We start from the raw sequence: 230686 nt of genomic DNA, 5'->3' as shown, positions 1-230686 counted from the left end.
ATATGATACTTCATTCATTGATACAACACCGGAACTGTTCATTTTCCCATTCCGAAAGGACCGCGGAACTAAAATGCTGTCATACATCGGCACGGTCACTGTTAACGGGTTTCCAGGTATTGAAAAGAAGAAAAGACCAGTATTTCCGAAGCCAAGAATTCCTAATTTACCCTATGATTTACCGTATCAAGAGGGGACGAAGCAAATTCTTGACAAGTATGGTGCCAATGGACTTGTGGAATGGGTCAAGAATCAAAAGCAGGTCTTATTAACGGATACAACATTTCGGGATGCTCATCAGTCACTATTAGCAACCCGTATGCGGACGACTGATATTCTTCATATAGCTGAGCCCTCTGCAAAACTTTTACCTGATTTATTCTCTTTTGAAATGTGGGGCGGAGCAACTTTTGATGTTGCCTACAGGTTCTTAAAAGAAGATCCTTGGGACAGATTGGTAACTCTACGCAGGAAAATTCCAAATGTACTGTTCCAAATGTTAATACGTGGGGCAAATGCGGTGGGATATAAAAATTATCCTGATAATTTGATTCGTGAATTTGTTGACCAATCTGCTTCAGCTGGAATTGATGTTTTTCGAATTTTCGACAGCTTAAACTGGGTAAAAGGTATGGAAGTTGCAATTGATGCGGTGCGTCAAAGCGGTAAAATTGCCGAGGCTTCGATATGTTATACAGGGGACATTTTAGATGAGACAAGGACGAAATACAACCTTCACTATTATAAAAGCTTGGCCAAAGAGCTGGAACAACAAGGTGCCCACATCCTTGGAATTAAGGATATGGCAGGCTTATTGAAGCCTGAAGCAGCGTACAGACTGGTTTCTGAGTTAAAGGAAACCGTCGATATTCCTATACATCTCCATACGCATGACACAAGTGGAAATGGTCTCTATACCTATGCTCGTGCAATTGATGGTGGAGTGGATATTGTTGATACAGCATTGGGTACAATGGCAGCCTTAACTTCTCAGCCTAGTGCTAATTCGTTATTTTATGCACTTGAAGGGAATCCTCGGAAACCAAAAGTAAATATCCAAGCACTAGAAAAATTGTCGTATTATTGGGAGGATGTCCGTAAGTATTATCAGGATTTTGAAAGCGGAATGATTTCCCCCCATACTGAAGTATATCAACATGAAATGCCGGGTGGGCAATATAGCAATCTCCAGCAACAGGCAAGAGCAGTAAGCCTTGGTGAGCGTTGGGATGAAGTTAAAGAAATGTATTCACGAGTTAATAATATGTTCGGTGATATTGTAAAAGTGACGCCTTCATCAAAGGTCGTAGGTGATATGGCTCTATTTATGGTTCAAAATGATTTAAGTGAGGAAGATGTGCTTTTAAAGGGACATATGTTAGATTTCCCTGATTCTGTCGTTGAATTATTTGAAGGATTTCTTGGCAGGCCATATGGAGGTTTTCCAGCGGAACTTCAAAAAATTATTTTAAAAGGTAAAAAACCACTCGAAGTTCGTCCAGGTGAATTGCTTGAACCGGTTGATTTTGAAAAATTGAAGGAAAAATTGTATAAAGAACTTGGCAGACAGGTTACGGCTTTTGAGATCATTTCGTATGCTTTATATCCAAAGGTATTTATGGAGTACATTAAAACGGATGAACAGTATGGGAATATATCAGTACTAGACACTCCTACGTTCCTTTATGGAATGCGATTGGGTGAAGAAATAGAGGTAGAAATAGAAACGGGAAAAACATTAATTGTTAAACTTGTCTCTATGGGTCATCCTCAAGCCGATGGCACGAGGGTCGTTTATTTTGAGTTAAATGGTCAACCGCGTGAAGTCTTCATTAAAGATGAGAATATAAAATCTACGGTGGTATCTAAGCTGAAGGCGGACCCAAAAAACGAAAATCACCTGGCTGCCTCGATGCCGGGAACTGTGGTCAAAGTTGTCGTTGAAAAAGGGGAAAAGGTTGAACGTGGCGATCATTTAATGATTACCGAAGCGATGAAAATGGAAACTACCGTTCAAGCACCTTTTTCAGGCGTTGTAAAGGATATCTATGTCACAAGTGGTGAGGCAATATTAACCGGTGATCTTTTAATTGAATTAACAAAATCATAATAAAAAAAATTGCCAGGGAGTGGGTATCCCTGGCAACTTTTTTATAGATTATTTTTTTTAGATCTAGAATATAACAAAAGGAAATAACTTAGGACGCCAAATAAACAAGTAATAAAAAAGGCGTGCAGAAGGGCGATATACAGATTTAGGCTGCTAAAAATAATCAAAGCTCCTGCAATCACTTGTAATGAAACTAGGATGAATGAAATAATCCAGCCCCAATAAAGAACTTTTTGGTTTTTGTAATGGCGAACAGTCAAATAAAGAATATAAGTAATCCAGATAAAGATTAATCCAGCAGCGGCTCTGTGTCCCATTTGCACCCATTCATACATATTGGAAGGCAAGGAAGGAGCGTCATTTAAACATAGCGGCCAGTCTCGACAAACCAGACTTGACTTAGTGTGACGTACGAGTGCGCCAGTATAAATGACAAGATAACTATAAATGGAAACACCGACAATATGAAACCCCATTCTCTTATCGATATATAGTTTTTCTGCATCAAATCTCTTATCAATTTCAAATATTAGAAGTGTTAACAATAACACAGCAGAAAAGGATATAAGTGAAATACCAAAATGTAATGCGAGTACAAAACCAGATTGTCCCCATTTTACTGCAGCAGCCCCAATTAATGCTTGTAAAAGCAAAAAGAAAAAGGAAAGGAAGGAAAGAAATTTCGTTTCTCTAATATGTCCTACCGCCTTCCATGACCAAACAGAAAGAACGAGAACCATCATTCCTACTACTCCAGAAACAAGTCTGTGGGCAAGTTCAATAACTAATTCTGGAGTAATTTCCAACGGAAGAAATTTACCGTTACAAAGCGGCCAAGATCTCCCGCATCCCATTCCAGAACCAGTCTTTGTGACTAGTGCTCCGCCAATTAAGATAAATATCATTCCGATGGTAGTAGCAACAGCCAACCATTTCAAAGATCGTCGCAAAAAATTCACCTCTTAAAAAAGTTCAATAATTTGTCATTGGATAAACCTGACAGTATAATAGATTGGAAAGTAATTCGATAATTAAATTCCCTATTAATCATAACGAATAAAGTCGAAAAAGAACAGAAATTAAGTATAGATTTTAAGTTAACTTAAATCAATAAAAACAGATGCGGAATAATAAAAAGTTTACACTATTATTATAGTGAAAACCGTAGAAACTTAGCTGAAGGCTTGTTAGAAATATATTAGTGGTAGTTTAATTAGAATTATTCCTTTTTAGGTGTAAGAAGAATTAATTTTAAACTCTTCATGCAGACACTAGGATTTTTTATAAATTCAGGGGATAATTTGTATAAATGGAACTATAAATCCATAAAAAACCTAAGATAGTAACGATAAAATGAACTTTGTCACAATTTAGTCTAAAATTATTCAAAAAAAGTTCACAAAATATCTAAAAGTGTGATTTAATATACAGAGAAAGTGTTTTAATTATCACTATCTTTTTAAGTTGATTGTCGAAAAAAATTAATATAACTTTTCTATCATCGTTCCTTTTTTTTACAAATGAGGGCATATATAAATTAAGTATCACTTATCACTTACTTAAATGATGAATATTTGTTATTTAGGTTTAGGAGGAGAAACCAGATGTCGAACTCTAAGGCCTTCGGAGAAGCTGCTATTGATAATGGCGCTGCGAGCTTGCAAGCCAATATAAAAACCTCTGCATGGAAAGACTTTATGGCTCTTATCAAAATTGGAATTGTAAATTCTAACCTTATTACTACCTTTACGGGGTTATGGCTTGCGCTTCACTTTTCAGGACAAAGCTTTCTAAACAATTTAGATATCGTGTTTTTTACAGTAGCTGGATCTTCACTGATTATTGCAGGCTCATGTGCAATCAATAATTATGTTGATCGTGACATTGACCATTTAATGGAAAGAACAAAAGAAAGACCTACAGTAACCGGGAAAGTAGTTCCGATAAAAGTTCTCGTATTAGGTATTTTACTTATTGGACTGGGAACACTGTCTTTATTCTTTACTACGATGACTGCAACAGTAATTGGACTGCTTGGAGTTTTTAGCTATGTTTTCCTGTACACATTATGGTCAAAGCGGCAATTGGTGTCCAACACTATTATTGGGAGCATATCAGGAGCAGTACCACCACTAATCGGATGGGCAGCAGTAGATGCTAATCTCGATATCATGGCATGGTCATTGTTTGTGCTAATGTTTGTTTGGCAGCCTCCGCATTTTTATGCGCTAGCGATGAGACGGGTTAAAGAATATAAAGCAGCTGGAATCCCAATGTTACCTGTAGTGAAGGGTTTTAAAACTACAAAAATTCACATCATCCTTTGGGTTGCTGCACTTCAGCCCATCCCATTTTTTCTTACCAAATTAGGAATCCCATTTCTAATACTTGCTATCGTACTAAATATCGGGTGGCTTGCATTAGGGATTTATGGATATAGAATCAAAGATGACATAAAGTGGGCAAAACTAATGTTTGTTTACTCTTTGCAATATTTAACTATTATTTTTGTAGCAATGGTTATAGTTACATTAATTTAGTTTTGCAGATGATTGTTTCTTGTTTAAAGGGAAGCAATTGTACTACATAATTCTTTGATCAACATAATGCTTTAAATAATTTTATTAGTGAAAGAGGGGTTTGATTAAGCTATGAAAAGGCTAGCAAAGTGGCGTTTAATATCGTTATTTACGATTTTAGCGCTTGTTCTCTCCGGATGTGGCGAACCGTACCTTTCCACGTTAAAGCCTGCCGGTGAAGTTGCGAAAACGCAATATGATTTAATGAAGTTAAGTACTTTAATCATGGTTGGGGTTATTATTATTGTTGCGATCATTTTCGTTTTGATCTTGGTCCGTTTTAGAAGAAGGGATGACAGAATACCAAAACAAGTAGAAGGAAGTCACAAATTAGAAATTATTTGGACTGTTGTGCCGATTCTTTTACTTTTAATTCTTGCTGTTCCGACTGTGGCCGCAACATTTAAACTTGCAGATGTATCTCCAATGGATAAGAAAAATACAAAGGCACTTGTAATTAATGTTCGGTCACACTTATATTGGTGGGACTTTGAATATCCAGGCAAGAAGATTGTTACAAGCCAGGAACTTGTTGTTCCTACAAATGAAAAGGTATATTTTAACTTGAAGTCATCTGATGTGAAACACTCATTTTGGATTCCAGCAGTAGGTGGAAAGTTAGATACAAATACGGAGAATATTAATAAATTCTGGCTAGAGTTTGACGATAAAAAAGCAAACGAAGCAGGAAATCTTTTCTATGGAAAATGTGCAGAACTTTGTGGTCCATCCCATGCTTTAATGGATTTTAAAGTAAAAGCTATTAGCCGGGACAAATTTGACGCTTGGGTAACTTCGATGCAGAATGTTAAAGAACCACAAAAAGCCCAGACAGCTTCTGCGGCACAAGGACAAGAACTATTTAATAAAAGCTGTATTGGCTGTCATGCTGTAACACCATCAAACAAAATGCCTGAAACAGCACGTTTAGCACCAAACTTATCAAACTTTGGTGAACGATCTCGTGTAGCCGGTGTTTTGGATCATAATAAAGAAGAGTTAAAAAATTGGATTCGTAATCCAGAAACATACAAACCAGGTAACATGATGACAGGAAAATACCCGGAAATGTCTGAAAAACAGCTAGATGCTTTAGCAGACTATTTAATGGGCTTAAAGGCCCAGCAATAAATGGGGAATTGGTTGAAAGGGAGGTAAAATTGTGAGTACCTATGCTCAAAAAAAGGGATTTGGCGCAACTTTATGGGACTTTTTAACAACTGTTGACCATAAAAAAATTGCCATCCTATATCTCATTGCAGGTGGATTTTTCTTCTTAGTGGGCGGACTTGAAGCAGTATTTATCCGTATCCAACTTGCAGTGCCTAATAATGATTTTGTGAGTGCCGGATTATTTAATGAAATTATAACAATGCACGGAACAACAATGATTTTCTTAGCTGCGATGCCGCTGGTTTTCGCTTTTATGAATGCAGTAATGCCATTACAGATTGGAGCACGCGATGTAGCGTTTCCATTTGTTAATGCATTAGGATTTTGGTTGTTCTTTTTTGGAGGAATATTCCTAAACCTCTCTTGGTTCTTAGGAGGAGCACCTGATGCAGGATGGACATCTTACGCGTCACTTGCACTTCATTCACAAGGACATGGTGTAGACTTTTATATCTTAGGTTTACAGATATCTGGTATTGGAACCTTGATTGGTGGTATTAACTTCCTAGTCACTATCATTAACATGCGTGCACCAGGTATGACCTATATGAGGATGCCGTTGTTTACTTGGACAACTTTTGTCACTTCAGCACTCATTTTGTTTGCATTTCCTCCATTAACAGTTGGTTTAGTTTTAATGATGTTTGACCGTTTGTTTGGAGCGAATTTCTTTGATGCTACTATGGGTGGAAATACAATTATTTGGGAACATCTTTTCTGGATTTTCGGTCACCCAGAAGTATATATTTTAATACTTCCAGCTTTCGGGATTTTCTCAGAGATTTTTCCAATTTTCTCAAGAAAGCGTTTATTTGGATACTCTTCCATGGTATTTGCAACTGTATTAATCGGTTTCTTAGGCTTCATGGTATGGGCTCACCATATGTTTACAACAGGTTTAGGTCCTGTTGCAAATGCCATTTTCGCAGTTGCTACAATGGCGATTGGTGTACCGACCGGAATTAAAATTTTTAACTGGCTTTTAACAATGTGGGGAGGAAGTGTAAAATTTACCACTCCTATGCATTGGGCAATGGCGTTTATTCCATCATTTCTTGCTGGTGGGGTAACAGGGGTAATGCTTGCCTCCGCAGCAGCCGACTATCAATATCATGATACTTATTTCGTTGTTGCCCACTTCCATTACGTAATTGTGGGTGGTGTGGTATTTGCAGTCTTTGCAGGTACACATCTATATTGGCCAAAAATGTTTGGTACCATGTTAAATGAAACACTTGGAAAAATTACTTTCTGGTTGTTCTTTATCGGGTTCCATTTAACATTCTTTATCCAACATTTCTTAGGTTTATGGGGAATGCCGCGACGCGTTTTCACATACCTTCCTGGTCAAGGATTTGAAACTGCTAACATGGTTAGTTCTATAGGTGCTGCGTTTATGGGATTAGGTGTTATCGTAATGTTATTTAACATCATTATAACTTCTGTGAAAAATGTTAAAGTTGGTAATGATCCATGGGGAGACGGAAGAACACTTGAATGGGCAATCCCTTCTCCACCACCGTTTTATAACTTTAAGCAGCTTCCACTTGTACGTGGTTTAGATGCTTACTGGTTAGAAAAAATGGATGGTAAAAAAGGAATGACTCCGGCAGAGCCACTTGGTGATATTCATATGCCAAATTCGTCGTTTTTACCGTTTATGATGGCTCTAGGATTATTCATTGCGGCATTTGGTGCAATGTACCATGTAAATGATAAGGCTTGGGCATTACCAGTAATGATCATCGGATTATTAGTAACTTTTGGATCTATGTTCTTACGTTCGGTGAAAGACGATCATGGATTTCATATTCACAAAGAAGACTTAATTGATGAGGATGATAAGGGGGTTAAGGCATAATGCACGCTGATGAAAAATTTACTTATGAAACATGGCCTGCTGCGCCGGAAAAATCAACCCTTGAATCCAAAAATAAATTCTTAGGTTTTTGGTTCTTCTTAGGGGGGGAGACAGTTCTTTTTGCCTCTCTCTTTGCCACTTACCTTGCATTGAAGGATAAAGTTCCTGATTCAAGTCATCATTTAGCAAAGGATTTATTTGAATTACCGTTAACATTTGTCGCGACAATGCTCCTTTTAACGAGTTCATTAACAAGTGTTTACGCAATGTACCACATGAAGAACTTTGCCTTCAAAAAAATGATGGTCTGGCTCGGTCTTACTGCGCTATTAGGTGCAGGTTTCTTAGGACTTGAGGTTTACGAGTTTTCCCATTATGTTCATGAAGGACATACATTTACAAGCAGTGCTTTCGGTTCTGCCTTCTACGCACTAGTTGGTTTTCATGGAGGCCACGTTGCATTTGGTTTACTTTGGTGTTTAACATTAATGTTTAGAAATTCCAAACGAGGCTTAGACCTTTACAACGCTCCAAAATTCTATGTATTTAGTTTATACTGGCATTTTATCGATGTTGTTTGGGTATTTATCTTTACAGTAGTATATTTAATGGGAATGGTGGGATAAACTGATGGCTAATCAACAATTAAATTCAGGTAACCCAAGAGTAGACATTGAATATCGTCGCAAGAAAAATGCAGAAGAGATGAGATATCAATTGGTTTCTTTTGCCTTGATGATTTTCTTAACTCTCATTGCTTTTGCGGCTGTTGCAATTAAAGGATTTAGTGCGTGGTTTACAGTTCCATTTATTATCCTTTTAGCTGTCGTTCAAGTTATTTTCCAACTATATTATTTCATGCATATGAGCCATAAAGGACATGAAGCACCATCGCTCTTTTTATACTCTGGTGTGATGGTTGGAGCAATAACTATTCTTACGTTTTCAACTATTATTTGGTGGTAATATGTTCAAAAAAGAAAATCGGCTTATGGCCGATTTTCTTTTTTAGACCTATCTAAGGGTTGTTTCCATTTTCTTTGCGTATCGTTTTGGCCAAGGGTATAATATAGTCAATAATACTTTTAAATAATAATGAGGTGATTTGGGTGCTTACATTAGATATATTCGGTTTTAAAGCACTTTGGAGCCCGTATTTTTTACTAATCTTGATAGTCATAACTGTAGGGTATTTTGTCCTTACAACAAAATGCAGAAGCTTTTTTCCAGATGGTGAGCCATTAACGAAAACACAAGGAGCTTTGTTTTTATTATCAATGATCCTGCTTTATGCCATTAAAGGATCTCCTGTTGATTTATTAGCACACCTTATGTTTTGGGTCCATATGATTCAAATGGCTGCTTTAGTTTTAGTCGTACCGCCTCTATTTATCATGGCTGTACCTGACTGGTTTTGGAGAAAAATTTTCAGTGTTTCCGTTATTGATTCGCTTTTTAAGCTTTTCTCAAAACCACTTATTGCTTTAATTGCATTTAACGGCTTTTTTTCTTTTTATCATGTACCCATCATTTTTGATCACATCATGCAAAATGCTTGGCTGCATGCTGGCTATTCAATCTTATTGTTTGCCGTCGCAATCTTTATGTGGTGGCCATTGCTTAATCAGATGCCTGAACATCAGACATTAAATGGACTTAAGAAGGTTGGTTATATTTTTGCGGATGGGATTCTGTTAACACCAGCTTGTGCCTTAATTATTTTTGCAGATACACCTATGTATGCAACCTATTCTGATCCCCATGTTTGGGGACAAGTGATGAGCCTATGTGTTGGATCAGCTAACTTCGATAGCTTAAATTTGAGTGGTCCACAACTTTTTAGTTCGATGTCATTACTACATGATCAGCAGCTTGGTGGAGTTTTGATGAAAATTATTCAAGAAATTATATATGGTGTCATTCTTGGTCATGTTTTCTTCGAATGGTACCGTAAAGATCAATCAGACTCCGAAAAAGAAATGAAGCAACCATTAAATCCGTTGCTCATTAAATAATCTCCCATACTCCTGGGAGATTTTTTTACTGATAAGCCTTAATTTCTTGGGTATCGTTTGAAAAGTAAGGATCGTTGAACTACTATTATTGTAGAATAAAAGAAAAGAGAGGACGCCTAAATGAATTCCTTACCGATTTTACCTACTATTAGTACCTCATTTATTGTTTTAAGTGCTATAACTGTTGCTATTGGATGGTGGCAAATTAAGCAAAGACATATTGAGGCCCACAAAAAGACAATGTTTTTGGCTGCTATTTTTGCGGTAATCTTTTTTATTATCTATGCTACTAGAACCCTCTTTATTGGAAATACTTCGTTTGGAGGGCCAGATAGTATTAAAATTTATTATACAATATTTTTAATCTTCCATATTACACTTGCGACGACTGGTGCTGGATTCGGCATTGTCTCGATCCTGACAGGTTACAAGAACAAACTTTCTATCCATCGAAAGCTGGGCCCGATAACTAGTTTCATTTGGTTTTTTACTGCGATCACGGGTATAGCTGTATATTTATTGCTTTATGTATTTTATCGAGGCGGCGAGACAACATCAATGCTAAAAGCAATTCTTGGACTGTAAAAAAATTAATTGCTTCTAAATAATAAAAAGACGCATGAGACCATGCGTCTTTTTATCGACTATAATGCAAACTTACTTACTTCTGCTTTTACTTCATCGAGAATTTTTTTACATTGATTCACAAGTGAAGTTGGGAAGCTTTCGCCTTCACCATATTCTACACCATGCGGGTAATAATGTTTGCCTAAAAGCGGTGTCATTAATTGAATAGTTGCTTTATCAGCGCCAATATCGCCCTCAACCGCATGACCCCGTACACGCAAGTAAAATACCCCTTCTTTTAATTCAAACTTGCGGTCGTATGTAACTCGTTCGTAGTCCCATTGTCCTTCGCGAACTAAACCGTGATCTAACATTACTTCATCTAAACGGTTTAAGTCAGCCTTTAACTTTTCAATTTCAGTATTCTCGAATTTCATAATGAATCCCTCCTAAAAACAATACCATTGCCCCTATGTTTCCTATTTAAGTAGGAAAGCAATAATAATTCAATTTAATAATAGTTGAAAATGTTTCAACTTGCAATGAATACCTTCAGCGAATAAAACAATATTGGTAGGATACCCTAAAATAATGGTAAGAGGAATTAAATTAACCTAGGGGGCAGTAAAATGGAAAAAATCCGAGATATAATGACTGAAGAGGTAGAATGCTGTACGTTACTGGATAATGTTTATGAAGTCGCCTTAAAGATGAAGCAATTAAATGTTGGGGCTATACCAATTATTGACCAGGAAAAGGTAGTCGGAATGATTACAGACCGAGATATTGTTGTTCGAGGTGTTGCTGAAAAACATCCTGGTTCAACAAAAGTAGAAGATATCATGAGTAATGACCTTATTACTGTTACTCCTGATTCTTCCAGTAAAGATGCAGCAAAATTAATGGCAAACCATCAAATCCGACGATTACCTGTGGTAGAGGAAGGTAAGTTAATAGGAATTGTTTCCCTTGGTGATTTCGCGATTCGCGAATTGACTGACGACCAAGCAAAAGAGGCATTAACGGAAATATCTGAGCAAAATTATAATGGAGTACAACATTAAAAATTATTATATAAAAAAATAGTTTTACCTTTAGAAAACAGGTACTCATCGTGCCTGTTTTCTTTTCATCAGTTCATTTGTCTGACATTTTTGATTATGACTATTACTATTCAAGATATTGATGATATAATAATTTTATCTATACATATAATGATACATGAAAGTAATAGAGAGGGTGAATGCCTCTGCGTACACTGACTAGAATTCTTATTCTTTCAGCAGTTTTCTTAACTATCGGTTTTTATGTGAGTATAAACGAAAATAACGATAGTAATATTTTAATTAAAGAAGATCGTACTTCAGAAATGAAACAACCTATTTCACAAAATCCTGATAATAAGCCAAGTAAAAAAATAGTCTCGGAAAAACCAAAAGAAGGTTTGGCTTTATTAATTGGGAAAAATGAAGGTGAATTAGAAAAAATACTTGGTTCACCAGCTCGGATTGATGAGTCAATGTATGGTTATCAGTGGTATATTTATAATCAAGACGATAAAAAGTATGTCCAAGTGGGTGTTGAAAATAAACGTGTAGTTACGATTTTCGCGATAGGCCAAAATCTTGATGTAGCACCTTTTGAAATAGGAGAGCCGGTTGAGGAAATCTTTAATACGCATTATATTGATACAAATATTAAGATTGACTTTAATGGTAATTCGTATCATTTTGAATTGAATGATGCTGATTTAAATCTTCGGCCAATGGTGCAATTGGGTGATGTCTTTGTCCAGCTCTACATAGATAAATTTACTGGCAATCTTTCTAGTGTTAGGTTCCTTAATGCAGAAACACTAATTAAACAAAGGCCATATGAACTTGTTTATAGTGGATATTTAATCAAAGCACCTGAACCTAGCGAGGAAAGGCGGCGTGCCATAGAAGAAGATACGGAACAAGAGATATTTGACCTAACGAATGTCTTACGAGTAAGACATAAATTAAAGGAATTAAAGTGGGATGAGAATACGGCAGAGGCCGCGTTTGAGCATAGTAAGGATATGTCAGTAAACAACGACTTTTCACATACTTCCAAGAAATTTGGAGATCTTAGCAAACGATTAAAAACGGCCCATGTGGTTTACCAGGCTGCAGGCGAGAATATTGCGGCAAATTATACAGATGGACCAGCTGTTGTCGAGGGTTGGCTAAATAGTAAAGGACACCGTGAGTCACTGTTAAACAAGGAATACTCTCATCTTGGTGTAGGAGTGTTCCAAAAGTACTATACCCAAAACTTTATATCAAAAACAGAACAATGAAAAAGGTGACGATTAGGTCACCTTTTTTCAATCTTATATTGATTAAATATAAATCTGTTTTGCTCCCATTTCCCGAATAATCGGATCACTTCCCCCACATTAAAAGACTCTGGATTGAAATTGTTAGTAATGGGGGTGATCTTTTGGGCGGTGAATAGTTTTGTTTCTGTTTGTAGTTTTAAGGACTGAACATAAATGTAGCGATGATAATAAAACTGTTGCTTCTCTTCGATAATACTTTTAATTTCACCTGTTATGATTGCTTCTTGCTGTACTTGGCCAGTATCAAGCCACTTTGTATCGTGCTCCTTCATCTCTTTTTTTGTAAGCCAAAAAAAGTAAAAGCAAATAATTGGGATCACGATGGCGGTGACCATTATTGATCACACCTCTGCTTATTATTTTTTTATAATAAAGAATGTACCTGTTGCATAGGCGATTTTTTTTCCGTCACTCCGATATGCTTCACCTGAGATGACCATTGTTTTGCTGCCGCTATGAACAATTTCCGCTTTACTGTAGAGTGTTTCTCCGATACCTGGTGCTATGTAATGGATATTCAATTGATTTGTTACGGCTCCATAACCATCTGGTAGAAGATAATTAGCCAGACTCCCCATTGCTGTATCAAGTACCGTCGCAGTAATCCCGCCATGGACAATATCTAGGTGGTTATTAAGAGTTGGGTCTAGAGGAATCGTAATTTCGCAGGTTTTCTCGTTTAGTTTTCTATCCATTTGTAGAATCCCGTCAATATATGTACTTCGCTTTTGTTTAATTTTTACTTGGAATCCCGATAAAAGGTAGGCAAGAGAATTTAAATCAGCCTCTGAACCAGTTTCAATACATGTTTCTAATAATCGACGTAATTCATCTTTCATTATACTTACCTCTTTCATTTCTTTGTCTTTTGACATCTTACCATTTACAAGGCAAATATTAAATATTTTAATCTCGGTGTTCTTTCACATTTGTAAACTTCTTTCATATTGTATTATTGGGACTAATATGGGCTGAGGTGAGATAAATGACACAAAAAAAATTACACCCTTCCGTGTCACAATTCAAAGAATTTGTTAAAAACAATCCAAAACTAATCAAAGAAGTACGGAAAGGGAAGGCAACTTGGCAGGAATTATATGAAGACTGGTATTTATTAGGTGAAGAAGATAGCCGCTGGGAATCGATGGGATCTGATACTGGATCAGTCGATGAAACGAGCTCAGAGTCTAAAGGTGATTGGCTTTCTAATATTATGGGAATGGTTAAGAAAATGGATCCGAATCAAATGCAAAACCACATGAATAACCTAAGTCAGGCTCTGGGGGCGATCCAAGGTGTAATTTCACAATTTCAAGGAGAAAACCCTGGTACAGGTCCTGTTAAGCCGTCAGAAGGACCTAAACATCCATTTGTGTTTAGAAAAGATTGATGGAAAGGAACTTTAACTTATGCGAAGAGATATACTGCAATATATTGAAAGTCAAAAGGACTTAAAACAATTCATTCGCGAACAACCAATATGGTATAGAAAGCTGTCAAGAAATCCATATGATTTGCAATCGCTTGAAATTGAATCCTTACACTATTATAAGAAAACAATTCCTGACCAAGTGAATAAGTTTTCGAATAGTGTACAAATGGCTTCGATGATGTATCACATGTTTCAGTCGATGAAAAATCAAAATTAAACAAAGTCACAGGCTTTATTTTGTGGCTTTTTTTATTTGTCATAGCGGAGTAAGACTAAAAAAAGAAAAGGAGGCGAACAATACAAGCAAAAGAAGGAGTGAATTTAAATGAAAAAGCTAGTTCCGCAGTTAGTCCTAATGATCTTTTTGATTGGAATCCTTACTGGATTTAATAATGTCTTACCTAGAACTGAAATTCCTTCACTATATGTTCACCACCAGATCAAAAGTGATACAGTTTTAATTAATTGTATTGTTACAGGAATCAGCTTCCGTGACGCAGACCATTCAAAAGGAAGAATCGGGAAGATTGTTGTTTGGGTTGATGGAAAGAAAAATAGCGAGGTTAAAGCGGCAGCTTTTATAATAAAGGGTTTTTCACCGGGAACCCATAAGGTAAAGTTAGAAGTTGTCAATCCAAATAATGAACCGTATGGATTAGCGAAAGAATTTATGGTAAATATCCCTAGATAAACTGAAATTTTCACATTACTACCACTTTCATGTTAAAATATCTTTGGAGGTGGGCGTAAAATGCTTGCTACGTTAGAGAGAGTCGAATTATTGGAACAAGCTGAGCAATTAGCAAAGATGGTATTAGAATCTGAAATAGCCGAACAATATCAAATATGTTTATATAAATTGCAAAATAACAAGGAAACACAGCGGAAAATAAGTCAATTCGTTCGTCTAAAGGAGCTATATGACGAGGTCCAGCGGTTTGGTAAATATCATCCTGATTATAAAAAGGTAATGACACAAATCCGCGAAAATAAAAGGGAAATGGATATGGATCCTCTGGTAGCAGAATTCAAATTGGCTGAGAATGATTTGCAAGACCTACTAGATGCAATTAGTATTATTGTAGGCGGTGCGGTCTCTGAACATATAAAAGTCCCAACAGGAAATCAGTTTTTTGAAACGAAAACCAGCCACGTTAGTGGTTGTGGCGGTGGAGGAAGCTGTGGGTGCGGCTGAAAAATCAGCGAATTGTGCTGATTTTTTTTTGTAATGTCAATCTTTTCAGATTTTAAGCACTTATCTGGAGTAAGTAGCAAAGTTTGAATTGAAAAGGAACGTTTTAATATGCTAGACTTATGTAAAATGATGGTTTGTTGAAGGGGAAAAAAGTATGTTTGTTCAAAGACAAGGATTGGTTGTTTGGCTTTACTCGTTAAAACAAGCTAAAATGCTTCGGCGTTTCGGAAACGTTCATTACGTTTCAAAAAAGTTGAAGTATGTTGTTCTGTATTGTAATCAAGAAGAGCTGAATGAAATAATGGAAAAGTTGAATTCTTTTTCGTTTGTAAAGAAAGTAGAACCTTCATATAAACCATTTTTAAGAATGGAGTATGAGAATTCGGCGCCAGATAAAGCAAAGGAATATGATTATAAAATGGGTATTTAAAAAGGTGAGGGAGTTTCCCTCACCTTTTCCTACTGTAAAGGCATTAAATAATGATTAAGACGGAGAATGCCGATTAAGTGCTGGTAATACAGCTCTTTTTCATAAAAAATGGTTGACGGCTTAACAGATAGCTCATGTATTTGCTTCCCATGTTTTACAGCAGTAGAAGCAAAGATATCATACCTCTTATTTGATATAAATTTGGGATTTGGAATACCCTCACGACAAATATATAGGGCTTGGAATTTTCCAGGGTCTGTTGGCTTTAATACGACAACCAATGAGGTTCTTTCCTGATCATCAATCTTTGTGTGCAGTGCGAGCATATGTTGAAGACGGTGTTGATTTGCATTTGTAAGCTCAATCAGTTCATATATATCTGAATATCCTTCTCCTAATTCAATAAAACGCTGGATCAATGAAAACTCTCCTTTAAAATGGCTTAATTCAAGAATACTCTATCACTAATTTCCGATCTTTTGAATAATAAGTAAAAAAAAAACCTGCAGAAAATTCTGCAGGGTCCTTCCACATCCTCATAAAGGATAGAAGGCAAAGGGAGAGGAGAAACCGGAGGAAGAACTTATGGGGAAACGTAAGTCTTCTCCGCGGTTGGCAACAACATCCTCGAATTGATGTTGTTAATTACATTATTTCCACAACCTAAAAGCTTATACGTGCTTTCGAATAAATTTTCCTGATGAAAGAATCATTTTCTGTAAATCATTACTCAAATGAAAAGATATACACTTACAAATTGTCTACTTTTTGTATATTGTGGTAGGATGGATTAAGAAAATTATTTCTGAAAAAATGTGGTGATATGGTAGTGAGAGTGGTTTCAGGGATTTGCAAAGGTAGACCTTTGAAAGCTGTTCCAGGTAATACAACGAGGCCGACAACTGATAAGGTAAAAGAGGCTTTATTTAATATGATTGGTCCTTATTTTGATGGCGGCATTGGATTGGACCTATTTGCTGGAAGCGGTGGATTAGGTTTGGAGGCACTTAGTAGGGGATTGGATAAAGTTATTTTTATTGACCGAGAATTAAAGGCCATTCAAGTGATCCAGGAAAATATTAAAGCTTGTAAATTTGAGGACCAAACGGAAGTCTATCGCAATGATGCCGATAGAGCATTAAAGGCTCTCATAAAAAGAGAAATCTGCTTTGATTACATATTTTTAGACCCGCCGTACAAAAAACAACAACTCGTCAGCTTAATGGAAAAAATGGATAAACAGGATGTAGTAAAAATAGATGGATGCGTTGTCTGTGAGCATAGCTTCGATGTTGAATTACCAAAATCATTAGGGCGGTTTATCCAAATAAAACATGAAAAGTATGGAATGATCGCGGTAACTATTTATATACGAAAAGATATTGAGTGAGGGGGAGTCAATTTGACAAGAATAGCCGTTTGTCCAGGAAGCTTTGATCCAATTACATATGGTCATTTAGATATTATTAGAAGAGGTGCCAAAGTATTTGACACTGTCTATGTGAGTGTATTAAACAATTCATCTAAAAATCCGTTATTCAGTGTTGAAGAGCGAATGAATCTAATTCAGGCTGTAACAAAAGATCTTCCTAATGTTAAGGTAGATGTCCATTCTGGCTTACTTGTTGATTATGCAAAGGCTGTTAATGCTAATGCTATCATCCGTGGATTGCGGGCAGTTTCAGATTTTGAGTACGAAATGCAAATCACTTCGATGAATAGAGTGCTTAATGAAGATATCGAGACCTTTTTTATTATGACCAATAATCAATATTCCTTCTTAAGCTCCAGTATTGTAAAAGAAGTGGCAAAATATAATGGGAACATATCAACGCTCGTCCCACCAATTGTTGAAAAAGAATTACAAAAGAAGTTCAAAAAACAATAAAAAAGAGCTTGGCCAGCTCTTTTTTATTGTTTTTTTACGCGGGAAAACAAAATTAGCACATACACAAAAAGGGAGAAAATGGTGATAAGCGGACCAATTTCCATCATTTTATGATAAAAATGATCTCCCCATGAACCGTCTTCAAAAAAACCAACAGGTAAAGCGTTAGAAGGCTGCTCTTGATTATTGAAACGCAAGTAAACTGGCTTCCACAAAATCAATGCAAACAAGCTTGCAAATATACCTTGAAGGATTCTTGCAATAAAAAATGGTTTAAATCGAATATCTGTTTGTGCCAGGATGCTTGCAACCTGTGCTTGGACACTAAATCCACTAAATGCCAGGATAAAGCTGGTAATCATTGCTTTTTGTAATAGAGTAGCATCTTGAACCAGACTCGTTAGTTGGCTGCCTAATGTGATTTCAAATAAACCAGATATAAATGGAATGCTTAACATTTCAGGGAAAGACAATGAGGATAACAAGATCTCTACTGATTTTGCAAGTGTCGCTGTGATATGTAAATGATAAAGTAATTTGTTAATCACAGAAAATAAAATAATAAACCCGCCAACCATTAATAAAGTTTGAATGGAAGAATTAACTGCATCACCAAGAAGTTTACCAATTGGTCGATTATCTTTTAATCTTGTTTGATGCAAAGCGGATAAAGCCAATCGGATTTTGAACTTTTTATTTTTCTTACTAATTTCGTTAGGGGATTCATTCCCATAAAAACGCATGATCAATCCAACACAAATATTTCCTAAATAGTGGGCTAATGCAAGAATAACACCTAAATGAGGATTATAGAAAAAACCTACAGATACTGCCCCAAAGATAAATAAAGGGTTAGAAGAATTTGTGAAAGAAACAAGTCTTTCTGCTTCAATTCGTGTTAAGTGGCCTTCCTGACGTAATCTTGCGGTAAACTTTGCTCCAGCGGGGAATCCTGAAGCCATACCCATCGCCCAAACGAACCCTCCAACACCAGGTACCTTAAAGAGAGGCCTCATTAATGGCTCCAATAATACGCCGATAAAATTGACAACCCCAAAGCCAATTAACATTTCAGAAACAATAAAAAAAGGTAATAGGGATGGAAAGACAATTTCCCACCACATATTTAGCCCTCGTATAGAAGCGTCTAAGGACTCTTGAGGAAAAGAAATAAGTGAGGCAGCTAAAATAGTGACGGATATAGATAAAAAAATAGTTTTTAGTTTGGAACGAAACAATGAAGGAACCTCCTTCCGAGAGGGATCGATGAAACTGTGCAATCAATTAATTGAATGGTAAAATAAGAAATATTCTTATCCTGACTTGTCCTCATATAAAACAAATATACTCATAGAACGTTTATTTAGACCATAAGATTGAACGAGATTTCTTATTTCTGTGGATTGGCTTCGGGAAGTCCTGTCTGTTAAGAAGAAAAATATCTAATAGGTTTAAATAGGAGGTCTTTAGTAATGGAGCACCCTAAAATAGGCTTGGCGCTTGGTTCGGGTGGTGCACGCGGGTTTGCTCATTTAGGAGTCATAAAAGCATTGAAAGATGCTGGAATTCCGATTCATCTGATTGCAGGCAGCAGCATGGGGGCGCTGGTTGCAAGTTTTTACGGGGCAGGAATTGACATGGATCGGTTATATAAATTATCCACTGCTTTTAAAAGAAAATACTTTTTGGATTTTACTGTTCCGAAAATGGGATTTATCTCAGGAAAAAAAGTAAAGGAATTTATTAAGGTTTTTACTCATGGAAAAAACATTGAGGACTTGTCCATTCCAATAGGTATCGTCGCAACTGATTTATTGACGGGGGAAAAGGTTGTTTTTCAAACGGGTCCGGTTGCTGATGCTGTAAGAGCAAGTATTTCCATCCCGGGGATTTTTGTTCCAGAAAAATATAATGGGAGAATCCTTGTAGATGGTGGTGTATCTGACCGTATTCCCGTTTCTGTGGCTAAAGAGATGGGGGCGGATATAGTTATTGCAGTAGATGTCTCCAGGGTGAAACGGAACGCAGAAATTACCTCTATTTACGATGTGATTATGCAGAGTATAGACATTATGCAAGCGGAAATAATTAACAATAGAGAGATCGCGGCTAGTGTAATGATTCGACCCCCTGTTGAAATTTATAGTTCACGAGCCTTCACGAATATTGATGAGATCATTAATCTTGGTGAGGAAGAAGCGAAAAAACATCTAAAGCAAATAAAAACCGTGATTGAACAGTGGAAGGGGTAGAAATTGCGATGCGCAAAAAATTATATATAGGTTCTGCACTAATCGTTGCCATTTTTTTTATCTGGGGAATGTTCTATTCATTGCCTTATTATGTTTCAAAACCTGGAATGGCGAAAGAACTTGGACCAATCATTATGGTTGAAGGCGGCGATAAGGATAAAGGTAATTTTATGCTTACAACAGTTAGAATGGGTAGAGCAAATATTTACTCCTATTTAGAAGCAAAGATACGAAATTATGAAGAACTTTATCCATTAGATATGATTTTAAATAAAAAAGAAACAGAGGAAGAATACAATGCAAGACAGCTCCATCTGATGGCTGGCTCAAAACTTAATGCAATAGAAGTTGCCTACCGTAAGGCGGGATTGCCTGTGAATTATAAATATAAGGGGATCTATGTCATGCAGGTGATTCCAGAAATGCCTGCGGAAGGAAAGCTTTCCACGGGTGACCGAATTTTTAAAGTGGATGGGCAGCAATTGCCTTCTTCGGAAAAATTTATTGATTACGTAAGCAAAAAACAAGCTGGGGATAAGGTGAAATTAACCTACTTGCGTAATAAAAGTACAAAGACTGTTACATTAGAACTTCAGCCTTTTAAAGAGAATCCTCAAAAGGTGGGGATAGGGATTTCTCTAGTGGACGATAAAGAAATAGTTGTCAAGCCAAAGGTTAAAGTAAAGACAGATGAAATTGGGGGACCATCTGCTGGATTCATGTTTTCATTAGAAATCTATAACCAGTTAACAGAAGGAGACTTAACTAAGGGCTATCAAATTGCTGGTACTGGGACGATTGATGTGGATGGAACAGTCGGACCTATTGGAGGAATTGAACAAAAAATCGTAGCTGCTGACAAGGCTGGGGCGGAGTACTTTTTAGCTCCTAATGAAAAAGGAATAAAGAATTCCAATTACCGGGATGCAGTTAAGACAGCAAGGGACATAAAAACCAAAATGAAGATTGTTCCAATCGATACATTTGACGACGCAGTTAAGTATTTAGAAAAGCTAAAGGAAAAATAAAAATGATGGTGCGTCTGCATCATCATTTTTATTTTTCCTGTATATAAATTGGCGGTTGCTCAAATTCCTGCCGAAGCATTTTGTTTTTTAAATGACTAGGAATCCCTAGAGAATAAATTCGAGCTGCCTTAATATCAAGGTTTATTTCTTTTTCTTTAAATGAGGCTAGTTTTGAAATAAGGGGGAGACTAAGGTGAGACTTCTTCTTATTTAAGTATTTCCTGCCTATACTGGACATTCCTAAAAGTCTTAGATAAGAGGCTTTTTCCGAGTGTCTCGTCATTTCCTCCTTTTTTGTGTTCGTTAAAATATGAACACATAACCTTTGCAGCCTTGTCCAGGTATATCTTTTTGTTTTAATTTGCTGCATAAATTTATAAAAGTTATCAGTTTCAAGAGCTGCTGCTTGAAGTCGGTTCTCAAGTCCCTCCTCCATCTCATAAATTTCCCTGAGTTCACTTGGACTAGAATGAATCAAGCGAAATTGAAGGTAGCTCCAATAATTTTCCCATTGGTGAAATCCCTGAAATTGTTGTACATACTCTTTTAATAAAAGTTTTGTTTGCTCTGGTACATATTGATTAATTTCTGCTTGGCTTGCGTTATCTGTGAAAATGGCTTTACGAATACTCGTAGCACTGGCAATTGTTGCAGAAGCAAAATGTTCATCGTGATAGTCAGCGTTTTTTCGAGGGATTGTCATCGGACTGACTGAACTCTTTTGTCGTTGGATTGCTTTTATGTATTCAAGTCCAAGAATATTATTTGGTTTTGCTAAATCTAAATAATTATTTGCATTAGGCAATTGTTTAAAAGCTAAGGAAAGGGCTTTAGGATAGCTGACACCAGTATCTAAGTGCCATTTGATGTTTTCATTAAATGAGTTTTGCTGATCTTTTAAGTAATCGATAGTTTGAATGAAGGAGGATAAATCCCCACTTTCACTGCCAAAACAGAGAGAGTCGCAGCCGACTGCATCTAAAATTGACACAGCACCGTTTGCGAACGTTTCCGCTTTCTGAGTAGCGAAGCGATAGGGAAGCTCAAAGACTATATCTACTCCATTAAGCAATGCCATCTTGGTGCGCTGCCATTTGGAAACAAGTGCCGGTTCCCCGCGCTGTAAAAAGTTTCCGCTCATTACTGCAATGACAACATCTGCCTCTGCAGCCTCCTTTGATGCTTGTAAATGAAAGGCATGTCCATTATGAAAAGGGTTGTATTCCACTATTAAACCTACAGATTTCATTTATTTTCTCCCTTTTTTTTTTTAACTACTAACATTATATCAATAATGTAAGGAAACCAATCAAATTATATGATAAGATATTAAAGATGTTTGCAAATAGCTTAACTGGTTAAACTAGTATAGGAAACCTATATGAGCGATTGCTTTTTATCACCTGACGGGGTGTAAAGAAAAAACATTGACAAAAAATTTATCGAAGGCTATAATTACCTTTGTTGCCTTGGGGTGATTCAATTGAAATGGACATTAAGTCAATTACAAAAATATCGAAACAAGGATTTTATGATTGATGAGATGGTTCGTGTGGATGAGATCAAACAAGATGATCCAACCATCCGAGAAGTTTCTCCGATGCATATTACTGGTCGGGGAGATATCGATTCAACAAAAGTGACATTCCATTTAAAAATCGAAGGTTACTTAATACTTCCTTGTTCTCGTACTTTAGTGGATGTAAAACTTCCAATTAATGTCGAAACGACTGAAACGTTCCTCTTGCAAGGTTCAGTTTATGAAACTGAAGAGGAAGCATATCAAGTAAATAGTGATGTGATTGATGTAATGCCAATCCTTCGAGAAATTCTTTTACTTGAAGTTCCAATGCAAGTTTTTTGTGACGATGTTAATCATGAAGATGCTGCTCCACAGTCTGGCAAGGATTGGGAAGTTGTTCATGAGGAAGATCAATCTAAAAAAATGGATCCGAGACTTGCTGGTCTCGCAAAGTTTTTTGACGAAAACAATTCTTCTTCCGAATCATAATCGACAAATCTAAGAAGCAAAGTGAAGAACCAGAATTCCTGGCCTTCATTACTTTCTTAATACTCTTTAAGGAGGTGGGAAGAATGGCTGTACCTTTTAGAAGGACTTCTAAAACTGCAAAAAGAAAACGTCGTACTCATTTTAAATTAAACGTACCTGGTATGGTAAGCTGCCCAAACTGTGGTGAAATGAAACTTTCACACCGCGTATGTAAAGCTTGCGGAACATACAAAGGAAAAGACGTAGTGAACGACTAATTTTAAGGTAAGATAGAAAGCACAAGGGTGTTAAAGCCCTTGTGCTTTTGTCGTTTTAAGAAAAATACATACTCTAAATAAGTAATGAAAGGTTGAGATAGATTGTCTTATTCGATTGAAAAACAGGAAAAGGGTTATTTATTATTTACGATTAATAGAAGTGAAAAAAGAAATGCTATTAATTTTGACGTGATGGAAGGCTTAGCTGAGGCGATAAAAAGAGCCTCTGAACCAGATATAAAGGCACTTGTGATTACTGGAAAAGACGATCGGGCTTTTTGTTCGGGAGGAGATTTATCTGTTTTTCATAAGCTTCACACAAAGGAAGAAGCGTACCCAATGCTTTCTAAAATGGCTAATATTCTTTATTCGCTGCTAACATTAGCGGTTCCGACCATGGCTCTCATAAATGGAACAGCGATTGGCGGCGGGTGCGAACTTGCAGCAGCTTGCGACTTTCGTATTGCGCGAGAAGGTATAAAGGCAGGGTTTGTACAAGGCAAGCAAGCAATAACAACAGGCTGGGGTGGAGGTTCAATTTTAACAGAAAAGTTCCCAGTCTCAGCTGCTATGAAGCTTTTAATGGAAGCTGAACTGCAAACAGCGTCATATTTAAACGAAATTGGTTTTATAGATGCTTTATATAGGGGTAACTCTCTTAAGGCTTGTGAAGAATACCTTGTGAAAATGTTAACAAATGATCGAAGTGTGCTGAAATCCTATAAAATGCTTTGGGTTAGAAAGTGGGAGGAAACTAAACTGCGTGAAAGAATAGAGGAAGAGGTAAGAAATTGTTCCTTATTGTGGGAAAGTGATGACCATCATCAATATGTAAAAACTTTTATAGGTAAAAACAATGAATAAAGATTAAAACACCGCTTTTGATTAAGTCTATCTTTTCTAGTAGATGCATATGTATTATAAAAACACTAGGAGGGATGATTTAATGTCACCAACTCGACAAGATGCATGGTCCCAAGACGAAGACTTGTTGCTTGCTGAAGTTGTGTTACGGCACATCCGTGAAGGCGGGACACAGCTGCAAGCGTTTGAGGAAGTAGGGAAGCAGCTTATGCGTACATCTGCAGCCTGTGGCTTTCGCTGGAATTCATTTGTTAGAAAACAATATAAATCAGGAATAGAGCTTGCCAAAAAGCAGCGTAAAGAGTTGAAAAAGCAGCCAGTCTCAAATGAAGTAGAGACTATTCAGGAAGAAGTTAAAGTAGAAAGCGTTCCTTCACCAAAAGGAAATGTGCCAAGCAGCACAACTACGTTTTCGGCTGTTATTCAATTTTTAGAGGGTCTCCATCAAAAAGCGCAAGTTTCATCCGATTTTGAAGCAGACAGGAAGAGGTCTTTTGAAAAAATCAAAGAGTTGGAAAAGAAGGCATTCTATTTAGCTGCAGAAAATGAAAGATTATCCAAAAATTTAAAAGCAATCGAAGAGGATTATCGATCATTAATTGAAATTATGGAAAGAGCTCGAAAAATGGTCGTCCTTCAAGATGAGGACCGACAACAAAAGGTAAAATTTCAAATGGATAAAAACGGTAACCTTGAAAGAGTAGAAAAGTAGAAAAAGCGGACCTAATGTCCGCTTTTTCATTTTTTTTAATTATGCTGTTGTGGTTCGACGCCTTTAGGATACCAAACCAATGGATTTTCTCCACGGTCACGCTCCATATCGTATTCTACATTGGCAAAGTCCATTTTTTCCCAGAAACTCCTTGATTGAACTCTAGGGTTCGTTTTAATCGGGAGACCAAAGTTCTTCGCAAATTCTACAAGCACTTTGCCATACCCCTTACTTTGATAATCAGGCAATACCTCGAGCTTCCATAGTTCTAAGTAATTTTGCGGCGGATAGAAGTAGCGGTCAAATTTTGCATCAATTTGATATAAACTCATTCGTGCTACTAGTTTGTCCCCGAAATAAATTCCGTAGAATGGTGAGTCGCTATTGTTATCAACCATATTTGCTTCAAGATCTTCAAGCATAGACAATTCTTGAATCCCATATTCTTTAAACTTTTTAAACTCTTCTAGTGTTTTAAAGTTTACTTTTAGTCTTTCCACTTTAATTGCCATAGTCGACCTCCTAAATATGAAAACATCATAATCTTGTATATATTCATTTGTTCCTGAATAACATGATATGAAATTAATTTTGCATTATTCAAATGAATTACCTTCATTATATAACAAAAACTCAAAAAATTCTTCAAATAAGTTCAGATAGCGTTTTCAAAGATTGCAGGAAATTTAGAAAATAATGATTAAACATATTAACGGACGTTTTTTGAGGAGGAGAATTATTGAATAATCAATTGAACGAGAACCGTAAAATAATTGAATCCGGCGGACAACCAAAATATCATGAGAAGGCTAAACAACAAAAAAAGCTCTTTGTTCGTGAGCGTCTTCAATTATTGCTTGATGAAGGAAAATACGAAGAAGATGGTAAATTCGCCAATTTTAAGGCTGGTGACCTTCCTGCAGATGGTGTCGTAACAGCGATTGGTAAAATTAAAGGTCAGACTGTCTGTGTTATTGCAAATGATTCAACAATTAAAGCAGGGTCATGGGGAGCAAGAACGGTTGAAAAAATAATCCGTATTCAAGAAGTAGCGGAGAAATTAAAAGTTCCGTTATTTTATCTGGTCGATTCAGCAGGAGCAAGAATAACAGATCAATTAGAAATGTTTCCAAATCGTCGAGGTGCGGGAAAAATTTTTTATAATCAAGTGAAGCTTTCCGGGATGATTCCCCAAGTATGTATTCTGTTTGGCCCGTCCGCTGCTGGTGGGGCTTATATCCCTGCATTTTGCGATATTGTTATTATGGTTGATCAAAATGCTTCGATGTATTTGGGATCACCACGTATGGCAGAAAAGGTTATCGGCGAAAAGGTAACGCTTGAGGAAATGGGCGGTGCCAGGATGCATTGTTCTGTCAGCGGCTGTGGAGATGTTCTCACTTATAGTGAGGAAGACGCGATTGAATCTGCAAAAAAGTATATTAGTTTCTTTCCAAGCAGTTTTAAAGAAAAACCTAAGATAACTGAAGGCACAGCAGCGAAACAAGGCCGTGAACTAGAAGCGATCATTCCAGAAAACCAAAACGCACCGTTTGATATGTATGAATGTATTGATAGACTTGTGGACCAAGATAGCTTTTTTGAAATTAAAAAATTATTTGCCCCAGAATTGATAACGGGATTAGCTAGAATCGATGGAAGAGCTATTGGGATTATTGCTAATCAGCCAAAAGTAAAAGGCGGCGTTTTGTTTGTTGATTCCGCTGATAAAGCTGCAAAATTTATTCAGCTTTGCGATGCTTTTCATATTCCGCTATTATTTTTGGCAGATGTACCTGGTTTCATGATCGGAACAAAGGTTGAACGTGCAGGAATTATCCGTCATGGGGCAAAATTAATTGCTGCTATGAGCTCAGCTACTGTTCCGAAAATATCGGTAATTGTTAGGAAAGCTTACGGTGCTGGACTATATGCGATGGCAGGTCCCGCTTTTGAACCTGATTGCTGCATCGCGTTGCCGACCGCACAAATTGCCGTTATGGGTCCTGAAGCCGCTGTTAATGCGGTCTATTCAAACAAAATTAATGAAATAACCGACCCGAAAGAAAAAATTGCTTTTGTCCAAGAAAAACAGAAAGAATACAAAGAGCATATCGACATTTACAAGCTTGCTTCAGAGCTTATTATCGATGAAATCGTCGCTCCGTCTGAATTACGAAATATACTTATTCAACGCTTTGCTTACTATGAAACGAAAGAATTAAATTTCAGTGTCCGTAAGCATCCAGTTTACCCCGTATAATTTTATAGACCCTATTCGGCGGTTGTCAAATAGGGTTTATTTTTTCTAATCTTTCTAACAAACTATCGACTGCATCTGATAAAATATGGGTAAAGATGACTAAAAAGAGGGGTTACCATGAGGGTTGGAATTATAGGTGCTGGATCAATTGGCTTATTATTTGCCGCTTATATTAGTAGGGTGTTTGAGGTTACGATATACTGCAGATCAACAGAGCAAACATCTGAGATAAATAAAAATGGAATCGTACTAAAGAAAAAAGGAGAACAAACGATATCCTTTGTACAGGCCCTGCCAATTACAGAGTGGAAGGGAGTAGAGGATATAACAATTATCGCGGTCAAACAGTATCATCTTTATCCAATTATTGAGAAAATAAATCAATTACCGGTAATTCCTAACAATCTATTATTTTTACAGAATGGCATGGGGCATTTAAAACAGCTTGAAACAATCCCGTTTACTAATATTTATGTGGGATCAGTGGAGCACGGAGCCCTTAAAGAAAATTCATATACTGTATCCCATAATGGTGAAGGTATAACTAATGTTGCTGTTTTCAAGGGAGATACAACACTTTTGAGTGAATTTGTTTTTTCAGCACCAATCGAATTTCCACTTGTTCTCAAAGAGGATTACTTTCAAATGCTGCAAAATAAATTAATTGTCAACGCAGTCATTAATCCATTAACGGCTATTCTTCAGGTTAAAAATGGCGAATTAATAAATAATCAATACTATTTTCATGTATTAAAAAATTTATTTTCCGAAATTTCTACGGTATTAAATTTGAAAAATGCTGAAGTACATCAACTACAAATTATTGATATATGTAAAAACACCTCCGAAAACCACTCCTCCATGCTTAGGGATATTGAAGCGAACAAAATGACAGAAGTAGATGCAATCCTAGGGTATATTTTAGAAGAAGCACAATTTAAGGAAATGACTGCACCTCAGGTTGAGAACCTTTATTATTTAATAAAAGGGAAAGAAGTGGTAAAGGAGGCGAACTCTTGATTACTTTTCTATCCTCCATAATATCTATTTTATTCACTTTACCATTTTTAGGATTATTCATCGTTTTTTTTATAACAAAACTGGTGACAAAAAATACTCGAAAATCTGTCCACATGTCACTTGATTATACAACGATTTTATTTATTATTTCCGTTCATTTTTTAATCGCTACTATTTGGGGTAAATCACTTTTTTGGTTAATAATACTAATAATGATGTTAATTGCGATGATTTTTGTATTTGTTCATTGGAAGGTAAAAGAAGAAATTGTTTTGAAAAAAGTGATGAAGGGTTTTTGGCGTTTTAATTTTATCCTTTTTCTCCTTGCATACATCACCTTAACGCTATATGGATTAATCCATCGTGCATTAATATTTACCTTTTCCAACTGATTTCAAGCCAAAGTTTTTTTCAAATCCGGTTGGTAGTGGTATACTCTTAAAAGAATGAATTTGGGTGATCAGAAAGGAAGTACATGAATGGAGATTTTAAATCTCTCTTTACCAGCAACAAATCGGTTTGCTTCGAATTATGTGGAACAGTCTACTGAAATCGAGCCTTTTTTTCATTACAGGTATAATGAATTAACCGATGATGCCAAAAGGGTTTCTGAACTAAGTAACCGGTCATTTCCTCGCGTAAAGGTTGCTGAACACATTGAGAGCTTTATGAAGCAGTTTCCATCGTCTGAAGCTGTTTTCAAGTCAATTGATAAACTTAAAAGAAATAATAGCCTCGTAGTTATTGGTGGTCAGCAGGCAGGGATCCTCACAGGGCCGCTTTATTCAATACATAAAGTCATTTCAATTATTAAATTAGCAGAGCAAAAGGAAGAGCAGCTTGGAGTACCAGTCGTTCCAGTATTTTGGATTGCAGGCGAAGATCATGATTTCCAAGAAGTTAATCATGTGTTTGTGCCAGTTAATCGAAAGGTAGATAAATGGACCTATCCGGAGAGAGTAGTTAATAAGAAAATGGTCTCCGATATTCAGTTAAACAAAGAAAGCTGTCTATCATGGGTTAATAATCTAATTAAGAATTTCGGTGAGACAGAGCATACGAATACACTATTAGAATTTGCCAAAGAACAAATATCCATATCAACCACCTTTGTCGATTTCTTCGCAAATATTATTATGGAATTGTTCAAGGATTATGGGTTATTAATTGTTGATTCAGGTAACAAAGAGTTTCGTTTGCTGCAGAAAGAATTTTTAAAAAGTCAAATTCTTCACCATGAAGAGATAACAAACAAATTATTGGAACAACAAAGGGAAATTGGAATAAAGGGTTTTCCGATTACGATTGATGCAAGTGAAGAAAATGCCAACCTATTCTACTATGATCAGAAAATGAGTGAACGGATTCTACTTGAGTACGATCGAGGAAATGATCGGTTTGTGGGGAAAAATGGGACCTTGGCATTTACGAGAGACCAATTAGTGGTGCTAGCCGAGGAGAATCCGGCAAATTTAAGCAATAATGTGGTGACGCGTCCGTTAATGCAGGAATGGCTCTTTCCAACTGTTGCTTTCATTGCAGGGCCAGGTGAAATATCATACTGGGCAGAACTCAAACTAGTTTTTGAGCATTTTGATATGAAGATGCCGCCGATCGTTCCCCGTTTGAATATTACTATCCTTGATCGATCGGTGGAAACAGATGTTGCAGAATTGCATCTAAATTTAGCAGAAGTTTTGAGCATTGGAACGGACAAAGGAAGACACCAATTTCTTGAAGCAATAAAAGACAAAGAAGTAGAGTCACTATTTTCAATTACTAAAGACCAATTAGTAAAGCAATATAGACAAATTGAAGCGAAAACAGCTCAGTTAGACCGCGGCCTCCTACCATTATTTAAGAAAAACGAAGGTTACTTATTAAAAGAAATCGATTTTTTGGAAAAGAAACTTGATGAAGCAGTAAGATTAAAACACGATAATATGATCAAAAAATATGCGCGTGTCGATCTTGCTTTAAGACCTGATGGTTTTCCGCAAGAGAGGGTTTGGAATGTATTTTATTATCTAAATCAATATGGATTGAATTTTATTAATGACTTAATGACAGGAAGATTCGAATTTGATGGAAGGCACAAGGTCATGAAAATATAGAAAAACTTCACTTACATAGTGGAGTTTTTCTTTTTTTTGTAAAAAAATAACTTAATGAAACAGGATTATTAAGAATTAACACGAATAGTTAAAAAATAGGTGGTGGAAAGTGGGGGAATGTGGTACATTTTTAATAGAAAGTGGGGGTCATGGGTATGTTCATGGGTGAATACCATCACAGCATTGATAATAAAGGCCGCATGATTGTGCCCTCCAAATTCCGTGATGAGCTTGGTGAAATGTTTATTATCACACGTGGATTGGATCAATGTTTATTTGGTTACCCCATATCAGAGTGGGAGCTTATCGAAGAAAAGTTAAAAGGCTTACCTCTGACAAAAAAAGATGCCCGTGCTTTTACTCGCTTCTTCTTTTCTGGAGCAACAGAGAGTGAACTTGATAAGCAAGGAAGAATTAATATCCCAGCACCACTATTGCAATATGCAAAGCTAGAAAAAGAATGTGTAATTTTGGGTGTTTCCAATCGAATTGAAATTTGGAGCAAACAGATTTGGGAAGACTATTTTTCACAGTCTGAAGAATCTTTTGCGGAAATTGCAGAAAATATGATTGGCTTTGATATATAATGGATAAATTATGTTAATATATTTTCTGTTATATAACGTTCGATTGGAAAAGGTGGTTACTACATGTTTGAACATACAACTGTGTTGTTAGAGGAAGCTGTTGATGGATTAAATATTAAGTCAGATGGTATTTATGTTGATTGTACTTTGGGTGGGGCGGGGCACAGTTCCTTGATTCTTTCAAAACTCGGAGCCCGCGGTAAACTATTTGCATTTGACCAGGATGAAACAGCTATTGCACATGCTAAAGAGAAGTTGGCACAATATGGAGATCGATTAGAGATAATAAAAAGCAATTTCTTATATTTAAAAGAAGAGCTTAATGATCGAGGAATTGCTAAAGTTGACGGAGTCCTATACGATCTTGGGGTATCCTCACCACAATTGGATACACCAGAAAGAGGTTTTAGCTATCATCATGATGCACCACTCGATATGAGGATGGATAATGATGCTGATGTTTCTGCCTATGATGTGATTAATCATTGGGCATATGAAGACTTAGTTCGCATCTTTTTTCGCTATGGCGAAGAAAAATTCTCTAAACAAATAGCACGTAAAATAGAAGCGGCAAGACTTGCAAAACCAATTGAAACAACGGCAGAATTAGTTGAATTGATTAAGGATGCTATTCCAGCACCTGCTAGAAGAAAAGGTGGACATCCTGCCAAGCGAGTTTTTCAAGCTGTAAGAATTGCTGTTAATGATGAATTAGCTGTGTTTGAAAAGTCGATAAATCAAGCAATTGACTTATTAAACCCAGAGGGGAGAATAAGTGTTATTACCTTTCATTCTCTAGAGGACAGGATTTGCAAGGCAACCCTTAAGAAAGCAAGCGAAACCCCTAATTTACCTCCAGGTTTACCAATCATTCCAGATGAGTATAAACCGATCTTAAAGCTAATCTCACGGAAACCAATTCTTCCATCTGAAGAAGAATTAGAACAAAACAATCGTGCCCGATCTGCAAAGCTCCGTATTGCAGAAAAATTATAAAAAAACTATTACCTAGGCATTGGTGGTAGAAAATGAATAAAATCTGGAGGGGAAGCGTTTGAGTAATCTTGCCAGGAAGTATCTAGAGCAGCAGCAAACAGAGCAGAAAGTCCAAAAAAAGAGTCAAATAATTATCAAAAAATCCTGGCTTACTCCAGGAGAAAAAATAATTGGATTAGCCTTTGCTGGATTTGTATGTTTTGGGGCGATTCACATTATTTCGAACCAATCTAAAATTTACGAGGTCAATAAGGACATCCAGGTTATCGAAGCAAAGGTGTCTGAACAACAGAAGGTAAATAGTGATTTACAGGTTCAGGTAAGCGAATTAAGTGCCTACGATCGAATTTATGAAAAGGCCAAGGAAATGGGCCTTATTAAAAATGAAAATAATGTCAAGGTAGTGCATTAAAATGAACAAGAAACAACCATATATGAATGCAGGAGCAGCCATTTTATTTGGATTATTTGGCTTGCTCTTTTTTGTATTACTCTTCAGGTATTTTTCGATTCAAATCTCTGGAGAAGTAGACGGGCAGCCTCTTGCTGCGAAGGCTCAAGAAAAATATAGCAGGGAAGGGAATTTGGCGGCCTTAAGGGGCGATATCTTTGATCGGAATGGCGGGGTAATTGCAGAAGATACCAATGCATATACCTTGATTGCTATTTTAGATAAGAAGATGACGACAAATCCCAAAAAGCCACAACACGTTAAAAATCTAGACAAAACAGCAAAAGAATTAGCAAAGTACTTGGAAATGGATGAATCAGAAATTTATAGTATATTATCCAAAGGGAAAGAAAATAACAAATTTCAGGTTGAGTTTGGCAAGGCAGGCAGAGATATTACTCACCAAACAAAGAAAAAGATTGAAGACCTGAAGCTTCCAGGAATTACATTTATTCGGGATTCGAAACGTTTTTACCCAAATGGAGTTTTTGCTTCACATTTAGTTGGGTATGCAGACCGGATTGAGCAAAAGGATAAAACGATTAAATCAATTGGGAAAATGGGAATCGAGAAAATTCTAAATGATGAATTAACAGGAAAAAATGGTAAATTAAATTTTGAGAGTGATTTGTGGGGCTATATACTTCCGGACGAGAAGGAAAAAATTACTCCTGCTCAAAATGGGAATGATGTCTATTTGACCATTGACCAAAAAATTCAAACCTTTTTAGAAGATGCAATGAACAAGGTAGATAAGGAATATAAACCTCAAAAAATTATTGCGATTGTAGCCGATCCGAAAACAGGAGAAATATTAGCGATGGGGCAACGGCCGTCCTTCCATCCAAAAACAAAAGAAGGAATTGATAAAGGCTGGCATAATGAAGCGATTGAAACCTCATTTGAACCTGGATCGACAATGAAAATATTTACACTTGCAGCAGCGGTGCAAGAAAAGGTTTTTAATCCGAATGAAACCTATCAATCTGGTTCCTATCAAGTTACCAAAAAGGATAAAGCAATTCATGACCATAATTACTCCGGCTGGGGAACCATCACCTATCTTGAGGGTGTTCAACGTTCATCAAACGTTGCATTTGCGAAGATTGCGAAGGAGAAGTTGGGTTTTGAAAAGTTTAGAGAATATTTAACAAAATTTGGTTTTGATAAACCTACGGGCATTGATCTTCCTGATGAAACCTCAGGAAAGATTCAGTTTACTTATCCGATTGAAAAAATTACTACTGCATACGGACAGGGAACGGCAATTACACCGATTCAACAAATTCAAGCGGCAACAGCGATAGCTAATGACGGGAAAATGATAAAGCCGCATGTTGTCAAAAAAATTGTCAATCATGACACAGGAGAAACGATTAAATCAACCACTCCTAAGGTCGTTTCAACTCCTATATCAAAAGAGACTGCCAAACAGGTTCGTGATATCCTTGAAACCGTTGTTACTTCACCTAAAGGAACGGGTGGCCGTTACAAAATTGATGGCTACAGTGTCGCTGGTAAAACGGGGACAGCTAATATCCCAGGACCGAACGGAAGATATTTACAAGGGGCAGATAACTATATGTTTTCGTTTCTAGGCATGGCCCCTAAGGATGATCCCAAGTTGATTGTATATGTTGCTGTTCAGCAGCCTGATCTTGATGGAACCGGCATAGGCGCCCTTCCTGTCTCGGCAATTTTTAATCCTGTCATGAAAAACAGCTTGCAATATTTAAATATCCAACCTTCTAAGAGTCAAAAAGCACAATTAAATAAACTATCAGATTTTATCGGGAAGTCGGTCGCGGCAACAGAAAAAGAACTAAAGGCAAAGGATATAGAAACCGTTGTAATAGGCAAAGGAACAAAAGTTATCAGACAACTACCAGAGTCAGGTACAACTGTTTTAGAGGGGGAAAAGGTAATCATCCAAACAAATGGAGATAAACTGGCCCCAGATATGACAGGCTGGTCACTTAGAGATGTAATGAAAGTAGCCAATATTGCTGGCTTAAAACTGAATTCAAAGGGACAAGGCTACGTAACTCAGCAAAATATCAAACCAAAAACGATTATGCGAAACGGTGATTTCTTAATAGTTGATTTAAAAACTCCTGAAGAACAGTGGACTCAAGAAAATCAGCCTAATTCAAATGGTCAAGACCAATCAGAAGAAAACATTGAAGAAATAGTTCAAGATTAAACGTTAATCCCGCTTACTAAAGCGGGATTTTCTCTTATTTATTAACGTTAGTCGGCGTTCTAATAAAAAAAGTACAAGCATATAAATGAACGATAGAAAAAGGAGGGTCGTTCAAAATATGCGAGTTTCAAATGTAACTGTCCGTAAACGATTAATGATTGCTCTATTCGTTGGTATTCTAACCTTCTTAATTATTGATGTGCGGCTTGGATATGTTCAATTTGTTTTGGGTGATTGGTTGACTGCAGGAGCAAAAGACTCTTGGAGCCGTAATATCCCTTTCGAACCTGAACGAGGAGAAATTGTAGACCGTAATGGGGTGCCGTTGGCAACGAATATTAGTACCCCCACTGTTTGGGTAGTCCCAAGACAAATAAAGGACCCAGCAACAACCGCGGAAAAGCTGGCTTCCGTTTTAAATATGTCAAAAGAAAAGGCATACCGGGATATCACCTTAAAGGAGAGAATTGTTCGTATTAAGGAAGGCAGAAAAATTTCTCATGAAAAGGCTAAGGAAATCAGATCCATGGGTCTTGAAGGGGTCTATATTGGGGAAGACTCCAAGCGTCATTATCCCATGGGGAGTTATCTCTCACATGTACTTGGGTTTGCAGGAGTGGACAACCAGGGGTTGATGGGACTAGAGCAATATTATGATAAAGAGCTAAGTGGTGAACGGGGCTCAGTTAAGTTCTATGCGAATGCTAAAGGTGAAAGAATGAACGATATGGCAGATGATTATGAGCAGCCGATCAACGGTCTCGATTTGAAGCTGACAATCGATTCAAAGATACAAACCATTGTCGAAAGAGAACTAGATATTGCTGAGGCAAAATACAACCCAGATGGTATTATCGCCATTGCAATGAACCCAAATAGTGGTGAAATTTTAGCGATGTCCAGCAGACCAACTTTTGATCCTGCTAATTTCCGGAATGTACCCCAAGAGGTCTATAATCGGAACCTGCCAGTTTGGTCAACCTATGAACCTGGTTCAACTTTTAAAATTATTACCCTTGCTGCGGCATTGAATGAAGGAAAGGTTAACTTGGAAAAGGAACATTTCCATGATTCTGGGTCGGTTCAAGTAGCAGGTGCAAGGTTAAAATGCTGGAAGCGGGGCGGGCATGGTGATCAAACATTTTTAGAGGTTGTTGAAAACTCGTGTAACCCTGGATTTGTTGAATTAGGTGAACGACTAGGAAAAGAGAAGCTTTTTAAATATGTTAAGGATTTTGGATTTGGACAGAAAACCGGAATTGATTTACAAGGTGAAGGAACGGGGATTTTATTTAATTTGAACCGAGTAGGTCCTGTTGAACAGGCAACAACTGCTTTTGGACAAGGAGTATCTGTAACACCGATCCAGCAGGTAACCGCAGTGTCGGCAGCGGTCAATGGCGGAATATTATACAAGCCGTTTATTGCGAAAGAATTAATTGATCCTATAACAAAAGAGATTGTAATGAGGAATTCTCCTGTTGAAAAAAGAAGAGTAATTTCCGAGAAGACTTCAAAGGAAATCCGCCATGCACTTGAAAGTGTAGTGGCCCAAGGGACAGGTGGCAGGGCATTTGTTGATGGCTATCGTGTGGGTGGAAAAACAGGAACTGCGCAAAAAGCACAAAACGGCAGATACTTAGAAAATAACTTTATTGTTTCTTTTATGGGCTTTGCCCCTGCTGATGACCCACAGATTGTCGTTTATGTTGCTGTTGATAACCCAAAAGGAGTTACGGCATTTGGGGGAACTATTACCGCTCCAATTGTAGGTAATATTATGAAGGATAGTATGAAAGCAATGGGGGTTGAGCCGAGAAAGGATCAAATTGAAAAAGAACTAAAATGGCCAGATACTCCTTTAATAAAACTTCCTGATTTTACAGGTTTAACAAAAATGGAGTTAATGGATCAGCTTATTAACTTAAAGGTAGATGCCAGCGGGGAGGGAGATGTGGTTATTAGGCAATCTCCTGTAGCCGGAACCAAAGTGAAGGAAGGGTCAAAAATTAGGCTTTATTTTGGTAAAGAAGAATAACTCGAGTTGGATTTCTTATTGTTAGGGCGGTCGGAATGTTTCCGCCGCCTAATTTTTTCTTTAAGCTTATATAACTAAATAGCAAAATAAAATATTTTAATGTAAAATAAGATGGAACTTTCGTTAAGAAGAATTTTGAGGTAAATACTGGTAATATGTATGTACGGTCATGAGAGGATTTGAGAGAAATGAAGCTACAAAAGCTGCTTAAGAATTTGCATCTTTTAGTTCCTTTTAAAGGTGAAGATCTGGAAATTACATCGATCGAAAACGATAATCGGAAGGTGCAAAAAGGGAGCTTATTTATTTGTATTAAAGGTTATACAGTTGATGGTCATGATTTTGCAGAATCAGCTGTAAAAAACGGCGCAGCAGCCATACTTGCGGAACGTCCGTTATCACTTGATGTGCCTGTTATTCTTGTAAAAGATACAACAAGAGCAATGGCTGTGTTAGCTGATACTCTTTATGGGCAGCCAACTAAAAAACTGCATTTAATTGGGATCACAGGAACAAACGGAAAAACAACCACCAGTCATCTAATTGAAAAAATAATGGTAGATGCTGGTCAAAAGACCGGTTTGATTGGCACGATGTACACTAAAATTGCTGAAAAGACGATTGAAACCAAAAACACCACACCTGAAAGCTTGACACTTCAAAAAACTTTTCAGCAAATGGTTGAAGCAGGTGTAAATACTGCCGTAATGGAGGTTTCTTCGCATGCCTTAGACCTTGGCAGGGTCCATGGCTGCGATTATGATGTGGCTGTGTTTACAAATCTAACGCAAGACCACCTGGATTATCATAAGACAATGGATGAATATAAGCGTGCGAAGAGTTTATTATTTGCCCAGCTCGGTAATACATTTAATCATCATAAACCAAAATTTGCTGTTTTAAATGCAGACGACCCTGCCTCTGATATGTATAGCAGGTCAACTGCCGCACATGTAATTACATATGGAATCGACAACAAGGCCGATATTCAAGCGAAAAACATCCAAATGACTTCCTCTGGTACTCATTTCAATCTCTTTGTCGAAACGGAAAAATTTCCGATCCAAATGCAATTAATTGGGAGATTCAGTGTTTATAATGTTTTAGCAAGTATTGCTGCCTCACTTGTGTCCGGAGTCGAAATTAATGAAATTATCAAGTCCATTGAAAGTGTAGAAGGTGTATCAGGAAGGTTTGAACTTGTAAATGCAGGACAAGATTTCACGGTTATTGTTGACTATGCCCATACACCTGACAGCCTTGAAAATGTATTAAAGACGATTCAGCATTTTGCAAAAAAAAGAATCTTCGTCATCGTAGGCTGCGGTGGGGATCGAGACCGTACGAAGCGGCCATTGATGGCTCAGATAGCCTGTCAATTGGCCACAGATCCTATCCTCACTTCAGATAACCCTAGAAGTGAAGACCCAATAGCAATATTGAAGGAAATGGAAGCAGGGGTTGAGGGTGAAAAATATAAGATCATACCTGACCGTAAAGAAGCGATTCATACAGCAATACAACAGGCAACAACAGGAGATGTGATCTTAATAGCCGGTAAGGGCCATGAAACATATCAAATTATTGGCAATGTCGTTCACGATTTTGATGACAGGCTGGTAGCACGGGAAGCGATTGAGGGGAGATAGCTATGTATTTAGCTTTGAAAGACTTGGAAGGTCTATTTGATTCTAGCCGTGGAATCCAAGACGATTTTTTGTTTGCTTCGGTTAGCGACCAAGCAAACGAAGCGCAGCCAAAAGGATTATTTGTGTCATATAACGGAATGAATGGTGAGCTTACAGAAGCGATTGCAAATGGAGCAATCGCAGCTATTTGGAATCAAGAACACGATCTTCCAAGGTATACTCCGAACCATTTTCCAGTATTTTTTACAAACGATCCTGCTGATGCAATTGTAACAATTTTAAATAGATATATTGAAAAATTAAATGGAGAAACAGACAAAATTATGGCGATAACTAACTTTAAATTTTCAAATAAAAAACTTCTTAATAAAAATAACGAAACATATGATATATCTGTGTTATTAAACGAGGTAATTAATAAAAACAAACCTGAAAGGAGGGAATAAAATGCTTGAGCAAGTTATTTTTTTCACAATAATTATGGGCTTTCTTATATCAGTATTGCTTTCTCCTGTATTTATTCCCTTCTTAAGAAGGTTGAAATTTGGACAAAGCATTCGTGAAGAAGGGCCAAAATCCCACCAGAAAAAATCTGGCACACCAACCATGGGCGGTGTGATGATCTTGTTTTCGATCGTTATTACGACACTTGTGATGACAGGCAAGTTTTCTGAACCGACTGTTAAAACATATTTGCTGCTTCTTGTAACGCTCGGTTTTGGATTGCTTGGTTTTTTAGACGATTTTATCAAAGTCGCCTTAAAACGGAATTTAGGATTAACATCTAAACAAAAGCTAGCAGGTCAAATCATTATTTCAATTATCTTTTATCTTATCTATAAACAACAAGGTTTCTCTACCGAAATTAGTATCCCATTTACTGATACAACATTTGATTTAGGCTGGTTTTTCATCTTTTTCATCATATTCTGGTTAGTTGGCTTTTCAAATGCGGTCAACTTAACCGATGGACTTGATGGCCTGGTGTCAGGTACCGCAGCAATTGCTTTTGGTGCACTAGCAGTACTTGCTTGGAATCAATCACAGATGGAAATTGCGATATTTTCTGTGGCGGTTGTAGGAGCTGTGTTAGGGTTCTTGGTGTTTAACGCCCATCCAGCCAAGGTTTTCATGGGAGATACCGGTTCACTTGCCCTTGGAGGTGCAATTGCCACTATCGCAATTCTTACCAAACTTGAAATTTTGCTTATCATTATCGGAGGAGTATTTGTCATTGAAACATTATCCGTTATTTTACAGGTTATCTCCTTTAAAACAACCGGTAAACGGATTTTCCGTATGAGCCCATTGCATCACCATTATGAATTAGTAGGTTGGTCGGAATGGCGTGTTGTCGTCACTTTTTGGAGTGTTGGATTAATCCTTGCGATACTAGGAATCTATATAGAGGTGTGGTTATAAATTGAAACAGATTAAAACTTTCAGTCATAAAAAAATTCTTGTCCTTGGTTTGGCGAAAAGCGGGGTAACAGCAGCCGCTCTATTACATAAGCTTGGAGCATTTGTGACGGTTAATGATAAAAAGCCATTCTCGGAAAATCCTGAGGCACAAGGGCTATTAGAACAAGGGATTAAAGTGATATGTGGTGAACATCCTATTGAACTTCTAGATGAAGGATTCGAGCTGATTGTCAAGAATCCGGGTATTCCTTATAACAACCCAATGATTGCTGGAGCGATTGAAAAAGGAATTCCGGTTATCACCGAGGTAGAGCTTGCATATGAGGTATCGGAAGCCCCATTTATTGCTATTACAGGAACAAACGGGAAAACAACAACGACAACTTTAGTCTATGAAATGTTGAAAGAGGATGAAAAGAACCCGCTAATTGCAGGGAATATTGGTACAGTGGCATCAGGTGTTGCGGAGGAAGCAACAGCAGACAATACGATTGTCATTGAATTATCTTCGTTTCAATTAATGGGGATTGTCAATTTTAACCCTAAAATTGCCATTCTTACAAACCTATATGATGCCCATTTGGATTTTCATGGGACAAAAAAAGAATATATTGCGGCAAAGGCAAACATCACAAAAAATCAAACAGAACTTGAATATCTCATTGTCAATGCGGATCAAGAAGAGACTCTAGAAGTTTCTCGTCACTCTAAGGCCAGCATCATTCCTTTTTCTACAAAGAAGAAACTGTCGAAAGGTGCTTATATTTCCGATGGCTGGATTATATTTAATAGTGAAAAAGTGATGGAAATTGAGAAAATAGCTCTGCCGGGCAACCACAATCTTGAAAATATTTTATCTGCAATGGCTGCGGCAAAGCTTTCAGGCGTAGAAAATAGCGCGATTCAAAGGGTTCTGCGTACATTTACTGGTGTCAGGCACCGCCTGCAATTCGTTACAGAAGTGAACGGTAGAAAATTCTATAATGATTCTAAAGCGACGAATATTCTGGCATCCATTAATGCTTTAGCTGCTTTTGAAGCACCTGTTATTCTGCTCGCAGGCGGTTTGGATCGCGGTAACGAGTTTGATGAGCTCCTGCCTTATTTAAAAAATGTAAAAGCAATGATTACATTTGGGCAAACCGCGCCTAAGATGGAACGGGTCGGGACATTGGCTGGAATAAAAACAATCATCCGTGTCGATAATGTTGACAAGGCAGTGCCTGAAGCTTATCGATACTCCGAATCAGGTGACGTAATATTGTTATCTCCTGCTTGTGCGAGCTGGGATCAATATAAAACTTTTGAGGTCAGGGGAGACATTTTTATCGAAGCGGTGCATAAGCTTAAGTAAGGGCTTGTACAAACGAAAAGCGGAAGCTCCCGTTAAGCGAAGTACACTAGTCGCTGGGAGCTGAAGCCAGCAGTTTTAATGGTTCTGCAAAGCCCTAAAACTAGCAGTTGAGGTGTATTGTGGTGCCGACAAAAAAAACAACTCCCGATTTTATTTTAATGATCGTAACATTCACGCTTCTGGCAATAGGGCTTATCATGGTTTACAGCGCAAGTGCTATCTGGGCTGAATATAAATTTAATGATTCCTTTTTCTTTGCGAAAAGACAAACTCTTTTTGCAGGGGTAGGAGTCGCTGCTATGTTTTTTATTATGAACATCAACTATTGGACGTGGAGGACTTGGTCGAAAACCTTTATCATTATTTGTTTCGTCCTACTTATTCTTGTTTTAATTCCGGGAATAGGTAATGAAAGAAATGGATCTCGAAGTTGGATTGGTGTAGGGGCTTTTTCAATTCAACCCTCAGAATTTATGAAACTGGCGATGATAGCCTTTTTGGCAAAATATCTGTCCGAACGGCAAAAGCTCATTACTTCATTTAAGAAAGGTCTTGTTCCATCATTAGGGCTTGCCTTTTTAGCCTTTTCAATGATCATGCTCCAACCTGATTTAGGTACGGGAACAGTTATGATGGGTACCTGTGTCGTCATGATTTTTATTGCTGGTGCACGGATTAGCCATTTTTCTTTCCTTGGACTGTTGGGTATAGTAGGGTTTGTCGGCTTAATTGCTTCCGCACCCTATCGAATGAAAAGGATAACTTCCTTTTTAGATCCATGGTCCGACCCGCAGGGAAGTGGCTTTCAAATGATTCAATCGCTTTTTGCGATTGGACCCGGCGGATTGTTTGGACTTGGACTTGGCGAAAGCCGACAGAAGTTTTTTTACTTACCAGAACCACAGACCGACTTTATCTTTGCAATACTATCTGAAGAATTAGGTTTTATCGGTGGTTCATTTATATTACTATTATTTGCACTGTTGTTATGGAGAGGTATTCGAATCGCCCTAGGTGCACCGGATTTATATGGCAGCTTTTTAGCCGTAGGGATCATCGCCATGGTGGCTATTCAGGTAATGATTAATATTGGAGTTGTCACAGGGCTAATGCCCGTTACGGGCATTACCTTGCCATTTTTGAGCTATGGAGGCTCTAGTTTGACCCTGATGTTAATGGCGATCGGTGTTCTCCTTAATATTAGCAGGTATTCTCGCTTTTGAACCTTACCCCTGTTTAGCAGCAGGGTTCTTTTTATTTTTAGGCTATGTTAAAGCTCATTGTTGATTTTGGCACATGTTGATTGGAGCGGAAGGCGCGAAGACTCCTGCGGGAGGACGGGGCAGGGGAGACCCCGCAGGCGCTTATCGCCGAGGAGGCTCCCCCGGACCGCCCGCGGAAAGCGAAGCGCCTGGAGCGGAAATCAACAGCCAAGTATAACAGAGCCTATTTTTAAGTGAAATCTAATTCATAACGTTACAATTAGATAACATTCTTTTTTCATATGCATTATTTCGTTCGTTTTTATAGTAAGATAGTTATGGCAATCAGGTGTTAAATAGTTAATGAGGTGGAAAAATGAAAATAGTTGTTAGCGGTGGAGGGACTGGCGGACATATCTATCCTGCTCTCGCACTAATTCGAGAAATTCAAAACCAGAATAAAGATACACAATTTTTATATATTGGGACTAAAAATGGTTTGGAAAGTAAGCTTGTTCCGATGGAGAATATTTCTTTTAAAGCAATTCATATTACTGGTTTTCAAAGAAAGCTTTCCTTTGAAAATATAAAAACTGTCCTACGTTTTCTAAAAGGAGTCAAAGACAGTAAGAGAATGTTAAAAGAGTTCAAACCTGATATTGTCATTGGAACAGGCGGATATGTATGCGGACCTGTTGTTTATGCTGCGTCAAAGCTCGGTATCCCAACGATTATCCACGAACAAAATAGTGTTCCTGGACTTACCAATAAATTTTTAAGCCGTTATGTAAATAAAATTGCGATTTGTTTTGAAGAAGCCAAAGAATTCTTTCCGAAAGAGAAGACTGTTTTCACAGGTAATCCTCGTGCATCCGAAGTAATTGGCAAGGATGGGATTCAAGGACGTCTTGCAGCTGGGCTTAGTACAACAATACCAGCAGTCTTAATCTTTGGCGGCAGCCGTGGTGCTAGGCCAATTAATGAGGCTGTTGTAAAGGCATTTGGGGAATTGGCTGAAAAGCCATATCAAATTCTTTATATTACAGGAGACGTTCATTTTGAGGATGTCAAAAAAGAAGTAGATCTAATTGGAAACCCCAAAAATGTAGTAATTAAGCCCTTTATTCATAATATGCCAGAGGTTCTGGCGGGGATTGATCTAGTCGTTTCAAGAGCAGGAGCAACGACACTAGCAGAGATTACCTCGCTCGGTATTCCAAGCATTCTTATCCCTAGCCCGTATGTTACAAATAATCATCAAGAGAAAAACGCTAAATCTTTAAGTGACCATGGTGCGGCAGAATTACTATTAGAAAAAGATTTAAATAATAAAAGTCTTGTGAACCACATCGATCGTATTCTCTTAAATAAAGAAAATTTAAAGGACATGAAGCTAAAAGCTAAAAAAATGGGTGTGCCTGATTCAGCTATTAGACTGTATTCCTTAATGCAAGAGCTTGTAAAAACAAATCAAAGGTAGCCCAAAATCGTTTTTAGCATAAACTGAAATAAATGCATCTTCGAAAGATAGGTGGTAAATATGGACGCAATAATAACGGAATTGCAAAATTCAAATATAGGAAAAGTGAAAATAAATGAACCTCTTGTCAACCACACCACAATCAAAATCGGCGGTCCTGCTGATCTTTTTATTGAGCCTTCATCAGTTGAAAATTTAAAACAGGTGATGGGGTTGGTAAAAAAACACAGCTTAAATTGGCGGGCGATTGGCAGAGGTTCTAATCTTTTAGTCTCTGACAAAGGCATCGAAGGAGCGGTAATTAAACTTGGCTCTGGAGTGGATGGACTTAAAATTGATGGCACAGAGATTACAGTGGGAGGCGGACATTCCCTGATAAGTTTGGCTACACTTATTAGCAAGAAAGGGATGGCCGGATTAGAATTTGCCAGTGGAATCCCTGGGTCTGTTGGCGGTGCTGTTTATATGAATGCTGGTGCACACGGCTCAGATATTAGCAAAATACTGACAAGGGCTCATATTTTATTTGAAGATGGGACGATGGAGTGGCTTTCGAATGACGAAATGAAATTCTCGTATAGAACATCTGTCTTGCAGAAAATTAGACCAGGCATTGTTGTAGAAGCTGCATTTCAACTTACCGAAGGTGATAAAGCAGTCATTGTATCACAAATGATCAAGAATAAAGATTATCGAAAAGATACCCAACCATGGAACTTTCCCTGTGCTGGCAGTATATTCAGGAACCCTCTTCCGAATTACGCAGGAAAATTAATAGAAGATGCTGGGTTAAAGGGATATAGTATTGGCGGTGCAAAAATATCGGAAATGCATGGGAATTTTATAGTAAATGCTGGAAATGCTACTGCAGCAGATGTGCTTGCCTTAATTCAACATGTAAAGGATACCATTTACAGCCTTTATAATGTAAAAATGGAAACAGAGGTAGAAATAATCGGACGGAAATAAGAAAGAAAATAATCGTACGAATGACAAATATTGTGTTATAATTACTGATAATATTATAGGTGCAACCTCGAAAAGTAACTGACGGCATGATTTTTCGTGCCGTTGTTTCTCTTTTCAAGGTAACACTATCGAATGTTTGGACAGGCTTAGTTAGCTATTCCTGAGGCAGCTGCTTTTTATTTGGAGGAATAATAAATGGAAAAAGGTAAAATCGTTGCTCTCGAGGATCGTATCCCTAAACTTAAAGAGCAAAGACGACGAAAAGCGAATAGACGCCTTGTGCTCCTGTTAATTCTGTTTTTTACAATGATAGTAGTTATCGCCTACTCACAATCACCATTAAGTCATGTAAAGACGATAACAATAAAAGGCAATGGAGTGTATTCCGCTGAAGAATTAGTCAGTCAGAGCGGCCTTTCGAATAATACGAATATTTGGAAAATAAAGAAGGACGAAACCATTGTAAAATTACAGCGATTATCTGAGATCAAAAAAGCTGAAATTCAGATTCACTGGCCTAGTACAGTTATTATTCAAGTAAAAGAATATAAAAGAATTGCTTATCTAAAACAAGGGAATAACTTCCTTCCAGTTATGGATAATGGGAAAATTTTAAAAAATCGAGAAGCAAATAAAATTCCTGTTAATTCTCCAATTTTATTTGAGTTTAAAGAAGGGGCGGCCCTCAATCAATTGGTTAAAGAGTTAGAAAAACTTCCTAGAGAAATTACAAACTCGATCTCTGAAATCCATTATACTCCCAAGAAAACAGATCCATTTCATATATCCTTATTTATGAATGATGGATTCGAGGTGAGTGCGACATTAAGAAGTTTTTCAGAAAAAATGGTGCATTATCCCTCAATTATCTCCCAATTAGATCCTAACAAAAAGGGAATTATTGACTTAGAAGTAGGATCTTACTTTAAGGCTTTTGAAACAGAAGGGGAGGAAAAAGAAGTTGAGCAAGATAAAGGTGAAGGGTAAACATGTTATCTTGTCCCTCGTCTGCCTTGTATTAGGATTTATGATTGCCTTTTCTTATCATTTGACGCAATTAGAAAATAAAAATGAGAAGCCAAATGTATCGGGTAAACAGTGGGAAAAGACACTTGCATTAAGAAATCAATTAATTGCAGAAGAAAAGAGTAATCGAGAACTGCAAAAGGAGTTACATCAAAAACAAGATTTGGTTCTTAAAAATGAAAAAGACCTCTCAAAGGAAGCACAGGTCTTTCTTAATCTTGCTGAGGATGCCGAAAAATATCGAATGTTCTTGGGGAAGGTGAAGGTACAGGGTAAAGGGGTTAAGATTACTCTCACTGACGGTGCATACGACCCAAAAGAAGACAATATTAATAATTACCTTGTTCATGAACACCATGTATTTAAAGTGGTGAATGAACTATATATATCAGGAGCAGCAGCTGTTGCTATAAATGGGCAAAGGCTGACAAGTCATTCTTATATTATTTGTAATGGACCTGTTATTACTGTGGATGGAATTGAACATCCAGCACCATTTATTATTACAGCAATCGGAGACCCTGACGTCCTTTCATCATCAATAAACTTAGTTGGAGGGGTTAAGGATCAACTAGTGAACGATAATATTGTTTTTACATTAGAAAAAAATGATGAAATTGTCCTAAATCCAATTCTAGGAAGTTAGCCATTTTCAAAGTAGTGTCCACAGGATGATTATATAAAAGGTTAGGTGAAAAAAGGTGGACAACCAAAAAATTAATGCAAGTTTTACATTGATAGCAATCTTGGTCGGTTTCATGATTGCAATCCAATTTCAAACAGTAAAAAAACCTGCTGAACGTGACACACGCGATATTTGGCAGCTTCGTGAAGCGTTACTTAAAGAAAAAGAACTTCAATCCAATTTATTAAGTGAAATTCGTTCAAATGAAGAAAAGCTGGCAGCCTATGAATCTAAGCGAAAACAAAGTAAGGAACAAGCTTTAAAGGATACATTAGATGAATTAAAGATTGAAGCTGGATTATCCAAAATTACTGTTCCTGGAATAACCTTACATATTGAGCCAGTAATCGAAGAAATAAAGCCGGGTACTCCAGTTAATAGGGTGGTTTCACCAGAACTTTTAAAAAGATTACTCAATGAATTGAATATGTACGAAGCAAAATATGTAGCGATTGATGGACGAAGAATTATTAATACGACTGTCATTCGGGACATCAATCGGGAAACAAAAATCGATGGACATACAATTAATAGTTTGCCGATAGAAGTTATCGTGGGTGTAGATGATAATAATACAGCTGAAAAATTATACAATCGGATGAAAGTATCTAAATCTACGGAAGAATTTTTTATTGAAAATCTCAGACTTTCCATTTCAAAACCAAATCCGAACGTAACGGTACCTGCCTATGATAATTCCATTCGTATCCGCTATATGGAACCGACAAAAGAAGGAGGCGATTCTTAATGTGGCTTCCATTCATTGGATTAATAATTGGAATCATACTTGGTTTGTTAACGGAGATTCGAATACCTGAAGAATATTCCAATTATTTGTCGATTGCTGTCTTAGCGGCATTCGACACACTTTTCGGCGGCATCAGGGCATACCTGCAAAATATATATGATGAAAAGGTGTTTGTTTCAGGATTCTTTTTTAATATAATGCTAGCTGCAAGTTTAGCTTTTCTCGGTGTTCATCTTGGTGTAGACTTGTATTTAGCGGCAGTTTTCGCGTTTGGTGTCAGATTATTTCAGAATATTGCCGTAATAAGGCGAATAATATTGACGAAATGGTCAACCAACAAAGAAAAAGTAGAAAAAAATTGAAACTTTTTAAAGGGAATCATTTAGTTGTGACGAATAATTTAAATATTACTATGGAAACTTTTATTGAACAAAAAAATAGTTGTTGTTCAACTTAAGGAAATCTAAAGGAGGTGCCAAAGAATGAACAGCAATGAAATATATGTTAGTCTTGACATCGGTACATCCAGTGTGAAAGTTATCATTGGTGAAATGGTCAATGACTCGGGTAAAGACTCGTTAAATATAATTGGTGTTGGAAATGTGCAATCCGAAGGATTGCGCAAAGGGTCGATCGTGGACATGGACGACACCGTTCATTCGATTAGAAGGGCAATTGAGCAAGCAGAAAGAATGATTGGGATGGAAATCAGAGATGTGGTGGTTGGCATTTCTGGAAACAATGTTATGCTTCAACAATGTCATGGTATTGTAGCTGTTTCAAGCCAAAACCGAGAGATTACGAATGAGGACGTCATTCGTGTCATTGAAGCATCCCACGTTGGTTCTATCCCGCCTGAGAGAGAGAACATTGGCGTTATTCGAAAACAATTCATACTGGATGGTAAAGATGAAATTAATGATCCCCGCGGAATGATTGGGGTTCGCTTGGAAATGGATGGAACACTCATTACCGGATCCAAATCGATCATCATTAATACACTTCGCTGTGTAGAACGCGCTGGACTTGAGATAGTAGACATTGTCCTTCAGCCTTTGGCAGCTGGAGACTATGCTTTGTCAAAGGATGAGAAGAACCTCGGGGTAGCTCTTATTGACCTTGGTGGAGGATCTACAACGATCGCTGTTTTCGAAGAAGGATTTATCACACAAACGAGTGTCATTCCAGTTGGCGGAGATTATATCACGAAAGATCTTTCTGTAGGGTTACGGACTTCGACAGAAGATGCAGAAAAAATCAAAGTAAAACATGGACACGCATTTTATGATGAGGCTTCAGAAGATGAAGTATTCAGTGTTCCAATAATCGGCAGTGATCAGCATCAACAATTTAATCAGCTTGAGATTTCTGATATTATTGAAGCAAGAATGGAAGAAATTTTTGAACTAGTTTTACATGAAATGAAACGCCTAGGATTAAGTGACCTTCCTGGCGGTTATGTTTTAACTGGCGGCATGGCAAATATGCAAGGTGTTCTAGAACTTGCCCAGGTAATTTTACAAAATCGAGTTCGGATTGCCGTCCCTGACTATATTGGTGTGAGAGAACCTAAATATACTACAGCTGTCGGTTTAATTAAATATGCCTACAAGAATGCTAGATTACCAGGTGGTACCATTGGTTCATCGACTATTTCTGAACCTATAGAAAAGAGAGTACCAAAACAACAACAACAACAACCTAAAGCAAAAGTAGAAAAACATCCGGAAGAAAAGATGTCATCAAAAGTAAAAAAATTCCTTGGTTACTTTTTTGAATAGATAAATCAAAAAAGGAAGCGACGAATTAGGAGGATTGTCATGTTAGAATTTGATACAAATTTAGATTCTCTTGCAACAATAAAAGTAATCGGTGTAGGCGGCGGTGGTAATAACGCGGTAAACCGAATGATTGAACATGGCGTTCAAGGGGTAGAATTTATCGCTGTAAATACTGATGCTCAAGCATTAAATCTTTCTAAAGCAGAAGTTAAGATGCAGATTGGCGCAAAACTTACTCGTGGACTAGGTGCAGGTGCTAATCCTGATGTGGGAAAGAAAGCAGCAGAAGAAAGTAAAGAACAGCTTGAAGCAGCATTAAGCGGAGCAGATATGGTATTTGTTACAGCTGGAATGGGTGGAGGCACAGGAACTGGTGCTGCACCAGTTATTGCTCAGATTGCCCGTGACTTAGGTGCATTGACGGTGGGGGTTGTCACACGTCCGTTTACATTTGAAGGTAAAAAACGATCAGGTCAAGCATCAGGCGGAATCGGTGCGATGAAGGAAGCTGTAGATACACTAATTGTGATTCCTAATGATCGTCTTCTAGAAATCGTTGACAAAAGTACGCCAATGCTTGAAGCTTTCCGCGAAGCAGACAATGTCCTCAGGCAGGGTGTACAAGGTATATCAGATTTAATTGCTGTCCCTGGTCTTATTAACTTGGACTTTGCAGACGTAAAAACAATTATGTCTAATAAGGGTTCAGCTTTAATGGGTATCGGTGTATCTGCCGGTGAAAATCGTGCAGCTGAAGCCGCTAAGAAAGCAATTAGTTCTCCTTTATTAGAAACCTCTATTGATGGAGCACAAGGAGTACTTATGAACATTACAGGTGGCACAAACTTAAGTCTTTACGAAGTTCAAGAAGCTGCCGATATTGTAGCAACCGCATCAGACCAGGAAGTAAATATGATTTTTGGTTCTGTTATCAATGAAACGCTTAAAGAAGAAATTATTGTTACAGTCATCGCAACAGGCTTTAAAGAAGAAAGCTTGCAGCCAAAAGCAACTCGTCCTACTTTTGGACAAACCAAGCCGACAATTGGCAATGTTAAGAGAGAGCAGCCAAAACGCGAAGAGGTTCAGCAAGAACCCGTTCGCCACACCCAAGTTTCCCAAGAAGAAACTTTGGATATTCCAACCTTCTTACGTAACCGTAATCGGAGAAGATAAATAACGAATCATCTAAGAAAGGCATGGCCAATTATTGGTCATGTCTTTTTTTTATTTAGGCGATGTTAAAGCTTGTTGTTGATTTTGACACTATGTTGATTGGAGCGGAAATCAACAGGCCGTATACAGAGCTTTTATTTATTGCAACAAAATCTATCTGACAAAATCCGTTGTGAATAGTGGAAAATTCTGTTTTTTTGATTACAGAAAGTGACACACTTCAGCCATGCAAGTACGTTATACTTTTTCGTAAACAGAAAGGAAAAGCTGACAATTTAAAGGGAGGAAGCTCGCCTGACTATTTATTTAGATGTGATTTGGGCACTAAATTTGTTTTTTGATAGCCTGCTTCTGTATTTAACAGCTATTTTTCTAAAAAGAGAAATTAAATTAGGGAGACTACTTGCTGGTGGATTTATTGGTTCAATGATAATTTTATTATCATTTACACCATTAAATGTCTATACAAGCCATCCAATTTCAAAATTCATGTTTTCAATCTTGATGGTGTTAATTACCTTTGGGTATAAGCGAATGACTTTTTTCATTAAAGCCTTAATGACGCTATATGTTTCAACTTTTTTAATTGGCGGGGCATTAATGGGGGCACATTATTTTATTCAATATGACTCTGAATTAACAACTAAGGTACTAATCACTAGTGTAAAAGGTTTTGGAGACCCAATTAGTTGGGTATTCGTTCTTATTGGTTTTCCAGTTGCCTGGCATTTCTCAAGAAAAAATGTAGAAAGTATGGAGATGACCAAAATTCAATTTGATCAAATTGTTAAAGTAACCGTGGAAATTGACAATGAAACACTTACTTTTAAAGGATTAGTGGATAGTGGAAACCAACTTTATGATCCGTTGTCAAAGCTTCCTGTTATGTTCGTCTCAATTAAAAACCAACTAGATACAATCCCAGAAACGATACAGAAACTTGCGGATGATCCAGAAATACTTTTAAAAGGAAGTGGAGAAATCCCAGAGGAATGGCAAAGCAGGCTCAGGATCATCCCTACTCGCGTGATTGGACAAGAGCATCAGCTTATAATAGCGGTCAAACCTGAAAGCATTTTGATCGAACATAACGGGACTCAGTATTTATGTGAAAAAGGCCTTGTATCTTTCACAATAAAGCAACTCTCTAGTGAGGATGCATTTCAATGTATTGTTCATCCAAAAATGCTAACTGGGCATAAACTGCAAACCGAAACCGTTAAGGTGAGTTAATATTACTATACTCAGAAAAACATATTTTAGAAGGAGGAACACGCATGAAAAAATGGAGGCTTCGCCTATCCTACTACTGGTATAAACTATTAATGAAATTGGGCTTAAAAACGGATGAAGTTTATTATATTGGTGGCAGCGAAGCATTACCGCCTCCTTTAAGTAAAGATGAAGAAGAGTTGTTGTTAAAAAAACTACCGGGTGGTGATAAAGCCGCAAGGTCGATATTAATTGAACGTAATCTCCGTCTAGTTGTTTATATTGCTAGAAAATTTGAGAATACAGGTATTAATATCGAGGATTTAATTAGTATCGGGACCATTGGATTGATTAAAGCCGTAAATACCTTTAATCCTGAGAAAAAAATAAAACTTGCTACATACGCCTCTAGATGTATCGAGAATGAGATTCTCATGTACTTACGACGTAATAATAAGATCAGATCAGAGGTATCCTTTGATGAACCTTTGAACATTGATTGGGATGGAAATGAGCTTTTATTATCTGATGTATTAGGAACAGATGATGATATTATCACAAAAGACCTAGAGGCCAATGTGGACCGAAAGTTATTGACAAAAGCACTGCATCAGCTTACAGACCGTGAAAAACAAATAATGGAGCTTCGGTTTGGTCTGACAAACGGGGAAGAAAAAACCCAAAAAGACGTAGCCGACATGCTGGGAATTTCCCAATCCTATATATCAAGATTAGAAAAAAGAATAATAAAAAGATTACGGAAAGAATTTAATAAGATGGTGTAAGAAAAGAAAATTTTTTTCATTCGAAAAACCTAAGAATTTCGCGACTTAATTACATTTTTCGACAAATATGCACTTGTCCACCATCGTGGATAAGTGCATATTTTTCCTTCTCAAGGAAATACTGTTTTTTGTACAGCAACTCCTGTGAGGAGGGAAAAGGATTGACTCGAAATAAAGTTGAAATTTGCGGTGTGGACACAGCAAAACTTCCTGTATTAAAAAATGAAGAAATGAGAATACTCTTCAAGCAAATGCAAGAGGGCGATATTTATGCCAGAGAAAAGCTCGTCAACGGTAATTTACGACTCGTATTAAGTGTCATTCAACGATTTAACAATCGAGGCGAGTTTGTTGACGACCTGTTTCAGGTTGGCTGTATTGGACTGATGAAATCAATCGATAACTTTGATTTAGGTCAAAACGTAAAGTTTTCGACTTATGCCGTACCAATGATTATTGGAGAAATTCGAAGGTATCTACGTGATAATAATCCAATTCGCGTTTCAAGGTCCTTGAGGGATATAGCTTATAAGGCCCTCCAAGTAAGGGAGCGATTGATGAGCGAAACTTCACGTGAACCCACTGCAGAAGAAATCGCAAAGGTCTTAGAAGTTCCACACGAAGAAATCGTGTTCGCTCTTGATGCCATACAGGACCCAGTGTCCCTTTTCGAGCCAATTTATAATGATGGCGGCGACCCAATTTATGTAATGGACCAATTAAGCGACGAGAAAAATAAAGATATCCACTGGATTGAAGAAATTGCTTTAAAAGAAGGAATGCGAAGGTTAAACGATCGTGAAAAATTAATTTTACGTAAACGATTTTTTCAAGGGAAAACACAAATGGAAGTCGCGGATGAAATCGGGATATCTCAAGCTCAGGTTTCTCGACTAGAGAAAGCGGCCATAAGGCAAATGAATAAAAATATTCAAAGTTAAGCTGTCCTTTGGGCAGCTTTATTTTTATTCTTTTTACTAAAATGATATCAACAATCATATATTTTCTATAGTAATAAAACTGGGAGTGAGAGATGATGGTGAAAATTTCCGAATTCCAAATAAAAGATGTGGTTAATGTATCAGACGGAAAAAGGCTTGGTAATATAGGTGATATAGAGATCAATTTAACCACAGGTAAAATTGATGCCGTCGTGATTAGTGGCAGCGGCAGAGTACTCGGCTTTTTTGGAAAAGATGATGACGTGGTTATTCCGTGGAAAAATATCATTAAAATTGGTCAGGACGTAATTTTGGTAAGGTATAAAGGAAATGAAGAGAGAGTTTCATCGGAAACAGAGGTTTGACAATAGTTATTTGCGGTGACCATTTTTTCGTTTCATGGTAAACTATAGAAAAAAACAAAAGAGGTATGGTAATGGAACCCTTTGTTTTAAAGAATGAGTCATTTTTTTCAATAGAAAGCTGGATAAGGCAATTTCCTGATTTGGCTGCGGGTATGACAACCAAAAATGGAGGAGCGAGTAAAGGGAATTACGAAACCCTAAACCTTGGCTTTCATGTTGGAGATGACAGAAGCGATGTTTGCATCAACCGAGGAAAAGTTTCTGAACTTCTGAATTTTCCTCTAAACACCTGGGTTGGGGCAGAACAAACACATGGTATTCATCTTAAGAAAATTTCAAAAGCAGATCGAGGTAAAGGGTCAAAATCCTATGAAGATTCTTTTAAAGACACTGATGGTTTTTATACGAATGAGGAGGGTATTCTTTTATCGCTTTGCTTTGCCGACTGCGTCCCTCTTTTTTTTATTGCACCTGAATCAAGGATGATTGGAATTGCCCATGCTGGCTGGAAGGGGACCGTTGGTCAAATTGCCAAGGAAATGATAAATGCATGGGGAATAGAAGGAATTAATCCCCAACAGATTTTTGTGGCAATTGGCCCATCAATTTGTGAAAAATGTTATATTGTTGATCAGCGTGTTATAAATTTAGTTGAAAATACACTAGTAGATGTCGAAACATTACCCTATAATTTAATTAATGATGGCCAATACTCTTTAGATTTACGTGAAGTAAATAGACAAATTATTGTCAATTCAGGTGTACCTGGTACTAATATTCAGATGACTGGATTTTGTTCTAGTTGTGATAAAGAGTTTTTTTCCCACCGACGTGATCAAGGTAGGACAGGAAGAATGGTAAGTTTTATTGGCTGGAAGGAGACTACGAAAAGTTTATGAGGGTTGCAGTAAAGTTTGAACAAATAAAACAACAAATTATTGATACATGCCTTCGAGTAGAGCGGGACCCTGAAGAAGTGAAAGTGATAGGCGTTACGAAATATGTTAGTACGGAGAGAGCTATTGAAGCATTACAAGCTGGCATCATAAATTTAGGTGAAAATCGTGATGAGGGGCTCCTTCATAAGTGGGAAGTTCTTAAGGACAAGCCTAATTGGCATTACATCGGTTCGCTTCAGACGCGAAAAGTAAAAAATATAATTAATATAGTTGAATATATTCATTCTTTGGACCGGATTTCTCTTGCAGAAGAAATCAATAAACGAGCAGAACAAAAGGTAAAATGCCTGGTTCAAGTCAACGTCTCTGGGGAAGAATCTAAGCACGGCTTAAGTCCTGAAGATGCGATAGTCTTTATTGAATCGCTTCGCAAATTTGAGAGGATTAGCGTGGAAGGTTTAATGACAATGGCTCCATTAACGGATGATGAAGACCAAATTCGAGAATGTTTTCGCAAATTAAGAGAACTTCGCGATCAAGTTCAAGCCCTAAATTTGGATTACGCGCCATGCACAGAGCTTTCGATGGGTATGTCTAATGATTATGTAATTGCTATTGAAGAAGGGTCAACAATGGTAAGAATAGGCACAGCGCTTGTTGGTGAAGATGGTTAGGAGAGAAGATAATGACGATTAAATCAAAATTAAAAACATTTTTCTTTTTAGATGATGAATATGATGATAATAATGATGATTATGCACAAACAGTTGAACCGGCTCCCGTAAAGCAAAAGCAACAGCATCTGCCAGTAGTAAAAAACCAAAATGTTGTTAGCTTGCAAAGCGTCCAAAAAACTACCACTTCATCAAAATCATCCAAGGTAATTTTAGTTGAACCACGTACATATTCTGAGTCAACTGATATTGCAGACCATTTAAAAAATCGCCGGGCAGTTGTAGTGAATCTGCAGCGGATTGATAGTGAACAAGGCAGGCAAATTGTTGATTTTCTAAGCGGAGTTGTCTATGCCCTCGGGGGTGACATTCAAAAAATTGGTTTAAGTATATTTTTATGTACTCCTGATAATGTTGAGGTGTCTGGAAATATATCCGATCTGATTCCTGACTTTGATAATCAAAATACGAGGTGGTAATGTTAAATGGCATTTGTATTTAGTTTATTACAACAGTTAATTCAAGTTTATTCGTGGGCATTAATTATTTATATTTTAATGTCTTGGTTTCCAAATGCTAGAGAGTCCTCTATTGGTCAATTTTTAGCAAAAGTTTGTGAACCTTATTTAGAGCCATTTAGAAAAATCATTCCACCTCTTGGTATGATGGATATATCACCTATTGTTGCATTTCTTGTTTTAAACTTCGCGAGCAGTGGTTTAGGCAGTGTATATCGCTGGCTAGCATAAGAATACTGAAACTAGGTTGTGTTTTGAAAAATGAATATTTACCAGCATTTCCGGCCAGAAGAACGAGAATATATTGACCAAGTGTTAAATTGGAAGGATTATGTCGAGACGCAATATACTCCTAAGTTAACAGATTTTCTTGATCCAAGGGAACAGCATATTCTAAAAATATTAATTGGTGAACATGGCCAAGTAAATTATAAACTTTTTGGCGGCAGCCCAGATGTTGAACGAAAAAGAGCCTTAATCTTTCCAGATTATCTAACCGCCACGGAAGAAGAATTTCAAATCAGTCTTTTTGAAATCCATTATCCAACCAAGTTCGTCACGATCGAACATCGACAGGTATTGGGTACGTTAATGTCTTTAGGGCTAAAGCGAGGGAAATTTGGTGATATCCTCAATAAGGATGATAAATGCCAATTCTTCGCTGCAAAGGAAATAAGCGAATATATAAAAACTAATGTCGAAACAATTGGCAGGGCTGGCGTTAAACTAACTGAAACCGATATCGAGAATGCCATCCGTACCAAAGAATTATTGGTCGATAGTGATTTAACAGTATCTTCACTACGATTGGATACTGTTATTTCAGGTATTTATCATGTATCACGGCAAAAATCACAACTTTTTATTCAACAAGGGCTCGTGAAAGTGAATTGGACATTAACCGAAAATCCTTCATTTGAATGCGATGTTGGTGATATGATTTCAGTTAGAGGATACGGCAGAGCAAAAATTCTCGCCATCGAAGGGAAAACAAAAAAAGAAAAATGGCGAATAAATGTCGGAAAACAAAAATAACTACAGAAGTAAAGAAGGAAATTCGAAGAATGTTGTCGAATAATTGCTTATACATATAGAATTAGAGATTGTATGGAGGTGGCATCAATGCCGTTAACACCGTTGGATATTCATAATAAAGAGTTTAATAAGGGTTTTAGAGGATATGATGAAGATGAAGTGAACGAATTTCTCGATCAAGTCATCAAAGATTATGAATTAGTACTCAGAGAGAAAAAAGAAATGGAAGAACGCTTAAACGATATGAATGAGCGTCTTGGTCATTTTGTAACTATTGAGGATACTCTGAATAAATCAATCATCATTGCTCAAGAAGCTGGGGAAGATGTAAAACGTAATGCCCAAAAGGAAGCTAAGTTAATCATTAAGGAAGCAGAGAAAAACGCGGATCGAATTGTCAATGAATCACTTTCAAAAGCAAGGAAAATTGCTCTTGAAATCGAGGATTTAAAAAAACAATCAAAAGTATTCCGAACTCGTTTTAAAATGTTGATTGAAGCTCAGCTTGATATGTTGAACACGGATGATTGGGATCATTTATTAGAGTATGAGGTTGATGCGACAGAGCTAAAAGTTCATCAAGAAGAAGATTCATTAGCTTGACGAAATGCGTTTTTTTAGCATATAATTTCTTAACAGTTATAAAGAATGGTCAATGACGATGAAAGGGAAAGTACAATTTTCTATGGCTTTTTAAAAGCGAGTCGGGGGTGGTGGAAGCCCGGTAAAGTTGGAAATTGGAAAATCACCCTCGAGTTCCAGGTCGAACCTCCTTCTTTAAGGATAGTAGGCTTAGGCGTGTTATTCACGTTACGAATGTTTAAGAGGATAGAACGATTATTTCGTACTATTTATCAGGGTGGTACCGCGGGAATAAAACCTTCTCGTCCCTATTTTGGGATGAGAGGGTTTTTTTGTTTGTCTATTGGCTATTCTTTGTTATATGAAGAGGATTACAGGAGGAAGAAAAGATGGAATATAAAAATACGTTATTAATGCCGCAAACTGAATTTCCGATGCGTGGTAATCTTCCACAAAGAGAACCTGAGATTCAGGCAAAATGGGAAGAGATGAATATTTATAAAAAAGTCCAGGAACGGACCAAAGGACGTCCTATGTTTGTTTTACATGATGGTCCTCCGTATGCAAATGGTGATATCCATATGGGCCATGCCCTTAATAAAATTTTAAAAGATATGATTGTCCGTTATAAATCTATGAGTGGGTATCATGCGCCATACGTACCTGGCTGGGATACACATGGACTCCCTATTGAGCAGGCGTTAACCAATAAGGGAGTGAAACGCAAAGAAATGACGGTTGCAGAATTCCGTCAACTTTGTACAAAATATGCTCTTGAACAAATTGATAATCAACGTGAACAATTTAAACGTCTTGGTGTCCGTGGTGACTGGGAAAATCCTTATATTACTCTTAACCCAGCATATGAAGCACAACAAATTAAGGTTTTCGGTGAAATGGCCAAAAAGGGTTATATTTATAAAGGTCTTAAGCCTGTCTATTGGTCCCCTTCAAGTGAGTCAGCACTTGCAGAAGCAGAGATTGAATATCAGGACAAAAAGTCTGCATCCATTTATGTGGGCTTTAAGGTGAAGGATGGTAAAGGTGTTCTTGACACGGATACTCAAATTATTATCTGGACGACTACTCCATGGACAATTCCTGCAAACTTAGGAATTTCAGTGCATCCTGACTTAACATATGTAGTGGTATCTGCAAATGAAAACAAATACCTAGTTGCTGAAGCTCTTCTGGAAGAAGTTTCGAAGGTAATTGGCTGGGAAGATGCAACAGTAATTAAGAAGGTAAAAGGAAATGAATTAGAGCATATTCTTGCCATCCATCCTCTATATGGCCGTGATTCATTAGTCATGTTAGGTGAACATGTAACAACAGATGCCGGTACTGGATGTGTTCATACAGCACCAGGCCACGGGGAAGATGACTTCCATGTAGGTCAAAAATACGGTTTAGAAGTATTATGCCCTGTAGATGATAAAGGCGTGATGACAAGTGAAGCACCGGGCTTTGAAGGATTATTTTACGATAAAGCTAATAAACCTATTACACAAGCATTAGAAGATGCAGGTGCACTACTTAAGCTTTCGTTTATTACTCACTCTTATCCGCACGACTGGAGAACGAAGAAGCCGGTTATCTTCCGTGCTACGGCACAGTGGTTTGCTTCTATTAAGGATTTCCGAAATGAATTACTCGATGCGGTAAAGGAAACCAAGTGGATTCCAGCTTGGGGAGAAACGCGATTATTTAATATGGTGCGTGACCGTGGGGACTGGTGTATTTCCCGTCAACGTGTCTGGGGTGTACCAATTCCTGTTTTTTATGCAGAAAATGGGGAAGAAATCATCACTGATGAAACGATCAATCATGTTTCAGATTTATTCCGTGAGTTTGGTTCTAATATTTGGTTTGAACGTGAGGCAAAAGATTTACTTCCGGAGGGCTTTACCCATCAAGGAAGTCCAAACGGAACATTTACAAAGGAAACGGATATCATGGACGTGTGGTTTGATTCAGGTTCCTCACATCAAGCAGTGTTACTTGAAAGAGATGATTTAGTTCGACCTGCCGACCTTTATCTTGAAGGCTCTGATCAGTATCGTGGCTGGTTTAACTCGTCATTATCAACTGCGGTAGCTGTGACAGGTGAAGCACCGTATAAAGGAGTATTAAGCCACGGCTTTGCTCTTGACGGTGAAGGTAGAAAGATGAGTAAATCAATCGGGAATGTAGTGATCCCTGCAAAAGTGATGAATCAATTAGGCGCAGATATCTTACGCCTTTGGGTTGCTTCCGTTGATTATCAAGCAGATGTTCGTGTTTCCGATGCTATTTTGAAACAGGTTGCTGAAGTGTATCGTAAAATTCGTAATACTTTCCGATTCTTATTGGGGAATTTAGCAGACTTTACCCCTGCTGATAGAGTTCCTTATGAAAATCTACGGGAAGTCGATCAATTCATGCTTGTTAAACTAAATAAGCTGATTAAAAATGTTCGTAAGGCCTATGAAAACTATGAATTTGCAGGTATTTATCATGCGATTAATAATTTCTGTACCCTTGATTTAAGTTCATTCTATCTAGATTTTGCAAAAGATGTCCTTTATATTGAGGCAACAGATAATCATGAGCGTCGTGCGATCCAGACAGTTTTATATGAATCACTTCTCGCTTTAACTAAGTTGGTTTCGCCAATTCTGTCCCATACTGCTGATGAAGTGTGGAAATTCATTCCATCTGTAACAGAAGAAAGTGTTCAATTGACTGACCTTCCAGAATACCAGGAGTTGAGCAATGCAAATGCTTTGGAAGAAAAGTGGACTGAATTCATGAATCTGCGTGATGATGTGTTAAAAGCACTTGAAGAAGCACGTAATCAAAAGGTGATTGGTAAATCGTTAACCGCAAAAGTAACCCTGTATGTTAATGAAAAATCGAGACAGCTATTAGATTCTATTGATGAAAATATGAAACAGTTGTTTATTATCTCAGGCTTCGAAGTGGCGGGAACATATGAGGAAGCACCTGAACATGCGGTGAAATTAGAAACTGCAGCCATTGTTATTACGAAAGCTGAGGGAGAAACATGTGAGCGCTGCTGGATTGTTACACCAGAAGTGGGTCAAAATCCAGAACATTCCACACTTTGCAACCGTTGTGCCGACGTAGTAAAAGAAAACTATACCCATTTAGCATAAATAAAGCGAAGCCCTGTGCAAAATGCACAGGGCTTTTAATTTTTTCCTTCTCCGTTAATTGTTGTAGTTGTTGTCAAATGTTTTTCCGAGTTAAGTAATACATGACGGAAATAATAAGAAAAATGAGTAACGGAGGTAACAACTATGAATGCATCGCAGGAAAAGCTGTTCTTTGAACTCCGTCAAACGAAAGAAGAAATCGAATATTCGTTAAAAAATAAACAAGGAAAAAATTGGTTTACAACCATTTTGGAAGAGGAATTGTCAGATACTATTACAGCAATTCAAAAGTTAGAAAATGGGAATTTTGGGCAATGTGAAATTTCCGGTGAATTTTTATCCGCTGATTTATTAAACATGATTCCCACCTTAAAATCACAAAGAGACTCAGAGTATTTGGAAAGTTACTTCAAAAAATCAATTTACCATTCTTAATTAATAATGTTCCATTTTCGTTTAGCGAAAAAGTATGCTAAAATGCTTAAGAAGTATGAAAAGCGAAAGCGCCTAGAATCGCAAGTCTAGGTTGATGTGGAGGTATTTCTTAGTGTTTTATTACTTAATCGCACTTTTTGTTATTTTATTAGATCAAATTACGAAATGGTTAATTGTAAGCAACATGTATCTAGGAGAAAGTATTACCATCATTGATAAAATTTTCTATATTACTTCTCATCGTAATCGTGGAGCAGCATGGGGGATATTACAAGGTCAAATGTGGCTTTTTTATGTAATTACTGTCATTGTAATAGTTGCTATTATGTATTATCTTTACAAAGCAGTAAAAGGAAAATGGCTGCTAGGGTTATCGTTAGCATTAATGCTCGGAGGCGCCATAGGCAATTTTATTGACCGTGTGATTCGAAAGGAAGTTGTCGACTTCATTCATACGTATGTTTTTGGCTATAATTTCCCAGTCTTTAATATCGCAGACTCAGCTTTAGTGATCGGTGTCATCATGTTAATGATTCAAATGTTACTAGAAGAGAGAGAATCAAAGGAGAAATCATATGGAGAAAATGGAACACACCATTCTTGAGGAGCAAAAAGGAGATCGGATTGATAAGGTGATCTCAAGCTTTGATGAAGAATGGTCCCGAACACAAGTACAGCAATGGATAAAAGAAGGTAATGTCCTTGTGAACGGACAACAGATTAAAACCAATTATAAATGCAGCACAAATGATCAAATTGAGATCACAATACCAGACCCAGAAGAACTAGATGTTTTACCTGAAGATCTAAACTTAGAAATTTTTTATGAAGATAAAGATGTATTGGTTGTAAATAAACCAAGAGGGATGGTTGTTCATCCGGCACCAGGGCATTTGTCAGGGACATTAGTCAATGGTTTAATGTTCCACTGTAAGGATTTATCGGGTATTAATGGTGTATTAAGACCCGGGATTGTTCACCGGATTGATAAAGATACTACTGGGCTGTTGATGGTGGCCAAAAATGATATGGCTCACGAAAGCCTTGTCAATCAATTGGTGGCTAAAACTGTCACTCGTAAATATAAAGCGATTGTCCATGGTGTCATTCCACATGACTTTGGAACTGTTGATGCTCCGCTAGGCAGGGATACAAAAGACCGCCAAAGCATGACAGTTGTTGACCACGGAAAACATGCCGTCACTCATTTCCATGTGATTGAACGGTTTAAAGACTTTACTTTTGTAGAGTGCCAATTAGAAACTGGACGAACACACCAAATTCGTGTTCATATGAAATATATTGGCTATCCTCTCGCTGGTGATCCAAAATATGGACCGAAAAAAACATTGGACATAGAAGGACAAGCCTTGCATGCAGGTGTGCTTGGATTTAACCACCCGAGAACTAACGAATATTTAGAATTTGAAGCGCCGCTTCCAGAAGATATCGAATTGTTGCTAACTCAGCTTCGAAATAATCGTTGACATAGTTGTTTATTTAAAGTAAGATGATTTTAGCTTAATAAGCCTTTAAAACAGTCCCGAGAGGCTGAGAAGGAAACGGTTAAGATTATGGGCATACTATGTCCATATCTATGGATTAACTTGTTAACCTCTCACCAGAATTGGGTGAGAGGTTTTTTATTTTACTAAAGAAGAAGGTGTAATATGAACCAAAAAGCTGTTGTCCTTGATGAACAAGCAATCAGTAGAGCGCTGACTAGAATTGCCCACCAAATTATTGAAAAAAACAAAGGTATAGAAGACTGCATTCTGGTTGGTATCCGGACGAGAGGAATCTATCTTGCGGATCGACTTGCAGCAAAAATTGAAGAGATTGAGGGCAAGTCGATTGCAATAGGTGAGATAGATATTACCCTTTATCGAGACGATTTAACTAAGAAGACGGAAAGTCAAGAACCACTTGTTAAAGGCTCAGATATTCCGGTTGGTATAAATAATAAAAAAGTAATTCTTGTTGATGATGTTTTATATACGGGAAGAACAGTCAGAGCTGGACTGGATGCCTTAATGGATATAGGACGCCCATCAGTTATCCAACTTGCGGTATTAGTCGACCGAGGACATCGTGAACTTCCAATCCGGGCAGATTATGTAGGTAAAAATATCCCAACCTCAAGTGACGAAAAAATCGTTGTTGAGTTAGCCGAAGTGGATAAGGTTGATCAAGTAAGTATATTTGAAAAATAAATAGCTACCCTTTTAAATTTAGTCCTGTGAGGCTGACAAAGGGGAATATGCCAACATGAGACTTCATTAAGGCATTTCCATACCCTCTTTGTACCCTTACCGGCTAAGAGGGTTTTTTTTATGAAAAATATAGATACTAAAATAAAGCTGTATATCAAATGGGGGAAATCCAATTGAACAATAAACCTATCTTAGACGTAAAAGAGATTCCAAAACCATTTCAATGGATAACATTAAGCTTACAGCATTTGTTTGCTATGTTCGGTGCAACAATACTTGTTCCCTACCTGGTGGGTTTAAGCCCAGCGATTGCACTTATTTCAAGTGGACTTGGAACATTGGCGTTTTTATTAATAACTAAATTCAAGGTTCCGGCTTATCTGGGTTCATCCTTTGCCTTTATCGCACCTGTCATTGCTGCCAAAGCAGCAGGCGGCCCTGGTGGTGCGATGGTCGGTACTTTTCTCGCAGGATTAGTTTACGGAATTGTTGCACTTGTCATAAGCAAGGCGGGGCACCGCTGGATCATGAACCTGCTGCCGCCAATTGTTGTCGGCCCAGTTATCATTGTTATCGGATTAGCTCTATCTGGAACTGCAGTGAATATGGCAATGAATAATCCTGCGACTGGAAAGTACAGCTTGCTTCATTTCTCCGTCGCACTTGTTACCTTGGCAGCGACGATTATTTTCTCGATATATGCCAAAAAAATGTTAAGCATGATTCCTATCTTAGCAGGGATTATTGTGGGATATATCTATGCACTATTAGTTGGAATCGTCGATTTCACACCAGTAATAGATGCTAAATGGTTTGAAATGCCTGAATTTATCCTTCCATTTGTAAGTTATAAAGTAAAATTCACTTGGGATTTAGTCCTGTTAATGGTACCAGTTGCAATTGTAACTTTATCGGAACATATCGGACACCAGTTAGTACTAAGTAAAGTAGTTGGTCGTGATTATATTAAAGAACCCGGCTTGCACCGATCGATTCTTGGGGATGGAACAGCAACAATTATTTCTGCCTTGGTTGGCGGCCCACCCAAAACAACTTATGGTGAAAACATTGGCGTCCTTGCCATTACACGAGTATACAGTGTGTATGTCATTGCTGGTGCAGCAGTCTTCGCTATCATTTTTGGTTTTATTGGAAAAATAACGGCCTTAATCGGGACCATTCCAACACCGGTTATGGGCGGAGTTTCGATTCTGCTTTTCGGAATTATTGCATCTTCAGGGTTGCGAATGCTGGTTGATAGCAAAATTGATTTTGGAAACAAGCGTAACCTTGTCATATCTTCTGTCATCCTGGTGATTGGAATCGGTGGCGCTGTGATAAAAGTATCTGAATCATTGCAAATCCAAGGTATGGCATTGGCAGCAATCTGCGGGGTTCTCTTAAATCTCATCCTGCCTGGCAAAGAACCAATTAATGAAAATATGCTTGAGGAAAATCAATCCTCTGAAAAGCGGAAAACTGCATAATAAAGTTTCAACTCTTTAAATAAATCCAGAGAGATTTATAAGGGTGTAAGCTTGATGCCATGATTTTAATCTCATGGATTAAGTCGCGAATTCTTACACCCTGAACCAACCAATGGTCAGGGTGTTTCTTTATCAAAATGAGAGGCGGGAAAAAGACGGATGATAAATCACTTACTAACCACAAATGAATTAAAGGTGGAGGAGATTAATCAAATCTTAGCAGATGCTCATGGATTTAAAAACGGAATGAAGTGGCATCCTGAAGGGCAAATGTTTACTGCCAATCTATTTTTCGAACCAAGCACAAGGACAAAGAGCAGCTTTGAAGTCGCACAAAGAAGATTAGGATTAGAAGTTATCCCTTTTGAAGTTCTAACCTCAAGTGTTCAAAAAGGGGAGACACTTTATGATACAGTGAAGACCTTAGAATCAATTGGCGTAAATTCGATTGTCATTCGTCATGAGCAGGATCGATACTTTGATGAGTTAGTAGGGAAGGTTAACATCCCAATCATCAATGGCGGTGATGGATGCGGACATCATCCAACACAATCACTTCTAGATTTAATGACCATCCAACAAGAATTTGGCCAATTTGCAGGATTAAAAATTACCATTATTGGGGACATCCGACATAGCAGGGTGGCGCGTTCCAATGCAGATGTTCTGATAAGGCTGGGAGCGGAAGTGGTTTTTTCTGGACCAGAAGAATGGTTTGATACTAGGAGCGTAGATATATCCAGGTATAGGCCTATTGATCAGGCAGTACAAGAAGCAGATGTAGTGATGCTGCTCCGCGTTCAACACGAACGGCACCAAAATAAAAGCAGTTTTACAGCAAATGAATACCATAAACAATTTGGGCTTACTTTAGAAAGAGAAAAGAGGATGAAGACAGGCAGCATCATTATGCATCCTGCGCCAGTAAATAGAAATGTTGAAATAGCTGATAGTCTTGTGGAGTGCAAGCGGTCAAGAATTTTTAAACAAATGGAAAACGGCGTATATGTTAGAATGGCAGCAATTAAAAGATCAATTGAAAGTCTTGAAGGAGGAAAAAATAATGAAACTTCTTATTCAGAACGCATGCTACATAGCATCTAATGGGGAAACAAAACAAGCTGATATTTTGGTAGAAAATGGAGTTATAACAAAAATTGAAACGAACATTGATGCGATTGTGGACCGGATAGTGGATGCAGCTGGGAAGTTAGTTTCACCAGGATTTATTGATCTACATGTTCATCTTCGCGAGCCTGGCGGTGAAAAAAAGGAAACCATCGCTACAGGGACACTTGCCGCAGCTAGGGGCGGGTTTACAACAATAGCAGCGATGCCAAATACAAGACCGGTGCCTGACACCAAGGAACAAATGGAATGGCTGCAAAACAGAATCAGCGAAACAGCAAAGGTAAGGGTTTTGCCATATGCATCGATTACGACTAGACAGCTTGGCCAGGAACTAACTGATTTTGAGGCATTAAAAGAAGCGGGAGCGTTTGCCTTTACCGATGATGGTGTCGGAGTTCAGTCGGCTGAGAGGATGCTAGCAGCCATGAGGAAAGCGGCAGCCAATAATATGGCAATCGTTGCACACTGCGAAGAAAACACGCTAATTAATAAAGGCTGTGTCCATGAAGGTTCTTTTTCAGAGAAACATGGCTTGAATGGAATTCCTTCCATCTGTGAATCAGTTCAGATTGCAAGAGATGTCCTCTTAGCTGAAGCTACAGGCTGTCATTATCATGTCTGCCATATTAGTACTAAGGAATCGGTCCGGGTGGTAAAGGATGCAAAACGAGCAGGTATTAATGTAACCGCAGAAGTATCACCGCATCATTTATTGTTATCTGAAGATGATATTCCAGGGCTTGATACAAATTTCAAGATGAATCCACCGCTTCGTGGTGCAGATGACAGAACGGCCCTAATCGAAGGACTTCTAGATGGAACGATTGATTTTATTGCAACCGATCATGCGCCGCATACAGCAGAAGAAAAAAGTGAAGGAATGGTTCTCGCTCCATTCGGAATTGTTGGACTAGAAACTGCGTTCCCACTGCTTTATACACATTTTGTATTAAAAAATATCATCTCGCTTAACCAATTAATTGAATTTTTAACAATAAAACCAGCGGAAGCATTCGGTCTTCCATATGGAAGACTAGAAGTAGGCGTACCAGGAGATTTAGTAATCTTGGACCTCGATGAAGAATATGAAATTAAACCAGAAGAATTCTTATCAAAAGGAAAAAATACTCCATTTGGCGGCTGGAAATGTAAAGGCTGGCCTGATATGACCATAGTTGGAGGGCAAATTGCTTGGGAAAAAGGATGTGTACTAGCATGAAAAAACAGCTTATCTTAGAAGACGGTACAATTTTTATCGGTAAAGGATTTGGCAGTGATACTGAAACGATCGGTGAAGTGGTGTTTAACACAGGGATGACTGGCTATCAAGAAATCCTTTCTGACCCATCCTATTGTGGACAAATTGTAACACTAACCTATCCACTTATTGGTAACTATGGGATTAATCGTGATGATTTCGAATCAATCAATCCGGCTGTGAAGGGATTCGTTGTTAAAGAAGCGGCTGAATTCCCGTCCAATTGGAGAAGTGAATATACGTTAAATGAATATTTTGAAATGAAAAAAATCCCGGGAATTGCAGGGATTGATACACGAAAATTGACAAGAATTATCCGCCAATACGGAACACTAAAAGGAGCAATTTGCAGTATTGAAAAAGATGCAAATGAGGTTCTACAAAAATTGCGTGGAACATCGCTTCCAATCGATCAGGTTCGCCAAGTATCAACTAAAAATGCCTATCCTAGTCCTGGACGCGGGAAAAGAGTTGTACTTGTTGATTTTGGAATGAAGCATGGAATTTTACGTGAATTAAATCAGCGCGGCTGTGATGTGATCGTTGTACCATATCACACTACTGCAGAGGAAATTCTTCAATTGAGTCCAGACGGAATTATGCTGTCAAATGGACCTGGGGATCCAAAGGATGTCCCAGAAGCAATCGATATGTTAAAAGGAGTATTAGGCAGAGTTCCTTTATTCGGAATTTGTCTTGGCCATCAGTTATTTGCCCTGGCCTGCGGGGCGAACACCGAAAAAATGAAGTTTGGTCACCGTGGTTCCAATCAACCTGTCAAAGACTTAACTACAGGGAAAGTTGCGATTACCGCACAAAACCATGGATATACAGTTGAAGAAGAGTCAATCAAAAACACAAGATTACAAATTACTCATATTGCCATAAATGATGGAACGGTTGAGGGACTAAAACACCTAGATTATCCGGCATTTACTGTTCAGTATCATCCGGAAGCATCTCCAGGACCTGAAGATGCAAACGGCTTATTTGATCAGTTTCTTGCCCTAATGGAAGAGAACAAACAGGAGGTTACAGCAAATGCCTAAACGTACAGATATCAACTCCATTTTAGTAATTGGTTCGGGTCCAATCGTCATTGGGCAGGCTGCAGAATTCGACTATGCTGGTACTCAGGCTTGTATCGCTCTAAAAGAAGAAGGATATCGTGTTATTCTAGTAAACTCTAATCCTGCAACCATCATGACAGATACAGAAATTGCTGATGCTGTTTATATAGAACCATTGACAGTAGAATTTGTCAGCAGAATTATTCGTAAAGAACGTCCAGACTCCCTACTAGCTACTCTCGGCGGACAAACAGGTCTTAATCTGGCTGTTGAGTTGTCTGAATCCGGAGTTTTAGCTGAGTGCGAGGTTGAAATTCTTGGTACTAAACTTTCCGCGATTAAACAAGCAGAAGATCGGGACCTATTCCGCAGCTTAATGAATGAGTTAAACGAACCGGTACCTGATAGTGCAATCATTCATGAATTAGCTGAAGCTAAGGCTTTTGTTGAACAGATTGGTTTCCCTGTGATTGTCCGTCCTGCCTATACTCTAGGAGGAACGGGAGGCGGCATCTGTCATAATCTAGAAGAACTTGAGGAAATCATTGCTAGCGGACTAAAGCATAGTCCTGTGAATCAATGTTTGCTCGAAAAAAGTATTGCCGGTTTCAAAGAAATTGAATACGAAGTTATGCGCGATGGAAACGACAATGCAATTGTGGTTTGTAACATGGAAAATATTGATCCGGTGGGTGTTCATACTGGGGACTCCATTGTGGTTGCACCAAGTCAGACCCTAAGTGATCGAGAATATCAACTACTAAGGAATGTATCACTAAAAATCATTCGTGCTTTAGGGATTGAAGGGGGCTGTAACGTTCAGCTGGCCTTAGATCCAGATAGCTACAATTACTATATAATCGAAGTTAATCCACGTGTTAGCCGTTCTTCGGCATTAGCATCAAAAGCCACTGGTTATCCAATTGCCAAGCTTGCTGCAAAAATTGCCGTTGGCTTAACGCTGGATGAAATGTTGAACCCGGTTACTGGGAAAACGTACGCAAGTTTTGAACCAGCTCTCGATTATATTGTAACAAAAATCCCTAGATGGCCGTTTGATAAATTTGAATCAGGGAATCGTTCACTAGGGACGCAAATGAAAGCAACCGGAGAAATTATGGCGATTGGCCGGACGTTTGAAGAATCCCTATTAAAAGCCATTCGTTCCCTTGAGGCGGGCGTCTTCCATTTTGAATTAAATGGTGCGGAGGAAATTGATAATGAATTACTCGAGAAGCGGATTCGAAAAGCAGGAGATGAGCGTCTCTTCTACATTGCAGAAGCGTTAAAACGAGGACTAACTATAGAAACCTTGCATCAATGGAGTAAAATTGATTTATTTTTCTTGAAGAAAATGGAAGGAATTATATGTCTGGAAGCAAAAATTGCTGCTAATCCTTTTGATAACGAAATCCTTTTTGAAGCAAAGCAAAAAGGTTTTACTGATAAAAAAATCGCTGAACTTTGGAAAAGTACTGAAAAAGAGATTTTTAACCTGCGCAAGAGCCTGGGGATTATCCCTGTATATAAAATGGTTGATACTTGTGCAGCAGAATTTGAATCGGAAACACCTTATTACTATGGTACGTATGAAGAGGAAAACGAGTCGGTCGTAACGGACAGAAAAAGCGTGATTGTTCTCGGGTCGGGGCCTATCCGTATTGGTCAAGGAATTGAGTTTGACTATGCTACTGTTCATTCGGTTAAAGCCATTAAGGAAGCAGGATATGAAGCAATTATTATTAATAATAACCCTGAAACGGTATCTACCGATTTCAGTATTTCCGATAAGCTTTACTTCGAACCGCTGACGATTGAAGATGTCATGAGTATTATTGAGTTAGAAAATCCAATTGGGGTTGTGGTCCAATTTGGCGGGCAAACAGCTATCAACCTTGCCGCAGATCTCGCTGAAAATGGGGTCAAAATCCTTGGAACAAGCCTTGAAGATATAGACCGTGCTGAAAATAGAGATAAGTTTGAACATGCTCTTCAACAATTAAATATTCCGCAGCCGTTAGGGAAAACAGCCTTATCAGTGGAAGAAGCGGTGGTGATTGCCAACGAGATCGCCTATCCTGTTCTAGTCCGCCCATCCTATGTTCTTGGGGGAAGGGCAATGGAAATTGTCTACCATGAAGAGGAATTGCTTCACTACATGAAAAATGCTGTAAAAATTAATCCAGATCATCCAGTGTTGATTGACCGCTATTTAACAGGAAAAGAAATCGAAGTAGATGCCATCTGTGATGGAGAAAATGTACTAATACCTGGAATTATGGAACATATCGAGCGAGCGGGCGTCCATTCTGGTGATTCGATTGCTGTATATCCGCCGCAAACACTTACTGAGACAGTAAAACAAACACTTGTGGAGTATACAGAGAAATTAGCAAAGGGCTTAAACATTATCGGATTATTAAATATCCAGTACGTTCTGGCTGGGGATCAAGTCTATGTGCTTGAGGTCAATCCGCGTTCAAGCCGTACGGTTCCATTTTTAAGTAAAATAACGAATCTTCCAATGGCGAAAATAGCCACTAAAGCAATTTTAGGCGTATCGATTGTTGATCAAGGGTACATTCCTGGTCTTGCCACTGAAAAAGAAGGGGTTTTCGTAAAGGTTCCTGTATTCTCCTTTGCTAAGCTTAAAAGTGTGGATATAACCCTCGGACCGGAAATGAAATCGACAGGGGAAGTAATGGGTAAGGATGTAACGCTTGAAAAAGCTCTTTATAAAGGATTAGTTGCTTCAGGTATGAATATCCAAAAGTTTGGTACGGTATTGTTTACTGTAGCAGATAAAGATAAACAGGAAGCGTTAAAGCTGGCGAAGCGATTTTCAGCTAACGGCTATCGTTTAATGGCAACGAGCGGTACAGCAGCTATCTTAGAGGCGGCTGGACTAAGAGTCAAAGAGGTCGGAAAGATTGGTTCGGAAGGAAAGACTCTTTTGGATGTCATTCAACATGGCGAAGCGCAATTTATAATTAATACACTGACCAAAGGTAAACAACCGCAACGCGACGGGTTTAGAATTCGCCGGGAAGCCGTTGAAAATGGGGTTCCGTGTTTAACTTCATTAGACACAGCAGATGCTATCCTAAAAGTGATTGAGTCGATGAACTTCTCGGCTGAAGCGATGGATTCAGTGAAAAAGGAGGCTGTCTTTGCTTGATTAGAAAAGAGTTATGCAAAATCAGCAGCCAAAAAGAAATTGCTTCAGACATATATGAGCTTACTGTTAAAGGAGAATTGGTCGGACAAATTAGTGCCCCGGGTCAATTCGTGCATATTAGGGTCTCAAATGGGTGGGACCCGCTTTTACGAAGGCCCATTAGTATCTCTTCCTTCGATAAAAAACAAAAGAGCATGACCATGATCTATCGCAAGGAAGGAAAAGGAACAACAATGCTAGCAGAATTGGGTCCAGGGAAGCAACTTGACATCCTTGGACCGCTCGGCAATGGCTTTCCTGTCGATGAGGTCAGCAGAGGTGAGACAGCCTTGCTTGTTGGCGGTGGAATCGGTGTTCCGCCACTATATGAACTTTCTAACCAATTAGTCGAAAAAGGTGTAAAGGTTATCCATGTCCTAGGCTTTCAAACGGAAGCGGCGGTTTTTTACGAAAAGGAATTTTTAGAAAATGGTGAAACCTATGTGACTACTGTTGACGGTTCCTATGGAAGGAAAGGATTTGTAACAGATGTCATGAAGGATTTACGATTTGATTGTATTTATACATGCGGACCAACACCAATGTTAAAGGCGATTGAACAAAGTTATTCAGATAAAAAAATGTTTTTATCATTAGAAGAACGAATGGGCTGCGGAATTGGGGCATGCTTTGCCTGCGTGTGTAAAAGTAAAGATGATCCAACCGGAGTTGCCTATAAAAAGGTATGCAGCGATGGGCCTGTTTTTCGCGCCGGGGAGGTATTGATATGAGCCGTTTGAACATCGAATTACCGGGTTTAACACTGAAAAATCCTATCATGCCTGCCTCGGGATGTTTTGGATTTGGACGGGAGTACAGCCAATTTTATGATTTGAGTGTATTGGGCGCGATTATGATTAAAGCCACAACAGTAGAACCGCGGTTCGGAAACCCAACCCCAAGGGTAGCAGAAACAACATCAGGGATGTTAAATGCAATCGGATTGCAAAATCCAGGCCTTGAAAAAGTACTAGGCGCGGAGCTGCCTTGGCTCTCCCAGTACGATGTCCCGATTATCGCAAATGTTGCAGGGTCACTCGAAGAGGATTATGTGGAGGTTGCTCGCAGAATATCAAAAGCACCCAATGTGCATGCATTGGAACTAAATATCTCTTGTCCAAATGTAAAAACGGGAGGGATTGCATTTGGTACAATACCTGAAGTAGCTAAGCAATTAACCCGGAAGGTAAAGGAAGTTTCTGAAGTGCCAGTTTATGTGAAGCTGTCACCGAATGTCACTAATATTGTGGAAATGGCGAAAGCGGTGGAAGCTGGGGGCGCCGATGGTTTAACCATGATAAATACACTTGTTGGGATGAGGCTTGATTTAAAAACGGGCAAACCGATTTTATCCAATCGTACAGGCGGCTTATCAGGTCCAGCTATTAAACCTGTGGCCATTCGGATGATTTATGAGGTCAGTCAGGCTGTATCCATTCCGATTATTGGCATGGGTGGAATTGAGTCGGCTGCCGATGTGATTGAGTATTTCTATGCAGGCGCAAGTGCCGTAGCAGTTGGAACTGCAAATTTTGTGGATCCCTTCGTATGTCCAACCATTATTGAGGAATTACCAGCTTTACTAGAAAAATTAGGCTTTGAACACATCAGTGAATGTACAGGAAGGAGCTGGAAAGAAGATGGACAACTCGCTTATCATCGCGCTTGATTTTGCCAATGGCAGCGAAGTGAATAGTTTTTTGCAGCCTTTTGAAGGCAAGGAGCTTTTTGTGAAAGTTGGCATGGAGTTATTTTATCAAGAAGGCCCTTCAATCGTTCATCAATTAAAAGAAAAAGGTCATCATATTTTTCTGGATTTAAAGCTTCATGATATTCCGAACACTGTGAAAAGTGCGATGAAGGGGCTTGCCCGATTGGAATGTGACTTAGTTAATGTTCATGCTGCCGGGGGAAAAGAGATGATGGCAGCCGCACTTGAAGGACTGGAGGCAGGGACTTCTGCAGGACGGAAACGACCTAATTGCATCGCGGTAACACAGTTGACGAGTACATCAGAAGAGCAAATGAATAAAGAACAGCTCATTCCTGTTTCATTGGAAGAATCCGTTTTACATTATGCGTTACTTACAAAAGAAGCTGGCTTGGACGGTATCGTCTGCTCTGCATGGGAAGCTGCTTTTATTAGGGAGAAAGCTGGGCAATCGTTTTTGACCGTATGCCCAGGAATTCGCATGGAGTCTGATCAGGTTGGAGATCAAAAGAGAGTGGCTACACCGGAATTTGCGAGAAATTCGGGCGTAAGTTCTATTGTTGTGGGGCGTTCGATTACTCGGTCAGTTGACCCAGTGAAAAGCTATGAAAAATGGATGGAAGCATGGAAGGGGATACGACAATGAAACACGTGATTGCTGAAAGATTATTAGAAATTAATGCGGTTGCCTTAAAGCCACAGGATCCATTTACTTGGACATCAGGGCTCCGGTCACCAATCTATTGTGATAATCGGCTAACACTCTCATTCCCGGCTGTTAGAAGAGAAATTGCTGCTGGATTGCAAAAACTCATCCTTGAGAATTTTTCAGAAGCTGAAGTTATTGCTGGTACGGCGACAGCAGGGATCCCACATGCAGCGTGGGTGAGTGAGCTAATGGATTTACCAATGTGCTATGTTCGTTCAAAGGCAAAGGGGCATGGCAAAGGAAATCAGATTGAAGGCAAGGTTGAATCAGGTCAAAAAGTTGTCGTTGTTGAGGATTTAATTTCAACAGGGGGCAGTGTGATTACGGCAGTTCAAGCATTACGGGAAGCAGGCTGTGAAGTGCTTGGAGTAGTTTCCATTTTTACATATGGGCTGGAAAAGGGAAGAGAACTGCTTCAGGAAAACGGGATTAAGAGTATTTCTTTGACTGATTTTCCGACATTAATAGAAGTAGCGATTTCAAAAGGCAACGTTACGGCAGAGGATCAGAAAAGTCTGCTTTTATGGAGTAAAGATCCATCTGAATGGAGCAAACAGTTCGTTGAAACAGATTCGCTGATATAATCGAAAATACGCTGATAAAATGAAATTAACGCTGATAAATCATGTGTTTTCGCTGATAAACAGGTAATATCCGCTGATAAATAGAAAAAAAGGGCATCCAAGTTTGTACTGCACCCCAAAAGTTAGATTTTACTCTAACTTTTGGGGTGCAGTACACTACCGGGTGCCCTCTTTTTCTTCTATTTCTTCAATTTCAGTACCAATTCTTCATCCGGCGTTACATAAACCGTCTGTTGATTGTCATAAATCACAAATCCAGGCTTTGCACCGCTAGGTTTTTTAACAAACCGGACCTTCGTAAAGTCGACAGGAACAGAGCTTGAATTCCTCGCTTTGCTATAATAAGAGGCTAAAACGGCAGCCTCACGAATCGTCTCATCAGATGGTTCCTTGCTGCGTATTACCACGTGTGAGCCGGGAATATCTTTCGTATGGAGCCAAATCTCATCCCTTGCTGCCAGCTTATTTGTTAAATAGTCATTTTGTTTATTATTTTTTCCAACGATGATATCCGTCCCATCTGTAGATAAGAAGTGATCTAAAATTGGTTTAACATTCTGAGCCTTTTTCAATTTCTTTTTCTGCCGTTCGCGAATATAGCCACCCTCAACTAATTCTTCACGAATTTCTTGAATATCCTTTGGAGAGGCAGCTTGTACCTGCTGTAGTAAATTATCAAAATAAGCTACTTCGACTTGGGCCTTTTCAATTTGATCAACGACAATTTCAACTGCATTTTTTGCCTTTTGGTATTTTGAAAAATACTTTTGGGCATTTTCAGATGGTGTCTTTCTGGGGTCAAGCGGAATTAAAATCGTTCCACCAGATTCATCATAATAATCGAGAACTTCAATATCACGCATCCCTTTCTTAGCAGCATATAAATTGGCAGTTAACAACTCGCCAGAGCGTTGATATTGATCAGCCTTTTCTGCTTCTTTCAGAGTAGCCTTCAGTTTGTTAATTTTCTTTTCATTCTTTTCTTTTTCATTTTGAATAAATCGTTCAATATCATTTCCCTGCTGCTTTACCCGGTCTCTTTCCGCTTTGCCAAAATAAAAACGGTCAAGCAATTCACTTAGTGTAGGGAAGGTCTTTATTTCTCCTTTTAGATGCTCAAGGGGAAATAAGTAAAAAGCGTCCTTACCGCCCGACGATATAATCGAAGGAGAAATCTCACCGGTTTCCACCTTTTTAATCATACGAATAAACGTTCCCGGTATTGTAGAACGATTGGCAAGACCACTTTGGAATATAACTTCCTTGGCAAAAAGGGGAGAGATTCCTGCAAATTGCTCAACTAATTGGCGATCGAGTTTTCCTGCATTGTAATCAATTTTTCTTAATAGATCATCTTCGCTCGAATGAAAAGGATTTTGCTTATGCTGTTCTGGTGGAAATACATAAGGTTGTCCTGGCAAAATGGCCCTGTGGCTATTTACGGCAAAGGAAACATGTTTGATACTATCAAGAATGACATTTCGTGTTTTATCTACCAGTACGATATTGCTATGCCTGCCCATAATTTCAATAATTAATTGTTTATAGCTAATATCACCAATCTCATTTCTGCCCTTTATTTCAAGTACTATCATCCGGTCTGTTTCTACTTGATATATATCCTCTAAAATATACCCCTCAATATGTTTCCTAAGCAGCATACAGAACATCGGGGCTTCACTAGGATTATCGTATGCTTCATTCGTGAATTGGACCCGCGCGTAGCTTGGGTGTGCTGATAAAAGCAGCTTTTGATTAACTCCATTGGCACGAATCGTGAGAATTACTTCATTTTTATAGGGTTGATGAACCTTATTGATCCGTCCGCCCTTCAAGGAACGAACAAGTTCATCGACCATTGCTTTTGTAAATAAACCATCAAATGACATGGAAAACATCCTTTACTACATTCATATGAATTAATTATAGCGTACTAAAAATATACTGTCTTATTTTTACTCTGTTAAACGTGCCCGTTGATTTCCGCTCCAATCTATAGGGTTCCATTTATTCTCTAATTTATCTTTCACTATATCATAGCATTTTTTTGGACGACCCTGAATAAGCTTTCTTTAGAGCAAGTATTTATAGGTATTTAAAGGGGGAAGTGAGATGGTCGGATGAAATTCCATGAAATGCAGATAGAACAAGTAGAAAAGTCTCTAGAAACCGACTTTTCTTCTGGATTATCACAGGAAGAAGTAAAAAAGAGAATTAATATGCACGGACTAAATGAGTTGGACGAAGGAGAAAAGCAATCAGCTTTACTCTTATTTTTTAGTCAATTTAAGGATTTTATGGTCTTAGTTCTTCTCGCAGCTACCTTAATCTCCGGATTGCTTGGCGAATATATTGATGCCATTGCTATTATTGCCATCGTAATTATCAATGGCTTTCTTGGTTTTTTTCAAGAAAGGCGGGCAGAGAAATCACTTCAGGCATTAAAGGCATTATCTGCACCACAGGTCTCTGTGCTCCGGGATGGTCAGTGGATCAAAATTCCTTCGAAAGAAATTGTGGTAGGGGATATTTTGAAGTTTGTCAGTGGGGACCGCATCGGTGCCGACGTCCGTGTGATTGAGTCAAAAAGTTTAGAAATTGAAGAATCAGCACTTACAGGAGAATCAGTCCCTGTTTCCAAGCATATAGAAATCCTGACTAACCCTAACCCTGGCATAGGAGATATGGAGAATATCGCATTTATGGGTACGATGATTACGAGGGGAAGCGGGATAGGAGTCGTCATTGCAACAGGTATGAAAACAGCAATGGGACAAATTGCAGATTTGCTTCAAAATGCAGAGGCGCAAGATACTCCATTGCAACGCCGCTTAGAGCAGCTGGGAAAAATACTAATTACAGTAGCCTTACTATTAACTGTTCTGGTTGTAGTGGTTGGAGTTTTGCGAGGACACGACATTTATGAGATGTTTTTAGCGGGTGTTTCTCTTGCAGTTGCGGCCATACCTGAAGGGCTGCCGGCAATCGTGACAGTGGCATTATCCCTCGGTGTGCAAAAAATGATTAAGAAAAATGCCATTGTCAGGAAATTGCCCGCAGTAGAAACACTTGGCTGTGCTTCGGTCATATGTTCAGATAAAACGGGAACAATGACACAAAACAAAATGACGGTTACCCATTTATGGAGTGGGGGTCAAACTTGGACAGTTGATGGGGTAGGGTATCAGCCGCAAGGGAATTTCTATAGAAATGAACGCAATATTAATCCTAAAGATGAAAAGGCATTGCAGCAAATGCTGATTTTTGGGATGTTATGTAATCATTCAGATTTAGTCATTAAGGATGATGATTATATTCTTGACGGAGACCCAACCGAAGGGGCACTGTTGGTAAGTGCAATGAAAGCAGGTTTTGATCGTCCCAAATTATTAGATGAGTTTACAATCATAAATGAATTCCCATTTGACTCAACCAGAAAAATGATGAGTGTTCACGTTAAAGACAAGCAGGGACGGCATTTTATAGTTACAAAAGGGGCACCGGACGTCATTTTAGATATTAGTGAATCCGTTCTTTGGGACGAGCGAACACAATTTTTAAATAAAGAGACACAAGTGAAGGTTCAGGAGGCAATAAATGGACTCGCATCACAGGCACTTCGAACGATCGCGATTGCCTTTAAACCAATACAGGCTAATACGATTATTTTAAGTGAACGAGAAGCTGAGAAAAATTTAACGCTTATTGGTATTCAAGGAATGATTGACCCGCCGAGACCTGAAGTGAAAAAGGCTGTAAAGGAATGTAAAGAAGCAGGTATTAAAACTGTCATGATTACCGGTGACCATGTCATCACTGCAAAAGCGATTGCCTCCCAACTTGGAATTATAACGAATAAAAGCAAGGTCATTGATGGGAATGCATTATCTGAAATGACAGTCGAAGAGCTTGAAGAAATAGTCGATGATGTTTCAGTTTTTGCTAGGGTTTCACCAGAGCATAAACTGAAAATTGTCAAAGCATTACAAAATCGCGGACATATTGTCGCCATGACGGGTGATGGTGTGAACGATGCGCCAGCTATTAAAGCCGCTGATATTGGAGTCGCTATGGGGATTACCGGGACAGATGTCGCCAAAGAAGCTTCCTCTCTTATCTTGTTAGACGATAACTTTGCCACGATTAAGGCTGCGATAGTGGAAGGCAGAAATATCTATGAAAATATTCGCAAATTTGTTCGATACTTGTTGGCTTCTAATGTTGGTGAAATTTTGGTCATGTTGTTTGCGATGATTTTAGCGCTGCCTCTGCCGCTTATTCCTATCCAAATCCTCTGGGTGAATTTGGTTACTGATGGGTTGCCGGCTATGGCACTAGGGCTCGATCGACCTGAAGAAAATGTAATGAAACGTAAACCACGAAGTCCAAATGAAGGTGTTTTCTCGCGAGGTCTGGGCTGGAAGGTTGTGTCACGTGGCTTCCTAATAGGGCTGGTAACATTACTATCCTTTATGATTGTTTACAATAACGATCCTGCCAAGTTGCAATATGCACAAACCGTTGCCTTTGCAACACTTGTCATGGCTCAGCTGATTCATGTGTTTGATTGCCGCAGTGAGAAATCAGTGCTCTCGAGAAATCCTTTCGGAAATCAGTACCTTGTTTGGGCCGTTTTATCTTCACTTGCATTGATGTTTGTTGTTATTTATTACCCGCCATTACAGCCTATTTTTCACACACTGCCGGTAGCAGCTAAGGATTGGCTGTTGATTGTTGGATTATCATCGATACCAACTTTTTTACTAGCCGGGTCATTTTTGTTAAGAAAAACAAAATAAAGTGTGTTATAATCCAAAAGGTAATAGATTCCACTCTATTACCTTTTGTCTTTTTTGAAAAATATAGCTAGCCGATCAATTTTTCAGAAGATTGGATGTGCACAAAATGGTTATAAGTATGACAGGCTTTGGAAGAGCTAAAACAGAATCAGATTGCTTCTCTGTCAATGTGGAAGTAAAAACAGTGAACCACCGTTTCTGTGAAATGAATATCCGCATGCCAAGGCAGCTTTTAAAAATAGAAGATAGAATGAAAAAGAAACTTAATCAGTATATCCGCCGTGGAAGGGTAGAAGTTTATGTTAGCTTAGAGGGTGAAGGCGTCGTAACCCGCAAAGTCCACGTGGATTGGAAACTGCTAGATGAGTATTATCAATTTATCAAACAGGCTCGTGAAAAATATGATGTTGAAGGAACGTTAACACTACAGAATTTGCTAAGTAGAAGTGAACTTTTACATATTGAAGAAAGTGAAGCTGGCAATGAAGAGCTTGAAAATCTTGTTCTGGCTGCAACAGAAGAAGCTGCCAAGTTTTTAACACAAATGCGGATGGCAGAAGGTGAAGAATTAAAAAAGGATTTGCTCGCCATTTTATCTCAATTAGAATCACATGTTTTTGAACTCCAGAAATTTGCTCCACTCGTTGTTCAATCCTTTAAAGAGCGTTTAACAAAAAGAATGGAAGAGTTTGTTAATGGGCAATTGGACGAAACGAGGATCTTGACGGAAGTAGCCGTTTTTGCTGATAAAGCAGATATAAACGAAGAAGTCACACGATTAAAAAGTCATTTTCAACAATTCTTGCAAACCCTTGAGAGCATGGAACCAATTGGAAGAAAATTAGATTTTATCGTCCAGGAAATGAATAGAGAAGCAAATACCATTGGTTCAAAAGCAAACGATTCAAACATTGCTAAAAAGGTTGTAGATATTAAAAGTCTACTTGAGAAGCTAAAAGAACAGGTTCAAAATATCGAGTGATCCTTGTTTAGAAACTGTTTGAGACGGTCAAAATATATTATTAATGATTGGATGAGTACCATGTCGATAAAATTAATTAATATTGGATTTGGAAATATCGTTTCTGCCAATCGAATTATTTCAATTGTCAGCCCTGAATCTGCTCCAATAAAAAGAATTATTCAAGATGCCCGGGACCGGGGAGCATTAATTGATGCCACATACGGTAGGCGGACACGAGCGGTGATTGTTATGGATAGTGATCATGTTATTCTATCAGCTGTACAACCTGAAACGGTAGCGCACCGCTTAGCTGATCGTGATGAAATAATTGATGAAGGGTAGGATTTATGAAATGCAGGAAAAAGGATTGCTGATTGTGCTTTCTGGGCCCTCCGGGGTTGGAAAAGGAACGGTTCGAAAAGAAATTTTTTCCCATCCGGATACAGCTTTTGAATACTCCATTTCAATGACAACCCGCTCACCTCGAGATGGGGAGATTGATGGAGTGGATTACTTTTTTAAGTCAAGAGAAGAGTTTGAACAATTAATTGAACAGGGCAAACTGTTAGAGTATGCCGAATTTGTCGGGAATTATTACGGTACCCCTGTTGACTATGTTCGTTCCACTTTGGATGCTGGAAAAGACGTCTTCTTAGAGATTGAAGTAAAGGGTGCACGTCAGGTACGAGAAAAGTTCCCTGAAGGTTTATTTATTTTCCTTATGCCGCCAAGTTTATCTGAACTAAAGAACAGGATTGTAACAAGAGGAACGGAAACAGATGACATCATACAAAACCGCCTGCTTTCAGCTCGCGAAGAAATTGAAATGATGGAATTATATGATTATGTTGTTGAAAATGACCAAGTGGAGCGCGCCTGTGAACGCGTGAAATCCATTGTTACTGCGGAGCATTGCCGCAGAGAACGTGTTGAACACCGCTATAAAAAATTGCTGGAGGTTGAATTATAATGTTATATCCTTCTATTGATTCGCTGCTTGAGAAAATTGATTCGAAATACTCGCTTGTTTCCGTAGCTGCGAAGCGCGCTCGTGTGATGTCCCAGGTAAGAGATGAAAGATTGCCAAAATACGTTTCCCATAAACATGTTGGAAAAGCACTAGAGGAAATATACAGCGGTGAACTAACCTACCGAATTTCTAAAAAAGCAGACACATCTGCTGAGTAGTCTTAATAGTTATTAATTGACAGTAAATTTCTGAGAGAAGGCCTGACAAAAGGGGAAATCCTTACATGTCAGCCTTTTTTATTTTGGTTATCCTCGTTATGTAGAATTTGTCGAATTACGAGTGGAAAAAGGTGAAAAATTGCATTCATTCTATCATAATAAAGAAAGAGTGAAATGAACGAGAAGCGGGGGAATCCAATAATGGTACAGGATAAAAAAATATTATTATGTGTTACAGGCGGAATCGCCGTATATAAGGCAGCAGCACTAACAAGTAAGCTTGTTCAGGCTGGTGCTCATGTAAAAGTCATTTTAAGTGAATCTGCACAGAATTTTGTTACCCCATTAACTTTTCAGGCGTTATCCCGTAATGAAGTATATATTGATACCTTTGACGAAAAAAATCCGCGTGTCATTGCCCATATTGATTTAGCTGATTGGGCAGATTTAATCCTTGTTGCACCTGCTACAGCAAATACGATTGGGAAAATAGCTGGTGGAATAGCCGATAATATGATAACAACGATCCTGCTTGCAGCAACCTCACCAGTCTGGATTGCCCCTGCTATGAATGTGCATATGTACGACCATCCTGCTGTGAAAAAGAACCTCTCAATATTGGCTGAGTACGGATATCAATTTATTGAACCAAGTGAAGGTTATCTTGCCTGTGGATATGTAGGAAAGGGCCGATTGGAAGAGCCGGAAAAAATCGTCCAGCTCGTACAACAATTTTTTACCGATCAATTCCAACAAACCTTAAGAGGACAAACAGTTGTGGTTACAGCGGGGCCAACACGGGAAAAGATTGATCCTGTTCGTTTTATTTCCAATCATTCAACAGGGAAAATGGGTTATGCCCTTGCAGTTGAGGCAAAAAAACAAGGTGCCCATGTTGTATTAGTTTCGGGACCGGTTGGGTTACCAGCTCCATTAGGTATGGAAGTGGTGAAGGTCGAGAGCGCTGAAGAAATGTATAATGCAGTATTGAAGTATTATGACTCAGCGGATGTAGTCATTAAAACAGCCGCCGTTGCCGATTACCGTCCAAAAATTGCATATGAGCATAAGGTAAAGAAACAAGCCGGTGACTCGAGTATAGAGTTGGAACGAACGAAAGATATCCTGCTTGAGTTGGGTAAGAGAAAGAAGAACCAAGTGCTTGTAGGCTTTGCAGCTGAAACGGAAAATGTTGAAGAATATGCAAGGAAAAAATTAAATGCGAAAAATGCGGATATGATCGTTGCAAACAATGTGAAAGCGGAAGGGGCAGGGTTTGGGACAGATACAAATATTGTCACACTTTTCAAACGGTCTGGTTCAAATATAGATTTACCGATTATGTCAAAAAGTGATGTAGCAAAAAGGATTATCAAAGAAATTACTTCCCTATTGAAGGATATGGATGAAAATGGAAATAGCTAGTGTGATTGTGGATGTACCGGCAAAACAAACGGATAGAGCGTTCGATTATTTAATTCCAAAGCAGTGGTGGGGAACAATCCAGCCGGGAATGAGGGTAATCGTTCCGTTTGGTCCGAGAAAAATCCAAGGATTTGTCACATCGCTTAAAACACAATCTGAATTTAAAAAATTAAGAGAAATTATCGAGCCCATGGATCTTGAGCCAATCTTAAACAAGGATTTACTTGACCTGGGTGACTGGCTAACTGAGAATACACTTTGTTTTAAAATCTTTGCTTTTCAGGTTATGCTTCCAGCAGCATTAAAAGCTAAATACGAAAAAAAAGTGAAGATTACTGCAGGGGTGAAGGCTGCTGATTTATCAGAACCCCTTCAAACTCTTTTTGAAAACAATCCAATGATTGACTGGGAAGATGCTTTGAATAATGGAGTGGTTCCCTTATTACAAAAAGAAGCAGCAAAAGGTAAACTTGAAGTCCTTTACATCGTTAAGGAGAAGGTCAAAAAGAAACAGCGTAAGTTTGTCCGACCACTTGTATCGCTTGCTGAATTGAAAGATGAAGTAGTCCGATTTCCAGCAAAAGCTGAAAAGCAAAAACTAGTATTGAGCTATTTTATCAATCATTTCGAACCAGTTGAATTGAGACAGCTTGTCGCTGAATTAAATACGACATCCTCAACTGTTAAGGCACTTGTAGAAAAGAAACTTCTTACTGAGTATGAAATGGAGGTTTACCGCGATCCGTTTGAACATAGGACCTTTAAACGAACAAAGCCCTTACCATTAACAAATTCCCAACAAACCGTGATTGGGCCGATTCTAAACGCGATTGAATCAAATCGACATGAGGTATTCTTGCTCTATGGTGTAACAGGAAGCGGAAAAACCGAAATTTACCTCCAATCCATTCAAGAAGTTATTGAAAGAGGACAGGAAGCAATAGTGCTTGTACCAGAAATATCACTCACTCCCCAAATGGTGAATCGTTTTAAAGGGAGATTTGGGGACTTAGTGGCTGTTTTGCACAGCGGTTTGTCAGCTGGAGAAAAATATGATGAGTGGCGGAAGATTCAACGTAAAGAAGTAAAAGTAGCTGTAGGAGCAAGATCAGCGATTTTTGCCCCATTTGAGAACTTAGGAATTATTATTATTGATGAAGAGCACGAAACAAGTTATAAGCAGGAGGATATGCCTCGATATCATGCTAGGGATGTTGCAATTGAAAGAGCTAAAAAGTATAACTGTCCGGTTGTGCTCGGAAGCGCTACCCCATCACTCGAGTCGTTTGCCAGGGCTCAAAAGAAGGTGTATCATCTATTATCGCTCCCTAACCGGATGAATAATCAAACCCTGCCCTCAGTAGAGATCATTGATATGCGTGAGGAGCTTCGTGACGGAAATCGGTCAATGTTTTCACGTAAGCTTTTTGATATGCTTAAGGACCGAATAGAAAAAAAACAACAATCTGTTTTATTTTTAAATAAACGGGGTCATTCGTCATTTGTGATGTGCCGGGACTGCGGTTATGTGATGATCTGCCCAAACTGCGACATATCGCTTACCTACCACCGAGTAAATGAACAAATGAAATGCCATTATTGCGGGTATGAAAGCCATGTTCCAAAGCAATGCCCGGAGTGTTCCAGTGATTATATTCGGTATTTTGGGACTGGTACTCAAAAGGTCGAGGACGAGCTTGGTAAAATTCTTCCAGAAGCAAGAGTTATTCGGATGGATGTTGATACAACTGGTCGAAAGGGCTCACACGAACGATTATTAACTGATTTTCAGAATGGCAAAGCAGATATTCTCCTCGGGACTCAAATGATTGCAAAAGGGCTGGATTTCCCAAATATCACCCTGGTTGGTGTGCTTTCGGCTGATACGATGCTGCATTTACCTGATTTCCGTGCGTCTGAAAAAACATTTCAATTATTAACACAGGTAAGCGGAAGAGCGGGACGTCATCAATTGCCGGGGGAGGTCATCATTCAGACCTACACCCCTGAACACTATAGTGTCGAACTTGCGGGAACACAGGATTATGATCTCTTTTACCAAAGAGAAATGATGATTCGAAAAACCCATCATTATCCACCCTTCTATTATCTGTCCCTCATAACAGTCAGTCATGACCAGTTGATGACTGTCGTTACAGCGACAGAGAAAATTGTTAATTATGTACGTTCACAGGTTTCAAAGGATGCCGTCGTTTTAGGACCTGCAGCCTCGCCGATTCCTAGGATTAATAATAGATATCGCTATCAATGTCTGATAAAATACAAGCGGGAACCGAACTTGACAAAAATGTTAAAAACCATCTTGGATCAACACCAGAAAGATACTAAAAGCGGCTTATTGGTTTCAATAGATGTAAATCCATTTATATTAATGTAAGTTAGCCAAAGGTAACCTGGTCATCAAAGGTTATTATTTCGCATTTTTGGTGAAAATGTAAGCAATTAATAAATTTAAAACGCCTATATAAGAATGGAATTATTGGGGGAAATAATTTGCCTATACTCAAAGTAATAAATTACCCTGCTGAGATACTTGAGCAGACTTGCAAGCCAGTGATTAAGTTTGATAAAAAGCTTGCAAAAATACTTGATAATATGTATGACACGATGATTGAATTTGATGGGGTGGGACTAGCTGCTCCGCAAATTGGATTGGACGCACGCATCGCAATTGTTGATATCGATGATGAATTAGGGACAATCGAAATGATTAACCCAGTAATAATAGAAACATCCGGTGAACAAACTGGACCAGAAGGTTGTTTAAGTTTCCCTGGATTATTCGGTGAAGTGACAAGGTCCAATTTTGTTAAAATTGAAGCATTTGACCGTAAAGGCAGAAAATACACATTAGAAGCAGAAGAATTCCTAGCAAGGGCGATTCAACATGAAATCGATCATCTGGACGGGATTTTATTTACATCTAAAGTGACGAGATATCTCGAGGAAGATGAGTTAAAAGGAGTAGAAGTTGAATGACGAAAATTGTTTTTATGGGTACTCCAGATTTTTCTGTGCCAATCTTACAACAACTGATTAAAGATGGATATGATGTCATTGGAGTAGTTACACAACCAGATCGACCGGTGGGAAGAAAAAAGATTTTAACACCTCCCCCGGTTAAGGTAGAAGCCTTGAAACATTCTATTCCTGTTTTTCAACCGGAAAAAATCCGTCAAGAAGAAGAACTTGAAAAAATCCTATCCTTGAATCCAGATTTAATTGTTACTGCTGCGTTTGGGCAAATCCTACCCAATAAGCTGTTAGAAGCGCCTAAATACGGTTGTATAAATGTTCATGCATCTCTGCTCCCAGAACTTCGTGGTGGTGCTCCTATTCATTATGCAATTATGCAAGGAAAACAAAAAACAGGTGTTACCATCATGTATATGGTTGAAAAATTAGATGCTGGGGATATTTTAACAAGTATTGAAGTCCCAATTGCTGAAGAGGACAATGTTGGTACATTGCACATTAAATTAAGTACAGCCGGGGCTAAATTGTTGGCAGAAACTTTGCCGCTTCTTTTGGAAGGCCGTCTGACGCCTAAGCCTCAAAACAATGAAGAAGCCACATTTGCTGCCAATATTAAGCGAGACCAAGAAAAAATTAATTGGACAAAAACAGGTGAAGAAATCTTTAATCATATTCGTGCTCTAAATCCATGGCCGGTTGCGTTTACAACCGTGAATGGTCAGGTCTTAAAAATATGGCGGTCAGAAAAGGTATCTGGACAGAAAATGGAAGTACCTGGAACAATCATTAATATAGAATCGGATGGCTTTTCGGTATCAACCGGTAATGAAACGGCAATCAAAATCATTGAACTTCAGCCCTCTGGAAAAACAAAAATGATGAGTGAACAATTTTTACGGGGTTCAAAAATTTCAATAGGCACCAAGCTGGGAGAATAAAATGACTTCAACAATAAATAATGTACGGGCAATCGCAATGGATAGTTTAGTTGCTATTGAGAAAAACCAATCTTACAGCAATTTACTTCTTAATAATACAATTGAAAAACACGAATTGTCTCCTAAAGACGTCGGACTGCTAACGGAATTGACTTATGGAACCTTACAAAGAAGAATGGCACTTGACTATTATTTAGAGCCTTTTGTCAAAGATAATAAAAAATTAGCCAATTGGGTTCATCATTTACTTAGACTAACGCTTTATCAAATGATTTATCTCGATCGAATTCCGGACAGAGCAGCGATCTACGAAGCAGTAGAAATTGCCAAAAGTCGTGGTCATAAGGGGATAGCAAGTTTGGTAAATGGAGTATTGCGGAGTATTCAAAGAGAAGGGCTCCCATCCATGGAGGAAGTCTCGGACCCAAACAAAAGACTATCACTTGAAACTAGCCACCCTGAATGGCTAATTACTCGATGGGTTAACCAATTTGGCTATGAAAAAACAAAAGAAATGTGTGAAGTTAACCTAACAGCACCATTGCAAACAGCTAGAGTTAATCTCACGAAAATTTCAAGAGATGAATGTGTTGCGATTTTAGAAGAAGATGGTTTTCAAATCGAAAAAAGTCCAATTATTCCTGAGGCGATCAGATCGTTAAAGGGGAATTTAGCGTCTACCATTGCTTTTAAATATGGAATGTTTACTATTCAAGATGAAAGCTCGATGCTCGCCGCCTATGCATTAGGGGCAAAGCAAAACGAATTTATCCTTGATGCTTGTGCAGCACCAGGTGGTAAAAGTACACATATCGCTGAAAAAATGGATAATACGGGAGAAGTTATATCGGTTGATCTCCATCAGCACAAAGTCAGATTAATCAATGATAATGCCAAGCGACTAGGGTTAGAAAATATAAAAACAAGCGTTTCTGATTCCAGACAAATACAGGAAAAATTCAACAAAGAATCATTTGATCGTATCCTTCTGGATGCTCCGTGCTCGGGTCTTGGAGTAATGAGGAGAAAGCCTGATATGAAATACACAAAAACAGAGAAGGATATTGAGCGGTTAAGTACGATCCAGCAAGACTTATTAATGTCCGTATCCCCTTTATTGAAAAAGGATGGCATCCTTGTCTATAGTACTTGTACTGTAGATAAAGAGGAAAATGAATACACGGTTAAGACATTCCTAGAGAATAACCCTGAATTCGAAGGAGATTTATCATTTAAAAACAGGATGCCTGAAGCTATCCAACCATTGATTACAGGTTTTGATGTACAGATATTCCCACAAGATCTTGGGTCAGATGGGTTCTATATTGCAGTTTTAAGGAAGAAGGTGTAACAGTTGGAACAATTAAATACAACTGAGACAAACACAGCTAAGGAAATTAAGAAGAAATCAATTTATTCATTACAGCTTAACGAATTAAAGAATTGGCTGACTGAAAATGCTGAAAAGGCATTCCGTGCCGAACAAATCTATGAATGGCTTTATAAAAAACGAATTACATCATTTGAGGATATGAGTAATTTATCAAAAGGTTTAAGAGATAAGCTTGCTAGCCATTTTGAATTAACAACATTAAATACGGCGATTCAACAAACATCATCTGATGGAACCATAAAATTCCTTTTTGAACTTCAAGATGGATACTCCATTGAAACGGTGCTAATGCGTCATGATTATGGAAACTCCGTTTGTGTTACGACACAGGTAGGCTGCCGAATAGGTTGTACTTTTTGTGCCTCTACATTAGGCGGCTTAAAAAGACACTTAGAGGCAGGAGAGATTGTCGCACAAGTTGTAAAAGTTCAGCAAACACTTGATGAAACAGATGAGCGTGTAAATTCAGTTGTTATCATGGGGATTGGTGAGCCATTTGATAATTATGATAATATGTTATCATTTTTAAAAATAATCAATCATGAAAAGGCTCTTAATATCGGAGCACGCCATATAACCGTATCAACAAGTGGTATCGTTCCGAAAATTTATCAATTTGCAGATGAAAATACACAAATTAATTTTGCTATTTCTCTGCATGCTCCCAATACGGAATTACGTTCAAGGCTAATGCCTATTAATAAGGCTTACAAACTTGATGACTTAATGGAAGCAGTAAGGTATTATATCGATAAGACAGGTCGTAGAATAAGCTTTGAATATGGTCTTTTTGGCGGTGTAAATGATTCAGTCGAGCATGCTGAAGAGTTAGCTATATTATTAAAAGGATTAAAATGTCATGTGAATCTAATTCCTGTAAACTATGTTCCTGAAAGAGATTATGTACGGACTCCAAGAGACAAAATTTTTGCTTTTGAAAAAACATTGAAAAACCGAGGTATTAATGTAACCATTCGCAGGGAGCAAGGTTCAGATATTGCTGCAGCATGCGGGCAACTTCGTGCAAAGGAGCGGAAAGAGGAGACGAGGTGACAAAAGTGAAGGCTGTTTTTAAAACGGACCAGGGTAGAGTTCGCCAGAATAATGAGGATAGTGGTGGTACTTTTGTTAATCGGGATGGACACCGTCTTGCCATCGTAGCAGATGGCATGGGCGGTCACCTTGCCGGTGATGTTGCTAGTAGCATGAGCGTTACGCATCTTCAAGAAATGTGGGAGAAATCTGAAGGAATTCGTACAGCAGATCAAGCCGAAGCATGGCTGAAAACCCATGTTCTACAGGTTAATCAATTATTGTTTGACCATTCAAGAAGTCACGTGGAATGCGAAGGTATGGGTACTACTATAGAGGCAGTGATTGCTTCTGAAAATTTTACAACGATTGCACATGTGGGGGATAGTCGTTGTTATATCTTAAATGATACTGGCTTCCAGCAGCTAACTGAGGACCATACACTTGTGAATGAGTTAGTCCGAACTGGACAAATCACGAAAGAGGATGCAGAACATCATCCCAGGAAAAATTGGATATTAAGAGCGTTAGGAACAGAACAGGATGTAAAAATCGATATAAAAACGATAATGTTCGAAGAAGGAGATTTTCTCCTTTTATGCTCTGATGGGTTGTCAAATAAAGTCAACGAACAGGAAATGGTTAATATTCTTCAAAATGAAGAATCGCTTGAACAAAAGGCTTCCGCATTAATTAATATTGCAAATGATAACGGTGGAGAAGACAATATTACCCTGATCATATTAGAATATGCTAATGATTTTGAATTGGGTGATGAGCAGTGATTATTGGGAAAAGAATAAGCGGCCGCTATAAAATTCTTAAAATGATAGGCGGAGGCGGAATGGCCAATGTCTATTTAGCACATGATATGATACTGGACAGAGAAGTTGCCGTGAAAATGCTCCGCCTTGATTTTGCCAATGATGAAGAATTTATTCGGCGCTTTCATAGAGAAGCACAATCTGCCACAAGTCTTACCCATCCAAATATCGTTAGTATTTATGATGTGGGTGAAGAGGATTCTCTTTACTATATTGTTATGGAATATGTGAATGGGCAAACATTAAAGCAATACATAAACCAGCATTCGTCACTCCGTGTAGAAAAAGCATTAGACATAATGATGCAATTAACATCTGCAATTTCCCATGCCCATCAAAATCATATTATTCATCGTGATATAAAGCCGCATAACATTCTAATTGATCCTAATGGCAGTGTGAAAATTACTGATTTTGGGATAGCCATGGCCTTAAGTGCGACAAGCATTACCCAAACAAATTCTGTGTTGGGTTCTGTCCACTATTTATCACCGGAACAAGCTCGTGGGGGAATGGCTAATCGGAAATCAGATATTTATTCACTTGGGATTGTCATGTTCGAAATTTTAACAGGCAGGCTTCCATTCTCAGGGGAATCAGCCGTTTCGATTGCATTGAAACATCTCCAGTCAGAAACACCTTCTGTTAGAAGGTGGAATTCAACTATACCGCAAAGTGTAGAGAATATAGTCCTAAAAGCAACGGCAAAGGATCCATTTCATCGTTATAACAGTGTCGATGAAATGGAGGAGGATTTAAGGACGGCGCTAAATCCTGAAAGAATGGATGAACCGAAGTTTATTATTCCAATTGATGATGAGGCAACAAAAGCCATTCCAATCATAACAGATGACCGTCCACATAAAAACCTTGATGAAACATTAGTGCATAGTAATGATAAAATATTGCCTGCCAAAAAGGATACACCTAATAAGGAGAAAACTAGTAAGAAAAAGCGGAAAAAATGGCCGATGATCTTAATTTCGACTTTCCTTATACTTTCCATTCTCGGACTATTAACAGTTACATTTTTACCTGATTTATTGTCTGCTAAGGACGTCAAAATACCTGACGTAAGTGGGATGGATGTTGATGATGCGATTTCTGAGCTTCAGCTCAGCGGAATAGTGGTTGACAAACAGGTTGAAATTCCTGATGATCTGGTGGCTGAAGGAAAAGTTATCAAGACCGACCCTGAAATTGGCAGTACAGTCAAGGAGAACGCAAAAGTTAATTTATATATTAGTACTGGTAAAGAAAAAATTGAGCTATCTAATTATGTTGGCCGGATATATGATGATATTTTCCGTTTATTAGAAGACAGGGGTTTTAAAGATATTTTGAAAACTGAGAAATACGATGAGAGTGAACCAGGAACCATTATTAGCCAAAACCCTTCAGGAGGCGAAGAAATTATTCCTGAAGATACTGCATTAGAATTTGAAGTCAGTAAAGGACCTGAAATAATTGTCCTAAGGGACCTAACCGAATACAATTTAAAAGGGGCCGAGGATTATGCCTTATTAGTAGGGCTGACTTTAGATGTCTCAGAAGAAAAATATGATGAAAAAATTCCTGCTGGCATGGTAATATCACAAACACCAAAGGCTGGAACAGAACTGAAAAAAGGCGATAAGGTATCAGTCATTATTTCAAAAGGAAAAGAAGAAAAACCGCCCAAAACGGTAGTTAAAGATATAACAATTGATTATGAACCGGCTGTCCCAGTGCCAGTGCCAGGAGATCCTGTGCAAAAACAAGAGGTTTTAATCTACATCGAAGATATGAATCATAGTATGACGGAACCTGCCGAATCATTTTTTATAACTGAAACGACAAAAAAACAAATAGAACTCACTATTCCATATGGCGGAAAAGCGGGCTATAAGATTATTCGTGACAGCAAGGTGATAGCAGAGGACGTAATTAACTATCCAGAAACAGAGTAATTAATATTACTATGCTCTTTATCCAATCAGTTAACAGAATTTTGAATGATAAGTTGATGTTTTCGAAATGAATGACAAGGAGTGTGGCTATGCCTGAAGGGAAAATTGTTAAAGCATTAAGCGGTTTCTATTATGTTCTTGATGATGACAAGTTGATCCAATGCCGTGGTAGAGGGGTATTTAGAAAGAATAAAATTACCCCCCTCGTTGGAGACGAAGTTGTTTTTCAAGCAGAAAATGACTTGGAAGGCTACATTATGGAAGTGAAGACACGAAAGAACGAATTGATACGTCCCCCCATAGCGAATGTAGATCAAGCGATCCTTGTGTTTTCGGCTGTTGAACCAGATTTCAGTACTGTTCTTTTAGATCGTTTCCTTGTGCTAGTTGAATTTAATCGGATTGAACCGCTTATTTGTATCACTAAAATGGACCTCACAAACGAAGAGCAGCAAAAAAAGATTAAGATTTATGCAGAGCAGTATTCGTCTGCAGGGTATAAAGTAATCCTAACTTCTTCCGAAACCGAAGCGGGAGTTGAACTGTTAAGTCCACACATTGATAATAAAATATCTGTTTTTGCTGGTCAGTCAGGTGTAGGAAAATCATCTTTGCTAAATGTCCTTAGACCTGATCTTGATTTGAAAACAAATGATATTTCGTCGCATCTTGGCCGTGGAAAACACACGACAAGACATGTGGAGTTAATAAAGATTGGAAATGGATTAATAGCTGATACACCAGGCTTCAGTTCATTAGAATTTACCAATATTGAAGCCGAAGATTTGACTTCATGTTTTCCTGAAATGCAAAGAGCAAGTGAGAATTGTAAATTCCGAGGATGCTTGCATGGGACCGAACCGAAATGCGGTGTGAAACATGCAGTTGAATCAGGTGAAATCCCTAGGTACCGATATGAACATTATCTGGATTTCCTACAGGAGATAAAAGATAGAAAGCCGAGGTATTAAAGATGGTAAAAATAGCACCTTCGATTCTTTCCGCCGATTTTTCGAAATTAGGTGAAGAGATTATTGCTGTTGAAAAAGGTGGAGCAGACTATATTCATGTCGATGTCATGGATGGTCACTTTGTACCAAATATTACGATTGGTCCGCTCATTGTTGAGGCCATTCGTCCGATTACGAAGCTGCCACTTGATGTACACCTAATGATTGAAAACCCTGATCAATATATTGAGGCATTTGCCAAAGCTGGAGCCGATTTTATTACCGTACATGTGGAAGCATGTCGTCATCTTCACCGCACAGTCCAAAATATTAAATCCTTTGGTATTAAGGCGGGTGTTGTTTTAAACCCGGCAACCCCCGTGGAATCCATTCAGCACATAATTGGAGAGATTGATATGGTATTATTAATGTCGGTTAATCCAGGGTTCGGTGGGCAAAAATTCATACCAGAGGTACTTCCGAAAATAAGAAAAGTTAAAGAAATGGCAGAACAAAAAGGCTTAGACATTGAGATTGAAATTGACGGCGGTGTTAATTCAGAAACGGCAAAGCTATGCATGGAAGCCGGCGCAAATGTACTTGTTGCAGGCTCGGCTATTTATAATGAAGAAGATTATGCCAAGGCAATTTCGCAAATAAGAGGTTAATGATAAGAGCCAGCTTTAGCGCTGGCTTTTTGCATATGGAAAAGGAGTTAGTTTTATGATTATTAATATTCTAGCCGGAGGACCTGAAAGCCTATTACCTGATTTAACAGAGTATCTAGAGAAAGATGCAATTTGGGTCGGAGTTGACCGAGGTGTCTATCATTTGTTAAAAAGAAATATAACTCCGGACATTGCCTTTGGGGATTTCGATTCAGTATCATCTGAGGAATTAATGTTTATTGAAGAACGTGTAGTAGAATTGAAGAAGTATAAGCCGGAAAAAGATGAAACAGACATGGAGTTAGCCCTCAATTGGGCACTTAATCAGAATCCAAGTATGATCCGTATGTTCGGTGCAACTGGGGGGAGACTTGATCATTTATTTGCCAATGTGCACTTATTGCTGAATCAATTCAAAGCCAAAAAATCGGCTGATATCTGCTTGATTGACCGCTATAACCTCATTTTTATTAAAGAACCTGGGCACTATACAATTGAAAAAATAAACAAAAAAAAATATATTTCCTTTGTTCCTTTAACGCTAAATGTCAGCAATCTCACCCTAAAGGGCTTTAAATTTCCTTTGGAAGATCGTCATATTCCAATCGGGTCAACACTATGTATTAGTAATGAACTTATTAGTGAATATGGTACTTTTTCATTTTCTGAAGGCATATTAATAGTGATAAGAAGTCACGATTAATATGCAATACAATTTGGTACTGATTTCGTTCGTTTGAATAAAATGGTAGGGCGTTCGAAAAAAGTTGAGATGAATAAGCTGGGGAGATTTGTGAGGAGGGACAGTATGAAATTCTATACAATTAAACTGCCGAAATTTTTAGGCGGACTTGTCCGTGCGATGATTGGGGCGTTTAAAAAGAACGAATAGCATGGGTTTTTATCTAGATATTCTTTTCATTAACGAATGGCACCCGTTTAATTTGGGTGCTTTTTATTTGGTTAAATAGGGAATAATAGGGTTGTAGAGTAATTGTACTTTTTGTATATAAAGAAAAGACATCCTCATCGGATGCCTTTTCCATATTAAACGCGTTCTACTTTACCTGATTTTAACGCTCTTGCAGAAACCCAAACACGTTTAGGCTTTCCATCAACAAGAATACGTACTTTTTGTAGGTTAGCACCCCATGTACGCTTATTTGCGTTCATAGCGTGAGAACGTGCGTTACCAGTTGTTGTTTTCTTTCCAGTTACAACACATTGACGTGGCATAATGATTTCCCTCCTTAACTACCAAAAGCTTTATACAGCTATCTTTAAGATCCTCATCTGAAAAAAGAAAATTGATTGAACAAATTTTCTAGACTTGAGATACCTTAATAATTTATCATACAACTTATTTGATTGCAATAGTTACCTTTCAAGAAAAAAGCCTTGACATCCCTATTTATTAAATGCACTTATATTAAGCAGGCAGGAATAACTTTCAATATTGCATTGACTATAGTAAAATGACTGTAGTCAAGGAGCAATTTTTTCAAGAGGGGGAACGATTCATGTCCATTGAATTAAAAACAAAGTTCGGACAAATTGATATTTCAAACGAAGTAATCGCGACCATCGCTGGAGGAGCGGCAATCGAATGCTATGGAATTGTCGGTATGGCCTCAAAGAATCAAATTAAAGACGGAATTACGGAAATACTACGAAGAGAAAACTTCACTCGCGGCGTGATCGTCCGCCAAGAAAATGAGGCATTACATATTGATATGTACATTATTGTTAGCTATGGAACGAAAATTTCCGAAATTGCCCACAACGTGCAATCAAAGGTTAAATACACCCTCGATAAGACTGTTGGACTTGCCGTTGACTCGGTAAATATTTACGTTCAGGGAGTTCGAGTGACGAACCCTTAAGTTCGAGTGACGAACCCTTAAGTTCGTGTAATGAACCTCAAGTAGAGGAGGAAAGTTTGTGTCAATAACAGCTTTAGATGGAAAACGTTTTGCCGAGATGGTAATTCAAGGTGCAAATCATTTGGCTGCAAATGCAAAAATGGTTGATGCTCTAAACGTTTTTCCCGTGCCCGATGGTGATACTGGAACAAACATGAATTTATCAATGACATCAGGGTCGAAAGAAGTAAAAAATAATGTTCAAGAACATATTGGTAAAGTTGGAGTAGCCCTTTCTAAAGGATTGCTGATGGGGGCTCGCGGAAATTCAGGAGTGATCCTTTCACAGTTGTTCCGTGGTTTTTCTAAGGCAGTAGAAATGAAAGCGCAAATTTCAGGGAATGATTTTGCCCATGCCCTCGAGGCTGGAGTAGAAACTGCGTATAAAGCAGTAATGAAGCCTGTTGAAGGAACCATTTTAACTGTAGCAAAGGATTCAGCTAAAAAGGGCGTACAAGCTGCCCAGAATTCAAATGATATTATTGTAATTATGGAAGAAGTTTTACAAGAAGCAAAAGCTTCATTAAAGCGTACTCCTGATCTGCTTCCAGTGTTAAAGGAAGTCGGTGTTGTCGATAGTGGCGGACAAGGTCTTGTGTTTGTTTACGAAGGATTTCTTGCGGTCCTTAAAGGCGAAAAACTTCCCGATACACCTTCTGCATCTCTTTCTATGGATGAATTGGTTAATACTGAACACCACAAAAATGTCCAGGGACATATTAACACGGCAGATATTGAATTTGGATACTGCACCGAATTTATGGTTCGCTTTGAACAGGAAAAGACAGCCAAGCATCCTTTCAGTGAAGGGGTTTTCCGAAATGACCTCAGCAAATTAGGTGATTCTTTATTAGTCATAGCGGATGAAGACGTTGTAAAAGTCCATATACATTCCGAACAGCCTGGCGAAGTACTAAGCTACGGACAAAAGTACGGAAATTTAATAAATATGAAGATTGAAAACATGCGTCAACAACATACCAATATTGTTGGTGAAACACATATTGCACCCGTTGCTGTACAACAGAAGCCGCCAAAAGAGCAGCAAGAATACGGAATTGTAGCGGTTTCCATGGGAGCAGGAATTGCAGATTTATTTAGAAGTATTGGCGCCCATGCCGTAATAGAAGGCGGGCAAACGATGAATCCAAGTACGGAGGATATCGTGAAGGCTGTTAAGGAAGTTAATGCTAAAAAGGTATTTATTTTACCTAATAATAAAAACATTATTATGGCAGCCCAACAGGCAGCAGATGTGGCAGAAGAAGATATTTATGTCATACCATCCAAAACTGTCCCTCAAGGACTTTCGGCTCTTTTAGCATTTAATCCGTCAGCGGAACTTCACGCCAATGAGTCTGCAATGAATGATGCCCTAAAACACGTAAAGACTGGTCAAATAACCTTCGCTGTACGAGATACACAGATTGATGGTTTAGAAATCGAGAAAGATGATTTTATGGGTATTGCTGAGGGGAAAATTGTAGTAAAGAACAAGAACAAAGGAAAAGTAGCTGAAGAATTACTTTCACAAATGCTCGCAGACGATTCAGAAATCTTGACCATCATTTATGGGGAAGACGTTAGCGAAGAAGAAGTAAATCAGCTGACACAGTTTGTGGAAGAGACTTATGAAGATGTAGAAGTAGAAATCCATAACGGCGGGCAGCCGTTGTATTCATTTATCTTTTCAATTGAATAATGAACCGCTAAAATAGAAGGGGAGTTCCCTTCTTTTTTTTGTAAAAAAGAAGTTAGAAAGAGTAATTTAGAACAAAATCAATAGATATATCTGCGCTTAGTGGGGGAGTCGTGTAATAGTGAATCCACATCTTAATCAAACAATAACTGTCATTAAGGGAATTGGTGAAGAGACTGCCGAGATTTTTTCAGAAATGAAAATCTTTACGATACAAGATTTATTGGAATATTTTCCTTATCGTTATGAAGATTACCGCCTTCGTGAAATAACAGAGGTACAGCATGATGAGAAAGTAACAGTGGAAGGGAAGGTTCATAGCGAGCCTTCTCTTGTCTATTATGGAAGGAAGAAATCCAAACTAATGATCCGACTTTTCGTTGGTTCTCATTTAATCAAAGTAGTCTTTTTTAACCAACCCTATTTGAAAAATAAAATCATTATTAATGAAACGATAACAGTCACAGGAAAATGGGATGCCCATCGGCAAACAATCACTGCAAATGAAATGCAGTCAGGCACAAACGCCAAGACAAAGGATTTTGAGCCTGTGTACTCATTAAGAGGGAAATTAACAACGAAGGGAATACGAAAATTTATCAGCATTGCTTTCCAGCAATATGGACATTTTATTGAAGAAACACTGCCAGCAGCATTCTTAAAAAAGTATCGCCTTCTTGATAGACAGGGGGCAATTGAAGCAATGCACTTTCCGAGCAGCCAAGAGGATGTGAAACAGGCACGAAGGCGCATTGTTTATGAAGAATTTCTTATGTTTCAACTAAAAATGCAGGCCTTAAGGAAATTTGAACGGGAACATTCCCCAGGAATTTGCCAAAACTATAACGTTACTCAGGTAGAGGGTTTTATCAATAGTCTTCCATTTCCGTTAACAAATGCTCAAACACGGGTTGTCAATGAATTGTTAGCGGAACTAAAATCACCCCTACGCATGAATCGATTGTTGCAAGGGGATGTTGGTTCGGGGAAAACTGTAGTGGCTGCAATTGGTTTATATGCCAGTGTAACAGCAGGTTACCAAGGTGCTCTAATGGTCCCAACAGAAATTTTAGCAGAGCAACATGCGCAAAGCTTAAAAAGCATGCTAGAACCATTTGATGTCAGGTGCGAGCTTTTAACGAGTTCTATTAAGGGTAAACGGAGAAAGGAAATCCTTCATGAACTGGCAGAAGGAAATGTTAATCTATTAATTGGTACGCATGCTCTCATACAGGATGAGGTCACCTTCAAAAGACTCGGTTTTGTCATTACCGATGAACAGCATCGCTTTGGGGTCGAGCAGCGAAGAGTGCTCAGGGAAAAAGGCGAGAATCCTGACGTTCTTTTTATGACTGCGACACCGATTCCACGAACACTTGCAATCACGGTGTTTGGTGAAATGGATGTTTCCATTATTGACGAGATGCCAGCTGGCCGAAAATCAATTGAAACTTACTGGGCAAAGCCGGAAATGCTTGAGCGTGTACTTGCCTTTGTTGAAAAAGAATTACAAAAAGGACACCAAGCCTATGTAATTTGCCCGCTTATTGAAGAATCAGAAAAGCTTGATGTCCAAAACGCAATCGATGTATTTAATACTTTAAGCCAATACTTTCAAAACCGTTATAAAGCGGGTCTTATGCACGGGCGTTTAAGTTCGGAAGAAAAAGACTCCGTAATGAAGTCGTTTAGTACCAACGAAGTACAGGTGCTTGTCTCAACTACAGTTGTTGAGGTTGGTGTTAATGTACCAAACGCGACCATGATGGTTATTTATGATGCTGAAAGATTTGGCCTGTCTCAGCTTCACCAGCTTCGTGGACGTGTTGGACGTGGCAGTGATCAATCCTACTGTATTTTGCTTGCCAGTCCTAAATCAGAAGTGGGCCAAGAAAGAATGCGGATCATGACAGAAACAAACGATGGATTTGTTCTAAGTGAAAAGGATTTAGAACTCAGAGGTCCTGGTGACTTTTTTGGCAGAAAACAAAGCGGTGTTCCTGAATTTAAGGTTGCAGATATGGTTCATGATTATCGGGCGCTAGAAACAGCGAGAAGTGATGCGATGATGCTTATCCAATCAAAAACCTTTTGGACAGCGGAAGAATATCAATTTTTAAGAAAAATGCTAGAAGAATCAGGTGTATTAGAAGGGGAAAAGCTTGATTAATAAAGTATTTTTCCCTTTATATGAATTCCTGAATAAAAAAAGCAGATGCTATGTATAAAAAACAAACTCTTGCAATCTGCTATTTCAAATTTTATACTACTATTAGTACCTAGTCATAAGATCTCGGACGGTGTAAAAATTCATGAGAAAAAGTAAAAAAGAGCGCCAGCAATTGTTAACCACTACAATAAAAGATAATCCATTTATTACTGATGAAGATTTAGCAGAAAAATTCCAAGTAAGTGTACAAACAATCCGTCTTGATCGGTTAGAATTATCAATCCCGGAACTACGGGAACGAATTAAGACTGTTGCTGAAAAACGATTTGATGATGAGGTCCGCTCCCTTCCGCTTGAAGAAGTCATTGGTGAAATTATTCATATAGAATTAGATCAAAATGCTATTTCGATTTTTGATGTAAAAAATGAACATGTGTTTATTCGTAATAACATTGCCCGTGGTCATCATGTATTCGCACAGGCAAATTCCCTAGCAGTAGCCGTCATTAACGATGAATTGGCGTTGACAGCAAAGGCGAATATTCAATTTAAGCGTTTGGTAAAATTAAATGAGCGTGTCATAGCCAAGGCAAGAGTAACAAAAATCGATGGGAACTTAGGCAGAACAAGTGTCGAAGTGACAAGTTTTGTAAATAATGAACTTGTTTTTACCGGAGAATTTGAAATGTACCGTTCGAAAAATCGGTAAAGGATGAGGAAAAAAATGAACCTAGCAATTGATGCAATGGGCGGCGACAATGCTCCAAAGGAAATCGTTTTAGGCGCACTAAAAGCTGTACAAGCATTTTCTGATATACATATTACCCTTGTCGGGGATGAAAATAAAATTAAAGAAACATTAACTGATCATGAACGGATTTCTGTTATACATACAACCGAAGTGATTCTCGGAACAGACGAGCCTGTAAAAGCAGTTCGCCGCAAAAAGAATGCTTCCATGGTGCTAGCGGCTCAGCAGGTAGCGGATGGATTGGCAGATGCATGTATCTCTGCAGGAAATACAGGTGCCTTAGTCGCGGCAGGTCTTTTTGTGGTTGGCAGGGTAACTGGAATTCACCGCCCGGCCTTAGCACCAACGCTTCCGACCATTGGCGGCGAAGGCTTCCTTTTACTAGATGTCGGGGCCAATGCTGAGGCCAAACCAGAGCATCTATTGCAATATGCATTGATGGGTTCCATTTATAGTGCAAAAGTAAGAGGAATTACACAACCAAGAGTGGGTCTATTAAATATTGGCACAGAGGAAAAGAAAGGGAATGAACTTACCAAGCAGGCCTTTGAACTATTAAAAACGGCTAATATCAATTTTGTCGGTAATGTGGAAGCAAGGGATTTACTTGATGGTGCAGCTGATGTAGTTGTTACCGATGGATTTACGGGTAACATGGTGCTAAAGACGATTGAAGGAACGGCACTATCCATGTTTAAAATGTTAAAAACGGCTTTAATGAGCAGTTTTACAAGTAAACTAGCTGCCGCTGTGTTAAAACCGAATCTTAAAACTTTAAAGAATACGATGGATTATTCCGAATATGGCGGTGCTGCACTGTTTGGTTTAAATGCACCTGTAATTAAGGCTCACGGATCTTCGAATGGGCAAGCTATTTTTAGCGCCATCCGGCAAACGAGGGAAATGGTAAGTAACGATGTTGTTGGATTAATTAAAATGTCAACAGAAGAAGCGAGTATTGCCAAAGTAGAACGGTAAAGGAGGATTAAAATGAAGAAAATAGCATTTGTGTTTCCCGGGCAAGGGTCACAAGCCGTCGGGATGGGGAAAGAGTTAGCAGAGAAACACTCCGAGGTAATGGATTATTTTAAGAGAGCAGATGAAAAGCTTAACACTCAACTGAGTAAACTTATATTTGAGGGACCAAAAGAAGAATTGACAATTACCTATAATACACAGCCAGCCCTTTTAACAACAAGTATTGCTATATTGGAATACTTCCAAAAATCTGGGATTAAAGCTGATTTTGTTGCTGGTCACAGTTTAGGTGAATATACGGCCCTTGTTGCAGCTGGCACCTTTACTTTCGAGGAAGGGGTGTATGCTGTTAGAAAACGAGGCCAGTTTATGGAAAGTGCTGTACCTAATGGGGAAGGATCGATGGCGGCTGTGCTGGGTCTTGATCGCGCTCCATTATCAAATGTGACGGCAGAAATCAGTGATGCTGGTTTTCCTGTGTCTTTAGCAAATTTAAACTGCCCAGGTCAGATTGTAATTTCAGGTTCGAAAAAAGGGGTAGAACTTGCAGCCGTGAAAGCGAAAGAAGCAGGGGCAAAAAGAGTGCTTCCATTAGAAGTAAGCGGTCCTTTTCATTCCGTGTTAATGAAGCCAGCAGCAGTTCAATTGCGTCAAGTATTGGACGAGATTGAAATGAGGGATGCTAGGGTCCCAATCGTGGTAAACGTTTCTGCTGAACCAATCAGTTCTGCCTCTGAAATTAAGGATAAGTTAATTGAACAACTTTATTCCCCGGTACAATGGGAAGACTCCGTTCGAAAAATGATTGATTTGGGTGTCGATACATTCATTGAAGTGGGTTCTGGGAAAGTTCTATCAGGCTTAATCAAAAAAATTGATAAAACAGTGTCAACGTATTCTGTATCAGACGAGGAAAGCGCACAAGCTGTAATAGATGCGTTAAAGGAGGAAAGACTATGAATCTTGAAGGAAAAGCAGCCCTTGTAACAGGTGCATCAAGAGGTATTGGCAGAGAAATCGCTCTTGAACTTGCACGACAAGGAGCAAATGTGGCGGTTAATTTTTCCGGCAGTGAAGCCAAAGCAAATGAGGTTGTTGATGAAATAAAGGCACTTGGGAGAGAGGCATTTGCTGTAAAATGTGATGTTTCAAACTCAGGAGAAGTCGCAGAAATGGTTAAGGGAACGATTGACCGCTTTGGGAAACTTGACATTCTCGTCAATAATGCGGGTATTACCAGAGATAATTTATTAATGAGAATGAAAGAAGAAGAATGGGACGACGTTATTAATATCAATCTTAAAGGTGTCTTCCTGTGTACAAAAGCAGTAACAAGACAAATGATGAAGCAACGGGTAGGACGCATCATTAATATTGCATCGATTGTTGGCGTAAGTGGGAATCCAGGACAGGCAAACTACGTGGCCGCAAAAGCTGGGGTCATTGGTTTAACAAAAACAACGGCTAAAGAGCTGGCATCTCGCAATATTACCGTAAATGCCATTGCACCTGGCTTCATCACAACGGATATGACCGATAAATTACCTGAAGAAGTAAAAACAGAAATGTTAAAACTGATTCCTTTAGCAAGATTAGGAGAGCCTAAAGACATCGCCAAAATCACCGCATTCCTTGCTTCTGATGATTCTGCCTATATCACAGGGCAGACGCTTCATATTGATGGCGGCATGGTAATGTAATTAGAAAAGCACGCTTCCTTTGCGCGGCGTATGGACTGGAGCGCTCCAACTGAGATAAAGGAAACACGGAGCTGCACAAGATTCGATGTTGACTTATCGTAGGGCGGAGAGCGAAGTCAACTAGCCGTTGGGCGCTGGAGCTAGACAGTAATAAAAGTTCAAAGTAATTTTAATAAAAACTTAGTGTATTATTTTGTTGAAATACTCTATAATAGCTTGAGGGGAGGTGAACAGGCATGGCAGAGGTATTAGAACGTGTAACAAAAATCATCGTTGACCGCTTAGGCGTGGATGAATCTCAAGTTAAACTTGAAGCTTCATTCAAAGATGATCTTGGAGCTGATTCCCTTGACGTAGTTGAACTAGTTATGGAATTAGAAGATGAGTTCGATATGGAAATTTCTGACGATGATGCTGAAAAAATTAGCACAGTTGGTGACGCTGTTAATTACATACAAAGCACGAAGTAATCGTTGGATTTATTCACAAAAGCTCCGTTTTCAAACGGAGCTTTATTCTGTAAAATAGAACTTGGCTTCCAACTGTGATGCCAAGTTTCTTTGCGTTTTGCTAAATACTTTTTTTAAACTTATACTTGAGTGGTGTGTAAATTATTTAATGCAAGGTGGAGACGTTTTATATGCGCAGAAATAATAATGAAAAAGATTTAAATAATCGCGCAAAAGAAAATCTATTTAAGGGTTTTCAAAATACGATTGGGATTACGATTGAAAACGAGAAATTATTAAAACAAGCTTTTACTCATTCATCTTATGTGAATGAGCATCGAAGAAAGCCTTTTGAAGATAATGAAAGGCTTGAGTTTTTAGGAGATGCCGTTCTTGAGTTAACTGTTTCACAATTCCTATACAAAAAATATCCTACGATGACAGAGGGAGAATTGACGAAACTTCGGGCTGCAATTGTTTGCGAGCCATCTCTTGTATCATTTGCCAACGAACTGAACTTCGGAAAATTAGTTTTGTTGGGTAAAGGGGAAGAGATGACAGGCGGAAGAGAGCGTCCCGCCTTACTAGCAGATGTTTTTGAAGCGTTCATTGGAGCTCTTTATTTGGACCAAGGAATTGAAACAGTCATTAAATTTCTCGAGAAAATAGTTTTTCCTAAAATTAATGCCGGTGCTTTTTCTCATGTGATGGATTATAAAAGCCAGTTACAGGAACTCATTCAACGGGATGGGACAGGCGCTATTGAATATCGTGTTCTTCAAGAAATAGGGCCTGCCCATAATAAAGAATTTGTATCGAAAGTTTCGTTGAATGGCAAGGAATTAGGTGTAGGTACGGGAAAATCAAAGAAGGAAGCCGAACAACATGCCGCCCAAATGGCTCTCGACATATTAAAGGAAAAAACAACTTAGAAATGACAAAATGTTTGCAAGTAGTCCAGCTTGTATGCATAGGGAGGATTTAGAAATGTTTTTAAAACGGTTGGACATTATTGGCTTTAAGTCCTTCGCTGATCGTATTGGAGTTGATTTTGTTCCAGGCGTAACGGCTGTGGTAGGTCCAAATGGCAGTGGGAAAAGTAATATTACCGATGCTATTCGTTGGGTATTGGGTGAACAGTCGGCCAAATCGCTTAGAGGCAGTAAAATGGAGGATATTATTTTTGGGGGGAGCGATACCAGAAAACCCCTAAATTTTGCTGAAGTTACTTTAACATTAGATAATCAGGATCAAGGCGTTTCACTTGATTATAACGAAGTAAGTGTCACAAGGAGAGTGTCCCGTTCAGGGGACAGTGAATTCTTGATAAATAAGCAACAGTGTCGACTTAAAGATATTATCGACTTATTCATGGATTCTGGGCTGGGAAGAGAAGCATTTTCGATAATTAGCCAAGGAAAAGTGGAAGAAATCTTAAATAGTAAAGCAGAAGAACGAAGAACCATATTTGATGAGGCAGCTGGAGTACTAAAGTATAAACATCGAAAGAAAAAAGCAGAAGTAAAACTGTTTGAAACACAAGACAATTTAAACCGTGTAAATGATATTTTACACGAACTTGAAAGCCAAGTAGAACCATTAAAAATTCAGGCCTCGATGGCAAAAGATTTTCTGGAGAAGAAAGAGGAACTTGAAAAATTTGAAGTTGCCTTAACAGTGTATGAAATTGAAGATCTTCATCAAAAATGGGAGGGCCTTTCCAAACTGTTGAACGAACACCAGGAGGAAGAACTTAAGATCTCTTCTGAGTTGCAAGTAAAGGAAGCAAAAATAGTTGAAAAAAGAGATCAAATGACAGCATTTGATGAGTCAATCACCGACCTGCAGAATGTTCTTCTTCATGCTACAGAGGAGTTAGAAAAACTGGAAGGCCGAAAAGAAGTCTTAAAAGAACGAAAGAAAAATGCTTCACAAAATAAAGAACAGCTTCAAACGAACATTTCGGAATTAACGGAAAAAATTAGCCAGCTAAAAATGAATCGCGACATCCTTTCAATGTCTGCCGAGGATCTTGGAAAGCAGGTCACGGAATTACAAACTCAATTAAAGGGAAAACAGGCGAAACTGCAGTTATTCACCGAAAATATTGAGGATAAAATAGAGAGTTTAAAAAGTGAATATATCGAATGGCTAAACGATCAAGCGGGCGCAAAAAATGAATTGAAATACATTGAACAGCAGCTGGAACAGCAGGAAAGAAGAAGTTCACGACTTGATGTTGAGAATGACAAGTTTATTGAGGAACGGCAAATTGCCAAGGATAAAAAAGCTGCGATCCAATCAGCATTAGACGAAGTACAACAAAAAATAGAAGATCAAGTAGGAGCTTTTCGAGAAAAGCAGCATAAGCTTGAGTCCACAAGAAATAATTATCAAAAACAAGAAAAGACACTCTATCAGGCATACCAAATTCTCCAACAGGCAAAGTCAAGAAAAGAAATGCTCGAAGAAATGGAAGAAGATTATTCAGGCTTTTTTCAGGGAGTAAAAGAAATTCTTAAAGCACGTGGGAAAAACTTAAAGGGAATTGAGGGAGCGGTTGCCGAGCTTGTGACTGTTCCGAAACAGTATGAAACTGCATTAGAAACATCCTTTGGCGGGGCTTTGCAGCATATCGTCGTTGATAATGAACAAAATGGGCGGACAGCAATCCAATATTTGAAACAGAATTCTTTTGGTCGTGCAACCTTCTTACCGTTAAATGTCATTAAGGGAAGACCGTTGTCTTCCGCGCAAATAGCTTCCATCCAAAATCATCCATCCTTTGTTGGAACAGCCGTAAGTCTTGTTAAATTTGATCAAAAGTACTCGGAGGTTATGAGCAGTCTGCTTGGGAATGTTGTCATTACAAAAGACTTAAAAGGCGCCAATGAATTAGCGAAACTTCTTCAATACCGCGGCCGTTTGGTAACGATTGATGGTGATATCGTTAATCCTGGCGGTTCAATGACAGGTGGTGCTATTAAACAAAAAAACTCATCCTTATTAACTCGTAAAGGCGAACTTGAGGAATTAAAAGAGAAGTTAGTTGTGATGGAAGAAAAAACGATCCATCTAGAACAACTTGTAAAGTCATTAAAAGAAGACGTTCATCGTTCAGAAAAACAACTTGAAGAAATGCGCAAAGATGGCGAAGAGTTGAGATTAAATGAACTTTCTTTGAAGGGTGACCTTCGCCAAGCAGAGCTCGAAGAAAAAAATATCAATGAACGTTTAGCTATTTATGACCTTGAAAAAGGGCAATTTTCTGATGAGAAAACAACCTTAATAAATAGAAAAAAAGAATTAGCCATTGCAATGGAGACATACAAAAAAACGATAGATGAGCTTGATGCGCAAATTGCGAAGCTTACCGAACAAAAGTCGAGTGATTTGACCTCAAAAGAGACTCTAACTATTGAAATAAATGATTTAAAAGTAGCGTTTGCTTCTAAAAATGAACAGTATATGAGCACAAAAGAACGGTTGACACTTCTGCAAACAGATTTAGAAGAGAGTGAACAAAAGCATGCTCTTTATACAGAAGATTTTTATCTGTTAAGTTCAGAAATGACAAACAGTTCATCAGGTGAAGAACAGTTAGAAACTGCTGCAATTAGAAAACAACAGGATAAAGAAGCGGCATTACAGTTAATTACGGTTAGAAGAGAAGAACGATTGTCCTTAAAGTCGGCCTTAGAAGACTTAGAATTGGAAGTTAAAGAACTAAAAAGACTCCACCGAGGAATGATTGTTGTTTTAAAAGACGAGGAAGTAAAAATCAACCGCTTGGATGTCGATCTTGAAAACCGTTTTGCACGGTTAAGAGAAGAATATCTTTTATCGTTTGAAGGTGCGAAGGTACAATATCCATTAACGATATCGATTGAAGAAGCGAGAAAAAAGGTCAAACTTATCAAACTGGCCATTGAAGAACTTGGAAATGTCAACATTGGTGCGATTGAAGAGTATGAGCGTGTCTCAGAACGGTATGAGTTCCTAAATGAACAGAAGAACGATCTCCAGGAAGCTAAAGAAACCCTTTATAAGGTTATTGACGAAATGGATGAAGAAATGAAAAAACGCTTTGAACAGACCTTTAATGGAATTCGTGAACATTTTGAACCGGTATTTAGAACTCTTTTTGGTGGTGGGAGAGCCGACCTCGTGCTAACTGTACCAGGTGATTTGTTAAATACAGGTGTCGAAATTGTTGCGCAGCCACCGGGTAAAAAACTGCAAAATTTAGGTTTATTATCAGGTGGTGAACGTGCATTAACTGCGATTGCGCTTCTTTTTTCTATTTTAAAGGTACGGCCCGTTCCGTTCTGTATCCTTGATGAGGTAGAAGCAGCATTGGATGAAGCCAATGTCCAACGCTTCAGCCAATACTTAAAACGATATAGTAAGGAGACGCAATTTATTGTGATTACCCACCGCAAAGGAACAATGGAGGAAGCAGATGTGCTTTACGGGGTAACTATGCAAGAATCAGGTGTTTCAAAGCTTGTATCTGTTCGCTTAGAGGAAACAAAAGAGCTTGTTGAATCTTAAAATTAGGAAGTGAAAAAATGAGTTTTTTTAAAAAATTAAAAGAAAAAATCACAAAATCCACCGATACGGTGACAGAGAAATTTAAGGAAGGTCTTACAAAAACAAGGGATAATTTCTCAGGAAAAGTAAACGACCTTGTTGCTAGGTACCGTAAAGTGGATGAAGACTTTTTTGAAGAATTAGAAGAAATCATGATCCAGGCGGATGTAGGCTTTGATACAGTGATGAAACTGATTGAAGAGTTGAAAATGGAAGTTAAACGCCGGAACATCCAAGACCCACAGGAAGTACAAAGTGTAATATCCGAGAAGTTGGTTGATATCTACAATGCGGGTGAAGAACAATCTTCAAAATTAAATATTCAAGAGGACGGGCTGACCGTCATTCTATTTGTAGGGGTAAATGGGGTTGGAAAAACAACAACAATCGGTAAGCTTGGGTACAAGTTTAAGAATGAAGGAAAGAAAGTATTATTAGCAGCAGGAGATACTTTCCGTGCTGGTGCAATTGAACAACTTGAAGTCTGGGGAGAAAGAGTCGGCGTCGATGTTATTAAGCAATCGGAAGGGTCGGACCCTGCCGCGGTTATGTACGATGCCATACAGGCAGCTAAATCTCGAAAAACAGATATTTTGTTATGTGATACTGCTGGCCGCTTGCAAAACAAAGTAAATTTAATGAAGGAGCTTGAAAAGGTAAAACGTGTGATAGAAAAAGAAATTCCCGGTGCCCCTCACGAAGTGATTTTAGTCCTTGACGCAACAACTGGTCAAAACGCCCTGATCCAGGCAAAAACCTTTAAAGAAGTGACAAACGTTAGTGGAATTGTTCTTTCAAAATTAGACGGAACGGCAAAAGGTGGAATCGTCCTTGCTATCCGCAATGAATTAAAAATTCCTGTGAAATTTGTTGGTCTTGGCGAAAAAATGGATGACCTTCAAGAATTTGAAGCGGAAAAATATGTGTATGGTTTATTTGCAGATGAAGTGGAAAAAGCAGATTAATTGATGTAAAGGTATTATCTTGACAGATAATCTCTGACCTTGTAAACTACTTATGTAAAGGCTTTTCACTTAACATGCGCATTGGAGGGGATTGCATGCTTGAAAAGACGACACGAATGAACTATCTTTATGACTTTTACCATTCGTTGTTAACCCCAAAGCAGCAAAGCTATATGTCTCTCTATTATCTAGATGATTACTCTTTAGGAGAAATCGCCGAAGAGTATGATGTAAGCCGCCAAGCCGTTTATGATAATATCAAGCGGACAGAGGCAATGCTCGAGGAGTATGAGGAAAAGCTGCTATTATTTCAGAAATTTCAAGAGCGCAGCAAACTTTTAAGAAATGTAAAAGAATTGCTCAATGAGGATCACCCTTCAAAGCAGGCAATGTTAGAAGCTGTTGCCGAGTTGGAGAATTTAGATTAGGAGGCGGCATGAATGGCATTTGAAGGATTAGCCGACCGACTGCAAAATACAATTCAAAAAATCCGCGGAAAAGGGAAAGTTTCAGAAGCGGATGTAAAAGAAATGATGCGTGAAGTACGTCTAGCTTTACTAGAAGCAGACGTAAACTTCAAGGTTGTTAAAGATTTTGTGAAAAAGGTCAGTGAACGTGCCGTTGGGCAGGAAGTACTGAAAAGCTTAACACCTGGACAACAAATTATTAAAATCGTTAATGAAGAATTGACGGAATTGATGGGTGGAGAACAAAGCAAAATCGCGGTGTCAAATCGTCCGCCAACGGTCATTATGATGGTCGGTTTACAGGGTGCTGGTAAAACGACAACATCCGGAAAGCTTGCCAACTTGCTTCGTAAAAAGTATAACCGTAAGCCATTGCTTGTTGCTGCAGATATTTATCGTCCTGCTGCAATCAAACAACTTGAAACACTGGGAAAACAATTAGACATGCCAGTTTTCTCACTTGGTGATCAAGTAAGCCCTGTGGAAATTGCAAAGCAAGCCATTGCGAAAGCAAAAGAAGAGCACCATGACTATGTCCTTATTGATACTGCCGGCCGTCTTCATGTTGATGAAGCATTAATGGGTGAGTTAAAGGACATTAAAGAACTGACAAAACCTGATGAAATCTTCCTAGTCGTTGATGCCATGACAGGTCAAGACGCAGTCAATGTGGCCCAAAGCTTTAACGAACAGCTTGGACTAACTGGAGTTGTGTTAACAAAGCTGGATGGAGATACCCGAGGCGGGGCTGCACTTTCAATTCGCGCAGTAACGCAAACACCAATTAAATTTGTCGGTTTAGGCGAAAAGTTAGATGCACTTGAACCTTTTCACCCTGAACGAATGGCATCTCGAATCCTTGGTATGGGTGACGTGCTGACGTTGATTGAGAAGGCACAGGCCAATGTTGATGAAGAAAAGGCTAAAGAGTTGGAACAAAAAATGCGGACAGCTACGTTTACGCTGGAGGATTTTTTGGATCAGCTTGGACAGGTTCGTAATTTAGGTCCGCTTGATGAACTATTAAAGATGATGCCTGGTGCAAACAAGATTAAAGGGTTAAATAATCTTCAAATCGATGAAAAGCAAATTGCTCATGTTGAGGCAATCATCCGTTCAATGACGACTCTTGAAAAAAATAATCCAGAAATCTTGAACGCCAAACGGAAAAACCGAATTGCCAAAGGCAGCGGTCGTTCTGTAACTGAAGTAAACCGTTTGTTAAAACAGTTTGAAGATATGAAAAAAATGATGAAACAAATGACTGGAATGCAGCAAAAAGGTAAGAAAAAAGGTGGATTTAAACTTCCTTTCAAGCCGTTTTAAAATCGAAAAGCGGAAGCGCCCGTTTAGCGGCGTATGGACTGGAGCGCTCCAACTGAGATAAAGGAAACACGGAGAGCGATAGCGATTCGATGTTGACTTATCGTAAGGCGGAGAGCGAAGGCCACTAGCCGTTGGGCGCTGTAGCTAGACAGTCAACTAAGTTCAAATTTTTAACTGTTTTATTTTGGTGATTTTTGGTAATAATGTATGTAAAGAAAAAACACTTTACAAACTATAAAAGAATTGATATTATACTATCTTGTGTGAAACTATTCGGAGGTGCTTATTTAAAATGGCAGTAAAAATTCGTTTAAAACGTATGGGAGCAAACAAAACTCCTTTCTATCGTATCGTAGTAGCAGATTCTCGTTCACCACGTGATGGACGTTACATTGAGATTGTAGGAACTTACAATCCAGTTACACAACCAGCTAAGGTTGACATCAACGAAGAATTAGCTCTTAAATGGTTACAAGACGGTGCTAAACCATCTGATACAGTACGTAACCTTTTCTCTAATCAAGGCATCATGGAAAAATTCCATAATGCAAAATTAAGTAAGTAACTCAGGGACGACGATGAAACAATTAGTCGAAACGATTGTTAAGCCCCTAGTTGATTTTCCAGAAGACGTTCGTGTGGATGTCGTGGAAGATGACAACCGTGTAACCTATCAGTTATTTGTTAATAAAACAGATATGGGAAAAGTTATCGGTAAGCAGGGGCGCGTTGCAAAGGCCATTAGAACTGTTGTTTATGCAGCAGGATCATCACAACAAAAGAAAATTTTTCTAGAAATTGGTGAATAGCTTTTTGCATCTAGATAAAAGGGAGGAATTATTTCCTCCCTTTTTTGCTATAAGAAAAGCAGAAGCGCCCGTTTAGCGAAGTCTCACTAGCCGCCGGGCGCTGGAGCTAGACAGTTCTCAAAGTTCAATGAACGAGGGAGGCATTTCTTTGCAAATCATTCAAACTGTTGTGGTAAAACAAATTCTAACGGAAAATAGTAAGAAAAAATTAGCTGACCATTACGAGGCACAAAAGCTGCAGTATCAAAGGGAGATTAGTCAGCTTCAATTTGAGTTGAAGCGTTTGGAAAAAAACAAGGGATATTCACCTGGAGCAATAAAGAATCATTTTGAAAAAGAAATCAATAAACGTTTGGAAAAAGAAAAGCTAATTGAGTTTCAAATCGAACAATTACATATGCTGCCATTAGGCAGTGAGTTAAAGGAAAAGGAAGTACAAGCCCTCGTTGAAATTAAGATAGGTGACATATGGGACGGGCGGATTGGGCAACCTACAATTATCATAAAAGACGGAATAATAGAAGATATACGCTAGAGGTGTAAAGCTATGGAAAAATGGTTTAATGTCGGAAAAATTGTCAACACACAGGGGCTAAAGGGTGAAGTCCGAGTTATATCAAAGACTGACTTCCCTGAGAAACGCTATAAGGCAGGAAATGTATTATATTTGTTTATGCCTAATTCTAGTTCGCCGATTGAACTAACAGTTAAAAGCCGCCGAACCCATAAAAATTTTGAATTACTTACATTTGAAGGTTATAACAATATCAATGAAGTAGAAAAGTTTAGGGATGGAATTCTAAAAGTACCTGAAACACAGCTTGGTGCATTAAATGAGGATGAATTTTATTACCATGAGATTATTGGATGCCTTGTTGCTACAACAAAAGGCGAGGAGCTTGGAAAAGTTTCTGAAATTCTATCTCCTGGTGCCAATGACGTTTGGGTGGTTAAAGGTAAAGGCGGCAAAGAAATACTAATCCCTTATATCCATGATGTGGTCAAGAAAGTAGATGTGAAAGAAAAAGTCATACTAATCGATCCAATCGAAGGATTACTTTCATGATGCAAATAGATATTCTCACCTTATTTCCGGAGATGTTTACCGGGGTACTGGGACAATCGATTTTGCAAAAGGCTGCTGAGAAATCTGCGGTCAACTATAACGTCGTCAATTTTCGCGGGTTTGCTGATAATAAACATTCAACGGTAGATGATTATCCCTACGGCGGCGGAGCTGGTATGGTATTAAAACCGCAGCCCATTTTTGATGCTGTAACAGCCCTCAAGGAAAAAGCAAAAGGTACGAATCCACGGGTGATTCTTCTTTGTCCGCAGGGTGAACGATATGAGCAGCGGAAAGCGGAGGAATTGGCAAAGGAAGAGCATTTGATTTTTATCTGTGGGCATTACGAGGGTTATGATGAACGAATTCGTGAACATGTAGTAACAGATGAAATCTCAATTGGTGATTATGTCTTAACTGGCGGTGAACTTGGTGCGATGGTTATCGTTGATAGTGTAGTCCGACTCTTACCAGAAGTGCTGGGAAATCAAGAATCTCATATGAAGGACTCTTTCAGCACAGGACTGCTTGAGCATCCTCACTACACAAGACCTGCTGATTTCCGGGGACTAAAGGTTCCAGAAGTTCTATTATCAGGTAATCATAAATTAATAGAAGAATGGCGTAATAAAGAAGCGTTACGGCGAACAATTTTAAGACGTCCAGACCTACTTGAGAAAATAGAATTGACGAATGAACAGGAAAAATGGCTTAAAGAAGTAAAAAAAGAATACGAGTAGTATTGCGCGAGTTTAGCGATTATGGTATGATACTACTTGTGACTTGAGCTGATATGAATCAGATTGTGGTCTTATAACGATGTTCCGCTGCAATATAATTAAGAGTTTGATGTGCATGAGCGTCTGTTGGAAGGAGTTGAAAACGATGCAAAAATTGATTGAAGAAATTACAAAAGAACAACTTCGTACTGATCTTCCTACTTTCCGTCCTGGTGACACTGTGCGTGTACACGTTAAGGTTGTCGAGGGTACTCGTGAGCGTATTCAGTTATTTGAAGGTGTTGTAATTAAGCGTCGTGGTGGTGGAATTAGCGAAACTTTTACAGTTCGTAAAATTTCTTACGGAGTAGGCGTTGAGCGTACTTTCCCAGTACACACACCAAAAATTGCGAAGCTAGAAGTACTTCGTCGCGGTAAAGTTCGCCGTGCTAAGCTTTACTACTTGCGTAACCTTCGTGGTAAAAAAGCAAGAATTAAAGAGATTCGATAATATGAAAAGAAAAAGAGCTTGCTCGGGAGCAGGCTCTTTTTTTTATATAATCGATTTGATGCCCTTGTAATATTAAATTATGAGTTTATAAATTGGTGCTGATTTTTTAACAAATTATTAAAGTTTGATTAAAAATATGATCCCATCGTGTTAAAATTATTGAAATTATGTAAAATAAATTTTATAAAACATTTTTTTACGGAGAATGGCGGGGATTGTTATGACAAAAAAGAAAAATGAACTCTGGGAATGGACAAAGGCCCTTTTGATTGCTGTCATATTAGCTGCAGTTATCCGGTACTTCCTTTTTGCTCCAATCGTTGTCGATGGTTTATCGATGATGCCGACATTGAAGGATCAGGATCGAATGATTGTAAATAAGTTTAGTTATAATATTGGTGAGCCAAAGCGATTTGATATCATTGTCTTTCATGCACCAGAACAAAAGGATTACATAAAGCGCGTGATTGGATTGCCTGGCGACACAATTGAGTATAAAGATGATACATTATATGTTAATGGAAAAGCGTATAAAGAGCCATATTTGGATAAATATAAAAAAGAAGTAGAGGATGGACCGTTAACAGATCCATTTACCTTGGAAGAAAAAATAGGACGTAAAACAGTTCCGGAAGGTGAATTGTTTGTTATGGGCGACAATCGCCGCTTCAGTAAAGATAGTCGGCATATTGGGACCATTTCCTATGATAAAATTATCGGTAAAACCAGTTTCGTTTACTGGCCGTTAAATGATGCACATATCGTAACAGTGAAATAGAGTTTGGGAGGTGGCCAAGCATGACGATCCAATGGTTTCCAGGCCATATGGCTAAGGCTCGCAGAGAGGTCACGGAAAAGTTAAAATTAGTAGATATTATTTTTGAATTAGTGGATGCGAGGATTCCCTATTCCTCGAGAAATCCGATGATAGATGAAATCATTCAGCATAAGCCAAGGCTTGTCTTATTAAATAAGGCTGACATGGCTGATAAAGAAGCAACAAGGGAATGGATTGAGTTTTTTGCGAATAAAGGTATTAAGGCACTCGCAATAAATTCTCATGCGGGAGAAGGCATGAGAGACATTGCCAATGCTTCAAAGGAAATATTGAAGGAAAAGTTTGACCGTTTAAGAGCTAGAGGTGTCAATAATCCAAGAGCGATCCGAGCGATGATAGTTGGAATTCCTAACGCTGGTAAATCAACGTTAATCAATCGATTGGCAAAGAAAAATATCGCTAAAACAGGAAATACGCCTGGTGTAACAAAGGCCCAACAATGGATTAAAGTGGGGAAGGAAATGGAACTGCTTGATACCCCGGGGATTTTATGGCCAAAATTTGAGGACCAAGAAGTCGGCAAAAAACTTGCCGTTACAGGCGCAATCAAAGATACGTTATTAAATCTTCAGGATCTTACTGTCTATACTCTTAAGTATTTAGAACGAGCATATCCAGATCGTTTAAAAGAACGGTACAATCTTGATACCCTTCCTGAGGATGTTGTAGAGATGTTTGACAAAATAGGAGTACTGCGTGGATGTCTTATGGCTGGTGGTATCGTTGATTATGATAAGGTTTCAGAATTGGTCATCAAGGAAATTAGGTCAGAAAAGTTTGGTCGGATTACATTTGAACGACCGACTGATTTTTTGGTTGAATAAAGAAAAAATATAGCTTAAGCTCTCCTAGGCGGAGAGTCTTTTTTATGTAATAATTTACCACTATTTATTGTAGGCATTTTAGCCGTATATCTTGTAAAATAAATTGAGTGAAAGTAAAGGAGCGTTCTAAATGAAATATCGATCTGCATTTGATATTATTGGTCCCGTCATGATTGGACCATCTAGCTCTCATACCGCAGGCGCAGCGCGAATTGGCAGGGTAGCAAGAACCTTATTTGGTCAGCTGCCGAAGAAAGCCATCATCTCATTGTACGGTTCATTTGCAAAAACCTATAAGGGACATGGAACAGACTTTGCCATAGTGGCAGGGCTGTTAGATTTTGATACTTTTGATGGAAGGATGCCACAATCCTTAGAAATAGCAAAACAAATGGGTTTAGAGGTGATCTTTTCTATTGAAGAGGCTGTGATGGATCATCCCAATACCGTAAAAATTAATTTATATAATGATGATAACGAACTCGAATTAGTTGGGATTTCAATTGGCGGGGGTACGATTGAGATAACAGAGTTAAACTCCTTTCCGTTGAAGCTTTCCGGTGAACATCCCGCAATCTTGGTTGTTCATCAAGATCGATTTGGTATTATCTCAGCAGTAACAAGTGTGTTATCAAAAAATCAAATAAATATTGGTCATATGGAAGTTTCTCGATTAGAAAAAGGAGAAATGGCTTTAATGGTTATTGAAGTTGATCAGAAAATTGATGAATTAGTGATAGAGGAACTACATCAACTTTCAAGTGTATCGCAAATTATTCGTATGGTGGAATAGACCATTAATTAGCCAGCGGGAGGTGTCATTATGTTTAGAAATGTAGCAGAACTTGTTCAGTTGGCAGAGAGCAATCAAGTAAAAATAGCGGAAATTATGATCCGGCAAGAAATAGAAGTTTCCGGCCTTTCTAGAGAAGATATAATTGCTAAAATGGATAAGAACTTAACGATTATGGAACAAGCAGTGGAAAGAGGACTTAACGGTGTGTACTCACATACAGGCCTTACCGGTGGAGACGCAGTATTGCTCCAAAACTATATTAAAAGTGGCAAGGCACTGGGGGGGACCATTTTATTAGATGCCGTCAGTAAAGCGGTGGCGACCAATGAAGTGAACGCTGCAATGGGCGTAATTTGTGCAACGCCAACAGCTGGTTCAGCAGGTGTCGTACCAGGTACATTATTTGCAGTAAAAGAAAAATTAAATCCAACCCGACAAGAAATGATTGAATTTTTATTTACCTCAGCGGCTTTCGGATTTGTTGTCGCAAATAATGCCTCTATTTCTGGTGCAGCAGGGGGATGTCAAGCAGAGGTAGGCTCTGCAAGTGGTATGGCTGCAGCTTCGATTGTAGAATTGGCTGGTGGGTCACCTAAGCAGGCTGCAGAAGCGATGGCAATCACATTGAAGAATATGCTTGGATTAGTTTGTGATCCTGTAGCAGGCTTAGTTGAAGTTCCTTGTGTGAAAAGAAATGCAATGGGTGCATCCAATGCCATCACGGCAGCGGATATGGCACTTGCTGGCATTACAAGCAGAATCCCCTGCGATGAAGTCATTCATGCGATGTTCTTAATTGGCCAATCCATGCCATCTGCCTTAAGGGAAACAGCGGAAGGTGGTCTTGCAGCGACACCGACAGGAAGAAGACTTGAACAAGAAATTTTTGGCACAAGCAAAACATTCAAACTAAAAGACTTAGTGAGATCATAACGGAATGAAATAACACCCAAGTTCATCAAAAATATGGGTGTTATTTTGTTGTTTTTTAACATAACGACCAAGATAACAATTACAATGGGTGATAAGATGAAACAATTAACAATCGCAGAAATTGAACGACAATTAGAAAATATCTCAGTAGATACTGATCCGTTCTTGTTGGGTATTCTTCAAGATGAGCGGAAGGGTGTCCAACAGCTGGTACATAGATGGATTAAGAAATTTGCGGAGAATCATCGACTAAAAGAAAAGTTTGTTGAAATGAATGTCTATGAGCTTAAATGGCGCAAAAGAGGATATGAGAAGATTGCCGGTATCGATGAAGTGGGTAGAGGGCCGCTTGCAGGTCCGGTGGTTGCAGCAGCTGTCATTTTGCCAAAAGACTTTTACTTAGCAGGGATAGACGACTCTAAGAAGCTCTCTGAAAAAAAACGCTTGGAATTCGATTCGATTATTAGAAAAGAAGCGATTGCCTTCAGTATTGCAATGATCCATGCCAAGGAAATAGATGAAATTAATATTTATGAAGCTACAAAAAAAGCAATGAAATCTGCCATCTCATCCTTAGATCCAAAGCCGGATTTATTGCTTATTGACGCCATGAAGCTGGAAACCCCCTTTACCTCTGAATCTATTATTAAGGGTGATTCAAAAAGTATCTCTATCGCCGCCGCTTCGATTATAGCGAAAGTAGCAAGAGATGATTTGATGAAGGAAATTTCACAGACCTATCCAGTCTATGGATTTCAACAGAACATGGGCTACGGAACAAAGGAACATATCGAAGCCATCCAAAAACACGGAATAACCTCTTATCACAGAAAAAGTTTCGCACCAGTCAAAGATTATATTTAAAATTGTCTGTGTTAAAGGTCATTGTTAATTTGATTTTATAGCCAAGTTGATTGGAGCGGAAATCAACAGCTAGTTTAACAGACCTTAAATACTTAAAAACACAATAATAAAAAACAGGCACTGCTTGTTTTTTTATTATTGTAGAAAACAAATTATACCAAATAAGGTGTAGATTCCCTTGATTTATTCAAAACAAACGATTGATTATTCTGAATATTTTTAAGATGTATATAATTTTTTAGCATAATGGTAGACAAGGTAACTGTCATTATATAAAATGAAAACGGAGTCAGTTTTTAGAAGAGTTTGAATAGGAGGATGGGAAATGAATATCCATGAGTATCAAGGGAAAGAGATCCTCAGAAAATACGGGGTAGCAGTTCCGAATGGAAAAGTAGCATTCACTGTAGAAGAAGCAGTGGAAGCAGCAAAAGAACTAGGCACACAGGTTTGTGTGGTAAAAGCACAAATCCATGCTGGCGGACGGGGGAAAGCCGGGGGTGTTAAAGTTGCGAAAAACCTTGATGAGGTTCGTACATATGCAAGCGAAATCCTCGGCAAAACACTTGTAACACACCAAACAGGTCCTGAAGGAAAAGAAGTCAAGCGCCTGCTTATTGAAGAAGGCTGTGACATCAAAAAAGAATATTATGTTGGTTTAGTATTAGACCGCGCTACTTCACGTGTTGTCCTAATGGCATCTGAAGAAGGCGGAACGGAAATCGAAGAGGTTGCTGAAAAGACTCCAGAGAAAATTTTTAAAGAAGAAATTGATCCAGTCGTCGGATTACAGCCATTCCAAGCTCGTCGAATTGCGTTCAATATTAATATTCCAAAAGAATTAATTAATCAAACTGTAAAATTTATGACGGCTTTGTATAATGCCTATATCGAGAAAGATTGCTCGATTGCGGAAATCAACCCCCTCGTTGTTACAGGTGACGGTAAGGTAATGGCACTTGATGCAAAATTGAACTTTGACTCAAATGCCTTATATCGTCAGAAAGATGTACTAGAGTACCGTGACCTTGAAGAAGAGGATGCAAAGGAAATTGAAGCATCTAAATATGATTTAAGCTATGTTGCTTTAGATGGAAACATTGGCTGTATGGTTAATGGCGCAGGACTTGCTATGTCAACGATGGATATTATTAAACATTACGGCGGCGATCCCGCAAACTTCCTTGATGTTGGGGGCGGCGCGACAGCTGAAAAGGTTACAGAGGCATTCAAAATTATCCTTTCTGATCCAAACGTAAAAGGTATTTTCGTCAATATCTTTGGTGGAATCATGAAGTGTGATGTTATTGCTGAGGGTGTAGTAGAAGCAGCTAAGCAGGTTGGACTTAGTGTTCCACTTGTTGTTCGCTTAGAGGGAACAAATGTTGACTTAGGTAAGAAGATCCTATCAGAGTCAAGTGTAGACATTATTGCTGCTGAATCCATGGCTGACGGTGCACAAAAAATCGTTTCATTAGTGAAATAGGATCGAAGAAAGGGGAATTAACGTGAGCGTTTTTATTAATAAAGATACAAAGGTAATTGTTCAAGGGATTACAGGATCAACAGCCCTGTTTCATACAAAGCAAATGCTTGAATATGGTACACAGATTGTTGGCGGTACCTCTCCAGGAAAAGGCGGGTTGGAAGTAGAAGGTGTGCCTGTTTTTAACACGGTTAAAGATGCTGTTGAAGCAACTGGTGCAACTGCATCCGTTATTTACGTACCGGCACCATTTGCTGCAGATGCGATTATCGAAGCGGTTGATGCAGAATTGGATCTTGCTATCTGTATCACTGAACATATTCCAGTATTAGATATGGTTAAAGTTAAGCGTTATATGGAAGGTAAAAAGACTCGCTTAGTCGGTCCAAACTGTCCTGGTGTTATTACAGCTGATGAGTGTAAAATTGGCATCATGCCTGGTTATATCCATACAAAAGGCCATGTAGGTGTTGTATCACGCTCTGGAACATTAACATACGAAGCGGTTCACCAATTAACACAAGCTGGATTAGGCCAAACAACTGCTGTTGGTATCGGCGGCGACCCTGTTAACGGAACAAACTTCATCGATGTATTAAAAGCATTTAATGAAGATCCTGAAACATATGCTGTTATTATGATTGGTGAAATCGGCGGTACTGCCGAAGAAGAAGCAGCTGAGTGGGTTAAAGCAAACATGAACAAGCCTGTTGTTGGCTTCATCGGTGGACGTACAGCGCCTCCAGGAAAACGTATGGGACACGCAGGTGCGATTATTTCAGGTGGTAAAGGTACTGCAGATGAAAAAATCCGCGTTATGAACGAATGCGGTATTAAAGTAGCTGACACTCCATCTGTGATGGGTGACACATTAATTGAAGTATTAAAAGAACAAGGTTTGTACGAAAAGTGTAAAACCCACTAATAATTGTGCAACTAGATAATTTCAGATAGTCCCTCAAAAACGAGGGGCTATTTATTCTAATTTTATATCTATAGGGAGGCAAATATTTAAATGGATGAATTCAAAGAAAAACTTATTTCCTTGCTGCATTACCCCAATATCTCCTGGAACACCGTTTTACAAATGCTAAAAAAAGACCCGACACTGCAGAACTTATATCAGTTACAAAAGCAATCCCCTCAGCAAACATGCTTGTTTCCACCCACTACCACCAATAACCCTTCAGAAAAGTCTTCTAGCTTACCTCTTCATCCTGACATTATTCGTGATCAAATTCGTCAATACAAAACCAATGAGATTACAGTCATTACTATTTTAGATAAGGAATATCCACCATTATTAAAAGAAATATATCAGCCGCCATGGGCATTATTTACCAAGGGTGATCTCTCGCTACTTGAAACAGACCCCAAACTTGCGGTTGTTGGTTCACGGCAAGCGACTCAATATGGGAAAAATGCAATTCGGTTAATTTTTCCAGGTTTAATTGACAAAGGTGTTCTAATTGTTAGCGGCTTAGCACGGGGAATTGATGCCCTCGCACATGAATATGCAATAAAAAATGGAGGAAAAACAATAGCTGTGATTGCTGGTGGTTTCTATCATATCTATCCAAAGGAAAATACAAGCTTAGCCCTAGAAATGATGAAAAACCAGCTAGTTCTTTCGGAATACCCTCCAGATACTAAGCCGCTTAGATGGCATTTTCCATCTAGAAATCGAATTATTAGCGGATTGTCAAAAGGGACATTTATTATAGAAGCAAAACGAAAAAGCGGATCACTCATCACGGCGAATTTTGCAGTAAATGAAGGAAGAGATGTATTTTCCTTGCCTGGAAGCATTTTTAATCCATACTCTATCGGGGCCAATGAATTAATTCAACAAGGGGCTAAACTTGTTACCGGTGCAGAGGATATTTTAGAGGAAATTAGATAAGACTCTTATCTAAAGAAATTTTGCTTAAAAATCGTTAATTTTGAAGGTTTTTATGAATAAACGGAGAATTTAGCTAAAAAAGGTTGCATTATTTTCTAATTTGTTATACATTTTCCAACAGATGTTCGAAAAAAAGAATATTTGGAAATGGAATAAATAATATTCATATTAATATATAAAGAAAAACTTGGGATAGGGCAGTTTTGTAAAGTATTTTCTCCGGTCTAATTAGGTAAAACTGGAATTTAGGAAAGCTTCTCAAATGATTAGCACCTTAGAAACAGATTTGCCAGATTCGGGGCGCTTCTACACTTTCCCTCTTAAGGAGGATTTTTAAATGGCAGATTTTCTTGTAATCGTTGAATCGCCAGCAAAAGCGAAAACGATCGAACGATATTTAGGGAATAAATATAAAGTAAAAGCATCAATGGGACATATTCGCGATTTGCCACGGAGCCAAATGGGGGTCAATGTAGAAAATAGCTATGAACCAAAATATATTACAATCCGCGGAAAAGGTCCTGTTTTAAAAGACTTAAAAACAGCGGCAAAAAAAGCAAAAAAAATCTATCTGGCAGCTGACCCGGATCGCGAAGGGGAAGCAATTGCATGGCATTTAGCCCATAGTTTATCTGTCGATATTAATTCAGATTGCCGGGTGGTTTTTAATGAAATCACAAAAGATGCAATAAAAGAGTCGTTTAAACATCCTCGGCCAATTAATATGGATTTGGTGGATGCTCAGCAGGCTCGTAGGATTCTTGACCGTCTTGTTGGGTATAATATCAGCCCATTGCTCTGGAAGAAGGTAAAGAAAGGTTTAAGTGCAGGCAGGGTTCAATCTGTTGCCGTCCATTTAATTATTGTTAGGGAAAAGGAAATCAAAGCCTTTGTCCCTGAAGAATATTGGACGATTGATGGAGAATTTTTAAAGGGGAAAGACCATTTTAGTGCCCAATATTTTTCTTTAGCTGACAAAGGAAAATTTGAACTGAAATCTGAACAAGATGTCCAAACCATTTTAAAACAAATGGATGATAATAAATTCAAAGTGGTATCTGTTACCAAAAAAGAAAGAAAGAGGAACCCGGCACCGCCCTTCATTACATCATCATTGCAACAAGAAGCAGCCAGAAAACTTAACTTCCGAGCAAAGAAAACGATGATGCTTGCACAGCAGCTTTATGAAGGGATTGAGCTTGGCAAAGAGGGTACGGTTGGTCTCATTACATATATGAGAACGGATTCAACACGGATTTCTGAAGTCGCTCAAACAGAGGCGGCTAATTACATCCGCTCAGAATATGGTGAAGATTATTTAAAAGATGAACAAAGAAAAGAGAAAAAGCAATCGAATGCCCAAGATGCACATGAAGGGATTCGACCAACCAGTACTTTAAGGGATCCCAATAGTTTAAAAACATTTTTATCAAGAGACCAACTCCGATTATATAAATTAATCTGGGATCGTTTTTTAGCTAGTCAAATGGCTCAGGCCGTCATGGATACAATGAGCGTAGATTTACAAAATGGCAATGTCCTTTTCCGAGCAAATGGTTCAAAAATTAAGTTTCCTGGTTTCATGAAGCTTTATGTTGAGGGATCAGATGATCAAGTGGATGAAAAAGACAGAATGCTTCCTGACCTTAAAGAAGGGGACGAAGTGTTTAAAAAGGATATCGAGCCAAAGCAGCATTTCACTCAGCCACCGCCAAGGTACACGGAGGCAAGACTTGTTAAGACACTTGAGGAGCTTGGTATTGGTCGCCCGTCTACATACGCACCAACCCTTGATACGATTCAAAAGCGGGGCTATGTGGCACTCGATAATAAAAGATTTGTTCCAACCGAGCTCGGTGAAATTATCGATGAGTTGATTTTAGAGTTTTTTCCAGATATTCTAGATGTCGAATTTACAGCGAAAATGGAACAGGGCTTAGATAATATCGAAGATGGAAAAGTACCTTGGGTCAATATTATCGATGAGTTTTATCAAGATTTTGAAATTCATTTAAAAAAAGCAGAAGAAGAAATGCAGTCTGTTGAAATCAAAGATGAACCAGCTGGTGAAGACTGTGAGAATTGTGGAAACCCTATGGTTTTTAAAATGGGTCGCTACGGAAAATTTATGGCTTGCAGCAATTTTCCAGATTGCCGAAATACAAAACCGATTGTTAAAGAAATCGGTGTTACCTGCCCTAATTGTAAAGAAGGACAGATCATTGAGCGTAAAAGTAAGAAAAAGCGACTCTTTTACGGTTGCACACAATACCCTGAATGTGAGTTTATCTCTTGGGATAAACCATTACCGAGGGAATGTCCAAAATGTGAAGGGCTGCTTGTTGAAAAGAAATTAAAAAAAGGTGTTCAAGTTCAATGCGTTAATTGTGATTACAAGGAAGAACCGCAAAGTTAAAGTGAGAGTGGGCATAGTCCACTCTTTTCGTTTTTTGCATAAAACTTTTTTCTTTTTCATTCGTATAGTACAATGCAAGATGGACTTAAAAGTGGGAAAAGTATTGATAGGTACGTGCACTACCTTTTATTTACATAAAACCATGGTATCTATTAGGAGGATTCTAAATGAAAGATGTCACAATTAACGTAATCGGTGCGGGATTAGCTGGAAGTGAAGCCGCATGGCAGATTGCGAAGCGTGGAGTAAAAGTTCGCTTATATGAGATGCGACCAGTGAAGCAAACACCTGCACACCATACAGATAAATTTGCAGAATTAGTTTGTAGTAATTCATTACGTGCCAACACACTAACAAATGCAGTAGGGGTGTTAAAGGAAGAAATGCGAAAGCTTGATTCCGTTATTATCGCTGCAGCGGATGCTTGTTCAGTTCCAGCAGGCGGTGCGTTAGCTGTCGATCGACATGAATTTGCCGCCAAAGTAACAAATTTGGTTAAAAACCATGAAAATGTTACGGTTATTAATGAAGAAGTAACTGAAATTCCAGAGGGAACAACAATCATTGCAACGGGGCCGCTGACAAGTCCAGACCTTTCAGAGCAGCTCAAAGGACTAACCGGTGAGGATTACCTTTATTTTTATGATGCTGCAGCACCGATACTTGAAAAGGAAAGCATAGACCTAGAGAAAGTTTATTTAAAATCCCGCTATGATAAAGGGGAAGCTGCCTATCTTAACTGTCCAATGACTGAAGACGAATTTAACCGTTTCTATGAAGCGCTTATATCCGCTGAAACTGTTCCAGTAAAGGAATTTGAAAAGGAAGTCTTTTTCGAAGGGTGCATGCCAATTGAAGTGATGGCGTCACGGGGAAAGAAAACAATGCTTTTCGGTCCGTTAAAACCAGTTGGTTTAGAGGATCCCAAAACAGGAAAACGTCCATTTGCCGTAGTACAACTCCGTCAAGATGATGCCGCTGGCACACTTTTTAATATTGTCGGTTTTCAGACACATTTAAAGTGGGGTGCGCAAAAGGAAGTTATACAATTAATACCGGGGTTAGAAAATGCAGAAATCATTCGATATGGTGTGATGCACCGGAATACATTTATCAATTCTCCTAAGGTACTAAAAGCAACTTACCAATTCCGTAATCGTGATGATTTATTTTTTGCTGGTCAAATGACTGGAGTTGAAGGATACGTAGAATCTGCTGCTAGCGGTTTAGTTGCTGGTATAAATGCAACGCGTTTAATACAAGGAATGGAGCCTCTTGAATTTCCAGAAGAGACCGCGATTGGAAGCATGGCCCGATATATTACTACGACGAACGCTAAAAATTTTCAGCCGATGAATGCTAACTTTGGTTTATTTCCAGAGCTGGCGGTAAGAATTAAAGGAAAGCAGGAAAGGAATTTAGAACACGCAAATAGAGCGTTAGAAACAATTCAGAACTTTGTGAAAGTTTTGTAAAGTTTATTGCAAGGGGATACGAAGTATGTTACGATTTAGTAGCCCTTGCGAGGTGAATATTATGACAAATGTGAATGTTTTTTTAAAGTTAATTATTGAGTATTTACAAATAGAATTTAATTACTCAAAATATACACTTGAACCTAATCAACATGACATCAGTAAAATTTCTTATCTACATGGTGGAAATAACTCATAAAGTAATGAGGTCAAATATTCCAGTTAACATAGTCAGTTTTCGTAACTTTCATGTAAATGGTAGTTCACCTGTTACATACTTATCTGCGAGGTAATGTGAATAGAAATCACTCCAAAGGGAGGCTCATCTTAATGAACCAATTTCATGCGACAACGATTTTTGCAATCCATCATAATGGTGAATATTCAATGTCAGGTGATGGACAAGTGACATTTGGTAATGCGGTAGTGATGAAGCACACAGCGAGAAAAGTAAGAAAGATATTTAATGGAAAGGTATTAGCAGGTTTTGCAGGTTCTGTTGCAGATGCTTTTACTCTTTTCGAACTGTTCGAGGGGAAATTAGAAGAATTTAACGGTAACCTTCAAAGAGCTGCTGTTGAGCTTGCCAAAGAGTGGCGAAGTGACAAAGTGCTCAGGAAGCTTGAAGCGATGCTAATTGTTATGAATCGTGAATATTTGCTGCTTGTTTCAGGAACAGGAGAAGTAATTGAACCTGACGATGGAATTCTTGCGATTGGTTCAGGTGGAAATTATGCATTATCTGCTGGGCGCGCTTTAAAGAAATACTCAGGAGACCATTTATCTGCAAAGGAAATAGCAAAAGCTTCTTTAGAAATAGCAGCTGAAATATGTGTCTATACGAACCATAACATTATTGTTGAAGAGCTATAACGGGAAGGAGACTAATTATCATGGGAAAAACAACTAATTTAACCCCTCGTCAAATTGTTGAAAAACTTGATCAATATATTATTGGACAAAAGGATGCTAAGAAAGCGGTTGCTGTTGCCTTAAGAAATCGCTACAGAAGAGGATTGTTAAATGAAAAACTTAGGGATGAAATTATCCCCAAAAATATATTGATGATAGGTCCGACTGGAGTTGGGAAAACGGAGATTGCCAGAAGGATTGCCAAAATTGTGGGTGCCCCTTTTATTAAGGTGGAAGCAACTAAGTTTACTGAAGTAGGCTATGTTGGGCGAGATGTAGAATCCATGGTTAGAGATCTTGCTGAAACCTCTGTTCGTTTAGTAAAAGAGGAACGGATGCAAAGTGTGAAGGAACGTGCAGAAGAGAATGCCAACAGCAGGCTAGTTGATTTACTTGTGCCATCAGCCAAAAAAACGAGTAACTATAAAAACCCGCTTGAAATGTTATTTGGAGGCGGGAATACATCAACTGAACCAGAAACACATCAAGAGGATTATTCGATTACTGAAAAACGAAAAATTGTCAAAGAGAAATTAGCACTTGGTCAACTAGAGGATGAAATCGTTACGGTTGAAGTAGATGAGCAAGCCCCATCCATGTTTGATATGCTGCAAGGCTCAGGGATTGAACAAATGGGAATGAATATGCAGGATGCCCTAAGCAGCTTTATGCCGAAAAAACGCAAAAAGAGAAAATTGACTGTCCGTGAAGCTCGCAAGGTGCTGACAAGTGAAGAGGCTTCTAAGCTTATTGATATGGATGAAGTAAATTCTGAGGCCGTTTATCGTGCGGAACAAGCTGGTATTATTTTTATCGATGAAATTGATAAAATCGCTAGTAAAAATTCGGGAGGCTCTTCTGCAGATGTATCCAGAGAAGGGGTCCAAAGAGATATTTTGCCTATAGTTGAAGGTTCAACAGTAGTGACCAAATATGGGTCAGTAAAAACCGACCATGTATTATTTATTGCTGCTGGAGCATTTCACATGGCGAAACCTTCCGATTTAATTCCAGAACTTCAAGGGCGTTTTCCAATTCGTGTAGAACTAACAAAGCTAACTGTGGAAGATTTCTTTAGAATCTTAATCGAACCAGATAATGCCCTTATTAAGCAATATCAGGCATTACTGGAAACAGAAGGTATACAAATTGAATTTTCTGACGATGCTATTCGTAGAATTGCCGAAGTTGCATTTGAAGTGAATCAGAATACAGACAATATTGGTGCAAGACGTCTTCATACGATTCTCGAAAAGCTTTTAGAAGACTTATCTTTTGAAGCTCCAGAAATTTCGATGGAGAAGATAACAATTACACCACAGTATGTCGACGATAAACTTGGTGCTATTTCGAAAAATAAAGATTTAAGTCAGTTTATCCTATAAAAATGAACTTCATATATCCCATTTAGGGAAGCATTTGTGATTAATTAAAATTTAGTAATGGTTGTAGCTAATTAGGAGGAAGAAACAGATGGATTTACTTACAAAAACTAGAAGGATTAACGTATTATTGCAGAAGGCAGCTGGGAAACCAGTTAACTTTAAGGAAATGGCCGAGACAATGAGTGGAACAATTGAAGCAAATGTTTACATTCTCAGCCGACGCGGTAAACTTCTTGGTTTTTCAATTTATCAACAAATTGAAAACGAACGGATGAAAAAAATGTTTGAGGATCGTCAATTCCCAGAAGAATATACAAATAGTTTATTTAATCTTCAAGAAACTTCGTCAAATCTTGATATTGAAAGCCAGTATACTGCTTTCCCTGTGGAAAACAGAGATCTATTCGGCGAAGGATTAACAACAATTGTTCCAATTATTGGCGGAGGAGAACGTCTGGGAACTTTAATTCTTGCGAGGTTACATGAAAAGTTCCATGATGATGATCTCATCCTTGGTGAATATGGTGCAACAGTAGTTGGTATGGAAATTTTACGTGAAAAATCAGAAGAAATCGAAGAAGAAGCAAGAAGCAAAGCAGTTGTACAAATGGCGATTAGTTCATTATCATATAGTGAACTTGAAGCGATTGAACATATCTTTGAAGAATTAAATGGCCGTGAAGGCTTATTGGTTGCTTCGAAAATAGCTGATCGTGTTGGTATTACTCGTTCTGTAATCGTTAATGCACTAAGAAAACTTGAAAGTGCAGGGGTAATTGAATCACGTTCACTAGGGATGAAAGGAACATATATCAAAGTTTTAAATGATAAGTTTCTGATGGAACTTGATAAATTAAGATCAAATTAATCATAACTAATCCCCAGCTCTGGGGATTTTGTTTTTTTATTAAACTAATGCTTGATTGTTATTATTACATATGCTATATTATTTCATGGTGTTAATACACACGCTCATTGATTTAATCAGATGGTGCTGTTCATAACAGTTTCTGTTTAAAGATGAGGTGAGCGGAGGAAAACAAACCATTAGGAGGAAAAATCATGTCAGTCATTTCTATGAAGCAATTGCTTGAAGCTGGTGTACACTTCGGACACCAAACTCGCCGTTGGAACCCTAAAATGAAGAAATATATCTTCACAGAGCGTAACGGTATCTATATCATTGACCTTCAAAAAACAGTTAAAAAAGTTGAAGAAGCTTATAACTGGGTAAAGGAACTTGCTGGTAACGGCGGAACAGTTCTTTTTGTTGGTACAAAAAAACAAGCTCAAGATTCTGTTAAAGAAGAAGCGGGCCGTTCTGGTATGTACTATGTTAACCAACGTTGGTTAGGTGGTACTTTAACAAACTTTGAAACAATTCAAAAGCGTATTGGCCGCTTAAAAGATATCGAAAGAATGTCTGAAGACGGAACTTTTGAAGTATTACCTAAAAAAGAGGTTGTTCAATTAAAGAAACAACAAGAGCGTCTAGAGAAATTCTTAGGCGGCATCAAAGATATGAAACAACTTCCAGATGCACTTTTCATTATTGACCCTCGTAAAGAGCGTATCGCGGTTGCAGAAGCTAAGAAATTGAACATTCCTATCGTAGGTATTGTTGATACAAACTGTGATCCAGACGAAATCGATGTAGTTATTCCTGCAAATGACGATGCGATTCGTGCGGTTAAGCTTTTAACAGGTAAAATGGCAGATGCTATCCTTGAAGCTAAACAAGGTGAAGAAGTACAAGTTCAGGCTTAATTAAATCAAAAGGTGATAAGAGGGAGACCCTTTATCACCTTTTTTTAAAGAAGGTTTTTATTGGAAAGTTTTAGAATAGCTGTCATTGGCTAAGATATGGATACATAGTAAAATAAAGGAGGAATTTACATTATGGCAATTACTGCTCAAATGGTTAAAGAACTACGTGAAAAAACTGGTGCAGGTATGTTGGATTGTAAAAAAGCACTAACTGAAACTGATGGAGATATGGACAAAGCAATTGATTTCTTACGCGAAAAAGGGATTGCATCTGCTGCTAAGAAGGGTGACCGTATTGCTGCAGAAGGTTTAACTTATGTTGTAACTGAAGGTAACGATGCAGTTATTCTAGAAGTAAACTCTGAAACTGACTTTGTTGCGAAGAATGAAGCGTTCCAAGCTCTTGTAAAAGATCTAGCTGCACATCTTCTAAAGAACAAGCCTGCAACTGTTGAAGAAGCATCTGCTCAAACGATGGAAAATGGTGCTACTGTTGCAGATCATATCAATGCTTCTATTGCTAAGATTGGTGAAAAATTAACACTTCGCCGCTTTTCTGTTACATCAAAAACAGATAATGATGCTTTCGGTGCATATATTCATATGGGTGGCCGCATTTCTGTCCTATCAGTACTTGAAGGTACAACAGATGCGGATGCTGCGAAGGATGTTTCAATGCATATTGCTGCACTAAAACCAAAGTATGTATCTCGTGACGAAGTTTCACAAGAAGAAGTTGAGCATGAGCGTCAAGTATTAACACAACAAGCACTTAACGAAGGCAAGCCTGCAAAAATCGTTGAAAAAATGGTTGAAGGCCGTCTTGGAAAATATTTTGAAGATGTTTGTGTACTTGATCAAACTTTCGTTAAAAACCCTGATCAAAAAGTACGTCAGTTTGTTGAATCTAAGGGTGCTACTATCCGTGAATTCGTCCGTTACGAAGTCGGAGAAGGTATCGAAAAACGTGAAGATAACTTTGCTGAAGAAGTTATGAATCAAATTAAAAAATAATCAAAAACTATTCTCTAGCATAAAAGCAAAATAGTTTTAAGGGAATGTTAATGAAATAGGTTTTTAAATAGGGGACACGGTGTGTTCCCTTTTTTAAAAAGAATTAATTACATAAATGGAGGTTTATATGAGCGGTCCTAAGTACAAACGCGTAGTATTAAAGTTGAGCGGAGAAGCACTTGCAGGTGAATCGAGCTTTGGAATTAAACCTTCTGTGATCAAATCGATTGCCATTCAAGTTAAAGAAATAGCAGAGCTTGGTGTAGAAGTTGCTGTCGTTGTCGGTGGCGGTAACATTTGGCGCGGAAAAATTGGCAGTGAAATGGGTATGGACCGGGCAACTGCAGATTATATGGGAATGCTTGCAACGGTTATGAATTCTTTAGCACTGCAAGATAGTTTGGAGCACTTAGGAATTGAATCACGAGTGCAAACCTCTATTGAAATGCGCCAGGTGGCTGAGCCTTATATTCGACGCCGTGCAATTAGGCATTTAGAAAAAAAACGAGTAGTCATTTTTGCGGCGGGTACAGGAAATCCATATTTCTCAACGGATACAACCGCTGCACTCCGAGCAGCGGAAATCGATGCTGAAGTAATCTTAATGGCAAAGAATAATGTCGATGGAGTGTATTCTGCAGACCCTCGATTAGATGCAAATGCTACTAAATATGAAGATTTGTCTTTCTTAGATGTTCTTAAAGAAGGATTAGCAGTTATGGACTCTACTGCCTCCTCCTTATGCATGGACAATGATATTCCATTGATTGTTTTCTCGATTATGGAGCAGGGGAATATTAAACGGGCCGTTATGGGGGAAAAAATAGGAACAATTGTTAGGGGGAAACATTAATGCCAAAACAAGTCATCTCTACCATTAAAGATCGTATGACAAAAGCGATTCAGTCATATTCGCGTGAGCTTGCCAGCATCCGTGCGGGGAGAGCAAGCGCTTCGTTATTGGACAGAATTACAATTGATTATTATGGTGCACCAACACCTGTCAACCAAATGGCTGGAATTTCAACACCTGAAGCTAGGCTTATTGTTATTCAACCATATGATAAATCCACCCTTGGGGATATTGAAAAAGCAATTCTTAAATCTGATTTAGGATTAAATCCTACCAACGACGGTATGGTAATCCGCCTTGCTATTCCACAATTGACTGAGGAGCGCCGCAAGGAGTTAGTAAAATTAGTCAAAAAGGAATCAGAAGAAGCGAAGGTAGCTATCCGTAATATCCGTCGTGATGGTAATGACGAATTAAAGAAGCTAGAGAAGAATGGTGAAATTACTGAGGATAGTCTTCGCGGTCATTCGGAGGATATCCAAAAACTTACCGACGAATATATTAGTAAAGTTGATCAAATTACAAAAGACAAAGAAAAGGAAATTTTGGAAGTTTAATTAATGGCTGTGTTAAAACTAAATGTTGATTTTACAAACTCTGTTGATTGGAGCGGAATGCGCGAGACTCCTGCGGGAGTACCGGGCAGGGGAGACCCCACAGGCGCGTAGCGCCGAGGAGGCTCCCTGGCACGCCCGCGGAAAGCACGCGCATGGAGCGGAAATCAACAGACTCATTTAACACAGCCTAATTTATAAATAAGAACCCTCTGTTTAGGGGGTTTTTCACTATTTTATTATGTATTTTGGGGATTTTTGATTGTTCCCTGAAAGTTGTCTGAACATTATTCTTAATCTCTGTTTTTTTACATAAGTTAAATATTAGAGATATCTTTTTGCTTTTTTGGTATGATAAAAACATGCTACCCCGAAATGTCCATTACATAACAACACACATGCTTCAATGGAATTGATATATGATTTAATTTTCGGAGGAAATGATTAACTAATTGGAGGAGCAATGTTATGTTTAATAAATTAAGGCTTGGGAAGAACCGAAATAACACTTCCACACTCCGAAATAAAATAGAGGAAATAAAAAAATCGCCTGTTCCTGAGCATGTGGCGATTATTATGGATGGCAACGGACGTTGGGCTAAGAAACGGGCATTACCACGTATTGCTGGTCACCATGAGGGCATGAAGGTTGTTCGTAAAACAACGAAATTAGCAAATGAGCTCGGCATTAAAACCTTAACATTGTATGCTTTTTCAACTGAGAATTGGAAAAGGCCAAAAAATGAAGTCGAATATATCATGAGCTTGCCTGATGAATTTTTAGGCACATTTTTGCCGGATTTAATTGAGGAAAATGTTCAAGTGAAAATGATGGGCTATAAAAATCAACTTCCAGTACATACACTGCGTGCAATAGAAAAAGCTATAGAAGAAACAAAAAATAATGATGGATTAGTATTAAACTTTGCATTAAATTACGGGAGCAGGGCTGAGATTCTTGATGCTGTGAAGCAAGTCTTAAATGACAGCAAAAGTGGTAAACTAAACGAGACGGAGTTAGACGAAAAAGTCTTTTCTTCCTACTTAATGACTGCTAATTTTACAGACCCAGATCTTTTAATCCGTACTAGTGGTGAAATCCGCTTGAGTAACTTTATGCTTTGGCAGTTGGCTTACTCAGAGTTTTGGTTTACAGATGTCTTATGGCCAGACTTTAATGAAGAACATTTACTTGAAGCAATTGAAACGTTCCAGAATCGACAGCGTCGGTTTGGTGGCATATAGAACAACAAAGGTGTTGAAATATTAGATGAAGCAAAGAATCATAACAGCAGTCATTGCAGCTGCACTATTTTTACCAATTGTCTATTATGGTGGATTTCCACTTGTAATATTAACCTACTTTTTAGCGACGATCGGATTGTATGAGTTATTAAAAATGAAAAAACTTACTATTTTTTCGGTTAATGGTGTGTTAGCACTTTTATTTCTGTGGGTGTTGCTCTTTCCAGAAAAATATTATCCCATATTAGATTCCTTTTATTATTCAAAAATAGAGATATGTATTGCATTAATTCTTTTGTTATTAACTTACACCGTTATAACCAAAAATCAATTTACATTTGAAGACGTTTCTTTTTCTATCCTATCAGCCATTTATGTAGGTATTGGCTTTTACTTTTTCTTTGAAACGAGGCAGGATGGGGGACTTGTCTATATTTTGTATTCTTTATTTATGATTTGGGCTACTGATTCAGGTGCTTATTTTATTGGAAAAGCTCTTGGTAAAACAAAGCTATGGCCCGAAATTAGCCCGAATAAGACGGTTGAAGGGTCGATTGGCGGAATCGCCTGTGCAGTTGTTGTGGCTGTCATATTTGTACTCCTCTCAAACATTAACGTCGGTCTTTTAACTTTAATGGGAATTACAATCGTCCTTTCCGTTTTTGGACAAATTGGTGACTTAGTTGAATCAGCCTTTAAGCGTCATTTTAATGTCAAAGATTCTGGTACTATCTTGCCAGGTCATGGTGGAATTCTTGATCGATTTGACAGCCTATTATTTGTTTGGCCCTTGTTACATTTTTTTCACCTTTGGTTATAGAGCGCGTGCGCTTCACATTTAGGAGTTGACTTTTTATTGAAAACCATTAGCTTATTGGGTGCAACCGGATCGATAGGAACCCAAACCTTAGATATTATCCGTGAGCATCCTTCTGAATTTACATTAGCAGCCTTTTCTGTGGGTAAAAATATCGATTTGGCTCGAAAAATGATTGTTGAATTTCAGCCTGAGCTTGTTTCTGTACAAGACTATCATGACTGTAATACATTAAAAGCAGAATTTCCTAATATTAAATTCACTTTTGGTCAGGAAGGACTAATCGAGACAGCAGTTTATGAAAAAGCCGATATTCTTGTCAACGCAGTTCTTGGAAGTGTGGGGTTAAACCCGACTTTACAAGCGATTGAATGTGGGAAGATAATCGCTATTGCCAATAAAGAAACACTGGTTACTGCAGGTCATTTAGTTATGGATGCGGCTAAAAGAAATAATGTACCACTTCTTCCTGTCGATAGTGAACATTCTGCCATTTTTCAAGCCTTGCAGGGGGAAAAGGAGAAAAACATTGAAAGATTAATTCTAACTGCTTCCGGCGGGAGCTTTCGTGACCTCTCCAGGCAAGAATTGAAAAATGTTACCGTGGAGCAAGCACTAAACCATCCAAATTGGTCGATGGGGGCTAAAATCACAATTGATTCGGCATCAATGATGAACAAAGGTTTAGAAGTAATTGAAGCTCATTGGCTTTTCAATATGCCATATGAAAAAATTGATGTACTGCTTCATAAAGAAAGCATCATCCATTCAATGATTGAGTTTCACGATAGCAGTATCATTGCCCAGCTTGGAACACCAGATATGAGAGTGCCAATTCAATATGCGCTCACCTATCCTGATCGTTTGCCATTGCCTTCATCAAAACGTTTGAATCTGGCAAGGATTGGGGAATTGCATTTCGAGGAAATGGATGCCGCGAGATTCCGCTGTCTTGGTTTTGCTTATGAGGCTGGGAAAAAAGGTGGATCGATGCCAACGGTATTGAATGCAGCGAATGAAGTGGCCGTGGCAGCTTTTCTAGAAGGGAAAATTCGGTTCTTACAGATTGAAGATTTGATTGAGAAAGCCCTAACCGCCCACCAAATCACGGAACATCCTAGCCTAACTTCAATCCAAGAGATAGACAAAGAAACAAGAGAATATGTTCATTCAATCCTGTAAGAAAAACGGAAGCGCAAGTAAAAGAATCTCTCTTATCCTGAAAAAAAAGGTGGTTTTATTTTGACTACAGTTATTGCCTTTATAGTAATTTTTGGCGCACTCGTATTCTTTCATGAATTAGGTCATTTGATTTTCGCAAAAAGGGCTGGTATTTTATGCCGCGAATTTGCAATTGGTTTTGGCCCAAAAGTATTTTCCCATAAAAGAGCGGAGACAACCTATACCATTCGGTTACTTCCAATTGGTGGATTTGTGCGCATGGCTGGCGAAGACCCGGAAATGATTGAAATAAAGCCTGGTTATCGTATTGGCTTGTTGTTAGATAAGGATGAAAAAGTAAATAAAATCATCTTAAATAATAAAGAGAAGTTTCCTAATTGTCGGATCGTTGAAGTGGAATATGCTGATATCGAAAAGGATTTAGTTATTAAAGGATTTCCTGAAGATGAAGATGAAGTATTAAAAACCTTTATCATTGACCCAAAAGCAGTCATCGTGGAAAATGGAATCGAGTCACAGATTGCTCCAATTGACCGTCAATTCGGATCAAAAACATTAGGACAAAGAACGATGGCTATTTTTGCTGGTCCGATGATGAATTTTGTACTTGCATTCATTTTATTTATTATTATTGCTTTTATACAGGGGGTACCTACGAATGAACCTAAGTTAGGTGAAATAACTCCTGATGGGGCAGCGATGGGTGCTGGTCTTAAAAAAGGTGATCTCATCCAGACGATTAATGGTTCAGAAATTTCGAGTTGGTCTGATGTAGTGGAGGTCATTCGGAAAAATCCAAATGAAAAGCTCGACTTTTCTATTCTCCGTGACAAAAAGGATCTAGATATCACGGTAACCCCAATTGAAAAAACGGTTGAAGGAAAGAAAATTGGGCTTATTGGTGTTTATAGTCCTGTTGAAAAGTCTCCTATTCAAGCAATTAAGGCAGGTTTCACAGAAACCTATTTTTGGACGAAACAGATTTTTGTAATGGTTGGTAAATTAGTCACTGGCCAATTTTCAATTGATGCACTTTCTGGTCCTGTTGGTATTTACCAAGCAACAGATTCTGTAGCTAAATCGGGTATTTATTATTTAATGAAATGGGCAGGGATTTTAAGCATTAACTTAGGTATTATGAACTTATTACCTATTCCCGCTCTTGACGGTGGAAGATTAATGTTTTTTGCTGTCGAAGCTGTTAGAGGCAAGCCGATTGACCGTCAAAAGGAAGGTATGGTTCATTTTATAGGATTCGCCCTCTTAATGCTGCTTATGCTTGTTGTAACTTGGAATGACATTCAAAGGTTTTTCTTGTAGTATGTAATCTTTAATTTATTTTGGGGGCCGTTAAATACGGTCCCTATTCTTATTTTTAAAGAAAACTAATTAACTAAAATGGAGAAATTTTTCTGTCGAATAAAGCCGAATCATTTTGAGTCATATGATATAATTACTTTTTGACGAGATAAAAAAAGCGATTTTTAATAGATGGGAGAGAGAACGATGAGCGAACATGCCCTAGGCAAAAAAGAGCGATTCCAACTCTTGCTCCAGCAGCTGCAATTGATCGAGGATGCTGTTGTAGTTCATTTCAACAATGCGCAAATTGAAAGGTTATTAGTTGAAAAAAAAGCTAGAAAGTGGCATTTTCAATTTTTATTTGAAAATATACTTCCCTATAATGTTTATGTAATGTTTACGTCACAGCTTGAACGGACATTTTCAAACATTGCAACGATTTCCTTCCATATAAATGTAACAAATCAAATTATTTCACCGGAATTATTACGAGATTATTGGAGTTATAGCATTCAGCAAATTGATGGAATTGCTCCGCCGCTTTTAAAACTATTACATGAACAACTTCCCGAAGTGAACGGTAATAAGCTTACAATTTCAGTTCGTAATGATACTGAGGGACAAGCACTAAAGCGGAAATATGGCGAGACGATCGCTAAAATCTATCAATCATTTGGATTTCCCAATTTATCGATTGAGACAGTTATAAAAAGTAACGAGAAAAATGAAGAATATCAACAATTTCTTCTTGCAAAGCAAAAGGAAGATCAAGAACGCGGACTTCAAGCAATGGTTGAATTGCAGAGAAAAGAAGCTGAAAAGGATCAGGCATCTGTTGATCTTCCATCTGGACCTCTTACTATTGGTCTTACCATTAAGGATAATAATGACTTCCGAAGTCTGATTGATATTGTTGATGAAGAAAGACGAATAGCTGTAGAAGGGTTTATCTTTGATGCGGACATACGTGAACTCAGGAGCGGCCGTTCCCTGCTGACCTTCAAAATAACTGATTACACAAGTTCCATTATGGTAAAAATGTTTTCACGCGATAAAGAGGATGCAGCCCTGTTCCAGCTTGTCAAAAAAGGAATGTGGGTAAAAGTTCGAGGCAGCATTCAGAATGATACCTTTGTTCGTGACCTCGTGATGATCGGAAATGATATTAATGAAATTAAGCCTGTTGGCCGAAAGGATACTGCACCCGAAGATCAGAAACGTGTAGAACTCCATCTTCATACACCAATGAGTCAAATGGATGCAGTCACACCTGTTAGCGCACTGATTGCACAGGCAAAAAAATGGGGACATAAAGCAATTGCAGTAACCGATCACGCGGTTGCACAATCATTCCCTGAAGCGTATGGTGCAGGAAAGAAAAATGATATTAAAATTCTCTATGGGGTTGAAGTAAATTTAGTGGATGATGGGGTGCCAATTGCCTATAATGACGCACATCGTCAACTAGCTGAGGATACCTATGTTGTATTTGACGTTGAAACTACGGGACTATCAGCGGTGTACAATACAATTATTGAGCTTGCTGCTGTGAAAATACATGACGGTGAAATAATTGACCGCTTCGAATCCTTTGCCAATCCTCATCACCGTTTATCGGCAACAACGATCAACCTCACTGGAATTACCGATGATATGGTCCAAACCGCTCCAGAAATTGAGGAAGTACTTCGGAATTTTAGTGATTGGGCTGGTGATGCTGTTCTTGTAGCCCATAATGCTTCCTTTGATATGGGTTTCCTCAATGTCGGATATAGAAAAATAGGCTTTGAAAAGGCACAGAATCCTGTTATTGATACACTTGAACTTGGACGATTTCTCTATCCAGAGATGAAAAACCATCGTTTAAATACACTAACTAAGAAGTTTGATATTGAATTAACCCAACATCACCGTGCTATTTATGATGCAGAGGCAACCGGTTATCTACTTTTGAAAATGTTAAAGGATTCCCTCGAAAAAGGAATTGAATACCATGACCAGTTTAATGATAATATGGGAAAAGGAAATGCCTACCAACGGGCACGTCCTTATCACTGTACACTTTTAGCCCAAACACAAGCGGGATTAAAAAACCTTTTTAAACTCGTATCTATATCACACCTTGAATATTTTTATCGAGTTCCTAGATTACCAAGATCTGTTTTGCAAAAATACAGGGAAGGGATTTTAGTTGGCTCCGGTTGTAATAAGGGTGAGGTATTTGAAGGGATGATGCAAAAATCCCCAGAGGAAGTGGAAGGCGCTGCCCGTTTTTATGATTATCTTGAAGTCATGCCGAAAGAAGTAAATGCACCGTTGATTGAAATGGAATTGGTGAGTGATGAAAAAGCAATGGAAGATATTATTGCGAAAATCATTACGCTTGGTGATAAATTAGGATTGCCAGTTGTTGCAACTGGAAATGTCCATTATCTTAATGAAAATGATAAAATTTATCGAAAAATATTAATTAATTCCCAGGGTGGAGCTAACCCGTTAAATCGCCATGAACTTCCCGATGTTCACTTTAGGACAACCAATGAAATGCTTGATGCTTTTTCATTTTTAGGAAAAGAGAAAGCAAAAGAAATTGTTGTAACTAACACGAATAAAATTGCTGATATGATTGAAGTCATTAAACCTATTAAAGACGATTTGTATACACCAAAAATTGAAGGCGCCGATGAAGAAATGCGTGAAATGAGTTATTCAATGGCGCGGAGAATTTACGGTGACACCTTGCCGGAAATAGTGGAAGCCAGGTTAGAAAAGGAATTGAAAAGTATTATTGGGCATGGATTTGCCGTAATTTATTTGATTTCTCATAAGCTTGTTAAAAAGTCCTTGGATGATGGTTACCTTGTAGGCTCAAGGGGATCTGTAGGTTCATCACTTGTAGCTACAATGACAGAAATTACCGAGGTAAATCCACTACCACCTCATTATGTGTGTCCAACCTGTAAGCATTCAGAGTTTTTTAATGATGGTTCTGTCGGTTCAGGCTTTGATTTACCTGATAAGGATTGTCCGCAATGTGGTGGAAAATACCATAAGGATGGGCACGATATTCCGTTCGAAACGTTTCTTGGCTTTAAAGGGGACAAAGTTCCTGATATCGATTTAAACTTCTCTGGTGAATACCAGCCGCGGGCCCATAATTATACAAAGGTCCTGTTTGGTGAGGATAATGTATTCCGCGCTGGGACGATTGGTACAGTCGCAGACAAGACCGCTTTTGGATATGTTAAAGCATATCAACAGGATAACAATCTACAACTGCGTGGTGCCGAAGTAGAACGCCTTGCTTCAGGCTGTACGGGTGTTAAAAGAACAACGGGTCAACATCCAGGTGGTATTATTGTTATACCTGATTACATGGATGTTTATGATTTTTCACCGATTCAATTCCCGGCAGATGATAGAAATTCAGAATGGAAAACAACACATTTCGATTTCCATTCCATCCATGATAATGTCTTGAAGCTAGATATCCTCGGACATGATGACCCGACCGTGATTAGGATGCTTCAGGACCTGAGCGGAATGGATCCGAAAACAATCCCTACAGATGATCCTGAAGTCATGAAAATCTTTAGCGGGACCGAGTCATTAGGCGTAACAGAAAAGCAGATCATGTGTAAAACTGGAACACTTGGTATTCCAGAGTTTGGAACTCGATTCGTTCGGCAAATGCTTGAGGATACGAAACCAACAACGTTCTCTGAACTTGTTCAAATATCGGGGTTATCACATGGTACCGATGTATGGCTTGGGAATGCCCAAGAATTAATCCATAATAAAACATGTAATCTTAGTGAAGTTATTGGCTGTCGTGATGATATCATGGTCTACCTTATTTATCAGGGACTGGACCCATCCTTTGCTTTTAAAATTATGGAATCAGTTCGTAAGGGTAAAGGCTTAAGCGAAGAAATGGAAGCAGAGATGCGGAAAAACGAAGTTCCAGAATGGTATATCGACTCTTGCAAGAAGATTAAATACATGTTCCCAAAGGCCCATGCTGCTGCATATGTACTTATGGCAGTTAGAATTGCATATTTCAAGGTACATCTGCCGCTCCTTTATTACGCCGCTTATTTTACTGTCCGCGCGGAAGACTTTGACATTGAAGCAATGTCACGCGGTTCAGAATCGATACGTGCAAAAATAGAAGAAATAAATGCAAAAGGCCTAGAAGCATCTAACAAAGAAAAAAACTTATTAACGGTTTTGGAACTAGCACTTGAAATGACTGAAAGGGGCTTTGTTTTCCAGAACTACGATTTATATAAATCTTCATCATCCGAATTCATCATTGAAGGCAATACCTTAATACCGCCGTTTAATTCGATTCCAGGCTTAGGAACGAATGCGGCCTATAATATTGTCAAGGCAAGGGAATCAGGAGAATTTTTATCCAAAGAAGATTTACAGCAACGAGGAAAGGTATCTAAGACTATCCTTGAATATTTAGACAAGCAAGGGTGCCTATCATCCCTTCCAGAGCAAAACCAGCTTTCTCTGTTTTAACTTGGATTATCATCTAGCTCCAGCGCCTAGGGGCTCAAGTCATAAGCCAATCTCTTCGGAAGGCAAAAAGCGCCTTCTGTCAGCGCTTCTCTTATGCTGGTCGCCCCTGATCAAGGCACTTCCGCTTTTGGGCGCTATTTGCATTAAAATGTTGGTTATGGTATAGTTTTATTGGAAATACTAAGAAATACTCTCGTGATCAAGAGTGGGGAAACCCGCTCTTTCGTTTTTGTATAAATCTTTTTTCTTAGTAACTTGATAAAACTCTCCGTGAACTACATACAATATGGGTGAAATTTTCGGAAAAGGAGGTAAAGGCATGAGCAAGGTAACGGAAGTTGTAGAAGAGCTGGCTACGCCTATTTTTCAAGAGCTTGGTTTGGAATTAGTGGAAATTGAGTATGTGAAGGAAGGAAAAAGCTGGTTTCTTCGCGTATATATCGATAAAGACAACGGTGTTGATATTGAGGATTGCGGACTCGTTAGCGAAAAACTCAGCGAAAAACTCGATGAGCTTGATCCGATTCCCCATAACTATTTTCTTGAAGTTTCTTCACCTGGAGCAGAGCGTCCATTGAAAAAAGATAAAGATTTCCAAAAGGCAATAGGTAAAAGTGTCTTTATCAAAACTTATGAACCGATTGATGGGGAGAAAAGCTTCGAAGGGACATTATTAGAATTTGATGGTCAACATTTAAAAATCGAAATGAAGATTAAAACCCGGAAGAAGACAATTGAAATTCCCTATGAAAAAGTAGCCAACGCGCGATTAGCTGTTACTTTTTCGTAATGAAATATAGATGAAGGATAGGGGGATACAAAAAGATGAGCAGCGAATTATTAGATGCTCTTACAATACTGGAAAGAGAAAAAGGTATTTCCAGAGATGTTTTAATTGAAGCGATCGAAGCAGCTCTTGTTTCGGCATATCGCCGAAATTTTAATCAAGCCCAGAATGTTCGGATTGATTTAAATTTACAGACAGGATCAATGCGCGTTTTTGCTAGAAAAGAAGTGGTCGATCAAGTATTTGACCCTCGTCTCGAAATTTCCTTAGAGGATGCGAGACAAATCACACCGAATTACCAAGTTGAAGATATTGTTGAAATGGAAGTTACACCCAAGGACTTTGGGCGGATTGCAGCTCAAACTGCCAAACAAGTGGTTACTCAACGTGTAAGAGAAGCAGAACGCGGAATTATTTATTCGGAATTTATTGACCGTGAAGAAGATATTATGACTGGTATTGTTCAAAGACTCGATTCTAAATTTATTTATGTAAGTCTCGGGAAAATCGAGGCATTATTACCTGTAAACGAGCAAATGCCAAATGAACGTTATAAGCCTCATGATCGAATTAAAGTATTTATTACAAAAGTTGAAAAGACCACCAAGGGGCCGCAAATATTCGTATCTCGAACACATCCTGGTCTCTTAAAACGTTTGTTTGAAATTGAAGTTCCTGAAATTTATGATGGAACCGTTGAAATTAAGTCAGTTGCCCGTGAGGCAGGGGATCGCTCGAAGATTTCTGTCCACTCGGATAATAATGAGGTAGATCCAGTTGGGTCTTGTGTTGGACCTAAGGGTGCGAGGGTTCAAGCTGTTGTTAATGAATTAAAGGGTGAAAAAATCGATATTGTTAAGTGGTCAGCGGACCCAGTAGTGTTTGTGGCAAACTCACTTAGTCCCTCAAAAGTATTAGATGTTATGGTTAACGAGAATGAAAAAGCAACAACAGTTGTAGTTCCTGATTATCAGCTTTCATTAGCAATCGGGAAACGAGGACAAAATGCCCGCCTAGCAGCAAAACTAACAGGCTGGAAAATTGATATTAAATCAGAAACTGAAGCACGTGAGAATGGAATTTATCCACGTGAAGAAACCATTAGGCTTTTTGATGATCAAGTTGATACTGATTTCGATTATGAAGAAGAGTTGGACTAAAAAGTGAGGTGAATGATGAATGAACAATCAGAAAAAAGTTCCTATGCGCAAGTGTGTTGCAACCGGTGATATGAAACCGAAAAAAGAACTTGTTCGCATCGTTCGCTCAAAGGAAGGGGAGGTATCCATCGACCTGACGGGGAAGAAATCCGGAAGGGGTGCCTACCTTTCAAGGGACAAGGAAGCTGTCTTACTTGCCAAGAAAAAAAATACCCTATCTAATCACTTACAGGTTTCTATAAATGATTCGTTATACGAAGAGCTACTTGAGCTTATAGAGAAGGAGAATTGACAATCCAAATGAAACAAAATCAATGGATGTCATTGCTTGGCTTGGCCAATCGAGCACGCAAAATCATATCAGGTGAGGAGCTTACCGTGAAGCAGATTCAAAGCGGCAAGGCGCATCTCATTTTATTATCCGCAGATGCTTCTGCAAATACGACAAAAAAGATTACTGATAAGTGTAATTCGTATGAGGTTCCATATAAAATTGTGGAAAATCGTCATCTTCTTGGTCAAGCAATTGGCAAGGAAGCCCGCGTTGTTGTAGCTGTTCTGGATGATGGATTTGCCAAAAAAATGGTAACGTTGCTCGATTAAATCTAGCGGGGGTGAAAAGATGAGTAAAATACGTGTATATGAGTATGCAAAAAAACACAACATTTCAAGTAAAGATATCATCACAAAACTAAAAGAAATGAATATAGAGGTCTCCAATCATATGGCAACAATAGAAGAAGCAGAAGTTAAAAAGCTTGACGAAACATTCAGTAAAAAGGATAACAACAAGGCGCCACAGCAAAACACAGAGAATAAACAAAATGGACAGCAGCAACAACGAACAAACTCTCGTCCAACTCAAGCGCAGCGCCAAAACCAAAGACCTGCACAGTCAACGCAAAGGCCGCAAGTTCAGACGAAAACTCCTAAAGCATTTGAAGAAGCTGCTGATAAAAATGCCGCTCCTAGCAAGGTAAAAGTTGTTTCTCCTCCAAAGACGGTCGAAGGCAAAAAGCAAAACCAGGAAAATCAATCCAAAGAAAATAAGGTTTTCAGCAATGCTGATAAAGCTAAGGCCAAGCCTTATAATAATAATCAAAATCGTAATAATAATAATAAAAATAAGAAAAAAACACATACACCAGTTCAACAAGCCCAGCCACAGAAGAAAAAAGAGAAGGAGCTTCCAGCGAAAATTACTTTCAGTGAATCTCTAACTGTTGGCGAATTAGCAAAGAAGATTTACCGTGAGCCTTCAGAGATTATTAAAAAGCTCTTTTTACTAGGTGTCATGGCCACAATTAATCAAGTCTTAGATAAAGATGCGATTGAATTGATTGCAAGCGAATATGGGGTTGAAGTGGAAGAAGAAATTAAAGTTGATACAACAGATCTTGAAGTGTACTTTACTGAGGATTCAGAGGATTCTCAAGTGGAAAGACCTTCTGTTGTAACAATAATGGGTCACGTTGACCACGGTAAAACAACCTTGTTAGATTCCATCCGTAACACAAAGGTTACAGAAGGTGAAGCGGGGGGAATTACCCAGCATATTGGTGCCTATCAAGTGGTTGAAAACGGGAAAAAGATTACCTTCCTTGATACACCAGGACACGCTGCCTTTACGACAATGCGTGCACGTGGCGCTAAAATAACTGATATTACCATCCTAGTAGTAGCTGCAGATGATGGTGTTATGCCTCAAACTGTTGAAGCGATTAACCATGCTAAGGCTGCCGAGGTTCCAATTATTGTAGCAGTTAATAAAATGGATAAAGAAGCTGCAAATGCTGACCGTGTAATGCAAGAGTTGACTGAACATGGATTAGTATCAGAAGCATGGGGTGGAGATACTATCTTTGTACCACTTTCTGCAAAAACGGGAGAAGGCATTGACACCCTTCTAGAAATGATATTACTTGTTAGTGAAGTAGAAGAATATAAAGCGAATCCAAATCGGAAAGCCGTTGGTACTGTTATCGAAGCACAATTAGATAAAGGTCGTGGATCCGTTGCAACCTTACTAGTCCAAAACGGTACACTAAAAATTGGTGATCCAATTGTTGTTGGTCATACCTTTGGTCGTGTCCGTGCAATGGTGAATGACAAAGGACGCCGTGTCAAAGAGGCAGGTCCTTCAACTCCTGTTGAAATAACTGGACTTAATGACGTGCCACAAGCTGGAGATCGTTTCGTTGTATTTGAAGACGAAAAAACCGCACGTCAAGTTGGAGAAGCACGTGCTCAAACAGCACTAGTAGCCCAACGTGGTGAAAAATCCATTGTTAGTCTAGAAACGCTTTTTGATCAATTAAAGCAAGGTGAAATGAAGGATTTAAACATCATTCTTAAAGCGGATGTTCAAGGGTCTGCTGAAGCCGTTGCCGCTTCTCTTCAAAAAATAGATGTTGAAGGTGTTAACATCAAAATTATTCATAGCGGTGCTGGAGCAATTAATGAGTCGGATATTAGTCTTGCTGCTGCGTCTAATGCCATCGTCATCGGTTTTAACGTTCGCCCTGATGTAAATGCGAAACGTGCAGCAGAAGCGGAGAAAGTTGACGTCCGTCTTCACCGTATAATTTATAAAGTAATTGAAGAGATTGAAGCAGCAATGAAAGGTATGCTTGATCCTGAATTCCAAGAAAAAATAATTGGTCAAGCAGAAATCCGTCAAACCTTTAAAGTTTCAAAGGTAGGAACCATTGCTGGTTCATATGTAACGGATGGTAAAATTACCCGCGACAGCGGTATTCGTTTAATTCGTAACGGTGTTGTCACTTTTGAAGGTAATATTGATGCGTTAAAACGATTTAAAGATGATGTAAAAGAAGTTGCCCAAGGTTACGAATGTGGTATTACAATTAAAAACTTTAATGATGTTAAAGAAGGAGACATCATTGAAGCATACGTAATGGAAGAAATTGAACGTAAATGATCATCGGTGTGGCCGAATGTGAATGTATGATCTATGATGCTCATTCTTTAAAAGAGAAACGGGCTGTCCTTCAACGAATCCTTACACGCTTAAAACAGAAATTTAATGTTTCTGTATCAGAAGTTGGCTTTCAGGATATGTGGCAACGAACGAAAATTGCCATAGTTGTCGTAACTTCCACGCGTGTATCGACGGAACATGAGTTGCAAAATGCTTTGAAATTAATCGACTCATTTCCAGAAATAGAGAGAACGATCACCGAGATTGAATGGCTTTAAGTTAAGAGGTGAATGTGATGAGCCACAGAGCAAATCGTGTTGGAGAACAAATGAAAAAAGAACTAGGTGACATCATCGGTCGCAAAATCAAAGATCCACGTATTGGTTTTGTGACGGTTACCGACGTTGAAGTAACAGGAGATTTACAACAGGCGAAAGTGTATATTTCCGTATTAGGTGATGAAGAGCAAAGGGAAAATACCTTAAAAGGGCTGGCCAAAGCAAAAGGTTTTATTCGGACCGAAATTGGCCACCGTATTCGCCTTCGTAAAACACCGGAAATCATCTTTGAATGGGATGAATCTATCGATTACGGGAATCGAATTGATACACTTCTTCATCAACTGCATAAGGATGAAAAGCCTTTAGAAAAAAGTGAAGAAGAATAATTGGATAGACATTGTCTATCCTTTTTTTTTGATAATTTTTTGATTGGAGGATTTTAATTGGAAGGAATATTACCGTTATATAAGCCTGCGGGTTTGACATCCCATGATTGTGTGTTTAGATTGCGGAAGATTTTAAAAACAAAAAAGGTAGGGCATACGGGTACTCTTGATCCAGACGTAACAGGAGTGCTTCCAATTTGTATAGGGAAAGCAACAAAAGTTGCTGAATACATAACCGATGCTGGTAAATCGTATGAGGGAGAAGTAACAATTGGTTTTTCGACTACTACTGAAGATGCTTCTGGTGAAATTGTGGAGCAGAAACCAGTGGATCGGACCATTCGACGAGAAGAGATTCTCCAAGTTTTTCATTCAATAACCGGTGAAATTGAACAAACACCGCCTATGTTCTCGGCAGTAAAAGTGGGAGGGGTTCGTCTTTATGAATATGCACGGAAGGGTATAGAAGTCGAACGTCCCACTAGAAAGGTAACGATTTATTCCATCGAATTATTAGATGACCGTGATGAATTTATCGGTGAAACTGTACAGTTTAGGTTTAAGGTCAGTTGCAGTAAAGGGACGTACATCCGGACCTTAGCGGTAATGATTGGTGAAATTCTGGGCTTCCCTGCTCATATGTCCTTTTTACAAAGAGTTCAATCTGCTGCTTTTTCATTGGAGGATTGTTTGACGTTTGATGAAATTGAAAAACATATGGAGGCTGGGACAATTTCAAGTGTATTAAGGCCTTTAGAAACAGCACTTTCTCATTTGCCGAAATTACTAATTAATGATAAAGTAGCAGAGAAAGTGAAAAATGGCGCATTATTACAAATGCCAGAGCATTTAAAAACTAGTAACGGACCGATTGTCGCTGAAACTGCTGATGGACTGGCTCTTGCTATTTATTCAAAACATCCAAGCAAGCCAGACCTCTTTAAACCAGTTAAAGTGTTACGTAATGATTAGATGAAAAAGGTACGGTATAGAAAAGGTGAGTTTCTTTGGAAGTAATTAAGCTTAGATTTCCATACGATATAACAAATGTTGAATTTCCGCCCCTAGCAATGGCTATGGGCTACTTTGATGGAGTGCACCGTGGCCATCAGCAGGTAATTCTTGAGGCAAAAAGGCATGCTGAGGAAAAAGGAATTTGCAGTGCGGTCATGACATTTGACCCCCATCCTTCGGTAGTATTAGGAAAAACGGAACAGCAGATACAGTATATTACTCCATTATCTGAAAAAATAAAAATTATTGAAGAACTTGGTATTGATTATTTATTTATCATTAACTTTACTACTGAATTTGCCAATTTGCTTCCACAGGAATTCATTGATCAATATGTTATTCGGCTAAACGTTATGCACGTAGTTGCTGGTTTTGATTTTACCTATGGGCGAATGGGAAAGGGGACGATGGAAACATTGCCCTTCCATTCAAGAGATCAATTTTCTTATTCGGTCGTTCCAAAGTATACTCAAGGTGATCAAAAGGTTAGTTCAACTAGAATTAGAACTTTGCTTAAAGAAGGAAAAACAGACGCGCTTTTATCACTTCTTGGACGATTTTATACAACATCGGGCAAAGTCATTCATGGTGATAAACGAGGCAGGACGATTGGCTTTCCAACGGCGAATGTTGACTTAAATGACGATTACATGATCCCGCCGACCGGCGTATATGCAGTAAGAATGAAAGTTGAAACCCAATGGTACAATGGAGTCTGTAATATTGGTTATAAACCCACATTTAATAAGGAAGCCTTACATCCTTCTGTTGAAGTTCATTTATTTGACTTTAATAAAGATATCTATGGTGAAGAAGTGGTCATCGAGTGGCATCTTCCCTTACGTAAGGAACAAAAATTTTCAGGGATTGAAGAGCTCGTTGCACAAATTGAAAGAGATAAGCAAAATTCACTAGAGTATTTTAAAAAACAAGACAATCTTCCACATTCTCACTTATAAAAGGCGTTTTTCCTACAATAAACTTCGTTATAGCCTTGCTTTTTGATGTGAAAAGTTGTATTCTTATTAACGTATTAAAAATAACCTCTACTTGGCAAGACGAATCACCAACGCTTGCTCGGTACCAGGGGATTTGTAAAATTTAGGAGGTGAATCCGGATGGCAATCACTCAAGAACGTAAAAATGAACTTATCAATGAGTTTAAAACTCATGAAAGCGACACTGGATCTGCAGAAGTTCAAATCGCTGTCCTTACAGAATCAATCAACAATTTGAATGAGCACTTACGTACTCATAAAAAAGATCACCACTCACGTCGCGGTCTTTTGAAAATGGTTGGTAAACGTCGTAATCTTTTAACATTCCTACGTAACAAAGATGTTCAACGTTACCGTGTGTTAATTAATAAGCTTGGTCTACGTCGTTAGTTTACAGAAGCGGGATTATTCCCGCTTTTTTATTAGCTTTAAAAAGAGGAAAAGAAAATAAAGAATTTTTTATACATATTTTTAAGTCATGACTTTTTTGTGCATACTATTAAGGTGATTTCGCATTTAAACAATAGCTTTCTAAGCTTTTTAATAATAGTTAGATTTAGAATGATGAGTACAGCGGAAGTGAAAATTTTCGCATCATCCTCCTAAGTGATTTAGATAGAGAGGGGTAAAAATATGGAACAATTGAAACATGAATATTCCATGGTTTGGGCAGGCCGTAAATTAACTGTCGAAATTGGACAATTAGCAAAGCAAGCAAACGGTGCAGTCTTGGTACGCTATGGAGATACAGCAGTATTGAGTACGGCAACAGCCTCAAAGGAACCAAAAAACTTAGACTTTTTTCCATTAACAGTTAACTATGAGGAACGTTTATATGCTGTCGGAAAAATCCCAGGTGGCTTTATTAAACGCGAGGGTCGTCCGAGTGAAAAGGCAATTTTGGCAAGCAGACTAATTGACAGACCGATTCGTCCGCTATTTGCTGATGGCTTTCGTAATGATGTTCAAGTTATTAGTATTGTCATGAGTGTGGATCAGGATTGTTCTACTGAAATGGCTGCAATGTTCGGATCTTCGTTAGCACTTAGTACATCAGATATTCCTTTTGAAGGACCGATTGCTGGTGTTATCGTAGGACGGGTTAACAATGAATTTGTTATTAACCCAACTGTAGAACAAGCTGAAAAAAGTGATATCCATTTAACTGTTGCAGGTACTAAAGATGCAATCAATATGGTAGAAGCAGGTGCGTTAGAGGTTCCTGAAGAAACTATGCTAGAAGCAATTATGTATGGCCATGGTGAGATTAAACGGTTAATTGAGTTCCAAGAGAAAATTGTCGTTGAAATTGGCAAGCCAAAAAGAGAGATCAATCTTTACGAAATAGATAAGGAACTTGAGGCAGAAGTAAGGGGAATATGCGAAGCTGATATGGTAAAAGCCATTCAGGTCCAAGAAAAGCATGCCCGTGAAGATGCCATTAAAGAAGTCAAAAACCAAGTGATTGCCAAATTTGTGGAACAAGAAGCTGCAGATGAAGATATGAAGCAAGTAAAGCAAATATTGGACAAGATTGTAAAAGGTGAGGTTCGCCGCTTAATAACAGTGGAGAAGATTCGTCCTGATGGCCGAAAGATTGATGAAATCCGTCCGCTTTCTTCACAAATAAGTATTTTACCACGTACCCACGGTTCTGGACTTTTCACACGTGGACAAACTCAAGCCCTAAGCATTTGTACTCTCGGCGCAATGGGTGATGTACAAATTCTTGATGGTCTTGGAATTGAGGAAGAAAAGCGCTTTATGCATCATTATAACTTCCCTCAATTCAGTGTTGGTGAAACTGGCCCAATCCGAGGACCAGGTCGTCGTGAAATTGGTCACGGTGCCCTTGGTGAACGTGCCCTTGAACCGATTATTCCATCTGAAAAGGATTTCCCATATACCATTCGACTTGTATCTGAGGTACTTGAATCTAATGGTTCCACTTCGCAGGCAAGTATTTGTGCTAGTACATTAGCGATGATGGATGCAGGTGTTCCGATTAAGGCCCCTGTAGCAGGAATTGCAATGGGACTTGTAAAATCTGGAGAACATTATACTGTTTTGTCTGATATTCAAGGAATGGAAGACCATCTTGGGGATATGGATTTTAAAGTAGCAGGTACTGCTAAAGGGGTTACTGCACTTCAAATGGATATTAAGATTGAAGGTCTTTCTCGTGAAATATTAGAAGAAGCCCTCCAGCAGGCAAAGGTTGGCCGAATGCACATCTTAGATTCAATGCTTGCTACCATTACGGAACCAAGAGCAGAACTTTCACAGTTTGCACCTAAGATTTTAACCATGTCAATTAACCCAGATAAGATTAGGGACGTTATCGGACCGAGTGGTAAACAAATCAATAAGATTATTGAGGAAACTGGCGTTAAGATTGATATCGAGCAGGATGGTACCGTATTTATTGCCTCTACAAATCAAGAAATGAACCAAAAGGCAAAGAAAATCATCGAAGATATTGTTCGTGAAGTTCAAGTAGGCGAAATGTATCTTGGTAAGGTAAAACGAATTGAAAAATTTGGAGCCTTCGTGGAAATCTTTGCTGGTAAAGATGGTCTCGTTCATATATCTGAACTTGCCGAAGAACGTGTAGGTAAAGTGGAGGATGTTGTTAAGATCGGGGACGAACTTCTAGTGAAAGTAACCGAAATTGATAAACAGGGCCGTGTAAACCTTTCACGTAAAGCTATTTTAAAGGAACAGCGTGAAAAGGCTGAAAACAAATAACAAGAGACTCAGAACATTTAATCTGAGACGATAAGGAAGTCAGGGGATAAACCCTGGCTTTTTCCATGTATGATCGTTGTATACTTTCACTCTACATTCTTTAGAATCAGCCGTTACAGTATCCTGAAGTTCTACCTTGTCCCTCTAATACATAATCTGTATGGAAAGGGGGAAGGTTAGATGAAAAAGGTATTTATCCTCATTGGAATTTGTTTAGCAGTTTGGATCGCCGTGGGTAATCCTTTTATAAAAAAGGAATCAGCTCTGCCAACAGCAAAAGTGTCAGACCCTCTTTATCAAAGTATTGTTAAAAATGCCCCTACATATGAAATACCGCCTATAGATGCGACTATTGATAGGGTCTGGAAGGCAATTCCGGGCTATAATGGGCGAGAGGTTAACATTGCAGCTTCCTATAAGCATATGAAAGACAAAGGTGTTTTTAATGAAAAGAACCTTGTTTATACCCAGAATAAGCCAAAGGTTCACCTTGAAGATTTGCCGCCAGCTCCAATTTATAAAGGTAACCCTAATAAACCAATGGTAACGTTTATTATTAATGTAGCGTGGGGGAATGAATATTTATCGGAGATGCTTGCTACTCTTAAAAGACATAATATAAAGGTTAGTTTTTTTTTAGAAGGAAATTGGGTCAAAAAAAATCCAGATCTTGCTAAAATGATTGTCAGCTCTGGTCATGAAGTGGGGAATCATTCCTATTCTCATCCTGATATGAAACAATTGACGGCTGGAAAAGCAAGGGAACAAATGGTGAAAACGAATGAAATTATAGAAGCAGCTACAGGTGAGAAATGTGTTTGGTTTGCTCCGCCTAGTGGCAGTTTTCGGGATGAGACAATAAAAGTTGCCAACGAATTAAAAATGATGACGGTTATGTGGACCGTTGATACGGTTGACTGGAGAAAACCATCACCAGATGTACTTATAAATCGTGTAATGACAAAAATTAATAATGGCTCAATGGTCCTTATGCATCCAACAGAAGCAACTGCGAAATCGCTCGATCGCTTAATCACGCAGATCAAACAAAAAAACCTTGAAATTGGAACAGTTTCTGAGTTAATGAGCGAAGAAAGAGTTGAGTAATAATCACAGTAAGATATACTGAAAATTGGAGAAAAAACATTTTACTAAGTATAATGATAGATGGAGTAAAAGCAGCTTCTGTATATAGACTGGAGGAAGTCGATGATTAATAAATATACTTGTCAAAATGGAGTTAGAATTGTTTTAGAAAATATCCCTACTGTACGTTCAGTTGCAATAGGCGTATGGATTGGTACGGGTTCAAGAGATGAGCACCCACAAAACAATGGTATTTCGCATTTTCTAGAACATATGTTCTTTAAAGGTACTACCACAAGGTCTGCTAAGGAAATTGCCGAATCCTTTGATAGTATTGGCGGACAGGTGAATGCGTTTACTTCAAAGGAGTATACCTGCTATTATGCAAAAGTCCTTGATACACATTCCCAATTTGCACTAGATGTGTTAGCTGATATGTTCTTTAACTCCACTTTTGTGGAAGAGGAACTAAACAAAGAGAGAAATGTAGTCTTAGAAGAAATAAAAATGTACGAAGATACTCCAGACGATATTGTTCATGATTTACTTAGTAGAGCAGTGTATGGAGATCATCCACTAGGATATCCAATACTAGGTACAGAGGAAATACTTAATACGTTTACTGGCCAAACGTTAAAGGAATATATTCATGAAAGGTATACTCCTGAAAATGTTGTTATCTCAATCGCAGGCAATGTATCTGAAACATTTATTAAAGAAGTCGAAAAGTATTTTGGATCCTATAAAGGTGCTAACAACCAAGCAATTGAAAATATCCCTACCTTCCATTCGAATCGAATTTCGCGCAAGAAAGATACGGAACAGGCCCATTTATGTATTGGTTTTGAAGGATTAAAGGTTGGGCATGAAGACATCTACAGCTTAATTACATTAAATAATATATTGGGCGGCAGCATGAGCTCGAGATTATTTCAGGAAGTCCGTGAGCAAAGGGGCTTAGCATATTCAGTTTTCTCTTACCATTCAGCTTTTCAAGATAGTGGGATTGTGACGGTTTACGGTGGAACAGGTGCTAAACAGCTGAATGTACTATTTGAAACCATCCAAGAAACACTTAATAAATTAAAGCAAGAAGGCATTACTGAAAGGGAATTAACTAATAGTAAAGAGCAGCTTAAGGGCAGCTTGATGCTAAGTCTTGAAAGTACGAATAGCAGGATGAGTCGTAATGGTAAAAATGAACTTTTATTAAAACGTCATCGTTCACTGGATGAAATTATTGATCAGATTGATGGAGTTACCAAAAAAAGTGTGGACGAAATGACAAAGGCCGTTTTTACAGACAACTATTCCGTGACTTTAATTAGTCCAGACGGAGAATTTCCGAATGCATTATCATAAAAGAAAAGAGGTATTCCATGCTGATGGATTACCTCTTTTTTGTTGTCCTAGATACTAAAGATCCACTTAATAGCGCGTGTGCTTTTCTTAGTCTAAATAGGGACTTCCACTTATAAACTATTAATAAGGGGCAAATGAAGGGGGGATCTTGTATTGAGGTTAAGTGAATTAAGTGGAAAGGAAATTGTTGACGTAAAAAAGGCAGAACGGCTAGGTGTACTTGGACAAACGGATTTAGAGATTAATGAAGGCACCGGACAAATTCAAGCACTGCTAATACCTTCAATTAAATGGTTTGGCTTCCGAAAACAAGGGGAAGAAATCAGAGTTCCTTGGCAGCACATTAAAAAGATAGGATCAGATATGATAATAATCGATGTACCGGATGAAGATTAAAATCACTTCAGGAACAAAAGGCGCAAGCGCCCGTTTAGCGGCGTATGGACTGGAGCGCTCCAACTGAGATAAAGGAAACACGGAGAGCGTAAGCGATTCGATGTTGACTTATCGTAGGGCGGAGAGCGAAGTACACTAGCCGCTGGGCGCTGGAGCTGGATTCAAAGAACTATTTCAAAGTTATCCACAATTAATTATTTTATAATTTCCTAAACGACAAAAAAGCCCAAGCAAGTGTCAACTTGCTTGGGCTTTTTTATTTAGTACGTATGGAAAACTCACCGAATGAAGTTAACCTACATAAGATGGTGAAGTGATATATAGAAAAGGAATTTTGTAGGATTTTTAAAAAGAAGAAGGTGAATGTTTTCATGCTGACAGGGATGCAGATTGCCGTGATTGGCGGGGATGCCAGACAGCTGGAAATCATCCGTAAGTTAACTGAATTAGATGCGAGATTATCGCTTATTGGTTTTGAACAGCTTGATCATGCTTTTACAGGTGCGGTCAAGGAAAAGCTGGATGAGGTGGACTTTTCAACAGTGGATACCCTGATCTTGCCAGTGCCTGGTACAAATTTAGAAGGGCAGGTAGAAACAATCTTTTCAAATGAAAAGGTTATTTTGACAGGGGATTTACTCTCCAAGACTCCAGAACATTGTACGATTTATTCAGGAATCAGCAATGCTTATTTAAATGGGATTACCAAGCAAGCTAAACGGACTCTTATTCAGTTATTTGAAAGGGATGATGTGGCCATCTATAATTCAATCCCTACAGTAGAAGGGACGATTATGATGGCGATCCAACACACTGATTTTACAATACATGGGTCGAATATTACGGTTCTAGGGTTAGGCAGAGTTGGTATGAGTGTGGCGAGAACATTCGCAGCCCTTGGAGCAAAAGTTAAGGTAGGGGCTAGGAAAAGTGAACATTTGGCAAGAATCACTGAGATGGGCTTAACGCCGTTTCATTTGAAGGATTTGGAAAATGAAGTAAAGAATACAGATATATTAATTAACACAGCACCACATTTAATCGTAACAGCGATGGTTATTTCTAAAATGCCATCACATACGCTCATTATTGACCTTGCATCAAAGCCGGGAGGAACTGATTTTAGATATGCGGAGAAAAGGGGAATAAAAGCATTGCTTGCCCCGGGATTGCCAGGGATTGTTGCACCAAAAACAGCCGGCCAAATTCTGGCAAATGTTCTTGCTCAACTGCTCCAAGATGATTTACGAAAGCGAAAGGGGAAAGTGAAATGAGTTTAAAGGGTAAAAGAATTGGCTTTGGCTTAACTGGCTCTCATTGTACGTACGATGCAGTATTCCCTGAAATAGAAAAATTAGTTCAAGCCGGTGCTGAAGTAATGCCAGTGGTAACTTTTACAGTTAAAAATACAGACACCCGGTTTGGTAAAGGGGAGGATTGGATCCAGCGAATTGAAGATTTAACAGGAAATAAAGTCATTGATTCGATCGTCAAAGCCGAGCCGCTGGGACCCAAAATCCCTCTTGATTGTATGGTCATTGCTCCATTAACCGGCGTATCAATGAGTAAATTTGCCAACGCAATGAACGATAGTCCAGTATTAATGGCTGCGAAAGCAACATTGAGAAATTTAAAGCCCGTTGTACTCGGAATTTCGACTAACGATGCACTTGGATTAAATGGAGTAAACTTAATGAGGCTAATGGCAACAAAGAATATTTATTTTATTCCCTATGGCCAGGATGACCCAATAAAAAAGCCAAATTCAATGGTAGCAAGAATGACGTTACTCACAGAAACAGTTGAAGCTGCGATCGAAGGGAAACAAATTCAACCAGTGTTAGTAGAAAGATATAAAGATTCTGACTAATTATCCCCCCTCATTCATCAAAAAAGGTTATTTCTTTAAAGGAATATGGTAAAATAAATTATTCTATCATCAGTGGGGAGTTTCATTACCCACTGATGAGATAATAAAAAATATGAATAACATGCTGGCAGCTATATAAAGGCCAATTCCTTTTTGAAATATAATGACCAGCTAGTATGGAAGGGGAACCTGTAATGAATCAACAAAATGGATATCACGTTGCTGTTGTTGGAGCAACAGGAGCAGTAGGACAACAAATGATTCACACTTTAATAAAAGAGAACTTCCCAATCAGAAAACTTACTTTATTATCATCCGCACGTTCAGCTGGTAAAAAAGTGGAGGTTAATGGTCAGGAATATACCATTGAAGAAGCAAAGCCTGAGAGTTTTGAAGGGGTCGAGATTGCCTTATTCAGTGCGGGCGGGAGTGTATCAAAGGAACTAGGTCCAGAAGCTGTTAAACGTGGTGCTATCGTGGTGGACAACACTAGCGCTTTTAGAATGGATGAGAATACACCATTAGTCGTACCTGAAGTGAACGAAGCGGACCTTCATCATCAAAATGGTATTATTGCTAATCCCAATTGTTCTACCATCCAAATGGTTGTAGCACTTGAGCCAATCCGTCAACAATTTGGGTTGAAAAAAGTTATTGTTTCAACATATCAAGCTGTTTCAGGATCTGGTGCCGCTGCTGTCGAGGAATTAATGGAACAAACTCGTTCAATCTTAAACGGTGAAGCATACGAGCCTAAGATTTTACCTGTCAAATCAGATAAAAATCACTATCAAATTGCTTTTAATGCGATTCCACAAATTGATAAATTTCAAGACAATGGATATACATTTGAAGAAATGAAAATGATTAATGAAACAAAAAAAATCATGCACTTACCAGAATTACAGGTTTCCGCTACTTGTGTAAGACTACCAGTAGCAGTAGGTCATTCTGAATCTGTTTATTTTGAAATTGAAGCGGATGACATAAGTGCGAATGACATTAAAGCATTATTAAAAGATGCCCCCGGTGTTATTTTGCAGGATGATCCGGAAAATCAACTATATCCTATGCCTGCGAATTGCGTTGGGAAAAATGATGTATTTGTTGGACGGATTAGAAAAGACATTGATGAGCCTCGTGGTTTCCATATGTGGGTGGTTTCTGATAACTTACTCAAAGGAGCAGCTTGGAATTCTGTTCAAATCGCAGAAAGTTTAGTTAAATTAGGTATTGTAAAATAAAGTTACATCAAAAAGGCAGGTTTTGGTGTCACCATGAAAATTATTGTTCAAAAATTTGGCGGTACATCTGTAAGAGATGAAAAAGGTAGGAAATATGCGGAAGGCCATATCGAGAAAGCTTTAGCTGATGGCTATAAAGTGGTTGTCGTTGTCAGTGCGATGGGAAGAAAAGGTGACCCTTATGCTACGGACACATTACTTTCATTAATCGATGGGAACTTAAGCAAAATCTCAAAACGGGAACACGACTTATTATTGTCCTGCGGTGAGATTATTTCTAGTGTCGTTTTTGTAAATATGTTAGTGAAAAAGGGTATTAATGCTGCTGCATTAACTGGCGCTCAAGCAGGCTTCCGAACAAACAACGACCACACAAATGCAAAAATCAATGAAATGAAATGTGACAGGTTGCTAAGTGAGTTAGAGAAAAATGATGTTGTAGTGGTTGCCGGTTTTCAAGGAGCTGCCAAAAATGGCGATATTACCACAATTGGTCGTGGCGGAAGTGATACCTCAGCTGCAGCTTTAGGTGCTGCCCTTAATGCAGAATGGATAGATATTTTTACCGATGTGGAAGGAATTATGACAGCCGATCCACGCATTGCAGAAAATGCACGGCCACTTCCTATAGTAACTTACACAGAAGTGTGTAATATGGCTTATCAGGGTGCAAAGGTCATTCATCCACGAGCAGTTGAAATCGCAATGCAGGCAAAAGTACCAATTCGGATTCGCTCAACCTACTCAGATAATTTAGGAACTTTGGTAACCTCATTAAATAAAAATAATCGTGGCAGTGACATAAAGGAACGAGTTGTAACTGGAATCGCTCACGTTTCAAATGTAACGCAAATAAAGGTATTCGCTAAAAAGGATCAATATTACTTGCAGGCAGAAGTATTTAAGGCGATGGCCAATGAAGGAATCAGTGTAGATTTTATAAATATTTCGCCAAACGGAGTAATCTATACAGTAACAGAGGAAATGACCGATCGAGCAATACAGGTTTTAAACAAATTAGGTCATGATCCTGTCGTAGAGCGTCATTGTGCAAAAGTTTCTGTTGTTGGTGCAGGGATTGCCGGAGTTCCTGGAGTTACTTCGAAAATCGTAACGGCCTTATCGGATCATGGAATTCGGATACTACAATCTGCAGATAGTCATACTACGATTTGGGTACTTGTAAAGCAGGAGGACTTGGTTAAATCCGTAAATGCCCTTCATGATGCTTTTCAATTAGAAGAAGAATCATTTGAATTTAATCTTTCAGATTTATAGATGATTTCACCAGTGCAATGGTGAATCCTTATAATGAATTCGGAAGAGAAAATGAGTGTTTTTAGTATGCTGGATTGTATTGAGAGGAGTAAGAATATGGTTCATTTTGGGCGAGTATCGACGGCAATGGTTACCCCTTTTGATAAAAAAGGACATATTGATTTTGCCAAGACCACGCAATTAGTGAATTTTTTAATTGAAAATGGAACAGAGTCCCTTGTGGTTGCTGGAACCACTGGTGAATCACCAACGTTAACTAAGGAAGAAAAGTTGGCATTATTTGATCATGTTGTAAAAACGGTAAAAAAGCGGATTCCCGTAATAGCAGGAACAGGAAGCAATAATACTTATGCATCTGTTGAATTGACAAAAAAAGCTGAGCAACTTGGCGTGGATGCTATAATGGTTGTCGCACCCTATTATAATAAACCAAATCAGGAAGGTCTATATCAGCATTTTAAAGCCGTTGCAGAAGCTACATCCCTGCCGGTTATGGTCTACAACATCCCTGGCCGGTCTGCAGTTAACATCCTTCCCGAGACGATCATTAGACTTTCTAAGTTAGCTAATATTGTTGCAGTCAAAGAGGCAAGCGGGGATTTAAATGCAATGACACACATCATTGCCAATACGGATGATGATTTTGTATTATATAGTGGGGACGATAGTCTGACAATCCCTGTTCTTTCCATTGGCGGTGCAGGCGTTGTTTCGGTTGCTTCACATGTGATTGGAAATCAATTGCAAGAAATGGTAAAGGCATTCTTTAATGGTGAGAATGAAAAGGCTGCAAAATTGCATCAGCATCTCCTCCCTTTCCTGCAAGGTTTATTTACTGCTCCTAGTCCTGGGCCTATTAAAACAGCCTTACAGGTAACTGGATTAGACGTTGGATCAGTAAGGCTTCCTCTCGTAGGGCTATCAGAACAAGAACGTGCAGCGTTAATTACTTTATTAAATAAGTTATAATGACTATCTAAAGCCAACCGAAGGATCATTCGGTTGGCTTATTTTTGTTTAGAATTAGCATAATCATTATAAATGTTGGAAAGGTTTTCAGAAATCTAGTATAATAACTCTAACTGATCTCGATCGGAAATTAAAAAGCGGAAGCGCATGTTAACGGCGTATACTCGTTTCAACTTAGGAGGATTTACAATTTGGTACAGAAAATAAATGATTCCATTAAGTTAATTACACTTGGTGGTATAGGAGAAATCGGAAAGAATATGTATCTTGTTGAGGTGGACAAGGACATATTTATCATAGATGCCGGCTTAATGTTCCCCGAGGAAGAAATGCTTGGCATAGATATAGTAATTCCGGATATTACATACTTAAAAGAAAATAAAGACCGGGTAAAAGCAATTTTCTTAACTCATGGCCATGAAGATCATATAGGAGCTTTATCGTATGTACTTCGTCAATTAGATGTCCCTGTCTATGGAACCAAGCTAACACTTGCCCTTGCAAATGCTAAACTTAAAGAACAAGATTATTTTGGTAAAACAAATTTTATTGAGGTGGATTCGGATACGATTATTAACTTGGATGCTGTTGATGTAAGCTTCTTTAGAACCAATCATAGTATCCCTGATTCTGTTGGTGTTTGTATACATACCTCTGAAGGGATCATCGTTTATACTGGTGATTTTAAATTTGATCAAGCGGCTACAAAGCTTTATAAACCAGAAATTGGTAAAATGGCATCCATCGGAGAACAAGGGGTATTATGTTTGTTGTCTGATAGTACAGAAGCAGAAAAGCCGGGGTACACCGCATCTGAAGCAATTGTTGAGCGTGAAATGTCAAATGCTTTCTATAATGCACCGGGGAGGATAATTGCTGCTTGTTTTGCTTCAGATATAAATAGAATTCAGCATATTTTTAATGCAGCAAATGAGAATGGACGTAAAGTCGCAGTGGTAGGGAAAAGTCTAGAGAGAATTTATCATATTGCCCTTGATTTAGGATATTTAGAAGTAGCAGAGGATTTAATCATTCCTATTAGTGAGATAAAAAATTATCAAGATCGAGAAATAGTCGTATTAATGACTGGAAGTCAGGGTGAACCTATAGAGGCATTGCAGAAAATGGCAAAGCAAATTGATAAAGTGATTAATATTCAAAAAGGAGATACCGTTTTAATCGCTGCTTCACCTCTTAGGGGTAGTGAAGTATTTTTATTCAAGACTGTTGATATGCTCTTTAGAGCCGGGGCAAATGTTATATCAGGTAAAAGAACCATCCATGTATCGAGTCATGGAAGCCAAGAAGAATTAAAATTTATGATTAACTTGATGAAGCCCAAATATTTAATACCTGTTCACGGTGAATACCGGATGCTAAAGGCTCACCGAAAATTGGCTATGGAATGTGGACTTACCGATGAACAAATCTTAATTCCAGACCGTGGCGATATCCTTGAAATGAAAGACGGGAACCTTGCCCTTGCTGGAAAGGTTCCATCTGGGAATATACTAATTGATGGAATTGGTGTTGGTGATGTTGGAAATATAGTCCTTCGCGACCGAAGACTTTTATCGCAGGATGGAATTCTTATTGTGGTAGTGACCTTAACAAAACAAGATCGGAAAATAGCTGCAGGACCGGAGATTATCTCAAGAGGCTTTGTTTATGTTCGTGAATCCGAAAAATTGATGGATGATTCAACAAATCTAGTTCGAGACATTGTAGAAAGAAATATTGCAAAAGATTCCTTTGAATGGTCAAGTTTAAAGCAGGATATTAGAGAAGAATTAAACCGAAATTTATATGAAAAAACAAAAAGAAGACCAATGATTCTTCCAATAATTATGGAAATCTAAAAAGCTAACCTAAATATCATAAATGGTATATTACTCTTATTAAAAAGCACTGGGGATCCAGTGCTTTTTATTTTAAGCATGAAATTACCTCCTACAGGTAAATACTAAACAATATCATGCTTGAAGGGAGTATTAGGATGAATAACGACATACAAAAAATTGAATCTGAAAACCAAGAAGGCGGGGAGCCTCAAAAAGAGGAAAAACCTTCTTCTGCATTGATAGAAAAGATTCAGCAGCTAGGACAAACCAATGTTCCACAGCTTTCAACTGATTCTAAAATTCATTGTCTGACCATTATCGGTCAAGTTGAAGGACATCTAGCACTGCCGCCACAAAATAAAACAACAAAATATGAACATTTAATTCCTCAACTCGTTGCAATAGAACAAAATCCAAAAATTGAGGGGGTCCTTATTATTTTAAATACGGTTGGTGGCGATGTCGAGGCGGGTCTAGCAATATCCGAAATGCTAGCGACCATATCAAAGCCGACTGTTTCAATTGTATTAGGAGGAGGGCATTCAATAGGGGTCCCAATTGCTGTTTCCTGTGACTACTCCTTTATTGCGGAAACCGCAACAATGACGATCCATCCGATCCGATTGACTGGTCTAGTGATAGGCGTTCCAGCAACTTTTGAATATATGGATAAAATGCAAGAGCGGGTTGTCAAATTTGTAACAAAGCATTCCAAAATTACCGAAGAAACATTTAAAGATTTAATGTTTGCTAAAGGTAATTTAACCAGAGATATAGGTACCAATGTCATTGGGGTTGATGCTGTAAAAACAGGTCTCATCGATGAAGTTGGCGGACTTGGGCAGGCAATGAAAAAGTTAAATGAATTGATAGATCTTCATAAAGAAAAGAATGAAGTGTTGATTCAATGATTCTTTATACCATGATGCCACCAGAACTCATTTTTCCATATGAGGCCAATTCACCTAGCAATCAACAAATGGCAAGCTATCAAGGAATTCCACTCTTAGTCGAGTCAATAGATGGTCAAAATGTTCAAATTATCCGAATTCTGAGCACGGATCCACAGCATTATATGGATAATCAAATATGCCCAGGCGCAAAAATTTCTTTCGCGAGCCTGGAAGGATTGTCCGCATTGCAATAGTAGATTATGGTATAATCAGTGTAAGATACAAGAGCAGCCTGAATGGCTGCTTTCTTCCTTTTAACTCCTTTTATCTTAGGATGTAATATAAAAAAGGATTAAATATACCATAATGAAACAACAAGGTGATTAGATGGCAAAGAAAAAAAGAAGACAACCAAAAAAGAGAGATAACCATTTGAAAAAGACCGTTCAATTTGAATTATCCGCACTGGCTCTTTTAGCTATTGCGATCATATCAATAGCAAAGCTTGGTGCAGTTGGGAAGGCCACCGTTATCTTCTTCCGTTTTTGGATGGGAGAATGGTATATGCTCAGTTTAATTGGGCTTGTTGTGTTAAGCGTTTATTTGATGTGGAAACGGACTATTCCTTTTTTCTTCCATATTAAATTGGTTGGAAGTTATTTTATAACTTCTGCTATTCTGCTTTTGAGCCATGTCACCCTATTTCATTTGCTAACCAATGATGGGAAATTTAAAGATCCTAGTGTTATCAGCAATACATGGGAATTGTTTATGATGGAACTTAGAGGTGAAACAAGCACCACCGATCTTGGCGGGGGAATGCTTGGAGCAGTTTTATTTGCCTTATTCCATTATTTATTCGCTGAAACAGGTACGAAAATTATTGCATTTATTTTTATTTTAATTGGAATTATCTTACTTACCGGTAAATCATTTGGAGATTTCATCGGGAAAATCATGATTGTAATGGTTGATTTTTCAAAAAGTCAATGGGATGCCTTTAAAACGGATATGACAGATTGGAAACAAAAGCAACGAGAGCGAAAAGAAGAGAGAATCGCACAGAGAAGAAAAGAGCAGGAAAACCGTGAACAAAATCAGCCTGTCTTAAATACAGAAACTCAACCACTCCAAGAGGAAATTAGAACATCTGAGCCAATTATATCAAGTTTTGCCGATAGGGCATATGTGGAAGAAGATGCAAAGGATAAGAATCAACAAGAAGAAACAAAGGATGGAAAAGGAACTTCTGAGGAAAATGAGGATAGTATCCCGCCGATCACCTTTACGGAAGTAGAGAATATTGACTATGAGCTGCCACCACTTCGATTGCTCAATTTGCCAAAGAAAACAGATCAGAGTGGAGAATATGAACAAATTCATGCAAATGCGGCAAAGCTAGAGAGGACATTTCAAAGCTTTGGCGTGAAAGCACGAGTAACACAGGTGCATTTAGGACCAGCTGTAACAAAATATGAAGTTCATCCTGACGTAGGTGTAAAGGTAAGTAAAATTGTCAGTTTAAGTGATGACTTAGCCTTAGCACTAGCTGCTAAGGGGATAAGAATTGAAGCGCCAATTCCTGGTAAATCCGCAATTGGAATTGAAGTTCCTAACTCGGAGGTTGCTGTAGTTTCGCTTCGCGAGGTATTAGAAGCAACACAAAATGACAAGCCTGACTCCAAGCTTTTAATTGGCTTAGGCCGGGACATTACAGGTGAAGCTGTTTTAGCTGAATTAAATAAAATGCCCCATTTACTTGTTGCAGGTGCAACTGGAAGCGGAAAAAGTGTTTGTATAAATGGCATTATCACGAGTATTTTAATGCGAGCAAAGCCCCATGAAGTGAAACTAATGATGATTGACCCGAAAATGGTTGAACTCAATGTTTATAATGGAATTCCTCATTTGCTAGCACCTGTTGTAACTGATGCAAAAAAAGCATCACAAGCTTTGAAAAAAGTGGTAAATGAAATGGAAAGACGGTACGAATTGTTTTCCTACACGGGTACACGTAATATTGAGGGCTATAATGACCACGTAAGAAAGCATAATTTAGAGGAAAATGATAAACAGCCATTACTGCCCTTTATTGTGGTAATTGTTGATGAGTTGGCTGATTTAATGATGGTGGCCTCGTCGGATGTAGAAGATTCGATTACCCGCCTTGCTCAAATGGCGAGAGCAGCGGGAATTCACTTAATCATTGCCACGCAACGGCCATCCGTTGATGTAATTACTGGGGTAATAAAGGCAAATATTCCATCCAGAATTGCCTTTGCAGTGTCAAGTGCAACCGATTCAAGGACAATTTTAGATATGGGGGGTGCGGAAAAACTTTTGGGAAGAGGGGATATGTTGTTCCTTCCAGTTGGAGAATCCAAACCAGTTCGTGTTCAAGGTGCGTTTCTTTCAGACCAAGAAGTCGAGGACACGGTTGAATTTGTTATTTCCCAACAGAAAGCACAATACCAAGATGAGATGATCCCAGATGATATTCCTGAAGTAACAGGTGCGGTCGATGATGATATATATAATGATGCAGTTGAGTTAATTATTGACATGCAAACAGCATCTGTTTCCATGTTACAAAGACGGTTCCGTATTGGCTACACAAGGGCTGCAAGGTTAATTGATGAAATGGAAGCACGCGGTATTGTTGGTCCATATGAAGGCAGTAAGCCACGTGCTGTTTTACAGCCAAAACCTAAAGATAAAGAAGAACAAAGTTCATAATTGAATAAGAAGTTAGAATATAAAAATATTAGTGAAAGACCGGAACAGGTTAATTAACTTCTATTTCACAGCCTTTATTATGTTGAAGTATACAACTCATAATAAAGGCTTTTTTCATACTATGAATAATGAGTCAAATAAAATAATAAAATAGTAGGAGGTTACAACAATATAGAACTAGATACTAAAGTCTCATCATAATAAATATAATACCTGCATATATCCCAAGGGATTTTAATTAGAAAATGGGTTAAAATTCTTAGTTATATTTGTGACATTACCTCGTAGCCTTTTTCGACAAATTTTTTAATAGCTATTTATTTATCCGAAAAAAAGTGTTAATATAATTTCGATTAGTAGAAATGATATCAGATGTCTGATGTCTAAGGAATAAGGCTGGAGGAAACAGCATGTCTATAAAATCAGATAACCGGCATTTATATTTACAAGTAATCGATCGGTTAAAGCAAGATATCGCTGATGGGGTATATAAAGAAAAAGAAAAATTACCTTCTGAGTTTGATCTTGCTAAACAGCTTGGTGTAAGCAGGGCCACCCTTCGTGAAGCATTGCGAATACTTGAAGAAGAAAACGTTATCATTAGACGCCACGGTGTTGGAACTTTTGTTAATGTTAAGCCATTGTTTACTTCAGGGATTGAACAACTTAATAGTGTCACTGCCATGATAAAGCAAGCTGGTATGATACCAGGAACAATTTTCCTTAGTTCTTCAACGCAAGGTCCGACCGAAGAGGATGTTCGTCGTTTCTCTTGTTCTACAAGTGAGGAGATTTTCGTGATGGAGAGGGTAAGAACCGCAAATGGAGAACCGGTCGTCTACTGTGTCGACAAGGTACCAGAACGCATATTGCCAGAAACATTTTCCCATACAGAAGAATCTATCTTCAGTATTTTGGAAGATAAGGCAAACCGAAGGATTACATACGCGGTTGCTCAAATCGAGCCAATTGGCTATCATGAAAAAATTTCCCCAATTCTAGAATGCGAACCAGAAACTGCTTTGTTAGTTTTAAAACAAATGCATTTCGATGAAATGGATGAGCCAATCCTTTTTTCGGTAAACTATTTTAAAGCGGACAAGTTTAGTTTTCATGTTTTAAGGAAAAGAGTTTAATTTTTTATCCTTTTTGAAAACGCAACCAGTCTTGCTATAAAAACATTTTTACTAAATCAAACAATATTCATAGGGGGTCAATACCATGAAGAAGCGTAAAATTGGAATGGCTTTATCACTAGTACTAGCTGCTGGTACACTTTTAGGGGCATGTGGAAAAAGTGATGATACAAGTAAAGAACCAGCTACAGGTGGAGAAAAGACAAATAAATTCTCTGTAGCAATGGTAACTGATGTTGGTGGTGTTGATGACAAATCATTCAACCAATCTGCATGGGAAGGTCTTCAAAAGTTCGGTAAAGACAATGGCTTAACAAAAGGTAAAGGTGGATATGATTACCTTCAATCAAAATCTGATGCTGATTATTCTACTAACTTAAATACTCTTGCACGTCAAGATTTTGATTTAGTTTACGGAATTGGTTTCTTAATGCAAGCTGCTGTAGAAGAAATTGCGAAACAACAAAAAGATTCACACTTTGCTATTATTGATGCTGAAGTTAAACAACCAAACGTTGCAAGTGTTCTTTTCAAAGAGCAAGAAGCAGCATTCCTTGCTGGTGTAGCAGCTGCACTTCAAACAAAATCTAACCATATTGGATTCATCGGTGGGATGGAAATCCCAGTTATCGAACGTTTCGAAGCTGGCTTCTTAGCAGGCGTTAAAGCTGCAAAACCTGAAGTGAAAGTGGATGTTCAGTATGCAGGTGCATTTGATAAAGCAGAATTAGGTCAAAATATCTCATCTAAAATGTATTCTTCAGGTGCGGACGTAGTGTTCCATGCTGCTGGTGGTACTGGGAACGGTCTATTCAAAGAAGCAACTGACAGAAAAGCAAAAGATCCTAGTAAAGAAATTTGGGCTATCGGTGTAGACCGTGACCAAAACGACATGGGTCCAGATATTGTTCTTACATCTGCACTAAAACGTGTTGACGTTGCGGTACAGGATTTATCTAAAAAAGCAATGGATGGCAATTTCCCTGGTGGAGAAGTTGCATTATACGGTTTAGCTGAAGATGGGGTTGGCGTAGCGCCAATCAACGCAAAAGCAGATAAAAAAGATGCGATTGAAGCTGCAGTAAAAGAATGGGTTGAAAAGATTAAATCAGGCGCAGTAAAAGTTCCAGGAACTCGTGCTGAATTAAAGACTTTTAGTGTTAAATAATTTTTGTGAGGAATAAGCGGGATTTAACTAGTGCTCGCTTATTCCTTTCTAAGGAATCCTAACTGAAGAGTAGAATAAATATTCTACTTTTCATTTAAGATTTTAGTGGGGAGGAATTCCCTGTTTTTTTAAAATTCGGAAAGGTCTGACCTCTTACTACTGTTGGTCAATTTTTCCTTTTACCTTATCACAGGGAGTGAGAAAAGATGGAATATGTAATTGAAATGCTAAACATCCGTAAAGAGTTTAATGGCTTCGTTGCGAATGATAACATAACCCTTCAATTAAAAAAGGGTGAAATCCATGCCTTGCTTGGAGAAAATGGTGCAGGAAAATCAACCTTGATGAATGTTCTCTTTGGTTTATATCAGCCAGAACAAGGTGAAATCCGTGTGAAAGGGAAACCTGTTAACGTTGCAAACCCTAATATCGCTAATGATCTTGGAATTGGAATGGTCCATCAGCACTTTATGTTGGTCGATACCTTCACTGTCACTGAAAATATTATCCTTGGTAGAGAAATAACCTCAGCTGGCCGAATAGATCTAAAAAAGGCTGAACAACAAGTTCGTGAAATTTCAGAGCGCTATGGTCTAGCGGTTGACCCGCAAGCAAAAATATCCGATATTTCAGTGGGGATGCAGCAACGGGTTGAAATCTTAAAAACACTCTATCGTGGGGCAGAAATTCTTATTTTTGATGAACCTACAGCCGTATTAACACCACAAGAGATTAAAGAATTAATCCAAATTATGAAGACGCTTATTAAAGAAGGCAAATCTATTATTCTCATAACCCATAAACTTAAAGAGATTATGGAAGTTTCAGACCGTTGTACCGTTATTCGTAAAGGTAAGGGGATTGGAACTGTAGCCGTAAGCGAAACAAACCCTAATGAACTTGCGAGCCTAATGGTTGGACGTGAGGTTGTCTTTAAAACGGATAAAAAGGAAGCAACCCCAAAACAAGAAGTACTTGAAATCAAGGATTTAGTTGTTAAAGACCCTCGTGGTGTTATGGTTGTTAATGGTCTTAATCTTTCTATCCGTGCTGGGGAGATTGTCGGAATCGCTGGAGTTGATGGAAATGGACAATCAGAATTTATTGAAGCAATTACAGGATTACGTAAAGCTGAAACTGGCAGTGTAAAATTAAATGGCAAAGAATTGATCAATCATACTCCAAGGCAAATTACTGAATCTGGCGTAGGTCATATTCCTCAGGATCGCCACAAGCACGGGTTAGTATTGAATTTCCCAATTGGAGAGAACATGGTTTTACAAACGTATAATAAAAAGCCATTCTCAAAGAACGGAATCTTAAACTTTAGTGAAATCTATAAAAAGGCTAAATCGCTAATAAGTGAGTTTGATGTTCGTACACCAAGTGAATACACTTTGGCACGTGCCCTTTCTGGTGGTAATCAACAAAAGGCGATTATTGGACGTGAAATAGACCGTAACCCTGACCTACTCATTGCGGCACAGCCAACTCGCGGATTGGATGTTGGGGCAATTGAATTCATTCATAAGCGCTTAATCGAGCAGCGCGATAATGGGAAAGGTGTCTTGCTTGTATCCTTTGAATTGGATGAAATTATGAATGTTAGTGACCGTATTGCGGTTATTTATGAGGGGAAAATCGTGGCTGTTGTTAATCCAAAGGAAACGACTGAGCAGGAACTTGGATTGTTGATGGCTGGATCGAATAGAAAGGAAGCGGGTGAACAAAACCATGTCTAAACGGTTTAAAAGTATTTTAACACCAATTATTGCTGTTTTATTAGGCATCATTGTTGGAACAATTATCATGTTATTTAGTGGGTACAATCCAATTGCGGCCTTTACGGCACTATGGAATGGTGCATTTGGAGATATCTATTATATTGGGGAAGTAATAAGACAGTTTACCCCATATATTTTAGCCGGTTTAGCTGTTGCTTTTGCTTTCCGGGTGGGCTTATTTAATATCGGGGTTGAGGGGCAATTCTTAGTAGGCTGGCTTGCAGCGGTTTGGGTAGGGGTAGCCTTTGACCTGCCGCGTATTATTCATTTACCACTTGCAATCTTAGCGTCCATAGTTGCAGGTGCGCTTTGGGCATTTATTCCTGGTCTATTAAAAGCACGTTTTCGTGTGCATGAAGTAATTGTAACCATTATGATGAACTATGTAGCCTTACATGTATCGAATTATCTTATTCGTAATGTAATCACAAATCATGGGGACAATTCAGGTCCTATTCATAAATCAGCAACATTACGATCTGGCTGGTTGGAAAGTCTAACTGACTATTCAAGACTTCACTGGGGTATTATTCTTGCTATTATATCTTGCTTTATAATGTGGTTCTTATTAGAAAGAACAACAAGAGGGTTTGAATTAAGGTCAGTAGGTTTTAATCAACATGCCGCACAATATGCGGGCATGAACGTTAATAGAAATATTATCCTTTCAATGGTTATTTCCGGAGCCTTTGCTGGCTTAGCTGGTGCTATGGAAGGACTAGGAACATTCGAATATGCCGCTGTAAAGGGTGGATTCTCAGGCGTTGGTTTCGACGGAATTGCTGTTGCATTACTAGGAGGTAATACTGCTCTAGGTGTATTTTTCTCAGCGATACTATTTGGTGTTCTAAAAGTAGGAGCATTAAACATGCCGCTTGAAGCTGGAGTACCAAATGAATTAGTTGATATCATTATTGCTTTAATCGTATTCTTTGTTGCATCAAGCTATATAATAAGAGTATTTCTTGACCGATTCAGTAAGAAGGAGGTGAAGTAAGTTGAGTTTAATGGATATTTTAATCATTCTTATTCCATCCACTTTATTATGGGCTGCTCCTCTTGTCTTCACTGCATTAGGCGGTATTTTCTCAGAGCGTTCTGGGGTAGTTAATATTGGACTTGAAGGTTTAATGGTAATTGGGGCATTTTCGGCGATCGTGTTTAACTTAACTACATTTGATACATTTGGCAGTGCTACACCTTGGATAGCATTATTAATAGCAATGGCTGCAGGAGCAATCTTTTCCTTACTACACGCGGTTGCGGCAATTACCTTCCGGGCGGACCATACGGTTTCCGGTGTGGCAATTAACTTACTCGCAACAGGACTTACCCTTTTTCTTGTAAAGCTCATTTATGATAAAGGTGAAACTGGAATTATCAGTAAGGGGTTTAGCAAAATTGATATTCCTGTTTTAAAGGATATTCCTGTAATCGGTAAAATCTTCTTCCAAAATACGTATTGGACATCGTTTCTAGCAATTTTGGTTGCCATTTTAGTATGGTTTATTGTTACCAAAACACCATTTGGTCTCCGCCTCCGCTCAGTCGGTGAACATCCGATGGCGGCAGACACTATGGGTATAAATGTCACCAAAATGCGTTATTTGGGTGTCATCCTTTCCGGAGCTCTTGGTGGTCTCGGTGGTGGAGTTTATGCACAATCCATTACGTCTAACTTCAGCCACTCGACAATCAGTGGTCAAGGTTTCATGGCGTTAGCCGCAATGATTTTCGGTAAATGGCATCCACTTGGTGCATTAGGTGCTGCAATCTTCTTCGGTTTCGCGCAAAGTATCAGTATCATTGGATCAAGTTTACCTTTCTTAAAGGAAATTCCAAATGTTTACTTGTTAATTGCTCCATATGTGTTAACCATATTAGCTTTAACTGGATTCATCGGTCGTGCCGATGCACCAAAAGCTAGTGGAACCCACTACATCAAAGGTAATCGATAATAGGTTGAAAATAGAACCCCTGATTTTATTTCAGAGGTTCTTTTTTTTGAAACAAAGAGTATTTGCTTGTAATGACCAAGCATGTCAAATTATAGTAATAAGTAGTATAGGTTTTATTACAAAGGATAAGATATAAAGAAAAATGTTTACATATTGTTAAGTATGATCTTTGAACAGTTAAGGAGGAATGTAAATGGCCACTGCTACAGAAAAAATAACACAACTTAATGGGTATAAACTACACTTTATACCAACAGAAAAATATAAAACGAACACATTGATTTGGAAGATGAAAGCACCATTAACAAAGGAGGATGTCACCAAACGCGCTCTTCTCCCTCAAGTATTGCAAAGCAGCACTAAAAAGTATCCTACAACCACGGCACTTCGGTCGTATCTCGATGAGTTATATGGTGCCACCTTTTTTGTAGACCTCTCGAAAAAAGGTGAAAACCATATAATGAGTTTCTCCATCGAAATTGCCAATGAAAAATTCTTAAATGATCCAAGTCCATTATTAAAAAAAGGGTTTGAATTGTTAGCCGAAATATTAACCAATCCAAATATTCAGGGTAATGCATTTGACCATGATACTGTAGAAAAAGAGAAGCGGACACAAAAACAAAGAATCCAATCAGTTTTTGACGATAAAATGCGCTACTCGAATGTCCGACTAATACAAGAAATGTGTAAAGGTGAACCTTATGCCTTAGAGGTAAATGGAGATGCGGCAGATGTAGACGCCATTACACCTGAGAATCTATATGAATATTATAAAAACGCTTTTTTAAATGATGAAATGGATTTATATATCATCGGGGATGTAAACGAAGAAGAGGTAAAGAATTATGCTGCTGAACTATTACATTTTGAGGAAAGAAAACCGAAAAAGTTAGTACCACAGGAAATAAACCGAAAAAGTCAGGTACAGGAAATAAAAGAAGAACAAGATGTAAAACAAGGTAAATTAAATATTGGTTATCGGACAAATATCGTCTATGGGGACCCAGAATATTTTGCCTTGCAGGTGTTTAACGGCATTTTTGGGGGGTTCTCGCATTCCAAATTATTTATTAATGTACGGGAAAAAGCAAGCCTTGCTTATTATGCAGCGAGCCGTCTTGAAAGTCACAAAGGCTTGATGATGGTTATGTCAGGCATTGATTTAAAGAATTATGACCAGGCAGTTGGAATTATTCATGATCAATTAGAGGCAATGAAAAATGGTGATTTCACAGACCAAGAACTCGTACAAACCAAGGCAGTGATTCAAAATCAAATTCTTGAGACGATAGACACATCAAGAGGACTTACGGAAATTCTATATCATAACGTCGTGGCCGATGCAAATATTAATTTGGATACATGGCTTCAAGAAATGCAAAAAGTAACGAAAGAAGAAATTGTAGAAGTTGCAAAAAAAATCGAAATTGATACCATATACTTCTTAACTGGAACGGAGGCGGGCAAATAGATGGAGAAAATAACTTTTGACCAGCTTCAGGAAGAGCTTTATCATGAAAAACTAGCCAATGGACTAAATGTATATATCTTGCCTAAAAAGGGTTTTAATAAAACCTTTGCTACCTTTACGACGAAATATGGTTCTGTTGATAATACATTTGTTCCATTAGGAAAAGAGGAGTATGTTAAAGTACCAGACGGCATAGCTCACTTTTTAGAACATAAGCTTTTTGAAAAGGAAGACGGTGATGTTTTCCAGCAATTTAGCCGTCAAGGGGCATCCGCAAATGCTTTTACCTCCTTTACACGGACTGCTTATTTATTTTCAAGCACCTCTGATGTTGAAAAGAACCTTGAAACACTCGTTGATTTTGTTCAGGATCCTTATTTTTCAGAAAAAACGGTCGAAAAAGAAAAAGGGATTATTGGGCAAGAAATCACAATGTATGATGATAATGCAGATTGGCGCTTATACTTTGGATTAATCCAAAATCTATATCAGAACCATCCAGTTAAGATTGATATAGCAGGTACGATTGAGTCTATTTCACATATTACAAAAGATTGGCTATATGAATGCTATAACACCTTCTATCACCCGAGCAACATGCTGTTATTTATTGTTGGCCCAGTGGACCCCAACAGTTTCATGAACCAAGTGAAAGAAAATCAAGCAAAAAAACAATACAAGGATATGCCTGAAATCAAGCGCAAATTTGAAACAGAACCACCACAAGCAGCCGAAAAGAAACAAGTACTTGAAATGAATGTTCAAACGTCAAAATGCTTACTAGGTATTAAAGCACTTCATGTCGACCAAACAGGCGATGAATTGCTTAAAAATGAATTAACAATGAATGTATTACTGGATCTATTGTTTGGAAAAAGCTCTGAAAATTATAATCAGTTGTATAATGAAGGTTTAATTGATGAAACCTTTTCCTTTGATTACACGCAGGAACAAGGCTTTGGGTTTGCGATGATTGGCGGGGATACAGGTGAACCTGATAAGCTGGCTGAAACACTAGAAAAAATGCTTCTGAAGGCTAAAAGTCAAATGATCTTTGATGAAGAGCAATTGGAAAGAGCGAAAAGAAAGAAGATAGGTGCATTTCTACGAGCGATCAATTCACCTGAATATATCGCAAATCAATTTACTCGCTATGCATTTAATGATATGAATCTTTTTGATGTCGTTCCAACACTTGAAAAAATCACCTTAAACGATGTACAATCACTAGCATCTCAGGTGATCTCGGAAGAACGCTTTTCAGTTTGCCAAGTAGTTCCAAAGAAAAAATAGAAAAGTGAAGCGTCGTAACACGGCGCTTTTTCTTCGTATAAAAGTTTTGTTATTAGAGAGAGAGTGATGAAATGAAATATGCACTGATCACTGGGGCAAGTGGTGGAATAGGACAAGCCATTGCGCTTAAACTCGCTGAAAAAGGCTATCATTTGTATCTGCATTATAATAAAAATGAACAATCGATTCGAGACCTAATCGAAAAACTGCAGACATACGGTGGAGAGTATATTCCTATCCAAGCAGACTTTGGCGGTCCTAATGGATATAAGAAAGTCTACTCTGAGGTTTTTTCGCTAGACGCCATCATCCATTGCGGTGGAACCAGTCAATATGGACTTCTTATTGATTTGCAACAGTCTGAAGCAGAGGCATTAATGAATGTTCACGTACTAAATCCATTAATGCTGACCAAAGAGCTCCTGCCGAAATTACTTGTTAAAGGTAAAGGGAACATTGTCGTGATTACATCCATTTGGGGTCAAACAGGTGCGGCCTGTGAAGTGGCCTATTCTACCGCAAAGGGTGCACAAATTGCCTTCGTAAAGGCATTAAGTAAAGAATTAGCATTGAATGGCATTCGCGTTAATGCGATCGCCCCTGGTGCGATCGAGACACCAATGATGGAAAGTTTTTCACAAGAAGAGGTGGACCAGATTTCTTATGAGATACCTATGGGAAGACTAGGTCAGCCAGAAGAAATAGCGAGGAGTGTCGCTTTCTTGCTCTCAGATGAATCTTCCTATATGACAGGCCAAGTCCTTGCGTTAAATGGTGGCTGGTATACATAAAATTCACAAGTTATTCATGTATAGTTCCCTTCACTTTATCGCAAAATAAACTTGTACTAATTTAAAGGAGGGAAAACAATGTCTGTTTTAGATAACTGGAAACAGTGGGAGGACTTTCTTGCTGATCGTCTTCACCATGCACAAAATGAAGGTATGAGTGAGGGAGCAATTAATAATCTTGCCTTTCAAATTGGTGATTATTTATCAAGCCAAGTAGAGCCAAAAAACGAGCAAGAAAGAATTCTTGCTGATCTTTGGTCTGTTGCTGATAAAGAAGAACAACAAGCTATTGCAAATATCATGGTTAAATTGATTCAAAATAATGGCGCCCGCTAAAAGAGAGGAGGTTTCTCCTCTCTTTTTGTATGTATAAATCTATAAACTCCATTAAAGAAACGAATATCTGTGTTTTTACTTTCATCTTCATCCAAAATCATTTATTATAGGGGTTAGATGAGGAAATGAAGAAAAGTGTCGAAACTTCTTTATAGGAGGTTTATATCGTGAAAAAAGAATGGTATTTAGAATATGAGATTCAAAAGAACCGTCCAGGGCTATTGGGTGACATTTCATCCCTATTGGGTATGCTTTCTATTAATATTGTGACGATTAATGGTGTGGATGAAGGAAGACGTGGTTTGCTCATTTTAGCTAAAGACGATGATCAAATTAAACGACTAGAGTCAATTTTACATACTATGGACACAATAAAACTAATTAAACTTAGGGAACCAAAACTGCGTGACAGGCTTGCAGTTAGACATGGCCGCTATATTCAAAGAGATGCTGATGATAAAAAAACGTTTCGCTTTGTAAGGAATGAACTTGGCTTATTAGTTGATTTTATGGCAGAATTATTTAAGCAGGAGGGACATAAACTGATTGGTATTCGTGGAATGCCACGGGTAGGTAAAACAGAATCATTAGTTGCAGCGAGTGTTTGTGCAAATAAACGTTGGTTATTTGTTTCATCGACACTGTTAAAACAAACAATCCGCAATCAATTAATTGAAGATGAATACAACGAAAATAATCTATTTATTCTCGATGGAATAGTATCAACAAAACGAGCAAATGAACGTCATTGGCAGCTTGTCCGAGAAATCATGCGTCTGCCATCAGTAAAAGTAATCGAGCACCCTGATGTCTTTGTACAAAACTCAGAATACACACTCGATGATTTTGATTATATTATTGAACTTAGGAATGACGCGGAAGAAGAGATTACATATGAAGTCGTTGATCAGCATAACATGTTCTCCGGATCAGATTTTGGAGATTTTGATTTTTAATAAATTGGAAGGTGTTAACAGTTGACTGAATTAGGGAATCGACTAAAAGAAGCCCGATTAGCTAAAGGATTAAGCTTGGATGATGTCCAATCCATGACCAAAATTCAAAAGCGTTATTTAATTGGTATTGAAGAAGGAAATTATGCGAGCATGCCTGGAAATTTCTATGTGCGTGCATTTATTAAACAGTATGCTGAGGCTTTAAGCCTCAATCCTGATGAAATCTTTGAAACCTATAAAGGCGAAATTCCTGCTACCTATAATGATGACTTACCCCAGCAATTGTCTAGAGTGAAAACACACAAAACAATTACTGAAGGTAATTCCAAAATATTTGATATTCTGCCAAAGGTATTAATCGGTGTTTTTGTAATTGGTGCAGCAAGCCTTTTATATTACTTTATATCGAATCACGCTGGTGGAAATTCAAATGAATCAATTAGTAAGCAGAATGAACCCGTTAAAATTGTTACATCGAAGAATCTTGAAATAGAAAAAGCAGATGATAAAGATAATCAGAAAGTAAATGAGGAACAGAAGGATAATACAGTACAGGAAGAGGAACAAAAAGCTGTAGAAGAAACACCTAAACAAGAAATTACAGCAGTTCAAAGCAGCGGCAGGAATTCAACCTATGAATTAAAAAATGCAGATAAATTTATTGTGAAGTTGGTTTCTAAAGGTCAAACCTGGGTTAGTATTAAAAATGGAAAAGGGAAATCCTTTTTTCAAGGACTTCTAAAAACAGGTGCAACTGAGAGCCAGACAGAAGATTTATCAGCAGAAAGTATGGCTGTGATCAGGGTTGGAAATGCTGCTGACACTGAAATTTATGTGAATGACCAAAAGCTCGAGTATGCAGTCCCAGCGACTGCGAATGTTCAGAACATAACGATTCAATATGTTCTGAAAGACGAATAGTCATCTGTAGATGACTATTTTTCACTTTTAATAAATAAACGGAGGAAAACTATGAATATTCCGAATAGAATAACGGTATCAAGAATATTATTAATTCCAATATTTTTGATTATTATGCTTGCTCCTTTTAAATGGGGCGACATGCAACTTCTTGGGACCGTCCTTCCAGTTACCCATTTTGTCGGTGCATTGATCTTCATTTTAGCCTCTGCAACTGACTGGGTTGACGGACATTATGCCCGTAAATATAACCTTGTCACCAATATGGGGAAATTTCTTGACCCATTAGCTGACAAATTACTCGTATCGGCTGCACTTATCGTTTTAGTTGAACTGAATGATGTTTATGCACCTTCATGGTTAGTTATTATTATTATTAGCAGGGAGTTTGCAGTAACAGGTCTACGCCTCTTGCTTGCAGGGGAAGGCGAAGTTGTTGCGGCTAATATGCTCGGCAAAATAAAAACATGGGCGCAAATTGTCGCGATATCATCGCTTTTATTACATAATATAATTTTTGCCATGATACCATTCCGTTTTGATATAGTGTCATTATGGGTGGCTTTAATTTTTACTATCTGGTCTGGCTGGGATTATTTTGCAAAAAATAGTCATGTCCTTAAAAATTCAAAGTAAACTTAATTCTACTATGTTGTAAAGGAAGATGTATTGCTATGAATGCTGAGATTATTGCAGTTGGTTCGGAGTTATTGCTCGGTCAAATTGTGAATACGAATGCGAGATTTTTGTCTCAGCAATTAGCTGGGCTTGGTATTAATGTCTATTTTCATACAGTTGTTGGTGATAATCCTGACAGGCTAAAGTCTGCAATTGAAATAGCCCAAAAGCGTGCAGAGATTATAATATTTTCTGGCGGGCTTGGGCCTACAAAGGATGATTTGACGAAGGAAACGATTGCTCGTCAGCTTGGTAAAGAACTCGTTATCGATGAAACGGCGTTAGCATCGATTGAACTTTTTTTTAAGCGGACCAATCGTGTAATGACAGAAAATAACCGAAAGCAGGCACTCGTATTAGCAGGATCTCACATTCTCCCAAATGATCATGGGATGGCGCCGGGCATGGTTGTAGAATCCGGCGGTCATACGTATATGCTTCTGCCTGGCCCGCCAAAGGAAATGGAACCGATGTTTCTCGAGTATGGGTCCCAGGCTCTTTCTACAAGAAACAAGTCCAACGAGAAAATTGTCTCAAGGGTGTTAAGGTTTTTTGGGATTGGAGAAGCAGCTCTGGAAACAGAAATTATTGATTTAATTGATGCGCAAAGCAATCCAACGATAGCCCCGCTCGCAGGAGATGGGGAGGTTACTTTACGACTGACAGCAAAACATGTGGACGAAAATGCAGCACAGGCTATGCTGGATGAACTAGAAAAGACGATAAATCAGCGTCTTGGTGCATTTTTATATGGCTATGATAATACGTCGCTTTTGATAGAAGTAATGAAATCTTTAAAAGAAAGAAACTTAACTATTACTGCCGCTGAGAGTTTAACAGGAGGACTATTCCAGCAAGAGTTAACATCAATTTCAGGTGCAAGTTCAGTGTTTTACGGTGGTGTAGTTTGTTATTCAAATGAAGTGAAACGACAGCTTTTACATGTACAGGAAGAAACGCTTAAAACACATGGTGCGGTAAGTGAACAATGTGCTAGAGAGCTGGCCGAAAATGCTTCAAAGGTATTTAAAACCGATATTGGGATTAGTTTTACGGGTGTTGCTGGTCCTGAAGAACTTGAAGGCAAGCCAGTTGGTACAATATATATAGGCATTGCAATTAAGGGAAGGCCGACAATTGTAGAAAAGATCACCCTTGGCGGAACAAGGGAAGCGAACCGGAGCCGTGCAGTGAAATTTGGCTGCTATTTTCTCCTTCGAATTTTAAAAGAGTCACAGAATGCTAATTAGCGTCCTGTGACTTTTTTGAATAATAAACGATTGGAAAAAAGTCTGACAATAGACGAATTATCCTTTTCGGACTACTAAAAATGCAAAATGATACAAAAGGGTGGGGGATTTTCCTTTTTTTACAACGATTTTGTTTTGAAAATAAACGAATGAATGTTCGTTTTTTTACTCGACAAATATCCGAAAAGCGGTTATATTATTAGTAGGAATTAATTTAATAGATTATAGCAATTTGCTTGTGTTTATATAAGGGAGGAAAAGATTCGTGAGTAATGATCGTAAAGCGGCCTTAGAAATGGCGTTAAAGCAAATAGAAAAGCAATTTGGTAAAGGTTCTGTCATGAAAATGGGAGAGAAAACAGATACGAGGATTTTAACGAGTCCGAGTGGCTCGTTAGCACTTGATGCAGCACTTGGAGTGGGTGGATATCCTAGAGGGCGTATTATCGAAGTTTATGGTCCTGAGAGCTCAGGTAAAACTACGGTTGCTTTGCATGCGATTGCTGAAGTCCAAGCAAATGGCGGACAAGCAGCATTTATAGATGCTGAACATGCCCTTGACCCAGCGTATGCCCAAAAATTAGGTGTTAACATTGATGAGTTATTGCTATCACAGCCAGATACGGGTGAACAAGCGCTTGAAATCGCAGAAGCATTAGTACGAAGTGGTGCAATTGATATTATTGTAGTCGACTCAGTAGCAGCATTAGTTCCAAAAGCGGAAATTGAAGGCGAAATGGGAGATTCTCACATGGGCTTACAGGCTCGTTTGATGTCGCAAGCCCTACGTAAATTATCTGGAGCCATCAATAAATCGAAGACCATCGCCATCTTTATTAACCAAGTTCGCGAAAAAATTGGCGTTATGTTTGGAAACCCTGAGACAACACCAGGTGGACGTGCATTGAAATTCTATTCCACCGTCCGTATTGAAGTTCGTCGTGCAGAGGCGTTAAAGCAGGGAAATGATATTGTAGGTAATAAGACGAAGATAAAAATTGTTAAGAATAAAGTCGCTCCTCCTTTCCGTACGGCTGAAGTAGATATCATGTATGGTGAAGGAATTTCTAAAGAAGGCGAAATCATTGATCTAGGCGCAGAATTAGATATCGTTGAAAAGAGCGGGTCATGGTACTCCTATAATTCTGAAAGATTAGGTCAAGGCCGTGAAAATGCAAAGCTATACTTGAAGGAAAATCCAGATGTTCGCCTCGAAATTCAAGGGAAAATCCGTGAACATTATGGTTTAGATGGTGAAAAATTTGTCACTGAGAAAGACGATGATGAACAATTTGAATTAATAGACTAATGTAGATGAGCAAAGCTATTTATGGTTTTGCTCATTTTTTACATAATGTTATTTTTATACAAAGTTTTATTTGTTAAAATCCAATGGATTTTAGCATTTAGGATGAATAAATGATGTCCTATTCTAAATATTTCAAAAAGCCAATAGGACTAAGCCTTGACAATGAATATTCCCACCTTTACAATTAACATGTATATTTTACATTTTTGGTATTATTACAATTCGAAAAAAGCCTTGGTGCTTGCTGTATGTTGAGTCTAAACAATGTACATGCCGACACTTAAAAAATGTAACAAAAGTTCATAGCAAGAGGAGGTGTAACGATGGAACCAATTACAATCATCTCCATTTTGCTTGGCCTTATCGTCGGTGCCGTTGTTGGCTATTTTGTTCATAAATCCATTGCTGATGCAAAAGTAGCAGGTGCAAAGAATGCTGCAGAGCAGATTCTTGAAGATGCTAAACGTGATGCTGATTCATTGAAAAAGGAAGCTTTGCTAGAAGCAAAGGATGAAATTCACAAGCTTCGGACTGAAGCAGAGCGTGAGGTTCGTGAACGAAGAAATGAAATGCAAAAACAAGAAAACCGTTTACTGCAAAGAGAAGAGAATTTAGATCGAAAAGAGGAAACGTTAAACAAGCGTGAAAATCTTTTAGAAAAGAAGGATGATTCTCTAAACCAAAGACAACAGCATATTGAAGAGATGGAAAGCAAAGTGGACGAGTTAGTACGAAAACAACAAACTGAACTCGAACGAATATCGAGCTTAACGCGCGAGGAAGCAAAAACAATCATTATTGATCGAATGGAGCAGGAACTTACCCATGACACTGCGATAATGATCAAGGAGAGCGAAAATCGTGCAAAAGAGGAAGCCGACAAGAAAGCAAAGGAAATACTTTCGTTAGCAATCCAGCGTTGCGCTGCTGACCATGTTGCGGAAACGACTGTCTCTGTCGTCAACCTGCCAAATGACGAAATGAAGGGCCGTATTATTGGCCGTGAAGGAAGAAATATTCGTACGCTTGAAACGTTAACAGGAATTGATTTAATCATTGATGATACTCCTGAAGCTGTCATTCTATCAGGTTTTGATCCTATTCGTCGCGAAACGGCTCGCTTAGCACTGGAGAAATTGGTCCAAGACGGGCGTATCCATCCGGCACGAATTGAGGAAATGGTAGAAAAATCACGTCGCGAAGTAGATGAGTATATCCGTGAAGTGGGTGAGCAAACCACCTTTGAAGTGGGTGTTCATGGACTTCATCCAGATCTGATCAAAATTCTTGGTCGCTTAAAATTCCGTACTAGTTACGGGCAAAACGTATTAAAGCATTCAATGGAAGTTGCGCAACTGTCTGGTTTACTTGCCGCTGAACTTGGCCAAGATGAAACTTTGGCACGTCGTGCGGGCTTGCTTCATGATATTGGGAAAGCCATCGACCATGAAGTAGAAGGCAGCCATGTTGAAATTGGTGTTGAACTTGCAACCAAATACAAGGAACATCCGGTAGTAATCAATAGTATTGCTTCCCATCATGGGGATACAGAGGCAACATCTATCATAGCCGTTTTAGTTGCAGCAGCAGATGCCTTATCAGCTGCAAGACCAGGAGCACGTAGTGAGACGCTTGAAAACTATATTCGCCGTCTTGAAAAGTTAGAGGAGATTTCGGAATCCTATGAAGGTGTAGAGAAATCCTTTGCCATTCAAGCAGGTCGAGAGGTACGTATTATAGTTAGACCGGATTCAGTTGATGATCTTGCTGCTCATCGATTAGCACGCGATATTCGTAAGCGCATTGAAGAAGAGCTTGATTATCCAGGTCATATTAAAGTGACAGTTATTCGTGAGACACGGGCTGTTGAATACGCAAAATAAAGCGGTGCGCATGCACCGCTTTATTTTTTGCAGCGCCTTTTCGATTAAATAAAGCCTGAATGTGATACAATTTATACAATAACAATTTTTTTAACGAAAGGGACAAAAATGAATCTACTTTTTATCGGTGATGTCGTCGGTTCACCAGGCCGGGACATGCTAAAGGAATATTTGCCAAAATTAAAAGAAAAATATCGTCCTCATTTTACTATTATCAATGGGGAGAATGCAGCAGGAGGCAAGGGGATTACTGAAAAAATCTATCGTGAATTCTTAGGGTATGGGGCACAGGCCGTAACTCTAGGTAATCACACATGGGATAATCGTGAAATTTTTGAATTTATCGGTACTGCAAAAAATATGGTTAGACCAGCAAATTTTCCAGAAGGAACACCAGGGAAAGGTATGGCATTTTTTAAAGTCAATGATTTAGAAGTTGCCGTTATTAATCTGCAGGGTCGCACCTTTATGGCCCCATTGGATTGTCCCTTTAAGAAAGCTGACGAATTAGTTGAAATTGCAAGGGAGAGAACCCCATATATTTTTGTGGATTTTCATGCGGAAGTAACAAGTGAGAAACAGGCAATGGGTTGGTATTTAGATGGAAGGGTCTCTGCCGTTGTGGGGACACATACACATGTTCAAACGGCCGATAACCGGGTTCTACCGGGAGGCACAGGATATTTATCTGATGTAGGGATGACAGGGCCGTATGATGGCATTTTAGGGGTGGAGAGAGAAGCAGTCCTTAAAAGGTTCCTAACTAGCCTGCCAGTACGGTTTGAAGTGGCAACCGCAGGAAGAAATCAGTTAAGTGCAGTTGTGATTGAATTAGATCGTAAAACAGGCTTCACAAAAAAAATACAACCCATCTTAATAAATGATGACCATCCGTTTTACACTTAGAGCAATTTGATTTGCTCTTTTTTTTCGTCCAAGCCGGAATATGTTTTTTGACAAATGAATATAGTAGCAGTGGAATGTTATAACCTGATTTGTCCATGAAACTGCTCATGCGGGATCGGGATTTTCTAAGGAGGAGCTAGAAATGGATATATTAAAAGTTTCAGCAAAATCTAATCCTAATTCTGTAGCTGGTGCGCTTGCCGGGGTTCTGCGTGAAAGAGGTGCAGCGGAAATACAGGCAATTGGGGCGGGTGCATTGAATCAAGCCGTAAAGGCAGTAGCGATTGCTCGAGGATTTGTAGCACCTAGCGGAGTTGATTTAATCTGTATCCCTGCGTTTACCGATATTTTAATTGACGGGGAAGAACGCACAGCTATCAAGCTAATTGTAGAACCACGTTGAAAGAGATAGACTATTTATAGGAGACCAAACAAAAGGACATTTACCTTTACCTGCTTGTTTTACAAGCAGGTATTTTTTAGGTTTTTTATCTCACTAATTGGTGTTAAATGATATGGACTTATTAAAGTATTATTCTACCATAAGCTTTAATTGTTTTTAAAAGACAAATAATGAATGTGCATAGCTTGAATTAATATTGCAAAACGCCGTATAATGCGGATAAATCATGTTTTTTTTTTTGTTATCTTGTAGAAAGCAAGTATATTTCAAATAATAAAAAAATATTCATATTTTAGACATTATTTCGCTTTAAAGGGTTGCAATTTTTAGTTCATAGGTCTAGAATTGTAAGCGTTTAGTACATATCCTTTCTACTTTTTATTAGTCTTTTTATATAAAATGGGCTAATTTCTAGTGATTTACTCGGAATAGTGCTAAACTAATAAATGGATCATCAAAACTAATTATTTTTACATATCCAAAGGGGTGTAAGTCATGATCAATCAACTTTCATGGAAAGTTGGAGGACAACAAGGGGAAGGTATTGAAAGTACTGGGGAAATCTTTGCTATTGCACTGAATCGCCTGGGGTATTACTTGTATGGTTATCGTCACTTTTCTTCACGTATTAAAGGTGGTCATACCAACAATAAAATCAGAGTTAGTACTACAGAAGTTCGTTCTATTTCTGATGACTTAGATATCCTTGTAGCATTTGACCAGGAAACTATTGATGTAAACTACAAAGAATTACACAGTAATGGAGTAATCCTTGCTGATGCAAAATTCAATCCAAAGAAGCCGGAAGATACTGAAGCTACATTGTATGCGGTTCCATTTACTGAAATTGCGACAGAGCTCGGAACTTCTCTAATGAAAAACATGGTTGCAATTGGTGCAACTTCTGCTGTATTAGACTTAGATATTCATGTATTTGAAGTAGTAGTTCGCGAGATTTTTGGTAAAAAAGGCGACCAAGTAGTTGCAAAAAATATGGATGCGATCAAAGCTGGCTTTGATAAAATGAAGGAAAATCTTGCAGCTGGCATCCAAACAATGGAGCTTGAAAAGGCTGATGGCAAAAAACGGATGTTCATGATTGGAAATGACGCTATTGCTCTTGGAGCTATTGCAGGCGGATGCCGTTTTATGGCAGCCTACCCAATTACACCAGCTTCTGAAATAATGGAATATTTGATTAAAAAGCTACCTGCACTAGGTGGTACAGTAATTCAAACCGAAGATGAAATTGCTGCATGTACAATGGCAATTGGGGCAAACTACGGCGGTGTTCGTACAATTACTGCTTCAGCAGGTCCAGGATTATCTTTAAAAATGGAAGCAATTGGCCTCTCAGGTATTACTGAAACGCCACTAGTAATTGTTGACACTCAACGTGGAGGTCCATCCACAGGATTACCAACAAAACAAGAACAATCAGACCTTATGGCGATGATTTATGGAACACATGGTGAAATTCCGAAAATTGTAATGGCTCCAAGTACTGTTGAAGAAGCATTCTATGATACAGCTGAAGCATTCAATTTAGCTGAAGAATATCAATGTCCAGTCATTATTTTATCTGACCTACAATTATCCTTGGGTAAACAAACGGTTGAACCATTAAGTTATGACAAGGTTGAAATCAGACGTGGAAAATTGGTAACAGAAGATATACCTGCTAACGAAAACAATGCATATTTTAAACGCTATGAAGTAACAGAGGACGGGGTTTCTCCACGTGTAATCCCTGGTATGAAAAATGGTATTCACCACGTAACAGGTGTCGAGCATGATGAGACTGGTAAACCATCGGAATCTGCTTCAAATCGAATCGCTCAAATGGATAAGCGTTTCCGTAAGGTCGAAAATATCCGCTTTAATACACCAGTATATAAAAATGTTAAGCACGAAGATGCTGATGTACTATTTGTAGGTTTTAACTCGACGCGTGGTGTTATTGAAGAAGCAATGACTCGTTTAGAGAAAGACGGCTTAAAAGTAAATCATGCTCATATTCGTTTGATCCATCCATTCCCAACTGACGAAGTTCTTCCGCTTGTTCGTTCTGCGAAGAAGGTTGTTGTAGTGGAAAACAATGCAACTGGACAATTAGCCAATATTATGAAAATGAATGTTGGACATGCTGAAAAAATTACTAAGCATCTTAAATATGATGGTAATCCGTTCCTACCACACGAAGTATATACAAAATGTAAGGAGTTGTTCTAAATGGCCACTTTTAAAGACTTTCGTAACAATGTAAAACCGAACTGGTGCCCTGGCTGTGGCGACTTCTCCGTACAAGCGGCAATGCAACGTGCGGCAGCAAATGTAGGCTTAGAGCCAGAAAACTTAGCTGTAATTTCTGGAATCGGCTGTTCAGGACGTATTTCCGGTTATATTAATTCATATGGCTTCCATGGGATTCATGGTCGTTCACTTCCAATCGCACAGGGTGTTAAAATGGCTAATCGTGATTTAACTGTTATCGCCTCTGGTGGTGACGGTGACGGTTATGCGATCGGGATGGGGCATACGATTCATGCCATTCGTCGTAATCTTGATATAACTTATATCGTTATGGATAACCAAATATATGGTTTGACTAAAGGTCAAACTTCTCCACGTTCAGCTACAGGCTTTAAAACAAAGTCAACTCCGATGGGGTCAATTGAGCAATCAATTTCTCCGATGGAAATGGCGTTGACTGTAGGAGCAACATTTGTTGCACAAAGTTTCTCTACAGATCTAAAAGATTTAACTGCCTTAATTGAAGCCGGTTTAAAACACAAAGGATTTTCTTTAATCAATGTTTTCAGCCCTTGTGTTACCTATAATAAGGTGAACACCTATGATTGGTTTAAAGAAAATCTAACAAAACTTAGTGATATAGAGGGTTATGACCCTTCAAATCGCGAAGATGCGATGCAGACATTAATGAAGCATAATGGTCTTGTTACAGGACTTATTTATCAAAATACTGAGCGTAAGTCTTATCAAGAACTGATCACGGGCTACTCGGAAGCACCGTTATCAAAAGCTGACCTTAATCTTGACCAAAATTATTTTGATAAATTAGTTTCTGAATTTATCTAATGATAGTATCAAAATCCCGTGACTTGACGTCACGGGATTTTCTATTGTTTTCAATCAAATTAACCTTTATACTATAATAATGTGCGGAGAAAGTCTGGAGTCTTCATTCATCTTTTTGCACAGATTAAAATCTTAAAAATTTAATAGATGAATTACGTAATATGAAAAGAAAGGGGCATTTGAACAAATGAATGAAAAACAACGTTTAGAAGGTCAGAAAGTCGAGTCTGTTAATTCTTCGGACAAAAAATCCGCCAAGGATTACAGCAAGTACTTTGAACAAGTAATTACTGCACCTTCTTTAACAGAAGCGAAGAAACGCGGAAAAGAAGAAGTAAAGTACCATAATGATTTTTCTATTTCTGAAGAATTTCGTGGAATGGGCGAGGGGCGGAAATTTTATATCCGTACTTATGGCTGTCAAATGAACGAACATGATACTGAAGTAATGGCTGGGATTTTCTTAGCATTAGGCTATGAACCAACCGACAGCACGGAGGATGCAAATGTCATTCTTTTAAATACATGTGCGATCAGGGAGAACGCTGAAAATAAAGTGTTCGGTGAACTTGGCCATTTAAAGTCCTTGAAATTGGAAAAGCCTGATTTACTTATCGGTGTTTGTGGGTGTATGTCTCAAGAGGAATCTGTAGTTAATAAGATTCTCAAAACCTACCATCAGGTCGATATGATTTTTGGTACCCATAATATTCATCGTTTACCAAATATATTGCATGAAGCATATATGTCAAAAGAAATGGTTGTTGAAGTATGGTCAAAAGAAGGCGACGTGATTGAAAACCTTCCAAAAGTACGCCGTGGAAATATTAAAGCATGGGTTAACATCATGTACGGCTGCGATAAATTCTGTACTTATTGCATCGTCCCTTTCACCCGTGGAAAGGAACGAAGCCGTCGTCCAGAAGAAATTATCCAAGAAGTACGTCATCTAGCTGCACAAGGCTACCAAGAAGTTACTTTGCTTGGTCAAAACGTGAATGCCTATGGGAAAGATTTAGAGGACGGAACTTATGGACTTGGTGAACTGATGGATGAATTGCGAAAAATTGATATTCCAAGGATTCGTTTTACAACAAGCCACCCGCGTGACTTTGATGATCGTCTAATTGAGGTCCTTGCCAAAGGCGGTAATTTAATGGATCATATCCATTTGCCAGTGCAATCAGGTTCAACCGAAGTGTTAAAAATCATGGCTCGTAAATATACAAGAGAACAATATTTAGAGCTTGTTAAAAAAATTAAAGCAGCCATTCCGAATGTTGCTTTAACAACGGATATTATCGTTGGTTATCCGAACGAAACAGACGAACAGTTTGAAGAAACGATGTCCCTCTATCGTGAAGTTGGTTATGAATTAGCATATACATTTATTTATTCTCCGCGGGAAGGTACTCCAGCTGCAAAAATGGAGGATAACGTTCCGATGGAAGTGAAGAAAGCACGCTTACAACGCTTAAATGCTCTTGTGAATGAGCTTTCATTAGAAGCTATGAAAAAACATGAAGGCCAAATCCTTGAAGTTCTTGTTGAAGGGGAAAGTAAGAACAATCCTGATGTTCTTGCAGGCTACACTTCTAGGAGTAAGCTTGTAAACTTTGCTGCACCAAAATCAGCGATTGGCAAGATTGTAAAAGTAAAAATTACACAAGCAAAAACATGGTCATTAAACGGAGAAATGGTGGAAGAACTAGAACCAGCAGAGGTGAAGTAAAGTGGCGAAATATACAAAAGACGATATCGTTGCACGTGCAACTGATTTAGCACGGATGATTGCAGAAACAGAAGAAGTTGACTTTTTTAAACGAGCAGAGGCTCAATTAAATGAAAATAAGAAAGTTCATACCTTAATAGCTGACATTAAGGGATTGCAAAAGCAGGCAGTAAACCTTCAGCATTATGGAAAACCAGAAGCACTAAAAAAGGTAGAAGATAAAATTGCTTCAATTGAGCAAGAGTTGGATGAAATACCTGTGGTCCAGGATTTCAAACAATCACAATTAGAAGTGAATGAATTGCTACAAATCATTGCCTCAACCATTTCGAATACTGTAACCGATGAAATTATCATTTCAACGGGCGGCGATGTATTGTTAGGAGAAACTGGATCTAGCATGCAAAATGGCGGCGGGGCTTGTGAAGGTCACGACGATTGCGATCACGATCATTAATACTCTAGCCAGGCTTTTAACAAAGCCTGGCTTTATTTTTTTGGCTCTGATAAACTTGGCTGTTGATTTCCGCTCCAGGCGCTGCGCTTTCCGCGGGTACTAACCGCCTCCTCGGCGCTAAGCGCCTGCGGGGGGGTCTCCCCTGCCCCGTCCTCCCGCAGGAGTCTACGCGCCTTCCGCTCCAATCAACTGAGTTATAAAATCAATAATAACCTTTAATACAGCCTATTTTTAATAAATCTAATCCACTTTTATATTCCCCTGATTCCTGCCATTTTATTAACCTTCGTTTTAAGTACAGGCCAGGAAGGCACACACCTATAAATCCCGCATAAAATGAACTATGACTAAACTTTTATCCAGTACTCATCAAAATAAAAATCACACTAGTCTTATATCATGCATACGATGAAATGAAAATGAATGAGGAGGGTTCGCGCGAAATGGGAGACTATAGAGAGATAATTACCAAGGCCGTAGTAGCGAAAGGACGTAAATTCACCCAGTCCAATCATACGATTAGCCCGGCGCATAGTCCAACAAGTATACTTGGCTGTTGGATCATCAACCATAAATACAATGCGAAAAAGGTTGGCAAGACTGTAGAGATACATGGCTCTTACGACATCAATGTTTGGTATTCATTTAATGATAATACCAAAACAGAAGTTGTTACAGAACGTGTCCAATATACAGATGTCATTAAGTTAAAGTATCGTGACCATGACTGCCTCGATGACAATGAAATAAGTGCTCGAGTGCTGCAGCAGCCTAATTGCTGTGAAGCGGTCATTTCCCCTAATGGTAACAGAATCATCGTCCATGTCGAAAGGGAATTCCTTGTAGAGGTGATTGGCGAGACTAAGGTTTGTGTTCGCGTCAGTTCTGAAGGCTGCAAGGACAATGACGATGAGTGGGGAATGGACGTAGACGATGAAGAATTCGAGGAGTTAAATCCTGATTTCTTAGTCGGCTCAGAAGAAGAATAAAACTAACTAGGAGGTTTTTACTTCCTAGTTTTTTTCTTTTTTCGATTTAAGAATTTTTAGATGCTAAAATCAGCAAGCTATTTTAAGGAGGTGTTACTATGGAACCGAGACAGCCTGGAAATAAAAATATGCCTGATTTTGAACAATTAAATGACAGAATTATCGCTGAAAGCTCTCCTTCGCCAATGTTAGTTATTAAAACAAATCTTGACCCAAAAGATGCTTCAGAAAATAATCCGTATTATCATAATACGGAAGTAAAAAACGCTAAAGCAATGAAGGAATACTTTCAGGAATAAGAAAAGCCAGGATATTAAACCTGGCTTTTCATCCATTCTGGTTTTAATAATGATAATACAAACGTATCATGAAATTGCTCATTTTGATTGATATACCCTCGTAGTAAACCTTCCTTCAAGAAGCCTAGCTTAATTAGTAAATTTATGGATGACACATTTTCAGGGTAAACTATAGCTCCAATTCGAAATAAATCCAATTGATTAAAACTAAATCGGATCACTTCTTTAATCGCCTCTGAACCATAGCCCATCCTCCAATAGTCGGGATGAAGCTCATAACCAATTTCTGCACGCTTATTTTTTAGATGTAAACCATTAAGACCAACAGTGCCGATGATCCTTTGATTTTCCTTTAATTTGATACCCCAGCGGATTCCACGTTTATCAACCAGGTTCTTATGAAACATATCAATTAATCTTGAAGCTTCGACAGGTAAAGTAAAACGATTTGTTCCATAAAAACGGGTCACTTCTTCTAATGATAAAATCTCGTATAGATAATCAACATGCTGATGTGTTAATTCAATTAATTTAAGTCTTTTCGTATCTAAAATGGGAAAAGTCATGGCAACCCTCTCTATTTGTCCCTATACCTGTATACTCAACAAGAGTGGTAAAAGGGGATTTCCAAATGAATACTAAATTTTTCTGTTAACTAATAGTGTATAATGGCTTATAAGAAATTTCCATTAAATTTTGAATAAATTTAGTTGAACATTTTATCTTACATAATGGTAAGATGTGTGGAGAAAATCATTTCTTAGATTGACCCTTTTCGAAACATGAATGCCTAATAGATTAGAAGGTGTGCAAATGCAAAAAGCAGAGTATATAAATTTAATAGAAACAGAATTATTACCAAGAATACAATTAACGTCTGACAGTCCGTTTGACCCTATCATTGTAAAAAATATGTCACCGTTATGGAAAACCATAGGGCGCGGCAATTATGCTGGGGTCTTTACACTTGATGCTCATCCAGAGTGGGTGGTAAAAGTTTATGGTCGAAGCCCCGAGGAGCTTAAAAAAGAAATTGATGTTTACAAGAGGTTAGGAAATCATAAAAGTTATTCTTCACTTTATGATTATGGTGAAAATTATTTAATCTTAAAAAAGCTTAACGGTATTACCTTGTTTGATGCTGTGGTAAAGGGAGTTCCAATCCCTGAAGCTGTCATAAAGGATATTGATTCAGGTTTGGATTATGCGAGGTCGGTTGGATTAAATCCCTATGATGTTCACGGCAAGAATGTCGTCATGTTTGAGGGGAGAGGTTATATTGTTGATATTTCTGATTTTTATAAACAAGGGTACTGCAAAAAATGGAAAGATTTAAAAAAAGCTTATTACAAGATTTATTTACCATATATATATAAATATCATCCGCCTATCCCATTTTTTATCGTCGATGCGGTACGAAAAGGATATCGGATGTATCGTCGTTTGAAAAAGAAAAGCAATTAAGAAAAATAAAAATTAGCGAGGTGAAATTATGGATGATCGTCAATTTCGAAACGCAATGGGAAAGTTTGCAACAGGGGTAACGGTGGTCGCAACGGAAGTGTCTGGAAATGTCCATGGAATGACTGCGAATGCATTCATGTCTGTTTCTCTAAATCCAAAACTTGTCGTAATCTCAATTGCTGAAAAAGCACAAATGCTTGAAAAAATAAAACAAAGTAAAAGCTTTTCAGTCAATATACTTGCGGCAGATCAACAAGAATTATCAATGATTTTCGCGGGACAGTCGAAAAATCAACAAGAAATAGTGTTTGACCGCCTCGAGGGTATACCTGTTTTACCAGGAGCAGCTGCTCAAATTGTTTGCGAAGTATCAGCGGAGCATGATGAAGGTGATCACACACTTTTTATTGGCAGAGTAACCAATCTTAAAGTTGAAGATTCTGATCCATTAATCTATTTTAGTGGAAAATACCGATTGTTAGCAGAGGAGTAATTGGTGGGTTAAGCAAATTGGTTAGTTTTTTACTAATTTTTGAAAAGATTATAAAAAATAGACTCGATAAGCAAAGATTATCAGTAAAATTTTACTTGATAACGATATGTAAAAAATGCCCTGAAATTTTCAGGGCATTTTTTAGTGTTTTCGCGAAATAACGACTCTAATTCTAAAAATAAAAAATATTTAGAATACATTGACAAGTATTTATTAGGTATGTAGAATTACAGTTAGTAAAAGAAAGCGCTTTTTTTACCGTTTTATACAATTAGAAAAGTAATAAACGTAAAATTAAAATTTTAGTTCTGTTGTTTTGATGGCCAACAAAACAACCTGCTCGAAATTTTTGTTTTATTTTGAAAGCGGATTCATTATCTATTTCAAAACATTTATGAAATGATATGGGAGGTTTAACAATGGCAGTAAAGACCATCAGCAGAAATTTTCTTAAGTTTTTGGTTGTTATTCTTGCTTTCCAAGATGTTGCTGCAGGGGTAGCAGGATCAATAATGGCTGACATCATTAAGGCATTTCCACAATATGACCCCACAATTGTTATGTTAGTTGCTACTTTTCCAGGATTAATACAAATTGTTCCTGCTCTCTTTTATGGTAAACTTTCCAAAATGTTCAAGAAGAGAACACTCTTGTTTGTCGGCTTAAGCCTCTTCATCATCGGAGGTATCCTTCCAACCTTTATTGATAACCTCTGGGTGATTATTGCAATGAGGGGGATATTAGGTTTAGGTGTCGGGATTACCATGCCGTTGTCAGTAGATGTAATTACAGATTTCTTTGAAGGCAGAGAAAGAGATTTCTTGATTGGATTTGGTACCTCAACAATTGCGTGTATCGGAGCTATTTTCTTCCAATTGGTTGGAGGGATCTTAGCGGATGCTTTTGGTTGGCATTATGGTTTCCTAACCTACTTGTTCCCTATTTGGATTCTTGCTATTACAATCCTTTACCTACCCGAGCCTGAGAAGAAACAGGTATCTAAAGCCGATAGTAATCAGGCAGCTGTAAAGATTAAAAAGCCAAAAGCAATCTATTGGGTAAGTCTCGGACAGGTGTTTTATTCAGCGCTAATTTTTGGCTATGTAGTAAATATTTCAGTTGTCATCCAAGCGGATAAATTAGGCAATGCCACAGAAGCTGGCTTGGCTATATCCATCTTTACCTTTGGTACTTTAATATCTGGTTTCCTTTTTGGGAAGATAAAACACAAACTTCCAACCATGTATTTACCGCTTGCTGTTTTAATGACCGGTGTTGGAATGGCCATCTGTTACTACTCTCCAACTCTAACAATGATCTTAATTGGAAGTGTATTCGGTGGTTTTGCAATGGGAATTGGCATTCCAGGAGTATTTACTAGGGTTTCTGAGTTAACTCCTGTCGGTGCTCCTTCTAGTGTAGGTTTAGTTGTTGCAGGGCAAGGTATTGGAGGGATTTTAGGGCCTTTTGGATTTCAAGTGATTCAAAATATATTTAACCAAGATATAGGTAGATTCCCATTAGCCGTTAGTGCGATTGGATTAGTTCTGTTAGCTCTCATTTGGGCAATATCGGTAATGAAACCGAAAAGGGATATTGAGGCTACTTTAAGTCAATAACAATCAAAAAGCTAAAATGGTGAGTGCAGAATTCATCATTTTAGCTTTTTATATGATAAAAATTACTTTTTGAGAGGGGACGTAAGATGGGGAATTCATTACAAAGATTACAAAATAAAGTTGCGATTGTAACGGGCAGTACCTCCGGGATTGGCGAAGCAACCGCTAAATTATTTGCTGCTGAGGGTGCAAAAGTCGTAGTGGTTGGAAGAAGAAGGGAAAACGGAGAAAGAATCGTTGATTCCATCAATAGCCATGGAGGAGAAGCGATTTTCGTACAGACAGATATGACGGACGAAGAACAAATCATAAATTTAGTAGATAGTACGTTAGAGAGATTTGGTCAAATTGATATTCTTATCAATAATGCAGGGAGAATTATTGAAAAACCATTTATTGAATTAACAACCAGTGATTGGGATGAATTCGTTGCACTTGATGCGTATTCTTATTTCCGTGCCATGCAGTTGGTCCTTCCACATATGGAAAAACGGTCTTCAGGAAACATTGTCAATGTAACCTCTTTAGCTGCGGTCAGTGTCATGCCTACCCATGCCCTCTATAGTTTTGTTAAAGCAGGAATCACCCATATGTCAAAGGTAGTAGCTGCTGAATATGCCGGAAAAGGGATTAGGGTGAATTGCTTATTGCCGGGTGTGGTCTATACGGAAATGATTGTCGATAATCCAAATACACCACATATGGAAAAAATCATCCCAATGGGCAGAATGTCCACACCAGAAGAACAAGCAAATACAATTTTGTTCATGGTATCTGATGAATCGTCCTATATGACAGGTACCTCCATCGTATCTGATGGCGGTGTAAGGGGAATATAGAGCTCAATCTATAAAGCAAAGGGGGATTTAAAATGCTGTTAAAAGATAAAATAGCCGTCATAACTGGTGGGGCTAAAGGTATGGGAGAAGCAACATCAAAAAAATTCGCCGAGCAAGGCGCGACTGTAGTCATTGCCGATTTGGATTTTGATGCTGCCCGTATTGTTGCGGATAACATCCAAACAGGCGGCGGACAAGCGCGTGCCTATAATCAGGTCGATGTCACTAATCAATCGACGATTAAAGAAACAGTGGATCAGGCGATTAAGGAATTTGGCAGAATTGATATTTTAGTAAATTGTGCAGGAGGTACCTTTGGTGCCAACGGAAGCAGTGAAAATATAAATATGAATGATTGGGACAGAACTATGAAGTTAAATCTTAATGGTACCCTTAATCCAATCATGGAAATTTTACCGTACATGAAAAAACAAAAATACGGAAAAATCGTTAATTTCTCCTCCATTGGAGCATTTAACGCTTATACGGTTGTCCTGCATTACCATGCTGCCAAGGGTGCAGTAGAGAGTCTTACTCATAATCTTGCCTTTGAACTTGCGCCGCTAGGAATCCATGTTAACGTCATTTCACCAGGACCAATAATGACTCCATTTTGGGATGAATTAATGCCTCCTGGTCCTGAACGAGATAAATTTACAACAGCACTTGCCAAAAAAGAAGTTCCGATGCAAAGAATGGGGACAGCTGAGGATATTGCTGGTGTATGTTTATTTTTAGGCTCAGGATTATCGGACTTTGTGACAGGACAGAAAATCTATGTTGGTGGCGGCATGGGTAACATTATATCCCATAATTCTACCTTCTTATCGTCCGATGAAAATAAACAAGTTAATAAATAATAGATTTGTTTAAATGTAGATTAGTAGACAAGCATCTCTATAGTTATCACTATGAAAAATTAAAGGAGGAGAGTTACATTGGATAAAGGTTTAAAAGTATTTAGTAAGTCCCCATTTCAGAAGTTGACTGCTGTAGCTTCTGCATTAGCACTACTTTCAGGGTGTTCTTATAAAAATATTACCGGGCAGGAAGTAAAAGCAGAGGTTTTAAAGCAGAAAACAAATGGACAAAAAAGCCAAAAAGGAGGAGAAGATTCACCCAAACCAAACATTGTGTATATTGTTTTAGATGATTCTGGTTTTTCTGATATTGGGAGTTATGGGTCCGAAGTCAAAACTCCGAACTTGGATTGGTTAGCGGAGAACGGCCTTCGCTATAACAATTCTCATGTAACGCCGGTGTGTTCACCAACCCGTGCATCTTTACTTACAGGACGGAATCCACATAATATAGGAATGTCAACCGTAGCCAATTTTGATATGGGCCCTGAATATGAGAACAAACGGGGGAGAATCTATCCGGAAGCGGGAACAATTGCTGAGGTCCTTAGCGAAAATAGCTACAATAATTACGCGTTAGGGAAATGGCACTTATCGCCTTCCCACCAGGTAACGCCTGCAGGTCCTTATGAAAATTGGCCGCTAGGAAAAGGCTTTGACCGTTTCTACGGCTTCCTTGAGGACTCTGGTGATCAATATAGACCAGAACTTATACAGGATAACAGCCCGGTTGATGTACCTAAGAAGAAAAACTATCATTTCTCAGAGGATATAGTCGATCGAGCCAATCAATATGTAACCGACCAAGTTTCCGTGAATCCAGAAAAACCATTCTTCCTATACTTATCTTTTGGTGCACAGCACCAACCAGTTCAAGTTCCACAGAAATATATAGATATGTATAAAGGGGTATATGACAAAGGCTGGGATAAAATCCGGGAAGAAAGATTTAGTAAGCAGAAAGAACTAGGGATTATTCCAAAAGACACTAAATTACCGGGACTAAACCCTGGAGTTAAGCCGTGGGATCAGCTTACTAATGATGAGAAAAAGGCTTTTATCCGTTTCCAAGAAACATACGCAGGCTTTTTGACGCATACCGATGAGCAAATTGGCCGCTTTATTGACAAGTTACGTTCCGTAGGAGAATTGGAAAATACCATGATTGTCTTCTTATCAGACAATGGGACCAGTTCTATGGGGAAAAATACTGGATCGATTAATCATACACTCCCATATAACGATGTACCTGAAAAATTAGAGGATGTTGTCAAGCATATTGACGATATAGGAAGCGAACGAGCTGGGGCTGAATCACCGACTGGTTGGGCCCAGGTAAGTAACACCCCTTTTAAATTTTATAAAGCTACAACCTATGAAGCTGGAATTCATACACCGCTGATTGTTTATTATCCAAAACTAATTAAAGATAAAGGAGCTATTCGCAATCAGTATGTACATGTCAGTGATATCACGCCAACTGTTTATGACCTATTAGGAATAGATGTACCCAAGGAGATAAAGGGAGTAAAGCAAATGGACCTTCAAGGCCAGAGTTTTGCCGATTCATTTAGAAGTGCCAAATCATCGGGGAAGGAAACACAGTATTTTGAAAATAATGGCCAAAGGGCCATTTATCATGATGGTTGGAAAGCGTTAACACTCCATAAAAAAGGAGACCTTTATGAAAAGGATGTCTGGCAACTCTACCATGTCGCAGAAGATTTCTCGGAATCGAATGACCTTGCTGCTAAATATCCAGAAAAGGTAAAAGAGATGCAGCAGTTATGGGAAAAGGAAGCAAGGAAATATGGAGTATTTCCAATGACAGATATTGCTGGAGAAGGTTTTTTAACCATCCCTGAGGATTCCATCCGTGCAAGAAATACCTTTACATTTTACCCTGGCATGTCTCGCCTGTCGGAGGCTGCATCACCATTTATTATTAACCGTTCTTACTCCATCACAGTTCCAATTGAACGGGACAACGCAACCGATGATGGTGTCCTTGTTGCTTTAGGAGGTTATGAGAGTGGTTACACGTTATTTATAAAAAATAACAAGCTAGTATATGAATACAACATGGGAAATGCAGTTTATCGAATTGAATCGAAAGAAAATGTTCCTGTGGGTAAATCAGCAATCAGATTTGAATTTAGAAAGACTGAATCCAATAAAGGTATAGGCAGTCTCTATATCAATGGTCAGAAGGTAGGAGAAGGTGAGATTAACAAAACTCACCAATATAAAATCGCTTTTGAGGGCTTAGACATTGGGAAGGACACACTCTATCCTGTAAGTACAGACTATCAAAACGAAGGAATTTTTGAGTTTTCAGGAGAGATTGAAAAAGTTGTCTATGAATTGAATTAAAACTATAAAAATGCAAGTAAGAAAATAAAAAAGAAATATAAGTCAGTGCCAAAATGGTTACTGGCTTATATTCTAAGAAGCGAAGGAGTATAAAAATGGAGAAAACTTATGATCAAACAAAAGGATTTCATATACTGGCAAAACCAACAGGTCCTATTTGTAATCTAGATTGCCATTACTGTTTCTATACAGAAAAGGAAGCTTTTTTTTCTGGTAAAAGCCGTTTTCAGATGTCGGATGAAACGCTAGAGGAGTATATTCAGCAATACATAAAAGCTCAAAATGTTAATGAAATTCCGTTCGTTTGGCAGGGGGGGGAACCCACCTTAATGGGTCTCGATTTTTATAAGAAAGTAATTGAATTACAAAAGAAATATGGAAAGGGAAAAAAAATTATTAACTCACTGCAAACGAACGGTACATTGTTAACTGAAGAATGGTGTCAATTTTTAGCAAAACATAATTTCCTTGTAGGCCTAAGTCTGGATGGTTCAGAAAACATTCATAATCGATATAGAGTTGACCGTGGTGGTGAACCGACATTCCAAAAGGTGCAAAAAGGATTGCGCCTATTAAAAAAATATAAGGTAGCTTTTAATGTATTGGTCTGTGTGACAAAGTTTTCTTCAATGTATCCGCTTGAAATCTATCATTTCTTTAAAAAAGAAGGGGTAGAGTTCATTCAATTTATCCCAATTGTCGAACGGATGCCGGATATGGAAGCGAAAAAACTTGGGTTGAGACATGCCACACCACCTGCCGTAAATCAAGAAGAGGCCCAGAAAGCCGTTTCTTCTTGGACGGTGGAATCGGAGAAATATGGTGATTTTCTTATTACGATTTTTGAAGAGTGGGTAAGAAATGATGTTGGTAAAGTTCATATTATGAATTTTGAACATGCGCTCACTTCGTGGCTGGGCCTTCCGTCTACCTCTTGTATTTTTGCGGAAACGTGCGGAAGAGCTGCCATAGTCGAGCATAATGGTGATGTATATTCGTGTGATCACTTTATGTATCCTGATTACCGACTTGGTAATATTTTCGAGGATACATTTGTTGAAATGATTGAATCTAACCAGCAGAAAGCATTTGGTGAAAATAAAAAATCTACTCTGCCAAAGTACTGTCAAACATGTGAAGTACGTTTCGCGTGTAATGGGGAGTGTCCGAAACATCGCTTCCTGCTAACTCCGGCTGGAGAACCAGGATTAAACTATTTGTGTGCTGGATATAAGAAATACTTTAACCATATCCACAGATACATGAAAGTAATGGTTCAACTAATCGAAAATGGTTTACCTGCTTCAGAAGTAATGGAGGTTATTAATAGACCGCTCATCATTAAAGGGTAATCTTTAAATTTTAGAAAATGCAATCAATAATTACAAAACAATTTAGATTTCTAAAAAAAATTTTCAGAATTTATTGACAAGATTAAATGAACAAAGGTAAAATTATAGTTAGTTAAAGAAAGCGCTTTTATTACCAATTTATCCACTATACGTGTAGTAAAAATACGGTACTGAAATTTTAGGATAATAAGAATTACCATGAAAAATTATTTTACAAAGTGAGGGTAATGAAATATGACAGCAGTTGAAACAAAAAAGGTTCAAACAGGAAGCTATCAAACATTTATACATGAAGGTGGTGACAACTCCTCTGAAACGATCATCTTTCTTCATGGAAGCGGACCAGGGGTAAGTGCAAAATCAAACTGGCAGCACATATTACCACATTTTAATGGGAATTTTCATGTAGTCGCACCGGATATTTTCGGGTTTGGAAATACAGACCATCCCGAGACATACCCAAAAAATGGTGCCGAGTGGATGAATGAGAGAATTAAGCAGGTTTTGGCACTGATGGATGATTTAGGGGTAGAAAAAGCACATTTAGTTGGAAACTCTCTCGGTGGTGTCATCGCCCAGCATCTACTAATGTACGCACCTGAACGTTTTGATCGTGTTGTATTAATGGGGGCAGGCGGAGGTTTAACCGAACCAACCCCTGAACTTGCTAAATTGGCAAACTTTCATAAAGACCCAGATCCTGTAGCGTTTAAAAATTTATTAAGTTGGTTTTTATATGATAAAAGTATCCTAGAAGATGAGCTGGAAAAGATTGTTGCAGAACGATTAGAGCTATTTTTAAAGCCCGAAGTTCGCAGATCATATGAGGAGAATTTCTCGAAATCACATTTGTCGGATATGCTTATCCCTCCTTCAGCACTGAAACAGATGGACCATTCTATTTTACTAATTCACGGACATGGGGACCGTTTTGTACCACTCCAAAGCAGCCTATATGTAATGGATTATTTGCCCAATGCACAGCTGCATGTATTTAAGCGCTGTGGACATTGGGCGCAAGTCGAGCAAAAAGAAAGATTTATCAAACTAACATCGGATTTTTTCAATGGTGACCTATAAACTAAAACTGAACTCACCCTTGATACCTCATTATAGTAGATTAGGATAAAATCTAGTATTTCCTAAAGTGGTAATAGACACTCGCTAGCGAATTAACATATTATAGGGGTAACTAATCCTAGAAAATAGCAGGTGTATGATATGAAAATTGATAAGGCTTATCGCTATATTAAAAGATTAATCATTGAAGGAATCTGGGAACCAGAAACCTCGATAAATGTGAATGAGATTACCGAAAAACTAAATATGAGCCGGACACCCGTCCACAAGGCATTATCTAAACTTGAGCAAGAAGGATTTCTCACAATTATTCCGCAGGTTGGTGTCTTCGTAAAAAGACCTGACCCAGAAGAGGTTTTAGAACGATTATTGGTTTGTGCCAATTTAGATGCATTAATGACTGAGCAGGCTGCATTATATCTGAACGAAGAGGAATTTTGTTTTTTAGAAGAAATCTTAACAAAAATGGATAATACCGGGTTATCAGCTGATGAATACTCTAGCTTAAATATCGATTTTCATCGCACCATTTATGAAGCCTCCAAGTTAACTTATACCTTTAATCTCGCGAAGACACTTTGGGACTACCTGAATTTTGTAGGCAACCCGGAAGAATTATTCACGGATGAACGACGGAAACAGTCTCAAACTGAGCATTGGATCATTTTTTATTACTTACGAGAAAAGGATAGTAAAATGGCCAAAAAATTGATGGAGAAACATATGCGTCGAGTTGCAAAGTTAGTAGGGGAAAAATATCAGGACATTGATTTAAGCCAGCGTGTGTTTAACTAAATATTTACATGATAATTGAAAAAGCACCACCACTATTTTGCGGGAGGTATTTTAATGGAACAAAGTGTGATGGACACAAAGAAAGAATTGGTAGAAAAGGCCCGATCTCTGATTCCAAAATTACGTCAATATGGGGAAGAAATAGAAAAGACTAATTCATTACCTAAAGAGATTATTGATGACTTGCAAAATGAAGGTACATTAAAAGTGTTACGTCCACATCTATTTGGCGGTTATCAAACAGATATGCGGACATATACAGAGGTTGTCACCGAAATATCCCGTGGAAACGGGTCGGCAGGCTGGTTTGTTGCACTTAGTAATATCAGGGACTATATGATTTCTTATACGTTTGGAGAAAAAGCTTTAAGTGAAATTTACAAACAAGGGGAAGATGTCGTTCTAGCTGGGAACTTTAAACCAATCAAATGTGACATCAAAAAGGTAGATGGCGGCTATTATATCGAGGAAGCACAATGGCCATTTGTTTCAGGAAGTCCACATGCTGACTGGTGTTACTTTGGGTTTCCAATCTACGATGAAAACGGCGGCGTAGAAATGGCCATTATGGTTATTCCCCGCAACGAATTAGAGGTCCTTGACGACTGGTATGTAATGGGCCTAAAGGGATCAGGCAGTAATAGCTGTCATATTAAAAATGTGTTTGTACCAGATCACCGTGTGTCATTAGATCGTCTCGCAAGTAAAGGCGAGTACCTCATTGAGCCACTAAAAGAAGTGGCCTTATACAGGTCTTCATTTGTACCTTCACTGACCTTGTCGATTGTAGCACCTGCGTTGGGACTCGCAAAGGCCGCAATGGATTTATATATGGAAAGGCTTCCAAAAGCGGGTATAGGAAATACCTTCTATAACAAACAAGCGGAAGCACCTATCACACATCACCAGGTTGCCCAAGCACAGCTAAAAATCGATTCAGCTGAGATGCATCTTTATCGAGCTGTAGACAAAATTGACTCCTATGCCGAGCGTGGGCAGGTATTGGATAAAAATGAAATTGTCAAAATAAAAGCAGATTTTGGTTATGTGAACCAATTATGTAAAGAAGCGATTGATCTCCTAGTTGCTGGAGTGGGATCTATGTTTACTTACGAAACAAATCCGATTCAAAGAGTCTATCGTGATTTCCTAACCATGCATTTACATGGGTTTATCACACCAACTAGTTTAATTGAAACGTATGGAAGAGTATTGTGCGGTCAAGAACCGAACACTTATTTTGTGTAACAAATCGAAATAAATGTAAGCGATTACGTGTGGATTATTAAATTTAAGGAAAATAGGGAGGTATAAGCTATGAGTTTACCAGAAATCGCAAAATTAGGGCACGTTGCTTTAGTATCAACAGATCTCGAAAAATCACTATGGTTCTTTAAAGAACTAATTGGTCTTGAAGAAACAGAGGTAGTTAACGGAACACATTATCTACGTGCATGGGGTGATTTTGAACATCATACGCTTTCAATTACTGCAGGAGAGAAGTCGTATGTAGACCACATTGCGTGGCGGACAAAACGACCGGAAGATGTTGAAGGATTTGCCCAGCTTCTAAAGGAAGCAGGGACAGAAGTGAATTGGATTGAAGCAGGTGTAGAAGCGGGCCAAGGAAGAGCGATTCGCTTTCAATTACCAAGTGAACATCGCTTTGAAATTTACTATGACATGGAAAAAACATTAGCGGAGCCGTCCAAACGGTCGGTATTAAAGAATCAGACTTATAAATCATGGGCGCGCGGCGTATCTCCACGAAGAATAGACCATGTCAATCTCCTATCATCATTAAAGGCAAATGTCATTTCTGATTATTTAATAGAAAAGCTAGGTTTTAAAATGAGGGAATGTGTTCAAGCTCCAGATGAATCTTTAATTGGTGCCTGGTTAAGTGTCACACCATTGGTGCATGATATCGCAGTAAGCCATGATCCATTTTCACCATCGACACATCAAATTCACCATTTGTCTTACTGGCTTGATAATGCCCAAGATCTTCTTCGGGCAGCAGATATCTTAGCTGAAAATGGGATAAAGTTTAAAGGTCCTGGTAAGCACGGTATTTCCCAAGCTATGTACATTTACGTTGTCGATCCAGGCAGCGGAGTCCGCTTGGAATTGTTCACCAATGGGTATTTAATCTTTGAACCAGACTGGGAACCAATTGTGTGGACTTTGGATGAAATGGATGTAGGCTTCACCTTCTGGGGTGACCAAACAGACACACTTCCAGAAAACAATCCGACGATCGAAGCGTAAGAGTTTAATAGATAACTTAAGATAATATAATCGGAAAAACAGAAAGGGGTCATTAGAATGGATGATCGATTATTTAGAGCCGCAATGGGAAAATTTGCAACAGGTGTAACCGTTATTGCTACAGATGTCGAGGGTGATGTGCATGGAATGACTGCAAATGCCTTCATGTCCGTGTCACTCAGTCCGAAGCTAGTTGTCATCTCGATTGGGGAAAAAGCTAAAATCCTTGAGAAAATAAAACAAAGTCAAACATTTTCAGTCAATATTTTAGCTGCAGATCAACAGGAACTTTCAATGATTTTTGCTGGACAAATAAAAGAGCCACGGGAAGTCATTTTTGACCGTCTTGATGGGAAACCAGTATTAGCTGGTGCCGTCGCCCAAATTGCCTGTGAAGTATCTGCTGAACACGTAGAAGGGGATCATACCCTTTTTATCGGTAAGGTGACTGATATTAAGCTTGAAGATGCCGAACCACTTCTTTTTTATAGCGGACGCTATCGTACCTTATTAGAGGAATCAACTGTTACATCAAATTAAAAAAATCACAACCATGATAAAGGAGCAGTGGTAATGGATATTCAAAAAGCTGCTACAGCCCTAATGGAAGCGGAAAGTGAGAAACAGCCGATTGCTCCCTTTACTTCATCTACAGAAGAAATTTCTGTGGATGAAGCCTACCAAATTCAGCTGCATCAAATTCATCATAAAGTGGATAAAGGTGCAGTAATTGTTGGGAAAAAAATCGGTCTCACAAGTAAAGCGATGCAGGATATGTTTAATGTGAACGAGCCTGATTATGGGCACCTTCTTAATGACATGATCTATGAGGATGGAGAGACGATTGGACTAAATCAGTTTATCCAGCCAAAGATTGAATTCGAAATCGCCTTTGTCTTAAAAAAAGATTTAAGGGGTCCTGGAGTAACAATGAATGACGTCATCGAAGCAACCGATTACATTGTACCGGCACTCGAAATTATTGATAGTCGTATTAGAGACTGGCAAATCAAGTTCGAAGATACGGTAGCAGACAATGGCTCTTCAGCAGGGGCGGTTATCGGCAAAACAACTGCTAAGATAGATGGGCTTGACCTCACCAAAATTGGCATGAATGTATTTAAGAATAATGAATTTTTGGACTCTGCTGTAAGTGCAGCTGTAATGGGGAATCCTGCTCAAGCCGTTGCCTGGCTTGCTAACGCCTTAGGTAATTACGGTATCTCACTATATGCTGGTGAAGTTATTCTTGCTGGAGCTCTTTCAAAGGCGATAGTCATAGAGGATGGGGATACATTCACAGCAGAATTTGAACATATGGGTTCAGTATCAGCGAGCTTCAAAAGAAACCGTTAAAAATAATTAAAACACTAGTATGATTTTTGTTTGAAGACTCCTTGTATATCGTTATGTAAGGAGTCTTTATTGTAAAGAAAAAAATTCCATAAAATGAGAGGTAGTAAAATGGGTATTAAAGTTGTTAGATTCGAAAAGGAACAAAAAGAGCAATGGGGAGTGGTATCAGGAGATCAAATCCGCCTTTTATCAGGTACATACCAAAGTTTAGCTGATTTTTTGGAGCATGGGAAAGAAGAAGCTCGTACCATCAATGCTCAAGATAATACAGTATGTGTTGCATTAAATGAAGTGACCATTTTGAGTCCAGTGACAAAGCCAGCACGAATCGTTTGTCAGGGAGTCAATTACTCAGAGCATCGTGCTGAGACGGGAATGGAAGCTGCACGAGCTCCTTTTAATATGATTTTTAGCAAAGCTGACAGTTCCCTTTGCGGCGCCACTAGCGAAATTGTAAGGCCGCGCGATGTTAAACTACTAGATTAGGAATTGGAGCTTGGTCTCGTAATCGGAACAGAAATCTCAGAGGCGATAGATATAACTGACGAACACCTTCATCAGTATATCGCCGGGCTGGTGATTGTTAATGATGTTTCTGCACGAGATGTTCAGCTTTCAGAGGGGCAATGGTTGAAAGGTAAGAGCTACCGAACTTTTTGTCCAACAGGTCCTTATCTTTATTTGCTTGACAAGGAAGAACTGCCATTGATTCATGATCTTGAGTTAAATCTTTGGGTGAATGATGAATTAAGGCAATCTGCCAATTCAAATCAACTGCTTTACAAACCTGCAGAAACCCTAACAGAGCTCTCGGAAATTATGGATTTATCCCCAGGGGATCTGATTGTTACTGGAACTGCAGGCGGGGTTGCTCTAAATCTAACTCCACAAGTATTGGAACTTTTATCAAACATGTCTATACCTTATCAACAAAAGTTGGATTTACTTGAAGAGGGACAATTAATCAGTGGCAAATACCTTAAGGATGGCGATGTCATTCGCTCCCAAATTCGTAGCTCAAATGGATTAATCGATCTTGGCGAACAAATAAATAAAGTCGTTCCAAGTATAAAGAAAAGCCATGTAAACTCCTTTTAACCCTTAAATTGAGAGGGGGAATTAATATTGAGTAACTTAGCCCAATCATATAAACCTAGCTCCACAGAAGATGGAAATAAAAAAATCCTTTCAACTTCTGCTGCTTTTGGACTCCTAAGGAAAGGTTTAATCGAGAATCTAGGGACTAAAAGAGCAAAAGGGTTTCTACTTCGTTATGGTTGGAATTTAGGTGTTAGTGATGCAGAAGAAGCAATGAAAACAAGTTCATCGATCAATGACCTTCTTAATCAAGCATCGATTCTTCATTTAAGCACGGGACATTTTAAAGACATGAAGTCCGAAAGAATTATCGAAATGAGTGATTCCGAAACGATAAAATCAATCCTGGGCAAGGGAAAATGGATTGATTCATTTGAGGCAATTGAACATCTAAAGCATCATGGCAAATCAGACATTCCGGTCTGTCATACGTTGACAGGCTACGCAAGCGGATATATGTCTACTGTTTGCAGGAAGAGTGTCATTGTTAAGGAAATTAGCTGTATTGCTATGGGAGATGCTGAATGCTGTTTCGAAGCAAGGCTGCAAGAGGATTGGGGAAATGAAATTCAAGAGGAACTTAATTTCTATCATGAAAGTAATATCATTGATGAACTGGAGTATACTTATGAGCAATTGTTAGAGCAGCGGAATTTTATCGAAACCGTATCTAAATTTCATAAGAAATTAACGGAAAGTGTTTCGAATGGAAGCAATCTTCAGGATATTGCTGATAGCACTTTTAAATTATTGAGAATCCCAATTTCTATTGAAGATTTAAGCTTCCAAAAAATTGTTTACTCAGGGCTGAAGGAAGAGCAATATATTAGTCTTAATTACAACCTAAAAGAGAATTTAATTCGAAAAAATAGGAATAATCACAACCTGCTGCCATTATTTAATGAAACGACTAGAATAAAGACAGGAAATCAGGAACGTTTGATTACGCCCATTATTGTCCAAAAAAAAGTAATTGGATATTGTACCTTTCTTTATATAAATGAACCAGGGAAAAGCGTGGAAACGGATATTATGTTTATAGAGAGGGTTGCCAATGCCGCCTCATTGTACCTTTTAAACGAAAAAACAAGTTTTGAAGCACTTGAAAAAATGAAGGGGTATTTTTTAGAACAAATCCTTAAGGGGCAATATTCCTCCAAGGAGGAAATTATCAAGCGTGGCCGGCATATGGGCTTTAACCTTGAGAACCCTTTTTATATTGCCGCAATTGATTATAAAGAGAAGGGAAAGACCACCCAGAATAGCTTTGATCACTATGACCAAATATTAGAGACCATTGCCAAGTATCTCGATATCCAAGGATATAAAGCGTTAATTGGTCAGTATGAGGGTCAGATTATTATGCTGATCCCCGAAACAACAAATATTATCGCTATAATGGAAAAAATCCTGAAACATATTGAAACAACGTATTCATCTTATCAATATAAAGTCGGGATAAGTGATAAATCCGAGGATATTGAGAGTATATTGGATTATTTCGAAGAGTCATTAATTGCTTTACGGATGTCCACAGATAAAAAAATTAATGGTTTTAAAGATTTAGGGATAGTTGGTGTCCTAATAAATTCAAAAAATGTAAGCGGGATTAAGAAAATCGCAAAACAAGAATTAGGACCACTATATAAATTAAATGATGTGAAACAAAAAGAATTACTGAAAACACTCTATGTCTTTTTATCTAATGGTGGAAAACTTCAGCAGACGATGGATGACCTTTCCTTATCTATGAGTGGTCTAATGTATCGAATCAATAAGATTGAAACGCTAATCAATAAAGATTTGCGGGATTCTTCCCAAAGCTATCAGCTCTTGCTAATTCTTGACTCACTGATGGCATTGGGAGAGCTAAAAATATAAACAACTAAGGGCAGTCCTAATCGGATTGCTCTTATTTATTGAGTTCATCATTTGATAAAAACCAACAAAAACAACTTAAAAATAGTGTAAATTCCAACAGTTTTTACTCTAGATACAGTATACAGAATTTTCTAAAATATGAAATTGTAAGCACTTTCAAATGCATGCTATTTATAGGGAGGAATTTATTTGAATCAAGGACAATCTATTAATCTGATTGAAAAAAGCACGGTAAAGAAAACAATGAAGAGAATTCTGCCATTTATTTTGCTTTTGTATGTGGTTGCCTTCTTAGACCGAGTCAATATGGGTTATGCAGCCTTACAGATGAATGCGGATTTGTCATTAACAGCTGAAGTTTTTGGTTTGTTGTCTGGTCTATTTTTTATCAGTTATTTCCTCTTTGAAGTTCCTAGTAATATGATTTTGAATAAGGTCGGGGCACGGTTGTGGATTGCCCGTATTATGATTACTTGGGGAATTGTCGTTGTGTTCCAAGGCTTTATCCAATCAGCAACCCACTTATATATATTACGCTTTTTACTGGGTGCAGCTGAAGCAGGATTTGTTCCAGGGATCATTCTATATTTAACGTATTGGTTCAGGGCACGTGAACGCGGAAAAGCAACAGCACTTTTTTTTGTTGCCTTGCCATTAAGTGCGTTGATCGGTGCTCCGCTGTCAACCTGGATCATGGATACAATCACATGGAATGGTTTGGCGGGTTGGAGATGGATGTTTATCTTAGAAGGTTTGCCAGCTGTTATTTTAGGGATTGTGGTTATGTTTTATTTGACCAATAAACCTGCTAACGCAAAATGGTTAACGACGGAAGAAAAAACATGGCTCGAGGGAGAATTAGACAAGGAACGAAAATTAAGTGCCAAGTTAAATAAAACCTCTCATCTCGGTATGTTGAAAGAGTCAAAATTGTGGAAATTAGCTTTATTTAATATCGCTGGTTTTATCGCAGTAAATGCACTTTCCTATTGGATGCCAACCATTATTAAATCTTTGTCTTCATCTACAACGACTAACTTACAAATTGGCTGGTTAGCCATGATTCCTTCGATTGTTGCGATTCCGTCGATTCTTTTTACGGGATGGAATGCAGATCGTACGAACACACACAAATTGCATTTAGGAGCAAGTGTGTTTATTGCCATGGTTGGATTCATTGGCTGTGCTTTTGTATCAAGCGTTCCACTTATGGTCTTAATGCTCTCCATTACATCCGCGGGATTATATGGTATATCAGGTACTTTTTATGCATATATCACATTCTTCTTCTCAGAATCTACTGCACCTGTTGGCATCGCTTTAGTAAGTACTCTTTCCTCATTAGGCGGTTTCGTTGGGCCATATATAATGGGTGTTTTCAATTTTAAGCAAGCGATGTTCATCATTGCTGGATTCCTGCTAATCAGTTTAATCACACTCACAACACTTAAATTAGCAAAGAAAGATCCGAAGGAAATAGAAGACAAAATAGTCGTAGAAATATAGTTAAAAAACCAATAAAAACTATCTAAAAATGGTAGGAAGTCAGATGGTTTTTTCTCTAGAATTAGAATGCTGAATTTTCTAAAATTTAGACAGGGTTAAAAAATGAAAAGGGTTACATTATTTTGGATGTTCCCTTGATAGTTTTATTTACTGAAGGAGGAGAATTTCAAAATGGCAAACATTACTCAACAGCTAGTTAAAACGGATAACTTTGAAACATTTGTAAATCGTTCAGGTGAGGGCAATTCTGAAACTATATTATTCTTACACGGCTCTGGACCAGGTGTTTTTGCATGGGCTAACTGGAGGTACGCATTAAATACATGTGGTGAAACATATGACTGTATTGCTCCAGACCTGCTTGGCTTCGGACAAAGTGGACATCCTGAGGCACTTCCAAAGAACAGACAGGGATGGATGGACCTTTGGGTAAATCAGCTGATTGAACTGCTGGATCGTTACGGAATACAAAAGGCTCACGTGGTTGGGAATTCGTTAGGCTGTTCCATTGCATTGGAACTATTACTAGAATATCCAGAACGTTTTGGCCGAGTTGTCTTAATGGGACCTGGAGGGACACCGAATACAAAGTTAAGTCCTGAACTAGCTCGTGCTAAAGGATTCTACGATAATCCATCTGAAAAGAAAATGCGTCAAATTATGGGCTGGTTCGTGTATGATGTGGAAAAACTTGCTCCAGAAATAGACTCGCTAGCTGCTACACGATATGAGACAGCGATGCGTCCAGAAATCCATCTTTCCAACGAATCTATCTTTGCGACAGCAGCTGTCCCTGTGCCAGTAACAGCACTTAAACGGATCCAAAACCCAATATTACTTGTTCATGGACGTGATGACATGGTTTGCTCGGTTGAATCTAGCTATTACCTACTCTCACATCTCCAGAATGTTCAATTACATGTTTACGGTCAATGTGGCCACTGGACACAAATTGAGAACCAAGAAAGCTTTAATAATTTAATCCAAAACTATTTCTCTAGTTCAATCTAAAAAATATAACGTGCGGAGGTATAATGATGACTTTACCAGAGATTGCAAAGTTAGGACATGTGGCACTCGTCACACCGGATTTGGAAAAATCATTATGGTTTTTCAGGGATGTCATTGGATTGGAAGTAACAGAAGAAAAAGCTGGAACCTATTACTTACGTGCATGGGGCGACTTTGAACATCATTCCCTCTCTTTAACAGCAGGAGAGAAAGGGTACGTTGATCATATTGGATGGAGGACGAAACGACCGGAAGATGTGGAGGGCTTTGCCCAGCTGCTTGAAAAAGCTGGAACTGAGGTTAACTGGATTGAAGCGGGCGAAGAAGCTGGTCAAGGACGAGCGATACGCTTTAAACTGCCAAGCCAGCACTCTTTTGAAATTTACTATGATGTAGAAAAGCCTAAAGCAGATGAAAAAAGCCGTTCTGTCTTAAAAAATCAAACGTACAAAGCGTGGGCGCGCGGCTGCTCGCCAAGGCGATTTGACCATGTAAATATTGCTACTTCCATGGATGTCGGTGAAATTCTCGATTACTTAGGCAGCCAATTAGGATTTAAGCTTCGTGAATATGTGAGATACCATGAACAAACGACCGTTGCAGGCTGGATGAGTGTTACTCCTTTAGTTCACGATATTGCAGTTATTTCAAGACCGCAAGCAGAAACACCAAACCAGCTTCATCACATTTCCTATTGGCACGATAACGCTCAAGATATCCTTAGGGCTGCCGATATTCTTGCAGAAGAAGGCATTAAATTCATTGGTCCTGGTAAACACGGGGTATCTCAAGCGTTTTATCTCTATGTATGTGATCCTGGCAGCGGCTGTCGAGTGGAATTATTTAGCGGATCTTATTTAATTTTTGAACCAGACTGGGAACCGGTCGAGTGGACGGAGGAAGATCACTCGATTGCTAACACCTATTGGGGAGAAACCGTAAGCGATAAGGAATTGAATAAACCAACGATCGAAGCGTGATTTATAGGCTGACTCAGGAAATAGCTTGAGTCAGTTTTTTTGAAAGCGAGGGACAGTTTTGTGACGGAAAACAAAATCTATGAAACTGATATTGTTGTAGTAGGGGCAGGAAATGCCGCCATGTGCGCTGCAATAGCCGCACGGGAAAATGGTGCCAATGTCATTGTGCTTGAAAAAGCTCCAGAGGCTGAAAAAGGTGGCAATAGCACGTTTACGCATGGCTCCATCCGCTTTGCCTATAAAGATGTTGAAGAGTTAAAACAAATTATGCCGGACCTAACGCAGGAAGATATAGACATGACAGATTTTGGGTCGTATACGGAGGAAGAATTTTTTGATGATATGTGCCGGATAACGGAATATCGTACCGACCCAGAGCTTGCCTCCCTCTTAACAAGTAAAAGCTTCGAAACAATGAAATGGATGCAGTCCCATAAAGTCAGGTGGGTGCCCATATACGGTCGCCAGGCCTTTAAAGTGGATGGCATCTTTAAATTTTGGGGTGGAATGATTGTTGAATCCGTAGGTGGAGGACCAGGTTTAGTTGGAGCACTACATGCTGAAGCAGAGGGTTTAGGTGTTCAAGTGTTATTTAATGCGATGGCAACCGAACTCATTCACGATGATGATGGCGTACATGGGGTCGTTTTTAAGCATAATGGAAAAACAACAGAAATCCATGCGAAAGCGGTTATCCTCGCCTCTGGAGGGTTCCATTCGAATCCGGAAATGCGGACCCGCTACTTAGGCCCCAATTGGGATTTAGCTAAAGCAAGAGGTAGCCGTTTTAATACCGGCGAGGGCATTCAAATGGCGCTAAATATTGGAGCTCTTGCTGCTGGAAACTGGTCAGGTTGCCATTCCGTTGGCGGAGACCGCTATCTTCCAGAATTTACAGAAGGATTTCAAAAACTCAGCTATCCATTTGGCATCATCGTTAACGCAGATGGAAACCGTTTTGTTGATGAGGGAGCCGATTTTCGAAACTATACGTATGCGAAATATGGAAAAATGATTCTTGAGCAGCCAGGACAGTTTGCTTGGCAGGTATTCGATGCTAAAGTAGCCGGGCTTTTACGAGAGGAATATCGGGGACGAAAGGTAACAAAGGTCAAAGCTAATACCTTGGAAGAGTTGGCGGAAAAGCTTGATGGGGTGGATAAGGAAGGTTTTTTAAAGACGATAGCGGAATACAATGAGGCTGTCCGTAAAGATATACCATTCAACCCTAATATTAAGGATGGCCGTTGTACACATGGATTAGCGGTGCGGAAATCCAATTGGGCCAATACCGTGGATGAAGGTCCTTTTGAGGCTTATGCGGTCACCTGCGGAATCACCTTTACGTTTGGCGGCTTAAAAATAAACACGAATACCGAGGTTCAAGACGTATTGTCCCAATCGATTCCAGGGTTATATGCTGCTGGGGAACTGGTAGGCGGCCTATTCTACTTTAACTACCCTGGTGGTGCGGGCTTAATGGCAGGATCCGTTTTTGGGAAAATTGCCGGTGAAAATGCCTCACGTTTTATTACCCAAGTAAAAGAAAAAGAGGAGATGTTTTGAAGGTATAAGCAAGGGGAAAATAAAGAGTATTTATACTGCAAAACCAATTGGGAATATATAAAAATGGAAAAAATAGTCTGTATTACCATTTAGGTAGGTCAATTTATATTCATTAAAATAAACGTGTAGATAAAATGAATAAGGGGTGCAAAATATGGTAAGCAAAGTATTGGATGAAAACAAGGCCGACTTGAGCCTGTTATTAAAAGGGGCAGAAAAGGTTGGGAAAATTGCCGAATCGGAAGCACTAGAGGCAGATCAAAACAAAACGGTTTCAAAAAATGTCATTGATGCGATAAAAGAGGCCCGATTATCTAAGTTGTTACTGCCAAAAAAATATGGTGAGCCACAAGTAGATTTAAGAGAGTATTCCCAGATTATTCGAACGGTCGGAAAATATAATACTTCTGCAGCTTGGTTAACCTTTCTATATTCCATTCATAATAGTTTAGTAGCATTTATGACGAAAGAGGGAGCAGAAGAAGTGGTGAATCAAGGAGGATTAATTGCCGATATCTTTGCTCCTATAGGGAAAGTGGAAAAGGATGGGGACGGTTTTCGGATTACAGGTAAGTATAGTTTTGTAAGCGGAATCTTATATAGTGACTGGGTGGCTCTTGCAGTGAAAATGAAACTGGATGACAGTGAAGAGACTGAACTATGTATGCTAAATATACCGATATCTGATGTGGAAATAGTAGAAAATTGGGATACGTTAGGACTAAGAGGGACGGGAAGCAACCAGGTAATTGTCGATAATGTCTATGTTCCAAAGCACCATCTAATACGGCTTACGGTTGCCGATCGTACAGGCAGACCGCCACAGGGTTATGATAAAGACTATCCTCTTTATGATGTTCCATTTTTCTCATCCTTTTGTGTCGGATTCCCAATGGTTGCATTGGGTGGTGCTGAGCGCCTACTGCAGGAATTTAAGAACCGAACGGAAAAGCGGGTACGAATGGGAGGGAATTCCGCTAAAGATTCCCGGCATCAGGGGGTATTGGCTGAATTAATAATAAAATATTATGAGGCAGAAGGTCTACTAGACAAATATATTTCTTTATTGGAAAACTATGAAATGGGAAAAGAAGATAAACGTGGTGAATTCGCCGCGATAAGGGCAAAAATCACAAAGAACGTATCGGATATTGCTGTAAAAGTTTTATTGACACTTGGCGGATTTTCCATGTTTAAAGGAGATCCAATTGAAATATTCGTACGCGATCTTTTGGCAGTATGCACCCATCGATCCAATCTTTATGAAGACTCGGTTGAAGCGTTTGGAAAGACACAATTTGGCGTTGATGTTTCGATTAATGGGTAATAAGTTAACGGCAGCATAAAAAACACCTAAAACTCTTTTTAGGTGTTTTTTTATGGATTAAAAATCTAAAAAAGTTATTAAATGTGTTAATTAAATGCCTCTTTAGAGAAAAACCAATAAAAATCATCTAAAAAATACGCTAACTCAAACGATTTTTACTCTAGATTGAAGTTACCGAATTTTCTAAAATCTAATTATAAACAAAAACTCATTTAATACTTACTAAAATAGACAGGCTAAATCAAATTGGAAGGGAAGAGATGCAATGATGACAAGTACTATTTTGGATGTACAGACTGAACTGGTAGAAAAGGCACGATCGTTTGTCCCAAGATTGCGTGAACGGTCAAAAGTGACAGAGGAAATTCGGAGAATTCCAGATGCCACAATTAACGAATTAAAAAAGTCCGGTCTTTTCTATATCCTTCGTTCAAAGCAATTTGGCGGCTACCAAACAAACATGAGAACCTATACGGATATTGTGACGGAAATTTCACGTGGCTGCGGTTCAACTGGCTGGATTGTTGCCCTATGTTGTATTCGGGAATTGATGATATCGGAATCCTTTTCTGAAAAGACGCATCAGGAAATTTACGGATCTGGTGATGATATTGTTTTTTCAGGTGTATTTGAACCAAGAAAGATTCAAGTGAAAAAAGTTGAAGGCGGTTACAACATTGAAGAAGGTTATTGGCCGTTTTGCTCTGGTTCCCTTCATGCAACATGGGGATACTTCGGAATGCCAATTGTCGATGAAAATGGAAAGGTCGTTGATCAAGGCCTGATTACTTTACCAATGAGCCAAGTGGAAATTGCGGACGATTGGCATGTAATGGGACTTCGCGGCACAGGAAGTAACAGTATCAATATGAAAGATGTTTTTGTTCCAGACCATCGGGTTGTATCCTTTACCGACGCTATTGCTGGAAAGTTTCAATCTGATCATTTTCGAGATATTCCACTATATAATACAGCACTATTCCCAGCGCTGGCGATGTCAATCGGTGTTCCGGGCTTAGGAATGGCGAAGGCTGCTTTAGAATTATTCATGGAAAAATTGCCTAATCGAAGAGCGGCGAATTTGGGGGTTGAATACTTAAGTGATGCCGTCACCACTCATCATCAAGCTGCAGAAGCATCGCTAAAAATTGAAACCGCTGCCATGCACTTTTATCAAGTCGCTGACCGCCTCGACTCTTGTGCAGCAAGTGGCGAGTACATGAGCAAATTTGAAAGAGTCAAGGCATTGGCCAATATCGGCTATGCGGTGCAGTCCTGTAAGGAAGCCATCGATATCTTAATCCTTGCAACGGGTTCGGCCTATGTGGGCGATGGGAACCCGATGCAAAGAATCGGCCGGGACTTTGCTGCATTATATACACACAGAACAGTTTCACCTATAACCTCCAAAGAAAACTTTGGCCGAGAGTTATGTGGTCTTTCAAGCAATACGAAAAATATTTAAAGGGTATTATTTAAGTTCGAATAGATGGAGGGGAAGGGAATATTTTTGCCAGAAATTGCCAAGTTAGGACACGTTGCACTCGTCACACCTGACCTTGAAAAATCATTATGGTTTTTCCGAGATGTGATTGGTTTGGAAGTTACCGAAGAAGTGGACGAAACCATTTATTTACGTGCGTGGGGTGATTTTGAACATCACTCTCTGTCATTAACAGCTGGAGAAAAAGGGTATGTCGACCATATTGGTTGGAGAACAAAGCGCCCTGAAGATGTCGAAGGTTTTGCTGAACTGCTTACTAAGGCTGGGACAGAAGTGAAGTGGATTGAAGCAGAAACAGAGAGAGGCCAAGGAAGAGCGATCCGCTTCCAACTTCCAAGCCAGCATACGTTTGAACTTTATTACGATGTTGAAAAGCCAGTAGTTGAGGAAGGCAGACGATCCGTATTAAAGAATCAAACGTATAAATCATGGAATCGCGGTGTGTCTCCAAGAAGATTTGATCATGTCAATATTCATACATCAACGGATGCTTCGCTTACGTATGAGTTTCTAGAAAATCAATTAGGATTTAAAATGCGTGAATTCCTTAAAGATGATGATAACCAAACGATTGCTGGCTGGATGAGTGTCACCCCATTGGTTCATGATGTCGCAGTTTTATCAAAGCCCCAGGCACCAACACCAGCTAGGCTGCACCATATTGCTTATTGGTCAGATAACATGCAGGATATTCTCCGGGCTGCTGATATTCTGAAAGAGCAGGGAATCAATTTTATCGGACCAGGGAAGCATGGAATCTCTCAGGCTATGTATCTATATGTCATGGATCCTGGAAGCGGATGCCGTGTGGAATTATTTAGCGGTGGCTATTTAATATTTGAACCAGACTGGGAGCCAATCGAGTGGACGATGGAGGAAAGATCAATAGGTAATACCTACTGGGGTGAATCCGTCCAGGATAAGCCAGAAAATAACATTACCATCGAAGCTTAGGTTAATGATTAGGAGGGAACTGCATGGAAACGATTTATTTGAACCCAGAAAATCTAGCGGACTATCAGCATAAAGCAAAACAAAGTGTCATGGCCCTTGGATTTTTTGATGGTATTCATAATGGACACCGTGAAGTGATTAAAACAGCTTTTCAGAAAGCAAAAGAAAGGAATCTTTCACTATCTGTGATGAGTTTCTTTCCACATCCGAAAACCGTTTTATCCAATGGAAAGACACATGTTGATTATCTGATGCCGCTTTCTGATAAGGAAAAAATATTCTGTGAACTGGGGGTCGACATATTTTATATCGTTGAATTCGATAGAGAATTTGCTTCACTTTCCCCAGAAAAGTTTGCAGCAAAGTATTTAGTTGATCTTGGTGTCGTCCATGCAGTTGCCGGCTTTGATTATACCTATGGTTTTCGTGGAGTTGGAAATATGGACCGCTTGATAAGTGATTCAGGCGGGATTCTCGAAGTGACGAAGGTAGAAAAAGTGGAATACCAGGGGGAGAAAATTAGTTCAACCTGCATTCGTGAAAAATTGGCAAGTGGAAATATTGAGGATCTGCCAGCATTTTTAGGACGTCTCTATGAAGTGGGATGTGAATGGAACGGTACTTCGTTAACTGTCAGGCCCCATTATACCTTGCCTGCTCCGGGAAAATATGTAGTAACGGTAAGAGGTGCCAATCAATCACAAGTGCTAGAAATGATTGTGACAAAAGAAAAAGAATTGATTCCGCTAAAATCTTTTTCAGAGTTAGCCTCCAATTATTATGGTGTTCTTTCGATCATTTGGCACGAACAAATCCTCGGAAAAGTAAAAAATTCTTATCAAGAGAATGGGTGGGTTCAAGGAGTTGTCCAAATTGGATAACCAGAAGTTTTAATAAACGATAATTATAAAAAGGGGGGCTATTAAAAGTGAATAAAACGCAAGAGTTCCAAAAACTATTACACGAACCAGGTACATTTATCTTGCCCGGTGCTTACGATGCAATGTCTGCAAGATTAATAGAAGAAATCGGCTTTCAAGCAATATACGCCACAGGTGCCGGAATATCGAACGCTCAATTAGGGTGGGCAGATGTAGGCCTAACTTCCTTAAAAGAAGTGGTTGATATTGTCGCAAGGATGGCGGATGTGACGAAGATTCCGATTGTTGTAGATGCCGATACAGGTTTTGGAAATGCGATTAATGTGATCCGTACCGTACGAGAGTTTGAAAGAGCAGGTGTAGCTGCCATCCAAATGGAAGACCAGGTTTCACCTAAGAAATGCGGGCACTTTAATGGGAAAGATGTGATTTCAAAAGAAGAAATGGTCGGGAAAATCAAAGCTGCCGTTGACACAAGAAGGGATGAAAATCTCGCAATCATCGCCCGTACAGATGCATTAGCCGTATATGGCATGGAAGATGCGTTGGACAGGGCAAATGCTTATGCAGATGCGGGGGCCGACATAATTTTTGTTGAAGCGCCGACAACAATTGAGCAATTAAAAAATATCACCAGTTCATTAAAAGGGATACCGCAGATCATTAATCTGGTGGAAGGCGGTAAAACCCCGCTTATTTCTTTGAAAGAGGCCGAAGAGATTGGTTTTAAAATCATGCTTTGTGCAAATACTGTCCTTCGCTCGGCAATCAAAGGAATCACAGAGTCGTTAAGAATATTAAAAGCCGAAGGTTCACACGAAAATATTCACGAGTTAATTTGTACGTGGGAAGAGCGGCAATCACTCTTTAAACTAAATCAGATTAAAGAGTGGGAAAACAAATATGCAGAAAATCAGCCATTAATAAAAAAGTAAATTTACTTTTTTAATAAATTAAGAACTTAAAAGGAGGACTTAGTTGTGGGGAGAGAAGTAGATTACGACATCGTAGTCATAGGATGTGGAGTTGCCGGGACCTCAGCCGCATTGTCTGCCGCTGAAACGGCTAAAAAGGAAAATAAGAATCTAAAAATAGCGATTCTAGAACGAGCTGATTATGACCATAGAGGTGGAAATTCCCGTTGGACTGCCTCCTATATGCGTATGAAGAATCTCGATGAAGTAGCGGATAACTTTGTGGAAGATATGATGGCTTTTTCGGACAATTATTCCGATCGGGAGTACATAGAAACTCTCGCCAAGGATGCTGGCAGCACACTTCGCTGGGTGCAGGAAAAAGGGGTCGATTTTGACTATCTGCCGACGATGTTCTTAACCGCATCAAGACCTCGTTTGCTTCCAGTAGGCGGAGGACGTGCCATCGTTGACACCCTATCCCGCCGTGCCGGCGGTCTTGGTGTAGAGATTATTTACGAGGCTGCTGCTTGGAAATTACTTCTTGATGACGAGGGTGCCGTCAATGGATTGATGGTGCGCGTGAAAGGCGGCACATCCCTTCAATTAAAAGTGGGAGCTGTCGTGTTAGCGTCAGGTGGATTCCAGGGAAATCAGGAGATGATGGCCCAATATGTTGGCAGAGATGCTCATAAAGTCCGGACAGTAGCTGAGGGTGGTTTGTTTAACAAAGGTGAAGGAATCCGGATGGCTATGGAGCTAGGGGCAAAAACGGCGGGTCAGTTCGACTCTTTTCATGCTGAACCGGTCGACCCAAGAAGCAAGCGCGAAGAAGCTGCAGTAATGACATATCCTTACTTTATTCTAGTCGATCAGAATGGAAATCGTTTCGTTGATGAGGGAAAAACAACAGTCGATGAGCAATATGAAGAAGTTGCCCGGACGATATTCCACGACCTTCCTGGTCATATTGCCTATATGATTGGCGATCAAAAAATGTATGATATTCCTAACTATGAACGGGCAGTGGAAACCGATAAACCGGCCATTGTTGCCGATACGATTGAAGAGTTGGCGGAAAAGATTGGCGTGCCAGTCGGCCAATTAACGGCTACGGTTGAATCTTTTAACGCAGCTGTTCAACCGGGTGAATTTCTTTGGGATAAAAAGGATGGGAAGCAGGCGCTTGGAATTACACCGCCAAAATCTAATTGGGCAATCCCAATTGATAAGGCACCGTTTATCGCCTATCCCATTATCTGCTCCAATGTTTTCACTAATGGCGGGTTAGCTACCGACACGGATGGACGTGTCTTATCTCAAGATCATGATCCGATTCCAGGTTTATATGCAGTCGGCGAGACGGCTGGTCTTTATTACGGGAAATATCCAGGCGGAACATCTGTACTAAGGGGTCTTGTGTTTGGCCGGCGTGCCGGTGATCATGCTGTAGCATATGTAACTGATGCAAAGAAACTAGAGGTTTAACTAGTTTGGTTTTCATGAGAAAGGGTGAGGTTTTTTGGAATTAAAAGACAAGGTTGCCTTAGTAACAGGGGGAGGAAGAGGAATCGGCAGGGAAACCTGTATTCTCCTCGCGAAACAGGGCGCTAAAGTTGCTGTTTTTTCCGACGATGAATCTGAAAGCAAAGAAACTGCTTCCTATATTTCCGGGGAGGTTGGGGGCGAAGCAATCGCCCTTACCGGGGATGTTCGTTCAGAAGATGATATAAACCAAGCAGTCCAGACAACAGAACGAAGTTTGGGTTCAATCGATATATTAATCAATAATGCGGGTGTTATGCTCCTTAAGCCGTTCCATGAAATGACGGTTGAAGAATGGGACTTTGTACAAGATGTAAATATTCGTGGAGTCTATTTATGTTCTCGGGCAGTTGTGCCGCAAATGATCGAGAAAAGACACGGTGTGATCATCAATCTATCGTCGATTTGGGGAACTAAAGGCGGTCCTGACAGAAGTGCTTACATTGCTTCGAAATACGCATGTCTCGGATTCTCAAAAGCCTTGGGTGAAGAATTAAAGCCCTACAAAATAAGAGTGAATGCGGTCTGTCCAGGTCCTGTTAATACAAAGATGATGGACGACTTTGATGTGAATAAAGATAATTGGCTGCATCCAATAGACCTTGCTAATGTCATCGTCGATTTATGTTTACCAAAAAGTGTCGCTGTCACTGCAACCGCTATTGAAGCATTTGGTTACGGACGACCAGTAAATTTATAAATATTTCTAAAAGTTGAAAGGGGAAATCATAATGGAAAAATTAATTCCAGCTATTGAATCAAAAAATATCAGTCTAGCACTTGCTAATAAAATGTTAGAGGCAGCACTTGTTAAGGGAAAGGAACTAGGTATGCCGTTTAGCATCTCAATTGTTGATCGCGTGGGGAACTTAAAAGCGTTTGCTGCTATGGACGGTGCGCCAGTATTAAGTTTGGAAATTGCTCAAAATAAAGCCTTTTCTGCTGCTACTTATAATAGAGCAACACACGAATGGTACGACAGATTGAAGGATGATCCACCATTGCTGCATGGGATTGTTCACACTCCAAGATTGATTATTTTTGGCGGTGGTTATCCAATCAAAATCAATAACGAACTGATTGGCGGTGTGGGGGTTAGTGGCGGACATTATACTCACGATATGCAGGTTTGTCAGGCAGCATTAGAAGTGCTAAATAACCTAGAGTAAGAGGGTGTTGATGGATGGAAACCTATGATTTGATTATTTTAGGCGGCGGTCTAGCGGGGATGTGTGCTGCAGTTGAGGCAGGTGAAGCGGGTGCACACGTCCTGCTCCTTGAGAAACAGGATGAACTGGGCGGAAGTACGGTTCTTAGCTCAGGGTATATGGCCTTTGCCGGAACAGATATGCAAGAGAAGGCAGGTATCATTGATTCGACTGAGTCGTTATTGGATGACATGATCGAGGTCGGCGGCGGCGTGAATGAACAGGCACTCGTTGAAGCTTATGGTCAGCACCAATTAGTGACATATAATTGGCTTATTGAGCACGGTGTTGAGTTCCGCTCACTCGAAGCTGTGAGCGGTCACAGTGTTCCCCGCGGACATATTATTGACCCACACCAAGCGATTCAAATACTTAACCGAAGGGTTAAGCAGATGTCAAACGTGACCATTCGATTTAATGCTCCGGCACGAAGACTATTGAAAAATGACGATGGCCGGATTGAACGTGTTTTATACGTGGCCGAAGGGGTAGAGCAATTTGTGCATGCCTCCAAAGGGGTAATCATTGCATCTGGAGGGTTTGCAAAAAACGAGGACCTTTTGGGGCAGTTTGCCCCCCAATTAAAGGGAGCACTAAGGATTGGCGGCCGTGGAAATCATGGGGACGGATTACGGATGGCATGTGAGCATGGGGCCTGGTTAAAGGATTTACCATACCTGAATGGGACCTATGGATTTCATCCTACAGCTGCAGGACCAGTAAAGTCTCAAGGGTTAGCCTTTTACAAGGGTGCAATCATGGTCAACCAATTTGGGAAACGGTTCGTTAACGAGTCTATTTCTTATAAACTATTAGGAAAGTCCGCTTTCGAGCAGCCAGATCAAGTTAGTTTCCAGGTTTGGGACCAAACTGTTATGGACAAGAGTGTTCACGATGACCCTCTCTATGATTTTGAATTACTGAAGCGGCGCAGGCTTCTATATCAAACGGACACATTGGAGGATTTGGCTGACTGTATTGATGTACCACTTGAAGTATTGGAAGAAACGATCTCTAGATACAATCAAGGGATTAAGGACGGAGAAGATCCTGATTTCGGCAGGAAGTCATTAACACATAACTATGGAAAACCAACTCCGATAGAGAAGGCACCATTTTATGCATTTGAGTCGACAGTTGCGATGCTGGCAACATACGCAGGGGTGTCGGTGAACTCAGCGGCACAGGTGGTGAATCCTTACGGTGAGCCCATTTCAGGATTGTTTGCAGCCGGAGAGGTGACTGGTGGATTCCACGGGGCAGGTTACATGACAGGAAGTTCTTTAGGGAAATGTGCGGTCTTTGGACGGATAGCAGTCCAAGAGGCATTGAAAGAGGTAATAGTAAAATAATCGTATAGATTGCGAGAAGGCTAAGATTAGGATTCGCTCATAGAATTGGTGAATTCGCCCATAAAACTAAAAATTCGCTCATTGAACAGAAGAATTCGCTCATAAGATTGGTGAATTCGCTCATAAAATTGGATTCGCTGATTGAAATGGAGAATTCGCTGATAGAACACAAGAATTCGCTGATAGAACACAAAAATTCGCTGATTGAACTCAAAAATGCACCGTCATGACTGGAAAATCCAACGAGCATACCAGGAAATTCGATGATAAACTAGTAAAATTCACCAAATACTTTCTTAAAATAATAGTTTTCTCTAAAAAAGCACCAAAAAGGAGGTAAATATTTTGAAAATCTGGCATCAGAGCCTAACCACGATTGACCGGGTTCCTCAATACCGAGATGCAATCATGAACCATGTGCGGAAGATTGCACGACCAGACGTGGAGGTCGTTCTACATGGCATGTCTGAAGAGACATATCCCACACATTACCCCGGGCATTTTATTACTCATTCCTACCTGCAGAACTTGCACCGGGAACAGTTCGTTCGTGCTGCATTAATGGCTGAAGCCGCAGGATACGATGCGATGTTTATTGGGACCATTCCTGACGTAGGCCTTTTGGAGGCACGCACGCTCGTTGATATCCCTGTGGTTGGTTATGGGCAAGCCTCCTTCCATATGGCATCCATGCTTGGAGACCGTATCGGAGTAGTCAATTTTTTAACCCCATTGGCAGACGAACTTAGACAAAACGCCGCCCGGTACGGCCTCGGCGAAAAGCTCGGACCAATTGTGCCGCTGGAGTCAGGCTTTGATGATGTGCTCGCAGGCTTCAATAATCCTGAGCCAGTTATTGCGGCATTTCGAAGAGCAGCCGAGACTGCCATCTCTCAAGGAGCCGATGTGATTGTCCCAGGAGAGGGACCGATGAACGTTTTCCTTGCAACCTTCGGGATTTCAAGGATTGGTGACGTACCTGTCGTTGACTCATTTGGTGCCGGAATCAAGATGTGCGAATCACTAGCGGACCTAAAAAGAGTATCAGGAGTTTATATGACCCGGCGTGGCTACTACAATTCAAAACCACCAGCAGAAGCGGTTGCAAGATTACGAGAAATGTACGGATTAGACCCATACCCAAATCCTAATAACCAGCGAGGATTAGCAGTAAGGGCGGGAGTAGAAGTAAAAGGTTAACCAAATAAAAAGACAAGAGGTGAACTAGAGATGCATATCGTCGTATGCCTAAAGCATGTTCTTGATCCGGAAATTACTCCGCGTTATTTTCAAATTGACCCAGAGACCAATCGTCCGGTCAATGGAGATTCCGACATGGTTTTGGACTCTTTTGCCGAGAACGCGCTTGAACTGGCTATTCAACTTCGAGATAAAACACCGGGTGCTACGGTGACTGCCATCTGCCTTGGCGACGAATCATCGGAGGAGGTACTGCGCAGAGCCTTTGCATTCACGGCTAATACTGCCGTACGAATTTGGGATTCGGAGTGGGAAAATCTCGACGGTCAGGCCGTTGGACATATCCTTGCGCAAACTATCAAAACCCTTGGTGGTGCGGAGCTTGTACTGACCGGATATCAAGCAAGTGACATTGAGGAAGGCCTTGTGGGACCAGTCATGGCTGAAGAACTTGGGATTCCTTGTGTGACACTTGTCTCCGAACTTGAACTGGATGAAGACAGTGTGAAATCTACTTGCGAAGCAGAAGGCGGATATACTGTGGCGAGTGTTCCGTTTCCAGCTGTTTTTACAATTATCAGTTCTGAGACAAATGTCCCTCGCCTCCCTAAGGTTAAAGATATCCGACTTGCGAGGAGCAAGCCAATCACTCGATTTGAATCAGATGATATTGATTTGGATCATGTGCGGTGTCAGCCGGGTGTTAAATTGGAGCGGGCCTACGTCCTAAACAGAGATGTCAATTGCGAAATCCTTTCTGGCAGCGATGGCTCAGAGCTCGCAGCTGAATTGACTGACAAGCTCTTGGCACTCAAGATATTATAGGAGGTCTCAAACTATGTCCAAAATCCTTATCTATACAAATCAGCAAGAAGAATCACTAAGCCCGGGTGCCAAGGAAGCACTAGCATTCGGCAGTCGATTGGCAAGTGCCACCGCCGGAAGTGTGGAGGCTGTCTTGGTTGGACCCGCGACTGAGGCTGGTGCAAAGGAAGCAATTGCCTTTGGAGCAAGCAAAGTATATACCATTAATAATCCTTTACTTTCTGAATATCAGGTTGAACTTTACGTAGATAGCCTCTTCACTGTTTTCCAACAATCTGATGCCGATACGCTGCTCCTCTCCTTCGATAGAATGGGTAAGGATCTTGTAGGTCGACTGGCCACACGCATTGGCGCATCTGCCATAACAGAGGTGACTGATTTTAGAACTGAAGGCGGAAAGCTGACATGGGTGCGCCCAATTTATGGTGATAAAGCATATGGGGAGTATTCAACTACACGTCCTAAGGTGGTTGTAGGCATTCGCCAAAAGAGTCAGGAACTGGCTGTACCTGATTCAACGCGCATAGGTGAAATCATTTCTGTTGATTACTCCGTTCCAGAGGAAGTTGTTTTAACAAAACTGGTGGTGAAGATTCAGTCGGCCTTGTCAGATATCCGTCTTGAGGATGCTACAATTATTGTCTCCGGCGGTCGAGGTCTTGGCGGACCTGAAGGCTTTCAAGATTTGCAGTCCCTTGCAGAACTACTGGGCGGGACAGTCGGTGCTTCAAGGGCAGCATGTGACGCTGGATGGGTTCCTTCTAACCTGCAGGTAGGACAAACGGGGGCTGTTGTTGCTCCAGACCTTTATATTGCGGTCGGAATATCCGGTGCCAGTCAACATCTAGCAGGCATTACCAGTGCAAAAACTGTTGTTGCGATCAACACAGATTCAGAAGCACCCATTTTTAAACGGGCCAATCTAGGTGTAATCGCCGACTTCAAGACAGTGATACCAGCACTTACAGAAAAGTTGAAAAAGGTCCTTGTTTAAGGAATACACATCTAATAGATTCAAAGTCCTATTTTAAGTCCTCATTTTGGTAGGACTTATTTTTTTGTTTTCTGAAAATTTGGTACAATAGGGTTACCAAAATTTTATATTCAACCTACGAATGATAGAAAGGAGTATTAATGATGGTTTTAAAGCTTGAAAATGTCTCTTTATTACGAGAAGGAAATTGGATTTTACAAGATGTAAATTGGAAGATTAATAGAGGCGAAAACTGGGTTTTATTTGGATTAAATGGCTCGGGTAAGACAGCCATATTAAATTTAATAAATGCCTATTATTTCCCGACAAAAGGAAAAGTAACTGTACTAGGGATGGAATTTGGGAAAACCTATCTAAGTGAGAAACTGCGTAAACAAATCGGATTTGTCTCTTCATCCCTTCAGGAAAAATTTCATCCAGGGGATAATGCGTTTGAGGTTGTCTTAAGCGGTGCCTTTGCTTCTATCGGTCTTTACGAAACACCGACAGATGAAATGAGAAAAAAGGCTGTTGAACTATTGGAATCACTTGGTTGTATAGGGTATGCGAACCGAAATTACGAAAAATTATCACAAGGGGAAAAGCAGCGTGTCTTAATTGCTCGTGCGTTGATGGCTGACCCTTCTTTGCTCATTCTCGATGAACCTACGAATGGATTGGATTTTATCGCGCGCGAACAACTGTTAGAATCGATTGAAAAAATTGCTGAAAATCCCGGTGCTCCGACATTGATTTATGTAACACATCATATCGAAGAAATTTTACCAGTTTTCACTAAAACCTTATTACTAAAAGAGGGACAAGTTTTTGCAGATGGAAAGACAAGTGAATTGATATCTAGTCAAAAACTAACGGCGTTTTTCAATCTTCAAGTTCATGTGGAGTGGAAGAACAACAGGCCGATGCTTTCTAGACTACAGGTTGATGAGAAAGATAAACTCAAGGCCTATTGATGATTGAAAAAGGCGCATGAATTATTCATGCGCCAACTTTGGGTGAAACTGTATAAAACTTCACAGTTTTTATGAAGATTGTAGTATATAGTGAAAGGAAGCTGAGATATTAAAATTTATCTGACTGAGAGGTTTGGCAAGATGAAACGATTTTCTGTCTTTTTAATGAGTCTTATTATTATATTTATCGTGGGCTGTGGGGCATCCAATAATATAACTGTGAAACTTACCGCGCCAAAAACATTTACCCCAGGAAAAATATTTGCGATGCAATTTACCGTAGTGACTTGGGTGTAGGGAAACAACAATTAACGGAAATAGCGAAGGCACTATCTAAAAATGTAAAATTGTTAATATTGGATGAACCTACTGCTGCTTTAAATGAACACGATAGTGAAAACCTATTAAATCTTTTATTAGAGTTTAAAAAACAAGGCATGTCAGCCATTATTATATCGCATAAATTAAATGAAATTTCCAAAGTGGCGGATTCCATCACAATTTTGCGAGACGGCCAAACCGTAGAAACTCTAGATATGAAAGTAGACAAAATATCAGAAGACAGAATTATCAAGGGAATGGTAGGAAGAGAATTAACGAATCGCTATCCAAAAAGGGATGCGAAAATTGGAAATACCATTTTTGAAGTGAAAAACTGGAATGTCTTTCACGAAATGCATGCAAATCAAAAATTAATTGATAATGTGAATATTCATATTCGTAAAGGTGAGATTGTTGGTATTGCCGGCTTGATGGGCGCAGGAAGAACAGAGTTGGCAATGAGTATCTTTGGGAAATCGTATGGAAAGAAAATAACGGGACAAATATATAAAGATAGTAAAGAAATCTATTTGAATAATGTTAGTCAGGCAATCGAACATGGAATCGCTTATGTTTCTGAAGATCGAAAGGTTAACGGGTTAATCTTAATGGATGATATTAAACAAAACATTACATTAGCCAGCCTTAAAAAGATAACCAACAAATTTGTTATTAATAAGAACCAAGAAATTATTGAATCGGAAAAATTCCGTGAAAAATTAAAAATTAAAACTCCTAGTATTCATCAGAAAACTGGAAATCTGAGTGGTGGAAATCAACAAAAAGTTGTATTGAGTAAATGGATCTTTTCAGAGCCTGACATCCTGATTTTAGATGAACCTACTCGAGGTATCGATGTAGGGGCAAAGTTTGAAATTTACACAATCATTAATCAGTTGGCTACAGATGGAAAAGGGATTTTAGTCATTTCTTCATAGCTGCCAGAAATTCTTGGGATTTGTGATCGAGTGTATGTAATGAATGAAGGCAGAATAACAGGAGAAGTTTTAAAAGAAGAAGCAACTCAAGAACGTATTATGAAATATATGACCAAAAGTATGGTTTAGGGGGTAGCAAAACATGCAATCGTTAACGCATAAAACGGCTGAAAACGAGAAAGTTGCAGTTCGTGAACCAAAAGTAAATCACATTTTACAACTTTTCAAAAATAATTTGAGACAATACAGTATGATTTTGGCACTAGTTTCAATTATGATTCTTTTTCAAGTTCTAACAGATGGTATTTTATTAAGACCATTAAATATTACAAACTTAAACTTGCAAAATAGTTATATTTTAGTTTTGGCAATAGGAATGATTTTAGTTATTATTACCGGACATATTGATCTATCGGTCGGTTCAATAGCAGCCTTTGTCGGAGCTATATCTGCTATATTAATGGTTAATTATGAAGTTCCAATCTCAGCCGCAATAATAATCTCATTATTAATTGGTGCACTTATTGGCGCTTGGCAAGGATTTTGGGTGGCATATGTCAAAATTCCTGCGTTTATTGTTACTCTAGCAGGAATGCTTTTGTTTAGAGGATTGACTATGGTTGTGTTAGAGGGCAAATCAATCGCCCCATTTCCTGAAACATTTCAAAAAATCAGCTCAGGTTTCATTCCCGATGTGTTTGGTGGAGCGAACCTTCATATTTTAACTCTTGTCATTGGAGCTCTGCTATCTGTCATTCTAATCTTCAATGAATTGAAAATTAGAAAAGCTGAAATAAAATACAATTTAAATGTTTCACCTATAGGAATTTTTATTTTGAAGATTATTGCAATAGTTGCCTTAATTAATGTATTTGTGTATGTTCTTGCTACTTACGAAGGAATTCCTAATATATTAGTTATCTTGGCTTTATTAATATTGGCTTATCAATTTATTACAACAAAAACCATTGCAGGGCGTCACATTTACGCGATAGGTGGAAATGAAAAAGCAGCCAGTTTATCAGGGGTCAAAACAAAGCGGGTTACATTCTGGGTCTTTGTAAACATGGGAGTATTATCGGCTCTATCTGGGCTTCTATTTGCAGCTCGATTAAATGCTGCAACACCTAGAGCAGGAAATCTTTTTGAACTTGATGCGATTGCAGCATGTTTTATTGGCGGGGCATCAGCATATGGTGGAGTAGGTACGGTCCCAGGGGCTATTATTGGTGGACTTGTTATGGGTGTCATGAATAACGGAATGTCCATCCTAGGTTTAGGAATAGATTGGCAGCAAGGTATTAAAGGGCTTGTATTGTTAGCTGCAGTAGCTTTTGATATTTATAATAAAAACAAATCATCATAATTTACCTTATTAAATAAGAGTAGACCGCTATCTTTAAATGGTAGCGGTCTTTCTGTAGAGGAATGTTTTGTCTATGTTGAAAATCATGCAGATAAATTAGAGTCCGCTTTAATCCTAGGACAAGATGTTTGGTTATTCATTGTGCAAGAATCCTAGAAAACAGATAAAAAAAGGTTAAAACGGAAATAAATAAAAAATAAAAAAATTTATTTTGTATATTCAAAAATAAACAAAAATGTTTTATAATAAAAACAGAATATAATAAACATATTAACAAACAAACGGGGGAATTCAGATGGTAAAGAATCTTTGGGATACTGAAAAGGCATCACAAGTTTTAAAAGGGGTAGAAGAATTAGTGTATCGGTCCAACTTGATTGGATCAGATCGTGCCGTATGTAACTGGGGTGGCGGCAATACATCGATGAAAACAACTGAAAAGGATTTTCGCGGTCGTGATATAGAAGTGATGTGGGTAAAGGGAAGCGGTTCTGATTTAGCAACAATGAAAGCTCATAATTTTACAGGACTAAACCTAGAAGATATCCTTCCATTATTTGAACGTGATGAAATGACAGATGAGGATATGGTGTCTTATCTTTCACATTGCATGATTGACAGCAAACATCCAAGAGCATCGATCGAAACATTATTACATGCGTTCTTACCATATAACCATGTAGACCACACACATCCAGATGCGATTATTAGCCTATGCTGTGCTGATAATGGGAAGCAGCTTGCTGAAGAGATTTTTGGAAATCGTTTTGTTTGGGTTCCATATGTACGGCCAGGCTTTACACTTTCAAAAATGATCGCAGAAGGAGTAAGAAATAACCCAAATGCGGAGCTTGTCCTAATGGAAAAACATGGACTTGTTACGTGGGGAGAAACTTCAGAAGAGTCCTATGCCAAAACCATTGAAATTATTAATGAAGCAGAACTATATATAAATGAAAGAATTAAAGAAGAAACTGTTTTTGGCGGTCAAAAATATGAATCTCTTTCAGAGGAAAATGCAACGAATATTTTGGCTAAAGTAATGCCAGTTATCCGCGGTGCTGTGAGTGAAGAGAAGAAAATGCTGTTAACCTATGACCGCGGTGAAGATGTACTACAATTTGTAAACAGCCAAGCGGCACCAGAACTTTCTCAGGTAGGTGCTGCCTGTCCAGACCATCTTGTACATACAAAAATGGTACCACTTTATATTAATTGGGATCCCCAAACAAAGGATGTAGAAGCCTTAATTGTTAGTGTAAAAGAAGGGATTGCCAGTTTCAAAGCACAATACAAAGAATACTTTGAGCGTAATAAACACGAAGGAGATAAAATGTTTGAGCCAGCTCCTCGTGTTATCCTCATTCCTGGGGTGGGTATGGTAAATTCAGGTAAGGATGTTAGTAACTCTAAAGTGAGCGGGGCTTTATATCATCGCGCGATTGCGGTAATGAAAGGTTCCACTACATTAGGAAACTTTGTATCCTTAAGCGAAAATGAATCCTACAACGTGGAATATTGGCCATTAGAGCTATATAAATTAACACTTGCTCCTGTAGAGGCTGAATTTTCTAGAAAAGTAGCTTTTGTTACTGGAGGTGCAGGTGGAATAGGAAGCGAAACTTGCCGTCGCTTTGTTTCTGAAGGTGCTCATGTTGTCGTAGCGGACTTAAACCTTGAAGGGGCAGAAAAGGTTGCCGCTGAAATTAATGAAAAGTACGGGGCAAATCGTGCCCTTGCTGTAAAAATGGACGTAACAAAAGAAGAACAAGTTGAATCAGCCTTTGATCAAGCAGCCCTAGAGTTTGGCGGTGTAGATATAATTGTAAACAACGCCGGTCTTGCTACATCAAGCCCAATCGACAAAACGACTCTTCAAGAGTGGAATTTAAATATGAATGTTTTAGGAACAGGATATTTCTTAGTTGCCCGCGAAGCATTCAAACAAATGAAACAGCAGGGTATCGGCGGAAATATGATCTTTATCGGTTCTAAAAACTCTGTTTTTGCAGGAAAAAATGCAGCTGCCTATAGTTCTGTAAAAGCACTTGAAACACACTTGGCAAGATGTATTGCAGCCGAAGGCGGAGAGTTTGGCATTCGTGTCAATTCAGTCCTTCCAGATGCAGTACTCCAAGGCTCTGCTATTTGGGGTTCAAGATGGCGAGAAGAGCGTGCCGCAGCATACGGAATTGAACCTGATCAACTAGAAGAGCACTATCGCAAACGTACAACTCTTTTAGTTAATATTTATCCTTCAGATATCGCTGAATCAATCGCATTCTTTGCCTCATCAAAATCAGACAGAACGACTGGCTGTATGTTAACAGTAGATGGCGGGGTGCCTGCTGCGTTTACGAGATAATAATTGCCTTAATACAAAGGTGTCCCAAAGTGGACTTACCCCCGTCAAGTGGACAGATTATTAAAAGGTGCATTAACTAGGAATCCTTAGCCCTAAATTCTATAGGGCTAAGGTTATTTAATTTCTTTTGAAAACGTTTGTTATAATTTTTTGAGGTGTACTGGACTCCTTGATCGCTATGTAATAGGAGTCCTCGAATTTCTCTTTTTTATAGATTTTTTTACTGTATGGATTCCATTGTTTTCTTTAAACGGTAAATTCGTTTATGGTTAATCTCTGGACCATACTCTCTTTAAAGCCAGATTTACACTTTTGGATAACTATAGCTCCAATTAATATCAGGATCTTGTTGGAATAAAGGTGGAGTTTTTTGTATTAAAATGATTTATTACAAGGATGGTTCATTTATAATCAGTTTTTTGGTATTCTAATATATAGGGTTTACTTT

217 protein-coding genes, 2 pseudogenes and 1 other annotated feature (1 of these 220 running past the window's edge) are annotated in these 230686 nt (G+C 38.7%); of the genes and pseudogenes, 208 read left to right on the top strand and 11 right to left on the bottom strand.

The features are described from left to right. A protein-coding gene (gene pyc, locus J7E63_RS03755; RefSeq protein ID WP_215010316.1) for a pyruvate carboxylase crosses the window boundary here: on the top strand, positions 1 to 2110 show its 3' portion. The gene continues 1334 nt to the left of window position 1, outside the view; only the last 2110 of its 3444 coding nucleotides appear in the window; its start codon lies beyond the left edge, outside the window; its stop codon occupies positions 2108 to 2110. Between the two features lie 41 nt (positions 2111 to 2151). Here the strand turns inward: pyc and J7E63_RS03750 are convergent, their stop codons facing one another. Then, on the bottom strand, positions 2152 to 3060 hold the full coding sequence (locus J7E63_RS03750) for a COX15/CtaA family protein (protein ID WP_215010315.1): 909 nt from the start codon (positions 3058 to 3060) through the stop codon (positions 2152 to 2154). Between the two features lie 654 nt (positions 3061 to 3714). Between J7E63_RS03750 and cyoE the strand changes: the two genes are divergently transcribed. The 7 genes from cyoE (at position 3715) to J7E63_RS03715 (ending at position 10323) form a co-directional block, all read left to right on the top strand. Next, positions 3715 to 4650, top strand: a complete 936-nt coding sequence (cyoE, locus tag J7E63_RS03745) for a heme o synthase (protein WP_088086265.1) — start codon at positions 3715 to 3717, stop codon at positions 4648 to 4650. Positions 4651 to 4761: 111 nt separating this feature from the next. After that, positions 4762 to 5820 (top strand): cytochrome c oxidase subunit II, encoded by a 1059-nt coding sequence (coxB, locus tag J7E63_RS03740; protein WP_215010314.1) that lies wholly within the window; start codon positions 4762 to 4764, stop codon positions 5818 to 5820. A gap of 31 nt (positions 5821 to 5851) precedes the next feature. Further along, a complete protein-coding gene (gene ctaD / locus J7E63_RS03735) occupies positions 5852 to 7723 on the top strand; it encodes a cytochrome c oxidase subunit I (protein WP_374193696.1) in 1872 nt (623 codons plus the stop codon). Continuing rightward, complete coding sequence (locus tag J7E63_RS03730) at positions 7723 to 8349, top strand: cytochrome (ubi)quinol oxidase subunit III (RefSeq protein WP_088086268.1); 627 nt, start codon at positions 7723 to 7725, stop codon at positions 8347 to 8349. The genes ctaD and J7E63_RS03730 overlap by 1 nt, the downstream gene beginning before the upstream one ends. 4 nt (positions 8350 to 8353) lie before the next feature. After that, positions 8354 to 8689 (top strand): cytochrome c oxidase subunit IVB, encoded by a 336-nt coding sequence (gene ctaF, locus J7E63_RS03725; protein WP_168242678.1) that lies wholly within the window; start codon positions 8354 to 8356, stop codon positions 8687 to 8689. Positions 8690 to 8832: 143 nt separating this feature from the next. After that, positions 8833 to 9738, top strand: a complete 906-nt coding sequence (gene ctaG / locus J7E63_RS03720) for a cytochrome c oxidase assembly factor CtaG (protein WP_215010313.1) — start codon at positions 8833 to 8835, stop codon at positions 9736 to 9738. A 120-nt stretch (positions 9739 to 9858) separates the two neighbouring features. Further along, a complete protein-coding gene (locus tag J7E63_RS03715) occupies positions 9859 to 10323 on the top strand; it encodes a DUF420 domain-containing protein (RefSeq protein WP_215010312.1) in 465 nt (154 codons plus the stop codon). A gap of 59 nt (positions 10324 to 10382) precedes the next feature. Here the strand turns inward: J7E63_RS03715 and J7E63_RS03710 are convergent, their stop codons facing one another. After that, positions 10383 to 10742, bottom strand: coding sequence for a YugN family protein (locus J7E63_RS03710; RefSeq protein WP_214732325.1), 360 nt, complete (start codon positions 10740 to 10742; stop codon positions 10383 to 10385). A 192-nt stretch (positions 10743 to 10934) separates the two neighbouring features. Between J7E63_RS03710 and J7E63_RS03705 the strand changes: the two genes are divergently transcribed. Together J7E63_RS03705 and J7E63_RS03700 are read left to right on the top strand one after the other, a co-directional pair. Further along, positions 10935 to 11369, top strand: a complete 435-nt coding sequence (locus J7E63_RS03705; protein ID WP_215010311.1) for a CBS domain-containing protein — start codon at positions 10935 to 10937, stop codon at positions 11367 to 11369. A gap of 179 nt (positions 11370 to 11548) precedes the next feature. After that, entirely contained in the window at positions 11549 to 12628 is a 1080-nt protein-coding gene (locus J7E63_RS03700) for a CAP domain-containing protein (RefSeq protein ID WP_215010310.1), read from the top strand. A 17-nt stretch (positions 12629 to 12645) separates the two neighbouring features. On the opposite strand, the gene J7E63_RS03695 is transcribed toward J7E63_RS03700, so the two are convergent. Together J7E63_RS03695 and J7E63_RS03690 are read right to left on the bottom strand one after the other, a co-directional pair. Next, complete coding sequence (locus J7E63_RS03695) at positions 12646 to 13005, bottom strand: hypothetical protein (protein ID WP_215010309.1); 360 nt, start codon at positions 13003 to 13005, stop codon at positions 12646 to 12648. 21 nt (positions 13006 to 13026) lie between these two features. Next, positions 13027 to 13509, bottom strand: a complete 483-nt coding sequence (locus J7E63_RS03690) for a PaaI family thioesterase (protein ID WP_215010308.1) — start codon at positions 13507 to 13509, stop codon at positions 13027 to 13029. Positions 13510 to 13655: 146 nt separating this feature from the next. Here J7E63_RS03690 and J7E63_RS03685 point away from each other — a divergent pair, with 146 nt between their 5' ends. From J7E63_RS03685 to J7E63_RS03665, 5 genes are all read left to right on the top strand, one after another. Further along, positions 13656 to 14060 carry a YlbD family protein gene (locus J7E63_RS03685; protein ID WP_215010307.1) on the top strand — a complete coding sequence of 135 codons (405 nt, stop codon included), beginning with the start codon at positions 13656 to 13658 and terminating at the stop codon, positions 14058 to 14060. Between the two features lie 19 nt (positions 14061 to 14079). Continuing rightward, complete coding sequence (locus J7E63_RS03680) at positions 14080 to 14319, top strand: YlbE-like family protein (RefSeq protein WP_215010306.1); 240 nt, start codon at positions 14080 to 14082, stop codon at positions 14317 to 14319. Between the two features lie 108 nt (positions 14320 to 14427). Next, positions 14428 to 14793 carry a hypothetical protein gene (locus J7E63_RS03675; protein WP_215010305.1) on the top strand — a complete coding sequence of 122 codons (366 nt, stop codon included), beginning with the start codon at positions 14428 to 14430 and terminating at the stop codon, positions 14791 to 14793. Between the two features lie 60 nt (positions 14794 to 14853). Next, positions 14854 to 15297 carry a YlbF/YmcA family competence regulator gene (locus J7E63_RS03670; RefSeq protein WP_214715942.1) on the top strand — a complete coding sequence of 148 codons (444 nt, stop codon included), beginning with the start codon at positions 14854 to 14856 and terminating at the stop codon, positions 15295 to 15297. A gap of 154 nt (positions 15298 to 15451) precedes the next feature. Beyond that, positions 15452 to 15727 carry a YlbG family protein gene (locus J7E63_RS03665; protein ID WP_088086281.1) on the top strand — a complete coding sequence of 92 codons (276 nt, stop codon included), beginning with the start codon at positions 15452 to 15454 and terminating at the stop codon, positions 15725 to 15727. 29 nt (positions 15728 to 15756) lie between these two features. Here the strand turns inward: J7E63_RS03665 and J7E63_RS03660 are convergent, their stop codons facing one another. Beyond that, positions 15757 to 16146: a DUF7147 family protein gene (locus J7E63_RS03660; RefSeq protein WP_215010304.1), complete on the bottom strand. Its 390-nt coding sequence runs from the start codon at positions 16144 to 16146 to the stop codon at positions 15757 to 15759. 410 nt (positions 16147 to 16556) lie between these two features. Here J7E63_RS03660 and rsmD point away from each other — a divergent pair, with 410 nt between their 5' ends. Further along, positions 16557 to 17117, top strand: coding sequence for a 16S rRNA (guanine(966)-N(2))-methyltransferase RsmD (gene rsmD / locus J7E63_RS03655; protein ID WP_215010303.1), 561 nt, complete (start codon positions 16557 to 16559; stop codon positions 17115 to 17117). Positions 17118 to 17129: 12 nt separating this feature from the next. After that, the gene (gene coaD / locus J7E63_RS03650; RefSeq protein ID WP_215010302.1) at positions 17130 to 17615 is read left to right on the top strand and encodes a pantetheine-phosphate adenylyltransferase; all 486 of its coding nucleotides are present in this window, start codon (positions 17130 to 17132) and stop codon (positions 17613 to 17615) included. A 23-nt stretch (positions 17616 to 17638) separates the two neighbouring features. Here the strand turns inward: coaD and ylbJ are convergent, their stop codons facing one another. Then, on the bottom strand, positions 17639 to 18853 hold the full coding sequence (gene ylbJ, locus J7E63_RS03645) for a sporulation integral membrane protein YlbJ (protein WP_215010301.1): 1215 nt from the start codon (positions 18851 to 18853) through the stop codon (positions 17639 to 17641). A gap of 234 nt (positions 18854 to 19087) precedes the next feature. On the opposite strand from ylbJ, the gene J7E63_RS03640 reads away from it, so the two are divergent. Together J7E63_RS03640 and J7E63_RS03635 are read left to right on the top strand one after the other, a co-directional pair. After that, a complete protein-coding gene (locus J7E63_RS03640) occupies positions 19088 to 19867 on the top strand; it encodes a patatin-like phospholipase family protein (protein WP_215000215.1) in 780 nt (259 codons plus the stop codon). Between the two features lie 8 nt (positions 19868 to 19875). Beyond that, positions 19876 to 20895 (top strand): SepM family pheromone-processing serine protease, encoded by a 1020-nt coding sequence (locus J7E63_RS03635; protein WP_215010300.1) that lies wholly within the window; start codon positions 19876 to 19878, stop codon positions 20893 to 20895. A 28-nt stretch (positions 20896 to 20923) separates the two neighbouring features. Here the strand turns inward: J7E63_RS03635 and J7E63_RS03630 are convergent, their stop codons facing one another. Next, positions 20924 to 22144 carry a nucleotidyltransferase gene (locus J7E63_RS03630; protein WP_215010299.1) on the bottom strand — a complete coding sequence of 407 codons (1221 nt, stop codon included), beginning with the start codon at positions 22142 to 22144 and terminating at the stop codon, positions 20924 to 20926. Between the two features lie 234 nt (positions 22145 to 22378). Here J7E63_RS03630 and J7E63_RS03625 point away from each other — a divergent pair, with 234 nt between their 5' ends. The 4 genes from J7E63_RS03625 to J7E63_RS03610 all read left to right on the top strand — a co-directional run bounded on the left by J7E63_RS03625 (position 22379) and on the right by J7E63_RS03610 (position 24739). Next, entirely contained in the window at positions 22379 to 22906 is a 528-nt protein-coding gene (locus tag J7E63_RS03625) for a YceD family protein (RefSeq protein WP_168242697.1), read from the top strand. Positions 22907 to 22989: 83 nt separating this feature from the next. Continuing rightward, complete coding sequence (gene rpmF / locus J7E63_RS03620) at positions 22990 to 23163, top strand: 50S ribosomal protein L32 (protein ID WP_026566356.1); 174 nt, start codon at positions 22990 to 22992, stop codon at positions 23161 to 23163. A gap of 102 nt (positions 23164 to 23265) precedes the next feature. Next, entirely contained in the window at positions 23266 to 24027 is a 762-nt protein-coding gene (locus tag J7E63_RS03615) for an enoyl-CoA hydratase/isomerase family protein (RefSeq protein WP_215010298.1), read from the top strand. Between the two features lie 82 nt (positions 24028 to 24109). Continuing rightward, the gene (locus J7E63_RS03610) at positions 24110 to 24739 is read left to right on the top strand and encodes an RsfA family transcriptional regulator (RefSeq protein ID WP_215010297.1); all 630 of its coding nucleotides are present in this window, start codon (positions 24110 to 24112) and stop codon (positions 24737 to 24739) included. A gap of 35 nt (positions 24740 to 24774) precedes the next feature. Here J7E63_RS03610 and J7E63_RS03605 read toward each other — a convergent pair whose 3' ends face one another. Next, complete coding sequence (locus tag J7E63_RS03605; protein WP_215010296.1) at positions 24775 to 25251, bottom strand: N-acetyltransferase; 477 nt, start codon at positions 25249 to 25251, stop codon at positions 24775 to 24777. A 227-nt stretch (positions 25252 to 25478) separates the two neighbouring features. Here J7E63_RS03605 and J7E63_RS03600 point away from each other — a divergent pair, with 227 nt between their 5' ends. From J7E63_RS03600 to pyrE, 46 genes are all read left to right on the top strand, one after another. Further along, the gene (locus J7E63_RS03600; protein WP_215010295.1) at positions 25479 to 27002 is read left to right on the top strand and encodes an acyl-CoA carboxylase subunit beta; all 1524 of its coding nucleotides are present in this window, start codon (positions 25479 to 25481) and stop codon (positions 27000 to 27002) included. Between the two features lie 117 nt (positions 27003 to 27119). Next, a complete protein-coding gene (locus tag J7E63_RS03595) occupies positions 27120 to 28022 on the top strand; it encodes a 2-dehydropantoate 2-reductase (protein WP_215010294.1) in 903 nt (300 codons plus the stop codon). After that, positions 28019 to 28414 (top strand): DUF3397 domain-containing protein, encoded by a 396-nt coding sequence (locus tag J7E63_RS03590; protein WP_215010293.1) that lies wholly within the window; start codon positions 28019 to 28021, stop codon positions 28412 to 28414. The genes J7E63_RS03595 and J7E63_RS03590 overlap by 4 nt, the downstream gene beginning before the upstream one ends. A gap of 87 nt (positions 28415 to 28501) precedes the next feature. Continuing rightward, complete coding sequence (bshC, locus tag J7E63_RS03585) at positions 28502 to 30136, top strand: bacillithiol biosynthesis cysteine-adding enzyme BshC (RefSeq protein WP_215010292.1); 1635 nt, start codon at positions 28502 to 28504, stop codon at positions 30134 to 30136. Positions 30137 to 30291: 155 nt separating this feature from the next. Beyond that, entirely contained in the window at positions 30292 to 30723 is a 432-nt protein-coding gene (mraZ, locus tag J7E63_RS03580; protein WP_066252575.1) for a division/cell wall cluster transcriptional repressor MraZ, read from the top strand. 63 nt (positions 30724 to 30786) lie between these two features. Further along, positions 30787 to 31719: a 16S rRNA (cytosine(1402)-N(4))-methyltransferase RsmH gene (gene rsmH, locus J7E63_RS03575; protein WP_215010291.1), complete on the top strand. Its 933-nt coding sequence runs from the start codon at positions 30787 to 30789 to the stop codon at positions 31717 to 31719. A gap of 58 nt (positions 31720 to 31777) precedes the next feature. Further along, positions 31778 to 32131 carry a cell division protein FtsL gene (gene ftsL, locus J7E63_RS03570; RefSeq protein WP_215010290.1) on the top strand — a complete coding sequence of 118 codons (354 nt, stop codon included), beginning with the start codon at positions 31778 to 31780 and terminating at the stop codon, positions 32129 to 32131. 1 nt (position 32132) lies between these two features. Then, on the top strand, positions 32133 to 34373 hold the full coding sequence (locus J7E63_RS03565) for a penicillin-binding protein (RefSeq protein ID WP_215010289.1): 2241 nt from the start codon (positions 32133 to 32135) through the stop codon (positions 34371 to 34373). Positions 34374 to 34491: 118 nt separating this feature from the next. Further along, entirely contained in the window at positions 34492 to 36411 is a 1920-nt protein-coding gene (locus J7E63_RS03560) for a stage V sporulation protein D (RefSeq protein ID WP_215010288.1), read from the top strand. A gap of 188 nt (positions 36412 to 36599) precedes the next feature. Further along, a complete protein-coding gene (locus J7E63_RS03555) occupies positions 36600 to 38060 on the top strand; it encodes a UDP-N-acetylmuramoyl-L-alanyl-D-glutamate--2,6-diaminopimelate ligase (RefSeq protein ID WP_215010287.1) in 1461 nt (486 codons plus the stop codon). A gap of 2 nt (positions 38061 to 38062) precedes the next feature. Then, positions 38063 to 38506, top strand: coding sequence for a hypothetical protein (locus J7E63_RS03550; protein ID WP_215010286.1), 444 nt, complete (start codon positions 38063 to 38065; stop codon positions 38504 to 38506). Position 38507: 1 nt separating this feature from the next. Continuing rightward, a complete protein-coding gene (gene mraY / locus J7E63_RS03545; RefSeq protein ID WP_168242711.1) occupies positions 38508 to 39482 on the top strand; it encodes a phospho-N-acetylmuramoyl-pentapeptide-transferase in 975 nt (324 codons plus the stop codon). 1 nt (position 39483) lies between these two features. After that, complete coding sequence (murD, locus tag J7E63_RS03540; RefSeq protein WP_215010285.1) at positions 39484 to 40836, top strand: UDP-N-acetylmuramoyl-L-alanine--D-glutamate ligase; 1353 nt, start codon at positions 39484 to 39486, stop codon at positions 40834 to 40836. Between the two features lie 122 nt (positions 40837 to 40958). Beyond that, entirely contained in the window at positions 40959 to 42059 is a 1101-nt protein-coding gene (spoVE, locus tag J7E63_RS03535; RefSeq protein ID WP_215010284.1) for a stage V sporulation protein E, read from the top strand. A 355-nt stretch (positions 42060 to 42414) separates the two neighbouring features. Further along, the gene (murG, locus tag J7E63_RS03530) at positions 42415 to 43518 is read left to right on the top strand and encodes an undecaprenyldiphospho-muramoylpentapeptide beta-N-acetylglucosaminyltransferase (protein WP_215010283.1); all 1104 of its coding nucleotides are present in this window, start codon (positions 42415 to 42417) and stop codon (positions 43516 to 43518) included. A gap of 60 nt (positions 43519 to 43578) precedes the next feature. Then, positions 43579 to 44487 carry a UDP-N-acetylmuramate dehydrogenase gene (gene murB, locus J7E63_RS03525; RefSeq protein ID WP_215010282.1) on the top strand — a complete coding sequence of 303 codons (909 nt, stop codon included), beginning with the start codon at positions 43579 to 43581 and terminating at the stop codon, positions 44485 to 44487. Between the two features lie 195 nt (positions 44488 to 44682). Then, complete coding sequence (locus J7E63_RS03520) at positions 44683 to 45474, top strand: cell division protein FtsQ/DivIB (protein WP_215010281.1); 792 nt, start codon at positions 44683 to 44685, stop codon at positions 45472 to 45474. Then, positions 45449 to 46159, top strand: a complete 711-nt coding sequence (locus J7E63_RS03515; protein ID WP_251033339.1) for a DUF881 domain-containing protein — start codon at positions 45449 to 45451, stop codon at positions 46157 to 46159. The genes J7E63_RS03520 and J7E63_RS03515 overlap by 26 nt, the downstream gene beginning before the upstream one ends. Before the next feature lie 55 nt (positions 46160 to 46214). Further along, complete coding sequence (locus J7E63_RS03510) at positions 46215 to 46946, top strand: DUF881 domain-containing protein (RefSeq protein ID WP_168242717.1); 732 nt, start codon at positions 46215 to 46217, stop codon at positions 46944 to 46946. Then, complete coding sequence (locus tag J7E63_RS03505) at positions 46946 to 47308, top strand: small basic family protein (RefSeq protein WP_066252602.1); 363 nt, start codon at positions 46946 to 46948, stop codon at positions 47306 to 47308. Before J7E63_RS03510 ends, J7E63_RS03505 begins: the two co-directional genes overlap by 1 nt. Positions 47309 to 47428: 120 nt before the next feature. Continuing rightward, a complete protein-coding gene (ftsA, locus tag J7E63_RS03500; protein ID WP_215010280.1) occupies positions 47429 to 48727 on the top strand; it encodes a cell division protein FtsA in 1299 nt (432 codons plus the stop codon). A 39-nt stretch (positions 48728 to 48766) separates the two neighbouring features. Continuing rightward, the gene (gene ftsZ / locus J7E63_RS03495; RefSeq protein ID WP_215010279.1) at positions 48767 to 49903 is read left to right on the top strand and encodes a cell division protein FtsZ; all 1137 of its coding nucleotides are present in this window, start codon (positions 48767 to 48769) and stop codon (positions 49901 to 49903) included. Between the two features lie 294 nt (positions 49904 to 50197). Next, positions 50198 to 51136, top strand: coding sequence for a sigma-E processing peptidase SpoIIGA (gene spoIIGA / locus J7E63_RS03490; RefSeq protein WP_215010363.1), 939 nt, complete (start codon positions 50198 to 50200; stop codon positions 51134 to 51136). Positions 51137 to 51180: 44 nt separating this feature from the next. Continuing rightward, positions 51181 to 51900 carry an RNA polymerase sporulation sigma factor SigE gene (gene sigE, locus J7E63_RS03485; protein ID WP_088086313.1) on the top strand — a complete coding sequence of 240 codons (720 nt, stop codon included), beginning with the start codon at positions 51181 to 51183 and terminating at the stop codon, positions 51898 to 51900. A 161-nt stretch (positions 51901 to 52061) separates the two neighbouring features. Then, on the top strand, positions 52062 to 52841 hold the full coding sequence (gene sigG / locus J7E63_RS03480) for an RNA polymerase sporulation sigma factor SigG (RefSeq protein WP_026566385.1): 780 nt from the start codon (positions 52062 to 52064) through the stop codon (positions 52839 to 52841). Positions 52842 to 52936: 95 nt separating this feature from the next. Continuing rightward, positions 52937 to 53206 (top strand): YlmC/YmxH family sporulation protein, encoded by a 270-nt coding sequence (locus J7E63_RS03475; protein WP_215010362.1) that lies wholly within the window; start codon positions 52937 to 52939, stop codon positions 53204 to 53206. Positions 53207 to 53277: 71 nt separating this feature from the next. Continuing rightward, positions 53278 to 54105 carry a peptidoglycan editing factor PgeF gene (gene pgeF / locus J7E63_RS03470; RefSeq protein WP_215010278.1) on the top strand — a complete coding sequence of 276 codons (828 nt, stop codon included), beginning with the start codon at positions 53278 to 53280 and terminating at the stop codon, positions 54103 to 54105. Continuing rightward, complete coding sequence (locus J7E63_RS03465; RefSeq protein WP_215010277.1) at positions 54102 to 54779, top strand: YggS family pyridoxal phosphate-dependent enzyme; 678 nt, start codon at positions 54102 to 54104, stop codon at positions 54777 to 54779. The genes pgeF and J7E63_RS03465 overlap by 4 nt, the downstream gene beginning before the upstream one ends. Before the next feature lie 11 nt (positions 54780 to 54790). Then, positions 54791 to 55258 carry a cell division protein SepF gene (locus tag J7E63_RS03460; protein ID WP_215010276.1) on the top strand — a complete coding sequence of 156 codons (468 nt, stop codon included), beginning with the start codon at positions 54791 to 54793 and terminating at the stop codon, positions 55256 to 55258. A 6-nt stretch (positions 55259 to 55264) separates the two neighbouring features. After that, positions 55265 to 55528: a YggT family protein gene (locus J7E63_RS03455; RefSeq protein ID WP_088086318.1), complete on the top strand. Its 264-nt coding sequence runs from the start codon at positions 55265 to 55267 to the stop codon at positions 55526 to 55528. Between the two features lie 30 nt (positions 55529 to 55558). Continuing rightward, a complete protein-coding gene (locus tag J7E63_RS03450; protein ID WP_215010275.1) occupies positions 55559 to 56332 on the top strand; it encodes a YlmH family RNA-binding protein in 774 nt (257 codons plus the stop codon). A gap of 87 nt (positions 56333 to 56419) precedes the next feature. Further along, positions 56420 to 56935, top strand: a complete 516-nt coding sequence (locus tag J7E63_RS03445; protein WP_168242725.1) for a DivIVA domain-containing protein — start codon at positions 56420 to 56422, stop codon at positions 56933 to 56935. A gap of 49 nt (positions 56936 to 56984) precedes the next feature. After that, positions 56985 to 57227, top strand: a binding site (T-box leader). Between the two features lie 76 nt (positions 57228 to 57303). Beyond that, positions 57304 to 60072 (top strand): isoleucine--tRNA ligase, encoded by a 2769-nt coding sequence (ileS, locus tag J7E63_RS03440; protein ID WP_215010274.1) that lies wholly within the window; start codon positions 57304 to 57306, stop codon positions 60070 to 60072. 144 nt (positions 60073 to 60216) lie between these two features. Further along, the gene (locus tag J7E63_RS03435) at positions 60217 to 60507 is read left to right on the top strand and encodes a hypothetical protein (protein WP_215010273.1); all 291 of its coding nucleotides are present in this window, start codon (positions 60217 to 60219) and stop codon (positions 60505 to 60507) included. Between the two features lie 112 nt (positions 60508 to 60619). After that, on the top strand, positions 60620 to 61111 hold the full coding sequence (gene lspA, locus J7E63_RS03430; protein WP_098933033.1) for a signal peptidase II: 492 nt from the start codon (positions 60620 to 60622) through the stop codon (positions 61109 to 61111). Then, entirely contained in the window at positions 61083 to 61994 is a 912-nt protein-coding gene (locus tag J7E63_RS03425; protein ID WP_088086325.1) for an RluA family pseudouridine synthase, read from the top strand. Before lspA ends, J7E63_RS03425 begins: the two co-directional genes overlap by 29 nt. A gap of 183 nt (positions 61995 to 62177) precedes the next feature. After that, positions 62178 to 62720 (top strand): bifunctional pyr operon transcriptional regulator/uracil phosphoribosyltransferase PyrR, encoded by a 543-nt coding sequence (pyrR, locus tag J7E63_RS03420; protein WP_088086326.1) that lies wholly within the window; start codon positions 62178 to 62180, stop codon positions 62718 to 62720. A 173-nt stretch (positions 62721 to 62893) separates the two neighbouring features. Next, positions 62894 to 64207 carry a solute carrier family 23 protein gene (locus J7E63_RS03415; RefSeq protein WP_215010272.1) on the top strand — a complete coding sequence of 438 codons (1314 nt, stop codon included), beginning with the start codon at positions 62894 to 62896 and terminating at the stop codon, positions 64205 to 64207. A gap of 162 nt (positions 64208 to 64369) precedes the next feature. After that, the gene (locus J7E63_RS03410; protein ID WP_215010361.1) at positions 64370 to 65311 is read left to right on the top strand and encodes an aspartate carbamoyltransferase catalytic subunit; all 942 of its coding nucleotides are present in this window, start codon (positions 64370 to 64372) and stop codon (positions 65309 to 65311) included. Next, positions 65271 to 66557, top strand: coding sequence for a dihydroorotase (locus J7E63_RS03405; RefSeq protein ID WP_215010271.1), 1287 nt, complete (start codon positions 65271 to 65273; stop codon positions 66555 to 66557). The genes J7E63_RS03410 and J7E63_RS03405 overlap by 41 nt, the downstream gene beginning before the upstream one ends. Next, the gene (locus J7E63_RS03400; RefSeq protein WP_214713041.1) at positions 66554 to 67645 is read left to right on the top strand and encodes a carbamoyl phosphate synthase small subunit; all 1092 of its coding nucleotides are present in this window, start codon (positions 66554 to 66556) and stop codon (positions 67643 to 67645) included. The genes J7E63_RS03405 and J7E63_RS03400 overlap by 4 nt, the downstream gene beginning before the upstream one ends. Further along, on the top strand, positions 67638 to 70844 hold the full coding sequence (carB, locus tag J7E63_RS03395) for a carbamoyl-phosphate synthase large subunit (protein ID WP_215010270.1): 3207 nt from the start codon (positions 67638 to 67640) through the stop codon (positions 70842 to 70844). Before J7E63_RS03400 ends, carB begins: the two co-directional genes overlap by 8 nt. Continuing rightward, positions 70841 to 71614: a dihydroorotate dehydrogenase electron transfer subunit gene (locus J7E63_RS03390; protein ID WP_215010269.1), complete on the top strand. Its 774-nt coding sequence runs from the start codon at positions 70841 to 70843 to the stop codon at positions 71612 to 71614. Before carB ends, J7E63_RS03390 begins: the two co-directional genes overlap by 4 nt. Next, positions 71611 to 72552, top strand: a complete 942-nt coding sequence (locus J7E63_RS03385; RefSeq protein WP_215010268.1) for a dihydroorotate dehydrogenase — start codon at positions 71611 to 71613, stop codon at positions 72550 to 72552. The genes J7E63_RS03390 and J7E63_RS03385 overlap by 4 nt, the downstream gene beginning before the upstream one ends. Next, positions 72524 to 73240: an orotidine-5'-phosphate decarboxylase gene (gene pyrF / locus J7E63_RS03380; RefSeq protein WP_215010267.1), complete on the top strand. Its 717-nt coding sequence runs from the start codon at positions 72524 to 72526 to the stop codon at positions 73238 to 73240. The genes J7E63_RS03385 and pyrF overlap by 29 nt, the downstream gene beginning before the upstream one ends. Further along, on the top strand, positions 73237 to 73887 hold the full coding sequence (gene pyrE / locus J7E63_RS03375) for an orotate phosphoribosyltransferase (RefSeq protein WP_215010266.1): 651 nt from the start codon (positions 73237 to 73239) through the stop codon (positions 73885 to 73887). The genes pyrF and pyrE overlap by 4 nt, the downstream gene beginning before the upstream one ends. Before the next feature lie 179 nt (positions 73888 to 74066). Here the strand turns inward: pyrE and J7E63_RS03370 are convergent, their stop codons facing one another. After that, complete coding sequence (locus J7E63_RS03370) at positions 74067 to 75776, bottom strand: Rqc2 family fibronectin-binding protein (protein ID WP_215010265.1); 1710 nt, start codon at positions 75774 to 75776, stop codon at positions 74067 to 74069. Positions 75777 to 76007: 231 nt separating this feature from the next. On the opposite strand from J7E63_RS03370, the gene J7E63_RS03365 reads away from it, so the two are divergent. From J7E63_RS03365 to spoVM, 17 genes are all read left to right on the top strand, one after another. Beyond that, positions 76008 to 78686: a calcium-translocating P-type ATPase, SERCA-type gene (locus tag J7E63_RS03365; protein WP_215010264.1), complete on the top strand. Its 2679-nt coding sequence runs from the start codon at positions 76008 to 76010 to the stop codon at positions 78684 to 78686. A 106-nt stretch (positions 78687 to 78792) separates the two neighbouring features. Continuing rightward, complete coding sequence (locus J7E63_RS03360) at positions 78793 to 79668, top strand: YicC/YloC family endoribonuclease (RefSeq protein ID WP_215010263.1); 876 nt, start codon at positions 78793 to 78795, stop codon at positions 79666 to 79668. Between the two features lie 60 nt (positions 79669 to 79728). Beyond that, on the top strand, positions 79729 to 79992 hold the full coding sequence (gene remA / locus J7E63_RS03355; RefSeq protein WP_026566410.1) for an extracellular matrix/biofilm regulator RemA: 264 nt from the start codon (positions 79729 to 79731) through the stop codon (positions 79990 to 79992). A 10-nt stretch (positions 79993 to 80002) separates the two neighbouring features. Beyond that, positions 80003 to 80620 (top strand): guanylate kinase, encoded by a 618-nt coding sequence (gmk, locus tag J7E63_RS03350; RefSeq protein ID WP_214731260.1) that lies wholly within the window; start codon positions 80003 to 80005, stop codon positions 80618 to 80620. Beyond that, positions 80620 to 80838: a DNA-directed RNA polymerase subunit omega gene (gene rpoZ, locus J7E63_RS03345; protein ID WP_088086339.1), complete on the top strand. Its 219-nt coding sequence runs from the start codon at positions 80620 to 80622 to the stop codon at positions 80836 to 80838. The genes gmk and rpoZ overlap by 1 nt, the downstream gene beginning before the upstream one ends. Positions 80839 to 81039: 201 nt before the next feature. After that, the gene (gene coaBC, locus J7E63_RS03340) at positions 81040 to 82263 is read left to right on the top strand and encodes a bifunctional phosphopantothenoylcysteine decarboxylase/phosphopantothenate--cysteine ligase CoaBC (RefSeq protein WP_215010262.1); all 1224 of its coding nucleotides are present in this window, start codon (positions 81040 to 81042) and stop codon (positions 82261 to 82263) included. Next, a complete protein-coding gene (gene priA / locus J7E63_RS03335) occupies positions 82250 to 84661 on the top strand; it encodes a primosomal protein N' (RefSeq protein WP_215010360.1) in 2412 nt (803 codons plus the stop codon). Before coaBC ends, priA begins: the two co-directional genes overlap by 14 nt. Positions 84662 to 84777: 116 nt before the next feature. Further along, on the top strand, positions 84778 to 85263 hold the full coding sequence (gene def, locus J7E63_RS03330; protein ID WP_215010261.1) for a peptide deformylase: 486 nt from the start codon (positions 84778 to 84780) through the stop codon (positions 85261 to 85263). Then, on the top strand, positions 85260 to 86198 hold the full coding sequence (fmt, locus tag J7E63_RS03325; RefSeq protein WP_215010260.1) for a methionyl-tRNA formyltransferase: 939 nt from the start codon (positions 85260 to 85262) through the stop codon (positions 86196 to 86198). Before def ends, fmt begins: the two co-directional genes overlap by 4 nt. A 1-nt stretch (position 86199) precedes the next feature. Continuing rightward, positions 86200 to 87549: a 16S rRNA (cytosine(967)-C(5))-methyltransferase RsmB gene (rsmB, locus tag J7E63_RS03320; RefSeq protein WP_215010259.1), complete on the top strand. Its 1350-nt coding sequence runs from the start codon at positions 86200 to 86202 to the stop codon at positions 87547 to 87549. Between the two features lie 3 nt (positions 87550 to 87552). Continuing rightward, entirely contained in the window at positions 87553 to 88644 is a 1092-nt protein-coding gene (gene rlmN, locus J7E63_RS03315) for a dual-specificity RNA methyltransferase RlmN (RefSeq protein ID WP_215010258.1), read from the top strand. A gap of 5 nt (positions 88645 to 88649) precedes the next feature. Then, the gene (locus J7E63_RS03310) at positions 88650 to 89408 is read left to right on the top strand and encodes a Stp1/IreP family PP2C-type Ser/Thr phosphatase (protein ID WP_308161901.1); all 759 of its coding nucleotides are present in this window, start codon (positions 88650 to 88652) and stop codon (positions 89406 to 89408) included. Then, on the top strand, positions 89405 to 91396 hold the full coding sequence (gene pknB / locus J7E63_RS03305; protein ID WP_215010256.1) for a Stk1 family PASTA domain-containing Ser/Thr kinase: 1992 nt from the start codon (positions 89405 to 89407) through the stop codon (positions 91394 to 91396). Before J7E63_RS03310 ends, pknB begins: the two co-directional genes overlap by 4 nt. Before the next feature lie 89 nt (positions 91397 to 91485). After that, a complete protein-coding gene (rsgA, locus tag J7E63_RS03300; protein ID WP_088086346.1) occupies positions 91486 to 92367 on the top strand; it encodes a ribosome small subunit-dependent GTPase A in 882 nt (293 codons plus the stop codon). Between the two features lie 2 nt (positions 92368 to 92369). Beyond that, positions 92370 to 93014, top strand: a complete 645-nt coding sequence (gene rpe, locus J7E63_RS03295) for a ribulose-phosphate 3-epimerase (protein WP_215010255.1) — start codon at positions 92370 to 92372, stop codon at positions 93012 to 93014. Between the two features lie 55 nt (positions 93015 to 93069). After that, complete coding sequence (locus J7E63_RS03290) at positions 93070 to 93717, top strand: thiamine diphosphokinase (RefSeq protein ID WP_215010254.1); 648 nt, start codon at positions 93070 to 93072, stop codon at positions 93715 to 93717. A gap of 105 nt (positions 93718 to 93822) precedes the next feature. Further along, entirely contained in the window at positions 93823 to 93906 is an 84-nt protein-coding gene (gene spoVM / locus J7E63_RS03285) for a stage V sporulation protein SpoVM (protein WP_035445740.1), read from the top strand. A gap of 155 nt (positions 93907 to 94061) precedes the next feature. Here spoVM and rpmB read toward each other — a convergent pair whose 3' ends face one another. Then, positions 94062 to 94250: a 50S ribosomal protein L28 gene (rpmB, locus tag J7E63_RS03280; protein ID WP_026566424.1), complete on the bottom strand. Its 189-nt coding sequence runs from the start codon at positions 94248 to 94250 to the stop codon at positions 94062 to 94064. Between the two features lie 284 nt (positions 94251 to 94534). Here rpmB and J7E63_RS03275 point away from each other — a divergent pair, with 284 nt between their 5' ends. From J7E63_RS03275 to J7E63_RS02845, 87 genes are all read left to right on the top strand, one after another. After that, positions 94535 to 94897 (top strand): Asp23/Gls24 family envelope stress response protein, encoded by a 363-nt coding sequence (locus J7E63_RS03275; RefSeq protein ID WP_088086349.1) that lies wholly within the window; start codon positions 94535 to 94537, stop codon positions 94895 to 94897. Positions 94898 to 94955: 58 nt separating this feature from the next. Next, positions 94956 to 96638, top strand: coding sequence for a DAK2 domain-containing protein (locus tag J7E63_RS03270; protein WP_215010253.1), 1683 nt, complete (start codon positions 94956 to 94958; stop codon positions 96636 to 96638). Between the two features lie 118 nt (positions 96639 to 96756). Then, complete coding sequence (recG, locus tag J7E63_RS03265; RefSeq protein ID WP_215010252.1) at positions 96757 to 98805, top strand: ATP-dependent DNA helicase RecG; 2049 nt, start codon at positions 96757 to 96759, stop codon at positions 98803 to 98805. 142 nt (positions 98806 to 98947) lie between these two features. Then, on the top strand, positions 98948 to 99514 hold the full coding sequence (gene fapR, locus J7E63_RS03260; protein WP_215010251.1) for a transcription factor FapR: 567 nt from the start codon (positions 98948 to 98950) through the stop codon (positions 99512 to 99514). A gap of 15 nt (positions 99515 to 99529) precedes the next feature. Further along, positions 99530 to 100534: a phosphate acyltransferase PlsX gene (gene plsX, locus J7E63_RS03255; RefSeq protein WP_215010250.1), complete on the top strand. Its 1005-nt coding sequence runs from the start codon at positions 99530 to 99532 to the stop codon at positions 100532 to 100534. Positions 100535 to 100546: 12 nt separating this feature from the next. Next, the gene (gene fabD / locus J7E63_RS03250; protein WP_215010249.1) at positions 100547 to 101494 is read left to right on the top strand and encodes an ACP S-malonyltransferase; all 948 of its coding nucleotides are present in this window, start codon (positions 100547 to 100549) and stop codon (positions 101492 to 101494) included. Beyond that, a complete protein-coding gene (fabG, locus tag J7E63_RS03245) occupies positions 101491 to 102234 on the top strand; it encodes a 3-oxoacyl-[acyl-carrier-protein] reductase (protein WP_215010248.1) in 744 nt (247 codons plus the stop codon). The genes fabD and fabG overlap by 4 nt, the downstream gene beginning before the upstream one ends. Positions 102235 to 102470: 236 nt before the next feature. Further along, a complete protein-coding gene (gene acpP / locus J7E63_RS03240) occupies positions 102471 to 102704 on the top strand; it encodes an acyl carrier protein (protein ID WP_026566432.1) in 234 nt (77 codons plus the stop codon). A 170-nt stretch (positions 102705 to 102874) separates the two neighbouring features. Continuing rightward, positions 102875 to 103615 (top strand): ribonuclease III, encoded by a 741-nt coding sequence (gene rnc / locus J7E63_RS03235; RefSeq protein ID WP_168242755.1) that lies wholly within the window; start codon positions 102875 to 102877, stop codon positions 103613 to 103615. 55 nt (positions 103616 to 103670) lie between these two features. Continuing rightward, positions 103671 to 107237: a chromosome segregation protein SMC gene (gene smc, locus J7E63_RS03230; RefSeq protein WP_215010247.1), complete on the top strand. Its 3567-nt coding sequence runs from the start codon at positions 103671 to 103673 to the stop codon at positions 107235 to 107237. A gap of 17 nt (positions 107238 to 107254) precedes the next feature. Next, entirely contained in the window at positions 107255 to 108241 is a 987-nt protein-coding gene (gene ftsY, locus J7E63_RS03225) for a signal recognition particle-docking protein FtsY (protein WP_168242757.1), read from the top strand. 95 nt (positions 108242 to 108336) lie between these two features. Further along, positions 108337 to 108669 carry a putative DNA-binding protein gene (locus tag J7E63_RS03220; RefSeq protein ID WP_215000334.1) on the top strand — a complete coding sequence of 111 codons (333 nt, stop codon included), beginning with the start codon at positions 108337 to 108339 and terminating at the stop codon, positions 108667 to 108669. Positions 108670 to 108681: 12 nt separating this feature from the next. Next, entirely contained in the window at positions 108682 to 110034 is a 1353-nt protein-coding gene (gene ffh / locus J7E63_RS03215; RefSeq protein ID WP_215010246.1) for a signal recognition particle protein, read from the top strand. 292 nt (positions 110035 to 110326) lie between these two features. Continuing rightward, complete coding sequence (rpsP, locus tag J7E63_RS03210; protein WP_215000338.1) at positions 110327 to 110599, top strand: 30S ribosomal protein S16; 273 nt, start codon at positions 110327 to 110329, stop codon at positions 110597 to 110599. Positions 110600 to 110612: 13 nt separating this feature from the next. Then, on the top strand, positions 110613 to 110843 hold the full coding sequence (locus J7E63_RS03205) for a KH domain-containing protein (protein ID WP_088086362.1): 231 nt from the start codon (positions 110613 to 110615) through the stop codon (positions 110841 to 110843). Between the two features lie 148 nt (positions 110844 to 110991). Continuing rightward, positions 110992 to 111378 carry a YlqD family protein gene (locus tag J7E63_RS03200; RefSeq protein WP_215010245.1) on the top strand — a complete coding sequence of 129 codons (387 nt, stop codon included), beginning with the start codon at positions 110992 to 110994 and terminating at the stop codon, positions 111376 to 111378. Between the two features lie 12 nt (positions 111379 to 111390). Next, on the top strand, positions 111391 to 111909 hold the full coding sequence (rimM, locus tag J7E63_RS03195; RefSeq protein WP_215010244.1) for a ribosome maturation factor RimM: 519 nt from the start codon (positions 111391 to 111393) through the stop codon (positions 111907 to 111909). Further along, on the top strand, positions 111909 to 112649 hold the full coding sequence (gene trmD, locus J7E63_RS03190) for a tRNA (guanosine(37)-N1)-methyltransferase TrmD (RefSeq protein WP_215010359.1): 741 nt from the start codon (positions 111909 to 111911) through the stop codon (positions 112647 to 112649). The genes rimM and trmD overlap by 1 nt, the downstream gene beginning before the upstream one ends. 145 nt (positions 112650 to 112794) lie before the next feature. Then, entirely contained in the window at positions 112795 to 113139 is a 345-nt protein-coding gene (gene rplS, locus J7E63_RS03185) for a 50S ribosomal protein L19 (RefSeq protein ID WP_215010358.1), read from the top strand. Positions 113140 to 113359: 220 nt separating this feature from the next. Continuing rightward, positions 113360 to 113917, top strand: a complete 558-nt coding sequence (gene lepB, locus J7E63_RS03180; protein ID WP_088086366.1) for a signal peptidase I — start codon at positions 113360 to 113362, stop codon at positions 113915 to 113917. Positions 113918 to 113937: 20 nt separating this feature from the next. Continuing rightward, positions 113938 to 114801, top strand: a complete 864-nt coding sequence (ylqF, locus tag J7E63_RS03175) for a ribosome biogenesis GTPase YlqF (protein WP_215010243.1) — start codon at positions 113938 to 113940, stop codon at positions 114799 to 114801. A gap of 130 nt (positions 114802 to 114931) precedes the next feature. Further along, positions 114932 to 115594 (top strand): L-serine ammonia-lyase, iron-sulfur-dependent subunit beta, encoded by a 663-nt coding sequence (gene sdaAB, locus J7E63_RS03170; protein ID WP_215010242.1) that lies wholly within the window; start codon positions 114932 to 114934, stop codon positions 115592 to 115594. Positions 115595 to 115624: 30 nt separating this feature from the next. Continuing rightward, complete coding sequence (sdaAA, locus tag J7E63_RS03165) at positions 115625 to 116530, top strand: L-serine ammonia-lyase, iron-sulfur-dependent, subunit alpha (protein WP_215010241.1); 906 nt, start codon at positions 115625 to 115627, stop codon at positions 116528 to 116530. Between the two features lie 96 nt (positions 116531 to 116626). Then, entirely contained in the window at positions 116627 to 117394 is a 768-nt protein-coding gene (locus tag J7E63_RS03160; RefSeq protein ID WP_215010240.1) for a ribonuclease HII, read from the top strand. 325 nt (positions 117395 to 117719) lie between these two features. Then, positions 117720 to 118880 carry an ADP-forming succinate--CoA ligase subunit beta gene (gene sucC / locus J7E63_RS03155; protein WP_215010239.1) on the top strand — a complete coding sequence of 387 codons (1161 nt, stop codon included), beginning with the start codon at positions 117720 to 117722 and terminating at the stop codon, positions 118878 to 118880. Between the two features lie 22 nt (positions 118881 to 118902). After that, on the top strand, positions 118903 to 119805 hold the full coding sequence (gene sucD, locus J7E63_RS03150) for a succinate--CoA ligase subunit alpha (protein WP_215010238.1): 903 nt from the start codon (positions 118903 to 118905) through the stop codon (positions 119803 to 119805). A 90-nt stretch (positions 119806 to 119895) separates the two neighbouring features. Continuing rightward, complete coding sequence (gene dprA, locus J7E63_RS03145) at positions 119896 to 120783, top strand: DNA-processing protein DprA (protein ID WP_215010237.1); 888 nt, start codon at positions 119896 to 119898, stop codon at positions 120781 to 120783. A gap of 337 nt (positions 120784 to 121120) precedes the next feature. Beyond that, positions 121121 to 123199, top strand: a complete 2079-nt coding sequence (gene topA / locus J7E63_RS03140; protein ID WP_215010236.1) for a type I DNA topoisomerase — start codon at positions 121121 to 121123, stop codon at positions 123197 to 123199. A gap of 167 nt (positions 123200 to 123366) precedes the next feature. Beyond that, on the top strand, positions 123367 to 124674 hold the full coding sequence (trmFO, locus tag J7E63_RS03135; RefSeq protein WP_215010235.1) for an FADH(2)-oxidizing methylenetetrahydrofolate--tRNA-(uracil(54)-C(5))-methyltransferase TrmFO: 1308 nt from the start codon (positions 123367 to 123369) through the stop codon (positions 124672 to 124674). A gap of 330 nt (positions 124675 to 125004) precedes the next feature. Then, the gene (gene hslV, locus J7E63_RS03130) at positions 125005 to 125547 is read left to right on the top strand and encodes an ATP-dependent protease subunit HslV (RefSeq protein ID WP_088086376.1); all 543 of its coding nucleotides are present in this window, start codon (positions 125005 to 125007) and stop codon (positions 125545 to 125547) included. A 20-nt stretch (positions 125548 to 125567) separates the two neighbouring features. Further along, positions 125568 to 126971 carry an ATP-dependent protease ATPase subunit HslU gene (gene hslU, locus J7E63_RS03125; RefSeq protein WP_168242770.1) on the top strand — a complete coding sequence of 468 codons (1404 nt, stop codon included), beginning with the start codon at positions 125568 to 125570 and terminating at the stop codon, positions 126969 to 126971. A gap of 88 nt (positions 126972 to 127059) precedes the next feature. After that, positions 127060 to 127839: a GTP-sensing pleiotropic transcriptional regulator CodY gene (gene codY, locus J7E63_RS03120; RefSeq protein ID WP_215010234.1), complete on the top strand. Its 780-nt coding sequence runs from the start codon at positions 127060 to 127062 to the stop codon at positions 127837 to 127839. Between the two features lie 194 nt (positions 127840 to 128033). Continuing rightward, positions 128034 to 128738 carry a 30S ribosomal protein S2 gene (gene rpsB, locus J7E63_RS03115; protein ID WP_088086379.1) on the top strand — a complete coding sequence of 235 codons (705 nt, stop codon included), beginning with the start codon at positions 128034 to 128036 and terminating at the stop codon, positions 128736 to 128738. 132 nt (positions 128739 to 128870) lie between these two features. Next, positions 128871 to 129752, top strand: coding sequence for a translation elongation factor Ts (gene tsf / locus J7E63_RS03110; RefSeq protein ID WP_215010233.1), 882 nt, complete (start codon positions 128871 to 128873; stop codon positions 129750 to 129752). A 127-nt stretch (positions 129753 to 129879) separates the two neighbouring features. After that, positions 129880 to 130605 carry a UMP kinase gene (gene pyrH, locus J7E63_RS03105; RefSeq protein WP_168242772.1) on the top strand — a complete coding sequence of 242 codons (726 nt, stop codon included), beginning with the start codon at positions 129880 to 129882 and terminating at the stop codon, positions 130603 to 130605. After that, a complete protein-coding gene (frr, locus tag J7E63_RS03100; RefSeq protein WP_098933008.1) occupies positions 130605 to 131162 on the top strand; it encodes a ribosome recycling factor in 558 nt (185 codons plus the stop codon). The genes pyrH and frr overlap by 1 nt, the downstream gene beginning before the upstream one ends. A gap of 465 nt (positions 131163 to 131627) precedes the next feature. Continuing rightward, positions 131628 to 132404: an undecaprenyl pyrophosphate synthase gene (locus J7E63_RS03095; RefSeq protein WP_168242774.1), complete on the top strand. Its 777-nt coding sequence runs from the start codon at positions 131628 to 131630 to the stop codon at positions 132402 to 132404. 25 nt (positions 132405 to 132429) lie between these two features. Beyond that, positions 132430 to 133224, top strand: a complete 795-nt coding sequence (locus J7E63_RS03090) for a phosphatidate cytidylyltransferase (RefSeq protein WP_215010232.1) — start codon at positions 132430 to 132432, stop codon at positions 133222 to 133224. A gap of 36 nt (positions 133225 to 133260) precedes the next feature. Continuing rightward, positions 133261 to 134403, top strand: coding sequence for a 1-deoxy-D-xylulose-5-phosphate reductoisomerase (dxr, locus tag J7E63_RS03085; RefSeq protein ID WP_215010231.1), 1143 nt, complete (start codon positions 133261 to 133263; stop codon positions 134401 to 134403). Between the two features lie 60 nt (positions 134404 to 134463). Continuing rightward, positions 134464 to 135723: an RIP metalloprotease RseP gene (rseP, locus tag J7E63_RS03080; RefSeq protein WP_215010230.1), complete on the top strand. Its 1260-nt coding sequence runs from the start codon at positions 134464 to 134466 to the stop codon at positions 135721 to 135723. Positions 135724 to 135909: 186 nt separating this feature from the next. Continuing rightward, the gene (locus J7E63_RS03075; RefSeq protein ID WP_215010229.1) at positions 135910 to 140235 is read left to right on the top strand and encodes a PolC-type DNA polymerase III; all 4326 of its coding nucleotides are present in this window, start codon (positions 135910 to 135912) and stop codon (positions 140233 to 140235) included. A 319-nt stretch (positions 140236 to 140554) separates the two neighbouring features. Next, positions 140555 to 141025 (top strand): ribosome maturation factor RimP, encoded by a 471-nt coding sequence (gene rimP, locus J7E63_RS03070; RefSeq protein ID WP_098933006.1) that lies wholly within the window; start codon positions 140555 to 140557, stop codon positions 141023 to 141025. 35 nt (positions 141026 to 141060) lie between these two features. After that, positions 141061 to 142182 (top strand): transcription termination factor NusA, encoded by a 1122-nt coding sequence (gene nusA / locus J7E63_RS03065; protein WP_215000376.1) that lies wholly within the window; start codon positions 141061 to 141063, stop codon positions 142180 to 142182. Between the two features lie 19 nt (positions 142183 to 142201). Next, entirely contained in the window at positions 142202 to 142474 is a 273-nt protein-coding gene (gene rnpM, locus J7E63_RS03060) for an RNase P modulator RnpM (RefSeq protein ID WP_088086390.1), read from the top strand. An 8-nt stretch (positions 142475 to 142482) separates the two neighbouring features. Beyond that, the gene (locus tag J7E63_RS03055) at positions 142483 to 142785 is read left to right on the top strand and encodes a YlxQ family RNA-binding protein (RefSeq protein ID WP_088086391.1); all 303 of its coding nucleotides are present in this window, start codon (positions 142483 to 142485) and stop codon (positions 142783 to 142785) included. A 19-nt stretch (positions 142786 to 142804) separates the two neighbouring features. Then, a complete protein-coding gene (gene infB / locus J7E63_RS03050; protein ID WP_215010228.1) occupies positions 142805 to 145123 on the top strand; it encodes a translation initiation factor IF-2 in 2319 nt (772 codons plus the stop codon). After that, entirely contained in the window at positions 145120 to 145401 is a 282-nt protein-coding gene (locus tag J7E63_RS03045) for a DUF503 domain-containing protein (protein WP_088086393.1), read from the top strand. Before infB ends, J7E63_RS03045 begins: the two co-directional genes overlap by 4 nt. A gap of 17 nt (positions 145402 to 145418) precedes the next feature. Then, on the top strand, positions 145419 to 145790 hold the full coding sequence (rbfA, locus tag J7E63_RS03040) for a 30S ribosome-binding factor RbfA (RefSeq protein WP_088086394.1): 372 nt from the start codon (positions 145419 to 145421) through the stop codon (positions 145788 to 145790). A 57-nt stretch (positions 145791 to 145847) separates the two neighbouring features. Beyond that, positions 145848 to 146762, top strand: a complete 915-nt coding sequence (truB, locus tag J7E63_RS03035) for a tRNA pseudouridine(55) synthase TruB (RefSeq protein ID WP_215010227.1) — start codon at positions 145848 to 145850, stop codon at positions 146760 to 146762. A gap of 35 nt (positions 146763 to 146797) precedes the next feature. Then, entirely contained in the window at positions 146798 to 147763 is a 966-nt protein-coding gene (gene ribF / locus J7E63_RS03030) for a bifunctional riboflavin kinase/FAD synthetase (protein ID WP_215010226.1), read from the top strand. Positions 147764 to 147922: 159 nt separating this feature from the next. Continuing rightward, entirely contained in the window at positions 147923 to 148192 is a 270-nt protein-coding gene (rpsO, locus tag J7E63_RS03025) for a 30S ribosomal protein S15 (RefSeq protein WP_026566475.1), read from the top strand. A 243-nt stretch (positions 148193 to 148435) separates the two neighbouring features. Further along, complete coding sequence (gene pnp / locus J7E63_RS03020) at positions 148436 to 150550, top strand: polyribonucleotide nucleotidyltransferase (protein WP_215010225.1); 2115 nt, start codon at positions 148436 to 148438, stop codon at positions 150548 to 150550. 180 nt (positions 150551 to 150730) lie between these two features. Further along, positions 150731 to 151657 carry a polysaccharide deacetylase family protein gene (locus J7E63_RS03015; RefSeq protein ID WP_215010224.1) on the top strand — a complete coding sequence of 309 codons (927 nt, stop codon included), beginning with the start codon at positions 150731 to 150733 and terminating at the stop codon, positions 151655 to 151657. Between the two features lie 102 nt (positions 151658 to 151759). Next, on the top strand, positions 151760 to 152998 hold the full coding sequence (locus J7E63_RS03010; protein ID WP_215010223.1) for a M16 family metallopeptidase: 1239 nt from the start codon (positions 151760 to 151762) through the stop codon (positions 152996 to 152998). A gap of 153 nt (positions 152999 to 153151) precedes the next feature. Beyond that, positions 153152 to 153394: a YlmC/YmxH family sporulation protein gene (locus J7E63_RS03005; RefSeq protein WP_088086400.1), complete on the top strand. Its 243-nt coding sequence runs from the start codon at positions 153152 to 153154 to the stop codon at positions 153392 to 153394. 371 nt (positions 153395 to 153765) lie between these two features. Next, positions 153766 to 154668: a dipicolinic acid synthetase subunit A gene (gene dpaA / locus J7E63_RS03000; RefSeq protein WP_168242784.1), complete on the top strand. Its 903-nt coding sequence runs from the start codon at positions 153766 to 153768 to the stop codon at positions 154666 to 154668. Beyond that, entirely contained in the window at positions 154665 to 155264 is a 600-nt protein-coding gene (dpaB, locus tag J7E63_RS02995; protein ID WP_026566481.1) for a dipicolinate synthase subunit B, read from the top strand. Before dpaA ends, dpaB begins: the two co-directional genes overlap by 4 nt. A gap of 194 nt (positions 155265 to 155458) precedes the next feature. Further along, on the top strand, positions 155459 to 156508 hold the full coding sequence (asd, locus tag J7E63_RS02990) for an aspartate-semialdehyde dehydrogenase (RefSeq protein WP_215010222.1): 1050 nt from the start codon (positions 155459 to 155461) through the stop codon (positions 156506 to 156508). 33 nt (positions 156509 to 156541) lie between these two features. Further along, positions 156542 to 157786, top strand: coding sequence for an aspartate kinase (gene dapG / locus J7E63_RS02985; protein ID WP_215010221.1), 1245 nt, complete (start codon positions 156542 to 156544; stop codon positions 157784 to 157786). 96 nt (positions 157787 to 157882) lie between these two features. Continuing rightward, positions 157883 to 158755, top strand: coding sequence for a 4-hydroxy-tetrahydrodipicolinate synthase (gene dapA, locus J7E63_RS02980; RefSeq protein ID WP_215010220.1), 873 nt, complete (start codon positions 157883 to 157885; stop codon positions 158753 to 158755). Between the two features lie 191 nt (positions 158756 to 158946). After that, entirely contained in the window at positions 158947 to 160614 is a 1668-nt protein-coding gene (locus J7E63_RS02975; protein WP_215010219.1) for a ribonuclease J, read from the top strand. A 137-nt stretch (positions 160615 to 160751) separates the two neighbouring features. Next, positions 160752 to 161507, top strand: coding sequence for a ClpP family protease (locus tag J7E63_RS02970; RefSeq protein ID WP_214714509.1), 756 nt, complete (start codon positions 160752 to 160754; stop codon positions 161505 to 161507). After that, entirely contained in the window at positions 161504 to 161743 is a 240-nt protein-coding gene (locus J7E63_RS02965) for a YlzJ-like family protein (RefSeq protein WP_214714508.1), read from the top strand. The genes J7E63_RS02970 and J7E63_RS02965 overlap by 4 nt, the downstream gene beginning before the upstream one ends. A gap of 133 nt (positions 161744 to 161876) precedes the next feature. Next, positions 161877 to 164225 (top strand): DNA translocase FtsK, encoded by a 2349-nt coding sequence (locus tag J7E63_RS02960; RefSeq protein WP_215010218.1) that lies wholly within the window; start codon positions 161877 to 161879, stop codon positions 164223 to 164225. A 410-nt stretch (positions 164226 to 164635) separates the two neighbouring features. Next, complete coding sequence (locus tag J7E63_RS02955) at positions 164636 to 165361, top strand: GntR family transcriptional regulator (RefSeq protein ID WP_214714505.1); 726 nt, start codon at positions 164636 to 164638, stop codon at positions 165359 to 165361. A gap of 85 nt (positions 165362 to 165446) precedes the next feature. Beyond that, positions 165447 to 166529: a BMP family lipoprotein gene (locus J7E63_RS02950; protein WP_215010217.1), complete on the top strand. Its 1083-nt coding sequence runs from the start codon at positions 165447 to 165449 to the stop codon at positions 166527 to 166529. A 206-nt stretch (positions 166530 to 166735) separates the two neighbouring features. After that, entirely contained in the window at positions 166736 to 168271 is a 1536-nt protein-coding gene (locus J7E63_RS02945; RefSeq protein WP_215010216.1) for an ABC transporter ATP-binding protein, read from the top strand. Continuing rightward, on the top strand, positions 168264 to 169310 hold the full coding sequence (locus J7E63_RS02940; protein ID WP_215010215.1) for an ABC transporter permease: 1047 nt from the start codon (positions 168264 to 168266) through the stop codon (positions 169308 to 169310). The genes J7E63_RS02945 and J7E63_RS02940 overlap by 8 nt, the downstream gene beginning before the upstream one ends. Before the next feature lies 1 nt (position 169311). Continuing rightward, complete coding sequence (locus tag J7E63_RS02935) at positions 169312 to 170271, top strand: ABC transporter permease (RefSeq protein ID WP_088086413.1); 960 nt, start codon at positions 169312 to 169314, stop codon at positions 170269 to 170271. A gap of 193 nt (positions 170272 to 170464) precedes the next feature. Beyond that, positions 170465 to 171745 (top strand): EF-P 5-aminopentanol modification-associated protein YfmF, encoded by a 1281-nt coding sequence (gene yfmF, locus J7E63_RS02930; RefSeq protein ID WP_215010214.1) that lies wholly within the window; start codon positions 170465 to 170467, stop codon positions 171743 to 171745. Next, positions 171746 to 173038 (top strand): EF-P 5-aminopentanol modification-associated protein YfmH, encoded by a 1293-nt coding sequence (gene yfmH, locus J7E63_RS02925; RefSeq protein ID WP_215010213.1) that lies wholly within the window; start codon positions 171746 to 171748, stop codon positions 173036 to 173038. Between the two features lie 71 nt (positions 173039 to 173109). Further along, positions 173110 to 173829 (top strand): elongation factor P 5-aminopentanone reductase, encoded by a 720-nt coding sequence (gene ymfI, locus J7E63_RS02920; RefSeq protein ID WP_215010212.1) that lies wholly within the window; start codon positions 173110 to 173112, stop codon positions 173827 to 173829. A 78-nt stretch (positions 173830 to 173907) separates the two neighbouring features. Further along, the gene (locus J7E63_RS02915) at positions 173908 to 174165 is read left to right on the top strand and encodes a DUF3243 domain-containing protein (RefSeq protein WP_098932990.1); all 258 of its coding nucleotides are present in this window, start codon (positions 173908 to 173910) and stop codon (positions 174163 to 174165) included. A gap of 164 nt (positions 174166 to 174329) precedes the next feature. Further along, positions 174330 to 175121 (top strand): DUF3388 domain-containing protein, encoded by a 792-nt coding sequence (locus tag J7E63_RS02910; RefSeq protein ID WP_088086418.1) that lies wholly within the window; start codon positions 174330 to 174332, stop codon positions 175119 to 175121. A gap of 21 nt (positions 175122 to 175142) precedes the next feature. Next, positions 175143 to 176042, top strand: coding sequence for a helix-turn-helix domain-containing protein (locus J7E63_RS02905; protein ID WP_215010211.1), 900 nt, complete (start codon positions 175143 to 175145; stop codon positions 176040 to 176042). A gap of 51 nt (positions 176043 to 176093) precedes the next feature. After that, on the top strand, positions 176094 to 176678 hold the full coding sequence (gene pgsA / locus J7E63_RS02900; RefSeq protein ID WP_088086420.1) for a CDP-diacylglycerol--glycerol-3-phosphate 3-phosphatidyltransferase: 585 nt from the start codon (positions 176094 to 176096) through the stop codon (positions 176676 to 176678). Between the two features lie 38 nt (positions 176679 to 176716). After that, entirely contained in the window at positions 176717 to 177970 is a 1254-nt protein-coding gene (locus J7E63_RS02895) for a competence/damage-inducible protein A (protein ID WP_215010210.1), read from the top strand. Positions 177971 to 178235: 265 nt separating this feature from the next. Then, the gene (gene recA / locus J7E63_RS02890; protein WP_088086422.1) at positions 178236 to 179279 is read left to right on the top strand and encodes a recombinase RecA; all 1044 of its coding nucleotides are present in this window, start codon (positions 178236 to 178238) and stop codon (positions 179277 to 179279) included. A gap of 323 nt (positions 179280 to 179602) precedes the next feature. Continuing rightward, positions 179603 to 181162 carry a ribonuclease Y gene (gene rny, locus J7E63_RS02885; protein WP_168242803.1) on the top strand — a complete coding sequence of 520 codons (1560 nt, stop codon included), beginning with the start codon at positions 179603 to 179605 and terminating at the stop codon, positions 181160 to 181162. A 108-nt stretch (positions 181163 to 181270) separates the two neighbouring features. Continuing rightward, positions 181271 to 182068 carry a TIGR00282 family metallophosphoesterase gene (locus J7E63_RS02880; RefSeq protein WP_215010209.1) on the top strand — a complete coding sequence of 266 codons (798 nt, stop codon included), beginning with the start codon at positions 181271 to 181273 and terminating at the stop codon, positions 182066 to 182068. 142 nt (positions 182069 to 182210) lie between these two features. Next, positions 182211 to 182471 (top strand): stage V sporulation protein SpoVS, encoded by a 261-nt coding sequence (spoVS, locus tag J7E63_RS02875; protein WP_026566505.1) that lies wholly within the window; start codon positions 182211 to 182213, stop codon positions 182469 to 182471. A 495-nt stretch (positions 182472 to 182966) separates the two neighbouring features. Next, positions 182967 to 184703, top strand: coding sequence for a 2-oxoacid:acceptor oxidoreductase subunit alpha (locus tag J7E63_RS02870; RefSeq protein WP_215010208.1), 1737 nt, complete (start codon positions 182967 to 182969; stop codon positions 184701 to 184703). Further along, positions 184704 to 185570, top strand: a complete 867-nt coding sequence (locus J7E63_RS02865; protein WP_088086426.1) for a 2-oxoacid:ferredoxin oxidoreductase subunit beta — start codon at positions 184704 to 184706, stop codon at positions 185568 to 185570. A 187-nt stretch (positions 185571 to 185757) separates the two neighbouring features. After that, on the top strand, positions 185758 to 187302 hold the full coding sequence (gene miaB, locus J7E63_RS02860) for a tRNA (N6-isopentenyl adenosine(37)-C2)-methylthiotransferase MiaB (RefSeq protein WP_215010207.1): 1545 nt from the start codon (positions 185758 to 185760) through the stop codon (positions 187300 to 187302). 1 nt (position 187303) lies between these two features. Further along, entirely contained in the window at positions 187304 to 187759 is a 456-nt protein-coding gene (locus J7E63_RS02855) for a YlbF/YmcA family competence regulator (protein ID WP_088086428.1), read from the top strand. A gap of 443 nt (positions 187760 to 188202) precedes the next feature. Next, complete coding sequence (locus J7E63_RS02850; RefSeq protein ID WP_088086429.1) at positions 188203 to 188748, top strand: outer spore coat protein CotE; 546 nt, start codon at positions 188203 to 188205, stop codon at positions 188746 to 188748. A gap of 98 nt (positions 188749 to 188846) precedes the next feature. Next, complete coding sequence (locus J7E63_RS02845) at positions 188847 to 189047, top strand: hypothetical protein (protein ID WP_168242806.1); 201 nt, start codon at positions 188847 to 188849, stop codon at positions 189045 to 189047. Between the two features lie 14 nt (positions 189048 to 189061). Here J7E63_RS02845 and J7E63_RS02840 read toward each other — a convergent pair whose 3' ends face one another. After that, complete coding sequence (locus J7E63_RS02840; RefSeq protein ID WP_215010206.1) at positions 189062 to 189613, bottom strand: GNAT family N-acetyltransferase; 552 nt, start codon at positions 189611 to 189613, stop codon at positions 189062 to 189064. A gap of 247 nt (positions 189614 to 189860) precedes the next feature. Between J7E63_RS02840 and J7E63_RS02835 the strand changes: the two genes are divergently transcribed. The 35 genes and pseudogenes from J7E63_RS02835 (at position 189861) to J7E63_RS02665 (ending at position 230238) form a co-directional block, all read left to right on the top strand. After that, positions 189861 to 190511 carry a protein kinase family protein gene (locus J7E63_RS02835; RefSeq protein ID WP_215010205.1) on the top strand — a complete coding sequence of 217 codons (651 nt, stop codon included), beginning with the start codon at positions 189861 to 189863 and terminating at the stop codon, positions 190509 to 190511. Between the two features lie 28 nt (positions 190512 to 190539). Continuing rightward, the gene (locus J7E63_RS02830; protein WP_215010204.1) at positions 190540 to 191004 is read left to right on the top strand and encodes a flavin reductase family protein; all 465 of its coding nucleotides are present in this window, start codon (positions 190540 to 190542) and stop codon (positions 191002 to 191004) included. 419 nt (positions 191005 to 191423) lie between these two features. After that, on the top strand, positions 191424 to 192623 hold the full coding sequence (locus J7E63_RS02825) for an MFS transporter (protein ID WP_215010203.1): 1200 nt from the start codon (positions 191424 to 191426) through the stop codon (positions 192621 to 192623). Positions 192624 to 192709: 86 nt separating this feature from the next. Continuing rightward, positions 192710 to 193462 (top strand): SDR family NAD(P)-dependent oxidoreductase, encoded by a 753-nt coding sequence (locus tag J7E63_RS02820; protein WP_215010202.1) that lies wholly within the window; start codon positions 192710 to 192712, stop codon positions 193460 to 193462. A gap of 32 nt (positions 193463 to 193494) precedes the next feature. Further along, complete coding sequence (locus J7E63_RS02815; protein WP_215010201.1) at positions 193495 to 194322, top strand: SDR family NAD(P)-dependent oxidoreductase; 828 nt, start codon at positions 193495 to 193497, stop codon at positions 194320 to 194322. 78 nt (positions 194323 to 194400) lie between these two features. Beyond that, positions 194401 to 196695: an arylsulfatase gene (locus J7E63_RS02810; RefSeq protein ID WP_215010200.1), complete on the top strand. Its 2295-nt coding sequence runs from the start codon at positions 194401 to 194403 to the stop codon at positions 196693 to 196695. 95 nt (positions 196696 to 196790) lie between these two features. After that, positions 196791 to 198047, top strand: a complete 1257-nt coding sequence (locus tag J7E63_RS02805; RefSeq protein ID WP_215010199.1) for an anaerobic sulfatase maturase — start codon at positions 196791 to 196793, stop codon at positions 198045 to 198047. Positions 198048 to 198281: 234 nt separating this feature from the next. Beyond that, the gene (locus J7E63_RS02800) at positions 198282 to 199127 is read left to right on the top strand and encodes an alpha/beta fold hydrolase (protein ID WP_215010198.1); all 846 of its coding nucleotides are present in this window, start codon (positions 198282 to 198284) and stop codon (positions 199125 to 199127) included. A gap of 141 nt (positions 199128 to 199268) precedes the next feature. Continuing rightward, a complete protein-coding gene (locus J7E63_RS02795; RefSeq protein ID WP_215010197.1) occupies positions 199269 to 199922 on the top strand; it encodes a GntR family transcriptional regulator in 654 nt (217 codons plus the stop codon). A gap of 54 nt (positions 199923 to 199976) precedes the next feature. Beyond that, a complete protein-coding gene (locus J7E63_RS02790; protein WP_215010196.1) occupies positions 199977 to 201170 on the top strand; it encodes an acyl-CoA dehydrogenase family protein in 1194 nt (397 codons plus the stop codon). A 69-nt stretch (positions 201171 to 201239) separates the two neighbouring features. Further along, positions 201240 to 202193, top strand: a complete 954-nt coding sequence (locus J7E63_RS02785; protein WP_215010195.1) for a VOC family protein — start codon at positions 201240 to 201242, stop codon at positions 202191 to 202193. 57 nt (positions 202194 to 202250) lie between these two features. Then, entirely contained in the window at positions 202251 to 202733 is a 483-nt protein-coding gene (locus J7E63_RS02780; protein WP_215010194.1) for a flavin reductase family protein, read from the top strand. Between the two features lie 33 nt (positions 202734 to 202766). Then, positions 202767 to 203549: a 2-keto-4-pentenoate hydratase gene (locus J7E63_RS02775; RefSeq protein WP_215010193.1), complete on the top strand. Its 783-nt coding sequence runs from the start codon at positions 202767 to 202769 to the stop codon at positions 203547 to 203549. Positions 203550 to 203642: 93 nt separating this feature from the next. After that, positions 203643 to 204647 (top strand): annotated as a pseudogene (locus tag J7E63_RS02770) (fumarylacetoacetate hydrolase family protein). Positions 204648 to 204674: 27 nt separating this feature from the next. Further along, a complete protein-coding gene (locus J7E63_RS02765) occupies positions 204675 to 206528 on the top strand; it encodes a XylR N-terminal domain-containing protein (protein ID WP_215010192.1) in 1854 nt (617 codons plus the stop codon). 189 nt (positions 206529 to 206717) lie between these two features. Further along, complete coding sequence (locus tag J7E63_RS02760) at positions 206718 to 208034, top strand: MFS transporter (RefSeq protein WP_215010191.1); 1317 nt, start codon at positions 206718 to 206720, stop codon at positions 208032 to 208034. 171 nt (positions 208035 to 208205) lie between these two features. Then, positions 208206 to 209045, top strand: coding sequence for an alpha/beta fold hydrolase (locus J7E63_RS02755; RefSeq protein ID WP_215010190.1), 840 nt, complete (start codon positions 208206 to 208208; stop codon positions 209043 to 209045). A 26-nt stretch (positions 209046 to 209071) separates the two neighbouring features. Continuing rightward, positions 209072 to 210025 carry a VOC family protein gene (locus J7E63_RS02750; RefSeq protein WP_215010357.1) on the top strand — a complete coding sequence of 318 codons (954 nt, stop codon included), beginning with the start codon at positions 209072 to 209074 and terminating at the stop codon, positions 210023 to 210025. 60 nt (positions 210026 to 210085) lie between these two features. After that, a complete protein-coding gene (gene tcuA / locus J7E63_RS02745; RefSeq protein ID WP_215010189.1) occupies positions 210086 to 211591 on the top strand; it encodes an FAD-dependent tricarballylate dehydrogenase TcuA in 1506 nt (501 codons plus the stop codon). A 154-nt stretch (positions 211592 to 211745) separates the two neighbouring features. Further along, positions 211746 to 212918, top strand: coding sequence for an acyl-CoA dehydrogenase family protein (locus J7E63_RS02740; RefSeq protein ID WP_215010188.1), 1173 nt, complete (start codon positions 211746 to 211748; stop codon positions 212916 to 212918). Between the two features lie 265 nt (positions 212919 to 213183). After that, on the top strand, positions 213184 to 214383 hold the full coding sequence (locus J7E63_RS02735) for an acyl-CoA dehydrogenase family protein (protein ID WP_251033336.1): 1200 nt from the start codon (positions 213184 to 213186) through the stop codon (positions 214381 to 214383). Positions 214384 to 214407: 24 nt separating this feature from the next. Next, entirely contained in the window at positions 214408 to 215376 is a 969-nt protein-coding gene (locus tag J7E63_RS02730; protein ID WP_215010187.1) for a VOC family protein, read from the top strand. 23 nt (positions 215377 to 215399) lie between these two features. Further along, positions 215400 to 216257 (top strand): FAD synthetase family protein, encoded by an 858-nt coding sequence (locus tag J7E63_RS02725; protein ID WP_215010186.1) that lies wholly within the window; start codon positions 215400 to 215402, stop codon positions 216255 to 216257. Positions 216258 to 216304: 47 nt separating this feature from the next. Further along, positions 216305 to 217192: an isocitrate lyase/PEP mutase family protein gene (locus tag J7E63_RS02720; RefSeq protein ID WP_215010185.1), complete on the top strand. Its 888-nt coding sequence runs from the start codon at positions 216305 to 216307 to the stop codon at positions 217190 to 217192. 45 nt (positions 217193 to 217237) lie between these two features. Then, complete coding sequence (locus tag J7E63_RS02715; protein WP_215010184.1) at positions 217238 to 218659, top strand: FAD-dependent oxidoreductase; 1422 nt, start codon at positions 217238 to 217240, stop codon at positions 218657 to 218659. A gap of 34 nt (positions 218660 to 218693) precedes the next feature. Further along, positions 218694 to 219416, top strand: coding sequence for an SDR family NAD(P)-dependent oxidoreductase (locus tag J7E63_RS02710; RefSeq protein ID WP_215010183.1), 723 nt, complete (start codon positions 218694 to 218696; stop codon positions 219414 to 219416). A gap of 31 nt (positions 219417 to 219447) precedes the next feature. After that, on the top strand, positions 219448 to 219885 hold the full coding sequence (locus J7E63_RS02705) for a GlcG/HbpS family heme-binding protein (RefSeq protein ID WP_066252865.1): 438 nt from the start codon (positions 219448 to 219450) through the stop codon (positions 219883 to 219885). Between the two features lie 14 nt (positions 219886 to 219899). Next, positions 219900 to 221276 carry an FAD-dependent oxidoreductase gene (locus J7E63_RS02700; RefSeq protein WP_215010182.1) on the top strand — a complete coding sequence of 459 codons (1377 nt, stop codon included), beginning with the start codon at positions 219900 to 219902 and terminating at the stop codon, positions 221274 to 221276. Between the two features lie 345 nt (positions 221277 to 221621). After that, on the top strand, positions 221622 to 222476 hold the full coding sequence (locus J7E63_RS02695; RefSeq protein ID WP_215010181.1) for an aspartate/glutamate racemase family protein: 855 nt from the start codon (positions 221622 to 221624) through the stop codon (positions 222474 to 222476). Between the two features lie 30 nt (positions 222477 to 222506). Next, positions 222507 to 223301: an electron transfer flavoprotein subunit beta/FixA family protein gene (locus J7E63_RS02690; RefSeq protein WP_215010180.1), complete on the top strand. Its 795-nt coding sequence runs from the start codon at positions 222507 to 222509 to the stop codon at positions 223299 to 223301. 13 nt (positions 223302 to 223314) lie between these two features. Further along, positions 223315 to 224295, top strand: a complete 981-nt coding sequence (locus J7E63_RS02685) for an electron transfer flavoprotein subunit alpha/FixB family protein (RefSeq protein ID WP_215010179.1) — start codon at positions 223315 to 223317, stop codon at positions 224293 to 224295. A gap of 143 nt (positions 224296 to 224438) precedes the next feature. Beyond that, positions 224439 to 225248: an ABC transporter ATP-binding protein gene (locus J7E63_RS02680; protein WP_215010355.1), complete on the top strand. Its 810-nt coding sequence runs from the start codon at positions 224439 to 224441 to the stop codon at positions 225246 to 225248. A gap of 281 nt (positions 225249 to 225529) precedes the next feature. Beyond that, positions 225530 to 226636 (top strand): annotated as a pseudogene (locus J7E63_RS02675) (ATP-binding cassette domain-containing protein); the annotation flags it as partial. Positions 226637 to 226757: 121 nt separating this feature from the next. After that, entirely contained in the window at positions 226758 to 227873 is a 1116-nt protein-coding gene (gene mmsB / locus J7E63_RS02670) for a multiple monosaccharide ABC transporter permease (RefSeq protein ID WP_251033348.1), read from the top strand. A gap of 295 nt (positions 227874 to 228168) precedes the next feature. Further along, positions 228169 to 230238, top strand: a complete 2070-nt coding sequence (locus J7E63_RS02665; protein WP_215010177.1) for a bifunctional aldolase/short-chain dehydrogenase — start codon at positions 228169 to 228171, stop codon at positions 230236 to 230238. Positions 230239 to 230686: the final 448 nt, after the last annotated feature.

Source organism: Bacillus sp. ISL-75 (assembly GCF_018613095.1).
This window is presented reverse-complemented; position numbering and strand designations above follow the sequence as displayed.

Excerpts from the sequence above, each read along its gene's own strand:
- J7E63_RS02680 (WP_215010355.1), top strand. The coding sequence starts at position 224,439 with ATGGTTTTAAAGCTTGAAAATGTCTCTTTATTACGAGAAGGAAATTGG.
- J7E63_RS03635 (WP_215010300.1), top strand. The coding sequence starts at position 19,876 with ATGCGCAAAAAATTATATATAGGTTCTGCACTAATCGTTGCCATTTTT.
- J7E63_RS03560 (WP_215010288.1), top strand. The coding sequence starts at position 34,492 with ATGCGAGTTTCAAATGTAACTGTCCGTAAACGATTAATGATTGCTCTA.
- fabD (WP_215010249.1), top strand. The coding sequence starts at position 100,547 with ATGAAGAAAATAGCATTTGTGTTTCCCGGGCAAGGGTCACAAGCCGTC.
- J7E63_RS03475 (WP_215010362.1), top strand. The coding sequence starts at position 52,937 with ATGGTGAAAATTTCCGAATTCCAAATAAAAGATGTGGTTAATGTATCA.
- cyoE (WP_088086265.1), top strand. The coding sequence starts at position 3,715 with ATGTCGAACTCTAAGGCCTTCGGAGAAGCTGCTATTGATAATGGCGCT.
- J7E63_RS03700 (WP_215010310.1), top strand. The coding sequence starts at position 11,549 with ATGCCTCTGCGTACACTGACTAGAATTCTTATTCTTTCAGCAGTTTTC.
- rimP (WP_098933006.1), top strand. The coding sequence starts at position 140,555 with ATGAGCAAGGTAACGGAAGTTGTAGAAGAGCTGGCTACGCCTATTTTT.
- J7E63_RS03220 (WP_215000334.1), top strand. The coding sequence starts at position 108,337 with ATGCTTGAAAAGACGACACGAATGAACTATCTTTATGACTTTTACCAT.
- yfmF (WP_215010214.1), top strand. The coding sequence starts at position 170,465 with ATGGCCACTGCTACAGAAAAAATAACACAACTTAATGGGTATAAACTA.
- J7E63_RS03705 (WP_215010311.1), top strand. The coding sequence starts at position 10,935 with ATGGAAAAAATCCGAGATATAATGACTGAAGAGGTAGAATGCTGTACG.
- J7E63_RS02705 (WP_066252865.1), top strand. The coding sequence starts at position 219,448 with ATGGAAAAATTAATTCCAGCTATTGAATCAAAAAATATCAGTCTAGCA.
- J7E63_RS02740 (WP_215010188.1), top strand. The coding sequence starts at position 211,746 with ATGGTAAGCAAAGTATTGGATGAAAACAAGGCCGACTTGAGCCTGTTA.
- J7E63_RS03680 (WP_215010306.1), top strand. The coding sequence starts at position 14,080 with ATGCGAAGAGATATACTGCAATATATTGAAAGTCAAAAGGACTTAAAA.
- asd (WP_215010222.1), top strand. The coding sequence starts at position 155,459 with ATGAATCAACAAAATGGATATCACGTTGCTGTTGTTGGAGCAACAGGA.
- J7E63_RS02730 (WP_215010187.1), top strand. The coding sequence starts at position 214,408 with ATGGAGGGGAAGGGAATATTTTTGCCAGAAATTGCCAAGTTAGGACAC.
- J7E63_RS02825 (WP_215010203.1), top strand. The coding sequence starts at position 191,424 with ATGGCAGTAAAGACCATCAGCAGAAATTTTCTTAAGTTTTTGGTTGTT.
- plsX (WP_215010250.1), top strand. The coding sequence starts at position 99,530 with ATGAACCTAGCAATTGATGCAATGGGCGGCGACAATGCTCCAAAGGAA.
- J7E63_RS02960 (WP_215010218.1), top strand. The coding sequence starts at position 161,877 with ATGGCAAAGAAAAAAAGAAGACAACCAAAAAAGAGAGATAACCATTTG.
- frr (WP_098933008.1), top strand. The coding sequence starts at position 130,605 with ATGCCAAAACAAGTCATCTCTACCATTAAAGATCGTATGACAAAAGCG.
- J7E63_RS03045 (WP_088086393.1), top strand. The coding sequence starts at position 145,120 with ATGATCATCGGTGTGGCCGAATGTGAATGTATGATCTATGATGCTCAT.
- J7E63_RS02750 (WP_215010357.1), top strand. The coding sequence starts at position 209,072 with ATGACTTTACCAGAGATTGCAAAGTTAGGACATGTGGCACTCGTCACA.
- infB (WP_215010228.1), top strand. The coding sequence starts at position 142,805 with ATGAGTAAAATACGTGTATATGAGTATGCAAAAAAACACAACATTTCA.
- pyrH (WP_168242772.1), top strand. The coding sequence starts at position 129,880 with ATGAGCGGTCCTAAGTACAAACGCGTAGTATTAAAGTTGAGCGGAGAA.
- coxB (WP_215010314.1), top strand. The coding sequence starts at position 4,762 with ATGAAAAGGCTAGCAAAGTGGCGTTTAATATCGTTATTTACGATTTTA.
- J7E63_RS02700 (WP_215010182.1), top strand. The coding sequence starts at position 219,900 with ATGGAAACCTATGATTTGATTATTTTAGGCGGCGGTCTAGCGGGGATG.
- J7E63_RS02785 (WP_215010195.1), top strand. The coding sequence starts at position 201,240 with ATGAGTTTACCAGAAATCGCAAAATTAGGGCACGTTGCTTTAGTATCA.
- J7E63_RS03365 (WP_215010264.1), top strand. The coding sequence starts at position 76,008 with ATGAAATTCCATGAAATGCAGATAGAACAAGTAGAAAAGTCTCTAGAA.
- J7E63_RS03290 (WP_215010254.1), top strand. The coding sequence starts at position 93,070 with ATGATTATTAATATTCTAGCCGGAGGACCTGAAAGCCTATTACCTGAT.
- J7E63_RS03450 (WP_215010275.1), top strand. The coding sequence starts at position 55,559 with ATGAATATTTACCAGCATTTCCGGCCAGAAGAACGAGAATATATTGAC.
- priA (WP_215010360.1), top strand. The coding sequence starts at position 82,250 with ATGGAAATAGCTAGTGTGATTGTGGATGTACCGGCAAAACAAACGGAT.
- dapA (WP_215010220.1), top strand. The coding sequence starts at position 157,883 with ATGGTTCATTTTGGGCGAGTATCGACGGCAATGGTTACCCCTTTTGAT.
- rpoZ (WP_088086339.1), top strand. The coding sequence starts at position 80,620 with ATGTTATATCCTTCTATTGATTCGCTGCTTGAGAAAATTGATTCGAAA.
- J7E63_RS03555 (WP_215010287.1), top strand. The coding sequence starts at position 36,600 with ATGAAGCTACAAAAGCTGCTTAAGAATTTGCATCTTTTAGTTCCTTTT.
- rsmB (WP_215010259.1), top strand. The coding sequence starts at position 86,200 with ATGACTTCAACAATAAATAATGTACGGGCAATCGCAATGGATAGTTTA.
- rpmF (WP_026566356.1), top strand. The coding sequence starts at position 22,990 with ATGGCTGTACCTTTTAGAAGGACTTCTAAAACTGCAAAAAGAAAACGT.
- J7E63_RS02780 (WP_215010194.1), top strand. The coding sequence starts at position 202,251 with ATGGATGATCGATTATTTAGAGCCGCAATGGGAAAATTTGCAACAGGT.
- pnp (WP_215010225.1), top strand. The coding sequence starts at position 148,436 with ATGGAACAATTGAAACATGAATATTCCATGGTTTGGGCAGGCCGTAAA.
- J7E63_RS02755 (WP_215010190.1), top strand. The coding sequence starts at position 208,206 with ATGGCAAACATTACTCAACAGCTAGTTAAAACGGATAACTTTGAAACA.
- J7E63_RS03465 (WP_215010277.1), top strand. The coding sequence starts at position 54,102 with ATGAGGGTTGCAGTAAAGTTTGAACAAATAAAACAACAAATTATTGAT.
- J7E63_RS03455 (WP_088086318.1), top strand. The coding sequence starts at position 55,265 with ATGGCATTTGTATTTAGTTTATTACAACAGTTAATTCAAGTTTATTCG.
- bshC (WP_215010292.1), top strand. The coding sequence starts at position 28,502 with ATGGAGATTTTAAATCTCTCTTTACCAGCAACAAATCGGTTTGCTTCG.
- coaBC (WP_215010262.1), top strand. The coding sequence starts at position 81,040 with ATGGTACAGGATAAAAAAATATTATTATGTGTTACAGGCGGAATCGCC.
- ftsY (WP_168242757.1), top strand. The coding sequence starts at position 107,255 with ATGAGTTTTTTTAAAAAATTAAAAGAAAAAATCACAAAATCCACCGAT.
- J7E63_RS02965 (WP_214714508.1), top strand. The coding sequence starts at position 161,504 with ATGATTCTTTATACCATGATGCCACCAGAACTCATTTTTCCATATGAG.
- J7E63_RS03010 (WP_215010223.1), top strand. The coding sequence starts at position 151,760 with ATGATTAATAAATATACTTGTCAAAATGGAGTTAGAATTGTTTTAGAA.
- rpsP (WP_215000338.1), top strand. The coding sequence starts at position 110,327 with ATGGCAGTAAAAATTCGTTTAAAACGTATGGGAGCAAACAAAACTCCT.
- J7E63_RS02880 (WP_215010209.1), top strand. The coding sequence starts at position 181,271 with ATGAATCTACTTTTTATCGGTGATGTCGTCGGTTCACCAGGCCGGGAC.
- sdaAA (WP_215010241.1), top strand. The coding sequence starts at position 115,625 with ATGTTTAGAAATGTAGCAGAACTTGTTCAGTTGGCAGAGAGCAATCAA.
- fmt (WP_215010260.1), top strand. The coding sequence starts at position 85,260 with ATGACGAAAATTGTTTTTATGGGTACTCCAGATTTTTCTGTGCCAATC.
- J7E63_RS03435 (WP_215010273.1), top strand. The coding sequence starts at position 60,217 with ATGAATGCATCGCAGGAAAAGCTGTTCTTTGAACTCCGTCAAACGAAA.
- fabG (WP_215010248.1), top strand. The coding sequence starts at position 101,491 with ATGAATCTTGAAGGAAAAGCAGCCCTTGTAACAGGTGCATCAAGAGGT.
- J7E63_RS03690 (WP_215010308.1), bottom strand. The coding sequence starts at position 13,509 with ATGAAAGATGAATTACGTCGATTATTAGAAACATGTATTGAAACTGGT.
- J7E63_RS03675 (WP_215010305.1), top strand. The coding sequence starts at position 14,428 with ATGAAAAAGCTAGTTCCGCAGTTAGTCCTAATGATCTTTTTGATTGGA.
- J7E63_RS03385 (WP_215010268.1), top strand. The coding sequence starts at position 71,611 with ATGAGCCGTTTGAACATCGAATTACCGGGTTTAACACTGAAAAATCCT.
- J7E63_RS03055 (WP_088086391.1), top strand. The coding sequence starts at position 142,483 with ATGAAACAAAATCAATGGATGTCATTGCTTGGCTTGGCCAATCGAGCA.
- J7E63_RS03630 (WP_215010299.1), bottom strand. The coding sequence starts at position 22,144 with ATGAAATCTGTAGGTTTAATAGTGGAATACAACCCTTTTCATAATGGA.
- carB (WP_215010270.1), top strand. The coding sequence starts at position 67,638 with ATGCCTAAACGTACAGATATCAACTCCATTTTAGTAATTGGTTCGGGT.
- mmsB (WP_251033348.1), top strand. The coding sequence starts at position 226,758 with ATGATTTTGGCACTAGTTTCAATTATGATTCTTTTTCAAGTTCTAACA.
- J7E63_RS02815 (WP_215010201.1), top strand. The coding sequence starts at position 193,495 with ATGCTGTTAAAAGATAAAATAGCCGTCATAACTGGTGGGGCTAAAGGT.
- ftsZ (WP_215010279.1), top strand. The coding sequence starts at position 48,767 with ATGTTAGAATTTGATACAAATTTAGATTCTCTTGCAACAATAAAAGTA.
- sucC (WP_215010239.1), top strand. The coding sequence starts at position 117,720 with ATGAATATCCATGAGTATCAAGGGAAAGAGATCCTCAGAAAATACGGG.
- J7E63_RS03400 (WP_214713041.1), top strand. The coding sequence starts at position 66,554 with ATGAAAAAACAGCTTATCTTAGAAGACGGTACAATTTTTATCGGTAAA.
- J7E63_RS02725 (WP_215010186.1), top strand. The coding sequence starts at position 215,400 with ATGGAAACGATTTATTTGAACCCAGAAAATCTAGCGGACTATCAGCAT.
- J7E63_RS03665 (WP_088086281.1), top strand. The coding sequence starts at position 15,452 with ATGTTTGTTCAAAGACAAGGATTGGTTGTTTGGCTTTACTCGTTAAAA.
- J7E63_RS02665 (WP_215010177.1), top strand. The coding sequence starts at position 228,169 with ATGGTAAAGAATCTTTGGGATACTGAAAAGGCATCACAAGTTTTAAAA.
- J7E63_RS02820 (WP_215010202.1), top strand. The coding sequence starts at position 192,710 with ATGGGGAATTCATTACAAAGATTACAAAATAAAGTTGCGATTGTAACG.
- ftsA (WP_215010280.1), top strand. The coding sequence starts at position 47,429 with ATGAACAGCAATGAAATATATGTTAGTCTTGACATCGGTACATCCAGT.
- J7E63_RS03730 (WP_088086268.1), top strand. The coding sequence starts at position 7,723 with ATGCACGCTGATGAAAAATTTACTTATGAAACATGGCCTGCTGCGCCG.
- pgeF (WP_215010278.1), top strand. The coding sequence starts at position 53,278 with ATGGAACCCTTTGTTTTAAAGAATGAGTCATTTTTTTCAATAGAAAGC.
- rpsO (WP_026566475.1), top strand. The coding sequence starts at position 147,923 with ATGGCAATCACTCAAGAACGTAAAAATGAACTTATCAATGAGTTTAAA.
- J7E63_RS03095 (WP_168242774.1), top strand. The coding sequence starts at position 131,628 with ATGTTTAATAAATTAAGGCTTGGGAAGAACCGAAATAACACTTCCACA.
- pyrR (WP_088086326.1), top strand. The coding sequence starts at position 62,178 with ATGAACCAAAAAGCTGTTGTCCTTGATGAACAAGCAATCAGTAGAGCG.
- rnc (WP_168242755.1), top strand. The coding sequence starts at position 102,875 with ATGCGCAGAAATAATAATGAAAAAGATTTAAATAATCGCGCAAAAGAA.
- J7E63_RS03695 (WP_215010309.1), bottom strand. The coding sequence starts at position 13,005 with ATGGTCACCGCCATCGTGATCCCAATTATTTGCTTTTACTTTTTTTGG.
- pyrE (WP_215010266.1), top strand. The coding sequence starts at position 73,237 with ATGAAACACGTGATTGCTGAAAGATTATTAGAAATTAATGCGGTTGCC.
- J7E63_RS02955 (WP_214714505.1), top strand. The coding sequence starts at position 164,636 with ATGTCTATAAAATCAGATAACCGGCATTTATATTTACAAGTAATCGAT.
- J7E63_RS02840 (WP_215010206.1), bottom strand. The coding sequence starts at position 189,613 with ATGACTTTTCCCATTTTAGATACGAAAAGACTTAAATTAATTGAATTA.
- pgsA (WP_088086420.1), top strand. The coding sequence starts at position 176,094 with ATGAATATTCCGAATAGAATAACGGTATCAAGAATATTATTAATTCCA.
- ffh (WP_215010246.1), top strand. The coding sequence starts at position 108,682 with ATGGCATTTGAAGGATTAGCCGACCGACTGCAAAATACAATTCAAAAA.
- dpaA (WP_168242784.1), top strand. The coding sequence starts at position 153,766 with ATGCTGACAGGGATGCAGATTGCCGTGATTGGCGGGGATGCCAGACAG.
- miaB (WP_215010207.1), top strand. The coding sequence starts at position 185,758 with ATGAATGAAAAACAACGTTTAGAAGGTCAGAAAGTCGAGTCTGTTAAT.
- J7E63_RS02915 (WP_098932990.1), top strand. The coding sequence starts at position 173,908 with ATGTCTGTTTTAGATAACTGGAAACAGTGGGAGGACTTTCTTGCTGAT.
- J7E63_RS02950 (WP_215010217.1), top strand. The coding sequence starts at position 165,447 with ATGAAGAAGCGTAAAATTGGAATGGCTTTATCACTAGTACTAGCTGCT.
- J7E63_RS03710 (WP_214732325.1), bottom strand. The coding sequence starts at position 10,742 with ATGAAATTCGAGAATACTGAAATTGAAAAGTTAAAGGCTGACTTAAAC.
- J7E63_RS03640 (WP_215000215.1), top strand. The coding sequence starts at position 19,088 with ATGGAGCACCCTAAAATAGGCTTGGCGCTTGGTTCGGGTGGTGCACGC.
- J7E63_RS02870 (WP_215010208.1), top strand. The coding sequence starts at position 182,967 with ATGATCAATCAACTTTCATGGAAAGTTGGAGGACAACAAGGGGAAGGT.
- J7E63_RS02945 (WP_215010216.1), top strand. The coding sequence starts at position 166,736 with ATGGAATATGTAATTGAAATGCTAAACATCCGTAAAGAGTTTAATGGC.
- J7E63_RS02865 (WP_088086426.1), top strand. The coding sequence starts at position 184,704 with ATGGCCACTTTTAAAGACTTTCGTAACAATGTAAAACCGAACTGGTGC.
- J7E63_RS03520 (WP_215010281.1), top strand. The coding sequence starts at position 44,683 with ATGGAAAAAGGTAAAATCGTTGCTCTCGAGGATCGTATCCCTAAACTT.
- trmFO (WP_215010235.1), top strand. The coding sequence starts at position 123,367 with ATGAAAGATGTCACAATTAACGTAATCGGTGCGGGATTAGCTGGAAGT.
- rpe (WP_215010255.1), top strand. The coding sequence starts at position 92,370 with ATGGTAAAAATAGCACCTTCGATTCTTTCCGCCGATTTTTCGAAATTA.
- J7E63_RS03205 (WP_088086362.1), top strand. The coding sequence starts at position 110,613 with ATGAAACAATTAGTCGAAACGATTGTTAAGCCCCTAGTTGATTTTCCA.
- J7E63_RS03715 (WP_215010312.1), top strand. The coding sequence starts at position 9,859 with ATGAATTCCTTACCGATTTTACCTACTATTAGTACCTCATTTATTGTT.
- J7E63_RS02795 (WP_215010197.1), top strand. The coding sequence starts at position 199,269 with ATGAAAATTGATAAGGCTTATCGCTATATTAAAAGATTAATCATTGAA.
- J7E63_RS03090 (WP_215010232.1), top strand. The coding sequence starts at position 132,430 with ATGAAGCAAAGAATCATAACAGCAGTCATTGCAGCTGCACTATTTTTA.
- J7E63_RS02690 (WP_215010180.1), top strand. The coding sequence starts at position 222,507 with ATGCATATCGTCGTATGCCTAAAGCATGTTCTTGATCCGGAAATTACT.
- acpP (WP_026566432.1), top strand. The coding sequence starts at position 102,471 with ATGGCAGAGGTATTAGAACGTGTAACAAAAATCATCGTTGACCGCTTA.
- ileS (WP_215010274.1), top strand. The coding sequence starts at position 57,304 with ATGGAATATAAAAATACGTTATTAATGCCGCAAACTGAATTTCCGATG.
- J7E63_RS03445 (WP_168242725.1), top strand. The coding sequence starts at position 56,420 with ATGCCGTTAACACCGTTGGATATTCATAATAAAGAGTTTAATAAGGGT.
- J7E63_RS03275 (WP_088086349.1), top strand. The coding sequence starts at position 94,535 with ATGTCCATTGAATTAAAAACAAAGTTCGGACAAATTGATATTTCAAAC.
- J7E63_RS03610 (WP_215010297.1), top strand. The coding sequence starts at position 24,110 with ATGTCACCAACTCGACAAGATGCATGGTCCCAAGACGAAGACTTGTTG.
- gmk (WP_214731260.1), top strand. The coding sequence starts at position 80,003 with ATGCAGGAAAAAGGATTGCTGATTGTGCTTTCTGGGCCCTCCGGGGTT.
- ymfI (WP_215010212.1), top strand. The coding sequence starts at position 173,110 with ATGAAATATGCACTGATCACTGGGGCAAGTGGTGGAATAGGACAAGCC.
- J7E63_RS02790 (WP_215010196.1), top strand. The coding sequence starts at position 199,977 with ATGGAACAAAGTGTGATGGACACAAAGAAAGAATTGGTAGAAAAGGCC.
- codY (WP_215010234.1), top strand. The coding sequence starts at position 127,060 with ATGGATTTACTTACAAAAACTAGAAGGATTAACGTATTATTGCAGAAG.
- tsf (WP_215010233.1), top strand. The coding sequence starts at position 128,871 with ATGGCAATTACTGCTCAAATGGTTAAAGAACTACGTGAAAAAACTGGT.
- rpmB (WP_026566424.1), bottom strand. The coding sequence starts at position 94,250 with ATGCCACGTCAATGTGTTGTAACTGGAAAGAAAACAACAACTGGTAAC.
- mraY (WP_168242711.1), top strand. The coding sequence starts at position 38,508 with ATGCTTGAGCAAGTTATTTTTTTCACAATAATTATGGGCTTTCTTATA.
- J7E63_RS02970 (WP_214714509.1), top strand. The coding sequence starts at position 160,752 with ATGAATAACGACATACAAAAAATTGAATCTGAAAACCAAGAAGGCGGG.
- rbfA (WP_088086394.1), top strand. The coding sequence starts at position 145,419 with ATGAGCCACAGAGCAAATCGTGTTGGAGAACAAATGAAAAAAGAACTA.
- J7E63_RS03370 (WP_215010265.1), bottom strand. The coding sequence starts at position 75,776 with ATGTCATTTGATGGTTTATTTACAAAAGCAATGGTCGATGAACTTGTT.
- mraZ (WP_066252575.1), top strand. The coding sequence starts at position 30,292 with ATGTTCATGGGTGAATACCATCACAGCATTGATAATAAAGGCCGCATG.
- spoVS (WP_026566505.1), top strand. The coding sequence starts at position 182,211 with ATGGATATATTAAAAGTTTCAGCAAAATCTAATCCTAATTCTGTAGCT.
- J7E63_RS02685 (WP_215010179.1), top strand. The coding sequence starts at position 223,315 with ATGTCCAAAATCCTTATCTATACAAATCAGCAAGAAGAATCACTAAGC.
- rsgA (WP_088086346.1), top strand. The coding sequence starts at position 91,486 with ATGCCTGAAGGGAAAATTGTTAAAGCATTAAGCGGTTTCTATTATGTT.
- smc (WP_215010247.1), top strand. The coding sequence starts at position 103,671 with ATGTTTTTAAAACGGTTGGACATTATTGGCTTTAAGTCCTTCGCTGAT.
- murB (WP_215010282.1), top strand. The coding sequence starts at position 43,579 with ATGGACGCAATAATAACGGAATTGCAAAATTCAAATATAGGAAAAGTG.
- J7E63_RS02800 (WP_215010198.1), top strand. The coding sequence starts at position 198,282 with ATGACAGCAGTTGAAACAAAAAAGGTTCAAACAGGAAGCTATCAAACA.
- remA (WP_026566410.1), top strand. The coding sequence starts at position 79,729 with ATGTCGATAAAATTAATTAATATTGGATTTGGAAATATCGTTTCTGCC.
- J7E63_RS03565 (WP_215010289.1), top strand. The coding sequence starts at position 32,133 with ATGAACAAGAAACAACCATATATGAATGCAGGAGCAGCCATTTTATTT.
- J7E63_RS02830 (WP_215010204.1), top strand. The coding sequence starts at position 190,540 with ATGGATGATCGTCAATTTCGAAACGCAATGGGAAAGTTTGCAACAGGG.
- J7E63_RS03460 (WP_215010276.1), top strand. The coding sequence starts at position 54,791 with ATGACGATTAAATCAAAATTAAAAACATTTTTCTTTTTAGATGATGAA.
- nusA (WP_215000376.1), top strand. The coding sequence starts at position 141,061 with ATGAGCAGCGAATTATTAGATGCTCTTACAATACTGGAAAGAGAAAAA.
- J7E63_RS03360 (WP_215010263.1), top strand. The coding sequence starts at position 78,793 with ATGGTTATAAGTATGACAGGCTTTGGAAGAGCTAAAACAGAATCAGAT.
- J7E63_RS03075 (WP_215010229.1), top strand. The coding sequence starts at position 135,910 with ATGAGCGAACATGCCCTAGGCAAAAAAGAGCGATTCCAACTCTTGCTC.
- J7E63_RS03425 (WP_088086325.1), top strand. The coding sequence starts at position 61,083 with ATGGAGAAAATGGAACACACCATTCTTGAGGAGCAAAAAGGAGATCGG.
- sigE (WP_088086313.1), top strand. The coding sequence starts at position 51,181 with ATGAAAAAATGGAGGCTTCGCCTATCCTACTACTGGTATAAACTATTA.
- J7E63_RS02940 (WP_215010215.1), top strand. The coding sequence starts at position 168,264 with ATGTCTAAACGGTTTAAAAGTATTTTAACACCAATTATTGCTGTTTTA.
- sdaAB (WP_215010242.1), top strand. The coding sequence starts at position 114,932 with ATGAAATATCGATCTGCATTTGATATTATTGGTCCCGTCATGATTGGA.
- rnpM (WP_088086390.1), top strand. The coding sequence starts at position 142,202 with ATGAACAATCAGAAAAAAGTTCCTATGCGCAAGTGTGTTGCAACCGGT.
- rny (WP_168242803.1), top strand. The coding sequence starts at position 179,603 with ATGGAACCAATTACAATCATCTCCATTTTGCTTGGCCTTATCGTCGGT.
- murG (WP_215010283.1), top strand. The coding sequence starts at position 42,415 with ATGAAAATAGTTGTTAGCGGTGGAGGGACTGGCGGACATATCTATCCT.
- J7E63_RS03405 (WP_215010271.1), top strand. The coding sequence starts at position 65,271 with ATGAAACTTCTTATTCAGAACGCATGCTACATAGCATCTAATGGGGAA.
- rpsB (WP_088086379.1), top strand. The coding sequence starts at position 128,034 with ATGTCAGTCATTTCTATGAAGCAATTGCTTGAAGCTGGTGTACACTTC.
- topA (WP_215010236.1), top strand. The coding sequence starts at position 121,121 with ATGGCAGATTTTCTTGTAATCGTTGAATCGCCAGCAAAAGCGAAAACG.
- J7E63_RS03595 (WP_215010294.1), top strand. The coding sequence starts at position 27,120 with ATGAGGGTTGGAATTATAGGTGCTGGATCAATTGGCTTATTATTTGCC.
- hslV (WP_088086376.1), top strand. The coding sequence starts at position 125,005 with ATGAACCAATTTCATGCGACAACGATTTTTGCAATCCATCATAATGGT.
- J7E63_RS02895 (WP_215010210.1), top strand. The coding sequence starts at position 176,717 with ATGAATGCTGAGATTATTGCAGTTGGTTCGGAGTTATTGCTCGGTCAA.
- lepB (WP_088086366.1), top strand. The coding sequence starts at position 113,360 with ATGACAAAAAAGAAAAATGAACTCTGGGAATGGACAAAGGCCCTTTTG.
- rsmH (WP_215010291.1), top strand. The coding sequence starts at position 30,787 with ATGTTTGAACATACAACTGTGTTGTTAGAGGAAGCTGTTGATGGATTA.
- ylqF (WP_215010243.1), top strand. The coding sequence starts at position 113,938 with ATGACGATCCAATGGTTTCCAGGCCATATGGCTAAGGCTCGCAGAGAG.
- J7E63_RS02775 (WP_215010193.1), top strand. The coding sequence starts at position 202,767 with ATGGATATTCAAAAAGCTGCTACAGCCCTAATGGAAGCGGAAAGTGAG.
- yfmH (WP_215010213.1), top strand. The coding sequence starts at position 171,746 with ATGGAGAAAATAACTTTTGACCAGCTTCAGGAAGAGCTTTATCATGAA.
- spoVM (WP_035445740.1), top strand. The coding sequence starts at position 93,823 with ATGAAATTCTATACAATTAAACTGCCGAAATTTTTAGGCGGACTTGTC.
- J7E63_RS03670 (WP_214715942.1), top strand. The coding sequence starts at position 14,854 with ATGCTTGCTACGTTAGAGAGAGTCGAATTATTGGAACAAGCTGAGCAA.
- trmD (WP_215010359.1), top strand. The coding sequence starts at position 111,909 with ATGCAAATAGATATTCTCACCTTATTTCCGGAGATGTTTACCGGGGTA.
- J7E63_RS02805 (WP_215010199.1), top strand. The coding sequence starts at position 196,791 with ATGGAGAAAACTTATGATCAAACAAAAGGATTTCATATACTGGCAAAA.
- J7E63_RS03160 (WP_215010240.1), top strand. The coding sequence starts at position 116,627 with ATGAAACAATTAACAATCGCAGAAATTGAACGACAATTAGAAAATATC.
- ctaF (WP_168242678.1), top strand. The coding sequence starts at position 8,354 with ATGGCTAATCAACAATTAAATTCAGGTAACCCAAGAGTAGACATTGAA.
- J7E63_RS03685 (WP_215010307.1), top strand. The coding sequence starts at position 13,656 with ATGACACAAAAAAAATTACACCCTTCCGTGTCACAATTCAAAGAATTT.
- fapR (WP_215010251.1), top strand. The coding sequence starts at position 98,948 with ATGAGAAAAAGTAAAAAAGAGCGCCAGCAATTGTTAACCACTACAATA.
- pyrF (WP_215010267.1), top strand. The coding sequence starts at position 72,524 with ATGGACAACTCGCTTATCATCGCGCTTGATTTTGCCAATGGCAGCGAA.
- dprA (WP_215010237.1), top strand. The coding sequence starts at position 119,896 with ATGGATGAATTCAAAGAAAAACTTATTTCCTTGCTGCATTACCCCAAT.
- J7E63_RS02835 (WP_215010205.1), top strand. The coding sequence starts at position 189,861 with ATGCAAAAAGCAGAGTATATAAATTTAATAGAAACAGAATTATTACCA.
- J7E63_RS02845 (WP_168242806.1), top strand. The coding sequence starts at position 188,847 with ATGGAACCGAGACAGCCTGGAAATAAAAATATGCCTGATTTTGAACAA.
- J7E63_RS03015 (WP_215010224.1), top strand. The coding sequence starts at position 150,731 with ATGAAAAAGGTATTTATCCTCATTGGAATTTGTTTAGCAGTTTGGATC.
- J7E63_RS03505 (WP_066252602.1), top strand. The coding sequence starts at position 46,946 with ATGTGGCTTCCATTCATTGGATTAATAATTGGAATCATACTTGGTTTG.
- J7E63_RS02735 (WP_251033336.1), top strand. The coding sequence starts at position 213,184 with ATGATGACAAGTACTATTTTGGATGTACAGACTGAACTGGTAGAAAAG.
- dpaB (WP_026566481.1), top strand. The coding sequence starts at position 154,665 with ATGAGTTTAAAGGGTAAAAGAATTGGCTTTGGCTTAACTGGCTCTCAT.
- rplS (WP_215010358.1), top strand. The coding sequence starts at position 112,795 with ATGCAAAAATTGATTGAAGAAATTACAAAAGAACAACTTCGTACTGAT.
- hslU (WP_168242770.1), top strand. The coding sequence starts at position 125,568 with ATGGGAAAAACAACTAATTTAACCCCTCGTCAAATTGTTGAAAAACTT.
- J7E63_RS03550 (WP_215010286.1), top strand. The coding sequence starts at position 38,063 with ATGTATTTAGCTTTGAAAGACTTGGAAGGTCTATTTGATTCTAGCCGT.
- rimM (WP_215010244.1), top strand. The coding sequence starts at position 111,391 with ATGGAAAAATGGTTTAATGTCGGAAAAATTGTCAACACACAGGGGCTA.
- dapG (WP_215010221.1), top strand. The coding sequence starts at position 156,542 with ATGAAAATTATTGTTCAAAAATTTGGCGGTACATCTGTAAGAGATGAA.
- J7E63_RS03605 (WP_215010296.1), bottom strand. The coding sequence starts at position 25,251 with ATGGCAATTAAAGTGGAAAGACTAAAAGTAAACTTTAAAACACTAGAA.
- J7E63_RS02850 (WP_088086429.1), top strand. The coding sequence starts at position 188,203 with ATGGGAGACTATAGAGAGATAATTACCAAGGCCGTAGTAGCGAAAGGA.